199 protein-coding genes, 4 tRNA genes, 1 other RNA gene, 2 pseudogenes, 1 CRISPR repeat array and 1 riboswitch (1 of these 208 cut by a window edge) are annotated in these 230686 nt (G+C 70.8%); of the genes and pseudogenes, 97 read left to right on the top strand and 109 right to left on the bottom strand.

Annotated features, from left to right (window positions below):
- Positions 1 to 97 precede the first annotated feature (97 nt).
- Positions 98 to 1777, bottom strand: coding sequence for an alkaline phosphatase D family protein (locus ABTZ59_RS00275; protein ID WP_351387019.1), 1680 nt, complete (start codon positions 1775 to 1777; stop codon positions 98 to 100).
- A 151-nt stretch (positions 1778 to 1928) separates the two neighbouring features.
- Between ABTZ59_RS00275 and ABTZ59_RS00280 the strand changes: the two genes are divergently transcribed.
- Together ABTZ59_RS00280 and ABTZ59_RS00285 are read left to right on the top strand one after the other, a co-directional pair.
- Positions 1929 to 2699, top strand: a complete 771-nt coding sequence (locus ABTZ59_RS00280) for an SDR family oxidoreductase (RefSeq protein WP_351387023.1) — start codon at positions 1929 to 1931, stop codon at positions 2697 to 2699.
- A 119-nt stretch (positions 2700 to 2818) separates the two neighbouring features.
- Positions 2819 to 3754: a PhzF family phenazine biosynthesis isomerase gene (locus ABTZ59_RS00285; RefSeq protein WP_351387028.1), complete on the top strand. Its 936-nt coding sequence runs from the start codon at positions 2819 to 2821 to the stop codon at positions 3752 to 3754.
- A gap of 32 nt (positions 3755 to 3786) precedes the next feature.
- Here the strand turns inward: ABTZ59_RS00285 and ABTZ59_RS00290 are convergent, their stop codons facing one another.
- A complete protein-coding gene (locus ABTZ59_RS00290) occupies positions 3787 to 4788 on the bottom strand; it encodes an aldo/keto reductase (RefSeq protein WP_503001634.1) in 1002 nt (333 codons plus the stop codon).
- Positions 4789 to 4931: 143 nt separating this feature from the next.
- Here ABTZ59_RS00290 and ABTZ59_RS00295 point away from each other — a divergent pair, with 143 nt between their 5' ends.
- Together ABTZ59_RS00295 and ABTZ59_RS00300 are read left to right on the top strand one after the other, a co-directional pair.
- Entirely contained in the window at positions 4932 to 5258 is a 327-nt protein-coding gene (locus ABTZ59_RS00295; RefSeq protein WP_351387033.1) for a hypothetical protein, read from the top strand.
- A 303-nt stretch (positions 5259 to 5561) separates the two neighbouring features.
- Positions 5562 to 7187, top strand: coding sequence for a substrate-binding domain-containing protein (locus ABTZ59_RS00300; RefSeq protein ID WP_351387037.1), 1626 nt, complete (start codon positions 5562 to 5564; stop codon positions 7185 to 7187).
- A gap of 16 nt (positions 7188 to 7203) precedes the next feature.
- On the opposite strand, the gene ABTZ59_RS00305 is transcribed toward ABTZ59_RS00300, so the two are convergent.
- The 3 genes from ABTZ59_RS00305 to ABTZ59_RS00315 form a co-directional block, all read right to left on the bottom strand.
- A complete protein-coding gene (locus tag ABTZ59_RS00305; protein WP_351387040.1) occupies positions 7204 to 8223 on the bottom strand; it encodes an HNH endonuclease in 1020 nt (339 codons plus the stop codon).
- Positions 8220 to 8831 carry a class I SAM-dependent methyltransferase gene (locus ABTZ59_RS00310; RefSeq protein ID WP_351387043.1) on the bottom strand — a complete coding sequence of 204 codons (612 nt, stop codon included), beginning with the start codon at positions 8829 to 8831 and terminating at the stop codon, positions 8220 to 8222. Before ABTZ59_RS00310 ends, ABTZ59_RS00305 begins: the two co-directional genes overlap by 4 nt.
- 154 nt (positions 8832 to 8985) lie before the next feature.
- Complete coding sequence (locus ABTZ59_RS00315) at positions 8986 to 9441, bottom strand: Lrp/AsnC family transcriptional regulator (protein WP_351387048.1); 456 nt, start codon at positions 9439 to 9441, stop codon at positions 8986 to 8988.
- Between the two features lie 152 nt (positions 9442 to 9593).
- Between ABTZ59_RS00315 and ABTZ59_RS00320 the strand changes: the two genes are divergently transcribed.
- Together ABTZ59_RS00320 and ABTZ59_RS00325 are read left to right on the top strand one after the other, a co-directional pair.
- A complete protein-coding gene (locus tag ABTZ59_RS00320; protein WP_351387053.1) occupies positions 9594 to 10763 on the top strand; it encodes a trans-sulfuration enzyme family protein in 1170 nt (389 codons plus the stop codon).
- Positions 10764 to 10875: 112 nt separating this feature from the next.
- Entirely contained in the window at positions 10876 to 12174 is a 1299-nt protein-coding gene (locus ABTZ59_RS00325) for an amidohydrolase family protein (RefSeq protein WP_351387061.1), read from the top strand.
- A gap of 182 nt (positions 12175 to 12356) precedes the next feature.
- Here ABTZ59_RS00325 and rnpB read toward each other — a convergent pair.
- Positions 12357 to 12763: RNase P RNA component class A (gene rnpB, locus ABTZ59_RS00330), an RNA gene on the bottom strand.
- A gap of 123 nt (positions 12764 to 12886) precedes the next feature.
- Here rnpB and ABTZ59_RS00335 point away from each other — a divergent pair.
- Together ABTZ59_RS00335 and ABTZ59_RS00340 are read left to right on the top strand one after the other, a co-directional pair.
- Positions 12887 to 13642, top strand: a complete 756-nt coding sequence (locus ABTZ59_RS00335; protein ID WP_351387067.1) for a MerR family transcriptional regulator — start codon at positions 12887 to 12889, stop codon at positions 13640 to 13642.
- Positions 13639 to 14364 (top strand): hypothetical protein, encoded by a 726-nt coding sequence (locus ABTZ59_RS00340; RefSeq protein WP_351387071.1) that lies wholly within the window; start codon positions 13639 to 13641, stop codon positions 14362 to 14364. Before ABTZ59_RS00335 ends, ABTZ59_RS00340 begins: the two co-directional genes overlap by 4 nt.
- Here ABTZ59_RS00340 and ABTZ59_RS00345 read toward each other — a convergent pair.
- On the bottom strand, positions 14291 to 15841 hold the full coding sequence (locus ABTZ59_RS00345; protein WP_351387073.1) for an RNB domain-containing ribonuclease: 1551 nt from the start codon (positions 15839 to 15841) through the stop codon (positions 14291 to 14293). The two genes, ABTZ59_RS00340 and ABTZ59_RS00345, sit on opposite strands and share 74 nt — an antisense overlap.
- A 167-nt stretch (positions 15842 to 16008) precedes the next feature.
- On the opposite strand from ABTZ59_RS00345, the gene yaaA reads away from it, so the two are divergent.
- Positions 16009 to 16815, top strand: a complete 807-nt coding sequence (gene yaaA / locus ABTZ59_RS00350) for a peroxide stress protein YaaA (protein ID WP_351387077.1) — start codon at positions 16009 to 16011, stop codon at positions 16813 to 16815.
- Positions 16816 to 16937: 122 nt separating this feature from the next.
- Positions 16938 to 17582: a bifunctional 4-hydroxy-2-oxoglutarate aldolase/2-dehydro-3-deoxy-phosphogluconate aldolase gene (eda, locus tag ABTZ59_RS00355; RefSeq protein ID WP_351387081.1), complete on the top strand. Its 645-nt coding sequence runs from the start codon at positions 16938 to 16940 to the stop codon at positions 17580 to 17582.
- Between the two features lie 102 nt (positions 17583 to 17684).
- Here eda and ABTZ59_RS00360 read toward each other — a convergent pair whose 3' ends face one another.
- From ABTZ59_RS00360 to ABTZ59_RS00375, 4 genes are all read right to left on the bottom strand, one after another.
- Entirely contained in the window at positions 17685 to 18953 is a 1269-nt protein-coding gene (locus ABTZ59_RS00360) for a bifunctional RNase H/acid phosphatase (protein WP_351387086.1), read from the bottom strand.
- Positions 18953 to 19696 (bottom strand): zinc ribbon domain-containing protein, encoded by a 744-nt coding sequence (locus ABTZ59_RS00365; RefSeq protein WP_351388709.1) that lies wholly within the window; start codon positions 19694 to 19696, stop codon positions 18953 to 18955. Before ABTZ59_RS00365 ends, ABTZ59_RS00360 begins: the two co-directional genes overlap by 1 nt.
- Positions 19693 to 20580, bottom strand: a complete 888-nt coding sequence (locus tag ABTZ59_RS00370) for a Nif3-like dinuclear metal center hexameric protein (RefSeq protein ID WP_351387094.1) — start codon at positions 20578 to 20580, stop codon at positions 19693 to 19695. The genes ABTZ59_RS00365 and ABTZ59_RS00370 overlap by 4 nt, the downstream gene beginning before the upstream one ends.
- A 138-nt stretch (positions 20581 to 20718) precedes the next feature.
- A complete protein-coding gene (locus ABTZ59_RS00375; RefSeq protein ID WP_351387099.1) occupies positions 20719 to 21756 on the bottom strand; it encodes an ABC transporter substrate-binding protein in 1038 nt (345 codons plus the stop codon).
- 242 nt (positions 21757 to 21998) lie between these two features.
- Here ABTZ59_RS00375 and ABTZ59_RS00380 point away from each other — a divergent pair, with 242 nt between their 5' ends.
- From ABTZ59_RS00380 to ABTZ59_RS00405, 6 genes are all read left to right on the top strand, one after another.
- Positions 21999 to 23378: a hypothetical protein gene (locus ABTZ59_RS00380; RefSeq protein WP_351387103.1), complete on the top strand. Its 1380-nt coding sequence runs from the start codon at positions 21999 to 22001 to the stop codon at positions 23376 to 23378.
- Between the two features lie 147 nt (positions 23379 to 23525).
- On the top strand, positions 23526 to 23711 hold the full coding sequence (locus ABTZ59_RS00385) for a hypothetical protein (RefSeq protein ID WP_351387106.1): 186 nt from the start codon (positions 23526 to 23528) through the stop codon (positions 23709 to 23711).
- A gap of 358 nt (positions 23712 to 24069) precedes the next feature.
- Positions 24070 to 25848: an MFS transporter gene (locus tag ABTZ59_RS00390; RefSeq protein WP_503001644.1), complete on the top strand. Its 1779-nt coding sequence runs from the start codon at positions 24070 to 24072 to the stop codon at positions 25846 to 25848.
- An 84-nt stretch (positions 25849 to 25932) separates the two neighbouring features.
- Positions 25933 to 26577 (top strand): class I SAM-dependent methyltransferase, encoded by a 645-nt coding sequence (locus ABTZ59_RS00395; protein WP_351387116.1) that lies wholly within the window; start codon positions 25933 to 25935, stop codon positions 26575 to 26577.
- Positions 26578 to 26656: 79 nt separating this feature from the next.
- Entirely contained in the window at positions 26657 to 27595 is a 939-nt protein-coding gene (locus tag ABTZ59_RS00400; RefSeq protein WP_351387119.1) for an N-acetylmuramoyl-L-alanine amidase, read from the top strand.
- A gap of 265 nt (positions 27596 to 27860) precedes the next feature.
- A complete protein-coding gene (locus ABTZ59_RS00405) occupies positions 27861 to 28652 on the top strand; it encodes a DUF5336 domain-containing protein (protein ID WP_351387122.1) in 792 nt (263 codons plus the stop codon).
- Positions 28653 to 28806: 154 nt separating this feature from the next.
- On the opposite strand, the gene ABTZ59_RS00410 is transcribed toward ABTZ59_RS00405, so the two are convergent.
- From ABTZ59_RS00410 to ABTZ59_RS00425, 4 genes are all read right to left on the bottom strand, one after another.
- Positions 28807 to 29598: a maleylpyruvate isomerase family mycothiol-dependent enzyme gene (locus ABTZ59_RS00410; RefSeq protein ID WP_351387125.1), complete on the bottom strand. Its 792-nt coding sequence runs from the start codon at positions 29596 to 29598 to the stop codon at positions 28807 to 28809.
- A gap of 138 nt (positions 29599 to 29736) precedes the next feature.
- Positions 29737 to 30834 carry a prenyltransferase gene (locus ABTZ59_RS00415; RefSeq protein ID WP_351387130.1) on the bottom strand — a complete coding sequence of 366 codons (1098 nt, stop codon included), beginning with the start codon at positions 30832 to 30834 and terminating at the stop codon, positions 29737 to 29739.
- Between the two features lie 2 nt (positions 30835 to 30836).
- Complete coding sequence (locus ABTZ59_RS00420; protein ID WP_351387133.1) at positions 30837 to 31580, bottom strand: class I SAM-dependent methyltransferase; 744 nt, start codon at positions 31578 to 31580, stop codon at positions 30837 to 30839.
- A complete protein-coding gene (locus ABTZ59_RS00425; RefSeq protein WP_351388713.1) occupies positions 31574 to 32905 on the bottom strand; it encodes a glycosyltransferase family 4 protein in 1332 nt (443 codons plus the stop codon). Before ABTZ59_RS00425 ends, ABTZ59_RS00420 begins: the two co-directional genes overlap by 7 nt.
- A gap of 269 nt (positions 32906 to 33174) precedes the next feature.
- Here ABTZ59_RS00425 and ABTZ59_RS00430 point away from each other — a divergent pair, with 269 nt between their 5' ends.
- Both ABTZ59_RS00430 and ABTZ59_RS00435 read left to right on the top strand, forming a co-directional pair.
- Positions 33175 to 33846 carry a TetR family transcriptional regulator gene (locus tag ABTZ59_RS00430; protein WP_351387138.1) on the top strand — a complete coding sequence of 224 codons (672 nt, stop codon included), beginning with the start codon at positions 33175 to 33177 and terminating at the stop codon, positions 33844 to 33846.
- 144 nt (positions 33847 to 33990) lie between these two features.
- Entirely contained in the window at positions 33991 to 35241 is a 1251-nt protein-coding gene (locus tag ABTZ59_RS00435) for a S8 family peptidase (RefSeq protein WP_351387143.1), read from the top strand.
- An 89-nt stretch (positions 35242 to 35330) separates the two neighbouring features.
- On the opposite strand, the gene ABTZ59_RS00440 is transcribed toward ABTZ59_RS00435, so the two are convergent.
- Positions 35331 to 37757 carry a DUF8508 domain-containing protein gene (locus ABTZ59_RS00440; RefSeq protein ID WP_351387150.1) on the bottom strand — a complete coding sequence of 809 codons (2427 nt, stop codon included), beginning with the start codon at positions 37755 to 37757 and terminating at the stop codon, positions 35331 to 35333.
- Positions 37758 to 38100: 343 nt separating this feature from the next.
- Positions 38101 to 38168, top strand: a riboswitch (cobalamin riboswitch).
- 307 nt (positions 38169 to 38475) lie between these two features.
- On the opposite strand from ABTZ59_RS00440, the gene ABTZ59_RS00445 reads away from it, so the two are divergent.
- From ABTZ59_RS00445 to ABTZ59_RS00465, 5 genes are read left to right on the top strand one after another with little or no spacing between them, the layout of a single operon-like run.
- A complete protein-coding gene (locus ABTZ59_RS00445) occupies positions 38476 to 39795 on the top strand; it encodes an SCO2321 family membrane protein (protein WP_351387153.1) in 1320 nt (439 codons plus the stop codon).
- The gene (locus ABTZ59_RS00450; RefSeq protein WP_503001817.1) at positions 39795 to 40577 is read left to right on the top strand and encodes an SCO2322 family protein; all 783 of its coding nucleotides are present in this window, start codon (positions 39795 to 39797) and stop codon (positions 40575 to 40577) included. The genes ABTZ59_RS00445 and ABTZ59_RS00450 overlap by 1 nt, the downstream gene beginning before the upstream one ends.
- The gene (locus tag ABTZ59_RS00455) at positions 40574 to 41755 is read left to right on the top strand and encodes an energy-coupling factor transporter transmembrane component T (RefSeq protein ID WP_351387159.1); all 1182 of its coding nucleotides are present in this window, start codon (positions 40574 to 40576) and stop codon (positions 41753 to 41755) included. The genes ABTZ59_RS00450 and ABTZ59_RS00455 overlap by 4 nt, the downstream gene beginning before the upstream one ends.
- Entirely contained in the window at positions 41752 to 43488 is a 1737-nt protein-coding gene (locus ABTZ59_RS00460) for an ABC transporter ATP-binding protein (RefSeq protein WP_351387163.1), read from the top strand. The genes ABTZ59_RS00455 and ABTZ59_RS00460 overlap by 4 nt, the downstream gene beginning before the upstream one ends.
- Positions 43485 to 44348 carry an ECF transporter S component gene (locus ABTZ59_RS00465; RefSeq protein WP_351387167.1) on the top strand — a complete coding sequence of 288 codons (864 nt, stop codon included), beginning with the start codon at positions 43485 to 43487 and terminating at the stop codon, positions 44346 to 44348. The genes ABTZ59_RS00460 and ABTZ59_RS00465 overlap by 4 nt, the downstream gene beginning before the upstream one ends.
- 48 nt (positions 44349 to 44396) lie before the next feature.
- Here ABTZ59_RS00465 and ABTZ59_RS00470 read toward each other — a convergent pair whose 3' ends face one another.
- The gene (locus tag ABTZ59_RS00470; RefSeq protein ID WP_503001652.1) at positions 44397 to 46469 is read right to left on the bottom strand and encodes a bifunctional glycosyltransferase 87/phosphatase PAP2 family protein; all 2073 of its coding nucleotides are present in this window, start codon (positions 46467 to 46469) and stop codon (positions 44397 to 44399) included.
- Between the two features lie 233 nt (positions 46470 to 46702).
- Here ABTZ59_RS00470 and ABTZ59_RS00475 point away from each other — a divergent pair, with 233 nt between their 5' ends.
- Positions 46703 to 47371: an O-methyltransferase gene (locus ABTZ59_RS00475; RefSeq protein WP_351387172.1), complete on the top strand. Its 669-nt coding sequence runs from the start codon at positions 46703 to 46705 to the stop codon at positions 47369 to 47371.
- Positions 47372 to 47504: 133 nt separating this feature from the next.
- On the opposite strand, the gene ABTZ59_RS00480 is transcribed toward ABTZ59_RS00475, so the two are convergent.
- Complete coding sequence (locus ABTZ59_RS00480; RefSeq protein WP_351387180.1) at positions 47505 to 49553, bottom strand: MDR family MFS transporter; 2049 nt, start codon at positions 49551 to 49553, stop codon at positions 47505 to 47507.
- A gap of 358 nt (positions 49554 to 49911) precedes the next feature.
- Here ABTZ59_RS00480 and ABTZ59_RS00485 point away from each other — a divergent pair, with 358 nt between their 5' ends.
- Both ABTZ59_RS00485 and ABTZ59_RS00490 read left to right on the top strand, forming a co-directional pair.
- Entirely contained in the window at positions 49912 to 50760 is an 849-nt protein-coding gene (locus ABTZ59_RS00485; protein WP_351387184.1) for a peptidoglycan-binding domain-containing protein, read from the top strand.
- A 179-nt stretch (positions 50761 to 50939) separates the two neighbouring features.
- On the top strand, positions 50940 to 51614 hold the full coding sequence (locus ABTZ59_RS00490) for an HAD family hydrolase (protein WP_351387187.1): 675 nt from the start codon (positions 50940 to 50942) through the stop codon (positions 51612 to 51614).
- Between the two features lie 126 nt (positions 51615 to 51740).
- Here ABTZ59_RS00490 and ABTZ59_RS00495 read toward each other — a convergent pair whose 3' ends face one another.
- Positions 51741 to 52547, bottom strand: coding sequence for an ABC transporter permease (locus ABTZ59_RS00495; protein WP_351387193.1), 807 nt, complete (start codon positions 52545 to 52547; stop codon positions 51741 to 51743).
- Positions 52548 to 52895: 348 nt separating this feature from the next.
- On the opposite strand from ABTZ59_RS00495, the gene ABTZ59_RS00500 reads away from it, so the two are divergent.
- From ABTZ59_RS00500 to ABTZ59_RS00520, 5 genes are all read left to right on the top strand, one after another.
- A complete protein-coding gene (locus ABTZ59_RS00500; RefSeq protein WP_351387197.1) occupies positions 52896 to 53549 on the top strand; it encodes an HNH endonuclease family protein in 654 nt (217 codons plus the stop codon).
- Positions 53550 to 53635: 86 nt separating this feature from the next.
- The gene (locus ABTZ59_RS00505) at positions 53636 to 55417 is read left to right on the top strand and encodes an alkaline phosphatase D family protein (RefSeq protein ID WP_351387202.1); all 1782 of its coding nucleotides are present in this window, start codon (positions 53636 to 53638) and stop codon (positions 55415 to 55417) included.
- A gap of 168 nt (positions 55418 to 55585) precedes the next feature.
- On the top strand, positions 55586 to 57607 hold the full coding sequence (locus tag ABTZ59_RS00510) for an FAD/NAD(P)-binding protein (protein WP_351387205.1): 2022 nt from the start codon (positions 55586 to 55588) through the stop codon (positions 57605 to 57607).
- A gap of 67 nt (positions 57608 to 57674) precedes the next feature.
- On the top strand, positions 57675 to 58130 hold the full coding sequence (locus ABTZ59_RS00515) for a DoxX family protein (protein ID WP_351387208.1): 456 nt from the start codon (positions 57675 to 57677) through the stop codon (positions 58128 to 58130).
- 172 nt (positions 58131 to 58302) lie between these two features.
- On the top strand, positions 58303 to 58947 hold the full coding sequence (locus tag ABTZ59_RS00520; protein WP_351387212.1) for a DedA family protein: 645 nt from the start codon (positions 58303 to 58305) through the stop codon (positions 58945 to 58947).
- Positions 58948 to 59163: 216 nt separating this feature from the next.
- On the opposite strand, the gene ABTZ59_RS00525 is transcribed toward ABTZ59_RS00520, so the two are convergent.
- The 5 genes from ABTZ59_RS00525 to ABTZ59_RS00545 all read right to left on the bottom strand — a co-directional run bounded on the left by ABTZ59_RS00525 (position 59164) and on the right by ABTZ59_RS00545 (position 60975).
- Positions 59164 to 59403, bottom strand: coding sequence for a DUF2277 domain-containing protein (locus ABTZ59_RS00525; RefSeq protein ID WP_351387216.1), 240 nt, complete (start codon positions 59401 to 59403; stop codon positions 59164 to 59166).
- 139 nt (positions 59404 to 59542) lie between these two features.
- Positions 59543 to 59815, bottom strand: a complete 273-nt coding sequence (locus tag ABTZ59_RS00530; protein WP_351387219.1) for a DUF4873 domain-containing protein — start codon at positions 59813 to 59815, stop codon at positions 59543 to 59545.
- Positions 59816 to 59883: 68 nt separating this feature from the next.
- Positions 59884 to 60276, bottom strand: coding sequence for a VOC family protein (locus ABTZ59_RS00535; RefSeq protein ID WP_351387224.1), 393 nt, complete (start codon positions 60274 to 60276; stop codon positions 59884 to 59886).
- A 27-nt stretch (positions 60277 to 60303) separates the two neighbouring features.
- Positions 60304 to 60813, bottom strand: a complete 510-nt coding sequence (locus ABTZ59_RS00540; protein WP_351387230.1) for a GNAT family N-acetyltransferase — start codon at positions 60811 to 60813, stop codon at positions 60304 to 60306.
- A gap of 87 nt (positions 60814 to 60900) precedes the next feature.
- Positions 60901 to 60975: transfer RNA gene (locus tag ABTZ59_RS00545), tRNA-Val, on the bottom strand.
- A 250-nt stretch (positions 60976 to 61225) separates the two neighbouring features.
- On the opposite strand from ABTZ59_RS00545, the gene ABTZ59_RS00550 reads away from it, so the two are divergent.
- The 4 genes from ABTZ59_RS00550 (at position 61226) to ABTZ59_RS00565 (ending at position 64339) form a co-directional block, all read left to right on the top strand.
- Positions 61226 to 62023 carry a DUF4097 family beta strand repeat-containing protein gene (locus tag ABTZ59_RS00550; RefSeq protein ID WP_351387235.1) on the top strand — a complete coding sequence of 266 codons (798 nt, stop codon included), beginning with the start codon at positions 61226 to 61228 and terminating at the stop codon, positions 62021 to 62023.
- Between the two features lie 72 nt (positions 62024 to 62095).
- Positions 62096 to 63472 (top strand): hypothetical protein, encoded by a 1377-nt coding sequence (locus tag ABTZ59_RS00555; RefSeq protein WP_351387238.1) that lies wholly within the window; start codon positions 62096 to 62098, stop codon positions 63470 to 63472.
- Positions 63473 to 63538: 66 nt separating this feature from the next.
- Positions 63539 to 64099, top strand: a complete 561-nt coding sequence (locus tag ABTZ59_RS00560) for a DUF4383 domain-containing protein (protein ID WP_351387242.1) — start codon at positions 63539 to 63541, stop codon at positions 64097 to 64099.
- A gap of 21 nt (positions 64100 to 64120) precedes the next feature.
- Complete coding sequence (locus tag ABTZ59_RS00565) at positions 64121 to 64339, top strand: FmdB family zinc ribbon protein (protein WP_351387246.1); 219 nt, start codon at positions 64121 to 64123, stop codon at positions 64337 to 64339.
- A gap of 34 nt (positions 64340 to 64373) precedes the next feature.
- Here the strand turns inward: ABTZ59_RS00565 and ABTZ59_RS00570 are convergent, their stop codons facing one another.
- Complete coding sequence (locus ABTZ59_RS00570) at positions 64374 to 65018, bottom strand: response regulator (RefSeq protein ID WP_351387251.1); 645 nt, start codon at positions 65016 to 65018, stop codon at positions 64374 to 64376.
- Positions 65009 to 66148 carry a sensor histidine kinase gene (locus ABTZ59_RS00575; RefSeq protein WP_351387257.1) on the bottom strand — a complete coding sequence of 380 codons (1140 nt, stop codon included), beginning with the start codon at positions 66146 to 66148 and terminating at the stop codon, positions 65009 to 65011. The genes ABTZ59_RS00570 and ABTZ59_RS00575 overlap by 10 nt, the downstream gene beginning before the upstream one ends.
- 110 nt (positions 66149 to 66258) lie before the next feature.
- Here ABTZ59_RS00575 and ABTZ59_RS00580 point away from each other — a divergent pair, with 110 nt between their 5' ends.
- Positions 66259 to 66885: a DedA family protein gene (locus ABTZ59_RS00580; RefSeq protein ID WP_351387260.1), complete on the top strand. Its 627-nt coding sequence runs from the start codon at positions 66259 to 66261 to the stop codon at positions 66883 to 66885.
- Here the strand turns inward: ABTZ59_RS00580 and ABTZ59_RS00585 are convergent.
- The 3 genes from ABTZ59_RS00585 to ABTZ59_RS00595 form a co-directional block, all read right to left on the bottom strand.
- Positions 66854 to 67705, bottom strand: a complete 852-nt coding sequence (locus ABTZ59_RS00585; RefSeq protein WP_351387265.1) for an HAD family hydrolase — start codon at positions 67703 to 67705, stop codon at positions 66854 to 66856. The genes ABTZ59_RS00580 and ABTZ59_RS00585 overlap by 32 nt on opposite strands.
- Complete coding sequence (locus ABTZ59_RS00590; RefSeq protein WP_351388721.1) at positions 67702 to 70197, bottom strand: phosphoribosyltransferase; 2496 nt, start codon at positions 70195 to 70197, stop codon at positions 67702 to 67704. The genes ABTZ59_RS00585 and ABTZ59_RS00590 overlap by 4 nt, the downstream gene beginning before the upstream one ends.
- Before the next feature lie 65 nt (positions 70198 to 70262).
- Positions 70263 to 71426, bottom strand: a complete 1164-nt coding sequence (locus ABTZ59_RS00595; RefSeq protein WP_351387269.1) for an HpcH/HpaI aldolase/citrate lyase family protein — start codon at positions 71424 to 71426, stop codon at positions 70263 to 70265.
- A 188-nt stretch (positions 71427 to 71614) separates the two neighbouring features.
- Between ABTZ59_RS00595 and ABTZ59_RS00600 the strand changes: the two genes are divergently transcribed.
- Complete coding sequence (locus ABTZ59_RS00600) at positions 71615 to 72448, top strand: TerD family protein (protein WP_351388724.1); 834 nt, start codon at positions 71615 to 71617, stop codon at positions 72446 to 72448.
- A gap of 141 nt (positions 72449 to 72589) precedes the next feature.
- Here ABTZ59_RS00600 and ABTZ59_RS00605 read toward each other — a convergent pair whose 3' ends face one another.
- From ABTZ59_RS00605 to ABTZ59_RS00630, 6 genes are all read right to left on the bottom strand, one after another.
- Positions 72590 to 73330 (bottom strand): TerD family protein, encoded by a 741-nt coding sequence (locus tag ABTZ59_RS00605; protein ID WP_351387272.1) that lies wholly within the window; start codon positions 73328 to 73330, stop codon positions 72590 to 72592.
- Positions 73331 to 73490: 160 nt separating this feature from the next.
- Positions 73491 to 74630 carry a DUF475 domain-containing protein gene (locus ABTZ59_RS00610; protein WP_351387277.1) on the bottom strand — a complete coding sequence of 380 codons (1140 nt, stop codon included), beginning with the start codon at positions 74628 to 74630 and terminating at the stop codon, positions 73491 to 73493.
- 51 nt (positions 74631 to 74681) lie between these two features.
- Positions 74682 to 75257: a TerD family protein gene (locus ABTZ59_RS00615; protein ID WP_351387281.1), complete on the bottom strand. Its 576-nt coding sequence runs from the start codon at positions 75255 to 75257 to the stop codon at positions 74682 to 74684.
- A gap of 302 nt (positions 75258 to 75559) precedes the next feature.
- Positions 75560 to 76135 (bottom strand): TerD family protein, encoded by a 576-nt coding sequence (locus tag ABTZ59_RS00620; RefSeq protein ID WP_030352590.1) that lies wholly within the window; start codon positions 76133 to 76135, stop codon positions 75560 to 75562.
- Between the two features lie 255 nt (positions 76136 to 76390).
- Positions 76391 to 76870, bottom strand: a complete 480-nt coding sequence (locus ABTZ59_RS00625; protein ID WP_351387286.1) for a peroxiredoxin — start codon at positions 76868 to 76870, stop codon at positions 76391 to 76393.
- Positions 76871 to 77016: 146 nt separating this feature from the next.
- On the bottom strand, positions 77017 to 77454 hold the full coding sequence (locus tag ABTZ59_RS00630; protein WP_351387290.1) for a DUF3052 domain-containing protein: 438 nt from the start codon (positions 77452 to 77454) through the stop codon (positions 77017 to 77019).
- 526 nt (positions 77455 to 77980) lie between these two features.
- On the opposite strand from ABTZ59_RS00630, the gene aceE reads away from it, so the two are divergent.
- Positions 77981 to 80713: a pyruvate dehydrogenase (acetyl-transferring), homodimeric type gene (gene aceE / locus ABTZ59_RS00635; protein WP_351387295.1), complete on the top strand. Its 2733-nt coding sequence runs from the start codon at positions 77981 to 77983 to the stop codon at positions 80711 to 80713.
- A 155-nt stretch (positions 80714 to 80868) separates the two neighbouring features.
- Here aceE and ABTZ59_RS00640 read toward each other — a convergent pair whose 3' ends face one another.
- Together ABTZ59_RS00640 and ABTZ59_RS00645 are read right to left on the bottom strand one after the other, a co-directional pair.
- On the bottom strand, positions 80869 to 81243 hold the full coding sequence (locus tag ABTZ59_RS00640) for a peptidase inhibitor family I36 protein (RefSeq protein ID WP_351387307.1): 375 nt from the start codon (positions 81241 to 81243) through the stop codon (positions 80869 to 80871).
- 175 nt (positions 81244 to 81418) lie between these two features.
- Entirely contained in the window at positions 81419 to 83026 is a 1608-nt protein-coding gene (locus ABTZ59_RS00645) for an MFS transporter (RefSeq protein WP_351387312.1), read from the bottom strand.
- 126 nt (positions 83027 to 83152) lie between these two features.
- Between ABTZ59_RS00645 and ABTZ59_RS00650 the strand changes: the two genes are divergently transcribed.
- From ABTZ59_RS00650 to ABTZ59_RS00680, 7 genes are all read left to right on the top strand, one after another.
- Positions 83153 to 83836 (top strand): TetR/AcrR family transcriptional regulator, encoded by a 684-nt coding sequence (locus tag ABTZ59_RS00650; RefSeq protein WP_351387315.1) that lies wholly within the window; start codon positions 83153 to 83155, stop codon positions 83834 to 83836.
- 135 nt (positions 83837 to 83971) lie between these two features.
- A complete protein-coding gene (locus ABTZ59_RS00655) occupies positions 83972 to 85177 on the top strand; it encodes an alpha/beta hydrolase (protein WP_351387319.1) in 1206 nt (401 codons plus the stop codon).
- A 107-nt stretch (positions 85178 to 85284) separates the two neighbouring features.
- Positions 85285 to 86199: a DUF4429 domain-containing protein gene (locus ABTZ59_RS00660; protein ID WP_351387322.1), complete on the top strand. Its 915-nt coding sequence runs from the start codon at positions 85285 to 85287 to the stop codon at positions 86197 to 86199.
- 104 nt (positions 86200 to 86303) lie between these two features.
- Complete coding sequence (locus ABTZ59_RS00665) at positions 86304 to 87833, top strand: sensor histidine kinase (protein WP_351387327.1); 1530 nt, start codon at positions 86304 to 86306, stop codon at positions 87831 to 87833.
- On the top strand, positions 87830 to 88516 hold the full coding sequence (locus ABTZ59_RS00670) for a response regulator (protein ID WP_351387332.1): 687 nt from the start codon (positions 87830 to 87832) through the stop codon (positions 88514 to 88516). Before ABTZ59_RS00665 ends, ABTZ59_RS00670 begins: the two co-directional genes overlap by 4 nt.
- Positions 88517 to 88706: 190 nt before the next feature.
- Positions 88707 to 89810, top strand: coding sequence for an alpha/beta hydrolase (locus ABTZ59_RS00675; protein WP_351387336.1), 1104 nt, complete (start codon positions 88707 to 88709; stop codon positions 89808 to 89810).
- Positions 89807 to 91018, top strand: coding sequence for an acyltransferase family protein (locus ABTZ59_RS00680; protein WP_351387343.1), 1212 nt, complete (start codon positions 89807 to 89809; stop codon positions 91016 to 91018). The genes ABTZ59_RS00675 and ABTZ59_RS00680 overlap by 4 nt, the downstream gene beginning before the upstream one ends.
- A 60-nt stretch (positions 91019 to 91078) precedes the next feature.
- On the opposite strand, the gene ABTZ59_RS00685 is transcribed toward ABTZ59_RS00680, so the two are convergent.
- A complete protein-coding gene (locus ABTZ59_RS00685) occupies positions 91079 to 91543 on the bottom strand; it encodes a MerR family transcriptional regulator (RefSeq protein WP_351387347.1) in 465 nt (154 codons plus the stop codon).
- A 131-nt stretch (positions 91544 to 91674) separates the two neighbouring features.
- Between ABTZ59_RS00685 and ABTZ59_RS00690 the strand changes: the two genes are divergently transcribed.
- Positions 91675 to 92496, top strand: a complete 822-nt coding sequence (locus ABTZ59_RS00690; protein ID WP_351387350.1) for a serine hydrolase domain-containing protein — start codon at positions 91675 to 91677, stop codon at positions 92494 to 92496.
- A gap of 54 nt (positions 92497 to 92550) precedes the next feature.
- Here ABTZ59_RS00690 and ABTZ59_RS00695 read toward each other — a convergent pair whose 3' ends face one another.
- Positions 92551 to 93216: a pirin family protein gene (locus ABTZ59_RS00695; RefSeq protein WP_351387358.1), complete on the bottom strand. Its 666-nt coding sequence runs from the start codon at positions 93214 to 93216 to the stop codon at positions 92551 to 92553.
- A 93-nt stretch (positions 93217 to 93309) separates the two neighbouring features.
- Here ABTZ59_RS00695 and ABTZ59_RS00700 point away from each other — a divergent pair, with 93 nt between their 5' ends.
- From ABTZ59_RS00700 to fabF, 5 genes are all read left to right on the top strand, one after another.
- Positions 93310 to 94491 (top strand): PucR family transcriptional regulator, encoded by a 1182-nt coding sequence (locus tag ABTZ59_RS00700; protein ID WP_351387361.1) that lies wholly within the window; start codon positions 93310 to 93312, stop codon positions 94489 to 94491.
- An 89-nt stretch (positions 94492 to 94580) separates the two neighbouring features.
- Entirely contained in the window at positions 94581 to 95522 is a 942-nt protein-coding gene (locus tag ABTZ59_RS00705) for an ACP S-malonyltransferase (protein WP_351387364.1), read from the top strand.
- A 12-nt stretch (positions 95523 to 95534) separates the two neighbouring features.
- A complete protein-coding gene (locus ABTZ59_RS00710; protein WP_351387367.1) occupies positions 95535 to 96536 on the top strand; it encodes a ketoacyl-ACP synthase III in 1002 nt (333 codons plus the stop codon).
- Between the two features lie 66 nt (positions 96537 to 96602).
- A complete protein-coding gene (locus tag ABTZ59_RS00715) occupies positions 96603 to 96854 on the top strand; it encodes an acyl carrier protein (RefSeq protein ID WP_351387370.1) in 252 nt (83 codons plus the stop codon).
- A 98-nt stretch (positions 96855 to 96952) separates the two neighbouring features.
- On the top strand, positions 96953 to 98215 hold the full coding sequence (gene fabF, locus ABTZ59_RS00720; RefSeq protein WP_351387373.1) for a beta-ketoacyl-ACP synthase II: 1263 nt from the start codon (positions 96953 to 96955) through the stop codon (positions 98213 to 98215).
- Positions 98216 to 98329: 114 nt separating this feature from the next.
- On the opposite strand, the gene ABTZ59_RS00725 is transcribed toward fabF, so the two are convergent.
- From ABTZ59_RS00725 to ABTZ59_RS00735, 3 genes and pseudogenes are all read right to left on the bottom strand, one after another.
- The gene (locus ABTZ59_RS00725) at positions 98330 to 99358 is read right to left on the bottom strand and encodes a DUF8189 domain-containing protein (protein WP_351387378.1); all 1029 of its coding nucleotides are present in this window, start codon (positions 99356 to 99358) and stop codon (positions 98330 to 98332) included.
- Positions 99359 to 99490: 132 nt separating this feature from the next.
- Positions 99491 to 100369, bottom strand: a pseudogene (locus ABTZ59_RS00730) (NAD(P)-dependent oxidoreductase); the annotation flags it as partial.
- 28 nt (positions 100370 to 100397) lie between these two features.
- Complete coding sequence (locus tag ABTZ59_RS00735) at positions 100398 to 100892, bottom strand: DUF3145 domain-containing protein (protein ID WP_249949220.1); 495 nt, start codon at positions 100890 to 100892, stop codon at positions 100398 to 100400.
- A 406-nt stretch (positions 100893 to 101298) separates the two neighbouring features.
- Here ABTZ59_RS00735 and ABTZ59_RS00740 point away from each other — a divergent pair, with 406 nt between their 5' ends.
- Both ABTZ59_RS00740 and ABTZ59_RS00745 read left to right on the top strand, forming a co-directional pair.
- On the top strand, positions 101299 to 102162 hold the full coding sequence (locus tag ABTZ59_RS00740) for an SGNH/GDSL hydrolase family protein (RefSeq protein WP_351387386.1): 864 nt from the start codon (positions 101299 to 101301) through the stop codon (positions 102160 to 102162).
- Between the two features lie 46 nt (positions 102163 to 102208).
- Positions 102209 to 103180 carry an aldose epimerase family protein gene (locus ABTZ59_RS00745; protein ID WP_351388726.1) on the top strand — a complete coding sequence of 324 codons (972 nt, stop codon included), beginning with the start codon at positions 102209 to 102211 and terminating at the stop codon, positions 103178 to 103180.
- A gap of 96 nt (positions 103181 to 103276) precedes the next feature.
- Here ABTZ59_RS00745 and ABTZ59_RS00750 read toward each other — a convergent pair whose 3' ends face one another.
- Positions 103277 to 105778 carry a beta-glucosidase family protein gene (locus tag ABTZ59_RS00750; RefSeq protein WP_351387393.1) on the bottom strand — a complete coding sequence of 834 codons (2502 nt, stop codon included), beginning with the start codon at positions 105776 to 105778 and terminating at the stop codon, positions 103277 to 103279.
- Positions 105779 to 105980: 202 nt separating this feature from the next.
- Between ABTZ59_RS00750 and ABTZ59_RS00755 the strand changes: the two genes are divergently transcribed.
- Positions 105981 to 107297: a pyroglutamyl-peptidase I gene (locus ABTZ59_RS00755; RefSeq protein ID WP_351388729.1), complete on the top strand. Its 1317-nt coding sequence runs from the start codon at positions 105981 to 105983 to the stop codon at positions 107295 to 107297.
- Between the two features lie 161 nt (positions 107298 to 107458).
- Here ABTZ59_RS00755 and ABTZ59_RS00760 read toward each other — a convergent pair whose 3' ends face one another.
- Positions 107459 to 108283: an EI24 domain-containing protein gene (locus tag ABTZ59_RS00760; RefSeq protein ID WP_351387398.1), complete on the bottom strand. Its 825-nt coding sequence runs from the start codon at positions 108281 to 108283 to the stop codon at positions 107459 to 107461.
- A gap of 166 nt (positions 108284 to 108449) precedes the next feature.
- On the opposite strand from ABTZ59_RS00760, the gene ABTZ59_RS00765 reads away from it, so the two are divergent.
- Positions 108450 to 111038, top strand: a complete 2589-nt coding sequence (locus ABTZ59_RS00765; RefSeq protein WP_351387404.1) for a M14 family metallopeptidase — start codon at positions 108450 to 108452, stop codon at positions 111036 to 111038.
- Between the two features lie 104 nt (positions 111039 to 111142).
- Here ABTZ59_RS00765 and ABTZ59_RS00770 read toward each other — a convergent pair whose 3' ends face one another.
- The 3 genes from ABTZ59_RS00770 to ABTZ59_RS00780 form a co-directional block, all read right to left on the bottom strand.
- Positions 111143 to 112087: an RICIN domain-containing protein gene (locus ABTZ59_RS00770; RefSeq protein ID WP_503001821.1), complete on the bottom strand. Its 945-nt coding sequence runs from the start codon at positions 112085 to 112087 to the stop codon at positions 111143 to 111145.
- 298 nt (positions 112088 to 112385) lie between these two features.
- Positions 112386 to 112814 (bottom strand): organic hydroperoxide resistance protein, encoded by a 429-nt coding sequence (locus tag ABTZ59_RS00775; protein WP_351387412.1) that lies wholly within the window; start codon positions 112812 to 112814, stop codon positions 112386 to 112388.
- Between the two features lie 76 nt (positions 112815 to 112890).
- The gene (locus ABTZ59_RS00780) at positions 112891 to 113919 is read right to left on the bottom strand and encodes an NADP-dependent oxidoreductase (RefSeq protein WP_351387416.1); all 1029 of its coding nucleotides are present in this window, start codon (positions 113917 to 113919) and stop codon (positions 112891 to 112893) included.
- Positions 113920 to 114058: 139 nt separating this feature from the next.
- Between ABTZ59_RS00780 and ABTZ59_RS00785 the strand changes: the two genes are divergently transcribed.
- Positions 114059 to 114493: a MarR family winged helix-turn-helix transcriptional regulator gene (locus tag ABTZ59_RS00785; protein ID WP_351387420.1), complete on the top strand. Its 435-nt coding sequence runs from the start codon at positions 114059 to 114061 to the stop codon at positions 114491 to 114493.
- Positions 114494 to 114559: 66 nt separating this feature from the next.
- Here the strand turns inward: ABTZ59_RS00785 and ABTZ59_RS37325 are convergent, their stop codons facing one another.
- Entirely contained in the window at positions 114560 to 115663 is a 1104-nt protein-coding gene (locus ABTZ59_RS37325; RefSeq protein WP_503001680.1) for an SCO2400 family protein, read from the bottom strand.
- Here ABTZ59_RS37325 and ABTZ59_RS00795 point away from each other — a divergent pair.
- The 3 genes from ABTZ59_RS00795 (at position 115565) to ABTZ59_RS00805 (ending at position 119012) form a co-directional block, all read left to right on the top strand.
- Positions 115565 to 116125: a hypothetical protein gene (locus tag ABTZ59_RS00795; RefSeq protein ID WP_351387428.1), complete on the top strand. Its 561-nt coding sequence runs from the start codon at positions 115565 to 115567 to the stop codon at positions 116123 to 116125. The two genes, ABTZ59_RS37325 and ABTZ59_RS00795, sit on opposite strands and share 99 nt — an antisense overlap.
- Before the next feature lie 189 nt (positions 116126 to 116314).
- Positions 116315 to 117358 carry a rod shape-determining protein gene (locus tag ABTZ59_RS00800; RefSeq protein WP_351387431.1) on the top strand — a complete coding sequence of 348 codons (1044 nt, stop codon included), beginning with the start codon at positions 116315 to 116317 and terminating at the stop codon, positions 117356 to 117358.
- A gap of 37 nt (positions 117359 to 117395) precedes the next feature.
- A complete protein-coding gene (locus ABTZ59_RS00805; RefSeq protein ID WP_351387437.1) occupies positions 117396 to 119012 on the top strand; it encodes a GAF domain-containing sensor histidine kinase in 1617 nt (538 codons plus the stop codon).
- A gap of 55 nt (positions 119013 to 119067) precedes the next feature.
- Here ABTZ59_RS00805 and ABTZ59_RS00810 read toward each other — a convergent pair whose 3' ends face one another.
- A complete protein-coding gene (locus ABTZ59_RS00810; protein ID WP_351387442.1) occupies positions 119068 to 119892 on the bottom strand; it encodes an ATP-grasp domain-containing protein in 825 nt (274 codons plus the stop codon).
- Between the two features lie 180 nt (positions 119893 to 120072).
- Between ABTZ59_RS00810 and ABTZ59_RS00815 the strand changes: the two genes are divergently transcribed.
- Positions 120073 to 121287: a macro domain-containing protein gene (locus tag ABTZ59_RS00815; RefSeq protein ID WP_351387452.1), complete on the top strand. Its 1215-nt coding sequence runs from the start codon at positions 120073 to 120075 to the stop codon at positions 121285 to 121287.
- Between the two features lie 671 nt (positions 121288 to 121958).
- Here ABTZ59_RS00815 and ABTZ59_RS00820 read toward each other — a convergent pair.
- The 9 genes from ABTZ59_RS00820 to cas3 all read right to left on the bottom strand — a co-directional run bounded on the left by ABTZ59_RS00820 (position 121959) and on the right by cas3 (position 133587).
- Positions 121959 to 122894 (bottom strand): nitroreductase/quinone reductase family protein, encoded by a 936-nt coding sequence (locus ABTZ59_RS00820; protein ID WP_351387461.1) that lies wholly within the window; start codon positions 122892 to 122894, stop codon positions 121959 to 121961.
- Positions 122895 to 123872: 978 nt separating this feature from the next.
- A CRISPR array of direct repeats spans positions 123873 to 124269; the repeat unit is 30 nt; unit sequence AGGGACCATCCCCGCGGGCGCGGGGAGCAG.
- 93 nt (positions 124270 to 124362) lie between these two features.
- The gene (gene cas2e / locus ABTZ59_RS00825; protein WP_351387467.1) at positions 124363 to 124713 is read right to left on the bottom strand and encodes a type I-E CRISPR-associated endoribonuclease Cas2e; all 351 of its coding nucleotides are present in this window, start codon (positions 124711 to 124713) and stop codon (positions 124363 to 124365) included.
- The gene (cas1e, locus tag ABTZ59_RS00830) at positions 124710 to 125678 is read right to left on the bottom strand and encodes a type I-E CRISPR-associated endonuclease Cas1e (protein WP_351387474.1); all 969 of its coding nucleotides are present in this window, start codon (positions 125676 to 125678) and stop codon (positions 124710 to 124712) included. The genes cas2e and cas1e overlap by 4 nt, the downstream gene beginning before the upstream one ends.
- Before the next feature lie 4 nt (positions 125679 to 125682).
- Positions 125683 to 126468, bottom strand: coding sequence for a type I-E CRISPR-associated protein Cas6/Cse3/CasE (cas6e, locus tag ABTZ59_RS00835; protein ID WP_351387478.1), 786 nt, complete (start codon positions 126466 to 126468; stop codon positions 125683 to 125685).
- The gene (gene cas5e / locus ABTZ59_RS00840) at positions 126468 to 127211 is read right to left on the bottom strand and encodes a type I-E CRISPR-associated protein Cas5/CasD (protein WP_030352540.1); all 744 of its coding nucleotides are present in this window, start codon (positions 127209 to 127211) and stop codon (positions 126468 to 126470) included. Before cas5e ends, cas6e begins: the two co-directional genes overlap by 1 nt.
- Positions 127208 to 128401 carry a type I-E CRISPR-associated protein Cas7/Cse4/CasC gene (gene cas7e / locus ABTZ59_RS00845; RefSeq protein ID WP_351387485.1) on the bottom strand — a complete coding sequence of 398 codons (1194 nt, stop codon included), beginning with the start codon at positions 128399 to 128401 and terminating at the stop codon, positions 127208 to 127210. Before cas7e ends, cas5e begins: the two co-directional genes overlap by 4 nt.
- Complete coding sequence (gene casB / locus ABTZ59_RS00850; protein ID WP_351387492.1) at positions 128398 to 129084, bottom strand: type I-E CRISPR-associated protein Cse2/CasB; 687 nt, start codon at positions 129082 to 129084, stop codon at positions 128398 to 128400. Before casB ends, cas7e begins: the two co-directional genes overlap by 4 nt.
- On the bottom strand, positions 129081 to 130745 hold the full coding sequence (gene casA / locus ABTZ59_RS00855) for a type I-E CRISPR-associated protein Cse1/CasA (RefSeq protein ID WP_351387497.1): 1665 nt from the start codon (positions 130743 to 130745) through the stop codon (positions 129081 to 129083). Before casA ends, casB begins: the two co-directional genes overlap by 4 nt.
- The gene (gene cas3, locus ABTZ59_RS00860; RefSeq protein ID WP_503001686.1) at positions 130738 to 133587 is read right to left on the bottom strand and encodes a CRISPR-associated helicase Cas3'; all 2850 of its coding nucleotides are present in this window, start codon (positions 133585 to 133587) and stop codon (positions 130738 to 130740) included. The genes casA and cas3 overlap by 8 nt, the downstream gene beginning before the upstream one ends.
- A gap of 557 nt (positions 133588 to 134144) precedes the next feature.
- On the opposite strand from cas3, the gene ABTZ59_RS00865 reads away from it, so the two are divergent.
- Positions 134145 to 134339, top strand: coding sequence for a hypothetical protein (locus ABTZ59_RS00865; RefSeq protein ID WP_351387501.1), 195 nt, complete (start codon positions 134145 to 134147; stop codon positions 134337 to 134339).
- Between the two features lie 520 nt (positions 134340 to 134859).
- On the opposite strand, the gene ABTZ59_RS00870 is transcribed toward ABTZ59_RS00865, so the two are convergent.
- Complete coding sequence (locus ABTZ59_RS00870; protein ID WP_351387507.1) at positions 134860 to 135729, bottom strand: Lsr2 family DNA-binding protein; 870 nt, start codon at positions 135727 to 135729, stop codon at positions 134860 to 134862.
- 33 nt (positions 135730 to 135762) lie between these two features.
- On the opposite strand from ABTZ59_RS00870, the gene ABTZ59_RS00875 reads away from it, so the two are divergent.
- Positions 135763 to 136071: a hypothetical protein gene (locus ABTZ59_RS00875; RefSeq protein WP_351387510.1), complete on the top strand. Its 309-nt coding sequence runs from the start codon at positions 135763 to 135765 to the stop codon at positions 136069 to 136071.
- 90 nt (positions 136072 to 136161) lie between these two features.
- Here ABTZ59_RS00875 and ABTZ59_RS00880 read toward each other — a convergent pair.
- The 3 genes from ABTZ59_RS00880 to ABTZ59_RS00890 all read right to left on the bottom strand — a co-directional run bounded on the left by ABTZ59_RS00880 (position 136162) and on the right by ABTZ59_RS00890 (position 136633).
- Positions 136162 to 136235, bottom strand: a tRNA-Ile gene (locus tag ABTZ59_RS00880).
- Between the two features lie 247 nt (positions 136236 to 136482).
- Positions 136483 to 136555: transfer RNA gene (locus ABTZ59_RS00885), tRNA-Asn, on the bottom strand.
- Between the two features lie 5 nt (positions 136556 to 136560).
- Positions 136561 to 136633 (bottom strand) — tRNA-Asn (locus tag ABTZ59_RS00890).
- Positions 136634 to 136853: 220 nt separating this feature from the next.
- Here ABTZ59_RS00890 and ABTZ59_RS00895 point away from each other — a divergent pair.
- The 4 genes from ABTZ59_RS00895 to ABTZ59_RS00910 all read left to right on the top strand — a co-directional run bounded on the left by ABTZ59_RS00895 (position 136854) and on the right by ABTZ59_RS00910 (position 142553).
- Entirely contained in the window at positions 136854 to 137153 is a 300-nt protein-coding gene (locus ABTZ59_RS00895) for a YtxH domain-containing protein (protein ID WP_351387513.1), read from the top strand.
- 69 nt (positions 137154 to 137222) lie between these two features.
- Complete coding sequence (locus ABTZ59_RS00900; RefSeq protein ID WP_351387518.1) at positions 137223 to 138668, top strand: FGGY family carbohydrate kinase; 1446 nt, start codon at positions 137223 to 137225, stop codon at positions 138666 to 138668.
- Between the two features lie 226 nt (positions 138669 to 138894).
- Positions 138895 to 140628: an ABC transporter ATP-binding protein gene (locus ABTZ59_RS00905; RefSeq protein ID WP_351387523.1), complete on the top strand. Its 1734-nt coding sequence runs from the start codon at positions 138895 to 138897 to the stop codon at positions 140626 to 140628.
- Entirely contained in the window at positions 140628 to 142553 is a 1926-nt protein-coding gene (locus tag ABTZ59_RS00910) for an ABC transporter ATP-binding protein (protein ID WP_351387527.1), read from the top strand. The genes ABTZ59_RS00905 and ABTZ59_RS00910 overlap by 1 nt, the downstream gene beginning before the upstream one ends.
- Positions 142554 to 142736: 183 nt before the next feature.
- Here the strand turns inward: ABTZ59_RS00910 and ABTZ59_RS00915 are convergent, their stop codons facing one another.
- From ABTZ59_RS00915 to ABTZ59_RS00930, 4 genes are all read right to left on the bottom strand, one after another.
- Entirely contained in the window at positions 142737 to 144134 is a 1398-nt protein-coding gene (locus ABTZ59_RS00915) for an RNA polymerase sigma factor (RefSeq protein ID WP_503001689.1), read from the bottom strand.
- 102 nt (positions 144135 to 144236) lie between these two features.
- Positions 144237 to 146144, bottom strand: a complete 1908-nt coding sequence (gene dnaG, locus ABTZ59_RS00920) for a DNA primase (protein WP_351387531.1) — start codon at positions 146142 to 146144, stop codon at positions 144237 to 144239.
- An 80-nt stretch (positions 146145 to 146224) separates the two neighbouring features.
- Complete coding sequence (locus ABTZ59_RS00925) at positions 146225 to 147502, bottom strand: NAD(P)/FAD-dependent oxidoreductase (RefSeq protein WP_351387536.1); 1278 nt, start codon at positions 147500 to 147502, stop codon at positions 146225 to 146227.
- Positions 147503 to 147812: 310 nt separating this feature from the next.
- Entirely contained in the window at positions 147813 to 149177 is a 1365-nt protein-coding gene (locus tag ABTZ59_RS00930; protein ID WP_351387541.1) for a deoxyguanosinetriphosphate triphosphohydrolase, read from the bottom strand.
- 237 nt (positions 149178 to 149414) lie between these two features.
- Between ABTZ59_RS00930 and ABTZ59_RS00935 the strand changes: the two genes are divergently transcribed.
- Positions 149415 to 150896 carry a peptidoglycan D,D-transpeptidase FtsI family protein gene (locus ABTZ59_RS00935; RefSeq protein WP_351387546.1) on the top strand — a complete coding sequence of 494 codons (1482 nt, stop codon included), beginning with the start codon at positions 149415 to 149417 and terminating at the stop codon, positions 150894 to 150896.
- A gap of 113 nt (positions 150897 to 151009) precedes the next feature.
- Here the strand turns inward: ABTZ59_RS00935 and ABTZ59_RS00940 are convergent.
- Positions 151010 to 151996 (bottom strand): annotated as a pseudogene (locus ABTZ59_RS00940) (sirohydrochlorin chelatase); the annotation flags it as partial.
- Between the two features lie 150 nt (positions 151997 to 152146).
- Between ABTZ59_RS00940 and ABTZ59_RS00945 the strand changes: the two are divergent.
- From ABTZ59_RS00945 to ABTZ59_RS00970, 6 genes are all read left to right on the top strand, one after another.
- On the top strand, positions 152147 to 153064 hold the full coding sequence (locus ABTZ59_RS00945; protein ID WP_351387551.1) for a DUF4132 domain-containing protein: 918 nt from the start codon (positions 152147 to 152149) through the stop codon (positions 153062 to 153064).
- Positions 153061 to 158019 (top strand): hypothetical protein, encoded by a 4959-nt coding sequence (locus tag ABTZ59_RS00950; protein WP_351387554.1) that lies wholly within the window; start codon positions 153061 to 153063, stop codon positions 158017 to 158019. The genes ABTZ59_RS00945 and ABTZ59_RS00950 overlap by 4 nt, the downstream gene beginning before the upstream one ends.
- Positions 158016 to 159188 (top strand): ATP-binding protein, encoded by a 1173-nt coding sequence (locus ABTZ59_RS00955; RefSeq protein WP_351387559.1) that lies wholly within the window; start codon positions 158016 to 158018, stop codon positions 159186 to 159188. The genes ABTZ59_RS00950 and ABTZ59_RS00955 overlap by 4 nt, the downstream gene beginning before the upstream one ends.
- Positions 159175 to 163209 carry a DUF5682 family protein gene (locus ABTZ59_RS00960; protein WP_351387562.1) on the top strand — a complete coding sequence of 1345 codons (4035 nt, stop codon included), beginning with the start codon at positions 159175 to 159177 and terminating at the stop codon, positions 163207 to 163209. The genes ABTZ59_RS00955 and ABTZ59_RS00960 overlap by 14 nt, the downstream gene beginning before the upstream one ends.
- Positions 163206 to 165119, top strand: a complete 1914-nt coding sequence (locus ABTZ59_RS00965) for a hypothetical protein (RefSeq protein WP_351387566.1) — start codon at positions 163206 to 163208, stop codon at positions 165117 to 165119. Before ABTZ59_RS00960 ends, ABTZ59_RS00965 begins: the two co-directional genes overlap by 4 nt.
- A gap of 72 nt (positions 165120 to 165191) precedes the next feature.
- Positions 165192 to 165974 carry a SanA/YdcF family protein gene (locus tag ABTZ59_RS00970; protein WP_503001692.1) on the top strand — a complete coding sequence of 261 codons (783 nt, stop codon included), beginning with the start codon at positions 165192 to 165194 and terminating at the stop codon, positions 165972 to 165974.
- Positions 165975 to 166100: 126 nt separating this feature from the next.
- Here the strand turns inward: ABTZ59_RS00970 and ABTZ59_RS00975 are convergent, their stop codons facing one another.
- The 4 genes from ABTZ59_RS00975 to ABTZ59_RS00990 all read right to left on the bottom strand — a co-directional run bounded on the left by ABTZ59_RS00975 (position 166101) and on the right by ABTZ59_RS00990 (position 167903).
- Positions 166101 to 166622 (bottom strand): gamma-glutamylcyclotransferase family protein, encoded by a 522-nt coding sequence (locus tag ABTZ59_RS00975; RefSeq protein WP_351387574.1) that lies wholly within the window; start codon positions 166620 to 166622, stop codon positions 166101 to 166103.
- Complete coding sequence (cutA, locus tag ABTZ59_RS00980; protein ID WP_351387577.1) at positions 166619 to 166948, bottom strand: divalent-cation tolerance protein CutA; 330 nt, start codon at positions 166946 to 166948, stop codon at positions 166619 to 166621. Before cutA ends, ABTZ59_RS00975 begins: the two co-directional genes overlap by 4 nt.
- 48 nt (positions 166949 to 166996) lie before the next feature.
- Positions 166997 to 167140 (bottom strand): hypothetical protein, encoded by a 144-nt coding sequence (locus tag ABTZ59_RS00985; RefSeq protein ID WP_503001694.1) that lies wholly within the window; start codon positions 167138 to 167140, stop codon positions 166997 to 166999.
- A 127-nt stretch (positions 167141 to 167267) separates the two neighbouring features.
- A complete protein-coding gene (locus ABTZ59_RS00990) occupies positions 167268 to 167903 on the bottom strand; it encodes an NADPH-dependent FMN reductase (RefSeq protein ID WP_351387582.1) in 636 nt (211 codons plus the stop codon).
- 53 nt (positions 167904 to 167956) lie between these two features.
- Here ABTZ59_RS00990 and soxR point away from each other — a divergent pair, with 53 nt between their 5' ends.
- From soxR to ABTZ59_RS01010, 4 genes are all read left to right on the top strand, one after another.
- Positions 167957 to 168412, top strand: a complete 456-nt coding sequence (gene soxR / locus ABTZ59_RS00995) for a redox-sensitive transcriptional activator SoxR (protein ID WP_351387588.1) — start codon at positions 167957 to 167959, stop codon at positions 168410 to 168412.
- Positions 168413 to 168467: 55 nt separating this feature from the next.
- Positions 168468 to 169262: an aminotransferase class IV family protein gene (locus ABTZ59_RS01000; protein WP_351387592.1), complete on the top strand. Its 795-nt coding sequence runs from the start codon at positions 168468 to 168470 to the stop codon at positions 169260 to 169262.
- Between the two features lie 242 nt (positions 169263 to 169504).
- Positions 169505 to 170245 (top strand): GVDTG sorting domain-containing protein, encoded by a 741-nt coding sequence (locus ABTZ59_RS01005; protein ID WP_351387595.1) that lies wholly within the window; start codon positions 169505 to 169507, stop codon positions 170243 to 170245.
- A gap of 259 nt (positions 170246 to 170504) precedes the next feature.
- Positions 170505 to 171149, top strand: a complete 645-nt coding sequence (locus ABTZ59_RS01010; RefSeq protein WP_351387598.1) for a class F sortase — start codon at positions 170505 to 170507, stop codon at positions 171147 to 171149.
- 111 nt (positions 171150 to 171260) lie between these two features.
- Here the strand turns inward: ABTZ59_RS01010 and ABTZ59_RS01015 are convergent, their stop codons facing one another.
- Positions 171261 to 172040 carry a sulfite exporter TauE/SafE family protein gene (locus tag ABTZ59_RS01015; RefSeq protein ID WP_351387603.1) on the bottom strand — a complete coding sequence of 260 codons (780 nt, stop codon included), beginning with the start codon at positions 172038 to 172040 and terminating at the stop codon, positions 171261 to 171263.
- 335 nt (positions 172041 to 172375) lie between these two features.
- Here ABTZ59_RS01015 and nirB point away from each other — a divergent pair, with 335 nt between their 5' ends.
- The 7 genes from nirB (at position 172376) to ABTZ59_RS01050 (ending at position 178763) form a co-directional block, all read left to right on the top strand.
- On the top strand, positions 172376 to 174913 hold the full coding sequence (nirB, locus tag ABTZ59_RS01020) for a nitrite reductase large subunit NirB (RefSeq protein WP_351387607.1): 2538 nt from the start codon (positions 172376 to 172378) through the stop codon (positions 174911 to 174913).
- Positions 174910 to 175284, top strand: coding sequence for a nitrite reductase small subunit NirD (gene nirD / locus ABTZ59_RS01025; protein WP_351387610.1), 375 nt, complete (start codon positions 174910 to 174912; stop codon positions 175282 to 175284). The genes nirB and nirD overlap by 4 nt, the downstream gene beginning before the upstream one ends.
- Positions 175285 to 175435: 151 nt before the next feature.
- The gene (locus ABTZ59_RS01030; RefSeq protein ID WP_351387612.1) at positions 175436 to 175822 is read left to right on the top strand and encodes a sortase-dependent protein; all 387 of its coding nucleotides are present in this window, start codon (positions 175436 to 175438) and stop codon (positions 175820 to 175822) included.
- Positions 175819 to 176439, top strand: coding sequence for a class F sortase (locus ABTZ59_RS01035; protein ID WP_351387618.1), 621 nt, complete (start codon positions 175819 to 175821; stop codon positions 176437 to 176439). The genes ABTZ59_RS01030 and ABTZ59_RS01035 overlap by 4 nt, the downstream gene beginning before the upstream one ends.
- Before the next feature lie 86 nt (positions 176440 to 176525).
- A complete protein-coding gene (locus tag ABTZ59_RS01040; RefSeq protein WP_351387622.1) occupies positions 176526 to 177017 on the top strand; it encodes an RNA polymerase sigma factor in 492 nt (163 codons plus the stop codon).
- Complete coding sequence (locus ABTZ59_RS01045) at positions 177001 to 177486, top strand: hypothetical protein (protein ID WP_351387624.1); 486 nt, start codon at positions 177001 to 177003, stop codon at positions 177484 to 177486. The genes ABTZ59_RS01040 and ABTZ59_RS01045 overlap by 17 nt, the downstream gene beginning before the upstream one ends.
- A gap of 119 nt (positions 177487 to 177605) precedes the next feature.
- Positions 177606 to 178763 (top strand): alkaline phosphatase PhoX, encoded by a 1158-nt coding sequence (locus ABTZ59_RS01050; RefSeq protein ID WP_351387627.1) that lies wholly within the window; start codon positions 177606 to 177608, stop codon positions 178761 to 178763.
- On the opposite strand, the gene ABTZ59_RS01055 is transcribed toward ABTZ59_RS01050, so the two are convergent.
- The 7 genes from ABTZ59_RS01055 to ABTZ59_RS01085 form a co-directional block, all read right to left on the bottom strand.
- Positions 178733 to 179791 (bottom strand): ArsR/SmtB family transcription factor, encoded by a 1059-nt coding sequence (locus ABTZ59_RS01055; RefSeq protein ID WP_503001823.1) that lies wholly within the window; start codon positions 179789 to 179791, stop codon positions 178733 to 178735. The two genes, ABTZ59_RS01050 and ABTZ59_RS01055, sit on opposite strands and share 31 nt — an antisense overlap.
- A gap of 701 nt (positions 179792 to 180492) precedes the next feature.
- Entirely contained in the window at positions 180493 to 183231 is a 2739-nt protein-coding gene (gene ppdK, locus ABTZ59_RS01060) for a pyruvate, phosphate dikinase (RefSeq protein ID WP_351387635.1), read from the bottom strand.
- Positions 183232 to 183587: 356 nt separating this feature from the next.
- A complete protein-coding gene (locus ABTZ59_RS01065) occupies positions 183588 to 184277 on the bottom strand; it encodes an HAD family hydrolase (RefSeq protein WP_503001701.1) in 690 nt (229 codons plus the stop codon).
- Positions 184274 to 185386, bottom strand: a complete 1113-nt coding sequence (locus tag ABTZ59_RS01070; protein ID WP_351387642.1) for an ABC transporter ATP-binding protein — start codon at positions 185384 to 185386, stop codon at positions 184274 to 184276. Before ABTZ59_RS01070 ends, ABTZ59_RS01065 begins: the two co-directional genes overlap by 4 nt.
- Before the next feature lie 7 nt (positions 185387 to 185393).
- Positions 185394 to 186368 carry an ABC transporter permease gene (locus tag ABTZ59_RS01075; RefSeq protein WP_351387647.1) on the bottom strand — a complete coding sequence of 325 codons (975 nt, stop codon included), beginning with the start codon at positions 186366 to 186368 and terminating at the stop codon, positions 185394 to 185396.
- A complete protein-coding gene (locus ABTZ59_RS01080; protein WP_351387650.1) occupies positions 186356 to 187252 on the bottom strand; it encodes an ABC transporter permease in 897 nt (298 codons plus the stop codon). The genes ABTZ59_RS01075 and ABTZ59_RS01080 overlap by 13 nt, the downstream gene beginning before the upstream one ends.
- On the bottom strand, positions 187252 to 188415 hold the full coding sequence (locus tag ABTZ59_RS01085; protein ID WP_351387655.1) for an ABC transporter substrate-binding protein: 1164 nt from the start codon (positions 188413 to 188415) through the stop codon (positions 187252 to 187254). Before ABTZ59_RS01085 ends, ABTZ59_RS01080 begins: the two co-directional genes overlap by 1 nt.
- A 313-nt stretch (positions 188416 to 188728) precedes the next feature.
- On the opposite strand from ABTZ59_RS01085, the gene ABTZ59_RS01090 reads away from it, so the two are divergent.
- Positions 188729 to 189511, top strand: a complete 783-nt coding sequence (locus ABTZ59_RS01090) for a GntR family transcriptional regulator (RefSeq protein ID WP_382819959.1) — start codon at positions 188729 to 188731, stop codon at positions 189509 to 189511.
- A gap of 113 nt (positions 189512 to 189624) precedes the next feature.
- Here the strand turns inward: ABTZ59_RS01090 and dusB are convergent, their stop codons facing one another.
- Positions 189625 to 190788 carry a tRNA dihydrouridine synthase DusB gene (dusB, locus tag ABTZ59_RS01095; RefSeq protein ID WP_351387659.1) on the bottom strand — a complete coding sequence of 388 codons (1164 nt, stop codon included), beginning with the start codon at positions 190786 to 190788 and terminating at the stop codon, positions 189625 to 189627.
- Positions 190789 to 190840: 52 nt separating this feature from the next.
- On the opposite strand from dusB, the gene ABTZ59_RS01100 reads away from it, so the two are divergent.
- Complete coding sequence (locus ABTZ59_RS01100) at positions 190841 to 192340, top strand: MFS transporter (RefSeq protein WP_351387664.1); 1500 nt, start codon at positions 190841 to 190843, stop codon at positions 192338 to 192340.
- Here ABTZ59_RS01100 and ABTZ59_RS01105 read toward each other — a convergent pair.
- Together ABTZ59_RS01105 and ABTZ59_RS01110 are read right to left on the bottom strand one after the other, a co-directional pair.
- Positions 192307 to 193194, bottom strand: coding sequence for a helix-turn-helix transcriptional regulator (locus ABTZ59_RS01105; protein WP_351387668.1), 888 nt, complete (start codon positions 193192 to 193194; stop codon positions 192307 to 192309). The genes ABTZ59_RS01100 and ABTZ59_RS01105 overlap by 34 nt on opposite strands.
- Before the next feature lie 169 nt (positions 193195 to 193363).
- A complete protein-coding gene (locus ABTZ59_RS01110) occupies positions 193364 to 193558 on the bottom strand; it encodes a DUF1918 domain-containing protein (RefSeq protein ID WP_351387673.1) in 195 nt (64 codons plus the stop codon).
- A gap of 151 nt (positions 193559 to 193709) precedes the next feature.
- Here ABTZ59_RS01110 and ABTZ59_RS01115 point away from each other — a divergent pair, with 151 nt between their 5' ends.
- Positions 193710 to 195203, top strand: a complete 1494-nt coding sequence (locus ABTZ59_RS01115) for an MFS transporter (protein ID WP_351387680.1) — start codon at positions 193710 to 193712, stop codon at positions 195201 to 195203.
- 67 nt (positions 195204 to 195270) lie between these two features.
- Here the strand turns inward: ABTZ59_RS01115 and ABTZ59_RS01120 are convergent, their stop codons facing one another.
- The gene (locus ABTZ59_RS01120; protein ID WP_351387684.1) at positions 195271 to 195498 is read right to left on the bottom strand and encodes a DUF6243 family protein; all 228 of its coding nucleotides are present in this window, start codon (positions 195496 to 195498) and stop codon (positions 195271 to 195273) included.
- A gap of 248 nt (positions 195499 to 195746) precedes the next feature.
- Between ABTZ59_RS01120 and ABTZ59_RS01125 the strand changes: the two genes are divergently transcribed.
- Together ABTZ59_RS01125 and ABTZ59_RS01130 are read left to right on the top strand one after the other, a co-directional pair.
- Positions 195747 to 196766 (top strand): aldo/keto reductase, encoded by a 1020-nt coding sequence (locus ABTZ59_RS01125; RefSeq protein ID WP_351387690.1) that lies wholly within the window; start codon positions 195747 to 195749, stop codon positions 196764 to 196766.
- A 140-nt stretch (positions 196767 to 196906) separates the two neighbouring features.
- Positions 196907 to 197494 carry a TetR/AcrR family transcriptional regulator gene (locus ABTZ59_RS01130; protein WP_351387695.1) on the top strand — a complete coding sequence of 196 codons (588 nt, stop codon included), beginning with the start codon at positions 196907 to 196909 and terminating at the stop codon, positions 197492 to 197494.
- A gap of 19 nt (positions 197495 to 197513) precedes the next feature.
- On the opposite strand, the gene ABTZ59_RS01135 is transcribed toward ABTZ59_RS01130, so the two are convergent.
- Together ABTZ59_RS01135 and ABTZ59_RS01140 are read right to left on the bottom strand one after the other, a co-directional pair.
- Positions 197514 to 197720, bottom strand: a complete 207-nt coding sequence (locus ABTZ59_RS01135) for a hypothetical protein (RefSeq protein ID WP_129771042.1) — start codon at positions 197718 to 197720, stop codon at positions 197514 to 197516.
- A 133-nt stretch (positions 197721 to 197853) separates the two neighbouring features.
- The gene (locus ABTZ59_RS01140) at positions 197854 to 199236 is read right to left on the bottom strand and encodes a glycine--tRNA ligase (protein WP_351387701.1); all 1383 of its coding nucleotides are present in this window, start codon (positions 199234 to 199236) and stop codon (positions 197854 to 197856) included.
- Positions 199237 to 199380: 144 nt separating this feature from the next.
- On the opposite strand from ABTZ59_RS01140, the gene ABTZ59_RS01145 reads away from it, so the two are divergent.
- The 4 genes from ABTZ59_RS01145 to ABTZ59_RS01160 all read left to right on the top strand — a co-directional run bounded on the left by ABTZ59_RS01145 (position 199381) and on the right by ABTZ59_RS01160 (position 202835).
- The gene (locus ABTZ59_RS01145; protein WP_351387707.1) at positions 199381 to 200388 is read left to right on the top strand and encodes a metal ABC transporter substrate-binding protein; all 1008 of its coding nucleotides are present in this window, start codon (positions 199381 to 199383) and stop codon (positions 200386 to 200388) included.
- 126 nt (positions 200389 to 200514) lie between these two features.
- Complete coding sequence (locus ABTZ59_RS01150) at positions 200515 to 201381, top strand: metal ABC transporter ATP-binding protein (RefSeq protein WP_503001825.1); 867 nt, start codon at positions 200515 to 200517, stop codon at positions 201379 to 201381.
- A 2-nt stretch (positions 201382 to 201383) separates the two neighbouring features.
- Positions 201384 to 202310, top strand: coding sequence for a metal ABC transporter permease (locus tag ABTZ59_RS01155; RefSeq protein WP_351387716.1), 927 nt, complete (start codon positions 201384 to 201386; stop codon positions 202308 to 202310).
- A gap of 84 nt (positions 202311 to 202394) precedes the next feature.
- Positions 202395 to 202835, top strand: a complete 441-nt coding sequence (locus ABTZ59_RS01160) for a Fur family transcriptional regulator (RefSeq protein ID WP_249949289.1) — start codon at positions 202395 to 202397, stop codon at positions 202833 to 202835.
- Between the two features lie 71 nt (positions 202836 to 202906).
- Here ABTZ59_RS01160 and ABTZ59_RS01165 read toward each other — a convergent pair whose 3' ends face one another.
- From ABTZ59_RS01165 to leuA, 4 genes are all read right to left on the bottom strand, one after another.
- Positions 202907 to 203740 (bottom strand): isoprenyl transferase, encoded by an 834-nt coding sequence (locus ABTZ59_RS01165; RefSeq protein ID WP_351387725.1) that lies wholly within the window; start codon positions 203738 to 203740, stop codon positions 202907 to 202909.
- A gap of 22 nt (positions 203741 to 203762) precedes the next feature.
- Positions 203763 to 204512 carry a DNA repair protein RecO gene (gene recO, locus ABTZ59_RS01170; protein ID WP_351387728.1) on the bottom strand — a complete coding sequence of 250 codons (750 nt, stop codon included), beginning with the start codon at positions 204510 to 204512 and terminating at the stop codon, positions 203763 to 203765.
- A 129-nt stretch (positions 204513 to 204641) separates the two neighbouring features.
- Positions 204642 to 205337 (bottom strand): TerB family tellurite resistance protein, encoded by a 696-nt coding sequence (locus tag ABTZ59_RS01175; protein ID WP_351387733.1) that lies wholly within the window; start codon positions 205335 to 205337, stop codon positions 204642 to 204644.
- Between the two features lie 252 nt (positions 205338 to 205589).
- Positions 205590 to 207350, bottom strand: coding sequence for a 2-isopropylmalate synthase (gene leuA / locus ABTZ59_RS01180; RefSeq protein ID WP_351387738.1), 1761 nt, complete (start codon positions 207348 to 207350; stop codon positions 205590 to 205592).
- A gap of 293 nt (positions 207351 to 207643) precedes the next feature.
- On the opposite strand from leuA, the gene ABTZ59_RS01185 reads away from it, so the two are divergent.
- Together ABTZ59_RS01185 and ABTZ59_RS01190 are read left to right on the top strand one after the other, a co-directional pair.
- On the top strand, positions 207644 to 208696 hold the full coding sequence (locus ABTZ59_RS01185) for a M4 family metallopeptidase (protein WP_351387742.1): 1053 nt from the start codon (positions 207644 to 207646) through the stop codon (positions 208694 to 208696).
- Between the two features lie 62 nt (positions 208697 to 208758).
- Positions 208759 to 209025, top strand: a complete 267-nt coding sequence (locus tag ABTZ59_RS01190; RefSeq protein ID WP_351387745.1) for a protealysin inhibitor emfourin — start codon at positions 208759 to 208761, stop codon at positions 209023 to 209025.
- A 38-nt stretch (positions 209026 to 209063) separates the two neighbouring features.
- Here the strand turns inward: ABTZ59_RS01190 and ABTZ59_RS01195 are convergent, their stop codons facing one another.
- The 18 genes from ABTZ59_RS01195 to hrcA all read right to left on the bottom strand — a co-directional run bounded on the left by ABTZ59_RS01195 (position 209064) and on the right by hrcA (position 227611).
- On the bottom strand, positions 209064 to 210170 hold the full coding sequence (locus tag ABTZ59_RS01195; RefSeq protein ID WP_351387750.1) for an XdhC family protein: 1107 nt from the start codon (positions 210168 to 210170) through the stop codon (positions 209064 to 209066).
- Between the two features lie 150 nt (positions 210171 to 210320).
- Complete coding sequence (locus ABTZ59_RS01200) at positions 210321 to 212444, bottom strand: xanthine dehydrogenase family protein molybdopterin-binding subunit (protein ID WP_351387754.1); 2124 nt, start codon at positions 212442 to 212444, stop codon at positions 210321 to 210323.
- Positions 212445 to 212479: 35 nt separating this feature from the next.
- Positions 212480 to 213457 (bottom strand): FAD binding domain-containing protein, encoded by a 978-nt coding sequence (locus ABTZ59_RS01205; protein ID WP_351387757.1) that lies wholly within the window; start codon positions 213455 to 213457, stop codon positions 212480 to 212482.
- A gap of 1 nt (position 213458) precedes the next feature.
- A complete protein-coding gene (locus tag ABTZ59_RS01210; protein WP_351387760.1) occupies positions 213459 to 213995 on the bottom strand; it encodes a (2Fe-2S)-binding protein in 537 nt (178 codons plus the stop codon).
- Positions 213996 to 214117: 122 nt separating this feature from the next.
- Positions 214118 to 214603 carry a MarR family winged helix-turn-helix transcriptional regulator gene (locus ABTZ59_RS01215; protein WP_351387764.1) on the bottom strand — a complete coding sequence of 162 codons (486 nt, stop codon included), beginning with the start codon at positions 214601 to 214603 and terminating at the stop codon, positions 214118 to 214120.
- A 168-nt stretch (positions 214604 to 214771) separates the two neighbouring features.
- On the bottom strand, positions 214772 to 215743 hold the full coding sequence (gene era / locus ABTZ59_RS01220; RefSeq protein ID WP_249949295.1) for a GTPase Era: 972 nt from the start codon (positions 215741 to 215743) through the stop codon (positions 214772 to 214774).
- A 96-nt stretch (positions 215744 to 215839) separates the two neighbouring features.
- Positions 215840 to 216205 carry a cytidine deaminase-like protein gene (locus ABTZ59_RS01225; RefSeq protein WP_351387767.1) on the bottom strand — a complete coding sequence of 122 codons (366 nt, stop codon included), beginning with the start codon at positions 216203 to 216205 and terminating at the stop codon, positions 215840 to 215842.
- 218 nt (positions 216206 to 216423) lie between these two features.
- Entirely contained in the window at positions 216424 to 216783 is a 360-nt protein-coding gene (locus ABTZ59_RS01230; protein ID WP_351387770.1) for an MmcQ/YjbR family DNA-binding protein, read from the bottom strand.
- Entirely contained in the window at positions 216780 to 218069 is a 1290-nt protein-coding gene (locus ABTZ59_RS01235) for a hemolysin family protein (RefSeq protein ID WP_351387775.1), read from the bottom strand. Before ABTZ59_RS01235 ends, ABTZ59_RS01230 begins: the two co-directional genes overlap by 4 nt.
- Complete coding sequence (ybeY, locus tag ABTZ59_RS01240) at positions 218066 to 218563, bottom strand: rRNA maturation RNase YbeY (protein ID WP_249949301.1); 498 nt, start codon at positions 218561 to 218563, stop codon at positions 218066 to 218068. The genes ABTZ59_RS01235 and ybeY overlap by 4 nt, the downstream gene beginning before the upstream one ends.
- A gap of 14 nt (positions 218564 to 218577) precedes the next feature.
- Positions 218578 to 220677 carry a PhoH family protein gene (locus ABTZ59_RS01245; RefSeq protein ID WP_351387789.1) on the bottom strand — a complete coding sequence of 700 codons (2100 nt, stop codon included), beginning with the start codon at positions 220675 to 220677 and terminating at the stop codon, positions 218578 to 218580.
- A 188-nt stretch (positions 220678 to 220865) separates the two neighbouring features.
- On the bottom strand, positions 220866 to 222065 hold the full coding sequence (locus ABTZ59_RS01250; protein WP_351387792.1) for a carbohydrate kinase family protein: 1200 nt from the start codon (positions 222063 to 222065) through the stop codon (positions 220866 to 220868).
- A gap of 11 nt (positions 222066 to 222076) precedes the next feature.
- Positions 222077 to 222985: a ribonuclease Z gene (locus ABTZ59_RS01255; RefSeq protein WP_351387795.1), complete on the bottom strand. Its 909-nt coding sequence runs from the start codon at positions 222983 to 222985 to the stop codon at positions 222077 to 222079.
- A 5-nt stretch (positions 222986 to 222990) separates the two neighbouring features.
- Positions 222991 to 223350, bottom strand: coding sequence for a histidine triad nucleotide-binding protein (locus tag ABTZ59_RS01260; protein WP_249949305.1), 360 nt, complete (start codon positions 223348 to 223350; stop codon positions 222991 to 222993).
- A 99-nt stretch (positions 223351 to 223449) separates the two neighbouring features.
- Positions 223450 to 224220 (bottom strand): 16S rRNA (uracil(1498)-N(3))-methyltransferase, encoded by a 771-nt coding sequence (locus ABTZ59_RS01265; RefSeq protein WP_351387799.1) that lies wholly within the window; start codon positions 224218 to 224220, stop codon positions 223450 to 223452.
- Complete coding sequence (locus ABTZ59_RS01270; RefSeq protein WP_351387801.1) at positions 224217 to 225296, bottom strand: nitronate monooxygenase; 1080 nt, start codon at positions 225294 to 225296, stop codon at positions 224217 to 224219. Before ABTZ59_RS01270 ends, ABTZ59_RS01265 begins: the two co-directional genes overlap by 4 nt.
- Before the next feature lie 161 nt (positions 225297 to 225457).
- Positions 225458 to 226594, bottom strand: a complete 1137-nt coding sequence (gene dnaJ / locus ABTZ59_RS01275) for a molecular chaperone DnaJ (protein ID WP_249949308.1) — start codon at positions 226592 to 226594, stop codon at positions 225458 to 225460.
- Positions 226595 to 227611 (bottom strand): heat-inducible transcriptional repressor HrcA, encoded by a 1017-nt coding sequence (gene hrcA / locus ABTZ59_RS01280; RefSeq protein ID WP_249949309.1) that lies wholly within the window; start codon positions 227609 to 227611, stop codon positions 226595 to 226597. It abuts the gene before it with no gap.
- Positions 227612 to 227783: 172 nt separating this feature from the next.
- Between hrcA and ABTZ59_RS01285 the strand changes: the two genes are divergently transcribed.
- Positions 227784 to 228506: an MBL fold metallo-hydrolase gene (locus tag ABTZ59_RS01285; RefSeq protein ID WP_351387806.1), complete on the top strand. Its 723-nt coding sequence runs from the start codon at positions 227784 to 227786 to the stop codon at positions 228504 to 228506.
- A gap of 34 nt (positions 228507 to 228540) precedes the next feature.
- Positions 228541 to 229365: a DUF3097 domain-containing protein gene (locus ABTZ59_RS01290; protein WP_351387809.1), complete on the top strand. Its 825-nt coding sequence runs from the start codon at positions 228541 to 228543 to the stop codon at positions 229363 to 229365.
- Here the strand turns inward: ABTZ59_RS01290 and ABTZ59_RS01295 are convergent.
- Both ABTZ59_RS01295 and hemW read right to left on the bottom strand, forming a co-directional pair.
- Complete coding sequence (locus tag ABTZ59_RS01295) at positions 229343 to 229930, bottom strand: Uma2 family endonuclease (protein ID WP_351387812.1); 588 nt, start codon at positions 229928 to 229930, stop codon at positions 229343 to 229345. The genes ABTZ59_RS01290 and ABTZ59_RS01295 overlap by 23 nt on opposite strands.
- Before the next feature lie 101 nt (positions 229931 to 230031).
- A protein-coding gene (gene hemW / locus ABTZ59_RS01300; protein ID WP_351387818.1) for a radical SAM family heme chaperone HemW crosses the window boundary here: on the bottom strand, positions 230032 to 230686 show its 3' portion. Its footprint extends 578 nt past the window's final position; 655 of the gene's 1233 nt are visible here — the last part of the coding sequence; its start codon lies off the right edge, out of view; it ends in the stop codon at positions 230032 to 230034.

The raw sequence follows: 230686 nt of genomic DNA on the forward strand, positions 1-230686 counted from the left end.
GACAACGAGACAGATGATGCGGACGCTCGACGCGGTACGGGACCCGCGTCGGCGTCCGCTTTCCCGCCGACGACGACGGAGTGGGCCGAGCGCCGCGTCAGACCGGCTTCAGTCCCGGGTCGCCCACCTCGGTCACGAAGGACGCCGCCGTCGTGACCGGGGCGCCGGGCGTCGTGATGACCTTGACCGTCTTGAAGTCCGCCCGCGCCTGCCGCTCACCGAGCGCCACGGTCACATAGCCGCGCCGCCCGTTGTAGAACTTCATGTGCGGGTTGGCCTCCATGAACGTGGCCCAGTTGGAGGGCCGGTCCGTACCGTCCCTGCCGCTGGAGATGGAGGTCGCCACGATCTCGGTGCCGAGCGTGCGCGACCCGGGATTGTCCCAGTCCTTCTTCAGGTCGTACGCGTAGCCGGTGTGCACGTCGCCGGTCAGCACCATGAAGTTCTTGATCCCCGCTGCCTCGACCCCGTTCAGCAGTCGCTGCCGGGAGGCCGGGTAGCCGTCCCACGAGTCCATCGACAGCTTGTAATCGGCCGTCGGCAGATTGCGGCGCCGGGCGAAGGTCACCTGCTGGGGTACGACGTTCCAGGTCGCCGTTGACTTCTTCCAGCCGTCCAGCAGCCACCGCTCCTGGTTCGGTCCCGTCATCGTGCGCCCCGGGTCCTCGGACTCCGGGCCGGGCAGCTGCCAGCCGTCGCCGTACGCCTGGTCGTCGCGGTACTGGCGGGTGTCGAGGATGTCGAACTGCGCGAGCCGGCCGAAGCGCAGCCTGCGGTAGAGCCGCATGTCGGGGCCGTCGGGCCGCTGCGGGGCGCGCAGCGGCTGGTTTTCCCAGTACGCGCGGTAGGCGGAGGCCCGGCGCAGCAGGAACTCCTCCGGCGGCACGTCGTTCTCGGGGACGTCGCCCGCGTAGTTGTTCTCGGTCTCGTGGTCGTCCCAGGTGACGACGAAGGGGTGCGCGGCGTGCGCGGCCCGCAGATCCGGGTCGGATTTGTAGAGGCCGTAGCGCATCCGGTAGTCGTCCAGCGTGACCGTCTCGCGGTTGAAGTGCGCGGGCAGCTCGCGGTCCTGGTAGTTACGGGCGCCGCCGACGGAGGTGACGGCGTACTCGTAGAGGTAGTCGCCGAGGTGGAAGACCACATCGAGGTCTTCGGCCGCGAGGTGCCTGTACGCGGTGAAGTAGCCGTCGTGGTACGCCTGGCAGGAGACGGCGGCGAAGGACAGCGCGCTCGTCCTGGCGTTCGCGGCGGGCGCGGTACGGGTGCGGCCGACCTGGCTGATCCAACCGCCGGTGCGGAAGCGGAAGTAGTACACCCGGCCGGACTCCAGCCCGGGGACCTCGACATGCACGCTGTGGTTGAACTCGGGGTGCGCGTCGGTCTCCCCGCGCTTGGCGATCCGGCGGAAGGCCGCGTCGTGGGCCAGTTCCCAGCGTACGGAGACCCGGTTGGCGGGCAGGCCGCCGTCGGGCTCGTACGGGCGGGGCGCGAGGCGGGTCCAGAGCAGCACGCTGTCGGGGCTCGGGTCCCCGGACGCGACGCCGAGGGTGAACGGGTCCTCGGTGATCTTCCTGGCGTCCAGCTCGGCGGCGCTCGCGACCCCCGCGCTCGGCAGATTGACGGCGAAGGCGAGCGCGGCGGCGGCAGCGGTGCCGGTGAGGAGACGGCGGCGGCCGAGGTGCGCGGCGGCGGCTCTGAGTTCAGGGGAGTGGGTGCCGGCCGGTACGGAGCCGCCGACCGCGCGGCCGGCCGGTGCGTGGCGAAGTACAGGTGTCATGTGCCCCTCCCCTGACGACGGCTGTCACTCGCAGTGCAGTCGAGGGCGAAGACGCCCCGTTGTCGTACGCACAACTTGCGCATGGCGACTGGATGAGGACCGCGTGCTGCGCCAAGTTCTACCCCACGTAACGCACGTACCCTGCCTGACCATGAACGCCATGCGCAACATCAACACCAAGGGGCGAATCGCCGTGGTGACGGGTGCCGGCTCCGGCATCGGACGCGCGGTCGCGAAAGCGCTGAGCGACGCGGGCTGGTCGGTGGTACTGGCGGGCCGTCACCCCGAGAAGCTGACGGAGACGGCCGACGCCATGGACGGCGACGCGCTGCCCGTACGGACCGATGTGTCGAAACCCGAGGACGTGGACGCGCTGTTCGCGGCCGTGGGCGAGCGATACGGCCGTCTCGACCTGCTGTTCAACAACGCAGGCACGTTCGGCCCCGGCGGTGTGCCCCTGGAGGATCTGCCGTACTCGGCCTGGCGGAAGGTGGTGGACACGAATCTGACCGGTACGTTCCTGTGCGCGCAGGCGGCCTTCCGGCTGATGAAGGCGCAGGACCCGCGGGGCGGCCGGATCATCAACAACGGCTCGGTCTCGGCCCACACGCCCCGCCCGGACTCGGTCGCCTACACCGCCACCAAGCACGGTATGACCGGGCTCACCAAGTCGCTGTCGCTGGACGGCCGTCCGTACCGGATCGCCTGCGGGCAGATCGACATCGGCAACGCGGCCACGGACATGACCGAGCGGATGCGGCAGGGGGTGATGCAGGCGAACGGTGAACTGGCGGTGGAGCCGGTGATGGATGTGGCGGATGTGGCCAGGACGGTGCTGCACATGGCGGAGCTGCCGCTGGAGGCGAATGTGCAGTTCGCGACGGTGCTGGCGACGGGGATGCCGTTCGTGGGCCGGGGCTGAGGGGGTGCGAGGGGGCGCGAGCGCGGGTACGGGCGCCGCATCGGTGCCGCATGGGTGCCGCATCGGTGCCGCATCGGTGCGCGGGAATGCGGCGAACCGCCGTCGCTGTTGGCCGGAACATGAGCCCACACTCCGCTTCCGCCTCCGCATCCGAGCCCGCATCCGAGCCCGCTTCCGCTTCCGACGGAACTCCCGGTGAGGTCCTTCGGTACACCGCGTTCTCGACCGACCCGGCGGGCGGCAACCCGGCCGGTGTCGTCCTGGACGCGACCGGGCTCGATGACGGCGCGATGCTCGCGATCGCGGCGGAGCTGGGCTACAGCGAGACCGCGTTTCTGACCGCGCCGCCAAGGGGCCTCGGCGAGCCGGGCCGGGCGTTCACCGTCCGGTACTTCAGCCCGAAGGCCGAGGTCCCCTTCTGCGGACACGCCACGGTCGCCACCGCCGTCGCGCTCGCCGAGCGGACAGGGCCCGGCGATCTCGTCTTCGCGACCCGCGCCGGGACCGTCCCGGTGACGGTCACCGAGCGGGACGGCGCGCTACGGGCCACGCTCACCAGTGTCGAGCCCTACGTCACGGAGGTGGGCAGCCAGGACGTACGGGAGGCGCTGGCCGCGCTCCGCTGGCCGGCGACCGATCTCGACCCGGCGCTGCCGTCCCGTATCGCCTTCGCCGGAGCCCGCCACCTTGTGCTGGCCGCCGCGACGCGGGCGCGGCTGGCGGATCTCTCCTACGACTTCGAACGCCTCGAAAGGCTCATGACACGGCTGGATCTGACGACGGTTCAGCTCGTCTGGCGGGAGTCCGCGACCGTCTTCCATGTCCGCGACCCGTTCCCGGTGGGCGGTGTCGTCGAGGATCCGGCGACGGGGGCCGCGGCGGCGGCGTTCGGCGCGTACGCGCGTGAACTCGGCCTCGTACCGGGCGAGTCGGTGCTCACCCTGCACCAGGGTGCGGACATGGGCCGCCCGGGAGTGCTGACGGTGGAGCTGCGGCCGGACGACCCGCGCGTCCGGGTGGGCGGCGCGGGCGCCCGGATCCCCGACCGGGTCTAGGTCCTGTCCGGTCGGACAGGACCTAGAGGAATTCACGCGGCCAGCAGGTCGCGGATCTCCTTCATCTGGCCATCGCGCAGCGGACCGAACGCGAGGGCTCCGGCGTTCTCCTCGGCCTGGGCGACCGAGCGGAAGCCGGGGATCGGCACCGTGTGCGGGCCGCGCGCCCACAACCAGGCCAGCGCGCCCTGGGCGAGGGTACGGCCGTCGCTGGTGAGGACGTCCCGTACGGACTCGACGCGCGCCGCCCACTCGGGGGCCGGCACCCCGCCCTCCTCGAACCACCGCAGCCAGGCCGGAGGTACGGCACGGATGTCCCGCGCGCCGGCGGACACACCCCGGCCGCCGCGCCCGGACCTCCCGGCCAGCAGCCCCATCGCGAGCGGGCTGCGGTTGACACTCGCGAGGTCGCGCTCCGCGCACAGCGCGAGCATTTCCGGCGCGTCCTGGAGCACATTGCACGCGTGCTGCACGGCCGCGCAGTGCGCCCCCTCGGCGAAAACCGCGGCGCGCTCCGGGTCGTCGGTGCTCCAGGCGTATGCGCGGATCAGCCCCTCACGTACGAACTCCTCGCAGACGTCCCTGAGTTCGGCGGCCCGGTCGAGCGGCGCGCCGGAGAGATGCAGCTGGTAGAGGTCGATGTGGTCGGTGTCGAGCCGGCGCAGCGACGCGGTGAGCGCGCGCCGCGCGTACGCGGGCGTGTCATCGGCGCCCACCATGGTCCTGGTCGTCTCGTCGCACACGTTCCCCCACTTGGTGGCGATGACGACCTCGTCCCGCCGCCCCCGCACCGCGCGCCCGAGCACCCGCTCGCTGTGGCCCGTGCCGTACGCGTCGGCCGTGTCGAAGAAGGTCACCCCCAGCTCGATGGCCCGCCGGATCGCGGCGACGGACTCCTCGTCGTCGACCGCGCCCCAGCCGAGCGGATCGCCCGCGGTGTTCTGCCACTCACCGCCGATCGCCCAGCACCCGAAGCCGAGCGCGCCGACGGTGATCCCGCTGTGTCCCAGGGTCCTGCTCTCCATGGATGCCATGGAGAGAACGCTAGGACTTGAAGCGCACACGAAGACAAGCGCACCCGCACGCGGGGCGGCGCGGAGCCCTCCGGCAGTGACAACCCGGCAGTGACAACAATGAGTGAGACCGTCGGTTTCGGCGGACCGAGAGTGAGGCAGTCGTGCAGTTCACCGTGAGAGTGCGGGGGCGGATGAGCGGTGACGTCGTCGCCCAGCGGACCGCGGACGCGTTAGGAATCTTCAACTCGACCCCGCAGTTCCTCAGCAACGAGCGATGGGAGATCGAGATCGTCCTCCCCGACGAGGTGGAGGACGACGTGGAGTCGGGTCCCGAAGGCGAGATCGCCTCGTCCTGGGAGCTGCTGTGTGACAGCGTCGGGGACGACGACTCGGGCGCGCAGGCGGCGACGGCGGACTTGGAGCGGGTCCGGCGGTCCCTGCTCGACGCCGGCGCGTCCGAGGTCCTGATCGAGACTCCCGCGCCGTAGGCTCACGCCCACCGTGGACGGCCCGCCGGACATACCGGCGGGCCGTTCGCGACTGTCCGTTCGTTGGTCGCGCCCCGACTCCAGTCAGGGACCGTCGAGACGCGCCGTGACGCGGGTGCCCGTTCCGGTCACCGTGCGGCCGCCCGGACGCAAGGCATACGTCAGGCGAACAGTGCGTATCCCAGATATCTCGGCCACCCGAATTCTCGCTCGTGGACCCCGGTCGGCATGGCGAACCGCCGCCTCACTCGTCACTCTTGGTCTCCCTATACCAACTACGCAATGGATCCAGGGAGTTCGGCGGTGGAGCTGCCCAGTTTCGAGACGACGGTCGCCATCGTCAGCATCGTGATCCCCACGGCGGCGTTCGTCTGGGAGTTCGCCGTCGTCGGACGCAAGCGGCTCGGCTACCGCGTACAGATGGACGCGCTGGCCGCGGATGTGACCCACTCGCCGTACGCGGAGGTCCTGCAGAACATGCAGGAGAACGGCACCCGGCTGACCGACCCGTCGTTCGTGCTGCTGCGCATCGAGAACGCGGGCTGGGCCGAGATCCTCGCGGACGACTACATGACGCCCGCCAACGACCCGAGTGGCATACGGGTCACGTTCCGCGGCCGCCGGGTGGTGGGGCTCGTGGTGACCTATCTGAGCCAGCCCGAACTACAGGACTTCTTCACCGAGCCGTCCGAGGGGCAGGCCGGTTTCGCGATCGACGACGAAACCGACGCCGGGGTCATCAGGCTGCCGAAGGCGATGCTCAACTCCCGCGCCCACTACAAGGTGCTCGCGGTCCTGGAACGCAGGTCCGGCGACCAGCGCGAGACGTTCCCCGCCCCGGAGTTCCGTGGCGACGTCAGCGGGCGGCGCATCACCTGGATCGACCGGGTGGCCGGCTACTTCCGGTTCAAGATGGCCAGGACCGAGAGCCATACGTTCGCTTCCCCCGCCGCGCGCCTGGGCATCGCCCTGCTGGCCCTCGGTGTCCTCGCGCAGAGCCTGCTGGTGTTTCTGCGCGCGGCACCGCCCCCGCTGGACTGCGCCGACGGAACCCTGCGTCTGCACGGCTCCACCGCGCTCGCCCCGGCGATACGGGCCGTCGCCGAGGATTATCTGGACCGGTGCGAGGGCGCGGGCGTGGCGATCCCCCTTGAGGACGACACGTTCGACGGCAGCACCAACGGCGTCAACGCCCTGGAGAAGGCCGGCCAGGACGCCAAGGTCCCGGTCGGCGACGGGCTCGGCGACCACATCGCCTTCACCGACGGCCTCGTCTCCGACGGCCACCCCCGGCTGATCCCGCAGCCCGTGGCGATCTCCGTGTTCACCCTCGTGGTGACCAAGGACGCGGGCGTCGAGACCCTGAACGTCGAACAGATTCAGCGCATCTACTCCGGAGAGTTCACGTCCTGGTCCCAGGTGGGAGGCAACAAGATCCCCATACACCTCATCAGCCGGGACTCCAACTCGGGCACCCGCAGCGCCCTTGTCGAGCGTGTTCTGGAAGGCCGGCAGCATCGGCAGTTCACCGTGACCGACTGCGCGGCCCTGAAGGACGACGAGTACGGCCGCTGCGAGGTCGACAGCACCAGCACGCTGCTGGACAGGATCGCCCACACGACCGGTGGCCTCGGCTACAGCGAGGCGAGCAGGGTGGACGACCACGAGACCGGCGGCGACCTCGTCAAACTGAAGATCAACGGCAAGAAGCCGACGGCGGAGAACGTCGAGAACGACAGCTATCCGTACTGGCAGACCGAGTTCGCCTACACATACGGTGAGGCACCCCCGGGCTCGGTCGCCGCGGCCTTCCTGACCTTCCTCACCCAGCAGAGCGGCAGGGACATCCTGCGCAACCACGGCCACGGCCTCTGCTCGGAACTACAGGACTCGGGACAATGCAAGCCGGTGTCCACTCCCACGTCCTAGGCCTGTCTGACAAAGCCTAGATCGCGAGATCGCCGACCGCCCGAAGAAACTCGGGCCAGGAGGTACGGCGACGACCGCCGAGTGCCTGCTGAAGGCTGAGCTGGAGGGTCTTCTTCAGCGGATGCGGTGAGTCCGCGATCGCTTCGTTGCGCAAGGCGAGCCGGCACACCTCAACGGCACGCGGGGTGCGGTCGCTCTTCACACCGTTACAGGTGGCATGGGCGGGAGCCAGGTTCCACAGCGCGTCGAGATCGGGACCCGCCCAGCCCCCCACGCTGCGCTGGCGCTCCATCAACGAGAACGGGAAGACATGGTCGACCGCCACCGCCTCGCCCGGCACGACGACACCGTCACAGATGAGACAGCGGCCATGCTGGAAGCCGATGAGCGCGTCCGCGACACCGGCGACGGAACGGCGGCGCTTCTTGTCGGTGAGCCTGAGCGAGTCCCAGTCGACCGCGACGCCTTCCTCGATGAGGCTGCGCCCCACACCCGCGGCGAACGAGCTTTCGACGATGCTCCAGCGCGCTTCGAGTTCGGCGCGCAGTCCCGCGCCCTGCTCGGACCGCGCGACAGTGAGTGTGTCGTGGGTGAGGCGCACGACACGCTCCCTGGGGCCACCCGTCAACTCGAAGAAGAGGTGGGGCACCTGAGAACCCCCGCGCAGATTGTGGAACTTCCGCATGACCATGGCCGGCATCGATCTCACCGCGGCCGCCAACAACCGGTCCGTCGGCTGCCCGGCGGCCAGCGTCTGCGCGCGCTCTTTCCTGGCGATCGCCAGGAAGTCCGAGTCTCCCAGAGCGACGCCCTCAGGAGCCTGGGGAGCGTCCTCGATACGCCGCGCCAACTCCCACGCGTACGGGGTCGCGAACTCGGCGAGTGGGATCTCCCTCTGCCCGCGACCGGCCACGTCAAGCAACGCGGCACCGAGTGCGAACTTATACGTCCGGGAGTTCGAGCCCATCAGTACGGCCAGCCGCCAGGATGCCCGCGCCGAGGCGTCCCGCTGGTAGAAGAAACCACTAGTGGTCATGCCCGCCCGCTCCGCAGCGCCAGAGAACTCCACCCGACCGACTCACGGCCGAGCCGGTCCGTTTCCTCCTCGACGACCCGGAGCACCGTGAGCCCCGCGTCCAATCCGTGACCGGCGACCTCCTCCGGAGGGATGTCGAACATGCGCCGGTCCGTGGGGGGTTCGCCCCGTCGCAACGTGATCACCAGAATGCCGCCCGGGGCCAACAGCCCGGCCAGGCGACGCATCGCGACCGGCCGCTCGTCCGGCAGGAGATGCATCCACACCGCGGACAGGAGAACGAGGTCGTACGGCCCCTCGACACCGCGCAGTTCGGGAAGCGCGCTCTCCCGCCAGGTCACCATGGTGTCGGGATGCAGCCGCGCGGCCACCTGACGCAGCTCGGCCACCGGCTCCACCGCGTCGACCGAGAACCCGCGCTCGGCCAGCGCCGCCGCGTCACGCCCCGTACCCGCACCGACATCCAGCGCACGCGCGGGCGCGGCGGGCAACAGATCCAGCAGTGCCGCATGCACCGCCTCGAACGTGACGCTCTCGTAGCGCTGCCCGAGCCGCTCCGCCGACTCGGAGTAGTAGCCCTGGACCGCTACGTGTGAACTTCGCTCCATGCCGCAACCGTACGACGTGGGACTGACAGTGGTACTGGATCCCCCGTGCCGACGGGCCCTGCGACTCGTCCGACCGGACTCGGGGAGACGATGCGTTGCCGGGCGGCGCGGGCAACGCCGTGGGTGGCCACCCAGCACCATGTTCTGACCTGCGTCATGCGTGGGGGGTCATGTGTGGGGGGGACAGCGTCTTCATGGTGACGTAGCTGGTGACGGTGGCTACGCCGGGCAGGCCGGCCAGCTGGTTGGCGTGGAGGTTCTCGTACGCGGGCAGGTCGGCCACCTCGATCTGGAGCAGGTAGTCGAAGTTGCCGGTGATGTGGTGGCAGGCGACCACCTCGGCAAGCCGCGTGACCTCGCGCTCGAACGCGACGACGTCGCGGCGGGTGTGCCGCATCAGTCGGACGCCGGCGAACACCCGCAGCCCTCGCCCGACCGCGGCGGGGTCGATCACCGCGCGGTAGCCGCGGATGACCCCGGCGTCCTCAAGCTGACGCACCCGCCGCAGGCAGGGGGACGGAGACAGTCCGACCTGGGCGGCGAGCTCGGCGTTGCTGATACGGCCGTTCTTTTCGAGCACGGCCAGGATCGACCGGTCCACTTCATCCATAGGGGCAGGATATTGCTCCTGAAGCTCCGCTAGCACAATTCAATGCCTGTAGCGGGCGCAATCTACTGCCAAAGTTGCCGGGATTTGGTCATACGGGGCTGCTGGCGAGCCAGGCTTGATGACGTACCTCGACGGCCCACGGAAGGACAGCCATGCCGGGCAACAGCACCATCACCGTCCACGCCGATCGCGACGTCCACCCCAGCCGCGCCGTGGCGCCGCCCATCTACCAGACGGCGACATTCTCGGCCGAGGACGCGGAGACGTTCGCGCGCACAGCTGTCGACCCGCGCGGCAAGGACTTCTACACCCGCTTCGGCAACCCGAACCACGCACAGGCCGCCGCCGTCATCGCCGACCTGGAGGGCACCGAGGCCGCGCTGGTCACCGCCTCCGGGATGGCCGCGATCACCACCGCCGTACTGACCCTGGTGTCCGCCGGTGACCACGTCATCGGGCAGAAGTCCACCTACGGCGGCACGGCCTCGGTGCTGCGGAACCTGCTGCCGCGGCTGGGGGTGTCGACCACCCTCGTGGACCAGACCGATCCCGAGGCGTTCGCCAAGGCGCTGACGCCCAAGACCCGTCTGATCCTGGTGGAGACCCCGAGCAATCCGCTGTTGCGGATCACCGACCTGCGGGCCGTCGCGGACCTGGCCCGTGCGCGGGGAGCGCTGACCTTGGCGGACAACACCTTCGCCACGCCCCTGAACCAGCGTCCCGCGGACTTCGGCGTCGATCTGGTCATGCACAGCGCGACCAAGTACCTCAACGGCCACTCCGACGTCTCCGCCGGCGCGCTCGCCGGGCCCGCGGAGATCCTGGACCGCGTCTGGGACACCAGCCTGCTCACCGGCGCCACGCTCGGCCCGATCGACGCCTGGCTGCTGCTGCGCGGTATACGCACCCTGCCGCTGCGGATGCCGCGCCACAACGAGAACGGCCTCGCGCTCGCGCGGGCGCTGAGCGGGCATCCGGCCGTGGCGAGGGTGCACTACCCGGGCCTTGTGTCCCACCCGCAACACACGCTGGCCCTCGACCAGATGAGCGGTTTCGGCGGGGTGCTCGGCGTCGAGTTCGCCGACGGTTTCGAGAGGGCCGACGCCTTCCTCGGCCGACTGCGCTACCCCCGACGGTCGGCGAGCCTCGGCGGCGTGGAGTCGCTCGCCGTGCACCCGGCGTCGATGTGGCGCGGCATGCTCAGCGAGGAGCAGATCGCCGAAGCCGTTCCGCCGGGCCTGGTCCGCCTGGCCGCGGGCACGGAAGACACGTCCGACCTGGTCGCGGATGTGCTCGCGGCGGCCGACGCGGCGAGTACCTGAGCGGCCGATTCAACTGCCGGCCCTGCCCTCGACGACACCGGGTGACGCTCAGGGGCCGCCGGCTTCCGCCAACTGGAACATGTACCGGAACATTTATCTGAAGGAGCTCGCCATGAGGACTCTGCTCACCGGGGGCACCGTGGTCAGCATGGACCCGGCGGTCGGCGATCTCGACCGTGGTGACGTGCTGGTCGAGGACGGCGTGATCGTCGAGGTGGCCGAGCGCATTGACGCTCCGGACGCCGAGGTGATCGACGCGAGCGACCGGATCGTCATGCCCGGCTTCGTCGACAACCACCGCCACACCTGGCAGACCGCGTTCCGCGGCATCGGCGCGGACTGGACGTTCGGCGAATGGGCAGCGGCCATGCACGGCAAGGTCAAACCCCACTACACGCCCGAGGACGTCTATGTGGCGACGCTGGTCGGCCGTCTGGAGGCGCTGCACTCCGGCATCACCACGATGCTGGACTGGTACCACGTCGCCCAGGGCCCCGAGCACGAGGACGCCGCCGTCGCCGCGCTCCAAGACGCCCCGGCGCGCTCCGTCTTCTGCCTCGGCGCCGGATGGGCCGCTCCCCACTCCGTCGACGACGACATCCGCCGCGTCCGCTCCGAACTGCCCGGCGACGGGCTGGTCACCATGGCCTGGGGGCTGCGCGGCGCCGACGACACCGGCATGGACACCCTGGGCCGGGAACTGGAGCTGGCCTCCGAACTCGGCCTGCGCACCAGCCTGCACACCGGGTCCGACGGCACTCAGCGCCCGATCGCCGACATGCACAAGCACGGTCTGCTGCGCGACACCACCACCTTCGTCCACGGCAACGGGCTGAGCGATGAGGAACTGCGCATGCTCGCCGACGCGGGCAGCTCGATCTCCATCAGCCCGGACGTCGAGTTGAAGATGGGCTTCGGTGCTCCCATGACCGGCCGGGCACTGGCGGCAGGGCTGCGCCCGACGCTGTCCATCGACGTTGTCCCCTCGGTGGCCGGAGACATGTTCTCGGCGATGCGTGCCGCCTTCGCCGCGCAGCGCGGCCTGGACGGCGGCCTGCGCTCGCGCGACCTGCTCGCGTTCGCCACCGTCGACGCCGCCGCCTCCTGTGGGCTCGAAGCCCGTACGGGCAGCGTCACGCCCGGCAAGGACGCCGACATCATCCTGCTGCGCACCGACGACCTGACCGTGTTCCCGGTGACCGACCCCGTCGGCACCGTGGTCTCCGCCGGCCACGCAGGTCTGGTCGACACCGTCCTCGTCGCCGGCCGCGTCGTCAAGCGCGACGGCGCGCTGGTGGACGTGGACGTGGAGACGCTGAGGGCCCGCCTGCTCGAATCCCGCCACCGCGTCGCGAGGGCGGCCGGGGTCCCGCTCGATGGCACCTGGCGCCCGCGGCCCGCGGCCAAGTAGCCGCACCGAGCACGGCCAGGCGGCCCGCACGACCGCGTGTTCCGGGTGTGGCCGGCACACGGGCCGGCTCGCGTGCGCGGGCCGGCCCGCGCCGATCCTCGACCGAGTCGTCCCCAGCACCGTCAAGGCCGTGACGGAAAGGACCTCCGACCTGTGTTTCTACTGGTCAGAGGCCCAAAAGGCAGACGAGTCGGGCTGTACGCCGGATTTTGTCACCGGGCGGCCTCGCGGCCGTCCGGGAGACGGCCATCCATCTAGGACCGGCGTTGCCGCCGGTCTCGTGCGGTCTACCCGCGGACTCGGGCGGGCAGCCCTCGATCGTCCGCGCAGGAGCACCGGGGTGCTCCCTCTTGACCTTGCTCCGGGTGGGGTTTACCTAGCTGCCCAGGTCACCCTGGGCACTGGTGGTCTCTTACACCACCGTTTCACCCTTACCGGGGCCCGTACGGATACGGCCCCCGGCGGTTTGTTTTCTGTGGCACTGTCCCGCGGGTCACCCCGGGTGGCCGTTAGCCACCACCCTGCCCTGTGGAGTCCGGACGTTCCTCGGCAAGATCGAAGATCTTGACGCGGCCGTCCGCCCGGCTCGTCTGCCGTGTCGGCCATGGTACCCGGCGTGAGCGGGGCGGAACGCATCGGCGCCGGTGGGGGCCGGGAGCGGGACGGCGGGTGGGGTTGACCTTGTCGCTACGTCAGGGTTTCTACTGGGTCCATGCGGATCGCTGAGATCGCCGCTCTCGTCGGGGTCACCACGCGGGCGGTACGCCACTACCACCACCTTGGCCTGCTGCCCGAACCCGCCAGGCGGGCCAATGGCTACCGTGACTACTCGGTACGGGACGCCGTCCTGCTGGCCCGGATCAGGCGGCTGACCGAGCTGGGGCTCGCCCTGGACGAGGTGCGGGACGTGATCGCCGACGACGCCGGGCGGGAACTCACCGAGGTGCTGGGGGAGTTGGACGCCGATCTGGCGCGGCAGGAGGCCGAGATCCGGGCCCGCCGCGGCAGGCTCGCCGAGCTGATGGCGAACCCACCGTCCACCGAAGGGCCGGTCTCCCCCGCGCTGGCGCGACTGCTGAGCACCGCCCCGGCGGTCGACTCGCCCATGGGCGCCAAGGACCGGGAATTGCTGATCCTGTTCGACACCGCCGCGGGCCACGAGGAGTTCTACGAGGCGCTGCGACCGCTCGCGGAGAGCCCGGATCTCCTCGGTCTCTACCGGCGGCTGGACGAACTCGCCGACGCGGCGCCCGGCGATCCCCGGATCGCGCCCCTCGCCGACGCCCTCGTCGCCTCCGTCCCGGACGAGGTGCTGGCTCTGATCTCCAAGGCACAGGGGCTGCCGCCGGCCGCCGGGTTCGGGGAAGCCCTGCTGGACGAGCTCACCCCCGCCCAGGGGGAGGTCGCCCGTCTGGTCATGGCGGCGCTGGCCCGGAAAGTGGCGCAAGGACAAGGGGGATCACCGTGAAATGGGTCGTACCCGGCCGCCGGGACGCGGTCGTCTCGGCGGTCCGTACCGCCGTACCCGAGCCCGTACGACGGCTGCTGGCGCACGAGATGCGGGGCCTGAGCAGCCTCGGGCGCTGGGTCGCCCGCCGTACGCACGGGGTACGGGAGGGCGATCACGCCGCGCCGTACACCGGCCCGCAGACGGCGATGGTGTACGGGCTGCTCTTCGTCGCCGTCGTCGAGACGGTGGCGCTGGCGGTGCTGATCCCCTGGCCGGTGGTGCATCTGATCATGCTGGTGGTGGACGTCTATACGCTGCTGGCGGTGCTCGCGCTGCACGCGGGCTGTGTGACACGGCCCCATGTGGCGGGCGCGGACGGATCGTTGAGGATCCGCTACGGCTCGCTCTTCGGCTTCTCCGTCGAGGCGGCACAGATCGCCTCCGTACATGTCGACCGGCGCTACCCGCCGAGCGGCGGGCTGATCACCTTCGACCCGGCGAACGGCGGGGTCCTCGATCTCGCGGTGGGCGGCCAGACGACCGTACGGGTGGAGCTGACCGAGCCCGTCCTGTTCGTACGGCCCCTCGGTCGGCGCGAGCGGGCCCGGGTGGTGCGTTTTCACGCGGACGGGCCCGCCGAGTTGGTCAAGGCGCTCACCCAGGCACTCACGCGGGCTCGAACAGCACCTTCGCCGACCCCGGAAAGGACCCCGGATAGCGTCCCGGATCCGACCGGGTGAGCCGTGCCCGCAGCCGCTCCCCCAGCGGGAGCGGCACCCCGCCGCTCTCGATCGGGGCGATCACGGCGGGGTCCTCCAGATGGATCACGCCGACGGACGGATCACGCTTCCTGACATCGATCACGTATCCGTGGAAGATCTCCCCGACCCTGTCCCCGAGCAGTGCCGCCGCCACGAGGCCGACGCACTCGCGCTCCACGGCACTGGCCCGTTCCGCCCCCTCGGCCATCTCCTTCGGCAGCCCGTCCAGGGCTTCGAGCACCCACCGCGGCGGGTCCTGGCCCGCCACCGCGCTCAGACAGATCTCGCCCGCGTACCGGTCGACGAGCCGCCGCAGCGGGGCCGTGCAGTGGGTGTACGGGGCGGCGACCGCCGCGTGGACGGCGGGCCGCGGGGTACGGCCGCCGGTGAACGCGGCGTAGCCCCCGCCGCGCAGCAGGTCCGTGCACTCCTGGAGGAAGGCGGCGTGGCGCGCGTCGCGGGGGTCGAGGGAACGGACGATGTCGGCGTACGCGACATGGTGCGGCCAGTCGATGCCCAGTGCCTTGGCCGAGCGGCGGAGCCGGCCGACCGCGCCGTCCGGGGCGCCGGGCGGCGCACGGAGGATGCCGGTGCCGGCCGTCAGCATCAGCTGAGCCGCGGCCATGCCGGTGAGCAGGGAGATCTGGGCGCTCCAGCCCTCGACGGGGAGCGGGGCGTGGTAAGCGACCTCGTACGAGGGTTTTGACCCGCGGGACCGCGCGTCCTCGGACCGGCCGCCGTCGGACCTGCCGCCGCCGGGATCCGGTCGGTGCTCCACGATCTCCAGTTCGGGGACGGGGAGGGAGATGCCGCCGCGTTCCCGTTCCAGCCGTTCGCGCAGCAGCCCGATCTCCTTCAACAGGGCGAGGGACTCCGGGGCCGTCCCCTCGTCGATCTCCCGCTGCGCGCCCGCGTGGTCGAGCCGTGCCCTGCTCCGTACGAGCGTTCTGCGGACCTCGGCCGAGACGGTCCGGCCCTCCGCGTCCAGATCGAGCTGCCAGAGCAGGGCGGGCCTGGTCCGGTCGGGCCGCAGACTGGCCGCGACCTCGGAGAGCACCGGCGGGAACAGCGGCACACCGCCGTCGGGGAAGTAGAGAGTCTGTACGCGACGATGGGCCTCGGCGTCGAGCGCGCCGCCCGGGGTGACGAACGCGGCGACATCGGCGATCGCGTAATGGACCCGGAAGCCGCCGCCCGCGCGCCGGGCCAGCCACATCGCCCGGTCGAGGTCGGCGGCGACGGGCGCGGCGATGGTGAACAGCTCGACAGCGGTGTCGTCGCGCTCCGGCGCCCAGCCGTCGTCCGGCGGCCGCGGGGTCCGTACGATCCGGTCCGTCTCGGCGCGGACGGCGGGCGGGAAGGTCCCGGGCACATCGAGCACCGTACGCAGCACGCCCAGAGCTGCCCGCAGCGGACCCTCGGCCGCGGCGGTCGTGTGCAGATGACGGCGGGGCATGAATCGAGCGTATGGCGGACGGAAGCGGGGGGCGCGTTGAGCGCGGGGGGGCATGTTGAGCGCGGGGTGGCATGTTGAGCGCGGGGCACGGGGCGCGTTGAGCAGGCCCTAGGCTGGCGCGGGGACCACGTCCCCTGTGTCCCGTAGGTCTTCCGAGGAGAACCACCGTGCTCGTGCTGTTGCCGCCGTCGGAAGGAAAGGCCGCTTCCGGGCGTGGCGCTCCGCTGAGGCCGGAGTCCCTCTCCCTGCCGGGGCTGACCGCGGCCAGGGCCGCCGTGCTGGACGAACTCGTCGAGCTGTGCGCCGCCGACGAGGAGAAGGCGCGTCAGGTGCTCGGTCTCAGCGAGGGGCTGCGTGGCGAGATCGCGAAGAACGTGGAGCTGCGTACGGCGGGTACGCGCCCGGCCGGGGAGATCTACACCGGTGTGCTGTACGACGCGCTGGATCTGGCCACGCTCGACACCGCCGCGCGGCGGCGGGCCGCGAAGACCCTGCTGGTCTTCTCCGGGCTGTGGGGCGCGGTGCGGATGGGCGACCGCATCCCCTCGTACCGCTGCTCGATGGGGGTCAGGCTGCCGGGGCTCGGCGCGCTGGGCGCGTACTGGCGCGGGCCGATGGAGTCCGTCCTGCCGGAGGTGGCGGGCGGCGGAACCGTGCTCGATCTGCGTTCGTCGGCGTATTCCGCCGCGTGGCGCCCGAAGGGTGAGCTGGCGGGGCGTACGGCGACGGTACGGGTGCTGCACGCGCGGATCGATCCCGCGACCGGGGCGGAGGAGCGATCCGTGGTCAGCCATTTCAACAAGGCCACGAAGGGGCGGCTGGTGCGCGATCTGCTGATCGCGGGCGCCCGGCCGAAGGGACCCGCCGAACTGGTCCGGACGCTGCGGGAGTTGGGGTACGTGGTGGAGGCGACCGCACCGGAGAGGGCGGGGCGTACGTGGGCGTTGGATGTGGTGGTCACGGAGATCCACTGAGCCCCGCGCCGCTGCCGCACCCCGCCACCCCCGCTGCCGCGCCCCGCCACCCGCGACGCATTGCATTGCACCCTGCGCAACGGTCATTGCGCAGAATGGCGTGCGCGCGGCAGGATGTCGCCATGACCTCCGCGCCCGTGGCTTCCGTGCTCGACCTCGCCCCCGTCATCCCCGTCGTCGTCCTCGACGATGCCGCCGACGCCGTACCCCTCGCCCGCGCCCTCGTCGCGGGCGGGCTGCCCGCGATCGAGGTGACGCTGCGGACGCCAGCCGCGATGGCGGCGATCCGCGCGATCGCGGCCGAGGTGCCGGACGCGGTGGTCGGCGCGGGCACGGTCATCACAGCCGCCGCCGTGGCGGACTCGGTGCGGGCGGGCGCGCGCTTCCTCGTCAGCCCGGGGTGGACGGACACACTGCTGACCGCGATGCGGGATTCGGGCGTACCGTTCCTGCCCGGGGTGTCGACCGCCTCGGAGGTCGTGGCGCTGCTGGAGCGCGGGGTGACGGAGATGAAGTTCTTCCCGGCGGAGGCCGCGGGCGGCACGGCCTATCTCAAGTCCCTGGCCGGTCCGCTGCCGGGGGCCAGGTTCTGTCCCACGGGCGGCATCACGGCGGAGAAGGCACCGTCGTATCTCGCCCTGCCGAACGTCGGCTGCGTCGGCGGTACATGGATGCTCCCGGCGGACGCGCTGGCGGCCAAGGACTGGGGCCGGGTCGAGTCGCTGGCCCGCGAGGCGTCGACCCCGCGCGAGCCGGGCCGCTCCTGAGTCCCCGCGCCGCCGGACCGCAGGACCACCTCGCGCCGCCGGACCACCTCGCGCCGCCGGACCGCCGACGCCGCGCGACCACCGGCCCGCGGCGCGCGCACGTCAGCGCAGATGCGAGGTGTCGTTGAGGAGCCGCACCGACGCGTTGCCATCCGCGTAGTACGCCACCGCCGACAGCGAGGCCGCCGACAGCTCCATCCGGAACAGGGACTCCGGCGGTGCGCCGAGAGCCAGCCGTACCAGGATCTTCACCGGGGTGACATGCGTGACCACCAGTACCGTTCTGCCCCGGTAGCGCTCCAGCAGTTGGTCGCGTACGGTCGCGACGCGCCCGCCCACGGCCGTGAAGCTCTCGCCACCGCCGGTGGGCGCGACATCGGGTGAGGCGAGCCAGGCGCTGAGATCGTCGGCGTACCGCTCCCGCACCTCCGCGAACGTCAGCCCCTCCCAGGCGCCGAAGTCCGTCTCGCGCAGGCCCTCTTCGACGGTGACGTCCAGGCCGAGCCGGGACGCCACGGCCGCCGCCGTCTCACGGCAGCGCCTGAGCGGTGAGGAGACGATCTCCTGGATGGTGCCGCGCGCGGCCAGCGACGCGGCGACGGCCTCGGCCTGTCGGTGGCCGGCCGCCGACAACTCCGGGTCGCTGCCGCCACTGCCGGAGAAGCGCTTCTCCGGGGTGAGCGCGGTCTCGCCGTGCCGGAGCAGTACGAAGGTGACGGGGGCGCCGAGGTCGGCCGAGGCTCCCCAGCCCACGGAGCCGGAAGAGCCCACGGAGCCGGAAGGCCGGGACGCCGAGGACGCCGCCTCCGCCCGCTCCGCCTGTGCCGTCCCCTCCGCCTGTGCCGCACGTTCCGTCTGTGCCGCACGCGCCACGGCCTCGCTCGCTTCGGCCTCCGTCATCGCCGCGCGCGCCGCGCTCGCGTCGAGCGCCGCCGTGGACGCCGACGGATCCCACTGCCCACCGTTCTTACCCGCGTCCATCGCCTCGTTGGCCAGCCGGTCCGCGTGCTTGTTCCGCTCGCGCGGGATCCACTCGAAGGTGACCTGTCCTGCGGGGAAGATCCGCGCCGCCTCGGCGGCCAGCGGCTTCATGTCCGGGTGCTTGATCTGCCAGCGCCCCGACATCTGCTCGACGACCAGCTTGGAGTCCATCCGGACCCTGATCTCGGCGGCCGGGTCCAGCGCCCTGGCGGCGGTCAGGCCCGCGATCAGCCCCTTGTACTCGGCGACGTTGTTGGTGGCGACACCGATGTACTCGGCCGCCTCGGCGAGCGGTTCGCCGGTCCGGCCGTCGAGGACGACCGCGCCGTACCCGGCGGGCCCCGGGTTGCCCCGGGAGCCGCCGTCCGCCTCGACGATGAACTGCCGCATCACAGACCCGAGTCGGCGGTACGCACCAGAATGCGGCGGCAGTTCTCGCACCGGAGCACGGCGTCGGCGGGGGCCGCCTTGACCTCGTTGACCTCGGTGATGTTCAGCTCCAGCCGGCAGCCCTCGCAGCGGCGCCGGAACAGCCGCGCCGCGCCCACCCCGCCCTGCTGGACGCGCAGCTTCTCGTACAGCTTGAGCAGGTCGGCCGGTACGGAGGCGGCGACGACCTCGCGCTCCTTGGTGACGGTCGCGGCCTCACGGTCGAACTCCGCGACGGCGGCGTCACGGCGCGCCGCGGCGTCGTCGCTCTTGGCCTGGACGGAGGAGACACGTTCCGTCAGCTCGGCGACCCGCTCCTGCGCGGACTCACGACGCTCCATGACTTCGAGGACGACATCCTCCAGATCGCCCTGCCGCTTGGCGAGCGAGACGATCTCGCGCTGAAGGTTCTCCAGGTCCTTGGGCGAGGTGACCGCGCCGGAGTCCAGCCGCTGCTGGTCGCGCACGGCGCGCTGGCGCACCTGGTCGACGTCCTGCTCCGCCTTGGTCTGCTCGCGGGCGGTGTCGCTCTCCTCGGTCGTCGAGGCGACGAGCAGGTCGCGCAGCTGGGCGAGGTCCTTGGCGAGCGACTCGATCTCGGCGTGCTCGGGCAGCGCGGTGCGCTTGTGGCTGAGCTGCGACAGTCGTACGTCGAGGGCCTGGACGTCGAGGAGTCGGATCTGGTCGGCGGGCGCGGCGTTCAGTTGGGGGCTCCTGAGAAGTCGGAGGAGTGATGGGCTGACCAGGGGTCGGTGACCGTCTTCGAGACATGGACCCGCAGGTCCCAGCCGTGGCGGTCGGAAATCTCGTCGAGCTGGGCGGCGGCCTGCTCGCACCAGGGCCATTCGGTGGCCCAGTGCGCGGCGTCGATCAGCCCGAGGGCGCTGTGCTGGGTGGCCTCGGAGGCCGGGTGGTGGCGCAGGTCGGCGGTGAGGAACGCGTCCACACCCGCCGCCCTGACCTGGTCGAAGAGGCCGTCGCCCGAGCCGCCGCTGACGGCGACCGTACGGACCGGCGCGTCCGGGTCGCCCGCGATCCGGACGCCCTGGGCGGTGCCGGGCAGCCGGTGCGCGACGCGTGCGGCGAGGTCGCGGAGGGTCGCGGGGTGGTCCAGCTCGCAGATCCTGCCGAGGCCGCGCCGTCCGGCGGGGTCCGTGGGATCGGGTACGAGGGGCCGTACGACCCGCAGGTCCAGCGCGCCGGCGAGGGCGTCGGAGACACCGGGGTCGGCGGTGTCGGCGTTGGTGTGCGCGACATGCAGCGCGATGTCGTGCTTGATGAGCGTGTGCACGACGCGCCCCTTGAACGTGCTGGCCGCGACCGTCGTCGTACCGCGCAGATAGAGCGGGTGGTGGGTGACGATCAGCTCGGCGCCGAGCCGGACCGCCTCGTCGGCGATCTCCTGGACGGGGTCGACCGCGAACAGGACCCGGGTGACCGTGGCGCCCGGATCACCGCAGACGGTGCCGACGGCGTCCCACTGCTCCGCCCGCTCGGGCGGCCAGAGGGCGTCGAGCGCGGCGAGGACGTCCGCCAGACGGGGCGCGCGGGGCGCGTCGGCGGGGACGGCTGAGGGGACAGGGGGCACGGTGCAAAGGCTACCTGTCCTCGCTGTCGCGCCCACCATGCCTGTGGACAACGCCGGGCGGGACCGGGCGGGGGCCGGGCGGGACCGGGCGGGGACGTTCCCGCCCGGTGCGCGCACCGGTCACCCCGTCTGCGCCCGCTACTTGACGAGGTAGCCGCGCAGGTCGTCGAGGACCAGGTCCGCCGCCGTCACGCCGAGGCCCAGGTACCAGGTCTCGTCCTTGACGTCCTTCGCCTGCCCCGCCTTGACCGCCTTCAGGTTCTTCCACAGCGGGTTGGAGCGCGCGGTGTCCCGCTGGGTCTTCTTCGGGTCGCCGTACACCCCCGTGAAGATCCAGTCCGCGTCCGCGTCGTCGATCTTCTCCGGGCTGATCTCCACGGCCAGATCGTTGATCTGCTGGTTCTTCGGCCGCGGCACGCCGATGTCGTCGAGGATCGTGCCGATGAACGACGCCTTCGCGTACAGCCGCAGCCGGTCCGGCATGTAGCGCACCATCGAGACGGTCGGCTTGTCGGGGCCGATATCCGTGCCCAGGGCGGCCGCCTTCTTGTCGTACGCGGCGAGTTCGGCCTTCGCCTCCGCGGTACGGTCCAGCGCCTGGGCGTTGAGGAGGTAGTTCTCCTTCCAGGTGAAGCCGGGGCGGATGGCGAAGACCGTCGGGGCGATCGCCGTGAGCGCCTGGTACTTGTCGGCCGCGCGCAGCTGGCTGCCGAGGATGAGGTCGGGCTTGAGCCCGGCGATCGCCTCCAGGTTGAGGTTGTTGATCGTGCCGACGCTCTTGGGGGTGCCCGCGCCCTTCCGCAGATAGCTGGGGATGCCCTCGTCGCCCTCGGTCGGCGCGTACCCGACGGGCTTCATACCGAGGGAGACGACGTTGTCGAACTCGCCGACGTCCAGCACGACGACCCGCTCGGGGCGCTTCTTCAGCTCCGTCGTCCCCATGGCGTGGGTGATCGTGCGCGGGAACTGGCCCGGCTCGGCGTCGGTCCCGTAGGCGGCGGTCTTCTTGGCCGCGTCGGCGAAGTCCTTGCCGCCCGTGGCGACGGCGGCCTTCTTGTCGCCCCCGTCCGACGCGGCGGAGCCGGTGTCGGAGGGGTCGCCGCTGCCGCAGGCCGCGAGGGAGAGCGCGGCGGCGAGAGCGACGGCGGCGGCTGTGCCACGGCGTCTTATGGACATCTTGATGCTCCTGGGAGGCGGTGCTCGTTGAGGTACGGGCGGGATCGGGCAGGTCTGGTGAGGCGTTGGCACGACGTTGGTAAGGCGTGCCTTACTTTAAGCGGCGCCGTCTCGGCCAGCACACCCGCCCCCGCGCTTTCAGGGGAATCGCGCGATGGCCACCCTTATGTGTGAAGTGCCGGGTCTCGTGTTGTTCGGCTGGAAGTACGAAAACTAGCTTCGTCGCCGGAGGTGACAGACCGATGACGGCCTGTGCTATCGAGACGGCTACGGGGAACGAGAGCGGAACGGACGGAGCGGACGGGGCGGACGGAACGGGGCCGAACGGCCCGGGCGGACCAGGCGGCCCAGGCCGCCCGGACCGTCCGAACGGAGGGGGCGGTCCGGGCGGCCCGCGCCGGGCGGTACGGCACCCGGGGTTCGCGATCACGGCGGACGGCGCCTACGCGGCTCGGCTGACGCTCGGCGCGCCCGGCCAGGGCGGACCGGCCGCTCGGGGCGACGCGTGGTTCCCGGAGCGGTGGACGCTCGACGGACCCGAGCCCTACGCCGTGCCTCTCCCCCTCGACCAGCCCGAGGAGCCCGACACCGACGTGCTGCCGCTGGCCGACGGCAGGGTTCTCATCCGTCGGCTGGTCGCGGACCGGCACGACTTCTCGCTGCTCTACCCCACCGGCCCCGGCACCGGCCAGCTGCCCGTGGGCGCGGTGAGCCGTACGGACGAGCTCACCGAGCTGACGCTGCTGCCGCCGTCGCCGGACGGCGGCCGCGCGTACGCCCTGTCGGCCGGCCCGCGCACCACCACGGTCTGGCTGGTGACGGGTGGCGCGTTCGGCCCCGAGCCGGTCGCCGAGGTGCCCGGCCGCTGCTCGGGCGGTGTCTGGCTGGACCGTACGGGCCGGATACTGGCCCTCGACCGGGAGGCCGACGGCGTGGTGAAGGCCGTCGCCGTCGATCTGGGGCGGGGCGGCGAGGTGACACCGCTGCTCCAGATCACCGAGGAGAGCAACGACCGGCTGCTGCTGGCGGACGCCGACAGCGGACTGCTGCTGATCCGCTCGGACGCGCCGGGACACGACCGGCTGGGGTGGGGCGTCCTGGGAAGTCCCCGGCCGGTGCGGTTCCCCGAGTGCCTGCGGTTGCCGGACTGCGCGGTGACACCGTTCGCCGTACAGCCGGGGCAGATGCTGATGCCGGAGAGCTGCGCGGTGGCGCTGCGCATCGACGGCGCGGCGGGCAGCTGGCTCGGGGTATGGCGACCGGCGGGCCGGCGGCTGCATCAACGCCGGGCTCCCGAGGGGTGGCTGGCCGGATCCGGCGTGTGGACCAGGGACGCCGTGCTGCGACTGCCGTACGCCACGAGGGCGGTGCCTTGCGGAGTGGCGCTCCTCGACGCCCCCGCCGATGTGCCGCTCCACGTCCCTGGCGGCTCTCGGGCCCCGGACCGGGACCCGGCCGCGAGCCCGTCCCCCGGCCCTGAAGCCGAACCCGAACCGATCACAGAACCGGCACAAGCGGAATCGCCGGACGAGGAACCGTCCAACGGCCCCCGTACTCCTGTGATGTGCAGGCCGGTGCCGCTCCAGCAGGCTCCCCTCACCGGCCGTGTGGCACCTGGATAGACTTCCGGCCGGGGGCTTCGCGGCCGTACCGACCGATGTGTCGGTGACCGTGATGCGGACGCGTGACCGTCACGCCGCGTGGCGGTACGGGGCGGCCGGAGCCTTCGCGCCACCACAAGATGCGATCACGACGGGGTGACTTCCCACATGTCTGAAGCCCGAACCGACACGACCCAGGATCGCCCGCGGGGAGCGGCGGCCACCGACCGGGACGACAACGGCGGTATCGGAACGCACGGAAAGCACCGGGGAGGTGCGGCATCGACGGAGGACTCGGTGTCCCCCGCCCACGGCCGTCACCGCCGCCCGGAGGAGAGCGGCTACGCCGCCTGACGAATCGGACGCCTCGTAGGGTCCGAACACGTCCGCACACATGAGGAGAGGCCGCCACGGCACGTCCGTGGCGGCCTCTCGACGTCCGTGGCGGCCTCTCGCCATGAGACGGCGAAGCGGCGAGGCCGTTATGTGCTCGAAGAGCGTACGAGCGCGATGGGCCTCGGCGGAGCCGGGGGGCGTACGCCTCATTCCTGACGGAGCGTCAGAGGAGTGGCGAAGAGTACCGGCGTCCTCTTCCGATGCCGTTCGCGTCGCGTTCGCCGGAATATCGCGGCCGACTGAAAGGTTGCACACTGCATCCACCTGCCCTCGCGCACCCTCAGCTGCCCTTACTTCCTGCCCGGAGGACGCACGTATGCCACAGACGACGACCGATCAGCACGCCGGGGAGCTCCCGGATCCGTCGACGCGCGAGGCCGGCGGGATCGTTCCCGTCCTCGCCTTCGCGGGCATCACCGTCGCGGTGATGCAGACCCTGCTCGTTCCCGTCATCAAGGACCTGCCCGTCCTGCTCCGCACGTCGCCCTCCGACGCCACGTGGGTGATGACCGCGACCCTGCTCGCCGGCGCCGTCTCCACCCCGATCATGGGGCGGCTCGGTGATCTCTTCGGCAAGCGGCGGATGCTGCTCGCCAGCCTCGCCGTCATGGTGGTCGGCTCGCTGATCTGCGGATTCACCGACGACCTGGTCATCATGATCGTCGGCAGAGCGCTCCAGGGCTTCGCGATGGGCGCGATACCCCTCGGCATCGGCATCATGCGCGACGAGCTGCCGCGCGAGAGGCTCGGCTCGGCGATGGCGCTGATGAGCTCGTCCATCGGGGTCGGCGGCGGGCTCGCGCTGCCCGCCGCGGCCCTGGTCGCCCAGAACGCCGACTGGCACGCGCTGTTCTTCGGCGCGGCCGGGCTCGGCGTGGTGTCGATACTGCTGACCGTCCGGTACGTACCGGAGTCCTCGGTACGGGCCCATGGCACCTTCGACTGGCTCGGCGCGATCGGGCTGTCCGCCGGACTCGTCGCGCTCCTGCTGCCGATCACCAAGGGCAGCGACTGGGGCTGGGGTTCACCGACCACGCTCGGGCTGTTCGGCCTGGCGGTGGCCATCCTGCTGCTGTGGGGGGTGATGGAGTTGCGCTCCGCCGCCCCGCTGGTCGATCTGCGCACCACCGCCCGGCGTGAGGTACTGCTCACCAACCTCGCCTCGATCATGGTCGGTGTCGCCTTCTACGCGATCTCGCTCGTCCTCCCCCAGCTGCTCCAGTTGCCCGCCGCGACCGGTTATGGCCTGGGTCAGTCGATGGTGGTGGCGGGTCTGTGTGTGGCGCCGCTCGGTCTGACGATGATGTTCACCGCGCCCGTCTACGCCCGGATCTCCGCCCGGCGCGGCCCCAAGGTCTCCCTGATGCTCGGCCTGCTGATCATCGGGATCGGGTACGGCGCGGGCCTCGGCCTGATGAACGCGGCCTGGCAGACCATCGTCATCTCGGTCGTCGTGGGGGCCGGTATCGGACTCGCGTACTCCTCGCTCCCCGCCCTGATCATCGGCGCCGTCGATCCGTCGGAGACCGGCGCGGCCAACGGTCTGAACACCCTGATGCGCTCCATCGGTACCTCGGTGTCGAGCGCGGTGATCGGCATGGTGCTGGCGCACACCTCGATCCGGACGGGCGGTGTGGCGGTCCCCAGCATGGACGGATTCCGTATCTCGTTCCTCATCGCCACGGGCGCGGTGATCGGCGGCCTGGTGCTGGCCGCGTTCCTGCCGTCGCAGCGCTCCGCGCCGGGGCGGAAGTCGCCGGCGGGCGAGGCCGAGGAGAGCCCGCGGCCGACGCTGGTCGCCGGGTCCGGCGGGTTCCGCGGGCGGGTCGTGGACCCGGACGGTACGCCGATCGCGCGGGCGAACGTCACGCTGATCGACCCCCGGGGCCGACAGGCGGGCCGCACCACCGCCGACGAGGACGGCCACTACGCGCTGCTGCCGCCGTCCGGCGGGGCGTACGTACTGGCCGGGACGGCCACGGGCCACACGCCGACCGCGCTCCCCGTGGAGTACCCCGGCGGCGGCGTGCCGGTCGATGTGGATCTGGTCCTCGCGCAGGGCGCGCGGGAGCGCCGTACCACCGTCGCCTCCTGACCCGCCCTCACCCCCGGCGGCCGCCGGGCCGGGGGTGTACGGCAGCATGGGCGGCCCCGCCCCGTACCAGCACGAGGAGAGCCGATGCCCCCGGCACCCGCGCCGAAGATCCTCGCCGCCTTCGAGGCCGCCAAGGGGTTCATGCCCGTCCATGAGGGGCTCGCCCTGTACGCGGCGGCCACCGAGGCGGGCGCGCTCGGGCTCCCGCTCCTGGAGATCGGGACGTACTGCGGGCGCTCCACCCTCCTGCTGGCCGCCGCCGCCCGCGCGGCCGGTACGGTCGCCGTCACCGTGGACCACCATCGCGGCAGCGAGGAGCAGCAGGCCGGCTGGGAGTACCACGACCCGTCCCTGGTCGATCCGGGCAGCGGGCTGATGGACACGCTCCCGGCCTTCCGCCGCACGCTCCTGGCGGCGGGTCTGGAGGACTCGGTGATCGCGGTCGTGGGCCGTTCACCACGGGTCGCGGAGATCTGGGGCCGCCCGCTCGGCCTCGTCTTCATCGACGGCGGCCATACCGACGAGCACGCCAACGGTGACTACGAGGGCTGGGTCCCGCATCTCGCCGAGGGCGGGCTGCTCGTCATCCACGACGTGTTCCCCGACCCGGCGGCCGGCGGCCAGGCCCCGTACCGCGTCTACCTCCGCGCCCTGGCCTCCGGCGCCTTCACCGAGGTGTCGGTGACCGACTCGCTGCGCGTCCTGCGCCGTACGGCGGCGGGCGGCTGACCGCCACGCCCGGCGCGTGTCGGCGAAGTCCCGTGTCTCGCGCCGCGCCCCGATCGCCCGACGGTCTACCATCGCGACGGTGTCGTACGACGAGAGTCAGCAGCCCGCCCGCGGCCGTTCCGGCCGAAGCAAACTCACCGTCGCGGTCGCCGCACTGGTGTCGACCGCCGCGGCCGGATGGCTCGTCTGGCAGGGGATGAGCGGCCCGGAGGGTCCGACGCCGGCGTCCGCCGCCGGTGTCGCCGCCTCCGCCGCCGCGGCCACCACGCCCCCCGCCGCCACCGCCCGGCCCCGCACCGGTGACGCACCGGACGACGATGTTCCCGGTGGCACCGTTCCGGCCGGACCGCTCGCCGGCAAGGTGGTGGTCATCGATCCCGGTCACAATCCACGCAATCGCGACCACACAACCGAGATCAACAAGCCGGTGGACATCGGAGCGACCAGCAAGGAATGTGACACCACCGGTACCTCCACCGAGGCCGGTTACCCCGAGGCCGAGTTCACCCTCGATGTCTCCCACCGCCTGCGCGATCTGCTCAGGGAAGAGGGTGCGACGGTCACGTTCACCCACGACGACGAACGCCCCTTCGGCCCGTGCGTCGATGAACGCGCCCGTATCGGGAACGAGGCGAAGGCCGACGCCGCGATCTCCGTCCACGCGGACGGGTCGGCTCCCGGCAATCGCGGATTCCATGTCATCCTCCCCGCCCTGGTCAAGGGCGGCGGCGCGGACACCACGGCCATCGTCGGCCCCTCGCGCGATCTCGGCGAACACATCGTGGGCGATTTCGTCCGGGAGACCGGCAGCGCCCCCGCCAACTATCTGGGCGAGGGCACCGGTCTCGACGTACGCGGGGACCTCGGCGGGCTGAATCTGTCGACCGTGCCCAAGGTCTTCATCGAATGCGGCAATATGCGCGATTCGTCGGATGCCGAACTGCTCACCGACGCGGAATGGCGGCAGAAGGCGGCGCAGGGGCTGGCGGACGGGATCCGCGGATTCCTGGAAAAGTGAGAAGAGCGTGAGAAGTGAGAACAGGAGGGGTGAGCGGGAGGGGCGAAGAGGTGGGATGAACGGGAGACGGGAGGGGTGAACTCCGCCCACGGACCCGCGTAACGGGCGTGTACCGGCCCCCGATACCCGGCAGACGGCCGGAACGGGGAGACGATACATTCATCCGTACCATAGGGAGCCGCCCCCGAGCTTCGCACCGTGTACCGCCACACCGGCGGCCGCGACGACCGCCCCGACTCAGCCGACAGACGAAGGACTTTCTCACGTGAACATCCGCTCCCTCACTAGAGGCGACGGCGTGGTGATCGGAGCAGCGGTGTTGCTCTTCATCGCCTCGTTCCTCAATTTCTACGAGTCCAGCTTCAGCACTGGCGTGAAGGCCTGGGACTTGCTGGGCGTCGTGATGAGCTTCCATCTGGCCGGAGTCATCGCCGCGGCACTGATCGTCACCGCCCGCGCGCTGCCCCAGCCGCGGAAGGTCGTGGGACTCGACCTCGGTCAGTTCGGTGTCGCCCTGTCGGTCTTCGCGGCCTGGACGGGCCTCTGGTACGTGCTCGGTGACGGCAGCGCGGGCGGCGGTCTGATCCTCGGCTTCATCGCCGCACTGGTCATGGCGGGCGCCGCGGTCGCCACGCCGATGGTCCCGGCCCTGAAGGCGGCCCTCCTCGGCGCCCCGAGGCCGCAGTCCCCGCAGCCGTACGGCGGACAGCCGGGCATCCCCGGCCAGGGGTACGGCTACCCGGCCGGCCAGCAGCCGTACGGTACGCAGGGCCAGCCGGGGCCGTACGGCGCCCCGGCGGGCCAGCCCGCCGCCGCGGCCCAGTCGAACGCGTCGCAGGGCGGCGCCGCTCCCGCCGGTGACTTCTCGCCCTTCTGGTTCGCCGTACCGGTGGCCCGCCCGCTGTTCGGGGAGGACGGCTCGCCGTCCCCCATCGCCGAGCTGGCCCCCGGCACCTGGTACCTCGCGGTCGAGCAGCGCGGTCCCGCTCTGGTGGCCCAGACGCAGGACGGCCGCCGCGGAGTCCTCCAGGACACGTCCGGCATACAGCGCGGCTGATCAGACGTCACAGCGCCACGGCGACGGCCCCCCACCGGAAGGCGGGGGGCCGTCGCCGTTTCGCCGGGCCACAGGTCGGCCGGGCTCGGGCCACAGGTCTGCCGGGCTCGGGCCATCGGTCAGCGGCCATCGGTCAGCGGTCAGCGGTCAGCGGTCAGCCGAACGAGGTGCGCTCCAGCCAGAAGTCCAGCAGCTTCGCGTCGCCGAGCACCTCCACCCGGTCACTGTCGGCGGGCAGCCGCCGATAGAGGACCAGCAGTACATCGGTCAGCGGTCCGCGCACCGCGACCGTCGCCTTCTCGTGCCCGCGCCGCCAGCCGAAGCCCTCTTCCCCGAACTCGACCAGCCACTCGGCGTCCACTCCCCCGTCGGTGTCCGTGGCATGGAAGTGCAGGGTGCGTCCGGATCCGCGCAGCTCGGCGGCCTCGGGATCCCCGGAGGCCGCGGCGAACCCCACCATCTGGAGCAGTTCGTCGACCGTGTCCGCCGCGATGTCCGGGGCCACCTCGAACGGGACCCCGGCGGCCAGCGCCGCGTCCGCCCGGTGGATCACGGTCTCGTGGGCCATCCGGCGCGCCCAGAAATCCGTGGTCCGCTCCCATGCCCAGGTCCAGACACCGGCGCCAGGCCCGGCCTCCCGCAGGGCGCCGGCCAGCCGCGCCGCCCCGTCCGCGAGCCACGCGTCGAGCGCCGCGGGATCATCGCCTGCGGGGCCCTCGACCTCCGGGACCTCGTCCTCGGGAATGTCCTGCTCCGCCCGGGTCCGTACGATCGCCTCGACCCAGCGGTGCGCGCCGCCCACATGGCGCGCGAGCTGTCCGAGCGTCCACTCCGGACAGCTCGGCACCGGCGCGGAGAGATCGGCGCCGGCGATCGCCGCCCTCAGCAGGTCGGTCTGTGCGGTGATCTCGTGGCCGTACCGGTCGTAGCCGAGAAGGGTCGTCATACGGCGCACCCTAAGCACCCGGCTCACGGGCGGCCAACGGGTTTCCGCCATGCCGGACCGGTGACACCGTTGGCATGGCCACACGACATCGCGGTGGAGGCGGCTCCGTGGCGACGGTCATCGTCGTCGTCGCGGACATCATGGGCAGCAGTCCGGCTCCAGGCCGAGCGGCAGCCGTTCCCCGCCGAACACGGCGGTGGTCGCCTCGTCCCCGCCCAGGGCGGCCACCGCCAGCAGCAGCGACCCCGCGGTCCAGGTGGTGAGCTCCTCCGGCCAGTAGGCCCGATGGCCCTCGAACACATACCCGGTCCAGTACATCCCGTCCTCGGCGCGCAGATGCTGGATGGACTGAAGGACCTCCAGTGCCCGGTCCGACTCCCCCATCACCCAGAGCGCCAGGGCGAGTTCACAGCTCTCACCGCCGGTCACCCAGGGGTTGGGCAGCACACAGCGCACGCCGAGGCCCGGTACGACGAAGCGGTCCCAGTGCGCGGCTATCCGCGCCGTGGCCCGCGCTCCCGTCACCGCGCCGCCGAGCACGGGGTAGTACCAGTCCATCGAGTAGTCGCTCTTGTCGAGGAACCGCTCGGGGTGGTCGCGTATCGCGTGCCGCAGCGCGCCGGTCGCCAACTCCCAGTCGGGCTGTGGCTCTTCGCGCTCCTCGGCGATCGCGAGCGCGCACCGCAGCGCCTGGTGCACGGACGAACACCCGGTCAGCAGGGCGTCGTTGACGGGCGTGCCGTCCGCCTCGCGCTTCCAGCCGATCTGGCCGCCGGGCTGCTGGAGCGCGAGGACGAACTCGATCGCCGCGTGGACGACGGGCCACATCCGGTCGAGGAACGCGTCATCGCCTGTGGCCAGGTAGTGGTGCCAGATACCGACCGCCACATAGGCGCAGAAGTTGGTCTCGCGGCCCCGGTCGCCCGGCCGCATGGCAGCCGTGTCGGCGTACGACGTGCTGTCGGCGTACGCGGCGTACCAGGACCCGTCCTCGTTCTGGTTCCTGGCCAGCCACTCGTACGCCCGGGCCGCGGCCTCGGGTTCGTCCGCCGCGTCCAGCGCCATGGCCGCCTCGGTGTGGTCCCAGGGGTCGAGATGGTGTCCGCGGAACCACGGGATCGCACCGTCCGGACGCTGCGCCGCCAGGATGCCCGCGACCGTCTCGGCGGCCTGCTCGGCGGTGAGGACCCCGGGCAGGACGAGATGTTCCGTGGCGTCGGGACCACGGCCGGCCAAGGTCACTTGGCGGCTGCCGCGGACGCGGCCGACAGCCGGGGCTTCGTCGCGTAGGCCACGAAACTCTTCCCCACGACGGGGTTGAGCAGCTGTTCGGTCAGCCGGGTCGCGAGGGGCTTCTTCATGATGTCCCAGACCAGCAGCTTGTGGTACGCGCGGACGGGCAGCGCCTTGTCGTTGTCGACGCCGAAGGCGCACTTGAGCCACCAGTACGGCGCGTGCAGCGCGTGCGCGTGGTGCGTGCCGTACGGCTTGAGCCCTGCCTCCCGCATCCTGCCGAGCAGTTCACCGGCTTTGTAGATACGGATATGGCCGCCCTCGACCTCGTGGTAGGCGTCCGAGAGCGCCCAGCACACCTTCTCCGGACCGTACCGGGGCACGGTCACCGCGATCCGTCCGCCGGGACGCAGTACCCGCACCATCTCCGCCAGGACGCCCTTGTCGTCCGGGATGTGCTCCATGACCTCGGAGACGATGACGACGTCGAACGACGCGTCGGGGAACGGCAGATTGAGCGCGTCGCCCTCCATCGCGGTGGCGGTGGCACCCCGCGGGGCCTCCCCCGCCTCCTTCATCGCGGCGAACCACTTGGCGACCTCGCGGATCTCCTCGCCGTTCCGGTCGAGGGCGACGACCTGGGCGCCGCGCCGGTAGCACTCGAAGGCGTGCCGGCCCGCGCCGCACCCCAGATCGAGCACACGGTCCCCCGCGGCGAGCGGGAAGCGGGTGAAGTCCACGGTCAGCACAGGGTCGTCCTGCTTTCGCGGTGGGAGGGGCGAGCGTTCGAGGGGCGGGCGGCCCGGGGTCCGGCTTTCGGGGAGCGGGCGATCGCCGCACGGTACAGCTCGGCCGTGCCCTGCGCGGCCCTGGCCCAGGTGAAGCGCTCCAGCACCCGCTCACGGCCCGCCGCGCCCAGCCTGGCGCGCAGTTCCGGGTCGTCGAGCAGCCGGCCGAGGGCGAGGGCCAACGCGCCCGCGTCGCCGGGTGGTACGGCCAGACAGGTCGTCCCGTCCACCCCCGCGACCTCGGGGATCGCGCCGCCGGTGGTGGCGACGAGCGGGGTTCCGGTGGCCATCGCCTCGGCGGCGGGCAGCGAGAACCCCTCGTACAGGGACGGCACGCACGCGATCCGCGCGCCGCGCACCAGATCGACCAGCTCGGCGTCGGAGACGCCCTTGACGAACTCGACGGCGCCTTCGAGCCCGTACCGTTCGATGGCTCCCGCGACGGGGCCGTCCTCGGCCCGTCTGCCGACCACGACCAGGTGGGCGTCGGGGTGTTCGGTGCGGAGCTTGGCGAGGGCCTCGACGAGATGGACGAGGCCCTTGAGGGGAACGTCCGCGCTGGAGGTGGTGACGATCCGCCCCGGGATCTCGGGCACGGCCGGATCCGGCGAGAACAGCTCCGTGTCCGCGCCGATGTGCACGACCTCGATACGGTCGGCCCGTACCCCGAGATGGTCGGTGATCTCCTGCTTGGAGGAGCCTGAGACGGTGAGCACCGAGGGCAGCCGTCGCGCGACGCGCTTCTGCATCCGGGTGAAGCCGTACCAGCGGCGTACGGAGGCACGTCGCCGCCAGTTCTCGGCCGCGTCCAGCTCCAGCCGCCGGTCGACGGTGATGGGGTGGTGGATGGTGGTGACCAGAGGGGCGCCGAGGTCGCCGAGGAGTCCGTATCCGAGTGTCTGATTGTCATGGACGACATCGAACTGCCCGGCGCGGGCCGCCAGATGGCGCCGGGCCCGGAGTGAGAACGTCAGTGGTTCCGGGAAGCCGCCGGTCCACATCGTGGCGACTTCGAGGCCGTCGATCCAGTCGCGGAACTCGTCGCGCCGGGGCGTACGGAACGGATCGGGCTGCCGGTAGAGATCCAGACTGGGCAGCTCGGCCAGTGGTATGCCCTCGTCGAGTACGGGGTAGGGCTGGGCGCCGATGACCTCGACGCGGTGCCCGAGACGGGCGAGTTCACGGGACAGGTGCCGGACGTAGACGCCCTGGCCGCCGCAGAACGGGTTTCCCTTGTAGCTGAGAAGGGCGATCCGCAGGGGCCCCGTTCCGGTGTCCGCCGCCATGGCCTCAGCGGTCACTCTCGGCCCCCTTCTCACTGCGCTCTCCGCGTTTTCGCCGGAGCGTAACCGCTGTCCGCAATCTAGAACAAGTTTCAGAGTTGTTCGTCCACGCCTTCGAATCTACCGGCAAGTAGCGTCGCGGCACCCGCCGGAGCAGGTGATTCATGCCACGGCGGGTGTCTGCCATGCTGTGCGGTCCGAAGACGGCGCGTCGCTCGGAGACACGCGGAGACATGCGGAGACGTTCGGATGCGTTCAATGGAGTGCGACAGATGGCAGCGGAAGTCAACCCGGCGGCACCCCCGCTGACGCGCCGCCAGGAGGCCCGGCGCCGCCGGATCCTGGACGCCACGACCCTGCTGGCCTGCCGGGGCGGTTTCGACGCCGTACAGATGCGTGAGGTCGCCGAGGAGGCCGGGGTCGCCCTCGGGACGCTCTACCGGTACTTCCCCTCGAAGGTCCATCTGCTGGTCGCCACGATGCGGGATCAGCTGGAGCATCTGCACAGCACACTGCGCGAACGGCCACCGGCGAGCGACAGTCCGGCCGAGCGGGTGGCCGAGACGCTGCTGCGTGCCTTCCGGGCGCTCCAGCGGGATCCGCAGCTCGCCGACGCGATGGTACGGGCGCTGACCTTCGCGGACCGTGGAGTGCGCGACGAGGTGGACGGGGTCATCGGGCGTACGACGGCGATCATCCTCGACGCCATCGGCCCGTCCATCGGTCCGCAGGGCCCGACGCCCGAGCAGCTCTCCGCCGTACGCGTCGTGGAGCACACCTGGCACGCGGCCCTGATCACCTGGCTCTCGGACCGGGCCACGATCGCGCAGGTGACGTCGGACATCGAGACGGTCTGCCGACTGATCGACCTGACGGTCCGAGGCTCCGCGGGGGCCGACCTGCCGGGGCCCGGGCGACCGACCGCGCGAGGACCCAAGGACTGACGGCCCGGCGGTACCGGCCGGATGTTCTTGCTCCATCCGGTGGTCATCGCTCAAGCGGCGTGTGTGTTGTGGACGAAGGACGGGTGTTCGCACCTCGCGGGTCCACCCCGACCGCGATCGACCCCCGTCATCCAAGGAGCATGTATGCGTCTCAGCGCGCGCTGGGCATCCGCCGCCGTTCTGCTGCTCGCCCCCCTGATCAGCGGCACCAGCGGCACCGACGCCATGGCCGAGCCCCGGGAGAACCTCGTCCCGGTCGAGCGTTCCTCCAACGCGGTTCCCGGGCAGTACATCGTCACCCTCAAGCCCGCGTACTCGGCGACCGCCGTCCTTCGGCAGTTCGGTATCACCCCGCTGTTCAGCTACGACAAGGTGCTGAACGGGTTCACCGCCGACTTCTCCGCGACCCAGCTCTCCCAGGTGCGCGCGCTCCGGGCCGTCCAGGCCATCGAGGAGAACAGTCGGGTCACCATCAGCCCGACGTCGACCCGGCCCGGACAGTGGCGGGCCGAGCAGCCGGGTTCGGAACAGACGGACTCGGGACAGGTCGGCGCGGCGCGTGAGCGGGTACCCGCGCAGAGCTGGGGACTGGACCGGATCGACCAGCGCCGGCTGCCGCTCGACGGCCAGTTCACGGTGAACGGCACCGGCAAGGGCGTCACGGCGTACATCGTCGACTCCGGAATCGAGACCGCCCACAGCGAGTTCGGCGGCCGGGCCACCGTCGGCTTCGACTCCGTCGGTGACGGGCGCATGGGCCAGGACTGCAACGGCCACGGCACCCATGTGGCGGGCACCACCGGCGGTGCCACCTTCGGCGTCGCCCGCGCCGTGTCCCTCGTCAGTGTCCGTACGCTCGGCTGCAAGGGCAACGGCACCTGGGCCGGGGTCATCGCCGGCTTCGACTGGGTGGCCAAGAACGCCAGGCAGCCCGCGGTACTCAACGCCTCGCTGGGCGGCCCCTCGTCCAGCGCGGTCGACACGGCGGTCAACGCCATCACGGCCCAGGGGGTGCTGCCGGTCGTCGCGGCGGGCAATGACGCGGTGGACGCCTGCGGCATCTCCCCCGCTCGCGCCTCGGGCGCGTACACCGTCGGCGCGACCAACAGTGAGGACCAGGAGGCCCGGTTCAGCAACCACGGCAGGTGTCTGGAGACATACGCCCCCGGCGTCGCCATCGTCTCCGCCAGGCTCGGCGGCGGTTCCGTCGCGCTGAACGGAACCTCCATGGCCAGCCCCCATGTCGCCGGGGTCGCGGCCCTCTACAAGGAGAAGAACCCGTCCGCCGCCCCGGGTGAGGTGGCCGACTGGCTCACCGGGCAATCCACGAAGGACATCGTGTTCCCCATCGGCGGGGGCTCCCCGAACCGTCTCCTCTACACCGACGGTCTGTGAGAGCGGTGGCCTGAAAGCGATCGGAAAGCGACCGTGGCGTGTACGCGAGATGCGTACACGCCACGGTCCTGTTCAGCCGGGGAAACGGCTCACTTGATGCGGACGACCTGCGGGTCGTGGTCGCTCGTCTGGTCGCTGAACTCGGAGTTGATGTGGATGACCTCGTAGCCGGGCTTCTTGATGCCCGGGCTGACCAGGATGTGGTCGAGCGTCTGCGAGTTGCCGTCGTAGACGTAGCTGTAACGCTCGTTCTTCGGCAGCGTGTTGATCAGGTCGGTGAGGATACCGCCCTTGGTGAGGGTGGCGAGCGGCTTGGAGAACTGGTAGTCGTTCATGTCACCGAGGACGACGACCTTCGCCTTGATGTCCTTGAGAAGCAGGCTGCCGACGAACTTGTTGACCTCCTGCGCCTGGGACACGCGCTGCGTCTCGGAGCCGAGCACCGGCGGCTGGAAGACGCCGTGCATCGGCTGGTCGCCGCCCTTGGAGTTGAAGTGGTTGCCGATCACGAAGACCTGCTGGCCCTGGAAGGTGAACTCGCCGACGAGCGGCTTGCGGCTGCTCTTCCAGGCGTCCGAGGTCGGGTTGATCCGGCCCGGGGAAGCCGAGAGGGCGATCCCCTTCTTGCCGTTGTTGACGACCTTGACCGCGGTGGTGGCGTCGCCGCCCGGACGGTCCACGAAGCTGACGCGCTTCGGGTTGAAGAGGAAGACGTTACGGATGTTGCCACCCGGCTCGCCGCCGTCCTGGTCGTTCGACGGGTCGATGGCGCGCCAGTCGTACGTCGGGCCGCCCGCGTTCTTGATGGCGTCGATGAACTTGGCCAGCGTCTGGTCCGCCGCGACCGTACCGTCGTCCGTGGCGCCGTTGTTGTCCTGGATCTCCTCCAGGCTCACGATGTCCGGGGAGGCCAGGTGCTTGACGATGCCCTGGGCGAGCTTGTCGTACTTGCTCTGCGGCTCCTGCGGGTCGAGGTTCTCGACGTTGTACGTGGCGACGGAGAGCTCGTTGGACTTGGCCTTCTGCGCCACGTCCGGCGTGAGACCGCCCGACTTGACCGTGCCCAGGGTGGTCGACTGGATGTTGTACCCGCCGTAGTTGGCGTAGTCCAGCGGACCGGCGGTGGTGCCGGTGAGGGTGTCGCCGACGTTGGCCTTGAGCTTGTCGCCGGTCAGCGAACCGATCAGGAGACGCCCGGAGTTCTGGTCGTCGTAGCCGGTGTACACCGTGCCGCCGTTGGGCGTCACGTTCTGCTTGGGCTTGGTGGTGATCCAGGTCTCGTTGTACGAGTTGGAGGCACCCACCACGCGGGTGTCCTTGACCTGCACCAGCATGCCCTCGCGGGACTCCAGCCAGTCCAGCGCGAACTTGTCGGGCTTCAGCGCCAGGGGCTCGATGTTGAGTCCCTTGACCTTCGGGGCGTAGGCGTCGGCCAGCGTGCCGGCGTCGATCACCTCGGCCGCGGGCAGCTTGTTACCGGAGGACAGCACGACGCCGGTCGGGCCGGTCAGCTCGGTGACGGACTGCGAACCGCTGCTCTGGCCGCCCGGGTAGTACTCGGTGATCTTGCCGGAGACCAGGACCGAGTCGCCGACCTTGACCTGCGGGGTGGCCGAACCGGTGTAGACGAAGAGGCCCTCGCTGGTGGCGGGGTTCTTGTCCGGGTTCGGGTCCTGGATCCAGTACCCCTTCGAACCGGTGATCCGGACGGCGGTCACCACACCGGGCACGTTGGTGACGGTCTTGCCGTTCTGCGGGGAGATCCGGGTGGTGCCCTGGATGTCGTGGATGCGCAGATCGCCCGGGGTGGTGTTGGTGGGCGAGGGGGTGGGCGACGGCTCGCCGCCACCGTCGCCCGCGCCCGCGCTGTTGCGGGGGGAGGGCGTCGCGCCGGTGAAGTCGGCGGAGTTGTTGTCCGTGTCGACGAGCGCCGCGTTACGGGCCACCGAGTGGGTGTTGTCGGTGCCGGTGGCGGGGGTGTTCTCCCGGACGGTCGCGGTGCCGAAGCCGACCAGGTCCTTGATGCTGGTGTCGGCCGCGCAGTCGGCGGCGGTCAGACAGGTCAGCGGGGTGGTGGAGTGGACGAGCGCGACGGTGCCGCTGGTCGCCGACATGGCGATGGTGCCGGTCGCGTCGGCGGTGGGCAGCGGGGTGTCGCCACCGGCGCCCTTGGCCTCCTCGACGAGGTAGTTGCCGCCCGCGGGGATGGCACCCTTGATCTCGGTGACCTGCCACTTGGTGCTGGCGGTGGGCGAGCCGCTCAGGTACTGGACGGACCAGCCGGTGAGGTCGAAGGGACCGTCGCCCGAGTTGCCCAGCTCGATGAAGTCGTTGGTGAGGGTGGCACCGGAGTTCCCGCCGCCGCCGAACACCTCGGAGATGACGGCGTCCGGGGACGGCGTCGCCTGAGCGGTGAACGGAAGCACGATGAGCGATCCGGCCAGACCGACGGGGAGCGCCACGGCGATCGCCTTGGCACGACGGCCACGCAGGGCCGGGGGTATGGATGGGGACACGGTGGACTCTTCCTTGCGAATGTGACGTGTGGGATACGTGTGAGTCGTACGAGAAGCGCACGAAGTGTGAGAACCCTCGAAGTCGGCTCAAGATACGCGCGTAGACAGAATGACAACAAGGGCCCGCGTGCGGTAAGTAGCAAGTGTTTCCCTACTGTTCGCCGGATTTAACCTGGTTGTCGGAGAGCGGGGTTGCGCGCGGGGCACCGGCCCGCGCACAACTGCCGTGCGCGGGACGGCTCGGCGGGGCCGTCCCGCGAGGGCGACTCCCCGGGGCAGCCGCTCGGAGCGGGTCGCGTGAGGGCCGGTAGAGTGGGCGAGTCGTCATCATGCCCGTAGGGAGGGAAGCCGGTGCGAAACCGGCGCTGACCCGCAGCCGTGAGCCGCCTGCCCGGCGGCGAGCCGGAATGCTCCCTACGCGGTCGTGACCGGCTCGTGCCATCGGAAGCCGCCGGTGGCCGGCATCGTCGAGGAATACGTTGCCGGGAGGGGCCGCCAGGCCGTTTCTGAGAAGTGGCGCCGCCCGTCCGGCAGGACGGGCCCCGCGACGTCCGGCGCGTGCGATCGCAAGGCGGAGGGTCGCCCTCGTACGGGACCGTACGAGGGCGCTCCGACACCGCGGCGAGTACGCGTGCCGGGCGTCACGGGGAGGCGGGACTTCTCGGACACGGTCCGGTGTGCCCGCGCCCGGCCCCCGCAGGAGAGGCCCCCGCCCGCCATGACCACCGTCCGCCGCTGCGCAGCGGCGCTCGCCGCATCCGCCGTGCTCTGTGTGGCGCTCGCTCCGGCCGCCGTCGCGGGGGGCGATGTGCCGGCCGCCCCCGGCTCGTCACCGTCCGCCGACCCCACCCCCGCGCCCGCGCCGTCCCCGGCCGAGCCCGCGCCGGTCAAGGTCCCGCCGGGCCTGTACGGCGAGAAGGACCCGACGTACGACGGGGTCTGGCGGCAGTCGCTCGCGATGCTGGGCCAGTTCGCGGCGGGCGTCAGGCCCGCGAACCAGGCGGTGTCCTGGCTGAAGGGGCAGCAGTGCGCCAACGGCGCGTTCCCCGCGTACCGTCCGGATCCCGCCACGGCCTGCGACACGAAGACGGCGGTCGACTCCAACGCCACCGCGGCGGCCATCCAGGCGCTCTCCACGCTCGGCAAGCAGCGGCCTGCCATAGACAAGGCGATCGTCTGGCTGCGGTCCGTACAGAACAAGGACGGCGGCTGGAGCTACGCCCCCGGCACCCCGAGCGACGCCAACTCCACCTCGCTGGTGATCGGCGCGCTGACCGCCGCCGGGGTACGGCCCACCTCGGTGCTGTCCCCCGGGGGCAAGAACGCCTACGACGCGCTGGTGGGCCTCTCGATCCCGTGCGCCGCCGCGTCGGGCGCGGACGCCGGTGCCTTCGCCTACCAGCCGGACCCGGCCGGGAAGCTGTCCGCCAACGACGACGCCACCGCGGCGGCCGTCCTCGCCGGGGTCGGCAAGCGGCTGGTGAGCGGTCCCGTGAAGGCGGGCCCCGCGCCGGAGTGTGTCCCGGCGGCGGATCTCTCGCCGGAGCGCGCGGCCCGCAACGGCGCGGCCTATCTGGCCTCCGCGCTCGCGGCCACCGGCCATCTCGACCTGCCGCCGATGCCCGGCGCCGACGACAGCGCGCCGCTGCCCGACATCGGGAACACGGCGGAAGCGGTACTCGCCCTGACGGCCACCGGCTACGGGGACCAGGCCAACCGGGCGCTGGAGTGGCTGAAGCAGAACAGCGGGGCGTGGGCGCAGGAGAACGGCCCGGCCGCCTACGCGCAGCTGATCCTGGCCGCCCACGCCACGGACACGGATCCGCGCAACTTCGGCGGTATCGACCTCGTGGAGCGGCTGAACGCGACCGGGCCCGCGCCGAAGGCCGTCGCCGTACCGGCCTCACCGGCCGCCGCGGCGAGCACGAGCGCCGACGACGGCGGGCGCGCCATACTGTGGCTCTTCGTGATGGGGCTGGTCGTGGCCGGCTACATCGCCTTCCGGATCAGCATCCGTGGAAAGACCCCCCGGCCGTGATCCGCGCTCGTTCCCGTACTCCTTCCCTTACTCCTTCCCTTACTCCTTCCCCTCTTCCTCTCCTCCGCGCCCTCGCCTGCCTCGTGCTCGCGGTCGGCGCCGTCGTCGCCGGGGCGGGGACATCCCAGGCGGCCGGTTACCGCTACTGGTCGTTCTGGGAGAGCGACGGCGCGAAGTGGACGTACGCCACCCAGGGTCCGGCCACGGCGCGGCCCGCCAACGGTACGGTCAACGGGTTCCGCTTCGCGGTGAGCGCGGACAGCGGGGACGCGGACCGGCCGCGCGGGACACCGGACTTCACGGCGGTGTGCGGCGCCACCCCCGCGCGGGACGGGCTCAAGCGGATCGCCGTCGTCATCGACTCCGGTACGGACGCCGACGCCCCGGAAGGCGAGAAGCCGCCCGCACCGAGGGCGCGGTGCGCCCGGGTGGCCGAGGACGCGACCAGCGCGGAGGCACTGGCGGCGGTCGCGAAGCCGCTGCGCTACAACAGCGAGGCCCTGCTCTGCGCCATCTCCGGTTATCCGGCGTCGGGTTGTGGCGAGCAAGTGTCGGGCGGCGGGGCGACACCCGAACCTGCCGGAACGCCCGCGCGGACCTCCACACCGGCGGCGGGCGGTGCGCGCGAGGGCGCGGCCGATGGGGAAGACGCGGCCGATGGGGAGAGCACGGCCGGCGGGGAACGTGAGGGCGGTCCGTCGGCCGGTCTCCTCGCGGGGGCCGCCGCCGTGGTCGTCCTCGCCGGGGCCGGTCTGTGGCAGGCCCGCCGTCGGCGCGGATGAGCCGCACCGTCGATCGCGCCGCCACCCTCCGCGCGCCCGAGGCGAACCGCTCCAACGCCCTGCACGCCGGGGCCTGGTGGCTGTGGGCGCTCGGGCTGGCCGTCGCCGCGTCCCGTACGACCAACCCGCTGCTGCTCGGGCTGCTGGTCGGGGTCGCCGGCTATGTGGTGGCGGCCCGCCGTACCGACGCGCCCTGGGCCCGCTCCTACGGCGCGTTCATCAAGCTGGGGCTGGCCGTGATCGTCATCAGACTGCTGTTCTCGGTCTTCCTCGGCTCACCGGTCCCCGGCGAACGCGTCCTGGTCACCCTGCCCGAAGTACCACTGCCCGACTGGGCGGCGGGGATACGGATCGGTGGCCGGGTGACGGCCGAACAACTGGTCTTCGCGCTGTACGACGGAGCGAAGCTGGCCACGCTGCTGATCTGTGTGGGCGCGGCCAACGCGCTCGCCAGCCCGGCCAGGCTCCTCAAGTCGCTGCCGGGCGCGCTGTACGAGGCCGGGGTCGCCGTCGTCGTCGCCATGACCTTCGCGCCGAACATGGTCGCCGATGTCGGACGGCTGCGTACCGCCCGGCGGCTGCGCGGCCGGCCCACCGGTGGGATCCGGGCGGTGCTCCAGATCGGACTGCCGGTCCTGGAGGGCGCGTTGGAGCGCTCGGTGGCGGTCGCGGCCTCGATGGACGCCCGTGGCTACGGCCGTACGGCCGAGGTCCCGCGCGCCGTACGGCACACCACCACGGCGCTCACGCTCGGCGGGCTGCTGGGCGTCTGCGCCGGTTCGTACGCGCTGCTCGCCGCCGAGGGCGCGGGCTATGGACTGCCGCTGCTGGCCGCCGGGGTGGCCGCCGCGCTGGCCGGGCTGCGGCTCGGCGGCCGGCGCTCGGTCCGTACCCGCTACCGCCCCGACCGCTGGGGCGTCCGCGCCTGGCTGGTGGCCGGGTCGGGCGCGGCCGTCGCGGCGCTGATGATCCGGGCGGGCGCCGTCGATCCGGCGGCGCTGCACCCCGGCGTCGTACCGCTGGTGGCGCCGGTACTGCCGCTCTGGGCCGCGGCGGGGGCGCTGCTCGGACTGCTGCCCGCGTTCGTCGCGCCCGTACCCGCGCTCTCCCCGGCGGCCCTTCCCGCACAGAGAACGAAGACACAGCGAACGAAGACACAGAGAAAGACGGCGTCGTGATCCGGTTCGAGCAGGTCTCGGTGACGTACGGCGACGCCCCGGCGCCCGCGATCGGCGGGGTCGATCTCACCGTGCCCGAGGGCGAACTCGTGCTGCTCGTCGGCCCTTCCGGGGTCGGCAAGTCGACGTTGCTGGGGACGGTGTCCGGTCTCGTGCCGCACTTCACCGGCGGCGTGCTGCGCGGCCGGGTGACCGTCGGCGGCCGGGACACCCGCACCCACAAGCCACGCGAACTGGCCGATCTCGTCGGCACGGTGGGCCAGGACCCGCTGGCGCACTTCGTCACCGACACCGTCGAGGACGAGTTGGCGTACGGCATGGAGTCGCTGGGCCTGGCGCCCGATGTGATGCGGCGCCGCGTCGAAGAGACGCTCGATCTGCTGGGCCTGGCCGAGCTGCGCGACCGGCCGATCAGCACGCTCTCGGGCGGGCAGCGGCAGCGGGTCGCGATCGGTTCCGTGCTGACCCCGCACCCCAGGGTGCTGGTGCTCGACGAACCGACCTCGGCGCTCGACCCGGCGGCGGCCGAGGAGGTGCTGGCCGTGCTGCAACGGCTGGTGCACGACCTCGGTACGACGGTCCTGCTCGCCGAACACCGGCTGGAACGGGTGGTGCAGTACGCGGACCAGGTCATCCTGCTGCCGGGACCCGGACTGCCGCCGGTGGTCGGGGACCCGGAGTGGATCATGGCGGTGTCGCCGGTGTACCCGCCGGTGGTGGCGCTGGGCCGGCTGACCGGCTGGCAGCCGCTGCCCCTGTCCGTACGCGACGCGCGGCGCCGGGCGGCGGGGCTGCGCGAGCGGCTGGCCGACCTGCGGCCGGAGCCGGTGGCAGGTACGGGTACGGTCGCTCCCCCGGCGGCGACGGGCGCCCGTACCCCGCTCGGCAGACTCCTGCGCCGCCGCGCGACAACGACGGACGACGCCGTACCCGACCGCACCGGGCCACTCGCCGTGGTCACCGGCCTCGGGGTGCGGCGCGGCCGGACCGAAGCGCTGCGCGCCGTCTCGCTGACCGTCACGCCGGGCGAGACCGTCGCGCTGATGGGCCGTAACGGCGCGGGCAAGTCCACGCTGCTCTCCGCCCTGGTCGGGATGGTCGCGCCGGCCGCCGGCTCCGTTCTCGTCGGCGACCGGACCCCGCACCGTACGCCGCCGGGCGAGCTGATCCGGCACGTCGGTCTCGTACCGCAGGAACCGCGCGATCTGCTGTACGCCGACACGGTCGCGGCCGAGTGCGCGGCGGCGGACAGCGACGCGGGCGCGGCGGACGGGAGTTGCCGTGCGCTGGTCCATGAGCTGCTGCCGGAAGTGGCGGACGCGACGCATCCGCGCGATCTGTCCGAGGGGCAGCGGCTGGCGCTGGCCCTGGCCGTCATCCTGACCGGACGGCCACCGCTGCTGCTCCTCGACGAGCCGACCCGCGGTCTGGACTACGCGGCGAAGGCCCGTCTCGTGGGGGTGCTGCGCGCGCTGGCGGCCGACGGGCACGCGATCGTCCTGGCGACCCACGATGTGGAGCTCGCCGCGGAGCTGGCGCACCGGGTGGTGATCCTGGCCGACGGCGAGATCATGGCGGACGGCCCGACGCCCCGGGTGGTGGTCTCGTCACCGGCCTTCGCGCCACAGGTGGCGAAGGTCATGGCGCCCCAGGAGTGGCTGACGGTGGCTCAGGTCCGTACGGCGCTGACGGCCACAGCGGCTACCGCACACGAACCGGAGGGGACGGAATGACGCCGCCGGTCCCCCGGGCGCACGCGGTGCGGCTCGGCCCGCGCGCGATCTGCGCCCTCGCCCTCATCGGTGCGATCGGGGTGGTCGCCTTCGGCTGGCCGCTGCTCGCCGACTCCGCGTCAGGACTCGCGCATTCCCAGGACGCGCCCTGGCTCTTCGCCGCGCTGCTCCCGCTCCTCGTGGGCGTCGTCGTCGCGACGATCGCCGATTCCGGGCTGGACGCGAAGGCGGTGGCGATGCTGGGCGTGCTGGCCGCCGTCGGAGCGGCGCTGCGGCCACTGGGGGCCGGTACGGCGGGACTTGAGCCGATGTTCTTCCTGATGGTGCTGAGCGGCCGGGTCCTGGGTCCGGGGTTCGGTTTCGTACTCGGCTCGGTGACGATGTTCGCGTCCGCGCTGCTGACGGGCGGGGTCGGGCCGTGGATGCCGTTCCAGATGCTGGCGATGGGCTGGTTCACGATGGGCGCGGGGCTGCTGCCCGGCGCCGACCGGCTGCGCGGCCGCGGCGAGCTGCTGATGCTGGCGCTGTACGGGGCGTTCGCGGCGTTCGCGTACGGCACGGTCATGAACCTTCAGGGGTGGACGTACATCGGCGGGCTCTCTTCCGGGATCTCCTTCCATCCGGGCGATCCGGTGCACGACAATCTGGCGCGTTTCCTGGCGTACTGCGCGGCGACGTCGTTCGGCTGGGACCTGGGCCGGGCGGCGCTGACGGTCGCCTTGACCCTGACGATCGGCGCGACGGTGCTCAAGGCGCTGCGCAGGGCGACGCGCCGGGCGGCGTTCGACGCGCAGGCGCGGTTCGAGGAGCCGAAGGCCGGGGCCCGGGGCGCCGGGGCCCGTGACCTGTCCGGCGAGTGAGTCCCGCACGGGAGTCCGGTGCTCAGCCCGCCCGCGGGAGTCCGGTGCTCAGCCCGCCGGTGTCCGCTCCACGCCCTCGCCCGAACCGCGGGTACCGGCGAGCCCCTTCCCCGCCGGGAACGGATCGGCCGTCACGAGCGCCGCCGCCCGTGGCTCCAGCCGCCGCGGCCCCGCCAGCAGATACGTCAGCCCGAAGCCGGCCCCCACCACCGCGGCGCCGCCCACCGCGTCGAGCACCCAGTGGTTGGCGGTGGCGACGATCGCGCACACCGTGAAGAGCGGGTGGAGCGCCCCGAGCAGTTTCATCCACGCCTTGGGTGCCAGGACGACGATCACCACACCGCACCACAGCGACCAGCCGAAGTGCAGCGACGGCATCGCCGCGTACTGGTTGGTGAGCGAGGTCAGCGCCCCATAGTCCGGGTTGGTGAGATCCTGCGGGCCGTGCGCGGTGTCGATGAAGCCGAGGCCCGGCATCAGCCGCGGCGGCGCCAGCGGGTAGAGCCAGAAGCCGAGCAGCGCGAGCACCGTCGCGAAGCCCAGCGAGGAACGGGCCCAGCGGTAGTCCGCGGGGCGGCGTACGTACAGGACGGCGAGGATCGCCAGCGGCACCACGAAGTGGAACGACGAGTAGTAGAAGTTGAAGAAGCTCTCGGCCCACTTCGCGTTCACGACCGCTTGGTTGAACCAGAGCTCGATATCGATCCCGAGCGCCCGCTCGATCGAATGGATCTGCCGGCCGTGCTCCTCGGCGGTCTCACGACCGCCCGTCGCGGCGAGCCGGATCTGGGTGTAGACGGAGAAACCGACCCGGATCGCGAGCACTTCGAGCAGCAGGTTCGGCCGGCTGAACAGCCGCCGCCAGAACGGCATCAGAGGTATCCGGGCCCAGCGCGCCGGCACGGGGCGCGCGTACTCGTTCGGGACGGGCCTCTCGAACGACGGCGCGGTGCGCGACAGGAACGGCACCGCACAGGCCGCCGCCAGCGCCGCGACGAGCGGGGCGTTCTCCCGCAGGGGCACGAGCACGCCCACGTTCGGCAGGAGCATCTTCCCCGGCAGCGTCATCACCAGCACCACCACCGCCGGCCACACCAGCCGGTCCCTGGCCTGTACGCCGACCCGGCCGACCAGGGCCAGCAGCACCCACAGCAGCTGGTGCTGCCAGGCCGTCGGCGAGACGGCGATCGCGACACAGCCGGTCAGCGCGACAGCGAGCAGCGGTTGCCCGTCTCGCGCGTAACGGACCGCGCGCCGCAGCCCCAGGAGGACGACCACCGCGGCCAGCGCGATGAACAGCACCACTTCCAGGGGCCCGGCCAGGCCGAGCCTGAGCAGCGCGCCGTGCAGGGACTGGTTGGTGAGACCGTCCGGGCGCTCACCGAGGCCCGCGCCCGCCACATGGTGCAGCCAGTACGCCCACGAGTCGCCGGGCATCGCGAGCCAGGCCACCGCCGTACTCGCGGCGAAGACCCCGCTCGTCGTCACGGCGGCCCGCTTGCGGCCGGTCAGCCAGAGCAGCGGTACGAAGAGCAGCACGGCGGGCTGGAGCGCCGCGCCGATGCCTGTCAGCACCCCGGAGCCGCGTTCGCCCCGGACGACAAGACAGCCCAGCAGCACCAACAGGACGGGAATGATGCTGGTCTGGCCGAGCGAGAAGCTGTTGCGCACGGGCAGCGACAGCATCAGCAGACTGATCGCGACCGGCGCGGCGAGCAGTCCGGTACGGCGCGACATCCGGCCGGGAAGAGCACGGGCCGCGACAAGACCGAGGGCGACGACCAGCAGGAGCGTCCCGAAGGTCCACGCTATCCCGAGGCTGTGCTCGGCCGAGCGCGCCAGCGGTTTGAGTACGAGGCCGGCGAACGGTGTCCCGGTGAACCTCCCGGTGTCGTACAGCGAACCCGTCACACGCAGCACGCCGTTCTCACCGATCCAGGTCTCCAGATCGGTCAGCCGTTCACCGGGCGGATGCCGGAGCACCGCCGCCGCCTGTCTCACCGCCAGCACGGCGGCGACCAGCCAGAGAACCACGCGGACCGTACCGAAACCGGTCCCCGCCGTACCCGCTGCCGCACCTGCCGCCGCACCGCCGTGCACGCTGTGCTCCGCATTCACCACGCCGCGCCGACCCTCCGTCCGATATCGCCGCCCCTGAGGCACAGAGCCTCGCACTGCCCCGTCGGGAAGACTCAGGCAACCCCCTCTTCGCCTGACTGTCATCCATGTTTTGCCCTGAGGCCCAAGATTTCCGGACGTGCCCGGACAGCGAGCGGGCCCCGAGACGGGCCGACGGCGCACAATGAGTCCGCGTCCGGTAACGCCGTCACCTCCCGCACCGACGAAAGGCCCCCATGTCACAGGAGCAGTGGAACGCCGTCGACCGCTACTTCACCGATCAGCTCGCCCCCGCCGACGAAGCGCTGTCGGCCGCCCTCGCCGCGAGCGACGCCGCCGGCCTGCCCGCCATCGGCGTCGCCCCCAACCAGGGCAAGTTGCTCCAGCTGCTCGCACGTATCCAGGGCGCGCGCACGGTCCTGGAGATCGGCACGCTCGGCGGCTACAGCACCATCTGGCTGGCCCGCGCGCTGCCGGAGGACGGGAGGCTGATCTCGCTGGAGTACGACCCCCGCCACGCCGAGGTGGCCCGAGCCAACCTGGCGCACGCGGGGCTCGACAAGATCGCCGAGGTCAGGACCGGTCCCGCGCTGGAGACGCTGCCCGTTCTCGCGGCCGAGGACGCGGGCCCCTTCGATCTCGTCTTCATCGACGCGGACAAGCGGAACAATCCGCACTATGTGGAGTGGGCGTTGAAGCTCACGCGCCCCGGCAGCGTCATCATCATCGACAACGTCGCGCGGAACGGGGCGGTCACCGACGCGGACAGCACCGACGTCTCCGTACAGGGCACGCGGCGCGCGATCGAGCTGATGGCCGAGCACCCTCGGCTGTCCGCGACCGCGGTGCAGACGGTGGGCTCCAAGGGGTACGACGGCTTCGCGCTCGCCCACGTACTCGCCTGACCCCGCAGGGGAGTTGGGGCGCTGGACCGCCGGGACACCGGGGCGCCGGGGTGCTGGGGCACTGGGGCACTGGACGGCCGGGCCGCCGGTCTTCGAGCACGACCGGAGGCGGCGCGCCGTCCCCCGCCGGCGGTCAGGCGGCATGGTCCCTGGGCGGCCCCGGGACACGCGGCCGTTCGCTGTCGGAGCCGCACAGCTCGCCGGTCAGCTCGCGCACCAGCCGCACCAGATCCCTCGGCCGGTCGGGCCCCCACCAGTCCCCCAGCAACTCCGCCAGGGATTCCTCCCGCGCCTTTGCCAGCGCCTCGGCCGTTTCCGCGCCCCGGTCACTGAGCCTCAGCCCCAGCCCCTCGCGATGCGCCAGCCCGCGCACCTCCAGCTGCCGGGACGCGTCGGTGATGGTCCTGAGCGGTACGGGCGTGACGTCCGCGAGCAGGGCGGGTTCGACCGAGCCAAGGCGTCTGATGCGCAGCAGCAGCCAACTGGCCGCCGGGAGCAGGTCGTACCCCGCCTTCGCGTTGATCGTCTCGTAGACCCGCCGACGGCCCTCGCGCGTGCCGAGGAGCGACAGGGCGCGGGCGCACTCGTCGTGCGACGAGCGCTCGACCGGGTTGGACGCCAGGGTCTCGGTGATCTCCGGGGCGGTCACCGAGCCGCGCAGCTTGTCCTCCTTGAGGAACCACGAGACGAGGAAGGCGAGGAGCACGACCGGCGCGGCGTACAGGAAGACATCGGTGATGGAGGTCGAGAACGCGTTCAGGACGGGGGGCCGCAGCGCGGACGGCAGCAGGGCGATGGCATGGGGGTCGGCCGAGATGTCGGCGGGCGCCACGCCCGGCGGCAGCGCCTGGCCGGCCAGCACGGCGCTGATCTTGCGATGCAGCAGATTGCTGAAGATCGTGCCGAAGACGGCGACGCCGAAGGAGGCGCCGATGGAGCGGAAGAAGGTGGCGCCCGAGGTGGCGACGCCCAGATCCTGGTAGCTGACGGAGTTCTGGACGGCCAGCACGAGGATCTGCATGACCAGTCCGAGCCCGGCGCCGAAGACGAACAGATAGCCGCTCATCACCCAGCTACCGGTGAATTCGGTGAGTTGGTGGAGCAGCAGCAGTCCGAGGGCGGTGATGCCGGTGCCGACGACGGGGAAGACCTTCCAGCGGCCGGTGCGGCTGACGACCTGCCCGGAGAGGGTGGAGGTGATCAGCAGCCCGAGCACCATGGGCAGCAGATGCACTCCGGACAGGGTGGGGCTCACGCCCTGCACCACCTGGAGGAATGTCGGCAGATAGGTCATCGCGCCGAACATCGCGAAGCCGACGATGAAGCTGATGAGCGCGACCAGCGTGAAGGTCCTGAGCCGGAAGAGCCGCAGCGGCAGCACGGGTTCGGCCGCGCGCCGCTCGACGCGTACGAAGACGGCGAGGAGCAGCAGTCCGAGGGCCGCGAGTCCAATGATCTCGGGCGAGTTCCAGGACCAGGTCGTGCCGCCGAGCGAGGCGACGAGCACCAGACAGATGGCGACGGACGCGATCAGGAAGGTGCCGAGATAGTCGATGGTGTGCTTGGTCCGGTGTACCGGGATGTGCAGGACGGCGGCGATGACGAGCAGCGCGACAACGCCGATGGGCAGATTGATGTAGAAGACCCAGCGCCAGCTGAGGGACTCCGTGAAGAAGCCGCCGAGCAGCGGGCCGAGGACGCTGCTCGCGCCGAAGACGGCCCCGAACAGGCCCTGGTATCTGCCGCGTTCGCGCGGCGGGACGATATCGCCGACGATCGCCATCGACAGCACGATCAGCCCGCCGCCGCCCAGTCCCTGGAGCGCGCGGAAGCCGATGAGCTGAGGCATGTTCTGGGCGATGCCGCAGAGCGCGGACCCGATGAGGAAGATGACGATCGCGATCTGGAAGAGCTTCTTGCGTCCGAACTGGTCGCCGAGTTTTCCCCAGAGGGGCGTGGCGGCGGTCGAGGCCAGCAGATAGGCGGTGACGACCCAGGACAGATGCTCCAGGCCCCCGAGGTCACTGACGATGGTCGGCAGCGCGGTGGAGACGATGGTCTGGTCGAGCGAGGCCAGCAGCAGTCCGAGCAGCAGGGCGCCGATGGCCACGCGGACCCCGCGCCGGTTCTGGTCCTCGCCGGGGACCCGGCTCGGGGCAGGGGCGGTCACGTCCTGGGCCATGGGGATATCTCCTTCTGGGACATGGGGCATCTCCTCTGGTTCGCCGGATCTCCATCCTGTCCGCTTCGCACCGTTCTGTCCCGTTGTGATGCGCGAGACCTCCGCCCCTCACGCGCGCCCCCCTCCCCTCGCACCTCCCTCACACCCCCTCGCGATCCCTTCGCACTCCCCTCACGCACCCCTCGCGCATCGAGGCCCCGCCGGGACGCACGGGCGTCGCACTCCGTTCGGATACGGGCTGCATAATCAGCGGCAGTTCAAGGGGAGGGGACCCACGTTGACCGGACAGCTCTGTCCCGAATGCGGTACGCCGCGCACCGCGGAAGACAGACCCGGCTGCGGCTGCGCGGAACTCGGTGTGCGATCCGAGAAGGCCCCGGCGGAGGGGGCGGCGAGGAACGCGACAGAGCGGGCCGCCGAGATCGCGGCGGCCGAGGACTTCGATCCGCTGCGGATACGGCCGTATGTGACGCTCGACGCGGGGGCCGAGGCGCCGCGGTCGTTCCGTACGGCGGGTCCGCTGCCGCCGCTCGCGAAGCCCGCGCCGCTCGCACCGACGGGCGGCGACGCCGGATCGCCGACCGCCGCCGAAGACGGCGAGCACCGTCCGGCGACGCCGCCCGTCCGGCGCAAGCCGTACCGAGCGGTGGCGATCGGCGCGGCGGCGGTGGCGGTGATCGGCACGGTGGCGTTCGCCGGGAAGGTCCTCTCGCAGGACGCCGGAGAGGTTCGGGCACGGCCCGACGAGGCGCACACCTGGCTGCCGTCGATGAGCCCGCGGGACACCTCCACGCCTGCGATCACGCCCACCCCGACCCCATCGGCGACGCCGTCGGCCGCCGTGCCCCCACCGCCGCCCGACCCGACCCCGCCCCCGAGTGCGTCACCGTCGGCCGAGCCGACGTCACCGTCGCCCTCCGCCCCGAAGACCATGAACGAGCCGGCACAGGAGAGCGACAGCGCACCGGCGGACGACTCACTGGGACCGGGCGACTCCGGGCCGGAGGTCATGGAGCTCCAACGGCGGCTCGCGGAGATCCGGCTCTTCCGGGGCAGCCCCGACGGCCGGTACGACGATCGCGTTGCGGGTGCCGTCGCGATGTATCAGTCGTACAAACGGATTGACGAAGATCCCTTGGGTGTCTACGGACCGCGCACCCGCCGGGCCCTTGAGGCCGACACGCGGGGTGCGGGTCGCCGCCACTGACCCGCTTTGTATAATGACGAAACAAAGTGGTTCCGCCCGTTCACCCTGACCGACGGGCGGAGCCACTTGGCTCGCTCGCCCCACTTGTTCCGCTCACCTCGCTCGTTCCACTCACCTCGCTCGTTCCGCTCGCCTCGCTTACCCCGTCTGCCCTCGCTTCCGCGCTCTGGAGTCCGCCGATGACGGCCACCGCTTCCACCACGACGTCCGTCCTGACCGCCCGCGCCCTCCTGCTCGACATGGACGGCACTCTCGTCAACTCCGACGCCTCCGTGGAGCGCTGCTGGCGCCACTGGGCGGGCGAACACGGCCTCGACCCCGAGGAAGTCCTCAAGGTGGTCCACGGCCGCCAGGGGTACGCCACGATGGCCGTCCTGCTCCCGGACCGCCCCATGGAGCAGAACTACGCCGACAACCGCGTCATGCTCGCCCAGGAGACCGCCGACACGGAGGGCGTCGTCCCGATCCCCGGCGCCCCGGCCTTCATGTCCGCCATCGCCGAACTCCCACACGCCCTGGTCACCTCGGCGAACGTCGCGCTCTCGGACGCCCGGATGACGGCGGCGGCCCTCCCCATGCCCAGGACCCGCGTCACGGCCGAGGACGTCACCGCCAGCAAGCCCCACCCGGAGGGCTTCCTCCTGGGCGCGGCGACCCTGGGCTTCGCGCCGGATGACTGTGTGGTCTTCGAGGACTCCGAGGCCGGCATCGAGGCGGCACGGGCGGCGGGCATGCGCGTGGTGGGCGTGGGCCCGCGCGCGAGCGCGATGTCCCCGGACGCGCATGTCGACGACCTCACCCAACTGCGGGTGGAAGCACTGCCGACGGGCGAGATCGCGCTGCGCTTCGGCTGATCCCCCCCAAAGGGCCCGCCGGCCGTCCTGCCATCACGTCATCCGGCCGTCTGTTCAATCGGCCGTCCGGTCATCCGGCCGTCTGGCCATCCAGCAGTCGGGCCGTCCGGTCGTCTGGTCGTCTGGTCATCCAGCGGTCCGGCCGTCCGGCCGTCCGGTGCTGTCGGACCGGCCGCGGGGCGCGGCGCGCGGCACTCGCTCCTCCCGGTGCAGCCGCCCCCGCGCCACCAGTTCGAGCACCACGCTCACCGCCACCGCCTGTACCGCCATCAGCGCCACCAGGACGAACAGCTGGACCGCCCCCGCCAGTACCGGTGACGCGCCGCCCAGCAGCATGCCCACGAACGCGCCCGGCAGCGTCACGAGCCCCACCGTCCGCGTCTGATCGAGCCCCGGCAGCAGCGCGTCCGACGCGGCCGGCCGCGCCACCTCCATCCGCGCGTCACGGTCCAGCAGCCCGAGGGCGAGCCCCGCCTCGACCTCCCCGCGTCGCGCGTGCAGTTCGTCGAGCGCCCGTCGACCGCCCAGCACCGTCGCGGTGAGCGCGCCGCCGATGAGGATGCCGGTGATGGGGATGACCGCGATGCCCTTGGTCGGCACGACCCCCGTGAGCAGCAGCGCGGCCATGACGGGCGCCACCCCCGCGCCGATCGGTACGGCCGCCCACCACCAGGTGCTGTTGCCGGTGACCCGTCGGCCGGCGGTCCGTACGGCGACGGCGTACATGAGGGCGACAAAGGCGAGCAGCGGCGGTACGGCGCCGACCACCCACCCGATCACCAGCGAGACCACGCCGAGTTGGATCGCGGCCCTGACCCCCGCGACGGCGATCTCGCGGGCCCGGCCCAGATGAGCGAGCGCGGCCACCGCCACGGCCACGATCAGCAGCACGCCGAGTACGACCCCGAACGTGATATCGACCCGCAGCAGCACAGACCCACCCTATGCCGCTCGTACGCGACACACGCCCCGCGTGCCGGTCCGCGCTCCGGCGCAGCGCCCGCGTCGAACTCATCAACCTCGTCCGGATAGAACACATTTGCCTGTCCCTCAGAAAGGTCCGCTTCTCCCCGCCCCCTTGATGTGACGTGCCCATGTCGTCACTCTGTTACCTGAAGCCCACCTTCCGGAAACCCACCGCGACCACGATGGCGGCCGGGCCGACGGCCCCGCACGGTCCCGTCCAGACGACCCAGGTACCGCACGGCCCAGCCCCCCACGGCTCCATTCGCACCACTCCGCACGGTCCCGTCAGGTTCCCCCCACTCCAAGGGAGTTCACATGTCCGGTGTCTACGCGCGTCGAATGTCCCGTGCCGGCGTCCTCGCCGCCACGGCCGCCCTCGCGACCGCCACCACCCTGCTGACCGCGCCCACGGCGCAGGCCGCCATGCCCACCCCCGTCAGCGCCGCCACGGCACGCAGCTACCTCAGCCAGCTGACCGTTCAGGCGGAAGGTTCCTCCAGCGGTTACAGCCGCGACCTGTTCCCGCACTGGATCACCCAGTCCGGCTCCTGTGACACCCGTGAGGTCGTCCTCAAGCGCGACGGTTCGAACGTCCAGCAGAACTCCAGCTGCGCCGCCACCAGCGGTACCTGGTACTCCGAGTACGACGGCGCCACCTGGAGCGCCGCGTCCGACGTGGACATCGACCACATGGTGCCGCTCTCCGAGGCCTGGAAGTCGGGCGCGAACAGCTGGACCACGGCGCAGCGGCAGGCGTTCGCCAACGACCTGACCCGCCCGCAGCTCATCGCCGTCACGGACAATGTGAACCAGTCCAAGGGCGACAAGGACCCGGCGAACTGGATGCCGCCGCGCACCGCGTACAAGTGCACCTACGTCCGCGCCTGGGTGCAGGTGAAGTACTACTACAAGCTGAAGGTCGACTCCGCCGAGAAGAGCGCGCTCCAGAGCGCCCTGAACGGCTGCTGAGCAACCACTTCCCCCCTCCCGGGGTCCCTCCCGTCGACTCCGTACGGTCGTTCCGTACCGTACGGGGGCGACGGAGGAGGCTTTTCATGACCCGGCTGCGCCTGGGACCACTGCTGAGGTACGTCGACGGGGACGGCGGCGGCACCGCGACCGTCTGGGTCGAGGCCGACCGCCCGTCCACGGCGGAGGTCCGCTGCGGTGACGGCGCGTACGGCACGTCGCGTACGTTCCATATCGCGGGCCACCACTACGCGTTGATCCTGGTGACCGGTCTGACCCCCGGCACCGACACCCCGTACGAAGTGCTGCTCGACGACCGCCGCGTCTGGCCGCCCGAGGACTCCCGGTTCCCGCCGAGCACGATCCGTACACCGGCCGTGCCCGCCACCGAACTGCGGGTGTCCTTCGGCTCCTGCCGCTGGGCGTCACCGCCGCACGACGAGCCCGACCCGATCGGCCCCGACGCGCTCGACGCCCTGGCCACACGGATCGCGGGCGATCCCGCCGCCGCGCGCCCGGACGTTCTGCTGCTCCTGGGCGACCAGGTGTACGCGGACGAGACGTCGAAGGCGACCCGGCGGAGACTGGCCCGGCGCCGCGATCTGAGCGAGCCGCCGGGCGCGGAGGTCGCGGACTACGAGGAGTACACCCACCTCTACGACGAGTCCTGGAGCGACCCCGCCGTACGGTGGCTGCTCTCCACCGTCCCCAGTTGCATGATCTTCGACGATCACGATCTGATCGACGATTGGAACACCAGCGCCGCCTGGCTGGCCGACATGCGGGACAAGCCCTGGTGGCAGGAGCGGGTGCTCGGCGGCCTGATGTCGTACTGGGTCTACCAGCATCTGGGCAATCTCACCCCTGTCGAGCTGGCGGCCGACAAGCTGTACGCGGCGGTGCGCGCCGAACCCGACGGCACGGAGCTGCTGCGGCGCTTCGCCTCCGAGGCCGACCGCGATCCGGCGTGCGCGCGCTGGAGTTACCGGCGCGACTTCGGGCGTACGCGACTCCTGATGGTCGACTCCCGCGCCGCACGGGTGCTGGCGGAGCGGGACCGGGCGATGCTGGACGAGGCCGAGGCACGCTGGGTACGCGAGCAGGTGCTGGACGGCCGGGGCACGGAGAGCCGGGGCGCGGACGGCGCGGGCAGCGCACAGAGCGACACCGCATACGGCGTCGGTGGGCCCGCCGACGGCACGGACGCGCGCGGACCGTACGCGCGCGGACCGTACGACCATCTTCTGATCGGCACCTCACTGCCCTGGCTGCTGCCGCCCTTCATCCATGACGTGGAGTCCTGGGACTCCGCCCTCTGCGGCGGCGAACGCGGCCCCCGCTGGGCCCGGTTCGGCGAACGGCTGCGCAGGGCGGCCGATCTGGAGCACTGGGCCGCATTCCCTCGCTCCTTCGAGGAGCTGACGGCGCTGATCGCGGAGGCGGGCAGCGGACCCGACGCCCCCGCGACGGTGTGCGTACTGTCCGGTGATGTGCATCACGCGTATGTGGCCGAGCCCTCCTGGACGGCGGGCGGCGGCCCAGACGCGCGGGTCGCGCAGCTGACCTGCTCGCCCGTGCACAACTCCATCCCCGGCTATATGAAGCTGGGCTTCCGCTTCGGCTGGAGCGGGCCTGCCCGGCGGCTCGGGCATGCGCTGGTCCGGCATGGACGGGTCGTCCGGTCGTCCGTCAACTGGCGCAAAACGGGCGGCCCCTGGTTCGGTAACCAGCTGATGACCCTTACGCTGCACGGCCGTTCCGCCGATCTTCGGCTGGAACAGGCCCACGCCCGCAGGCGCGCCCCGGAGTCCGGACGGACGCCCGGCTCGGAGTTGGTGACCGTTCAGGAACGGTCTCTGACACCCTGAGCGCGCCCCTGACGGCCCTTCCGGCTTCGGCCCTCGCGACTGACAACGTTGCCGTGATCCTTGCCACACGGCGTGATCCTTCACCCAAGGGTTCGAACTCGCCATGTACGGGCGGCATGATGAGCGGACTATTCGCTTCCAGCACCACCCGCCCCGGGAGTCACAGCTTTGTGCGATGTACGGCAGCCCCTGCCCCGCTCTCTCGCAGTCGTCGGCGCCGGCCCCCGTGGCACCTCGGTCCTCGAAAGACTCTGCGCGTCCGTGCCCGAACTCGCCCCGGACGTTCCCCTCACCGTGCATCTCATCGACCCCGCGCCCCCGGGCGCGGGGCTGGTCTGGCGCACGGACCAGCCCGCCGAGTTGCTGATGAACACCGTCGCCTCACAGGTGACCGTCTTCACCGACGACAGCGTCGAGTGCGAGGGGCCGATACGCCCGGGGCCGAGCCTGTACGAGTGGGCAGCGACCCGGCCGGACGAGCGGCTCGGACCCGACGACTATCCGAGCCGTGCCGCCTATGGCCGATATCTGGAATGGGCCTTCCACAGAACGGTAGAGAACGCACCGGAGAGCGTGACGGTCGTCGTTCACCGGGCCCGTGCGATCCGGCTCGATGACGACACCGACCGGACCGCTACGGACGCGTCAGCCCCACGCACCTCTGCCGGTTCACCCCAAACTCCCGGTAGCTCCCCCGCGCATCGCCCCACCCAGACGCTCTTCCTCGACGATGGCACGACGATTTCCGGCCTCAGCGCCGTCGTGCTCGCGCAGGGCCATCTACCGGTGGTTTCCGGCCAGACCCAGGCGGCCCTCGCGGAGTACGCGGCCCGCCACCGGCTCCGCTATCTGCGGCCCGCCAACCCCGCGGATGTCGATCTCTCGGCGGTCGCCCCCGGCGAACCGGTCCTGCTGCGCGGACTCGGGCTCAACTTCTTCGACCACATGGCGCTGCTGACGGCGGGCAGGGGCGGTCTGTTCACCCGGGACACGGACGGCGTTCTCGTATACCACCCCTCGGGGCGCGAACCGCAGCTGTACGCGGGGTCGCGGCGCGGCGTCCCGTACCAGGCACGCGGGGACAACGCGAAGGGGCCCTCCGGCCGGCACCGCCCGCTGCTGCTGACCCCGGATGTGATCGCGGTGTTCCGCAAACGCGCGGACGAGGGCGACCCGCCGGATTTCCTCAAGGAGATCTGGCCGCTGGTCGCCAAGGAGGTGGAGGCGGTCTTCTACGAGGCGACTCTCCGCGCGACGGCCCGTGAGGACGGCCCCGGCTGGACGGAGGGCTCGTGGGAACGCGTTCTCGAACGGTTCCTCGCCGCGCCCCACGGCAGCCCACAGGAGGCCGCCGTCCTCGACGAGGCCGGAATCGCGCCCGCCGACCGCTGGTCCTGGGACCGGATCTCGCGCCCCTACGACGGGGTGTCCTTCCGCGATCCGGCCGATCACCGCGCCTGGCTCCTCGCCCATCTGCGCGAGGACGCGGCCCAGGCGGCGCTCGGAAATGTCACGGGCCCGGTCAAGGCGGCCCTGGACGTGCTGCGTGATCTCCGCAATGAAGTACGGCAGATCGTCGACCACGCCGGCCTCCCCGGCACCTCGCGGCGCGATCATCTCGACCGCTGGTACACACCTTTGAACGCTTTTCTCTCCATCGGGCCACCGCGCCGCCGAATCGAGGAGATGGCGGCCCTGATCGAGGCGGGAGTGCTCGATGTGATCGGCCCACGGACGACCGTACGGACGGCGGACGGCAGGTTCAGTGCCGAGTCCCCCGACGTTCCTGGGTCGCTGATCCACGCCACGACGCTCGTGGAAGCCCGGCTTCCGGAGCCGGATCTCCGGCGCAGCTGCGATCCGCTGCTCTCGCGGCTGCTGAAGACCGGTCAGTGCCGGCCGCACCGGGTCGGTGGTTACGAAACCGGTGGGCTGGATGTAACGCGCCGTCCATATCGCCTGATAGACCGTCGAGGGGAAGCCCATCCACGGAGGTTCGCGCTCGGGGTGCCCACGGAAGGAGTCCACTGGGTGACGGCGGCGGGAGCGCGCCCCGGCGTCGACTCGGTGATGCTCTCGGACTCCGACGCGGTGGCACGTGCCACCCTGCGGACACCGGACATATCGCGCCCCGAATACACGACGCGAATTGACCCTCAGCTGAATGTTGAACTTGCAAGCATTGATTAGGCGTACTTAACCTGAGGCAGGAACTTCTCATCGGTCCAGACCAATGATCGAAGGAGTACAACCCCCCATGTACACACGCCTCAATCGTGCCCAGCCCTACGCACTCGGCCTGTTTCGTGTGGTCGTCGGGCTCCTCTTCGCCTGCCACGGCGCCGCTTCGCTCTTCGGGTACTTCGCCAAGGACACCGTCTCCACCGGCGTCTGGCCGGGCTGGTACGCCGCCGTCATCCAGCTCGTGGCCGGGGCCCTCGTACTGCTCGGCCTCGGCACCCGGGTGGCCGCGCTGGTCGCCTCCGGCTCCATGGCCTACGCGTACTTCAACGTGCACCAGGGCGATGGCCTCTTCCCCATAGAGAACAACGGCGAACCCGCGGCCATGTTCTGCTGGGCGTTCCTGCTGATCGTCTTCACCGGGCCGGGGGCGTTCGCCCTGGACCAGCTGTTCGGGGCGCGCGGCTCGCGTGGCTCCGGGGGCGTGTCCGGGGAAGAGAGGCGGGATCGGCGCACGGCCGTGGCCGCCTGACCTCTGCCGGAAACCCCGGTGCCCGGACCCTCCGCGGTCCGGGCACCGATATGCCGGACCCCGGCCGATCTTCCGCTTCCGCACACGCGTACGCTGGCTGGCCGCAGCCGCCACCGCCGCTCCCCCGCGACATCGAGGCGCTGTCAATGGGACCGGGCGGGAAGTGACGTAGGTGCTGGAGAGTCTGGAGTCCTTGACGGGCAGCCCATGGATCTATGCCGTGGTGGCCCTCTCCGTACTGTTCGACGTATTCCTGCCGGTGCTGCCGAGCGGCGTTCTGGTGATCACGGCCGCCACCGCGGCAGCGACCGGTACGACCACGGCCGCGGGCGCGACCGACAAGGTGGTGCGGGTGCCCGAGGAAGTGCCCTCGCTGCTCCTCCTGATGCTCTGCGCGTTCAGCGCCTCCGTACTCGGCGATCTGGTCGCCTTCCGGCTCGCCCGGCGCGGCGGTGACCGTCTCGGCCGGGCCATCGCCCGCTCCCGCCGCCTGACCACCGCGCAGGAACGTCTCGGCGGGGCGCTGCGCCGGGGCGGCGGAATCCTGGTCGTCATCGCCCGGTTCGCGCCTGCCGGACGCTCGGTGGTCTCCCTGGGCGCGGGCGCGGGCCATCGCAAGGCGAGAGAGTTCCTGCCCTGGTCGGCGCTGGCGGCCGTCGCGTGGACGGGCTACAGCGCGGGCCTCGGCTACTTCGGCGGCCAGTGGCTCGGTACGACCTGGACCAGCGCGGGCGTCTCCGTACTGGCGCTTTTCGCGGCGGGCGCGCTCGCCGCATATGTCCTACGCCGCCCGGTCCCGGCACCGGCGGCCGACTAGGTCCCAGGCGTCCTGACTCCAGTCCGGACCTGGGACTGACCCGGGACTGGCCTAGGTCCTGTCCGGTCGATCTTCGCGGATAAGCCCGCGGCGTCTGGTGCCGTGCATCGCAAGGCGAAGGATCGCCCATGTACTGGACGTACTTGGGCGACTCCGACAACGCGGCGAGGTGCGGTGCCAGGCGTCGCGGGCCCGCGAAGATCGACCGGACAGGACCTAGGACGTCTGGGGCGCGATACGGGCCGCTGCGCCTCGTACCTCGATGCCCCCGAGAAGCTTCGCGGTCGACTCCGCGATCTCGGCGACGGCCTGTTCGAAGACCTCCCGATTGTGCGCGGCGGGCGCACGGAAGCCGGAGACCTTGCGTACGTACTGGAGGGCGGCGGCCCGGATGTCCTCCTCGGTGGCCTCCTCGGGGAGTACGGGTGGGCGGAGAGTCTTGATGCTGCGGCACATGTTTCCAGTGTGACCGATGCCGTGCGCGCCCGTCAGGCCCCCCGCCGGCCCCCGAACCAGCGGGGCCGACCTGCGACATTCGCCCCACCGCGGCACCGGATTCGCGCCGACGCGGCACCGGATTCGCCCTGACGCGGCACTAGAACGGAATCGTGCCGCTCCCCGAAACCCGCAGCCGTCCATTCCCGATGGCCGTATACGTGGCCACGACGGCGCCTTCCTGGCCGTCGGGAAACCGGATGCGTACGTCCCCACCGGCCAGCGCCGCACGCAGGGCCTCCCCCGCGTCCACGGTCTGTACGCTGCCGCCCCACTGGCGCACCTCACCCGACAGGCTCGCGCACAGAGTGGCCTCGACCGCGATCTCGGATTCACCGGCGACAAGAGTCGCGGGCCCCTGGTAGGTGCTCATGGCCCCAGTGTGTGCCCATCGACACCGGTCCCTCACCACGTCGGCGCGCGGCAGCGCCCGGGAGTCCGTCAGCCGGGGTAGTTGCTGAGCTCGACGAGATTGCCGTCGGGATCGCGCACATACACGCTGACGAACGCCCCCAGCGCACCCGTGCGCTCCACCGGACCCACCTCGACCGGCACCCCCCGCGCCGCCAGCTCGGCGATCACCCGTTCGAGTGGATCCGCGACCACGAAACACAGATCCGCGCTGCCCGGGGTCGGCCGCTCGGCCTTGGGCTCGAACTCATGGCCCGCTCGATGCAGATTGATCTTGCTCTGCCCGAAGGCCAGCCCGCGCCGCCCGCCACCGAATGTCACCGGCTCCATACCGAGAACCTGGGTGTAGAAGTCGACGGTCGCCTCGATATCGGCGACGGTGAGGACGAGATGGTCGAGACGCTCGACGCGCAGGCCTGCCATCCGCCCACCCTAGTGCTGTGGCCCCGCTCAGCTGACCACGGGACTACGGCGCTCGATCAGCTGGACGTCCCGCCAGACACCATGAAGACGGCCGACGCGCTCGCGGGTGCCGATGATCCGGAACCCCGCTCGCTGGTGCAGCACCAGACTCCCCGCGTTCTCGGGAAAGATGCCGGCCTGGATGGTCCAGATCCCGGCCGCCTCGGTCGAGGCGATCAGCGCGTCGAGCAGCGAGCGCGCGACCCCCTGGCCGCGGGCCTCGGGACGGACATAGATGGAATGCTCGACCACCCCGGCGTAGGCGGACCGCCCGGACACCGCGGCAACGGCGACCCAGCCCAGCACCCGTTCGCCATCCGGCGCCAGCGCGACAAAGCGGTGCTCCGCCAGCTTCCCCGCGTCGAACGCGTCCCAGGAAGGGGCGGCCGTCTCGAAGGTCGCGTTGCCCTCGTCGATGCCCGCCTGGTAGATCGCCAGCACCTGCGCGGCATGCGCGGCGATCAGCGGCCGGACAAGTACCCCGGCTCTCGTGGTCACGCGAGGGACCGCCTCGGCGACTGGCACATGGCGACCGGGCCCTTCGTCCGTGTTCGTCCGGACCGACCGTGGCCGGTGAGGTGTCACTGGTGGGCGCGGACGGTTTCGAACCGCCGACATCTGCTTTGTAAGAGCAGCGCTCTACCCCTGAGCTACGCACCCGTGGATGAGGCAACAGCGTACATGGCCCACCGGGCACGGCCGCAAACCGTATGCCGGGCTCGGTAGCGGAGCGCCCGGTGTACGGGGGGTATCCCCACCACGGAGACGGAGGGCCGCCGGATCGGTTTCGGTGGTTTCCGTTCGTACGGTGGTGGGACACCACGACACAGCACTGCCAGTGACCCGCCGAGAGAAACATCGGCCCGAACGCTCCGGCAGCACAACAGAACTTCTCTGGGGGACGATCACCATGGCCGCACCCGCACCCGCACCCGCACCCGCACACCGCCACCGCTCTCGTACGCTTCTCGCCGTCGGCGGAGCCGTGCTCATCGCACTCGCCGTCAGCGGGTGTGGCAGCGCGGACGCCTCCGACGCCCCCGTCGAGACCAAGTCGTTTCCCTTCAAAGGGGAGACGCTGACGGTCGACACCGTGAACGCGGCGGTCGAACTCGTCCCCGCCGATGTGAAGGACGTCGAGGTGACCCGGCAGGTCGATGGCTGGGTCTTCATGGGAAGCGGGCCCGACGCCAGCTGGAAGATGACGGACAACACGCTCAGCCTCAAGGTGAAGTGCCGGGCGGTGGCGAGCAACTGCGAGTCGCTGCACAAGGTGAAGGTGCCACGCGGGGTGGCGGTGACCCTCAAGGGCGACAACGGGCGGGTCACCGCCAGCGGGTTCACCACCGCGCTGAAGCTGACGTCGGACAACGGCGCCCTGACGGTACGGGCCTCCAGCGGGCCGATTGATCTGGAGACCGACAATGGAAAGATCACGACGGAGGAGGTCTCCGCCAAAACCGTCGCCGCGAAGTCGAGCAATGGAGCCATCCGCCTCGGGCTCACCGCCGTGCCCGACCGCGTGGACACCGCCACGGACAACGGCCGGATCGCCATCGATCTGCCCAGCTCGGACACCTCCTACGCGGTGACCACATCGACCGACAACGGCTCGGTCGATGTCGGCGTACGGACCGACAAGAGCAGTGCCCATGTCCTGAAGGCCCGCACCAGCAACGGGAAGATCACCATCCAAAGCGCGAACTAACCGACCCGTGTGTTCGTCTCTACCTGGTGGGACAATGAACCAGGCAGGGTGAACTCGGCACGGGAGAGGGATGTGACGGCGACACACACGCAGCCGCACGCAAGAGCGAAAGCGAAAGCGAGTGCCGTCCGTGATGTCCTCACGCTGATGCTGCTGCCGGTGCCCCTGGTGGTGGCGGCGCTGCCGCTCACCTTCGCCGGCGGGGGTACGCGGCGGTGGTTCGGCGGCCGGGGCGAGAGTCAGCGCGCGGACGCGCAGGCGGCGAAGGATGCCGCGGCGGCCGCCTTCTACGAGCTGGACACGGCCCAGCGCGATCTGCGGATCTCGATAGAGACGATCACGGCGGTGGACAGCTCGCCGGGAGCCCGCAGGGCCGTGGAGGGGTTCGCGGCGCTGGGGCAGCGGATCGACGAGGTGAGCCACAGCTATATCGAGGCCGTCGACGCGCACGATCTCGACCGCGACGATCTGGAACCGTCCGCCGCGTCCAAGGCTCGCAACGAGCTGACGAAGGCCAAGGACGAGCTGATCCGGGTCAAGGGCGATCTCGACCGGTTCGAGCAGGGGCTCGGGCCGCTGCTCGACAAGGCCGAGACACAGTTGGCGCGGCTCGCCCCCGCCGTGGAGCGGGCGCGCCAGACGCTGCTCGCCGCGAGCAACGCCCTCGACGCGGTGCGCGCCTTGGGGCTGCGGGCGGACGATCTCGCCGCCCGGCTCGCCGCGCTGGCGCCCGATCTGACGAAGCTCAACCAGGGCGCGGGACAGCACGGCGTGGCGGAGACACTCCAGCGCGCCGACCGAGTCCTGCGGGATGCCGAGACCGTACGGGCCGAGGCGGCGCGGCTGCCGGAGCGGGCCCAGGAGATCGACCGCCGACTGGTGTCTCTCCGTACTCGTGCGCAGGCCCTGACGACGCGGGCGGGGACCGTGGAGCCGGTGCTCAGCGAGCTGCGCCGCCGCTTCACCGCGGCGTGCTGGCAGGACCTTCAGCAGGTCCCCGATCACGCGGCGACCAGCGTCCACCAGGCCGAGGAGAAGCTCAAGGAAGCCGGCAAGGCTCGCGAGGAGCAGCGGTGGGCCGACGCGACCTCGCTGCTCAGCACCGCGCGGGCGCTGCTGAACGGTACGGACGAGGCGGTCTCCGCCGCCGGTGACCGGCTGCGGCGGCTGAACGCCGTGTCCAAGGACCCACAGCAGGAGATCGATCGCACGCGGTTCGCGATCCGGGATGCCCAGCGGCTGGCCATGACCGGACGGAATACCCCCGAGCCCCGTCACGCGCGTCCGCTGGACCAGTCCGTGGCCAGGCTGGACCGCGCGGTGGCCGCGCTGGAGGGCCGCCATCCCGATTACTGGCACTTCCTGACCGAGACCGAGGCGGTTCGGCACACCGTGGCCCAGGTGGTCTCGGAGATCCGCGAGGAGCGGGGCGCCGGGCACGGCGGCTGAGTTGTCCACCGGTCGCGGTGGGCGGATGCTGGAGTGAAGCACCGCCACCGCCAAAGGAGGCCGCCCATGGCCACGCGAGTGCTCCATCCGCCGGCCCGGCGGCATGTCATGCTCGACGAACAGCTCCCCGTCGATCACCGGCTCAACCAGGTCTATCGGGTCGGGGCCGGGCTGATGGGGCTCATCCTGATCGTCTTCGGCATCCTCGGGCTGATCGACAAGATCGGATTCTTCGACACCGGCGGCGCCACGGTCGCGGGCCTGAACACCAATGGCACGCTGAGCGTGCTGTCCATCTGTGTCGGGCTGATCCTCATGATCGGCATGGTGATCGGCGGAAATACCGCGTCGACCCTGAATATGGTCCTCGGTGTCCTCTTCATCATCAGCGGATTCGTCAATCTCGCTCTGCTGGAGACCAGTTACAACTTCCTCGCCTTCCATCTCCAGAATGTGCTCTTCAGCTTTGTGGTCGGTCTGCTGCTCATGTTCTTCGGGATGTACGGGAGAGTGAGCGGGGGGCTGCCGCACGACAATCCGTACTGGCGGGCCCGCCATCCGGAACAGGCGGAGCGTGAACAGCGCCTCAGGGCCAGGGGCCGTCCGGGCCAGGTGGGCGTGGGCTAGAACACCGCCTAATCTGAACACATGCCTCGTTACGAGTACCGCTGCCGCCCCTGTGGTGACACCTTCGAGCTCAGTCGGCCGATGTCGGAATCGGCGGCCCCCGCCGCGTGCCCCGAGGGGCACGACGACACCGTGAAACTGCTGTCCACCGTGGCGGTCGGCGGAACCGCGAAGGCCGGCGCCCCTGCCCCGGCGGCCGGTGGCGGCGGAGGCTGCTGCGGTGGTGGCTGCTGCGGCTGATCCGCCGAGCCCCCGCCGCCGGCCGAGCCCCGGCTCAGGTGCCGAGATAGCGGAGTACGGCCAGGACCCGGCGGCTGTACCCGCTGCTCCCGCTGAGGTCCAGCTTCTCGAAGATCGCGTTGATGTGTTTCTCGACCGCGCTCTGCGAAATGTGCAGCCGTTGGGCGATGGCCGCGTTCGTGTGGCCCTGAGCCATCTCGGCCAGCACCTGGTGTTCCCGCTCGGTGAGTCCGGACAGCGGATGACTGTGGTTGGACCGGGCCAGCAGCTGCCGTACGACCTCCGGATCGAAGGCCGCCCGGCCCGCCGCGACCCGCTCCAGGGCGTCAAGGAACTCATCCACTTGAACAACACTGTCTTTGAGTAGATAGCCGACTCCTTCCGACTCTCCGGTCATCAGTTCTGTGGCATAGCGCTTCTCGACATATTGGGATAGGACGAGCACTCCCACCGTCGGCCAGCGCTCGCGGATCTCCAGCGCCGCCCGTAGCCCCTCGTCGCTGTGCGTGGGCGGCATCCGGACGTCGGCGACGACCACGTCCGGCTGGTCCTTCGCGACCGCCGCGAGCAACGCGTCACCGTCGGCGACCGAGGCGATCACTTCATGACCCTCCTCCGCGAGAAGCCGTGCCAGCCCCTCCCTGAGCAGCGTCGAGTCCTCGGCAAGAATTACTCGCATGGAATCTCCGCGGTGATGGTGGTGGGGCCGCCGAGCGGGCTCTTGATCTGGAGCAGTCCGTCGAGAGCGGCCACCCGGCGGGCGAGGCCGAACAGTCCGCTGCCCTCGGGATCGGCGCCGCCCCGCCCGTAGTCCCTGACCCGTATGCGCAGTGTGCGCGCTTCTTCGACCACTTCGACTTCGATATGAGGGGCTTCGGAGTGCTTGACCGCGTTGGTGACGCTCTCCGAGACAACGAAGTAGGCGACATTCGACGCGGCTTTGCCGGGCTCATGCTTGAGGGCGCATTTCAACCGGACGGGCAGGGGCGACCGTTCCGCGACGGTCTCCAGCGCCGCCCGCAGTCCCGCCTCGTCGAGCACGGTCGGATAGACACGCCAGGCCACTTCACGCAGTTCGGTCAGCGCCTCGCGGCTCTGCTCATGTGCCTGGCGCAGCAGATCGTCGGCGCGCTCGGGGTCGCCGCTGCGCCGGGCGCGGCCCAGCAGCATGCCCAGTGCCACCAGCCGCTGCTGCACTCCGTCATGCAGATCCCGCTCGATACGCCGCCGTTCGTCGTGGACGGCGTCCACAACCCCCGCACGGCTGGTGGCCAATTGCTCTATCCGCCGCTCCAACTCCTCCTGGTGGCTGGGGCCGAGGAAGTGCCGGGCCAGCTTCCCTTCGAGCGCGGCGACACCGAAGATCCCTTGTATCGCCAGAAAGAGCAGAAAGAGTCCGCCGAGCATGCCCAGCGCGACGGTGCCCGGGTAGCGTATGTCGACTATCACCCAGCCGTAGAAGAAGAACGTCGCGTACCCCGCACCGATCATCACCGACAGCAGTACGACCGCGCCGAGCGATCCGAGCGCCCAGCGCATCGCGAGATAGCGCAGCGCGCCGAGCGGTTCGTAGGTGCCGGCGACCCGCTCGCCCAGCAGCGTGCGGAGCCGGTGGCGCTCCATCTCCACCAGTTTCCCCGCGCACACCGCGAGCGGGCGCATGACGGCCTGCCGGCCGCGCGGCCAGGCGAGCACGAGCAGCAACGCGACGCCCGCGAGCAGCGTGAAGAGCAGCTCGATGGCGGCCGTACCGCTACCGATCAGAAGTCCTGTCGCGAGTCTCAGCCCGCGTCGCACCACCGCTTTCATGATCAGTCACGCTAGCGGGGCCGAGCGACGGCGCGCATTGCGGAAAACCGCAATGTTCTGTGCGGTCCGCTTCAATGTGTGTCCGGCCGCGGTTGCCTAGCGTTGAATGCATGATCGAAAGCAGCGCGGACTCATGGGTCAACAGTCTGATGGACAATCTCGGAGCGCCCGGCGCGGGTATCGCGATCGCGTTGGAGAATCTGTTCCCGCCCCTGCCCAGCGAGGTGATTCTGCCGCTGGCCGGTTTCGCGGCCAGCACGGGCCGGATGAGTCTCGTCGCGGCCCTGCTGTGGACCACGGCGGGGTCGGTGGTCGGCGCACTCGCCCTGTACTGGGCGGGGGCGTTGCTGGGCCGGGACCGGACGGTCGCCATCGCGGCCCGGCTGCCACTCGTGAAGGTGAGCGACATAGAGCGGACGGAGGCATGGTTCGCCCGGCACGGGACGAAGGCGGTGTTCTTCGGCCGGATGATCCCTGTCTTCCGGAGTCTGATATCCGTGCCGGCCGGGATCGAGCGGATGCCACTTCCGCTCTTTCTGATATTGACCACGCTCGGCAGTGCTCTGTGGAACTGCGTCTTCGTCCTGGCCGGATTCGCGCTGGGGGAGAACTGGGAGGAGGTGACGGGTTATGTCTCCACCTATTCGAAGGTGGTGCTGGTGGCGACGGTGGTCGCGATTCTGGGCTTCGTGGGGGCGCGGCTGGTCAGGCCGGGTCCGGGGCAGCGGCGAGGGTGAGGCGACGGAGGATCTCCTCTCCCGCCGCGACACCCGTCTGCGGGAGTACGTCGACATGGGGGGCGCTCCAGCCGCTGTCCGCGAGTTCGCCGTGGCCGGGACGCCAGGCGCGGTCCGCGGCCAGCAGCAGATCGGCGTCGAGCAGCGAGTCCCCCGCGGCGAGGGTGAGTTCGGCGCCGGTCCTGCGGGCCACCTCACGCATCGCGGCGCTCTTGGTGAGTGGTCGCGGTACGGCATAGATCTTGCGGCCCTGGAGGGAGACGGTCCAGCCCCGGCCGTCGGCCCATTTGGCGAGTTCCTTGACCCAGCCCTCGGGCAGCAGGGCGCGATCGACCACGAGATAGGCGAAGAGGTCTTCGGCGATCCGCTCCTTGAGGAGCCACGCGGGGTCCGCGGCGGCGAGCAGATAGGCGCGGACCTCGGCGAGGGGAGCGCACTCATCGGCCAGCCGGTCGGCCACCTGGGCCCGCCAGACCGGGTCGGAGACCCCGTCCACCAGGAGATGGCCACCGTTGGCGCAGATCGCGAACCGAGGTGCGGGGCCCGGCAGATGGATGCGGCCGTACTGCTCGCGGGTGCGGGTTGTCGTCGGTACGAAGACGGTGGCGCGGGCGAGATCGCCGAGCAGTCCGGCGGCCGTCTCGGTCAGATACGACAGCGGCCGGCTCTCGTACACCTCGACGCAGAGCAGCCGGGGGGCCTCGGCGTCCGGCATCGGGAGCTGGAGCGCGGCGGCCGAATAGATCAGGGTGCGGTCCAGATCGCTGGCGACCAGGACCGGGGCCTTCGCGGAGGTGTCCGGGGTGTGGGAGAGGTTCACGACGCGACGACCGCCTTGCCGTCCGCACCGGTGGCGCCGCGGGTGAATCGCGGGTGGATCAGTCCGACGCAGGTGTATGGAAGGTCGTCGACCTCCTCGACGGGCACGCCCCGTTGCTCGGCCAGCAGTCGGACGTGATCGAGGTCGGCGCCCGCGTCGCGCTGGGCGAGGATCTTCCAGGGGACGCGGCGCAGCAGGACGCGGGTGGTCTCGCCGACACCGGGCTTGACCAGGTTCACATCGTGGATGCCGTACTCCTCACTGATCCGCTCGACGGCGGCCCAGCCCTCCCAGGTGGGCGCGCGGTCCGCCGAGAGCAGTTTCTTGACCTCGGCGTCCACGGCGTGGACGACTTCGTCGAAGCGGGCGGCGACAGTGTCCAGGAAGTGGCCGGAGACATCGGCGTCGGCGAGGTCGCGATAGTGCTTCGCGCCGTGGAAGTCGTTGGGGCCGACCAGATCGGATCGCAGGACGGTACGGGAAATCAGGCCGGAGACAGTCGAGTTGAGACAGGCGGAGGGTATGAGGAAGTCCTCTCGGGTGCCATAGGTCCGCACACAGCCACCCGGATCGGCGAGGACCGCGATCTCGGGGTTGAAACCACCGAACGCGTCGAGGGCCTGGGCGAGTTCGCGAGTGATCGCGCCCTTGCCGGTCCAGCCGTCGACGAAGACGACATCGGCGGGGTCATGGTGGGCGGCGAGCCAGCGCAGGGCGTTGGCGTCGATACCCCGGCCGCGCACGATCGAGACCGCGTAGTGCGGCAGGTCGAGGCCGTGCCGATGCTGGGCCCAGCGGCGCATCAGTACGCCGACCGGGGTGCCGGCGCGGGCCAGCGAGACGAGGACGGGGCGGAGGGACCGCTCGGCGAGCACCGTTTCGGTGACGGTGCCGACAGCCCGCGCGATCCGGGCCGCCGAGGTCTCCAGGGCGGCTTTGAAGAGCTCCTGATACTGGGCGCTCGGCTGGTACTCGACAGGAAGGGATTCGGCGTAGTGCGCACCGCCGCTCTGTATCGCCTCCTCGCGCTCCTCTGTCGGGGCCTCCAGCTCCACGTCGGACAGGTCCTGGAGGAGCCAGCCCACATCGTCGGGCGCGTAGGAGGAGAAGGAGGGGCCACGGAGAGGCTCGGGCAGCATGGAGGATTCCTGCCGTTCGGGGTCGTGCGAGGAGCGCGGGGGGTGCGGAGGGTGCGGGAGGTGCGCGGAAGAAGGGAGATACGAGGGGATCACGGCGAGGACCACCCGGGGTATGTGTGCGGCGAGCTGGGCCAGCAGACCGCCGGGCGCGTGCAGCTCGGGAGAGTCGGCCAGGGAGTCGACGACCAGCACGACGGCGTCGAAACCGGCGTCCGCGACGTTGTAGGCATACCGGTCTCCGATGCCGTCCCCGTCGGGGAAGGCACCGGTGTCATGGGCCGGGAAGACGAGGCGGCTACGGATCGCGTATCCGGGGTCGTTCACGGCCAGCACCGGTGACCGCGTGGTGGTGGAGTACCTCACCTCGGCGTCACAGGAGCGTTCCAGCGCTTCGGCGAGCCGCAGAGGGGCGTACATCAGCTCCTCGAAGCCGAGGACGAGGACGCGCCGGGCGTCGCCCAGCCTGACGGCCGCCTCGGCCGCCATGGCGGGCAGCGCGGCCTCCAGGGCGGCCCGGTGGGCGGGGGTGAAGCCATGGCGGCCCCCGTCGGGGACTCCGGCGGGCCACTCCAGGGCCATGCGGGTCACGCCGGTCGCGTGGGCGCCCGGCGCCCCGGGGGCCCGGGCGGGGTCCATGGGGCGTGGCGCGGAGGCCTCGGCCTCGTGCTCCGCCACCAGCGCCCGGCCCTTCTCCAGGACGCCGTCCGGGAGCCGGACGGTGCCGGAGGCCAGGGTGACCAGGTCGACGCGGGCCCCTATCTCCCGGGCGAACTCCGCCAGCCGGCCCTGGTCGGCCGCCGAGCGCATATCGACCAGGGCGACGATGACGTACCAGTCACGGGGGTAGCGCTCATGGAGGGTGCGGACGGTGTTGAGGATGGTGTTACCGGTGGAGAACTCATCGTCGACGAGGACCAGCGGGCCGCCGGAGGCGAGCAGTTCCTGGTCTTCGGGGAGCAGCAGATGGGAGGTGGCGTGCGAGTGCGACTCCTCGAAGCCACCCGCTCTGGCGACACCCGGGACCGGGCGCCGGGTGGAGTGGAGATACGGAGCGTGGCGCACCCCGTCGGCGACCGAGTGGCCGAGTCCCGTCGCGGTCTCCGCGTAGCCGAGCACCACGGCGCGGTCCACGTCCGCGCCGAGCAGTTCACGTACGCGCTCGCCCAGCTGTACACCCGTTCCGTATACGACCCGAGGGTGCTGCGGGATGTGTTTGCCCAGCACATTCGAGACAAGGAGGTGGGCCCGCTTGGGGTTGCGGCGCAGCGCCAGGCCCAGCAGATCCCGCAGGTCCTCGTCGCCGGCGAGTTCGACGCCGAGCCGCTCGGCGACCCATGTGCCCGACCACACCATAGTGACGATCTCTTCCTTCGACGACGGTCCGGCCTGCCCGGTCCGAGTGGTCTGTTCCCGGGTGCTCACGTGGCGAGACCGGCCGTGAGCAGCTCCACGAAGCCGACGTCCTCCCGGGCGACGCCGAAGACCTCGGCCCGCAGAAGGGTGCGCTCGGCCCAGGCGCGGTGCGGCTTCACCTCATTCATCTTGTTCGTATACGCGGAGCGCAGCACCCCGCCCCCGTCGCGCTCCGGCCGCAGGATGTCCTGGGCGTCACTGAACTCCTCATGGCTGACCACGGACAGTGCGTGGACCGGCGGGACATGGGAGGGGTGGATACAGGTCTTGCCAAGCAGCCCATTGGCCCGGTCCAGCTCGATCTCGCGCAGCAGCCCGTCGAGGTCGTGCTCGATCAGGGCGGTACGCAGTTCCTCGGCCCGGCCCTCAAGGAACGGGCTGCGCCGCAGCTGGGGCTTGAACATGCGCTCCTGGAGCCGGAAGTACTCCCAGACCGGGCCGGTGATCGTGAAGCCCGAGCCATCGGCACGTCCGAGTACGTTCACCACGTCCGCGATGACCCCGGCCACGATGCGTACGTCGTACGCCGTCATATCGGGCGACCGGCGCAGGCCGTACGCGGCGCAGAAGTCGGTCACGCCCAGTCGCAGCGCGAGTACGCGGTCGCGGTACTTGTCGACGGCGGTCGCGATCCCGGTGAGCGTCCTGGTCCTGGTCTCCAGATGCAGCAGTTCGGGCGATTCGAGCACGGGCATCGCGTACAGCGTCCGGCCGCAGTCGCTCTCGGCTTCCGCGAGCGCTTCCAGGAAGGCCGTCCCGCGCTCCTCGGTGAACTTGGGGAGTACGAATCCGGACAGCAGCCGGATCGACTCGCCCAGGCGCCTGGCCAGGTCGGGTATCTGCCCCGGCTCACGGACGCGGATGAAGAGCAGCGGCGTCGCGATCCGGCGCTCGGCGAGTTCGGCGAACTGCCGGACCAGATTGACCTCGGCGTCCACGACCTCGGCGTCATGGATGGAATCCTCCAGGCAGAGCACCATGGAGACGACTCCGCGCCCGGCCTGCTTCAGCACGTCGTCGGCGAGCCGCGGCCGGGTGGCCGGACTGTAGAGCGTGGCCCCGAGAGCGGCCGAGAGCAGCCGGGCGGGCGAGTCGGCGGTGAACTCGCAGGGCTCCTGATGGAACAGAGCCTGTCGAGCAGCGGTCGGGATATGCCCGAAATGACGCATGTGAATCCCCCGTACTGCCAAGATGGCCCGTCGGTCAGGTGGCCGGTAATAGTACGTATGGGTGGGTGTCAAGAGTTCCCTCGATACATGAAATCCTGGTTACTCGTCCGCTTCTCGTCCATGGCCCGGACGGAGCGGATCTGGGCCCGCATTGTCCCCGCGGGCGGCGGGAAGGCAGGATGGCAGCTATGACGCACGCGATGCTCAAGGGCTCGAACGTCCCCCTCGATGCCATGGCCGTACGAGCCGTGCTGCGCTGGTCCCCGGGCACCGGGGTCCCGGATGTGGACGCCTCCGCCCTGCTCCTCGGACACGACGGCCGGGTCCGCTCCGACGAGGACTTCGTCTTCTACAACCAGCCGCGCCATCCCTCGGGGCTGGTGCGGCGGCTGCCCAAGAAACAAGTCGGGGACGAACTGACCGACACCGTCGAGGCCAATCTCACGGCGCTCGATGCCTCGGTCGATCAGGTGGTGCTCGCGGCCTCCTCCGACGGTGCGAGCTTCCAGCATGTGACAGATCTGCGGATCCTGCTCTACGACGCGGCAGCGGCGGATGGCGAGCCGCTGGCCGCCTTCGATGTCCGGCCGGAGACCGGCGAGGAGACCGCGATCATCTGCGGCGAGCTCTACCGGCGCGGCGGCGGCTGGAAATTCCGCGCGGTGGGCCAGGGATATCCGACCGGTCTGGACGGTCTGGCCACCGCGTTCGGCATTCTGGTGGACGAGACGGAAGGGGCCGTCGACGACCGGACGCCCGATGGCTCGGAAGGCGCCACCGTGGCCGCGGAGACGCCGCTGCCGCCTCCCCCGCCCCTGCCTCCCGCCCAGCCGGCCGCGCAGCCCGCGTACGGATACCCGCAGCCGCCCCTGCCGTCGGCCCAGCCGCAGTACGGCTATCCCCAGCCGGTGTCGTCCCCGCGGCCCGCGTACGGCTATCCCCAGCCGGCCGCGGCCGCCGCGCCCGCCCCCGATCCGAACTTCCGGCTGCCCCCCATGGGACCGCAGTTCATCCGCCCGTAGAAGCCGGTACGGACCCCGGGGCGGGAACAGACCCCGGTACAGACCCCGGGGCGGGCACAGACCCCGGTACGGACCCCGAGGCTGGAACGGCCCCCGGGACGGGAACGGATACCCGGGCGGGGACGGCTTCCGGGGCACGTCTCAGGTCTTCGTCTTGTAGCCACGCCCCCACTGGAGCCCCCAGCCGTACAGCCGGTCCAGCTCCGCCTGGAAGCCGTAGACGAACTTCACCTCTCGGCGTACGACGAGGTCTCCCTTGACGTTCTCCACCGAGAACACGGCGCAGGAACGGGCCTGCGGCGCGTGCTCGTCGAGTTCGATCTCTATGCGCGGGCCATTGCTGGGGTACAGCGTCACATGCGCGCGCGTACGGTCGAAGGCGGGCGTCTGGTCGTAGATGTAGACGAAGAACAGCAGCCGCTTGATCGACTCGCGGTGGTCGAGATTGACGTAGACGGTCTCACCCGAGGCGGCGCCGAACCGGTCGTCGCCGCTGAGTTTGACGTACGGAGGATCGTTCAGATCCCCCAGGAAGTTGCCCAGCGGCTGGACCACGCCCTTGCTGCCGTCGGTCAGTTCGTACAGGCAGCCCAGGTCGAGGTCCACATTGACCATGCCCTGTGTATGTGCCTGCACCACCTCGGGCTTGAAGAGCTTGAGGGGGTTCGACAGCAGTCGCCCGCTCTGCCTGGAGCGTCCCTCGATGTCGGAGGTACGCATCTGCCAGGAGAGGTTCACCCGCAGATTGCCGGTGGCCGCGCCCTGTTTGGTGAGCGAGACCGTGGGCCTCCGCTTCGTCAGCTCGATGGAGTTGGACGCGGCATTGCCCGAATCGAATTGCGTTGCCCTTTGTCCCTGCCACAGGTTGTCCCAGAAGGCCATGCCCACCCCACCCCTGTCGTCAACTCGCCAACTGCACATGGAAGAACGGGGCGGCCGGCAGGCTCGCGCCTCTCGGCCGCCCCGTTCAGAGCGTTCCCTGATTACCCTCCGCGTCACCCTCCGGAGGACCGGCTCACCAAAGGCTCACCGAAGCGTCGGCTCAGACCTGGACCGGGGCCTTGTCGCCGTCGGGATCCTTGTCGCCGTCATCGGTCGCGAGCGCCTTGTTGCGGCGTACCGAGGACCAGAAAGAGGCGGCGATGAGGACCACGCCGATCAGACCGGTGATGATCTCGCTGATCGAGTGCTCGATGGTGATCAGCAGGATCGCGGCGAGCGCGCCGATCGCGTAGTGCGCGCCGTGCTCCAGGTAGACGTAGTCGTCCAACGTGCCCTCGCGGACCAGGTAGACCGTGAGCGAACGTACGTACATCGCGCCGATACCGAGGCCCAGCGCCATCCAGAAGATCTGGTTCGTGACGGCGAAGGCGCCGATGACTCCGTCGAAGGAGAAGGACGCGTCCAGGACCTCCAGGTAGAGGAAGAGGAAGAACGCGGCCTTGCCCGCGAGACCGATCGCGGAGACCTGCTTGCCCTCGGCCTTGGCCTTCTCCTCCGCTTCCTGCTCCTGCTCCTCCTGCTCCTCCAGCCGGTTCTCGAAGAAGCCCGAGAGCCCGCCGACGATGAGGTACGTGACCAGACCGGCGACCCCGGCGAGCAGCACCGTGGCCGACTTGTCCTGGTAGCCGGAGCTGGTGTGGGCATTGGTGGCGAAGGTCAGCGCGGTGACGAGCAGCACGATCAGCGCGACGCAGACCGACAGCATGTCGACCTTGCCGAGCTTGGCCAGCGGACGCTCCAGCCAGCTCAGCCACTTGATGTCCCGCTCCTCGAAGATGAAGTCGAGGAAGATCATCAGCAGGAACATACCGCCGAAGGCGGCGATACCCGGGTGGGCATCGGTGACCAGGGCCTCGTACCGGTCGGGGTTGTCCAGAGCGATCTGGACAGCCTCGATGGGCCCGACCTTGGCGCTGATGGCGACGATCACGACGGGGAAGACCAGTCGCATACCGAACACCGCGATGAGGATGCCGACGGTGAGGAAGATCTTCTGCCAGAAGGCATTCATCTTCTTCAGGACCCCGGCGTTGACAACCGCGTTGTCGAACGACAGCGAGATCTCAAGGATGGACAGGATCAGTACGATCCCGAACGCCTCCCACCCCCACTGCCAGGCCGCGAAGGCCAGGCCGAGCGCCGTGATGGCGAACGACCAGCCGAAGGTTTTCAGGATCACTGGCTACCCCATCTGGTGATTAACGGGCTTTCCCCCGCGCAGCGCACTGCTTTACGAAACGTTGACCCCGAAGTCTAGAGCGATGCCTCGAAGCCCCGACGCGTACCCCTGCCCCACGGCCCTGAACTTCCACTCGGCGCCATAGCGGTAGAGCTCGCCGAAGATCATCGCGGTTTCGGTGGAGGCGTCCTCGCTGAGGTCGTAGCGGGCGAGCTCCTGACCGTCGGCCTGGTTGACCACCCGGATGAAGGCGTTGCTGACCTGCCCGAACGTCTGACCGCGATTGTCGGCGTCATGGATCGAGACCGGAAAGACGATCTTGTCGCAGTGGGCAGGCACCTTGGAGAGGTCGACCAGCACGGATTCGTCGTCGCCGTCGCCCTCACCCGTCAGATTGTCACCGGTGTGCTCGACGGATCCGTCCGGACTGGTCAGATTGTTGTAGAAAATGAACCATTCATCGCCGAGCACCCGGCCCGACTGGCAGAGAAGCGCGCTGGCGTCGAGGTCGAAGTCGGCCCCGGTGGTGGAGCGCGCGTCCCAGCCGAGCCCTACCAATACCTGGGTGAGGTTGGGTGCGGCCTTGGAGAGGGAGACATTGCCTCCCTTGGCGAGTGTGACGCCCATGATGGTGAGTCCTCCCCGAGATGATGTGCTGCCGTCCTGCGGGCGGGACGCGCCTGACGTCCTGCCCGTTCAAACCCTGTTCATGCGGCTCGTTCCCGTACCGATGCGGACCGGCCCCCGCGCCGATCCGCGCATCGATCCGCATACCGATCCGTGTCCGTATCCGGCGTCCGTATCCGGCGTCCGTATGCGGTGTCCGTATCCGGTTACGGGTGCGAGACGCGTACGGCGCCGCACTGGAGCGTGCGGCGCCGTGCTCGAAGATACCCAGGCTCCGTCCGGTGGGGACAGGGCCCGGCGGTTCAGACGTTGACGCCGAAGTCCTGCGCGATACCGCGCAGACCCGAGGCGTACCCCTGACCGATGGCGCGGAACTTCCACTCCGCGCCATTGCGGTACAGCTCGCCGAAGACCATCGCGGTCTCCGTCGAGGCGTCCTCGCTCAGGTCGTACCGGGCGAGTTCATTGTTGTCGGCCTGGTTGACCACGCGGATGAACGCGTTGCGCACCTGGCCGAAGGACTGCTGGCGGCTCTCCGCCTCATAGATCGAGACGGGGAATACGATCTTCTCCACATCGGCGGGGACCGCGGCCAGATTGACCTTGATCGCCTCGTCGTCGCCCTCGCCCTCACCGGTGAGGTTGTCACCGGTGTGCTCGACGGAGCCGTCGGGGCTCTTGAGGTTGTTGAAGAAGATGAAGTTCCCGTCGACGGCGACCTTGCCCTCGGCGTTCGTCAGCAGGGCGCTGGCGTCGAGGTCGAAGTCACTGCCGGTGGTCGTACGGACGTCCCAGCCCAGACCCACGGTGACCGCGGTCAGGTTGGGCGCGGCCTTGGTCAGCGAGACGTTTCCGCCCTTGCTGAGGCTGACTCCCACGAGTCCTCCCTTTGATTTCTAGGGGCCGGCGGCCCGGCTCGGCGGCTGCTGCTGCCGCGTCGCGCGTCCCCTGAGGCGTTGGCATCGGATCAACGACTGGATCCTAGTGACCGGTTCCCCGTTGCTGTGCGATTTCGGGGGACCGGTCCGGATTTCAAGGACCGGCCCGGCACGGCCGGTCGGAGCCGATCGGGCCGGTCGGAGCCGATCGAGCCCGTCGGAGCCGATCCGGCCGGTCGGAGCCGGCCCGACCGGTCAGAGCGCGGCGAGCGCCTTGACGTACTCGTCGAGGTCCCTGGCGTCCGGCAGGCCATTGACGACCGTCCAGCGCACGATGCCGTCCTTGTCGATGATGAAGGTCCCGCGCACCGCGCACCCCTTCTCCTCGTCGAGGACACCGTACGCGCGCGAGACCGCGCCGTGCGGCCAGAAGTCCGACAGCAGCGGGTACTCCAGGCCCTCCTGCTCGCCGAAGACGCGCAGGGTGTGGATGGAGTCGTTCGAGACGGCGAGCAGTTGGGTGTCCTCGTTGACGAACGAGGGAAGCTCGTCGCGCAGGGCGCACAGCTCACCGGTGCACACACCGGTGAAGGCGAAGGGATAGAAGAGCAGCACCACGTTCTTCCCGCCCTCCGCACCGCCCTCGGACCGGCGGAAGTCGGACAGTCGCACGGTCCGTCCGTGGTTGTCCTTGAGTTCGAAGTCCGGGGCGGGGGCGCCGACCTCGATCGCCATGGGTGCACGTCCTTTCAAGGGCTGCGGCTGCGGCTGTGACTGTCTCCCGACCACCCTACGCACAGGGCCCCCGCCGATCGGAGTCGGCGGGGGCCCTCAAGGCCGCTTGCTGTCGGCTGCTGCGTCTTGCGCGCTCGGCGCCCGGGTCAGCGCTTGGCCCTCGCCGCCTTGGGGGTGACGAGACGGCCGCCGGTCCAGTCCTTGCCGGCGCTCACGCTCTTGGTCTGGGACAGGCCCGAGGTCTGGGCCGCCTCGCTGATGTCGCTCGGTTCGACGTAGCCGTCACGGCCGGTCTTGGGCGTCAGCAGCCAGACCACTCCGCCGTCTTCGATCAAACCGATGGCGTCCACCAGCGCGTCCGTAAGGTCGCCGTCCTCGTCACGGAACCACAGGACGACGGCGTCGGCCACGTCGTCGTAGTCCTCGTCGACAAGGTCCTGGCCGATGACGGCCTCGATGGACTCGCGGAGCTCCTGGTCGACGTCGTCGTCGTAGCCGAGCTCCTGGACCACCTGTCCGGGTTCGAACCCAAGCCGTGCGGCGAGGTTGGTTCGTTCCTCCGCGTGGTCCGCGGTCGCGCTCACGGATTGCCTCCTGATCATGTTTCGGATAAATGCTTCGGCCGCGCGTACGCGGGGCATTGGCCATTGTCCACACGGGCGGGGCGGATCGCGCAAGTACCCGGCCGCCGAGACCGCCGAAACGGTGACGTTCCGGGCTCCTTCGTCGCATCTCCTGTCACTTCGACCTCGCACCCTGTGACACAGGCCGTACGTTTTCTCATCCTCTGCCATGTTATGCCGCTTCGGTAGGTCAATCAGGTCCGAACGACCGAACGAAACACATGGACGGTGTGGGCGTAAGGTTGCGATTTGACCGGTGCGGAAGTCGCACTCGGGCGGGGTATTTCCCGTGGAGTACGGGTTACCCCTCGGTAGAGATGACGTTTCAGCCGCCGCGGTACACGATGGAGGCGGCGTACGTGCCCGTGCCCCGGGGCTCCGGTGAGACACCCCGGATTCCGGGCCCGCGTAGCAGCAGTAACCCGACGGCGTGCACCGCAACGATCGCGTGCAGGGCACGATACGACCCAAACAGCGAAGGAAAAGCGTGGCTTCCGGATCCGATCGCAACCCGATCATCATTGGCGGCCTTCCCAGCCAGGTCCCGGACTTCGATCCCGAAGAGACACAGGAGTGGCTCGACTCGCTCGACGCCGCTGTCGACGAGCGAGGCCGTGAGCGCGCCCGTTATCTGATGCTCCGGCTGATCGAGCGCGCACGCGAGAAGCGTGTGGCTGTGCCGGAGATGCGCAGCTCGGACTACGTCAACACCATCGCCACCAAGGACGAGCCGTTCTTCCCCGGCAACGAGGAGATCGAGCGCAAGATCCTCAACGCGACCCGCTGGAACGCGGCGGTGATGGTGTCACGCGCGCAGCGCCCGGGGATCGGAGTCGGCGGCCATATCGCCACCTTCGCCTCCTCCGCCTCCCTCTACGACGTGGGTTTCAACCACTTCTTCCGGGGCAAGGACGGTGGCGACGGCGGCGACCAGATCTTCTTCCAGGGCCATGCCTCCCCCGGTATCTACGCCCGCGCCTTCCTGCTCGACCGGCTCAATGAGACGCAGCTCGACGCGTTCCGCCAGGAGAAGTCGAAGGCCCACTACGGGCTGTCCAGCTATCCGCACCCGCGGCTGATGCCGGACTTCTGGGAGTTCCCGACCGTCTCGATGGGCCTCGGCCCGCTCGGCGCGATCTACCAGGCCCGGATGAACCGCTATATGGAGGCGCGCGGCATCGCCGACACCTCCGCCTCGCATGTCTGGGCGTATCTCGGCGACGGCGAGATGGACGAGCCCGAGTCACTGGGCCAGCTGTCCATCGCCGCCCGTGAGGGCCTGGACAATCTGACCTTCGTCGTGAACTGCAACTTGCAGCGTCTCGACGGCCCGGTGCGCGGCAACGGCAAGATCATCCAGGAGCTGGAGTCACAGTTCCGGGGGGCCGGCTGGAATGTCATCAAGCTGGTCTGGGACCGCTCCTGGGACCCGCTGCTCGCCCAGGACAGGGACGGCGTCCTGGTCAACCGGCTGAACACCACGCCGGACGGGCAGTTCCAGACGTACGCCACCGAGACCGGCGCGTATATCCGCGAACACTTCTTCGGCGACGACCAACGGCTGCGTGCCATGGTCGAGAACATGACCGACGACCAGATCCTGCATCTGGGGCGCGGCGGTCACGACCACAGGAAGGTCTACGCGGCGTACGCGGCGGCCAAGGCCCACAAGGGCCAGCCGACCGTGATCCTGGCGCAGACCGTCAAGGGCTGGACGCTGGGGCCGAATTTCGAGGGCCGCAACGCGACCCACCAGATGAAGAAGCTGACGGTCTCCGACCTGAAGGGCTTCCGCGACCGGCTGCATCTGCCGATCACGGACAGGGAGCTGGAGGACGGCGCGCCGCCGTACTACCACCCCGGCCGGGACTCGGAAGAGATCCAGTACATGCACGACCGCCGTCAGTCACTGGGCGGGTACGTACCGACCCGGGTCGTGCGGGCGAAGCCGCTGAATCTGCCCGGGGACAAGACCTACGCCTCGGTGAAGAAGGGCTCGGGCACGCAGGCGATCGCCACCACCATGGCGTTCGTCCGGCTGCTCAAGGACCTGATGCGGGACAAGGAGATCGGCAGGCGTTTCGTGCTGATCGCCCCGGACGAGTACCGCACGTTCGGCATGGACTCGTTCTTCCCGAGCGCGAAGATCTACAACCCGCTGGGTCAGCAGTACGAGTCCGTGGACCGTGAGCTGCTGCTCGCGTACAAGGAGTCACCGACCGGCCAGATGCTGCACGACGGCATCTCCGAGGCGGGCTGTACGGCCTCCCTCATCGCGGCGGGCTCGGCGTACGCCACCCATGGCGAGCCGCTGATCCCGGTCTATGTCTTCTACTCGATGTTCGGTTTCCAGCGCACCGGCGACCAGTTCTGGCAGATGGCCGACCAGCTCGCGCGCGGGTTCGTACTGGGCGCGACCGCCGGACGTACGACTCTGACCGGTGAGGGGCTTCAACACGCGGACGGCCACTCGCATCTGCTGGCCTCGACCAACCCGGGCTGTGTCGCGTACGACCCGGCCTACGGCTTCGAGATCGCGCATATCGTCCAGGACGGTCTGCGCCGGATGTACGGCCCGGACAGCGAGGACATCTTCTACTACCTCACCGTCTACAACGAGCCGATCCAGCACCCCGCCGAGCCCGCCGATGTGGACGTGGAGGGCATCCTCAAGGGGATCCACCGCTACCGGCGCGGCGAATACGGCTCGATCCCGGCGCAGATCATGGCCTCGGGCGTGGCCGTGCCCTGGGCGCTGGAGGCCCAGCGGATCCTCGCCGAGGAGTGGAACGTACGGGCCGATGTCTGGTCGGCGACGTCCTGGAACGAGCTGCGCCGTGAGGCCGTCGAGGTGGAGCGGCACAATCTGCTGCACCCCGAGGAGGACCAGCGCGTTCCCTATGTGACCCGGAAGCTGTCCGGTGCCGAGGGACCGTTCGTGGCGGTCTCCGACTGGATGCGATCGGTACCGGACCAGATCGCGCGCTGGGTGCCCGGCACCTATCAGTCGCTGGGCGCGGACGGCTTCGGCTTCGCCGACACGCGCGGCGCGGCCCGTCGCTTCTTCCACATCGACGCGCAGTCGATCGTGCTCAGCGTGCTCACCGAGCTCGCCAAGGAGGGCAAGGTCGACCGTTCGGTGCTGAAGCAGGCGGTGGACCGCTACCAGCTGCTGGACGCCTCGGCGGCCGACCCGGGCGCGGCCGGCGGCGACGCCTGACGACGCGCCGCGAGTGAACGGGAGGAGGGCGGCGGGACCCACGGGTTCCGCCGCCCTCCGGCTTGTCCGGCTTCTCCGGCTTCTCAAGGTCCAGCTTCACGCGTCCCGGTCAGCGTTCTTCGCGCGTCCCGGACAGCGTTCTTCGCGCGGTCCTGTCAGCGTTCCCAGATCTTGAACGCCCGTACCCGGTACGGCGACTGCGGCACCCAACTGCCCTTGCCCGGATACGTCTCGAACTCCCCCGTCTCCGCGCACTCGGCGGACTGATAGGTGGTCACGTTCCGCCCCGTGCGGTTGGCCAGAGACTGCGCGCTGGTGCCCGCCGGGAGTGGCACACAGCTGTCGATATCGGTGGCCGACAGCTCGTGCGTCTGCCGCGCGCCCCGGAAGTCCTCCTTCTGCCAGAGGCACAACTCGCCGGTGGCGCACTCCCCGAGGCGGGGCGGCGCCGCTTGCGCGACGGTCGCCGGCAGCAGGGCGGCGACGGCCAGCGCCCCGACGGACAGGGCTGTGAGAGTGGTGTTGCGCATATGAATCGGTCCCCGTGTGTGGTGCGAAATCGGTCAACCGCACTCTGACCCGCGTCACTTGGCCACGGGAAGAGGACACAGCGGACTCCACCCGGATAGGCGACAGCCCCGCCGGAACCTTCCGGCGGGGCTGTCGCGGGCGACGAGTTGACGTCGGGTCAGCCAGGGGCTGACGTCAGATGTGCACCCCTCCGCCCGCGGCGTCCGCGTTGCTGCCGCGCTTCGTCAGCAGGGCGACGAAGACCGCCACGACCGCGACACCGGCCGCGACGAGACAGGCCAGACCCATGCCGGACATGAAGGTGTCATGCGCGATGCCCGTGATCTTCTCGGCGATCGCGGCGGGGGTGTCCGGCGCCACCGGCGCCACCCCGACCTGGACGGCCTCGGCCGCCTGGTCGGCCTGCTCGGGGCTGAGCGGCGGCAGACCGGCCCCGGTCCAGTTGCCCGGCAGGTCGTTGGAGACCTTGGAGGCCATGACGGCGCCGAGTACGGCCGTACCGAGGCTGCCGCCGATCTGCATCGCGGACTGCTGGATTCCGCCGGCCACACCGGACAGCTCCATCGGGGCGTTGCCCACGATGACCTCGGTCGCGCCGACCATGACCGGAGCCAGGCCGAGACCGAGCAGCGCGAACCAGATCGACATGGTGAAGCTGCCCGTACCGGTCTCCAGCGTGGACATGCCGAACATGGCGGCAGCGGTCAGCGCCATGCCGCCGGCCAGCGGGATCCGCGGCCCCACCTTGGTGATCAGGACGCCGGCGAGGGGCGAGCCGACGATCATCATGCCGGTGAGCGGCAGCAGATGGAGGCCGCTGTCGACCGGGCTCATGCCGTGCACGTTCTGGAGATAGAAGGTGACGAAGAAGAGGCCGCCCAGGAAGGCGATGGCCATCAGCGCCATCAGCACCACACCGGCGGAGAGCGGTACGGAGCGGAAGAGCGCCAGCGGTACGAGCGGTTCCTTGACCTTCGTCTCCCAGACGGCGAAGAGGACGAAGGAGAGCACGGCCACGCCGATGAAGAGCCAGGTCTTGCCGTCGCCCCAGCCCCAGACCGGCGCCTTGATGATGGCCCAGACCAGACAGAACATGGCGCCCGAGAGCAGCACGATGCCGAGGAGGTCGAAGGACCTCGGGGCCTTCACGGCCCGGTGGTCCCGCAGGATCAGCCCGCCGACGATCAGCGCGACCACGCCGACCGGCACATTGATGAAGAAGACCGACTGCCAGCTGACGTGCTCGACCAGCACACCGCCCAGGATCGGGCCGCCCGCGGTGGAGGCCCCGATGACCATGCCCCAGATACCGATGGCCATGTTGAGCTTCTCGGCGGGGAAGGTGGCGCGCAGCAGACCGAGCGCGGCCGGCATCAGCAGGGCGCCGAAGAGCCCTTGGAGCACCCGGAAGAAGATCACGAGGGAGATGCTGTCGGACAGTCCGATGGCGCCCGAGGCGGCCGCGAAGCCGACGACGCCTATGAGGAAGGTCTGTCGGTGGCCGAACCGGTCACCGAGCTTGCCCGCGGTGATCAGCGCCACGGCGAGCGCGAGGAAGTAGCCGTTGGTGATCCACTGCACATCGGCGAAAGTGGCGCCGAGGTCCTTTTGAATGGCAGGGTTCGCGATCGCGACAATGGTGCCGTCGAGGGCCACCATCATGACGCCGATCGCCACGGAGAACAGCGTGAGCCAGGGGTGGCCGCGCAGCCCCTTGGAGGGCGCCGGCTCCGGGGATTCCGGCGACAGCGGCACCTTGTCGACAGTGGTCTGACTAGTCATACCGCGAACGTTAGTGTCAGTCACTGACAGTTGACAAACCATTTCTTAAGCAAGTAACTGTCACGTGGCTCACAGCTAGACTGAATTACACAAAGTACTCAAAAGCGGTGGAATGAGGGCCTTGCGTTGACCCACGGGCAGAACACGACCATCGGGTTGCGCGCCCGCAAGAAGCGCCGAACCCGCGACGCCCTGCTGCGTGTGGCCCTCGAACTGTTCACCACCCAGGGGTACGAACAGACCACCATCGATGAGATCACGGACGCCGTAGAGGTGTCCCAGCGCACCTTCTTCCGCTATTTCGCCAGCAAGGAGGAGGCCGCGTTCGCCGTCGTGGACATGGTCGAGGGCAAGTTCGTCGACTCGCTGCGCGCCCGGCCCGCGGGGGAAACCCCGTTCGAGGCGATGCGCAACGCCGTCGAGACGGCCTGGGACTCCGTCAGCGAAGCGCTGGCACATGACGCCGTGGTCCCGGTCGAGCTCTATATGCGGACGTATCTGCTGATCGAGTCGACCCCGGCCCTGCTCGCCGTCCATCTGCGGCGCACCGCGGAGCTGGAGGAGGGGCTCGCCCAACTCATCGCGGACCGCGAGGGCCTGGACGTGAACACCGATCCGCGACCGCGGGTCGCCGTCGCCTCGTTCACCGGCGTCATGCGGGTGACCGGCAAGATCTGGGGGCGCGGTCGGGACGCGAGTGTGGAGGCGCTCCAGGAAATCACCAGGGTCTATCTCGACCAACTGGGCCCCGCGCTGGCGGGGAACTGGCGGACGCCGGAGTGCGACACGGAACGCGGACCCGCCCGATGACAGCTCCGCGACGCGCCGGAGCGTAGACACCTCCCGTGCGTTCAGTGCGGTTAACCTCGGTCCAATCCTCCTTGGCGCGTGATCTGACTCACCCTCGTCTTGAGGGTCCCCGCGCTCGTCCTAGGCTGAGCGGTAGTGACTTCCTTCGACTCCTCACCCACCCTCAACGCATGGCGCGCTCTCCTCGCTCTCGCCGTGGTGTTCGTGATGCTGACATCCACCGGCTGGACGGCCGTGGCGAACCGGCGCGGTCCCGGCGAACCCCTGAAGCTCGCCCTCAGCGCATGGGAGAGGGGCCGGATAGGCGTCCGTCATCTGCCGAGCCCCGACGCGTCGCCGAAGCGCCTCGCCGCCTTCTTCGCCTCCCTCACCCGCGGCCAGCAGGAACAGCTGGCCGTCACGTACCCGCTGGTGGTGGGCAATCTCAATGGCGCCCCGGTCACGCTTCGCTATCGCGCCAACAAGGTGGCCCTGGCGCAGGCGCGGGCGGTGGAGGAGCGCCGTATGCGCGACACCAGACTGTCGGACGACGGCCGCCAACAGGCGGGCCGCCGGATGAACCGGTACGAGTCGATGCTCAGCGGCGACCGGCAGATCCTCGCGTTCGACCCATCGGGCAAGGGGCGCGCGGCCGAGGTCCTCGGCGACCTCGACCGCGCCGAGCGCGTCTCCGTCATCGTGCCCGGAGTCGACACCAATGTGCTGACGTTCGAGCGGACCAGCCGTTGGTACAGCGCTCCGGCGGGCATGGCCGAGTCGCTGTACTCCGCCGAGCGGGCCGCCGACGGCGACACCCGTACCGCCGTCATCGCCTGGGCCGACTACACCGCTCCCGCCGGTCTCGGTGTGGACGCGGCGATCGGCAAGCTCGCGGAGGACGGTGCCGTACGGCTCGCCGCGCTGACCACCGCGCTGCCCGGGACGTCACGGGTCTCGCTGTTCTGCCACAGCTACGGCTCCGTCGTGTGCGGTGTCGCCGCGCACGCGCTGCCGGACAGGGTCACGGACGTGGCGGTCGCGGGCAGCCCCGGCATGCGGGTCGAGAACGCCGCGCAGCTGCGCACGGACGCGTATGTGTGGGCCATGCGGGACGGTGACGACTGGATCCAGGACGTGCCGTACATGGCCGTCGGCGGCCTCGGCCACGGCGCCGATCCGGTGGCACGGGGCTTCGGGGCGCGGGTGATCTCGGCGCGCGGCGCGGTCGGTCACGCCGGCTACTTCCAGCCGGGTACGGAGAGCCTGGACAACTTCGCGGACATCGGGGTGGGTTCCTACCCCGCGGTGAGCTGTGCCGACGGCGCCGACACCTGCCGCGGCGGTATCCCCGACGCCGACTGAGAATGGGGGCCGGCGGCGCCGCGGGAGCGGGCCGCCGAACTGACGCGCGTAGAATTCCCCCGCTGTGGCAGGCGACGCACGGGCGCCCGCCGCCTACGATGAAGCACATGGGTGATGTGCTTCAGGGGATCCATGCCACCTGGGAGTTCGAAAGCGACTCCGTGCTCATCCGCTTCGAACGGGGGATCCGGACGCCGAAGCTCTTTCAGGCGCTGGGCGAACGCCGTATCCCCCACGAGGCGTTGTCATCGGTGACGCTCACTCCCGGCAGACGCGGGACGGTGGTGCTGCACGCCGTGCCAAGAGCCGGCGCCGACCCTCTTACGGAAGCGGCGGCCGGGCAGCTCAGGGCGAGCGGCGATCCGTACCGGCTGGTGCTGCCGGCCGAGCGCGAGACCCTCGCGGAGTACTACGCCGACGAGTTGCGCGCCGCGCTCGCCCGGGTCCGGGGGACCGGGACCGGGGCCGGGGGCATACGGGACGAGCAGGAGCCCGCCGAGCGCTATCTGGTGACCGCGCCGGAGCCGCCGCTCCAGTTCAAGGCGTACGACGCCAAAGCGTCCTTCGACGGCGACCGGGTGTCCTTCCGCTGGTTCTGGACGGGTGCCTCCTCCGCCAAATGGAAGGCGGGCGACCAGAGTCTCCCGGTCGGCGAGCTCCAGGGCGTCGAGTGGCGCTCTCCCGAACTCTTCGACGGCTATCTGCGGCTGCTCCGGCGTGCGGGCCCGGGCTCGGCGCACGGGCAGCCCGCCCTCGCCGACCACGATCCTGCGGCCGTCGTCTTCGGTCTTGGCTACGGACCGGTGCATGAGTCGCTGCCGTTCGCGGCGGCGGTTCTGGAGGCGGTCCAGGGCGCCGCGACGGGCCGCGCCGCCGTCCCGGTCCACGCCGTGGTCCCCGCCCGCCGCGATCCGGCCGAGGTGGCGGAGCGGATCAGGCACCTCGGCGAGCTGCACAGCGCGGGCCTGGTGACGGACGACGAGTTCAGCGCGAAGAAGGCGGAGCTGCTGGCGGAGCTGTGACCTACCCCACTTCCAGGGTCCTGACGTCATACCGCGGTATGACGTCAGGACCGATTCCCCGGTATGACGCCGGATCGTGCGGTGCTGCCTAGGCTGAACAGGTCATGAGTACCCCACCGTCGCCGCCTCCGCGGCCGTCCGCCCCGCCCCGGCCCTCATCGCCTCCCCGGCCGTCGTCGCCGTCCTCGCCACCGCGCACCGCGCCGTGGCGTGACGCGGCGCGCGCGCTCTTCGGCGCGCTGCGCACACCGGCGCTTTCCACCGAACCGCTGTTCGCGTGGGCGCCCAAGCGATGGCAGCGGTTCGCGCCGTATGTGGTGCTCTTCGGCTTCGCCGTGTCCCTGCTGCCGACCACCACCACGGTCCTCGTACAGGACTACCGACTGGGCGGCGGCTGGTCGGGGGCGCTGGCCACCGCGCAGGCCGCTCCCCTGCTGCTCGCCGTGAGCCGGCCGCTCCAGGCCTGGTGGATCATCTTCACCGCCGATGTCGTGGGCGCGATCCTGCTTCAGGGCGCGGACGGTGTCGCGGGCCGGGCCTGGCCGTGGACCCCCATGGTGATCGTCGGCTATCTGGTGCTGATGATCTGTCTGGGGCTGCGCGAATCGCGCCGTACCCTGCTCGCGGTGTGGCTGGCGACCGGTGCGGCCGGGTTCTTCTTCGAGCTGGTCTCGCAGGACCGCAGCGACGGCACCCATCTGCTGCTGTTCGTCCTGAGCGGTGCCTTCCTCGTCGTGACGGCGGCGCTGCGCGAACGGCGCGACGCCCAGCGCAGACTGGTGGAGCAGGAGACCATCAGCGAGGCCGAGCGCGCCCGGCGCACGCTGCTGGAGGAGCGCGCCCGCATCGCGCGGGAGCTGCACGATGTGGTGGCGCACCATATGTCGGTGATCACGGTCCAGGCGGACTCGGCGCCGTACCGGATCGACGGTCTGCCGGACTCCGCGCGCGAGGAGTTCTCCACCATCGCGGCGAGCGCGCGCGAGTCCCTGACGGAGATGCGGCGGCTGCTCACGGTGCTCCGCAGCGACGGTACGGAGAGCGAGCGCACCCCGCAGCCGGGACTCGACCGGGTGCAGCAGCTGGTGGAGGCGACGGTACGGGCGGGGGTGCCCGCCGAGGTGTCGCTCCCCGCCGAGCTGGGGCCCGTGCCGCCTGCCGTGGATCTCTCCGCGTACCGGATCGTGCAGGAGGCGCTGGCCAATGTGGTGCGGCACGCGTCCGGCGCGCCGACCCGGGTCTCGGTGGTCTCCGACGGCGACTGGCTGACCGTCCTGATCGTCAACGGCCCGGGCACCGAGCGCACTTCACCGCTGGAGAGCAGCGGTACGGGCCACGGCCTGATCGGTATGCGTGAGCGCGTACGGCTGACCGGCGGGACCCTCGACACCGGACCGCTGCCGGACGGTGGCTTCCGGGTCGCCGCGCGGCTCCCGCTGACGGACGCGGACGCCCCATCTGCCTCATCGGTCGCCTCGACCCCGTCCGCTGCGTCGACCCCGTCCGGTCCCTCGGCCCCGTCCGGTCCGTCCGGCTCTGGCTCTGGCTCTGGCTCTGGCTCTGGCTCAACAGACTCCAACGATTCCACCGACGTCACCGGCCCGGCCGGTCCGGCCCGTAAGGACGCTCCTTGACCATCCGCGTGATCATCGTCGACGACCAGGCCATGGTGCGCGCGGGGTTCGCCGCTCTGCTGTCGGCGCAAGCAGATATCGATGTGGTGGGTGAGGCGCCCGACGGCCGCCAAGGCATCGAGGTGAGCCGCTCCGTCCATCCGGACGTGGTCCTGATGGACGTCCGGATGCCGGAGATGGACGGACTCGCCGCCGCCCGCGAGCTGTTGAACCCGCCGGTGGCCGTGGTGCATCTGCCGAAGGTGCTGATGCTGACCACCTTCGACGTCGACGACTATGTCTACGAGGCGCTGCGCGCCGGGGCGTCGGGCTTCCTGCTCAAGGACGCGCCCCCGGCCGATCTCATCGCGGCCGTACGGATCGTCGCGTCCGGTGAGGCGCTTCTCGCGCCGTCCGTGACCCGGCGGCTGATCGCGGACTTCGCCCAGCAGCGCCCCGCCCGTGGCCGCAAGGACCACTCGCTGCGGCTGCGCGGCCTCACGCCCCGGGAGACCGAGGTGCTCGAACTGATCGCCCGGGGGCTGTCCAACCAGGAGATCGCCGATCGTCTCGTGGTCGCCGAGCAGACGGTGAAGACCCATATCGGCCGTGTTCTGTCCAAGCTCTCACTGCGCGACCGCGCGCAAGCGGTGATCTTCGCGTACGAGTCCGGCCTGGTCGCCCCGGGCGACGCGTCCGCCTGAGCCGACCGGACGCCCTCCCCCAGGCCCCTCGTCCAGCGCTGCCGCGCACCGGCACGGACCGGTACCCCCACTACCCCCACTACCCCGGTATGACTCGGCAGTTGGCTCCCCGGTGTGACGTCCGGCCCGGCACCCTCTTCCTACCTTCCTCCTCGCCATCACATGGACGAGCGGGAAGAAGGAGACGGGAATGCGCCGCTTCGGGAGGGCCCTGGTCGCCGCCGCACTGGCGACGACCATGGTCGGGGGAACAGCGGGCTGGGCCTCCGGCACCAGTCAACGGGCGGTCACGGGACCGCCGGTGGGAAGCGCCGCCTGGCGCGCCGACGACTCGCTCGGCCGGGCACTGCCCGACCCGGCGAGCGCCACGCCCGGCGAGGTGGCCCGGTTCTTCGCCACACTGACACCCAGTCAGATCGAGCGGCTGGTCCGCCGCCATCCACTGGTCGTCGGCAATCTCGACGGCGCGCCGATCGGACTGCGGTACGAGGCCAACTCCCGTGCGGTACGGGCCGAGCACAACCCCCGGTACACGCGCCTCGCCGAGCCCGGCCGGCAGATCCTCGCCTTCGACCCGCGCGGCCGGGGCCAGGTCGTCGAGGTGTACGGGGATCTGGCGAGCGCACGCCATGTGTCCGTCGTCGTACCGGGCGCGGACATCGACGCGGCGACCTTCGACCGCGTGAAGGATCCGTACGGCACGCCCGCCGGCATGGCCGGGGCGCTGCGGGCCGCGACGGACGGCCGTACCGCCGTGATCGCCTGGGTCGGTTACACCACCCCTGCCGGGATCGGTCTCGATGTGGCCACCGGTGATCTCGCCGAGGCGGGGGCCGGACGGCTCGCCCGGTTCACGCGGGGGCTCACGGCTGCCGGGGTCGGCGAACCGGCGCTGTTCTGCCACAGCTACGGAGCCGTGGTGTGCGGACTCGCCGCCTCCGAGGTCAACGCCACCGACATCGTGGTGCTCGGCGCCCCTGGAATGCGGGCGGGACACCGGGCGGACCTCCATACCGACGCCCGGGTCTGGGCCGCCAAGGATCCCTCCGACTGGATCTCCAAGATCCCCCATGTCGAGATCGCGGGCCTGGGTCATGGCCAGGACCCGACCGCCCCGTCCTTCGGCGCCCGCCGGGTGCCCGCCGAACTGGCCGAGGGCCACGCCGGCTACTTCGTCCCCGGTACGGACTCGCTGCGCGCCTTCGCCGCCATCGCGCAGGGCCGGATCACCGAGCGGGACATCACGCGGGAGGACACCGCGCAGGAGGACATCACCCAGGGAGAGGGCCGATGACGACGCTCACGACCACGATCGAGAAGATCGAGGCACGGACCCCCGCCCACCGCGACCGCGCGATCGACGGGCTGCGCGCCCTCGCGCTGCTCGCCGTACCCACCGGGCACTGGCTGCTCGGCGGTTTCACCCTGGACTCCGACGGGGCGCTGCACAACGCCAGCCCGCTCGCCGCCTTCGGCGGCTTCGCGCCGGTGAGCTGGGTGCTCCAGATGCTGGGCATCTTCTTCCTGGTCGGCGGATACGCCTCCGTACTCTCGTACCGCAGACGGAAGTCGACCACCGCCGCCTGGCTCCGGCAGCGCGTGGTGCGGCTCGGCAGGCCCGTCCTCGGGGTGACGGCCGTCTGGGCGGCGGCGATGCCGCCGCTGTACCTGCTCGGCGTGCCCGAAACCACGCTGCGCACGGCATCGACGCTGGTGATCCAGCCCCTGTGGTTCGTCGGGGTCTATACGGTGGTCACCGCGCTGACCCCGTACTGTGTGCGCGCCGCACGGGGACTGGGCGGCTGGGCCGCCGCTCCCCTGCTGGCGTCGGTCGCCGTCGTGGACTTCCTGCGCTATGGCCCCTACGCGGACACCATGCCGTCCTGGCTCAGCATGGTGAACATCCTGCCCGGCTGGCTCTTCGCCTATCAGCTCGGCGTCTCCTGGGGCGAGGGCCGGATCGGCCGGCGCGGGGCGCGTGTCCTGCTCATCGGCGGCACGCTGCTCTTCGCCGCGCTGCTGATCGTCTTCCACTACCCGGCGTCGATGGTCGGCGTGCCCGGCGAGACCCGTACCAACTCGCATCCGCCGTCCCTGCTGGTGCTCGCCCTCGCCGCCGCGCAGAGCGGTGCGGCGATCCTGCTGCGCGACCGGATCGGGCGGCTGCTGAGCAGGCCTGCGCTGTGGGCGCCGGTCGTCGTGATCAATCTGTGCGCGATGACGATCCTGTGCTGGCACCAGACGGCGATGCTCGCCACTGCCGTGCCCGCGTCCTTCCTCGGGCCGGTGGCCGGTCTGACCACCTCACCCGACTCCCTGGGCTGGATCGTGGTGCGGCTGACCTGGATGCCGCTCTTCGCGACGCTGCTCGTCCTCATCGGGTGGTACGCACGCCGCTTCGACGCTCCGTGGAAGACCGGGACGCGCGCGTCGAAGGCCCGCCGCGCGGCGGCGGGGCTGCTGGCGGCGGGCTTCGCGGTCTTCGCCCTGGGGCTGGCGTGAGCGCCACGCCCGGGGCGGGGGGCGCCACCCCCGGGCGGGGGCCGAGCCACGTCGCGGGGTTCAGACCCTGTCCGGCGCCTTGCGGGCGCCCGCGTAGAAGCTGATCTTGTGGTCGAGTACCGCGACCGTGTCCTGTAGCTCGGCGATCCGCTGATGGACATCTGTGCGTGTCCGCTCCAGCAGCTGCTGCCGCTCCTCGAACGTGTCCTCACCCATCCTGATCAGCTCCGCGTACCGGACCATGTCCGCCACGGGCATGCCGGTGAGCCGCAGCTTCCCCACGAAGGCGAGCCAGTCCAGGTCCTGGTTGCTGAAGCGGCGCTGGCCGGTGTGCGACCGGTCCACATGCGGCATGAGGCCGATCCGCTCGTACCAGCGCAGGGTGTGCGCCGAGAGTCCGGTGAAGGCGGCGACCTCGCTGATCGTGTAGCGCGCCGAGCCGTCGGGCCGCGGATAGGGGCGCGGCCCGGCCGAGCAGTCGTCCACGCGGGCCGTCCGTACGGGGGTGCTCTCCGTCAGCGTCATGTCCTCAACGCTAGATCCTTGGAGTGCGCTCTAAGCAAGCGGAAATGTCGGCGAGTTTCCCACCGCCGCGGATACGCCCCCCGTACCCCCACCCCTTCGACGCGACTGACGCTCTCGCTAACCTCGTAGTCATGCGGAGCCTGGGGATGATCGAGAACTGGCCGGTGCCGAACGCGGCGGCGGCCGTCGTCCGTGCGGACGGCAGCGTCGTCGGGTCGTACGGTCCCACGACGCGGCGCTTTCCGCTCGCCTCCGTGACCAAGCCGCTGGCCGCGTACGCGGCGCTGGTGGCGTACGAGGAGGGGGCGGTCGAGCTGGACGAGCCGGCCGGTCCTGAGGGGTCCACCGTCCGTCATCTGCTCGCGCACACCAGCGGTCTGGCCTTCGACGAGCACCGCGTGGCCAACGCGCCCGGCACTCGTCGGCTGTACTCCAACGCGGGCTTCGAGGTGCTCGGCGACCATATCGCCAAGGCCACCGGGATCGCGTTCCCCGACTATCTGCGCGAGGCCGTGTTCGAGCCGCTCGGCATGGCCGAGACCTCGCTGCCCGAGGGCGGGTCACCGGCCAGGGACGGGATCTCGACCGTCGACGATCTGACGCGGTTCGCCGCCGAACTCCAGGCACCCCGGCTGCTGGACGCGCGCACCGTTCTGGAGGCGATGACGGTCGTCCATCCCGGGCTGTCCGGCGTACTGCCCGGCTACGGCTTCCAGAAGAACAACGACTGGGGTCTCGGCCTGGAGATCCGGGACGCCAAGTCCCCGCACTGGACGGGCGCCTCGTCCTCGCCGCGCACCTTCGGGCATTTCGGGCAATCCGGTACGTTCCTGTGGGTCGACCCGGACGCGGGGGCGGCCTGTGTGGCGCTGGCCGACCGGGACTTCGGGCCGTGGGCGGTCGCGGCCTGGCCGCCGTTCACCGACGCGGTCCTCGCGGAGCTGTCGGCCTGAGGTCTCGGTCCGGACTCCCGCTCCGGACTCCCGGTCCAGCCCCCGCCCGGGCTCTCAGCTCGACATCTCCCAGAGCAGTACTTCCGCCGCCGGGCCCGCCGTCAGTTCGAGCCCTTCCGCGCCGGTGATCCGCGCCGAGTCGCCGGGCCCCAGCGTGGGTCCCGCCGCCCCGTCGATCCGTACCCCGCCACGCACCACATGGACATACACGTACGGCGCGTCGGGCACGGCGGAGCGCTCGCCCTCCCGCAGCCGCCGTACGTGCAGCATGGCCCCGGCCCCCGGCAGGGCGTACGGCGTGGAGTCGGCGATGCCCCGCACCACGTCGTAGGCGGGCTCACCGCCCGGCTCCAGCGGCGCGAGCCACATCTGTACGAAGACCAGTGGCCGGTCGCCGTCATTGCGCTCCACATGCCGCACCCCGCCGGCCGAACTCAGCCGCTGGACGTCCCCCGGCCCCACGACGGTGGCATGGCCGGCCGAGTCGCGGTGTGTCAGCTCACCCTCGACGACCCAGGTGACGATCTCCGTATGACTGTGCGGGTGCTCGTCGAACCCGGCGCCGGGCGCGAGGCGCTCCTCGTTGCAGGCGAGGACGGCGCCGAAGCGCAGATTGTCCGGATCATAGAAGCGCCCGAAGGAGAAGGCGTGCAGGGACTCGATACCCGCCGAGGGGTCGCCGCCGACATGACGCTGCGCTGCGTACCGTACGAGAATCACAGCCTCACGGTAGGCGCTGCGGCGGGTACGGCACGAGACGGCCGCCGACCCCGCCCCCGCAGGCGGTGGCCCCGATAAGGCACTCTTGACCTCGTGGCTGAACCCTCGAACGAACCCCATCCGCACCCCGCGACGCTGCGGCGACTGGAGCAGTCCTCAGGACGGCTCGCCGCGAACGCCATCGCCCGCATGGACGAGACGCTGCCGTGGTACCGCGCGATGCCGCCGGAGAACCGTTCCTGGATCGGGCTGGTCGCCCAGGCCGGTATCGCCGCGTTCACCGAGTGGTTCCGTCACCCCGAGACCCCACAGGCCATCTCCACCGATGTCTTCGGCACGGCCCCGCGCGAGCTGACGCGGGCGATCACCCTGCGCCAGACCGTCGAGATGGTCCGGACCACGATCGAGGTCATGGAGAGCGCGATCGAGGAGGTCGCGGCCCCGGGCGGCGAGTCCGCGCTGCGCGAGGCGCTGCTGGTCTACGCGCGGGAGATCGCCTTCGCGACGGCGCAGGTATATGCGCAGGCCGCGGAGGCACGCGGCGCGTGGGACGCGCGGCTGGAGTCGCTCGTGGTGAACGCCGTGCTCTCCGGGGAGGCCGACGAGGGCGCCGTCTCCCGGGCGGCGGCCCTCGGCTGGAACTCCCCCGAGCATGTCTGTGTCCTGCTCGGCACCGCTCCGGACGGCGACAGCGAACTGACCGTGGAGGCGATCCGCCGGGCGGCCCGGCACGCGAAGCTTCAGGTCCTCACCGGGGTGCTCGGCGACCGGCTCGTGGTGATCGCGGGCGGCAGCGACAACCCGCTCCAGGTCGCCAAGGCGCTCATCGGCCCCTACGCGGCGGGCCCTGTGGTGGCGGGTCCTGTGGTGCCCGATCTGCTGGCCGCCACGAAGTCCGCGCAGGCCGCGGCGGCCGGCCTCAAGGCGTGTTTCGCCTGGCAGGACGCACCGCGCCCGGTGCTCGCGGACGATCTGCTGCCGGAGCGCGCGATCGCCTCCGACCCGGCCGCGCGTGAGCAACTGGTGGAGGAGATCTACAGACCGCTTGAGGAAGCGGGGTCCGCGCTGCTGGAGACTCTGAGTGTCTATCTGGAACAGGCGAGCAGTCTTGAGGGCGCGGCGCGGATGCTGTTCGTGCACCCCAACACCGTGCGCTACCGGCTGCGACGTGTGACTGACGTCACCGGATGGTCACCCTCCGACGTGAGGTCCGCGTTCACGCTGCGGATTGCCCTGATCCTCGGGCGCTTGGCCGACGGGGATCCCGGGACCTAAACTTTTGTCGTACTCCAACAATTACCCCAGCGGTTCTTCGTTCCCCTCCCCACGGGCGGTGAAGACCCTTCGCAAGAGAGAGTGTGAGGGTGCTCGTACTCGTCGCTCCCGGCCAAGGCGCTCAGACGCCCGGCTTCCTGACTCCCTGGCTCGAACTGCCCGGCGCCGAAGACCGGCTGCGGGCCTGGTCGGCCGCCATCGATCTGGACCTGGTCCACTACGGCACGGACGCCGACGCGGACGAGATCAGGGACACCGCCGTGGCCCAGCCGCTGCTGGTCGCCGCCGCCCTGCTCTCCGCCCGCCAGCTCTTCCCCACCACCGAGGACGTGGCGCGCGATGTCGGTGTCACGGCCGGCCACAGCGTCGGTGAACTGGCCGCCACGGCGCTGGCCGGTGTGGTCCCCGACGAGGTCGCCCTGACGCTCGTACGCGCCCGGGGCCAGGCGATGGCCGAGGCCGCCGCCATCACGGAGACAGGGATGTCGGCGCTGCTCGGCGGCGAACCGGACACCACCCTCGCGCATCTGGAGAAGCTCGGTCTGACCCCCGCCAATGTGAACGGCGCGGGACAGATCGTCGCGGCCGGTACACGTGAGCAACTGGCCGCGCTGGAGGCCGACAAGCCCGAGGGCGTACGGCGCGTGGTGGCGCTCAAGGTCGCCGGCGCGTTCCACACGCACCACATGGCACCCGCGGTCGAGAAGCTCGACACGGCCGCGCGTTCCGTCTCCGTCGCCGACCCGGTCGTACCGTACGTCTCGAACCGCGACGGACTGACCGTCGCGACCGGCTCCGGAATCGTGACCCGCCTGGTCGGCCAGGTCGCCAACCCGGTCCGCTGGGACCTGTGCATGGAGACCTTCAAGGAGCGGGGCGTGACCGCGCTGATCGAGCTGTGCCCGGGCGGCACCCTGACGGGGATCGCCAAGCGCGCCCTGCCCGGTGTGCGGACCCTGGCGCTGAAGAAACCAGATGACCTCGACGCGGCCCGGGCGCTGATCGCCGAGCACTCCTCCACTGCTGAATAGGAGTCAGAGAGCATGTCGAAGATCAAGCCCAGCAAGGGCGCCCCGCACGCACGCATCATGGGCGTGGGCGGCTACCGCCCGACCCGGGTCGTGCCCAACGAGGTGATCCTCGAAACGATCGACTCGTCCGACGAGTGGATCCGCTCCCGCTCCGGCATCGCGACCCGCCACTGGGCCTCCCCGGAGGAGACGGTGGCCGCGATGTCCATCGAGGCGTCCGGCAAGGCCATCGCGGACGCCGGGATCACGCCGGAGCAGATCGACGGTGTGATCGTCGCCACCGTCTCGCACTTCAAGCAGACCCCGGCCGTCGCGACCGAGATCGCGGACAGGATCGGCGCGGGCAAGCCCGCCGCGTTCGACGTCTCCGCGGGCTGCGCCGGCTTCGGTTACGGCCTGACCCTCGCCAAGGGCATGGTCGTCGAGGGCTCGGCAGAGCACGTACTTGTCATCGGTGTGGAGCGGCTCTCGGACCTGACCGATCTGGAGGACCGCGCGACGGCCTTCCTGTTCGGCGACGGCGCGGGCGCCGTGGTCGTCGGACCCGCCAAGGAGCCGATGATCGGCCCCACCATCTGGGGCTCCGAGGGCGACAAGTCCGACACCATCAAGCAGACCGTGCCGTGGGACGTCTACCGCGACGGAACGGTGGAGAAGTTTCCGGCCATCACCCAGGAGGGCCAGGCGGTCTTCCGCTGGGCCGTCTTCGAGATGGCGAAGGTCGCCCAGCAGGCGCTGGACGCCGCCGGAATCAGCCCCGCGGACCTGGACGTCTTCATTCCGCACCAGGCCAACATGCGGATCATCGACTCGATGGTGAAGACTCTGAAGCTGCCGGAAAGCGTGACGGTCGCCCGTGACGTGGAAACCACCGGCAACACCTCGGCCGCCTCGATCCCGCTCGCGATGGAGCGGCTTCTGGCGACCGGACAGGCGAAGAGTGGCGACACCGCGCTCGTCATCGGCTTCGGGGCGGGTCTTGTCTACGCCGCGACGGTCGTTACCCTCCCCTAGGCACACCGGATCTTTCCGGACCGTGTTCCTGTATATCCCTCTGCTCAACATCGAAGGAGCGCCAACATGGCCGCCACCCAGGAAGAGATCGTCAACGGTCTCGCCGAGATCGTTAATGAGATCGCCGGTATCCCGGTCGAGGACGTCCAGCTGGACAAGTCCTTCACCGACGATCTGGATGTCGACTCGCTGTCCATGGTCGAGGTCGTCGTCGCCGCCGAAGAGCGCTTCGACGTGAAGATCCCGGACGACGACGTCAAGAACCTCAAGACGGTCGGCGACGCCGCCGACTACATCGCGAAGCACCAGGCCGCCTGACCGCCTGACCACTCGCGCTGACCCATCGCGCGGCATCCGCCACCCGGTGGTGGCGCCGTAAAAATTCAGCACCCTCTACACGTGGAGAAAGAATTCCAGTGAACTCGACCAATCGCACCGTGGTCGTCACCGGTATCGGCGCAACCACACCACTGGGTGGCGACAGCGCGACAACCTGGGAAGGTCTGCTCGCGGGCCGCTCCGGGGTACGTCCGCTCGAAGGCGAGATCTTCGCCAACCTGCCGGTCCGTATCGCCGCGGTCGCCGCGGTCGACCCGGGCGATGTTCTGCCCCGTCCGCTCGCCCGCAAACTCGACCGCTCGGCGCAGTTCGCGCTGATCGCGGCCAGGGAAGCCTGGGCGGACGCGGGTTACACCGCCAGGGCCGGCGAGGACCCCTCGGTCGACGCCGACCGGCTCGGTACCGTGATCGCCTCCGGCATCGGCGGCGTGACCACCCTGCTCGACCAGTACGACGTGCTCAAGGAGCGGGGCGAACGCCGTGTCTCCCCGCACACCGTGCCGATGCTGATGCCCAACAGCCCCTCCGCCAACGTCAGTCTGGAGGTGGGCGCCCGCGCGGGTGTGCACACCCCGGTCTCCGCCTGCGCGTCGGGCGCCGAGGCCGTCGGCTACGCGGTGGAGATGATCCGTACCGGCCGCGCCGACGTGGTCGTCGCCGGTGGTACGGAAGCGGCCGTACACCCGCTGCCCATCGCGGCGTTCGCCAACATGATGGCGATGTCCAAGAACAACGACGAGCCCACCAAGGCCTCCCGCCCGTACGACAAGGGCCGCGACGGCTTCGTCCTCGGTGAGGGCGCGGGCGTCATCGTCCTGGAGTCGGCCGAGCACGCGGCCAACCGCGGCGCGCGGGTCTACTGCGAGGTGCTGGGCCAGGGCCTGTCCTCGGACGCCCACCACATCGCCCAGCCCGAGCCCACCGGCCGCGGTATCGCCAGGGCCATGGAGAACCTGCTCGACCAGACGGATCTCAAGCCGGCCGAGGTCATGCACCTCAACGCGCACGCCACGTCGACGCCGCAGGGCGATGTCGCCGAGATCAAGGCGCTGCGCCGGGTGCTCGGCGACGATCTGGACCATGTCGCGGTCTCCGCGACGAAGTCGATGACGGGCCATCTGCTGGGTGGCGCGGGCGGTATCGAGACCGTGGCGACCGTCCTCGCGCTCTACCACCGCAAGGCCCCGCCGACGATCAATGTCGATGATCTGGACGAGGAGGTCGTCGCGGACATCGTCGTCGACGGCCCCCGTGATCTGCCCAGCGGCACGATCGCGGCGATCAACAACTCGTTCGGTTTCGGCGGCCACAACGTGGTCCTGGCGCTGCGTACGGTCTGACCGCGCGCGGTTCCCGGCGAACCTTCGCGAAGACGCCCGGCCCGGGGTTCCGGGCCGGGCGTCTCCGTTTTCCGCGCGGCGCCTGACGGGCACCGGGGCTTGTCCGGACAGACCCTAAGTCCCCTGCTGCGACACGTACCGGAGCGCGCCGTCGGTGCCGCGGACGAAGACGGAGATCCGGCCGTCGGCCTGGCGCGCCGGGACCGGGGCGCCCGTGAACGCGCCGTTCAGGGAGGTGAAGTCGGTGAACTGGTCGCTGTTGACGGTCTTCTGCTCGGCGGTCCACAGCGCGCGGTCGGGGCCGGCCGCGAAGATCCGAAGACGTCCGTCGAGCGGCGAGCGGAACGGATACGGAGCGCCCACCGGGCCGCCCTTGAGCGACCCCTCCGGGTTCCACGCGGCGTAGTCCCCCTGCCGGCCCAGGAAGCAGCCCGCTCCGTCCCGGCCCCGCCAGAAGACCCGGATACGGCCATCCGCGTCGAGCGCGGCCTTCGGGTCGTGAACGGCGGGGGTCCTGGCGAGCCGTTCGAAGGGGATCCAGTCCCCGGGAGTGTCGGGGATCCGCTGCTCCGAGATCCACACCTCGTCGTCGCCGCCGCGGACGAACACCGCCACCCGGCCGTCGGCCGCCAGAACCGGGCACGGGACACCCTTGGCGGCTCCGCCGATCGTGGCGGCGGGGGACCAGACGGCGTACGCCACCGAGGTGTGGCTGACCGACCGGACCGTGTGGTCCGGGCCCCGGTAGAACACCGAGATCCGGCCGTCGGCGTTGAGGACCGCGGCCGGATCGCCCATGGCTGCGTCGGCCACCTGGACCGGAGCGCTGTCGAACTCACCGGCCGCACGACTCATCCGGGCGGCGAACAGTTCGTCGCCCGTCGTGCGCCAGAAGACCCGGATCAGCCGGTCACGGCCCAGGATCGCGGCGGGTACCCCGTTGATCCGGGTGCGGTCCCCTGGCAACTCCGTCCATGGGGACCAGCTCAGATCTCTGTTCTGCCGGATGAACACGAGAGCGTGACTCCGGCCCTCGGCGAGGGCGATCAGCCGGCCATCCGCGCGGGTGACCACGGCCGGATCGTTGACGAGGGTGCCTCCCAGCGACTGGAGGGCACCCCAGACCGTTCCGGGTGTGGTCACGCCGCTTCTCCCCCTGACACGAAGTCGCCTATACGAAGGGTCGCAGCCGGGCATGACGACACGCCCGGACCGGCCGGACGATCACCCCATCGTGGGAAGGGGGTTGGGCGGGAGGGGGGACCCGGCGGGGTCTCAGTCGTCGAAGCTGGCGAAGTACATCGCCGCCATGTCCTCGTCGCCGTGCCCCTGGGCCGCCGCCCGGCGGAACCGCTCGGCGGACGCCGCCGCCCCGTCCAGCCGTACGCCCACCGACGCCCCGGCGTCCACGATCAGCCGGGCGTCCTTGCCCGCCGTGACGACCGAGAAGCTCGGGGTGTAGTCGCCCTCCGTGATGACGGCGGCCTTGGCGTGGACATAGCCGCAGTCCATCGCGCCGCCGGAGATGGCCTCCAGGAAGTACCGCGGATCCACGCCCAGCCCCTTCGCCAGGGCCAGCGCCTCGCCCGTGCCGTTGGTGAGAGCGAGTACCCAGCTGTTGCAGACGAGCTTCAGCCGGCTGGCGGCGCCGGTGGAGCCGTCCTCGGCCAGCCAGACGGTACGGCTGCCGACCGCGTCGAGTACGGGCGCGAGCGGGGCGCGCGCCGCCTCGGGGCCCGCGGCCAGGATCAGGAGGTCGCCGCTCTCGGCGGGCGCCTTCGTGCCGAGCACGGGCGCGTCGACGAAGACGAGCCCGTGATGACGGGCCAGATCGGCGAGTGAGGAGACCGCCTCGACGCCGACGGTCGTCGTCTGGAGCCAGATGGCGCCGGGCCGCAGCCCCGGGCCGGCGGCCGTCATCGCCTCCACGACGGCGGGGCCGTCGTACACCATCGTGACGACGACATCCGCGTCGGCGACGGCCTCGGCGGGGGTGGCGAAGGCCCGCGCCCCGTCGGCGACCAGCGCCTCGGCCTTGGCGGGGGTGCGGTTCCAGACCCGGACGTCATGTCCGGCGCGGCAGAGATTACGAGCCATCGCGGCGCCCATGATGCCGGTGCCGAGGACAGCTACTGAAAGGTGATCAGCCATGGGGCCACGGTAGACGGGACGGCCCGTTAGCTCACACGACCTGGTGCAACCAGCGGACCGGGGCGCCCTCGCCCGCGTAGCGGAACGGTTCGAGCTCGTCGTCCCACGGCTTGCCGAGCAGCTTGGCGATCTCCGCCTCCAGCCGCGTCTCACCCTGCTGGGAGCGCGCGAGCGCGGCGCGCAGCCGGTCCTCGGGGATCAGGATGTCGCCGTGCATACCGGTGACGGCGTGGAAGATCCCCAGATCGGGCGTGGCGCTGTAGCGCTCGCCCTCGGCGGTGGCGCAGGGTTCCGCCGTGACCTCGAAGCGGAGCATCTGCCAGCCGCGCAGCGCGGAGGCGATCTTGGAGGCGGTGCCCGCCCGGCCCTTCCAGCAGACCTCGGCTCTCCAGGTGCCCGGCGAGGCCGGCTGCCGGATCCAGTCGAGCTGGACCCGCAGACCGAGCACTCCGGCCACCGCCCATTCGATGTGCGGGCACATCGCGCGTGGTGCGGAGTGAACGTACAGAACTCCACGTGTCGTCACCGGGACCTCCAGTGTGGGACGAGGTTCGCCTTTCCCAGCGGCCTCAGTAAACAGCATCGGGAGTGAAACTCCACAAAAGGGACAGCATGTGACGTGATGTAATTTACCGGAGCCAAGAGAACGGACGCCTCTGGTTCGACGTGGAAAAACTACCGTGCGGCGGGGTGCCCGCGGTGACGTACGGTCGGTCCCGGGGCCGATATGCGCGAAGCTTTCACTCGGCAGGACGCCCCCGGATGCCTGAAGACGCCAGACTTCTCAAAAGGATGCCAAGAGGACGCCAAGGGGAAGGACCCTGATGCGGAAGAGCCTTCGGAGCCGGAGCGGGAGCGGCGGTCGGAGCGGGGATCGCCGCCCGGCCCGGAAGGGGCACGGAGGGCGCCGGTCACGCGCCGGGACGGCCGCCGTGACCGCCGCGGCGCTGACCGTGACCGGCGTGCTGGCCGGCTGCACCGCCCTCGGCGGATCCCCGTCCGACACGGAGGTCGAGCGCACCGCCCCGTCCTCGCGCCCGCCCCTGTGGAACCGCGCCCCGGCCTCGGTGGCCGCGGTCGGCGACTCCATCACCCGCGGGTTCGACGCGTGTGTGGTGCTCGCGGACTGCCCGGAGGTGTCCTGGTCGACGGGTACGGACAGCAAGGTGCGCAGCCTCGCCCTGCGGCTGCTCGGCGCTCCGGCGGCGAAGGAGCGCAGTTGGAACCACGCCGCGACCGGCGCCAAGATGTCCGACCTGCCGGGCCAGCTGGCGCAGGCCGCGCAGAACAAGCCCGAGCTGGTCACGATCATGGTGGGCGCCAATGACGCCTGCCAGGACACGGCGAAGCAGATGACACCGGTCGCCGACTTCCGTAAGTCGTTCGAGGCGTCGATGCGTCAGTTGCGCGCGGGGGCGCCCAAGGCGCAGGTGTATGTGTCGAGCGTGCCGGATCTGAAGCGGCTCTGGTCGACGGGCCGGGGCAATCCGCTGGGCCGGCAGATCTGGAAGCTGGGCATCTGCGCCACGATGCTCGGGGACTCGCAGGACATGAGCAAGCGGGCACAGGACCGGCGGAACATGGTGTACGAGCGGGTCGTGGCGTACAACGACGTGCTGAAGGACGTGTGCGCGAAGGATCCGCGCTGCCGGTACGACGGCGGTGCGGTCTTCGACTTCCGGTTCACCGGCGATCAGTTGAGCCACTGGGACTGGTTCCATCCCAGCAAGGACGGACAGAGCATGCTGGCGGAGATCGCGTACCGCAATGTCACGGCCGTGAAGCCGCCCGCGTAGGGCCTCTCCGGTACTCCCCCGCGTAGGGTTTTCCCTCGTGACTGTCATGAATACGGAGCGCTTCGGTGCGACCGGTGAGGGTACGCCCGTCGACCGCTGGACCCTCGAACGGGCCGGTACCCGGCTACGCCTGCTGACGTACGGCGGCATCGTGCAGTCGGTCGAGATTCCCGACCGGAACGGCACCGTCGCCAATGTGGCGCTCGGCTTCCCGGATCTCTCGGGCTATCTGGGCGCGGGCGGGGCCTACTTCGGGGCGCTGGTGGGCCGGTACGCGAACCGCATCGGGGGCGCGGTCTTCACACTCGACGGCCGGACCCACCGGCTCGTGCCCAACGACGGTCCGAACAGTCTGCACGGCGGCGAGCGGGGCTTCGACCGGCGTGTGTGGGACGCGGAGCCGGCCGGGGACCACGGGGTACGGCTGTCGCGGATCAGCCCCGACGGCGAGGAGGGCTTTCCCGGCCGGCTGGACATCTCGGCGACGTACGCGCTGGACGCGGACGGTGCGCTGCGGATCGACTACCGCGCGGTGACGGACGCCCCGACGCATGTGAATCCGACGAATCACACCTACTGGAACCTGGGCGGCGCGGGCAGTGGCATCGCGACCGGTCATGAACTGCGTATCGCGGCGGGGCACATCACGCCGGTGGACAGCGCCGCCGTACCGACCGGGGAGCCGGCACCGGTCGACGGCACCCGCTTCGACTTCCGCGAGCCGCGCCCGGTGGGCTCCGGCTACGACCACAACTTCGTCCTGGACGGGGCGGGTCCGGCGGCCGAGTTGTACGACCCGGTGTCGGGCCGGGTGCTGACCGTGACCACCACGGAGCCCGGGATGCAGCTCTACACCGGCGACCACTTCGACGGTGAGCCGTACGGTCCGGGGGACGGGATCGCCCTGGAGACACAGCACTTCCCGGACTCCCCGAACCGGCCCTCGTTCCCGAGCACGGTGCTGCGGCCGGGCGAGGTGTTCGTCTCGACCACGACGTTCGGCTTCGGTGTCCGGTAGAAGAGGTACAGGTACAGGTACGGGTACGGGTGGGGCCCCGGGGCGGGCGGTGTCAGGTGCGCCCCGGGGCCGTCGTCGTCCCGTACGCCTCACCCGCTACGCCCGCGCGTCCACCACGGAGTTCAGCCGGCGGTCGGCGACGGACCTGCCCGCCTGGACCTCGTACGTACCGGGGACGAACGACCAGGATCGGGAGTCCTCGTCCCAGATCTCGAACGCCCTGCGCCTCAAGGGGATCCGCGCCTCGACCGTCTCGCCAGGTCCCGCCTCGACCGACGCGAAGCCGGCCAGCCAGCGGGCCGGTCGCTCCACGGTGTCGTCCACCGGGGCCAGATAGATCTGGACGACCTCACGGCCCGCGCGGACACCGGTGTTGCGCAGCCGTACCCGCGCGTCGTCGATGGTGGCCGTGATCGTCTCGTACTCCCAGTCGGTGTAGCCGAGGCCGTGGCCGAACGGGTACGCGGGGGCGACGCCCGCACGTTCCCAGGCCCGGTAGCCGATGAACACGCCCTCGCTGTAGTGGAGTTCGCCGTCGGCCGGGGTGGTCACCGAGACCGGTACATCCGCCAGCGCGACCGGCCAGGTGGTGGGCAGCCGGCCGCCCGGCTCCGCCGCGCCGAGCAGTACGTCTGCGAGCGCGCCGCCGCCCTCCTGGCCGGGGAACCAACTGAGCAGTACCGCCGCCACGTCCTCGCGCCACGGCATCTCCACCGGGGAGCCGGTGTTGACGACCACGACCGTGTTCGGATTGACGGCGGCGACCGCGCGTACGAGATCGTCCTGGCGGCCGGGGAGCTTGAGGTTCTCGCGGTCGAAGCCCTCGGACTCGACGCGTTCGGTGGTGGCGACCACCACGACGGCGGTGCCCGCGGTACGGGCCTCCTCGACGGCCCGGGCGATCAGTTCGTCGGGGTCGTGCCGCGGGCCGAGATGGAGCAGCGAGAACGCGACGGCCTTGATCGGGGCGTCCGGGATCCGGTGGACGGTGTGCAGGAGAGAGACCGTGACGCGCTCCCCCTCGGTCAGTTCCGCGTGGGCGCGCTCCACCGGCCGACCGAAGAACGCCTCGAACGGATCGGTGGCGGCGCCCAGTCGCTCCGTGCCGTCGAAGAGGACCGTGCCGTCGACGGTGAGGACGAAGCCGCCGAGACCGCGGGTGCCGAAGGCGTGCTCGCCGCTCTCGCGCGGAACGAAGGTGCCGGTCAGTTCGACGGTGTGCAGTTCCTCGTGGGTGACACCGTCGGGCAGATCGCTGCCGGCCCACTGCACCCGGCCGCCCGGGACGGTGGCGGTCCCGAGGATCCGTCCGTCCGCCGCGCGGCACAGGGCGGTCAGCTCGAAGCCGGTGCCCGCGTCGGCGAGTTCCTCGTTGGGGTCGGCGCCGAGGGAGTAGCTGAGGGAGCCGCCGGGAAGGGCGGCGGCGAGGCCGTCGAGCGGGGAGACCACATGGCCGGGGAAGACCACCGCGGAGCCGCCGCCGAGCACCCGGGCGTCGCGGGCCGGGGCGCCGCTCAGCGCGACCGTGCCCGTCCTGGCCGGATCGATCGGAAGGACCGGAGCCGGCCGGTCGCCGCCGTTCTCGTCCTCGGCGCCTGTCCGTGGTTCGTTGCGTACGAGGACGAAGGAGCGGCGCGCGATCTCCCGGGCCAGGGCTTCGCCGTCGATCGGCGCGGGCGGATCGGAGACGGCCGCGGGGGCGCCGTCGAGGACGCCGACCCGGGCGGCGAGCAGCAGCACTCTGCGGACGGCGTCGTCGACGGCGGACTGCGGCACCTCACCGGCGCGGACCGCGGCGACGAGCGCGTCGCCGTAGACCGTGCGCGGTCCCGGCATCGCGACATCGAGCCCGCCGAGCAGGGCGCCGGCCGTGGACCGGGCCGCCAGCCAGTCGGAGACGACAGCGCCGTCGAATCCCCACTCGCCGCGCAGGACTTCGTGCTGAAGATAGCGGTGCTCGGTCATCGTCGAGCCGTTGACCTGGTTGTACGCGGCCATGATGCCCCAGGGACGGGCGTGGGCGACGATGGCCTCGAAGGGGGCGAGATACAGCTCGCGCAGCGGGCGCGGGGCGACGATGTTGTCGACGGTGAAGCGGTCGGTCTCGGCGTCGTTCGCGACGAAGTGCTTGACCGTCGTACCGACCCCGCCGTCCTGGACGCCCCGCACATACGCGGTGCCGATCTCGCCGGTGAGATACGGGTCCTCGCTGTACGCCTCGAAGTGGCGGCCCCCGAGCGGGGAACGGTGCAGATTCACGGTCGGCGCGAGCAGTACGTGCACGCCCTTGCGACGGGCCTCCTGGGCGAGCAGCCGGCCGGCCCGGCGGGTCAGTTCCGGATCCCAGGAGGCGGCCAGCGCGGTCGGCGACGGCAGCGCGATGGACGGGTCGTTCGCCGTCCAGCGCACCCCGCGGACCCCGATCGGACCGTCGGACATGACCAGGGAGGCCAGCCCGATCTCCGGGAGCGCGGGCAGGGACCACATGTCCTGACCGGCCAGCAGCCCCGCCTTGGCGGTCAGATCCAGCGTGCCGAGCGCCGCCTCCACGACCGCCTCGCGTATCTGACCGGCCCGGGTGTCGGATGCGTCTGCCACTTCCGTACCTCCTCGTGGATGTCTCTCCGTATCTCCTTCTCTCCGCCGGATGGTCGCACAGCGATCCTGGCCGCGCGGGGTGGTCCCGGCACGTAACCCCGCGTCGTGCGGGCCCCCGGCCCGGAGGACATCGCCCCATGGTCATCCGCCCTGCCCGGAGGTGATACTTCCGCCACCCGACGGAAGGACTCCCGTGAGACTCATGAGGCCCCTGGGCCACATACGTGTACGCCCCGAGCTGTTCGGGCTCGCGCTCCTCACCACCACCGCGCTCACCCTCGCCGTGCCGCCCTCGCTCGCCGGCGCCGCCGCCGCTCAGCCTGCCCCCGTCCGGTCCGCCACCAACGCCGCGTTCACCGTCGAGGAACAGCGACTGGACCGAGCCGTACCCCAGGAGATCCTGCGGCGCGGCGGTTTCGGCACCGTGGCACCGGACTTCGTACAGTCACTGCGCGGCGCGGACTCGTACGCCGAGGCCGAGCGGACCGTCGAACGAACTGGCGCGCGGCTCTGGCAGCGGGCGGTGGACCGGGCGCAGGGGCGTGGTCCCGCACGCGGCGATCTGAGCCGGGACGACGACCGGCCGCTGTACTGGGCACGGCTCGCGCTCACCCGTGAACTGCGGCAGTGGCAGCCGGAGTTCGACCTGTCCGAGAGCAGGCGGGCAGCGCTGCTCGGGAAGCTGGAGCGCTCCTCGCGCGGCCAGGACTCCATGGACTTCCCGGCACGCGGAGACATCAGGGAAGCCAAGGAGACCAAGGGCCTCAAGCGGATCGTGCTGACGGGCTTCGACCCGTTCACCCTGGACCGCGACATCCGGATCAGCAATCCGTCCGGGGCGACGGCGCTGGCGCTGGACGGCACGGTGATCAGGACCGCCGACGGGCCCGCCCGTATCGAGGCCGCCGTCTTCCCCGTCCGGTGGGCGGACTTCGCCGACGGCACCGTCGAACAGGCCCTGCGCGGGCCGTTGTCACGGGCCGATCTCTTCACGACGGTGAGCCAGGGCCGGGTCGGCCGGATCGATGTCGAGCGCTTCAACGGCGCCTGGCGCGGCGGGTTCGGGGACAACGAGAATGTCTCGGAGACCGGGCTCGTGCCGGTGACCGATCCGGCCTCGCAGCCGCAGTGGACGACGACCAGCCTGCCGTACCGCTCGATCGTGGCGGCGGACACCGGCCGCTTCCCGGTGTACGACAACACGTCGGTGACCGAGATCCCGGCGGGCGGGACCGCGCCGGTGGTACGGCCGGGCGGACCGACGCCCGGTTCGGCGGCCCGTGCCGGGGGCGGCGGGGACTATCTGTCCAATGAGATCGCCTACCGCGCCACGCTGCTCCGCGACCGGCTGGGGCTGGACGTCCCGGGCGGCCATGTGCACACGCCGGTGCTCCAGTTCGGGGCGGGGAACACCGACCCGGCGACGGGGTCCGTGACGGACCCGGAGTTCGTACAGAACCGGCTGGACATCATCGCGCAACTGCGGACGATCATCACGGTGGCCGCGGAAGCCTCCTGACCCGTCCGAGTCGCGTCGAACGCGGAACGCGCGGCGCCGTCCGATCCAGTACGGGAAACGAATCCGGATCGGGATGCGAATCCCGAGCAGGACGAATCCCGAGCGGAGTACGAATCCGGATCGGACGGCGCCGCCGGAAGGCCTGTGGGTACGGTCCGCCGCTACTTGTCCATGGCGAGCGGTACGCCCGGCCGACGCGTGCCCTGTCCGCCGGACGCGGCGTCGTCGTCCGCGGACGCGTCCTCCCGCGGCGGGGCCGTCAGCTCGCGCACCATCAGGGTCGCACCGGCCACCGCGCCCGGCATCAGGAAGACCGCCACGAGCGGGACGAGAAAGGCGAGTGTGAGCGGGACACCGAAGCCGAGGGTGAGCATCCGGCGGCCCCGGAGCAGCCGCAGGCGCTCCTTCAGCTCGACGCCGCGACGCTGGAGCGCCACCGCCGTCAGCTCCTCCGCCAGGAAGAAGCCGGAGACACAGAAGCCGAGCACGGGAATGACGGTCTGCCCGACGACGGGAAGGAAACCGAGCGCGAAGAGCAGCACGCCGTACAGCGCCACCCGTACCAGGATCCGCAGACTGTCCCGGGCGGAGATCCACAGCTCGCGCCAGAGCGACAGCCCCGACTCCGGGACCTCGCCGCCCTCCGCGCGGTCGACCTCCTCCGAGAGTGATTCGTAGAAGGGCTGGCCGACCAGCAGCGTCACGGCGGTGAAGGTGATCACCGCGAGGAACAGCCCGAGCGCGAAGACCAGCACGGTCAGGGAGCCCCGGAAGAGACCGAGCCAGGGCGAGGACCAGTCGTCCGCGAAGGGGGTGGCCCAGGCGGTCAGATTGTCGGCGCCGTAGCCGAGGCCGACAAGCGCGCCCACATAGAGGACCAGAGTGACCAAGCCGGGCAGCAGTCCGAATCCGAACCACCGGCCGTGGCCCGCGACCCAGCGCTGGCCCTTCATCAAGTAGCCGAAGCCGGCGCCGAGATCATGCATGGGGCCAGCTTACCGGCCGTGTATGGACCCCCCTTGATGTTCGCGTGAGTAACCGGTAGACCCTGCGTACCGATCAACGTCGATCGCCACCGATCATTTCTGATCGGCTCCGCATTGATCGCCTCTGACTTTGCCGTCACTTCCGAGGACCCGGAGGAACAGACGTATGGGGATACCCAGACCCGTCCTGCTCACCACCGCCGTCAGCGCTCTCGCCGGCACCCTGCTGCTCGCCCCGCTCCCGGCGACCGCCGCCCCGGGCCAGGACACCCGGCGCCCGCACCCTGTCAGGGAGAGCGGCGGCCCCGACACCACCGCCGTGCCCCAGAAGACCACCGGCACCCCCGGTACGTCCGCGCCTCCCGCGCCGCGCAAGGACGGCGGCTACCCCCGGCGCACGGTCCTCGACGCGCCGCCGGAGAACCCGGCCGACAAGTCGATCAAGCTGGGTCTGGCCCCCTACCACTCACTCGCTCCCCGGCTCAACGCGCTCCAGAAGCTGAGCGATCGCGTCAGCGTCGAGGTGGCGGGCCGGTCGGCGGCCGGTCATGAGCTGTATCTCGTCACCGTCACCGCGCCCGAGAACTCCCGGGAGTCCCGCGAGCAGGATCGGATGCGCGAGCTGATCGAGGACTCCCCGGCGGTCGCGGCCAAGGACCCCCGTATCACGTCGTCGTACAAGACCCCGGTCTTCATCAACAACAACATCCACGGCAACGAGTGGGAGGGCACCGACGCCGCCCTGAAGCTCATCGAGGAACTGGCGAAGGCGAAGGACGGCAGAACGGCCGGGCTGCTCGCCAAGAACCGGATCTATCTCAATGTGACCGCCAACCCCGACGGCCGGATCGCCGGCACTCGCGCCAACGGCAACGGCTTCGATCTCAACCGCGACTTCATCACCGCCTCGCAGCCCGAAACACAGGCCGTCCGGCGGATCGCCGTCGACAAGCAGCCCGCCGTCATGCTCGATCTGCACGGCTATGTCAACGGCACGCTGATCGAGCCGACGACGCCGCCGCACGGCGAGAACTACGAGTACGACCTCTTCCTCAAGAACAGCTACGCCAACGCCCTCGGCATGGAGAAGGCGGTGAACGATCTCGGCTACACCCCGAACAAGGACGGCGTCGAGCCGCCCGTCATCCCCTTCCGCGACCAGCAGGAGGGCTGGGACGACTGGCCGCCGATCTTCACCCCGCAGTACATGGCGTTCCAGGGCGCGGTGGCCTCGCACACCGTCGAGTTCCCGATGCGCGTCAACAACAACGACTACAACAACCTGCCGGTGGAGGAGCTGCGCCGGCGCTCCGCGATCAACACCGACATCGCGGGCGCGGTGATGCGCGCGACCCTCGACTACACGCTCGACCACCGGGCGTCGGTGATCGCCGACCAGATCGAGACGTTCCGGCGGGGAACGGCGGGCGAGGCGCAGCGGCCGGTGTCCGAGGAGACCGTGCCGGGCGTGCCGGGCATCGGACCCGAGGATGTGTACACCACGTCCTTCCCCCGGGCCTATGTGATCCCGGCCGGTGCCGGACAGGGGGGATCGCCCACCCAAGGCAGCGAAAGCTCGGCGACCGCGGCGGCCCGGCTGGTGGACCATCTGATCGCCAATGACGTACGGGTGGAGCGTGCCCGTACCGGCTTCCGGCTGGCGGGACGTTCGTATCCGGCGGGCTCGTACATCGTCGACATGCACCAGGCCAAGCGCGGTCTGGCCAATGTGATCCTCGACGCGGGCCGGGACATCAGCGCGGACGTCTCCACGATGTACGACATCTCGGGGTGGAGCCTCGGGCTGCTGTGGGGCGCGAGCGTCGACACGGTCCAGAAGGCAGACGGCGGGCTGCACACCATCCCGACGCGCCCGGTCCAGGCCGCGTCCCCGACCGGGGCGGTGACGGGTCACGGCGATCTCCGGCTGCGCCTGGCCGACCCCAAGGAGCTGGCCGCGCTCAACTCCCTGCTCGCGCAAGGGGTGAGGATACGGCGGGCGGCGGACGGTTCGGCGATCGTGCCGGCCTCGGCACGTCGTGAGGCGGCCGTCCTCGCGGACCGTTACGGCGTCGCCTTCACCGCCACCAAGGAGAGGGGCTCCGGGGCGGTGGCCCGTACGCGCGTCGCGGCGGCGGTGACGTCCGGCGAGCAGTTCGCCCTGCGGGAGATGGGCTTCGAGGTGCTGCCGGTGTCGACCGCGACACTGAACGCGGGCTTCGACTGGTCGAAGGCGGATGTCCTGTATGTCTCCTCCGGTCTCCAGTACGGCGCGCTCAACCCGGCGGCGCGCTCGGCCCTGGACGGCTTCCTCGCCGGCGGCGGGGGCGTGGTCACGCTCGGTGCGACCGGGGCGGCCTTCAACACCGCTACAGGTCTGCTCGCCGTCAAGCCGGTCGCGGGCAACGGCGACGCGAACGGCGTGGTGCGGGTGACCAACGCGGGCGGCCCGATCACGGGTGGCGCTCCGGCGCACACCTTCGTCTACTCGCCGCTGTGGTTCACCGACCTCGGTCGTGGAGTGCGGGTCGAGCAGTCGTACGGCACAGGCGGCCCGCTGGTGTCCGGCCACTGGCGCGCGAAGGAGGACGGTACGGGCGGCCCCTCGGACGCGGCCGGCCGGGCCTCCGTCGTCAGTGGTACGTCCGCGAAGGGCGGGTCCGTGGTGCTGTTCGGTACGGAGCCGCTGTTCCGCGACCACCCGAAGGGGCTGTTCTCGCAGGTCGGCCGAGCCCTGCTGGGGGCAGCCGGCTGACTCCTCACGGCGCCTACGTGATGCTGACGTGATGACGCTGACGTGACGCCGGGGCCGTTCGGGGGCCGTTCCCGCAGGTGGCGGGGGCGGCCTCCGCGCCGTTGTCAGACCGGACGCAACCGCCACTGCTGGCAGGTGCTGCCCAGCCAGGGCCACTGCCGTACATCGGCCCCGTCCGCCGTCGAGCAGCCGGCGACGTCCGCGACCTTGCCGCTGCGGGCGCCGACGAGCCGCACCCAGCCGCCCTGGTCGGTGACGACGAGCCGGAAGGCCTGGCAGATGGTGTCGCGCCAGGACCACTGGCGCAGATCGGCGCCGTCCGCGACGGAACAGGCCGCCGTGTCCAGCACTTTCCCACTGGCGGCGTTGACCAGCCGGCTGGTGTCATCGCCGAGATCCTCGACGCGCCAGCGTTGACGGGCGCCGCCGTGACAGGCCCACTGGAGGACATTCGCGCCATCCGCTCTCGAACCGGCTTCCACTTCCAGGCACTTGCCGCTGCTCCGGTTCACGAGTGTGTACGCCGTGGGAGTGGCCGCGCGCTCACGTGAGGCCCCGGCGAGCACGGCGCCCGGCGGAGCGGGAGCAGTGGTGTCCGGCAGCCGGTCGTCATTGAGCTGGTCCCCGTAGCTGTAGGGGCCCATGGGGTCGGCGCCGGCGCTCTTCAGTACGTGCGAGCGCTGGGTCCTGTGGTAGTCCTCGACGGCCCGGCCGGCCACATAGGACAGATACCAGTGGCCGTCGCGGAAGTGGAGCCGGGGCGCCTCCATGTTGCAGCAGCGCGAGGAGGTGGAGTCCGTCCAGACCCGCACGCTCGGCGCGCTCGACAGCCCGGTCTGGGTGGCCGACTTGCGCATGGTCAGCTCCGCCGAACTGACTGTCGTGACCAGGTAGTAGTCGCCGTCGTAGTACTGGATCCAGGGACCCGCGCCGGTCCGGGACATGGCGGCCCCGGCGGGCGGGGGCGCGAACGCGGTGAAGGCGGCGAGGACGGCGAGCGACAGGGCCAGGAGGAGCGTGGTTCTGCGAGGGGTGCGGCTCACGCGGATTCTCCTTACGGCATCAAGGGGGGTGGAGCGCGCGGGAGTAGGAGACGTTCGGTATGCCGAACTACAGTCACGACCTCGAACGGGAAGCTAGAGTCGAAGCGCTTCCGCGTCAACGGTCGGAAACGGACACGGGACAAGCGGAGTTGACGTGGGCGGACATGACTGAGGGCCGCACCCCGGTCAGGGGTACGGCCCTCAGCCGACAGACAATGCGTCGGGCACCGCGTCAGACGGTCCGTCAGACAGTCCGTAAGGCGGTAGGCCAGACAGTCCGTCAGGCGGTCCGTCAGGCGGTCCGTCAGGCGACGGAGAGCTCCACCTTGATGTTGCCGCGCGTGGCGTTGGAGTACGGACACACCTGGTGCGCCTTCTCCAGCAGATCCTTGGCGGTCGCCTCGTCCACATTCGGGATGGAGGCCACCAACTCGACCTCAAGACCGAAACCGCCGGCCTCAAGCTTGCCGAAACCGACCTTGGCCGTCACCGTCGAGCCGGAGATGTCGGCCTTCTGCTGACGGGCGACCACACCGAGCGCGCCCTGGAAGCAGGCGCTGTACCCGGCGGCGAACAGCTGCTCCGGGTTGGTGCCGGCGCCGCTGCCACCCATCGACTTGGGCGGGTTGACGATGACATCGAGCTGACCGTCATCACTGGAGACACGGCCGTCACGGCCGTTCTCCGCGGTGGCGACGGCGGTGTAGAGGACATCGAGCTTCTGGATGGTCATGCGGTGCGTTCCTCCTGTTGTACGCCGCGACTCGCGCCCACGGACCGCGGCGGCCTGGGACGAGCCTAGCCCCTGTCTAGTGGCTCTCGCTGTTGAGCGTGACGATCATCTTTCCGGTGTTCTCGCCGCGGAGTACGCCGAGGAAGGCGTCGAAGCCGTTCTCCATACCCTCGACCGAGGTCTCGTGGTACTTCAGCTCACCCGAGGCGAGCCAGCCGGCGACATCCTCGACGAACCGCGGCCGCAGACCGTAGTGGTCGGAGACGAGCATGCCCTGGAGGCGCAGCCGCTTCCCGATGACCAGGGCCAGATTGCGCGGGCCCGGCGTCGGGTCGGTGGCGTTGTACTGCGCGATCGCACCGCACAGCGTGACGCGGCCATGGAGGTTGAGCGTGGAGAGCGCCGCTTCGAGATGGTCGCCGCCGACGTTGTCGAAGTAGACGTCGATGCCGTCGGGCGCAGCCGCCTTGAGCTGGTCCCTGACGGGGCCCTTCTTGTAGTTGAAGGCCGCGTCGAAGCCGTACTCCTCGGTGAGGAGCTTGACCTTCTCGTCGGAGCCCGCCGAACCGATCACCCGTGAGGCGCCCTTGATCCTGGCCAGCTGGCCGACCTGGCTGCCGACGGCGCCCGCGGCGCCGGAGACGAAGACGGCGTCGCCCTCCTTGAAGGAGGCGGTCTCGAACAGGCCCGCGTAGGCGGTGAGTCCGGTCGCGCCCAGCACACCGAGGTACGCGGAGAGCGGGGCGAGCGAGGCGTCGACCTTGGTGCCGTGCTCGGCCGGGAACGTGGCGTACTCCCGCCAGCCGAGTCCGTGCACGACATGGTCACCGACCGCGAACCCCTCGGCGCGCGAGGCGATGACCTCGCCGACAGCGACGCCGTCCATCGGCTTGTCCAACTGGTACGGGGGTACGTACGACTTCACGTCGTTCATCCGGCCCCGCATATACGGGTCGACCGAGAAGTGGAGGTTGCGGACCAGGATCCGGCCCTCACCCGGCTCGCTCACGGGGACGTCGCGCAGGGCGACATCGCCCGGCTCGGGCCAGCCGTGGGGGCGTGCGACGAGAAACCAGGCGCGGCCGGACTCGGGAAGTGCGGTCATGGTGCGGAGCCTCCTCAGACAGTTCTGCGACGGTGAGCCATGGGTACCAGGTCAGGGAACCGAGAAAAAGCTTCACCACATGAAACAACAATGCTCTTGAATATTTCATGTTGTCAAGTAACGGAGTACCCTGATGCCCATGGCCACTCCGCGAAGAGACCCGCTCACCCTTGAGGTCGTCGACCTCATCGGCACCGTCGTGGCGCGCTACTACGCGGAATACGAGCAGGCCGCGGCCCGTCACTCGCTGACCGGCGCGCAGGCACGCGTGCTGGGACTGCTGTCCCTGGAGCCGCTGCCCATGCGCGGGATCGCGCGGAAGCTGAAGTGCGAGCCGTCCAATGTCACCGGCATCGTGGACCGGCTCGAAGCGCGCGGCCTGGTGGAGCGCCGACCCGACCCGGCCGACCGCCGGGTGAAACTCGCCGCGCCTACGGAGGAGGGAAGGGAGACCGCGACCCGGCTGCGCGACTCGCTGGACTTCGCGCGTGAACCGCTCGCCGCGCTCTCCGCCGAGGAGCGCGGGACGCTGCGCGATCTGCTCAAGCGGATGCTGGGCGGGAGCGTGCTCTGAGACGCGCGCCCCGAAGAACCGCCGAACGCATCGGACGCATCGGACACGTCAGACGCGTCAGACCCGTCAGACGCAGATGAAAATCCACCAGGTGCAGGTCTCGGACGGCGTGGGAGAGGGCGCGGGCGGCGGCGGTGGCGGCGGGGCCGCCGAGGTCGGGCCGCCCGACGTGGGTTCGTCCGTCGGCTCGGCGGGCCTGGACGTACCGGGTTCCGGGTCGTCGGTCTCCGGCGGTTCCGGCCCGTCCGTGACCTCCTCCCCGTCCTCCTCACGCGTGGCGGAGGCCGACGGCGATTCTTCGGTACGCTCCGACGCGCTCGGGCCGCCGCTGCCGCCCGGACTCGCCTCGCCACCGGCACTGATTCCGGACGCCGGCACCCGCGTCGCGGATCCGCTGGGATCGTCGGGTGCGGCGGGGCGCTCCGTGTCCTGCGGGCCGCCCTCGAACTCGACGGGCGTCTCCTCCTTGACGGAGGTGGCGTTGTTGTCGTGGGCCGATTCCCTGGCCAGTTCGGCCAGGCTCAGCACGCCCGCCGCGAGGATCACCGCGAGCGCGGCGATCAGCAGCCTGCGGCCCCGCCTGCTGCGTGCGCGACGCGGTCCGCCCCGGCGCGGGGCCCTGCCCGCCGCGCCCTTGCTTCGCCCCGCTCTGCGGTAAGAGCCCTTGCGCCGCGAGGAGTCGCGGCGCGGCACGGTGTCGTCCGGGCGGTCGTGGCTGACGAGCCCGTAGTCACTCACGGCCCCGGCGTCGTACTCTCCGTGACCTTCGTCGTCCCTGTCGTCCCTGCCCGGGTGGCGGCTGTGGTGCGACCCGGGGTGGACAGGCTGGTGCTGCCGCAGCTCCTCGGCGGGGGTCCCGCATCCTGCGCAGATCAGTGCGCCGTTGAGGTGCCGACGACACTGTGGGCAGTAGTCCATGGCGCCCCGCAGATTATGCGGCGGGCGGTAGGGCGGACATGGCGAGGTTGTGAGGATCGTGTGTGAAGTGGCGTGCGCATGGCATGTCTGCCCATGTCTGCGTGTGTCTGCCCGGTTGGGGACCGCCCCGCGGAGACGGGGGAGTATGGCGTTATGACCTCCACCGGGCCGTTCGGGCCGCTCGACTTCCAGCTCGTCCTGCTGCGCCGGATGGCCGACCATCAGCCGGAGCTGGTCGACGAGGCCCGCCATGAGCTCGGCGTGTCCCTGGCCGGCATGCGGGAGGCCAACCGCCGCTGGCAGGCGATGGTGCGCTCGCCCCGGGCGCGCGGCTCGCTGTCCCGCTACCGCTCCGTACTCGGCGAGCCGGAGCGTACCTCCCGGCGCGTGATCGGCGATCTGGAGTGCGACGCGCTGCTGTGGCCCGTTCCGCTCTGGCCCGAGCTGCGCTTCGAGGTGATGGTGGCGCCCGGCGGAGCCGTATGGAACGAGTGGCTGGTCCGCGCCCCGGGGTCGGCGGGCCCCGAGCTGCGTACGGCCGACGATCTGCGTCCGTGGTGCTGCACGGTGGACGAGGTCGCGCGGGCCTTCCCGCCCGCCAGGCCGATGGAGGGCACCGCCCCGACCAGGATGCGGCTCGCCTTCACCCCGCCCGACGGCCGGGCCCGCGTCGCGGAATTCACCTGGGGCCTGCTGCAACGCTGGTCCGACTGACCGTCCGTACGATCCGCCGGTTCCCGTCCGTACGATCCGCCGGTTCCCCGTCATTCTTCCTGGCAGGCCGTCAAATCCGAACGCCCGTCTGGCGTACCCCAGCGCGCGGCGCGTGCCCCGGCGCCGCACTATGCGAACAGGGCCGGCGGCCGCCGGTGAACCACCTCAGCGCTCTCGGGAGAACCTGCCGTGACCGTCAGTCTTGAGCAGTTGCGACGTTGCCATATCGCCGTCGACCTGGGGGCCGCCCGGACCCGGGTCTTTGTAAAGGGGGCCGGGCTCGTCGTCGATGAGCCGAGCGCGGCCGCCGTGAACACCCGTACCGGCGCGCTCATCGCCGTCGGCGCCCTCGCCGAGCAGATGACCGGCCGTACCCCCGACTACATCCGCGTCGTCCGTCCCGTCACCGGCGGCACCGTCGTGGACATCGAGATGGCGCAGCGCATGCTGCGGCATTTGCTGGGTGACAAGCTCCGCCGTCAGTTGCGCCGCAAGCCCTGGCTGCGCGCCGCCGCCTCCACTCCGCACGACAGCGATCCGCTCGCCCAGCGCGCCGCCGTCGAGACCCTGGTCGGGCTCGGCGCGCGCCGGGTCGAGCTGGTGGACACGCTGATCGCCGCCGCCGTCGGCTGCGGACTGCCCGTGGAGCAGCCCACCGCCACCATGATCATGGTGTGCGGCGCGGCGACCACGCAGGTCGCGGTGTTGTCGCTCGGCTCGATCGTCACGGCCGTACGGATCCCGGTCGGCGGCAACGCCATCGACCACGCGGTGATCCAGCACCTGCGCCACCAGCATGAACTGATGCTGCCCAGCCAGTCCGTACGCCCGTTGCAGCTGGCCCTCAGCAACAACGGGCTCACCGAGGGCGGTCCCAGCAAGACCGAGATCCACGGCCGGGACGTGGCCACCGGGGTCGCCCGTTCGGTGATGGTGGACACCGCCGCCGTACGGGAGGCCATCTACACCCCGCTGACCGCCGTCCTCGACGGCATCAGCAAGGTGCTGCGCGACTGCCCGCCCGATCTGGTGGCCGACCTCGGCGACCGGGGGATCATGATGGTCGGCGGGAGCGCGCTGCTGCCGGGGCTGGACCAGATGCTGCGGGATACGACGGGCATGCCGGTCGCCATCGCGGAGCGCCCCGACATCTGCGCCGTGCTCGGACTCGGGGCGATGCTGGAGGGCAAGATCGAGCCGATGGTCCTGAACCCGCTGGCCGACACCCACTGAGAGCACGACCTGACCGGTACGACGGTTCGACGGGGCGATGAGCGACGAGGTCGACGGCGAGGGCCGCGGTGACCGTGCGAGCCGGGGAGAGGACGGTACGGGCGACGACGACGCGACGACGCCCCGGCCGCCCCCGCCGCTCGAAGCGGTGCTCGGTATCGGCACCGACCTCGAACTGCGCGCCACGCTCCAGCACATCGTCGACACCGCCGCCGAGCTGGTCGGCGCGCGGTACGGCGCGCTCGGTGTCCTCGACCCCGAGCGCGGCGGACTCACCGAGCTGTTCACGGCGGGGATGAGCGATGCCGACCGGCAGCGGATCGGACGGCTCCCCGATGGACACACCGGCCTGCTCGGACTCCTCATCGAGGACCCGAGGCCGCTGCGGCTGGACGATCTGACGGCCGACCCCCGGTCCGCCGGAGTACCGCCCGGCCACCCCCGGATGCGTTCCTTCCTGGGCGTACCGCTCCAGCTGGAGACCACGGTCCTCGGCAATCTCTATCTGACCCAGAAGCGGACCGGCTCCTTCACCGAGCAGGACGAGAGCCTGCTGCGCGTCCTCGCCTCCCAGGCGGCGCTCGCGATCGGCAACGCCCGGCTGTACGGGACGGCCCGGCAGCGCGAACGCTGGATCGAGGGGGCGGCGGCCGTCACCACCGCGCTGCTGACCGGCGAGAACGCCACCGACGCGCTGATCACGGTCGCCGAGTCGGCCCGGGTGCTCGCCGACGCGTACGCGGGCGTCGTGCTCCAGCCGACCGACGACGGCGGGATGGAGATCGTCGCCGCGTCCACGATCGGCGATCCGGCGGGCATCGTCGGCACGATCATCGAGCCCGGCTCCCCCGTACTCGTTCAACTCTTCGGCGGCGAGCCGGTGTTCATCGAGGACTCGTCGACCGATCCCCGGATGACCACGCATGTGCGGACGCGCTTCGGGCCGAGCATGATGCTGCCGCTCCAGGCAGGCGGCAAGCTGATCGGCACCCTCGCGCTGCCGCGCCGGCGCGGTGGCCGCCCGTACCGCGCGGTGGACCGGCTGCTCGCCACCCAGTTCGCCTCGCAGGCCGCGCTCGCGCTGGTGCTCGCGGACGCGCAGCACGACCGGGAGCAGCTGGCCGTCTTCGAGGACCGGGACCGGATCGCCCGCGATCTGCACGATCTGGTCGTCCAGCGGCTCTTCGCCACCGAAATGATGCTGGAGTCGACCCGTCGGCGCGCGACCTCGACGGATCTGGACGAGCTGCTCGGCCGGGCCGTGGACGAACTGGACTCCACGATCCAGGAGGTCAGGACCACGATCTTCGCGCTCCAGCAGCCGCCGGCCGAGGGCCCGACGAGTGTGCGCGGCATGGTGCTGCGCGAGACCGGCGGCGCGGCGGCCGTGCTGGGATTCCGGCCGTCCGTGCGCTTCACGGGACCGGTGGACACGCTCGTGGGCGAGCCGGCGGGCCGGAGCCTGCTGGCCGAACTGCGCGGCGCGCTCGCCGCCGCGCACCGGCGCGAGGGGGTGACGGCGATCGCGGTGGAGGTCGACGCGATGGCACCGCTGGCGGACGGACGCACCGGGGTACGGCTGGTCGTGACGGACGACGGTCCCCGCGAGGACGGCGGCCGGGGGACGACGATGACGTGGGAGGCGCCCCGCTGACGTGGCACCCCGCCGACGTCCCCTCCTCCGGCCTGCCGCCCGGAGCGGCGGCGGCTCAGCGCAGCAGATCCCGCAGCGAGGCCGTCAGCCGCGTGGCGAACGCCTCACGGGTCGCGTCCGGCACCGACTCCAGGGACAGATACGGATTGAGGTCCTCCAACTCGACGAGCAGCAGTTCCCCGTCGGGTGCGCGACAGGCGTCCACGCGCTGGATCCCGTGCTCCAGCGCGTTCCACTCGATGAAGCGCCGCGCGAACGCCAGATCCGCGGGCCCGGCGTCGTACGGCGTGAGTTCCCAGCGCCGCTCGGGGTCGGGCGCGTACAGGGCGTACTGGAAGTCGCGGTCGATGAAGTAGAACGAGACCTCGTAGCGGAACGGTATCCGCGGCTGCACCAGGACCCCGCCGAAGGAGACGTCCGCGAGCCCGTCCGCGCCGACGAACTCCATGCCGATCGAGTCCGCGCCCGCCTTCGGCTTGACGACATACGTCCCGGCACGCGGCAGCCGGGCAAGATCCTCGGCGCGGTCCACGGTCGGAATGACCGGGTACCCGGCCCTGCTCAGCTCCACCAGATACTGCTTGCCCGCCATGTCGGCCCGTCCGGTCAGCGGGTTGTAGACCCGGACCCCGGACGCCCGCGCCAGGTCGCGGAAGGCGTCGTACTCCTCCTGGTAGTGCAGTACGGGCCCGCTGTTGCGGACCAGGACCGTGTCGAAGGACCCCATCAGGCGCCCGGCGTCGAGCGGATGGGTCAGCGCCACGGCGAAGTCCCGCCGCAGCCGGGACGACAGCTGTATGTCCTCGTCGCAGTATCTGCGTCCCTTGGCCTCGTAGGCGAGGTCGCTGGCATAGAGGACGCGAGGCGTGGTGGCGGGCACGGTGCTCCCTGGCTGGCCGGATCGGGGTCGGATGCTGAGCGGTGGCGGCCGGGGCAGCCGTACACCTGTGCGGTGCCCGCGAGCGGCATCATACGAGCGCCCCGTCCGCGCCGTGCCCGGTGCGCCCCAGGCCGGTGCGCCGCTTGTGGGTGCGGGCCGCCCAGTGCCATCGTTGCGGCCATGCCGCTCACTCCCGTGCCGGACCATGACTCAATCCTTGAGGAGATAAAGACAGTTCGGCGCGGCGGGATCGTACGGCTGCGCAGGCTTGAGGTGCCCTCACTGGCCCGGATCGCCTACGCGCTCGCCCCCGCGGACGACCGGCGGGCCGAGGTCCCCGCCCGGTCGCAGTCGCAGTCGGTCGAGTGGCTGCTGCGGCTGGCTGTGTCCCGCCTCGGTGGCGGCACCCTCCAGGAGGCCGCCGAATACACCCTGGGTCTGACACCGGGCACCCGGGACTGGCCGGGCGCCGACCGCAGACGGCGCGCGGCCGAGCTGTACGGGGTGAGCATCGAGCGCTTCCGCAAGGAGCAGGAGGCGGTGGTGCTCGACCAGGTCGCCGAGCAGGTGGGCAGTCTGGCGCGGGAGGCCCTCGCCGAGCGTGACGGGCCGGCCGGTGAGGCGCCCCACGACGATCCGGCCGAAGTCTCCGATGTCTCCGATGTCTCCGATGTCTCCGATCCGGCCGATCGGGCCGATCCCGCCGTGAGCGCCCGGACCCACCGGCTCCTCTCCGTCCGGGTGCGGGGCAGGACCGTGCCGGTCACCCTCCATGTCCACCCGGTGGATCTGCTGCGTGACGTCGATGTGGTGGTCTCCCCAGTCAACACGTATCTGGCACTGCCCGAGACGTACAAGTCCTCCGTGGCGGCCTCCCTGCGCCGGGCAGGCGCGCTGCGCGGGCTGACGGGCGAACTGCTCGCCGACCCGATCCACGAGGAACTGCGCGACTGGGCCGACGCCCGGGGCACCTCGGGCCGCCCCGTACTGCCCGGCACGGTGGCCGTCACCGGCTCCGGCGCCCTCGCCGGCCAGGGCGTACGCCGCGTCTACCACGCGGCCGTCGCCGTACCCCGGGCCGGGACCAACGACTACGACGTACTGCCCGCCGATGTCACCCGCGCGGTGGCCCGCGCCCTGGCGCTGCTCGCGGAGGAACACGAGCGGTTCGATCCCCCGCTGCGGTCCGTGTGCTTCCCGCTGCTCGGTTCCGGCCGGGGCGGGCTGCCGTACGAGCAGAGCGTGCGCGCGGTGTGGGCGGCGGTCGACGCGGAGCTGGCGCGCGGCGCGGACTGGGACATCCATCTGATCGCACGAGGGCTGGCCCCCGCCGGTCTCGTGGTCCGGATGCTGGCGGAATACACGGGCGAAGGCACGGAAGAGTCGACGGCGTGAACGGCGGGGCGTGAGGGGCGGGGGCGTGAGCGGGGGCGTGAGTGACGGGAAGAGAAGCCACCACCGGACCCCGCAATCCGCCCCGTTCACGCCCTGTTGGTGACCGGCTCATCTGATGAACTGGCAGCAAGGCCGCTCAGAGACGCGTCGGCGTGCGGCGGACGGATGGCACGGGGGTGCGATGGGAGTCCGCCGCCGGCCCGCCGGGGGAACACCGCGGGCCCTCTGAGCGGCCCGCACCCGCTCCCCCGGAGAGGTCCACGGCCTGCGGCCCACGCCGCCGTACGGGTCCGCCCCGCCGGCGTCGTACGCACCCGACGCCGCGATCACGCCCTCGCCGACGGCGGTGCTGTCGCTGATCACCGGCAACTGCCGGACGACAGGCCCGCCATGAGACGGGACACCGGCGAACGGGCCGGGCCGCGGCCGGCGACATGGCCGAGCGTATGGAGCTCCGTCGGTCCTGCACTCGGATGTGCTGGTCAGCAAGGCACACCCTCGCGGACCGCCCGCCCCGCCACGCCCCGGAAAGTGGCGGCTCGTCAGGGCCACGTCGACGAGGCCGGGGCAGATCGCCTTGATCTGTCCCCGACCACCCGGTCGGCAACCCGGTCGGCCACGCAGTCGACCTCGCGGTTGCCCTTGCGGGGGAACGCGATTCCGACTGCCCGTCAGCTCGCCGCGCCCCCGGCCGGTTCGGACACCGGCGGCCCCGGCGGCAACCGGATCTCACTCAGGGCGGGGAGCAGCGTCTCCTCCTCGTGGTCGAGATGCGCCACCAGCTCCTGCGACAACCGGGCCAGCTCCGCGCGGAAGCGTTCGGGGTCGGCGGTGGTGACGTCGGCGAGCAGAGCGAGCAGGGCGTCCTTGACACGCGCGATCGCACGATGCTCCTCGCCGAGCCGGTCGAGGGCGTCACGCAGCTGCGGCTGACGGTCCGCCAGCGAGGGGAAGATATACGCGTCCTCGCCGGTGTGGTGGAACGTCAGAAACTGGCAGAAGGCCAGACAGTGCGCTCTGAGCTGGAGACCGATGCCCGGCGCCGGTGGTTCACCGGAGCCCTCGTGGGCCGCTCGCGCGGCGAAGTGGGCGTCGGTCTCGGCCCGTATGTGGCGCAGCTGCGCGCGCAGCCAGCCATGGACCTGCACCAGCTTGTCGGCGAGATTGCTGATCTCGCCGGGCACCTCCGCCGCCTCGGCCCCCGAAGGCTCAAGCACCACGACGGGCAGGGTCCTGCTGGTGCCGGTCTGATAGTCGGCGTATCCGGGCGCCACGCTCACGACCCGCTCGAACAGCCGGTCGCGCCGCGCCCCCTCGGCGGGGGCGGCGATCAGTTCGAGCGTCTCGGTGCCGATCTCCACCCCTACCTGGGGATGGGCGAGCAGATTGTGATACCAGGCGGGATGACGCGGCGCGCCTCCCGCGGATCCGACGATCAGCAGCCGCTCGCCGTCGCGGACGAAGCCGAGCGGAACGGTGTGCTCCGCCCCCGACTTGGCGCCGGTGGTGGTGAGCAGGAGGAGCTCGGCGCCCTCGAAGGGGCCGCCGACCTTGCCTCCGTTGGCCCGGAACTCGTCGATGATCGCCTGGTTGAAGGATGCGGGCATACGGTGTCGTCTCTCCAGAGAAGTGTGGGTCCCGCGGTGAACGCGGTGATGGTGGATGGCCGTGATGTGCGCGCGAAACGGCGCATGGCGCGCGGTGGCCGCGAGCGGACCCTCGTCCGGAGAAGAACAGCGATGTCGTACGGCGGTGCCGGGCACCGCGAGGGACAAGGGACGACGCGCGGCGGCGCTGCGTCGGATGCGTCAGGCGCGAAGTGCAGAGTATGAACTCATGGCGTCGTCCCTCGGTGAAGGTGCCTCCATGGCGACCGGCCCGCCCACTTCTCTTCGGCCAGTACCACGCGACACGCGGACCATTACAGTCACCGCGCCCCGGGTCTGTCAACGCGCCTGCCGCGCAGGCCGCGACACGCCCGGGATTCTGACGCTGTGTCGGCCATTGGTGTGGTGCGCCGCTCGTTCGCGCGCGTCCACCGTGTGAGGACTCGATCTTGATCTAATCTCACAACAGGGGCCTCCACGGCGACCGTGGCGACCCCTGCTGTTATGTCCTCGCAGGCCAGAGCACTGATGGCCTCCGCCTCCCTCCGCCAGCTTCCTGATCCTTACGGGTCCTTCCGTCCACTGCATGTCCGCTGCGGGGCCGCTCGTGCCCGTCCTCGAACACGGCAGGCTCGGCGCGTTCAGCCGTCTGCGCAGGTCAAGGTCTGCGAGTGGGAGAGGAGTTGAACTCCGGCGCAGCGGAGTGCCTTACCGGCGTAGCGGGCTCTCGCCCCCTGTACCCGGGGGTGGAGCGGAACGGCTTCTTGCAGGTCAACCGCCATCTCTGAGCGTAGCGCGAGTCGCCCCGTTCACGCTGCCTCCGTGCCGCCGAGGTCAGGGAGCGGCAGTACGTCGGCAACCGCTACCACGGGGGCGGTCTTCTTGGGCGGCTGGACGGCGAGGTCGTATCCACCGCTAGGACCATCCCCGCGGGCGCGGGGGAGCAGTACGTTCAGCCCGCCTACACCGTGCCGGAGCAGGGAGCATCCCCGCGGGCGCGGGGAGCAGGCCACGTACGCCGACGCGGACGGCGGCGGCGCGGGACCATACCCGCGGGCGCGGGGAGCAGTCGTCGCCCTGGTGCCTGCCAAGGTCGTATCCGGGACCATCCCTGCGGGCGCGGGGAGCAGTCCTTTGGCACCGTGGCGCCTTCGCCTTCGGCGGGACCATCCCCGCGGGCGCGGGGAGCAGGACGCCGAGTTCTTCACCCGCGACCTTGCCGAGGGACCATCCCCGCGGGCGCGGTGAGCAGCTGGACACGATCGACCCGGAAGCGCGAAAGCAGGGACCATCCCCGCGGGCGCGGGGAGCAGCGAGGAGGCGCTGGAGGGCGCGGGCTTCGTCGAGGGACCATCCCCGCGGGCGCGGGGAGCAGACTCCGTGACCTGGGATTTTAGCGCAGAGGAAACCGGTTCTGAAGCACTTTCATCGAATTCGACATTTCCCTCAAAAGTGACGTCGGATCGGGTCAGCCTCTTCCGAATCGGCGGCGTTTGGCTGCTTTGCTCCAGCCGGATTGCGGTTCGGCGGTTACCGGGCGGGGGTTGGTGTCCGGGCGTCGGATCAAGGTGATGCCTTCATGGTCGGCGGGATGCCAGGCGTGATCGTGGGTACGGAAGGTGAAGCCCTGTTCGTTGTTGGTGGTATGGGCAAGTAAGGCGCGGCCTTGGCCCGCGTACTGCTCGACCTCCCCCCAGAGGATGTCGCGGATTCTTGCTGAGGGGTTGCCGATGAAAACACCGGCGGAGATTTCCAGGAGCCAGCGGGTGAGGAACCCCCGTAGGCCGGCGGGACAGTTGGTGAGGACGATCACGGTCACCAGATGACCGCCTCGTCGGCGTCTCCGTAGTTGCGTCCTGCGGCTACTTCGTGGCCGCCGTCGCTCTGAAGCGTGACGCGGTCTTCTTCGCCTGCGTCATGCGTGTCCCCCGTGCCCGCGCCGTTCGGCAGCAAGAGGTGCTTGATGTCGTTGACGCAGCGGTTCAGCAGTCCGGTTTTGTTGATGTGGTCGCGCAGGCCTCGGCGGGTGCGGGGGCCGACGTCTTGTTCTGATTCGGCTGCGATATCGAAGGCGAGAGGGATGCCGATCTCGGTTTTGTAGAGGTCGGCGATGTCCAGGACGAAGGAGAGCTCGTGGCCGGAGTGGACGAAGCCAAGGCCGGGGCTGCATCCGAGAGAGGCGACCACAGCGTGGGCGATGCCGTACATGCATTGGGCGGCGGCGGTGATGCCCTGGTTGACGGCGTCGCCGCTGGAGAAGTCTCCCGGGGTGTATTTCCTGCCGCGCCAGGGGACGCTGGTCCGAGCGGCCTGGGCGCGGTAGCAGTCTTTGACACGGTCGCCTTCTCGGCCGAGGAGTTGATGACGGGTGAGTCCGTCCGGGTCTTCGTCGGGGAAGCGCAGCCGGTACATGGCACGGGCGACGGCGAGTCGGCTGCGCATGTTGGCCCATCGAGCGGCCTGGGCCTCGACGAGCGCGGCCGAGCGGCTCAGCGCCCGGCCGCCGGCGTAGTAGCGCACGCCATGTTCCCCCACCCAGGCGACGCAGGCGCCGGTTTCGCCGAGGAGGCTCATTGCCTGGTGGGTGATGCGGGTACCGGGGCCCAGGAGGAGGGTGCCGATGGTGGCGGATGGGATGTGGGTGGTGCCGTCGGCGTCCTCGGCGGTGATCGCGTTGGAGTCCCGGTGGATGGTGCAGCGTTCGAGGTAGATGAAGGAGACGCGTTCACCGGTGCGGGTCAGGTGGCGAGGGGTGAGCGCGGGGCGCTTGCCGACTGTCGTCACCGGCTCACCTCTGCGGCTTCGGGGAGCTCAGGACCGGGGCAAGAGTCATCAGTCCGCAGCCGTACGCCTTGGCACGGCCCAGCCCCTGGGCGAGCGTGCGGCGCAGTGCGTCGGCGTCGGTGACTTCGAGGCGTCCGTCGAAGGTGACCGTCACGACTTTCACCCGGTGAGCTGGTGACCTGTCTTCGCGGGATTTGGCGAAGGACAGGGCTCGCTCGTCGCGGACGGTCAGTTCGTACCGGTCTCCGTGGTGTTCATACTTCTTGTCGGTGGTGCCGCCGGTCAGCAGCCGCTTGTCCTGCGGCTTCTCGACGACGCGGAATCCGGCGCGTTGCTGACGGACGGGATCGAGGAGCCAGCCCTTCTGGTGGACGGGCGTGAGGTGTGCCGTGCGTTTGGTCGGTTCGCCGTCCTTGCGCCGGATGTGGTGGACGGGGTTGGCGGTGAGCCGGAACTCCCAGAGGCCGCCGGTGGTGAGGCGGTCGAGGAAGGGGGCGTACGGGCGGCTCTGCCAGCCAGGAGTCTCCGGACTGGCGGCTGCGGCAGGCCAGCCGGCCTGTTCGACGAGGTGGGTCAGGTCCGGTGTGCCGGGGCTCACGATGTAGAGGAAGACCTCGGCCTTGGCGTTGTGGTCGAGACGCCACAGCACCCGGGGGCCGCCGGTGTTCGTGCCGGTCGGGAGCAGGGCGGGAAACGACGCCATGACGGCCGCGTGCAGCGACTGGGGTGAGGAGAGCAGGCGACGGGCTCCGGGGCGCGCGGTGTTCACGCGGAAGCGGGTCAGATACATCAGGGGTTTTCTTCCTCCAGGGCGTCGAACGGTTCGTGTCGTCGTACCGGGCGGGCTGTGGCCGGCACACGGGCCGCCACGGCGCGGGGGTTCGATACGTCCACGCTGGTGCTGACCACGGAGCGCAGCGCGTGCCGCCGGTGCTCGGCGGCGAAGCTGAGGGGCTGGTCACGCTGCTCGTCCCCGTGCTGCTCGTCGGGGGCGGCTTCCCTCAGGACGACCAAGGGCACGGTGGGATCGGTGCGGCGGAGCTTCTGGTACCAGGGGGCGGCCTGCCAGGGCTCGTCGCGCAGCGTCTGCTGAAGGCAGGCGTCACGGATGCCGAGCTCCAGCGGGAGAGCCGGCGGGCAGGAGCGGCGGCCGAGGAAGAGCGGGTGGGCCGGGGTGCGCAGGGCTTCGTGCAGTTCGTTCAGGAGAGTGAGGTCTCCTTCTACGGCGGCGACGAAGACGGCGTCGGCGAGGTAGAAGCGTTCGGACAGTGGCATGGATTTGCCGGTGTCGGCATGGTGGGCGGTCTGGAAGTCCCTTAGGCGCGTGCCTGGCTGGTCGATACGGACGCCGAAGCGCAGGGCGGCCAGCCGGGCCAGGCCGGTGTCGTCACCGCGGTCGAGGCCCAGGGCGGCGGCGAGCATGCCGATGACGCCGCTCTTGGTGGGGGCAGACTCGGTGGTGCGGCGGACGAAGCGGGCCGATGCCCCCCAGGCCTGCAGGGGGCCGGCCAGCCGGAGCAGCAGCACGCTCATGCGGGCTTGTCCAGGCGCTCCGCGACGGCCTGGCCGACCGACTGGACCAGGTCGCTCAGGCGCTGCGTCTCGGTGCCGAGGCCGGAGAGCTTCTCGGTGTTCGGTCCAACCCGCAGTACCCAGGAGAGGGTGGACTCCTCGTCGCCGTAGGCACGCTCCATGTCCGGGATGTACTCGGCAAGTCGGGCCACGGCCTCGCGCAGGTGACCGCTCTCACCGGTGACGGGGTCCTCGAACGCGGCGACGAAGCTGATGGGCCGCGTGGTGCGCAGTTTCACCACCACGGCGTCGGGGAGGGTGTGATGCCCGAACGTGTTGATCTTGCCGGTCGGCAGGGATTCGAGAAAGCTCCGTACGAATGCCTCGACCGCGCGCCGCACCGGCGCCGTGCGCGGTTCTTCCTCGCGCAGTCCCTCTCCCAGATTCTTGGCGAGCTGGTGGACGCCGAGTGCCGCGTAGCGGTAGAGGGTGGCTGAGTTGAAGTCGACGGTGCCGATCATTCCGGCTCCCGACTCCGCGTCGGTGTTCTCGTCGTCCACGGCGGTGTAGTAGTCGGACTCGTTGTCGACGCGGTGCACGCTGATGGCATGGGCGACCTGAACAGCAGCGTCGACGTTGAAGTCGGCGGAGTCGGCGACCATGCGGCCGAACAGCGCGATGTCGACGGAGTGCCGGGTGTCGGCGACCTCCCGGGCGCGCGCCTTGTTGTCCTTGTCCTTCAGGTAGACCTTGATGTCGTCGGCGCCCTCGATGGCCAGCGCGGCGAGACCGTCGAGCTGCCTGGCGCTGAGGAACATCAGGTACTTGGACTCCGGTGCCGGCTCGTCCGCGCCGTCCTTGGCGGCGTCGGCTTTCCGCTTGGGCACCTCGATCTTGGAGCCGGTGGCTCCGTGGATCACTTCGGCCGCGAGCCGGAGGGCTTCGGCCCCGTTCAATGCGGGGTCCATGGCAGTGATGCGGGCGGCGAGGACTTCGGCGACCTTCTTTGTCCGTACGCCCAGCTCGCTCGGGTCGAGGAGGTTCTCGTCGCTGAAGTAGGTACGGGTGGCTCGCTTCCATGCCTGGCTGGACACGCGGGCGCGGGGCACACCTCCGTACACGGCGGACTTCGGGGCTCCCGTGTCGTCTCGGTTGAGATTGCTGGGCGGCACGGTCTGAAGCGCGTGCACGTCGAGGAAGATGCGGTTCACGAGGCGTCCTTGTCCGTGAGGTCGGTGGTGTCGTGGTCGGATGAGGCCGGGGCAACGGCGCCGTTGTCCTGGGGCGCGCGGTAGGAGTGGAACGACCGTCCCCAGGCACGGCGTACGGCGTCGCGGCCGGCGGGCTCCTGCCAGCGGTAGAGCTGCTCGGCCAGGAGGGCGTAGTCGAGGGGGATGTCGGCGCCCCGCAGCAGCACGACGATGTCCCGCAGACGCTGGGCCAGAGCAGGCAGGTCGGGTGCGTTGCCGGCACGCACCAAACGCTTGCGAACGGGCTCCGTAATCTCGCCGGACGGCATCAGCCGGCGCACGGCGGCGCCGAGTCCCCCAGGTGCGTACCGGCGATCGGGCCGGTGCATGGCCGTGCCGCGTGACTGCTGGTGCAGCGCCCACAGCGTCAGCACCACGTGCACGGCGTCCTCGGCGCGGGTCAGTTCGTCCTCGCTCAGCGGCCGCCCGCCGTCCTTCGGCTGGTCGTGGAGAGCTCCGGTGTCAATCAGCCCCCACAGGTCCGGCACCTGGGAGAACTCCTTGCCCGCTCCGCGGCGCAGCCGGGCCAGCGCCGCCACCGCGTAGGACTGGTCGACCAGGTAGTCCCGTTGCAGCGGGTGGATGATCTCGCCGGTGAGCTGTCCGACGCGCTGGGTGCTGGTGGGCACGGTGACGGTGGTCATGCAGGCACCTTCGGAGAGGAGTCGGAGGGGAACGGATCGCTGAGGGCCTTGCCGAGGCGGAAGCGGAACCTTGTGTCAGCGAGGGCCGAGTTGAGCCACTCGGATCCCTTCTTCGTCGCCACAACCCGGCCCTCCCACGCGGAGTCGCCCGCCTCGCTCATGAGCCGGTCACCGAGCCGCCGCACATGCCGGTACGCATCCTGCTGCCAGTGGGTGCGGTGCGCTCCGGGGTCCTCGGCCGCGGTCAGGTCCCGCAGCCAGGTGCGGTAGGGGCCGTCCAGGGTGGCGAAGCCCAGGTCACGGGCGGCCGAGCGACGCCCTTCGGTCTCGCTGCCCGCCGCGCGGGCGAGATCCGTGGCGAGATCACCGAGGGCGGTGACCGCGCTCTCCGCATCGGACACCGCATCGATGGCCTGCCGGGCATACGCGCGGTCATGCTGGTGCAGCAGGACCACGCCCATGGCAAGGCGATCGTCGACCACGTCGTCGATCACGGACTGCTGGGTGCCGTAGACCGCGCCGATGACGCGCGCCCGGATGAGGAAACCGCGCGGCAGCTCGCCTTCCGTCACCAGCCTGGCAATCCATTCGAGGATGCCCGGCCGCAGTGCCTTGGCGGCTTCGGCGCCCTGTCCCGCCTCGGCCCGTCCTACGACGAGGGCTTCAAGTCCGCGCCAGGCCGAGCGCGCCGGATCATGCTCACGCGGCAGGTAGACGAGCGGCTCGCCGCGTTTCTTCTCCTGGGCGCGGCTCCTGCGCCACGCGGTCATCGGCTCGTCGGTGTGCATGTTGTGCGGAGCCAGCGGATCGCCGTAGCCGAGAACGACGCCGTGCACACCGTCCGCGTCGAAGTGCAGACGCAGCCGGCGGCTCTGCCAGGTGTACAGGTCACGCACGCCCGACGGCCGCTGCCGGCCCGCCGGGCCGGGTCCGCACGGCTCATGCCGCCAGGCCGGACGGTCGTCGTCGCAGAACCGCGCACCGCTGGTGTCGGCGGCGACCAGGTTGAGCAGCAGAGTCTGGCGCAGCGTCTCGCCCTCGGTGAAGACACCGCCAAGAGTGCCGGCCCAGCCGACCCCGAGCGGATACACCCTGCCGCCCTTGACCCGCTCGTCGCCGTCGATCCCGGTTTTGATGCCGGAGGTGTCGTAGGCATGCGCGTGCACGACCCAGCGGGCCGCCTCGGCGAAGCCGAGGCTGCCGACGGCCGGCATCCGGGAGCTGAAGAACGGCTCACCGTTGGGCACGTCGGCCACGATCCGGTTGAGGGAAAAGACCTCGTCGCGCGCGGTACGTAACGACGCCACCTGGAAGAACGGCGTGTGCGGGTGCAGCAGGTCGAACCGTTCACGGTGCTCGTCAAGATAGCCCGCCAGCGGCCCGAAGCAGTCCTGGTCGGCCCACAGCCGCGCCCAGTGCTCGGTGTCGCTCGGGCCCTCCAGCGCGTCGTGAGCCAACGCGAGAAGCAGACGGGTGAGGGCGAACTCCTGTGTGGGCAGGTCTCCCACGACACGGCGCACCTCGCCTGCCCGCGCGAAGACGTCACGAAGCGACAGCTCGCCCTGGGTTCCGTCCCTCCACAGCACGGGGATCCACGGGCGGGACGTCAGGTCGAACGACAACGTGCCGCCCCCCGTGGATCGTTCGCCGGAGTCAGTCACCAGTCACCTCAAGGCCGTCGGTCTCGCTGTAGCGGAGTGAGAAGCCTGCCAGCCGGGTCTGACAGTCGGCGTCGAGCGCCAGAATGAGCTGGCCGGCCAGCCAATGGCTGTCCTTCACCTGCCAAGCCGGTAGGTAGAGTTCCTCAAGTTCGGCGATAGCACGGTCCATGACCTCCGCGTGCGAGAACTGGATGGGCAGCCTCAGCCCGCAGCCGGCCGCGGCCCGCGCCGCAGCCGGCGCCGGAGGCCGGTCCTGGGGCAGCTCCAGCCCGCCCCGGCCCCCGCCGAGCCAGGGCACAGTGGCCAGCGACTTGTCGGCGCGCCGCTGCACGACGACCACCTCCAGGCTCTCCTTGCTGTCGCGGACCTGTGCCCGTCCGGCCCGGGTGTCGTCCGCGTCGCCCGCGCCCGCCGCGATCCAGCCGATAAGCGGCCGACCGGGCCGGCCCACCGCGTCGAGACGGAACACCTCCGCCCGTCCGGCCTGGTCCGCGCGATGCCTCTCGTGACGCTCCCGTGCCGCGGCCATCGCCCCGGACCATTCCTCGGGGCCAACCGGCGCGTCCGCGTATGCGCCCTGGACCAAGATGCTGATGTCGTCGGGCAGCCGCACGGGACGCTTCGGTCCGTCCAGGTGCGGCAGCAGGACAGCGGCGGAACTCAGCAGCGCGTATGCCCCATACACAGCGACCGATCCCCTGACCGGCGCAGGCACCTCCCCGCTCCAGTCAACGCCAGTGACCAGGCAGCGTGCCGTACGCAGCCGCGCGGGGCGCTCCGCCTGGCCCGCGCCCCGCCAGTGGCGGTGCAGGCGCCCCATCCGCTGAAGCATCAGGTCGACCGGGCACAGGTCAGTGACAAGCAGGTCGAAGTCGACATCAAGGGACTGCTCAGCAACCTGGCTGGCGACCACGATGTGCGGCCCGACCGGGCGCCGGCCATCCGCCTTTTCCGGCGGCCCGAACCGTTCGAGCAGGTCCGCGTCCTTCGCCGCGCGGTCCACGTCGATGAAACACGAGTGGGCGACAGTCACGGCCTCGTGACCGAAGCGTTCACGCAGCACGCGGGCCGTCTCCAGGACCCGCCGGACGGTATTACGAACGACCAGGGCGCAGCCACCGCCATCGAGTTCGACCGCAAGGCGGTCCGCCAGGACCATCTGGCCGTCGTCGAGCCGTTCCAGACGGACCTCCCCGCCCCGGGACGACGCCCCGGGACCTTCCACAACCGGGGCCTGACCGGGCGTCACGGTGGTCAGCAGCGGATACGTGACGGACTGGTCCACCGAGTCGAAGCCGGCGGCGTCGCCGCCCGCACCGGCGTAAGCCTGCGCGAGCTGCCGGCGCCGGGCCGCGGGAAGCGTCGCGGACAGCACCACCACCGGCACCCGGTAGGCACCCAGCCACGACAGGACCCGGTCCAGGTAGACGCTCATGTAGGTGTCGTAAGCGTGCGCCTCGTCGATCACGACGACCTTGCCCGCGACCGCGAGGTGACGCAGCGCCAGGTGACGGCTCTTCAGCCCGGCGAACAGCAGCTGGTCCACGGTGCCGGCCACGAACGACGACAACATCGCCTTCTTCCGCCCGCGCAGCCAGGCATGGGCGATCAGCTCGGCCGGAGCAGACCGCCTCTCGTCCGACGGCCGCCACCGCTCCGCCTCGGCGTCCACGTCGACAGCGGCGATCTTCTGCCGGCCGGCGCGCAGCAAATCAGCGAACTCGTCGTTGAGAGCCGCCTTGGAGTGCGCGAGCAGAACCGAGCGCCTGGCGCCCTCCTGAGCCGGTAACCGGTCCAGCCAGTCCAGCAGACGCGGAAACATCGCGTTGCCGGTGGCCATGGTGGGCAGCGCGAAGAACACCCCGCCCGCACCCGAGCGGGCAGCGAAGATCTCGGCGACAGCGAGCGCGGCCTCCGTCTTCCCCTCCCCCATCGGCGCCTCGATGATCATGAGACCGGGTACCGGCATCGCACGCGCCAGCCGGACCGCGGCCTCCTGCACCGGCCTGACCTTCGCCCCCGGCGGCAGATGGAAACGCAAGGCGAACAGTTCCTGCGCGTCCCCGACCGGCTCCTCGGCCCGCCACGGCGACGGCAGCCGCAGCCCACGCCAGGCCGCCGCCACCCGCTCCTCACCACCGCGGGTCTCCTGCGGAAAATACGGGAACAGATCCGGGTTACTGGCGATCCAGTCGGCGACGATCACCACGGCCGTGAGCAGTACCTGCACCGGCTGTGGCAACACGGCCGTCCGCCACGCGCCGAGCCGCGCCCCCACCCGGTACTCCTCGGCGCACGCGTCGAGCAACTCCTCCTGCACCCGCCGCCACAGTTTCCCGCTCGGCCCCGGCGTACGCAGCAGATACGGCCGGTCGTACACATCGTTCAGCTGACCATGCTCCGGCGGCACCCCGTGGTGGCCACCCGGAACGACAGCGAACTGCCCGGACTGCCTTGCCGTCCAGCCGTGTCGCTCCTCCAACCACTCCCCCAACAGCACCTGCCCGGCCAGACCGTGCGGAGCAATCCTGCGGTCCTCCCCGAACTGGCGCCGGGTCTTCATCTCCAGACCCTCCGCCCGCATACGGTCGGCGAGCTGGTCGACCTGACAGGCGAAAGCCGGCGTCGCCTTCCCGATGTCGTGCACAGCAGCCAGCCACACGCACAGCAGCCGGGCATCCCGCGCCCCGCCGGGCAACGCCTTGGCGATCAGAGCCCGCACGTTCTCGGGCAGCCAGTTGTCCCACAGCAGCCCGGCCACCGCCGCACTGTCCGCCATATGCCGCCACAGCGGTAGCCACCCCTCGGTGTCCCGATCGTGCTTGGCCCACACAGACCGCACGGGTCCCACGAGCCGGCCCCCAAGCCCCTCACGAGGCTCCTCCATCTCAACCGTCATGGCAGATGAATACAGGCAAACCACCCACCAAGACGGCCATATACGAAAAAACTCCGTACACAACACCGCCCCGGATAAAATCCCCGCGGTGGTTCAGGGCAACCCCTACCATCTGGCGTTGCCCTAACCCGACGGGCCGCCGCACACAAGCACAGAGACCCACACAATGCCCCTATACACCTTTTGCCGGAATTGATGAAACTGCCCGGAAACCGCGCCCGCCGTGAGTAACGCAGCAGGTCATGGAGTCTGCTCCCCGCACCCGCGGGGATGGTCCCGACCGGGCCGGACGCCCGTATCGGCCGGAACACTGCTCCCCGCACCCGCGAGGATGGTCCCGAAATGCACGCCGCCCTCGAGTCTCTACCAACTAAAAAGTTCAGATCACGGGCTCCGTCTCGTTAGAGACGACCGCCGATGACTGATCGTCGTGTCACCTCAGATCTCCGGGCCCGATGTCAGGGACAGGGTCCCAAGCTCCCAAAGCGGTGGCCGCAACGATGAATTCACCCGGCTCCCCGGACCAGAATCAGACGCTTCTGTGGCTACTCCTGGCTGCAGTACTCGGCCTGATCTTCACCGGGCTTACGTACGTGACCTATCTGCACCCCTCACTGGCGGTACCTCTGACCGTGGCCACCAGCGGGACGGTGGCCGTACTGACTGCCCTCGGCTTCGCACTGTCCTGCGGGTAGGGCGAGCTCGACGCAGGCCAGCCGTGACAGGGCAGGGCACGGAGAGAGGTGACCGACGGGTGCGACGCAACCGAGCCGACGGCGCGCAACTCCGTCTGCATGGCATTGACACCCGGGAGACCCAGGACCGCCCACCCTGCGGTCTCGAACTTCACCAGCCGCCACCGTTCGCCAAGAATGCGGCAGAAGAGCTGGGACCGCTTTGACTACGCCCGTCGACCGGCGGCTGATACACCACCCCCAGGTGCTCGCCACCGGGCCACGGACGGCAGCAGGAACAGTTGAGTCTCCGTCGCACCTGCAGGGAGGAGCGCACGCCTCTCCGCCAACGCACGCCGTTCACCATGCATCGACGGCTACCGAGGCCAAGGCAAGACGGACTCCAAGAATGATTTGACAGCTTTTGAGCATCTCTGCCGACAACAGCGTTGTCTTCTCGGCTCTTCCGGGGGAAGCGGATCCAGCCCTCGGGGCCCTCGCTCCGTCAGAACCCGGAATCGGAAACAGGTGGGGAGCATGCTCAGCTGCTGGTGGCCTGCTCCCATGCTTCGCGGATCTCGGCGGTGATACGGCCGCGGTCTGCCACTTCGTACCCGTTGGCGCGTGCCCATTCCCGGATGGTGTTGCTGTCGACGGGTGGTCTGGTCGGGGCCTGTGCGGGTGTCCAGAGGGTGGGTTGCGAGGGGGCGAAACGTGTCGCCTGCTCAAGGAGGCCCTTGGGGAACTGAGGGACGGCCGTCTCTCCGCTCAAGACTGAGGTGAGGAACTCGGTGAGCGTGCCGTCGAAGGTGAACCAGCGTGGCCCACGCGCTTCGTTCACGGCGATACGCCAGGTGTCAGGGGCACCTTGCGGGTCGGTGATCCAGAAGAGGTATTCGCCGTTGTCGGTGCCGCCGATGGCGAACAGGTGCTGCGGGTCGTACGGGACGGGGTGTGTGCCGCGGTCGTAGTCCGTTTGGAGCTGCACGCGGATCCTGGCGGGCATGGGGCCGGTGAGGTCGACCCATTCGGTGGCGCCATGGGGCTGGTAGATGTGGATGTAGCCGGAGAAGGCCCCGGGACCGTAGGTGGCCGCGAGCTGCTTGTAGTCCTCGGGGAGTCGCATGCCGAGGCCGGCCTCGACCCCGTTCCAGTCGATGGCGGGGGGTGGGTTCTGAGGGGGTGGGCAGAGCTGGGTGAGTGCGGCGATGGCGGTCACGGGGGCTCCTCGGAGGCGGCGCTGTTGCTGTGCGGCGTGGTCGGGGTTTTCGAACTGCTCGTCAAGATGGAAGCCGCCGCTTCCGTGGGCCGCCATCTGAATCCACTTCGGGAAGGAATCCTTCTTGTTATAGGTGACGGTCTCTCCGTCCACCGCGACGGCGTTGCAGATCGACTGCTCCAGGTCCCTCATATGTGGGCTGTTTGTAGGGTTTTGCATGCGGCCGTGAAGTGGATACGGGATCACTGCACCACCAACGACCTGGAACTGGCACGGGTGGAGAACTTCAACGACCGCTACCCGGAGGAGCAGCGGTCGGACTTCTCGCTCACGCGCTTCACGGTCGGCCGCTCAGACTCCCCGGACGTGGACGGCTGGGCGCTGCCCACAGGCCTGCCGCCCGCGGCCTCCCAGGCCGCCCGCCGGGCTCCCGGGACGCCGAGTTCTGAACACCCGTCGGAAGACTGCGTCAGGGCGCTCCTGTCCACTGAATCGTCCCCGCGTCCACTGCGTGTCCACTGGATCTTGGTCTGAACGAATGAACGGGGGTCGCCACTCTGGAGTGGCGACCCCCGTTCACCCGTTTCCCCAGTGTAGAAACGGTTCTCCTGGGAGATGCATGCGTGGGGCGGGTGGGACTCGAACCCACGGCCGACGGATTATGAGTCCGCTGCTCTAACCGGCTGAGCTACCGCCCCTAACGGCGTGTCGCGCACATTTGTGCGCGCCCGTCTGCCGCAGCATAGCCGCTCATACGATCTCCTGCCTCGGATGGTCGGCATCCTCTGACCATGAGGACTTCGCCATGCGCCGTCCGGTTCCACGAACCGCGGAGTAGATCCGTAAGAGGTACCCAAAAGGGGCGGGACGCCCGGTCGGCGGAGTACCGGGGAGTGAGAACGGGCACACGAAAAAGGACCCCGAAGGGCCCTCCTCGCACTGCCGCTCCCCCGGCTGGACTCGAACCAGCAACCCTCCGGTTAACAGCCGAATGCTCTGCCAATTGAGCTACAGGGGATCGCGCTCCCCCGACTGGACTCGAACCAGTAACCTGCCGGTTAACAGCCGGCTGCTCTGCCAATTGAGCTACAGGGGATTGCTGCGTCTGCACCGAACGTACCTACCCCGGTCCTCCCGGGCGGCGCGCGTTCGCTGCGACACATACATTAGCGCAAGCAGGGGGGTGCTTTGCCAATCGGTATCGACCCGGGGCACGCCGGGTGATCCCGGGCCCCGGCGGGGTAGGCGCAGAGCACAGACCCATGGTCCGACGCTGACGCTGGGGACTCCGACGCCGAGAGGGAAGGGTGGCAGCCATGCGGTACCGCCTCACATTCATCGCGGGACTGGCTTGCGGATATGTCCTGGGGACCCGCGCCGGCCGGGAGCGTTACGAGGAGCTCAAGAAATCGGCCCGCCAGGTGTCGCAGAACCCGGCGGTGCGCAACGCGGCCGAGTCCGCCGCGCAGACCGGCCGCGAGCTCGCGGGCAAGGCGTACCACTCGGTGAACGGCATGGTCGGCGACAAGCTCCCCGACTCCGTCGCCCAGCGTGTCCGCTCCTTGCGCGAGCGCAGTCAGAACGGCCAGGACGACTGGGGTACGAGCAATACCTGACCCGGATCAGGACACCCGGGGCGTCCCGGCAGCGCTACTGGCGTGGCGCGTGCGGCAGAATCGGGTGTCATGGGAATAGTCGCCGGGTTGGACAGTTCGTCCGGGTTCACACGTGTCGTCGTCTGCGACGCGGACACAGGTGCCGTGCTGCGGCAGGGGTACGCGGCCCATCCGGTCGAGCCCAAAGCCACCGAGGTCGATCCGCAGGCCTGGCTGCTCTCCCTCGGCGAGGCCGCGTCGGGCGGGCTGCTGGAGGGCGTGCAGGCCATCGGGGTGGCGGCGCAGCAGCACGGCCTGGTGGCGCTGGACCAGCAGGGGAACCCCGTACGGCCCGCGCTGGTCGGCAATGACAAGCGCGCGCAGGTCGCCGCCGCCGATCTGGTCGACGCGCTGGGCGGGCGGCACGCCTGGGCCGAGGCCGTCGGGTCCGTACCGCAGTCGGGTCAGCTCGTGGCCAAGCTGCGCTGGCTGGCGCGAACCGAGCCCGAGGCGGCGCGGCGCACCGCGCTGGTGCTCCAGCCGCACGACTGGCTGGTCTGGCAGCTGCTGGGGCGTCCGGCGCGCAGGACGACCGACCGGGGCGGGGCCTCCGGGACCGGGTACTGGTCCGCGCGTACCGGGGCGTACCGGCCGGATCTGGTGGAGCTGGCGCTCGGCCACCAGGCCGCGCTGCCCGAGGTCCTCGGCCCCGCGGACACCGCAGGGACCACCCCCGAGGGGCTGCTGATCTCGGCGGGGACCGGCGAGACGATGGCCGCCGCGTTCGGGCTCGGTGTCGCGGTCGGGGACGCCGTGGTGTCGCTGGGGGCGTCCGGATCGGTGATGGCGGTCCACCACGAGGCGGCGGCCGACCCGTCCGGAATGATCACTTCCTTCGCGGACGCCACCGGAATGCATCTGCCCGTCGTGCACACGCTGAACGCCGTCAGGGCGCTGCGCGGTACGGCGGAGCTGTTGGGCACGGCGGAGCTGGCCGAGCTGTCCGAGCTGGCGCTCAGCTCCACGCCGGGCTCCTCGGGGCTGGTGTTCCTGCCGTATCTGGAGGGCGAGCGGACCCCGCGGCTGCCGCACACGGCGGGCACGCTGACCGGGCTGCGGCGCGAGTCGATGAAGCCGGAGCATCTGGCGCGGGCCGCGTTCGAGGGGATGCTCTGCTCGCTCGCCGACGCCATGGACGTGCTGCGCGGGCGGGGGGTGGAGGTGCGGCGGGTGTTCCTGCTGGGCGCCGCCGCCGAGCTGCCCGCCGTACAGGCCCTGGCTCCGGCGATCTTCGGGGCGCAGGTGGTCGTACCGCAGCCCGCCGACTACACCGCGATCGGCGCGGCGCGACAGGCCGCCTGGGCGCTCGGTGTCTCGCAGGGGTCGCTCTCCCCGCACAACCCGCCGGCCTGGCAGGGCGCGGCGGCCCAGGTGTTCGAGCCGGGTGAGGACGCGGCCGTGGGCACGGCGGTGCGGCAGCAGTACACGGCGACGCGGGAGCAGATCCACCCCGGGGCCTTCGGGCACGGCGGCTGAGCGGACCGGGCCGACGGTGCGGGCCGGCTCAGCGGGGCGGCCCGCGGGGCGGGCCGATGGACGTGGGGCGCGCCCGGGAGTGCTTCGGGGCGGCCGGAGCACGTTCGCGTTCTTGACCCGTCCTTGGACATTAACCCATGGGGCGAGACGGGGGCGGTACCGCAAGATGGGGGCTGATCCCCGTTCTCGCGACCCTTCATTCCGAGCCGACCCCGAAAGACTGCGCGTGCTGCTACGACTTCTGCGAGCCCATCTCGCCCCGTACAAGAGACCGATAGCCCTGCTGGTGGCGCTCCAGCTGATGCAGACGTGCGCCACCCTCTATCTGCCCACTCTCAACGCCGACATCATCGACAACGGTGTCGTGAAGGGGGACTCGGGCTACATCCTGCGGTTCGGCGGCATCATGATCGCCGTCAGTGTCGTCCAGGTGATCTGCAATATCGGCGCCGTGTACTACGGCGCGCGGACCGCCTCCGCCCTCGGCCGGGATGTGCGGGCCGCCATCTTCGAGCGGGTGCAGAGCTTCTCCGCCCGTGAGGTGGGTCACTTCGGTGCCCCCTCGCTGATCACTCGCACCACCAATGACGTCCAGCAGGTCCAGATGCTGGTCCTGATGTCGTTCACGCTGATGGTGTCCGCGCCCATCATGTGTGTCGGCGGCATCGTCCTGGCGCTCGGCCAGGACATCCCGCTGTCGTCGGTGCTGCTGGCCGTCGTACCGCTGCTCGGGATATCCGTGAGCCTCATCGTCAGGAAGATGCGGCCGCTGTTCCGGACCATGCAGACCCGGCTGGACACCGTGAACCGGGTGCTGCGCGAGCAGATCACCGGCAACCGCGTGATCAGGGCCTTCGTACGGGACGACTACGAGAAGGAGCGCTTCCGGGGCGCCAACACCGAGCTGACCGATGTCTCGCTGTCGACGGGCCGGCTGATGGCGCTGATGTTCCCGACCGTGATGACGGTCGTGAACCTGTCGTCGATCGCCGTCGTCTGGTTCGGCGCGCACCGGATCGACAGCGGCGGGATGGAGATCGGCGCGCTGACCGCCTTCCTCGCGTATCTGATGCAGATCGTGATGGCGGTGATGATGGCCACCTTCATGTTCATGATGGTGCCGCGCGCCGAGGTGTGCGCCGAGCGCATTGAGGAGGTGCTCGGCACCAGTTCGAGCGTCGTACCGCCGGAGAACCCGGTGCGGGAGCTGCGCCGGCACGGGCATCTGGAGGTGCGGGACGCGGAGTTCCGCTTCCCCGGGGCCGAGGAGCCCGTCCTGCGCGAGGTGTCGCTGACGGCGCGCCCCGGTGAGACGACCGCGGTGATCGGGTCGACGGGCAGCGGCAAGTCGACGCTCCTCGGGCTCATTCCGCGACTGTTCGACGCGACCGGCGGGAAGGTGCTCGTCGACGGCCAGGATGTGCGGGAACTGGATCCGGTGCTGCTGGCGAAGACCGTGGGTCTCGTACCGCAGAAGCCGTATCTGTTCTCCGGGACGGTGGCGACGAATCTGCGGTACGGCAATCCGGACGCGACCGATGTAGAGCTGTGGCACGCGCTGGAGGTCGCCCAGGCGAAGGAGTTCGTCGCGGCCCTGGAGGGCGGGCTGAACGCGCCCATCGCGCAAGGCGGTACGAATGTCTCCGGCGGGCAGCGGCAGCGGCTCGCGATCGCGCGGACGCTGGTGCGGCGGCCGGAGATCTATCTGTTCGACGACTCGTTCTCGGCGCTGGACTACGCCACGGACGCGGCGCTGCGCGGCGCGCTGGCGCGGGAGACCGCCGAGGCGACCGTCGTGATCGTCGCCCAGCGGGTCTCCACCATCCGTGACGCCGACCGGATAGTCGTGCTCGACGAGGGCCGGATCGTGGGGACGGGCCGCCATCACGAACTGATGGCGGAGAACGAGACATACCGGGAGATCGTGCTCTCCCAGCTGACCGAGGCGGAGGCTGCCTGATGAGCGGTCCAGGCGGACGCATGATGACGGCGGGCCCGGCGCAGCGGTCCATGGACTTCAAGGGGTCGGGCAAGCGGCTGGTGAGGCTGCTGCTCGTGGAGCGGACCACCCTCTGGTGGATGCTCGTGGCCGGTGTGCTGAGCGTCGCGCTCTCGGTCGTCGGACCGAAGATCCTCGGCAAGGCGACGGACCTCATCTTCGCGGGGGTCATCGGCCGAGGCACCCCCGGCGGTGTCACCAAGGCGCAGGCCATCGAGGAGTTGCGGGCCAGGGGCGACAACGGAATGGCCGATCTGCTCTCGGGTGTGGACTTCACCCCGGGCCAGGGCATCGACTTCGGCGCCGTGGGCGAGGTCCTGCTGATCGTGCTGGTGGTCTATGTCGCCGCCGGGCTGCTGATGCTGGTGTCGACCCGGCTCTCCATCCGGGTCATCAACCACACGGTGTACCGGATGCGGGAGGAGATCCAGGCGAAGCTGTCGCGGCTGCCGCTGTCGTACTTCGACCAGCAGCCGCGCGGTGAGGTGCTGAGCCGGGCGACGAACGACATCGACAACATCTCGCAGACCATGCAGCAGACGATGGGGCAGTTGATCAACTCGCTGCTGACCATCATCGGTGTGCTGGTGATGATGTTCTGGATCTCGCCGCTGCTGGCGGTGGTCGCGCTGGTGACGGTTCCGCTGTCGGTGGTGGTGGCGGCGCGGATCGGCAAGCGCTCGCAGCCGCAGTTCGTCCAGCAGTGGAAGGTCACTGGCACGCTGAACGCGCATATCGAGGAGATGTACACCGGGCACGCCCTGGTGAAGGTCTTCGGGCGGCAGAACGAGTCGGCCGAGGCGTTCCGCGAGCAGAACGAACAGCTCTACGAGGCGGGTTTCAAGGCGCAGTTCAACAGCGGGATCATGCAGCCGCTGATGCTCTTCGTCTCCAATCTGAGCTATGTGCTGGTCGCGGTGGTCGGCGGACTGCGGGTCGCCTCCGGCTCGCTGTCGATCGGTGATGTGCAGGCGTTCATCCAGTACTCGCGGCAGTTCTCCATGCCGCTGACGCAGGTCGCGTCGATGGCCAATCTGGTGCAGTCGGGTGTCGCCTCCGCCGAGCGGATCTTCGAACTGCTCGACGCGGAGGAGCAGGAGGCCGACGCACCCGCGGTGGAGCGGCTGCGCGAACCCCAGGGCCGGGTCACGCTGGAGCATGTGTCGTTCCGGTACGAGCCCGACAAGCCGCTGATCGATGATCTGTCGCTCTCGGTGGACCCGGGGCAGACGGTCGCGATCGTCGGGCCGACGGGCGCGGGAAAGACCACCCTGGTCAATCTGCTGATGCGGTTCTACGAGGTCACGGGCGGCCGGATCACGCTGGACGGCACGGACGTGTCGCGGATGTCCCGCGCGGAGCTGCGGTCCGGGATAGGCATGGTCCTTCAGGACACCTGGCTGTTCGGCGGCACGATCGCGGAGAACATCGCGTACGGCGCGGCGCGCGAGGTCAGCCGTGAGGAGATCGAGGAGGCGGCGCGGGCGGCCCACGCCGACCGGTTCGTCCGTACGCTCCCCGACGGCTATGACACCGTGATCGACGACGAGGGGTCGGGGGTCAGCGCGGGCGAGAAGCAGCTGATCACCATCGCCCGGGCGTTCCTGTCCGATCCGGTGATCCTGGTGCTGGACGAGGCGACCAGTTCGGTGGACACCCGGACCGAGGTGCTGATCCAGAAGGCGATGGCGCGGCTGGCCCACGGCCGTACGAGCTTTGTGATCGCGCACCGGCTCTCCACGATCCGGGACGCGGACGTGATCCTGGTGATGGAGAACGGCGCGATCGTCGAACAGGGCACGCACGACGAACTGCTGGCGGCGGAGGGCGCGTACGCACGGCTGTACGCGGCCCAGTTCGCCCAGGCGGTCGCCGAAGTGGACTGACCGGCGCGGCTGGTGAGTGTCCGTCATGGGCGCCGCGTCCGTGTCCGCCTTCGGGTGGGTACGGGCGCGGCGCCCGTTTCGGGGATCGGAGATCGGCGATCCGAGCCCGGGCTTCGGCCTTGGGCCTTGGGCCTTGGGCCATGGGGCTTCGGGCTTGGGGCTTCGGGCTTGGGGGCCGCGGTATCAGTCCAGGTAGCCGCGTAGCTGGTCGGCATAGGCGTGGTCGCGGAGTCTGCCGAGCGTCTTGGACTCGATCTGGCGTATGCGCTCACGGGTCACGCCGAAGATCCCGCCGATCTCCTCCAGGGTGCGGGGCCGGCCGTCGGCCAGTCCGTACCGCAGCTGGATGACCTTGCGTTCACGCTCGCCGAGGGTGGAGAGCACGGCGTCCAGATGCTGGCGCAGCAGCAGGAAGGCCGCCGATTCGACGGGGGACGCGGCGTCGCCGTCCTCGATCAGATCGCCGAGCGCGACATCTTCCTCCTCGCCCACGGGGGCGTGCAGGGAGACCGGCTCCAGGGAGAGCCGCAGCACCTCCCTGACCCGGTCGGGGGCCAGCTCCAGCTGGGCGCCCACCTCTTCGGGGGTCGGCTCGTAACCGCGCTCCTGGAGCAGTCTGCGCTGCACGCGTACGACGCGGTTGATCAGCTCGACCACATGGACCGGGACGCGGATGGTGCGGGCCTGGTCGGCGAGCGCCCGGGACATCGCCTGGCGGATCCACCAGGTCGCGTAGGTCGAGAACTTGTAGCCGCGGGCGTAGTCGAACTTCTCGACTGCCCTGATCAGGCCGAGGTTTCCCTCCTGGACCAGATCGAGCATGGTCAGTCCGCGGCCGACATAGCGTTTGGCCACCGAGACGACCAGCCGCAGATTCGCCTCGATGAGACGGCGTTTGGCCATCCGGCCCAGCACGACCAGCCGGTCGAGGTCGAGGGCCAGTTGGGAGTCCAGATCGGGGGTGGAGCTCAGCTTCTCCTCGGCGAAGAGGCCGGCTTCGACCCGGCGGGCCAGGTCCACTTCGTCGAAGGCGGTGAGCAGCGGTATTCGCCCGATCTCGCGCAGATACTGGCGGAAGAGATCGGAGGAGGGTCCGCCGGTGTCGGCACGGCTGCCCGGCCGGCCCGTGGGCTCGGGCACGAGGGGCACCTCCACGGGATGCTCGGTGAGCGGCTCCTCGACGCTCTCGGGAGACGGGGCCTCCGGCTCCCGTACGACCGTCTCGGGGTGGTGCGCGGCGCGGCTCTGCGGAGAAACGGCGGGCGCGTGGCCGGTGGGGGACGCGGCGGGGGGCGCGTCGGAAGGAGCGTGCGCGGGCGCGGGCGGGGGTGCGGGGGTGGAGGGTGGCGCTGAGGGGGGCGCTGAGGGGGGCGCGACTAACGTCTCGGTGAGGGTCTGGGTCTGGGTCTGCACGGGGGGCGACCTCCAGGTGATCGCTGCCGGTTCGGGGCGGGGGGCGTACGGCAGCGGGACGAGGACGGCCGGGCCGCCTTCCGTCCCGTACACGATGAGCGGATCCGCGGGGGTGAGGCGCCCACCGTCGGTAGGCCGGCCGCGCTCCGGTGAACTCAGGCACCGCACCCCAGTGTGGGGTACGACATATCGCTGCCACGAGGGGCGTGCGGTGACTTTTTGCGCCCTGTACGTAACCGTGCCGTTACCGGGCGGAGGCCCGGAGGGGCCCTACAAGGCGGCGGCGCCGTCGTTGCGCAGGGACTGGCCGTACTGCTGAAGCACCCACAGTTCCTTCTGAACGGCGGCGTAATGGTCCGGATCGGACCGCGTGCCCAGCCGGGTGAGCGTGCCGGTCACCTCGCGGACACGGCGGTCGACGGCGCGCAGTCTGACCTGGACGAGCTGCTGGCCCGCGTAGACCTCGTCGATCGTCTTGCCGTGGAAGACCTCGACCGCGAGCTCGGTGACCATGGCGCGCACCACGTCGTTCGGCGCGGCGTCACGGACCCTCGCCAGATACTCGGGGGCGGACTCCAGGCCCTGTTCGGCGCCGCCCGCGTCTTCTATGGCCCGGCGTACGGCGGCGTACGGCGGGGCCGTGAACTCGTCCTCGCCGTAGGCGTCGAAGGCCGGGGAGACCAGCTCGGGCCGCTGGAGGGCAAGCTTCAGCAACTCGCGCTCGGTGCGATGGGCGGGGCTGCGGAGGTTGAGCGCGGGGCCCGCGGGACCCTGCGGGGGGGTGGCGTACGACTGCGAGCGCTCCGAGCGGCGCTCCGGGGCGGGCGCCGGTCCCCGGCCGCCGCGGTCACGCGCCCAGCGCGCCATCTGCGCGACCCGCTTGACCACGAACTGGGTGTCGAGGATGCCGAGGATGCCGGCGAGCTGGACCGCGACCTCGTGCTGCGAGGAGCCGTTCTTGATTCGGGCGACGATCGGGGCCGCCTCGTCGAGCGCCGCCGCCCGGCCCGCCGGGGTCTCCAGGTCGTACCGCCCGACGATCTGGCGGATCGCGAACTCGAAGAGCGGCGTACGCGGCTGGACCAGGTCCTGGACGGCCTCGTCGCCCTTGACGAGCCGCAGGTCGCACGGGTCCATCCCGTCGGGGGCGATGGCGATATAGGTCTCGGCGGCGAACTTCTGGTCGTCCTCGAAGGCGCGCAGCGCGGCCTTCTGTCCCGCCGCGTCCCCGTCGAAGGTGAAGATCACCCGGGCGCTGCCGTTGTCCATCAGCAGCCGTCGGAGGATCTTGATGTGGTCGCCGCCGAAAGCCGTGCCGCAGGTGGCGATGGCGGTCGTGACCCCGGCCAGATGACAGGCCATCACATCGGTGTATCCCTCGACGACCACGGCGCGGCTGGCCTTGGCGATGTCCTTCTTCGCCAGATCGACGCCGTACAGCACCTGGGACTTCTTGTAGATCGACGTCTCGGGGGTGTTGAGGTACTTCGGGCCGTTGTCGTCCTCGCGCAGCTTGCGCGCGCCGAAGCCGACCACCTCGCCGGAGATGTCGCGGATGGGCCACATCAGCCGGCCGCGGAAGCGGTCGATGGGACCGCGGCGGCCGTCCTGGGAGAGGCCGGAGAGCAGCAGTTCCTTGTCGGTGAAGCCCTTGCCGCGCAGAAAGCGGGTGAGATGGTCCCAGCCGACGGGGCTGTAACCGACGCCGAAATGCTCGGCGGCGGCCTGGTCGAAACCTCGCTCGGCGAGAAACGTCCGGCCGGTCTCGGCCTCGGGGCCGGAGAGCTGCTCGACATAGAACTCGGCGGCGATCTTGTGCGCCTCGACCAGGCGGGTGCGCTCGCCGCGCTGGCTCGCCGGGTTGTATCCGCCTTCTTCGTACCGGAGGGTGATGCCCCCCTTGGCGGCGAGCCGCTCGACCGTCTCGGAGAAGGAGAGATGGTCGATCTTCATCACGAAGGCGATGGTGTCCCCGCCCTCCTGGCAGCCGAAGCAGTGGAAGAGACCCTTGCTCGGACTGACCTGGAAGGAGGGGGACTTCTCGTCGTGGAACGGGCAGAGACCCTTGAGGTTGCCACCGCCCGCGCTGCGCAGCTGGAGGTAGTCGGACACGACGGCGTCGATCGGGACCGCGTCCCGAACCGCCTTCACGTCGTCATCGTTGATCCTGCCGGCCACGCGTGAATTCTACGGGGACGTACCGACATCCCTGGACCGTCCGGTACGCGGCCGGGGCCGCCGGAGCCGTCCGTCCCAGGTCAGGCGGGCAGCGAGCCGAGCGGGACAGCCGGGTCGGCGAGGGCGTCCGGATCCAGCCGGGCACCGGAACGGATCAGGCGCTGGATGTCCTCGGTGACGTCCCACACGTTGACGTTCATTCCGGCGAGCACCCTGCGGTCCTTCAGCCAGAACGCGCAGAACTCCCTCTTTCCCGCGTCGCCCCGCACGACCACCTGGTCGTACGAGCCGGGCGGGGCCCAGCCGGAGTATTCCAGGCCGAGGTCGTACTGATCGGAGAAGAAGTAGGGGATCCGGTCGTAGACGACGTCCTTGCCGAGCATGGCGCGGGCGGCGGCCGGGCCGCCGTTGAGGGCGTTGGCCCAGTGCTCGACACGCACCCGGTCGGTGCAGGGCGGGGCGCCCCACCCCGGCAGGGGTAGGGAGGCCACGTCACCTGCCGCGTAGATATCGGGGTCGGAGGTGCGCAGCGCCGCGTCCACGACGATCCCGCCGCCCTCCGCGCGATCGGCGAGGGCGAGACCGGCGGCCTCGGCGAGGGCCGTGCGCGGGGCCGCGCCGATCGCGGCGAGTACATCGTGGGCGGGGTAGTCCTCGCCGTCGTCCGTACGGGCCGAGAGGACCATGCCGTCCTGTCCGGTGATCTCCGTGAGCCGGACACCGAAGTGGAACCGTACGCCGTGCTCACGGTGCAGATCAGTGAAGAGCTGGCCCAGCTCCGGGCCGATGACCCGCAGGAGCGGGGTCTCCTCGGTCTCGATGACAGTGACCTCGGCGCCATAGCCGCGGGCCGCCGCCGCCACCTCCAGGCCGATCCAGCCCGCGCCCGCGATCACCAGATGGCCGTTGTCGCGGCCGAGGGAGGTGAGCACCTGGCGCAGCCGGTCGGAGTGCGCGAGACGGCGAAGGTGGTGGACACCGGCCAGGTCCGTGCCGGGGATGTCGAGGCGGCGCGGTTCCGCGCCGGTGGCCAACAGCAGCTTGTCGTACCGTACGGAGGCGCCGTCGCCGAGATGTACGCACCGGGTGTCCCGGTCGATGGAGGTGACGGTCTGGCCGAGATGCAGCTCCACCTGGGCCTGGGCGTACCAGGCGGGCTCGTGCACGAAGACGCTGTCCCGCTCCTCGGAGCCGGTCAGATATCCCTTCGACAGCGGCGGGCGTTCATAGGGATGGTCGCGCTCGTCACCGATGAGGATCACCCGGCCGGTGAACCCTTCCGCACGCAGGGTTTCCGCCGCCTTGGCCCCGGCGAGTCCACCGCCGACGATGACAAATGTCCGATGTGCGTCGACCACTTGATGCCTCCTCTTCGCGCTGCCGCCATCTGCGAGCGTCCCGCACGGAGCGTGATGGCGAAAGAGGGAGCGCTCCACGGGCATGTCTCACTGCTGTGATCCGGCTACTCTCCTGCAACCGGTGATCAGGAGCCGTGAGGCATGAGGGGCGCATGTCACCCGTTCATCGCACCACCGTCATCGGAGCACCACCCATTGGACCATCCGCGGGGACGCGCGGGCGGGCATGCGTGCGCGGTGGCCGCTCAGTGGTGTCATCGCGATGACGAGCGGGGTCAGGTTGATGAGCGGGGTGAGGTTGATGAGCGGGTCAGCGCGGTGCTGAGCCGCGGCCGGTGAGCGCCGCGTGGAGGGAGCCGGCCGCCGCGTCGGTGAGTGACGCGATCTGGTCGACGATCACGCGTTTGCGCGCCCGGTCGTCGCGGGCGGTGTCGAACAGCGCGCGGAACTGCGGGTCGAGCCCCTCGGGGGCGCGGGCCGTGAGCGCGCCCGCCAGCTCGGCCAGGACGATCCGCTGGTCGGCGCGGAGGACCTCCTGTTCGGCCCGCTGCATGACATAGCGGTCGGCGACGGCCTTGAGGACCGCGCACTCGTACCGGGCCTCGCGCGGGACGACCAGCTCGGCGGCGTACCTGGTGAGCGGGCCCGTACCGTACGCCCAGCGGGTGGCGCCCTCGGCGGCTTCGCAGAAGCGGCCGATGAGCTGGCTGGTGGCGTCCTTCAGCCGGGCCTGCGCGACGGCGGATCCGTCGTACGCATGCGGCCACCACTCCTGCGCCATCAGCCGGTCGAGCGCGGCGGCCAGTTCCTGCGGGTCCGTGCCCGCGGGTACGTAACGGCCGATGGCCACCGCCCAGATCGTGCTCCGCTCGGACGCGGAGGTGAGCGCGGCGGGGTCGACATGGCCCGCGTGCAGCCCGTCCTCGAAGTCATGGACGCAGTAGGCCACATCGTCGGACCAGTCCATGACCTGCGCCTCGAAGCAGGTACGGCCCGCCGGCGCGTCCTTGCGCACCCAGCTGAAGACCGGCAGATCGTCCTCGTAGACACCGAATTTCGCCGAGCCCGGCTCGGTGGGATGCGCGCCGCGCGGCCAGGGGTATTTGGTGGCGGCGTCCAGTGCGGCCCGGGTGAGGTTGAGGCCGACGCTGACCAGGCCGCCGGTCCCGGCGTCGTCGGCCGCCGAGGCGGAGGCCACCGCCTCGGAGCGGACGAAACGTTTCGGCTCGATACGGGTGAGCAGCCTCAGCGACTGGGCGTTGCCCTCGAAGCCGCCGCAGTCGGCGGCGAAGTCGTTGAGCGCCTGCTCGCCGTTGTGGCCGAAGGGCGGGTGGCCCATGTCGTGGGAGAGACACGCGGCCTCGACGAGATCCGGGTCACAGCCGAGCGCCGCACCGAGCTCACGGCCGACCTGGGCGCACTCCAGGGAGTGGGTCAGCCGGGTACGAGGGCTGGCGTCCCACTCCTGGCTGCGCGATCCGGGCGTCACCACCTGGGTCTTGCCCGCGAGCCTGCGCAGCGCGGAGGAGTGCAGGACGCGGGCGCGGTCGCGCTGGAAAGCGGTGCGGCCCGGACGTTTGTCGGGCTCGGGTGCCCAGCGTTCGGTGGCCGCGTCGTCGTACCGGCGTGCCGGTTCCGGAGAGTGCGGTGTGGTGGTGTCGGTGGTGCCTGCCATGCCCCGAAGGTAACCGGCGCGGGTGACCTGCGCGGGCCCCGGGGCACGGGGTCCGGGCATGGGGTTTGGGAACGGGGTCCGGGCATGGGCTCCCCGGGCGCGGGCCCCGGGCGCGGGTCGTACCGGCTCGACGGAACCGCCGGCCGATAGGTCGCATCTTTATCAGGAAGATCGAATGTGTGACCACGTGCGAGTGCGTGGAGGTGACCGCGCGGGTGCGTGGGAGAGGAGAGCTCGATGAACAAGCCGCTGAGGCGTATCGCCATCTTCTGCGGGGTGCTCGTACTCGGCCTGCTGCTGAGGGCCAACTGGCTTCAGTTCGTCCAGAGCGACAGCCTCGCCAACCACGAGAACAACCGCCGGGTGAAGATCGCCCAGTTCTCGCAGCCGCGCGGGGACATCATCGTGGGAGGCCGGCCGGTCACCGGCTCGCGGGAGGTCACGGACGCGGAGTTCGCCTACCGGCGCACCTTCTCCGAGGGCCCGGTGTACGCCCCGGTCACCGGCTACGCCTCGCAGGCCCAGGGCATGTCCCTGCTGGAGAAGACATACGACAAGGTGCTGAGCGGACAGGACGACCGGTTCGCCTTCGGGCGCGCCCTGGATGTCCTCACCGGCGAGAAGCCTCGCGGCGGTGATGTGATCACCACCATCGATCCGAAGGCACAGAAGGCCGCCTACAAGGGGCTCACCGATCTTGACGCCAGGGGCGCGGTCGTCGCCCTCGATCCACGGACCGGCAAGGTTCTCTCGCTCGTGTCCACGCCCTCCTACGATCCTTCCGTCTTCGCGGGGCTGTCCTTCAAGGAGGGCGACAAATTCAAGGCGCTCGACGCCGACAAGAGCAAGCCGCTGGCCAACCGGGCACTTCGGGAGACCTATCCGCCCGGCTCCACGTTCAAGATCCTCACGGCCGCCGCGGCCCTGGAGCACGGAGTGGTCACGGACATCGACGCCCCGTCCGACGCCGTCTCTCCCTATCCCCTGCCGCTCTCCAGCAACAAGATCGGCAGTGAGGCGGGCGACGAGGTGTGCGACCGGGCCTCGCTGAAGACCGCCATGCAGTACTCCTGCAACAACGTCTTCCTCGACGCGGCGTCCAAGGTCGGCGCGGAGAAGATGCGCGAGACGGCGGAGAAGTTCGGGTTCAACGCCGATGTCTACTCGGACGACTTCGGGGACATGCTGGCCACCAAGAGCCTCTACCCCGAGAAGCTGGACCGGCCGGGGACCGCGCTGACGGGCATGGGCCAGGGCAGTCTCACCAGCACCCCGATGCAGATGGCCATGGTGACCGCCGCCCTCGCCAACGGCGGGAAGCTGATGCAGCCCTACATCGTCGAGGAGCTGCGCGGTCCCGATCTCTCCAGCCTGGACAAGCGCGAACCCGCGATCAAGAGCCAGGCCGTCTCCGAGGAGACCGCGGAACAGGTGCGGGAGATGATGGAATTCACCGCCGCCGAGGGCAGCGCGAAAAGGGCGCTGATCGACGGCGTCACGGTCGGCGGGAAGACCGGCACCGCACAGCGCGGGATCGATGTCAGCCAGGAGGTGCCGTACGGCTGGTTCGTCTCCTACGGCCAGAAAGGCGACGCCTCCGTCGCCGTCGCGGTCTTCATCGACCCCACGGACATGGACATCTCCCGTTCGGACATCTCCGGAGGCAAGCTCGGCGCTCCGATCGCGAAGAGCGTCATGAAGGCCGTGCTCGACAGCTGAACGCCGCCCTCCGCGGGTGTCTCATCGGGGGTCTCGGCAGGGCTCGCCCCGGGGCTCTCCAGGCGCGGCGCCCTCAGAGGTGACGTCAAAGGTGGCGTCACAGGTGACATCACAGGTGACGTCAGAGGCTCCGTCAGAGGCGCCGCGAGGGCTTCGTCGTAGCGGTGGAGCAGCAGCCGGGCCATCGCGGGGTGCGCGCCGAGCGGCGCGCTGACGAGCCGGGGCGCGGTGACCAGCCCGGATCCGGCGGCGGCGCTGCGGGTGGCGAAGTATCCGGGCGCGGTGAAGTACGAAGCGATCGCGATGCGGTGGCGGCCGATGGCGGCGAGGGCGCGCAGGGCCTCGGGGACAGTGGGTGAGGCGGCGGACGCGTAGGCGGGGACGACCGGTACGCCGCCGAGACGCTCGCTCAGCATCAGGGCCGTACGGCGGGTGTCCGCCGCCGACTCGGGGTCCCGCGATCCGGCGGCGGCCAGGACGATCCCGGCGTCGTGCCCGGCCGGGTCGGTGCCCGGGTCCCGGTCCCAGCCGGCCTCGACGAGGCGGGCGTACAGCGCCTCGACCAGCAGCGGATGCGGCCCGAGCGGGGCGGCGATACGGGTGCGCAGCCGGGGCGCGACGGCGGCGGCGAACGCGGGCAGGTCGCGCTTGATGTGTACACCACGGCTCAGCAGAAGGGGTACGAGGACGGCCCGGCCGGCGCCCAGGGCGGCGAGAGCGGCGAGAGTATCGGGCAGCCGTGGTTCGTTGAGCTCGATGTGGCCGAGCCGTACGTCGAGCCCGGGGCGCAGTTCGCGGACCCGGTCGAGCAGCGCGGTGATGGTGCGCAGGGCGCGCGGGTCGCGGCTGCCATGGGCGACGACGACGAGGGTCGGTGCCGTGCGGGGCGGGGCAGGGGTGTCGCCGCTCGTGTTTCTCACGGGCCCGTTCCGTCCTCTCACGGTTCCGTTCCGTGTGACGTGGCTGAGCTGGTGACCGAGTCGCTCGGTGATCCGGGTGAAGAGCTGCCCCGCGGTGTCGAAGGGGAACGGCTCCTCGTCCCGTGACTCCCGTGCGGCGGGTTGTGGGGGTGACATGCGGTGGTGTGCCGACTCCGTCATGAACCGAGCGTGCCGGGTCCGCATTGCCGGGCGGTTGCGCGCTGGTGACGGCGGTTTTCCACCACCTCACCGACGGCTCGGGGGCGTTGTCAGACCCCTCACTTACTGTGATGGCAGTTCGGAACCAGAAGGTCGGGGAGGGGTCCTGCCATGGGCTGGATCGAGACAACGGGCGGGTATGCCATCGCGCTTGACGGCACGCGCGTGCTGTGCCGGAATGCCGCGGGGCGCACGCTGAAGCAAGTACCGCCGAAGCTCAAGGACGACGCGGAGGTCGTGCGGCTGCGGCAGCTGGCCGAGTGGCTGGAGCGGCACGAGCGGGAGTGCCGGGAGCAGGTGGACACCTGGCTGGTGCGTTCGCTGCCGGTGCCGGTGGCTCTGCTGGCGCGGGTGTGGCCGGACCCGGCCTGGCAGTCGGCGCTGCGCGATCTCGTGGTGGCCCCGGTGGCGGCGGACGACTCGGCGGAGACGGGGCGTGCCGGTTTTCTGCGGAACGCCGATCCGGCGCGGGGTCTGGGGATCGTCGATCTGGACGGGGATTCGGTGTGGCTGGACGCCGCCGAGGTGGAGACGGTGCTGATTCCGCATCCGGTACTGCTCGAAGACCTGGCGGAGTTGCGGGAGTTCGCGGCCGAGCTGGGGGTCGAGCAGGGTGCGGAGCAGTTGTTCCGTGAGGTGTGGCGACGGCCGGAGGGGGCCGGAGACGTCACCGGGGGTGCCTCCGGGGGCGGTGGTACGGCGCAGGACTGGCGGGCGTACGCCGACGGGAAGTTCGCGCAGCTGCGGCACGCCACGGCCCGCGCGGTCTCGCTCGGTTATCGGGTGCGTGGCGGCCATGCGGTGTGCCCGCTGGTGGAGAACGGCCGACAGCTGGAGGCGGCGTACTGGCTGGGGGACGACTACCCCGAGTCGGAGACACTGACCGGCTCGCTGGAGTGGCGTGACAAGGCGGGGCGGCGGCTGCCGCTCGTCGAAGTGGGGCCGGTCGCCTGGTCGGAGGGCGAGCGGATGGCCGCGCTGGTGTACGCGGGCCGTGTGGTCGAGAGCGACGAGGAGAAGGCGCTGTGAGCGAGACGCGACCGCTGGGCGGGGCACAGGTGGACGGGGATCGGCCGGAGAAGGAGCTGCGGGAGGCGGGGGCTGTGCTGCCGCTCGGCGGTGCCGGGGGCGATGTGCTGACGGCGCGTTCGTACGGGCATCCCGCGCTGGACGAGCGTGCGGTGGTGAGGCTCGTTTCCGGGGCGATCGGGGCCGCCGAGGATCTCGCTCTGGAGTATCTGGGGTTCGGCGCGGCCGAGGTCACCGAGGTCGGCCGGGTGAGGCGGGAGTCGCTGGGTTTCCCGGCCTGGGCGCTGGTGAACGACCCGGCCAACGGCCATCACGCGCTGGCCGTCGTCAAGGAGATGGAGCGGCTCACCCGGCTCGTGGGCACCAAGCCGGGGCTGGCCAAGGAGGGGTTCGACGAGATCGGCGAGCGGCTCGACCGCTCCGTCCCGCATTTCCTTCCCACCTACTACGAACAGGTGGCCCGGCTCTTCCTGGCCGTCGAGGCCCGGCAGCAGGCCTCGGTGTTCTTCGGCAAGGCGCGGGCGGCCGAGCGGCGGCACGCGCTGGCGGTCGACGAGGAGCGGCTGCGTGAGGTCTTCCTGGAGTTCGCCGGAGCGGGCGCGCTGACCGGCAAGGCGCTGCGTGAGCACGCCAAGGCACTGACGGTCCGGCTGTCGGCGGCCGATGCGTACGGACAGTTCAGGGCGGTGTCGCTGGAGCGGTGCGCGGCCGGGCTCGCCCCGTACGCGGGCATGCTGGAGGATCTGCGCCGCCTCGCGAAGGGCGCGGGGCTGGACGCGGACGCGGAGGAGCGGTCGCTGCTCGCCGAGATCATCCACACCGGCCCGATGAACCGCGCGGCGGGAAGCTTCTGGAAGGCAGCGCTGCCCTCCCTGGCCGCCATCGCGGCCGAGGACCGCTCCGTACGGGAGCGGCTGCTGACACTGCTGCCCGCCACGGGCGGTGACAGGCCCGAGGAGTTCGACGCGTCCTGGCTGACGCTGCTCGACCGGTGCGGGGCGGTCGAGCTGCTGGTGGACGGGACGGTCCCGGCCGCCGAGTGGCTGTCGTCCTGGGCCCGGCACCGGCAGCGCGGCTGGCGGACCACCGTCCGTCTCGAAGCCGAACTGACCCTGGTGGAAGGGCTGGTGGCGCGGCTGGTGGCGGACGGCACGCCGGTACGGCTGCTCGGCGGTTACGGCCGGCGTGTCACGGCGGATCTGGATCTGCTGGACGCCTGTCTGGCGTGGGGCGTGCCGGTCGCCGGGCCCTCGGAGGGTGCCTCGCGTCTCGATCTGGCCGACTGGTTGACGGACGAGCGCGAGGGGCGCAGGGATCTGGTGGCGCTGACCACTGATCCCCGGTTCACGGGCCTGCTGCGCGCGGGCGTGGAGCAGGTCGCCGACAGCGGTGACTCCCCGGACCGGCTCGACCGGATCGCGAACCATCCCGCTCTGCGCACCGCGCTGGTGGGCTGGCTGTCCGACCGCGCCGACGATCTGTCGCGGCCCTTCGGACTGCCCCGGCTGGACAGCCTGTTGGGGCGGCTCAGCCGCTTCTCCTCGCCGTCCGTGCTGGCCACGGCGCCGGAGGCGGTGCGGCGTATCACGGCGGTCTCACCCGCTCCCGCCCTGGCGAGCACCTTGCGGGCGGGCATTCTCGACGAGCTGGGCTGGCCCGCTCTGGAGGAGGCGCTGCCGGGGCTCGGCCCGGTCGACGTGAAGGCCTCGGGACTGCGTTACGGCTACCGCGCCGACAGGTGGTACCAGACGCGGGACTCCTGGCCCGCCCTGCTGGTCCGGGTCGACAGGCAGGTCGCGGCGGTCGGACCGACGGGCGTGCTCGACCAGCGGCCGCTGACTCCCCCGACGACCTCGTCCTACTCCTGGGACACGACGACCATCCGTTACGTCGGGGGCCAGTGGCTGATCGCCCATGGGTACGGGGACGAACGGCGGGCCGTGTGGTCGGGCCGCCCCGCCGAGGTGTTCAAGCCCAAGGGCGAGCTCAACGACCACTGGACGGACGCCCAGACGCCGTCGTTCGAGCTGCCCGATGGAGGGCGTTGCTACGGCGGGCGGCCGGTGTACGCGGGCGACACCTCGTTCGCGGCCGAGCGCCGCCCGGTCGCCTCGGACGGGATCTCCGTATGGGTGCTGCACGAGAACCAATGGTGGGAGTACGACCCCGAATCCGCCCGCAGGGGCCGGGTGTCGGTGCCCGGGTTCTTCGACTCGGCGCTGGCCGGGGGCGGCGGGCGCCTGCTGGAGCGGGCCTGCCGGCTGCTGCCCGTACAGCCGGGACTGGAGTCCTCGCCGTTCGGCACGAAGGACGGGCTGCTCGGCTGGTGGGTGACGTACGACCCCAAGGAGAGGACACTCACCGCCTGTTCGGTGGACGGCAGCCGGGGCCCGGCCGTACCTGTCCCGGTCGGCGCGCGCGTCGAGCATCTCACCGACGGCATTCCCCTGCCGCCGCTGCGGCTGCCCGGCGGGGCCTCGCTGTATCCGCGCGAGAGCCGTGGTTTCAGCCCGACGGTCTCCCTGTACGACGCCGAGGGCATCCAGCTCGCGCACTTCGAGGACGGCGGCCGGGGTGGCGCGTACGCGGCGGGCACGCCGCTCGTGGCGCCGTTGGCGTACTGGCACGCGCTGCGGACGCGTGACGAGCGGGGTTCCGCGGCGCTCCGCGCGGTGACGGACGCGGACGCGCGGGCGCTGCTGGCCTCGGTCGCGGAGGGGACGAAGGCGGAGGCCGCGGTGCGTCTGCTGCTGCCCGACATCACCCACCCCGGGCTGGTGGCGGGCGTGGCCGGGCTGGTGGACGAGGCCGCGCGGCACAGCGGGCGTATCGCCACGCTCGCCGAGCGAGCGGCGCGGGGTCCGGGCTCCGAGGACGTGAAGGAGAAGGTCCGGTACGCCCGCGACGCTGTTCTGAGCAAGGCGTTCGATGGCTTCGCCGTGCGGACGTACCGGTACTACTACCGTCATGTGCCCAAGGAGAGCACGACCGTCCTCGAACAGATCCAGTTGCTGCCGAAGGCGCTTTCACCAGCCGCGGTGCCGGGGCGCACGCCGATCGAGCAGGCGGATGAGGGGTGGGTGACGCTGGCCGGATCCGGTATGACGGCGCTCGCGCTGCGCGCCGCCTCACCCGCCATCTCCGACGAACACCGGGCCGCGCTGCTGGAGTTCCTTGACGCGGCGCTGGCCGTCGAGGCGGACGGTGACGCGCTGCTGATCGACCCGCGCGGACGGCTGCGCGCGCTGGAGCTGCGGATCCCCGGCAGCGACGGGAGCAAGCTCGCCGGGGAGGTACGGCACGCGGGGGCGCGGCGGCTGGTGATCCTCGGCCGGCTGCGGTCCGACGACAAGGACGCGTACTGGCACTGCGTGGAGTACGACCCGGCAGGGGCCTTCGGTGGCTGGGACGGGTGCGTGCTCATCGAGTCCGAGGTGCTGGGCGCGGCGGACGATCCGGTACGGGCGCCGGTGGTGGGCCGGGTCATGGAGCTGGTACGGCAGCGCGGCCCGCTGCCGTACCGCCCCGAGCAGGCCCTGGAGTTCGCGGAGCGGGTCGGGATCGCCGCGACCGCGGGTGCCCTGCTCCAGCTCGGCTCCCCGGGGATAGGCCGCTATCGGGGCCAAGGGGTGCTCACCGCCGCGTATCTGGAGCCGCTGGGTGCGAAGAACGCCGAGGTGGAATGGGGGATCGCCACCCTCGACGCGCTGAGCGTCGGTGAGCGCAGGACCTTCAGCGGGCTGCTGCTGCCGACCGATCCGGAGCGGGTCGCGGAGCTGTGGACCACCGGTTTCGCACTGGAACCGCTGGTGGAGGCGTGGATCGCGGCGCGCGGCAGGCGACGGCCCGTACCCCCCGCGCTGATCAGGCAGTTGGTTGCCGAGATGCGCGGCGGCGCCACGGCGCAGGACGTGCTCAACCCCGAGTGGCGGGAGGAGCTGACCGGTCGCACCGAACAGCGGCTGGTCGACGGGGAGCTGGAGCCGGCCGAGCCGCGGCGGTTGCTGACCGGGTCGACCCTCTGCTCCATGGTCGAGGCGCTGCGCTGGCTCGCGTATCGGCTGCCGTACGGCGATCCGCTGCGCGAGGTCCTGCCGATCACCGCGCGCATGCTGCGGAAGCGGCTGGCCGACCCCGGTCTGCTGCTGCGTCTGGGGGTCGACCGCAACGCCGCCCATGAAGCCGTGTCCAGGCGGCTGCGCGAAGCCCGTGGGCTGGCCCCGGAGCGCGGCGCGGGTGACAAGGAGATATTCGAGCTCTCATCGGCGCTGGTGCTCACTCCCTCGCGGTACGGGAGCGACTGGGACGCGGTGTGGGTGCGGCCCTCCGCCGTACTGCCCCCGGAGGGAACGGACGGTACGGGGCGGAGCGTGGGCGGCCCCGACCATCCGGAGCTGACGCTGCTGGTGGCGACGGCGGGCGAGCCACCGCAGCTGAAGGCGCTACGGACGCTGCTCAGCGCGGAGTTCATGGAGCTCGTCACGGCGGACGGCCCGCCGGGTTGCCCGCAGGACCCGCGGCTCGGTGCGCCGGAACTGGTGGAAGAGGCGGGTGAGCGGTTCGGACTCTCCCAGGACGCCGCCGTGCTCTATCTGATGCTGCTCGCGCTGCCTGACCCGACCGACCGTCACCAGGCCGAGTGGACGGGGTGGAAGCCGGCCCGGCTGAAGAGGGCGAGGGCCGAACTGGCCGCCACGGACCTGGTGGTGGAGGCCAAGCGCGCGCGGGCGGGCCGCTCGCTGTTCCTGCCGGGCGGCTGGCTGGAGCAGCAGACGCCGCGGCTGCCCATGGAGAGCTGGAAGACGGCGCTGCTGCCACCGGGCCCCCCGCTCTATCTGGTGCCCGACCGGCCGGTACCGGAGCTGTACAGGGCGGCGTGGCGGCGGATCGTTGACGGCGATACGCCGGGGTTCGAGGAGTTCCAGGGCCGCGGCGGCCGGGGAGGCAGGCGATGACGGTGACGGAGAAGGCGGCGAAGACCATGGCGGCGGAGCGGGAGCCGGGGCGGCAGCTGGAGCTGCCGGAGGACCGGTACGCGGCGGAGCTGGCGTTCCTCGCGACATACGACGACGGCCCGCGCCCGCCGAGATGGCGGCTGACGCCGCGTGCGGTGGTGCTGTTCGTCTGCGGTTCCGACGGTGAGGCGCTGCGGTCGGCCGACGGCGGACAGCTGGTCGTGACACGGAAGTTCGTGGGCGACCGGGCGTTGGTGGAGCGGTGTGTGGTGACGCTTGCGGGCGAGCGCGGACTGCTGCTCGTCGGTGAGCCGGGCACCGCCAAGTCGATGCTCTCCGAGCTGCTGTCCGCCGCGGTGTGCGGCAGCAGCACGCTCACGGTGCAGGGCACCGCGGGCACCACCGAGGACCAGCTCCGCTACGGCTGGAACTACGCGCTGCTGCTGGCCAAGGGGCCGAGCCGGGCGGCCCTGGTGCCCTCGCCCGTGCTCACGGCCATGACACGTGGTGCGGTGGCCCGGGTCGAGGAGGTCACACGCTGTCTGCCCGAGGTACAGGACGCGCTGGTCTCGATCCTGTCGGAGCGCCGGATGTCGGTGCCCGAACTGGCGGGCGGGGAGGGCGGGGACAGCACGGTGCACGCCGTACCGGGCTTCACGCTGATCGCCACCGCCAACCTCCGCGACAAGGGCGTCTCCGAGATGTCCGCGGCTTTGAAACGCCGGTTCAACTTCGAGACAGTCGGGCCGATCGGCGATCTCGACGCGGAGACCCGGCTGGTGCGCGATCAGGCGACGGCGGCGCTCGTGCGGGGCGGGGCGGCGTTCTCCGTGGACGACACGGTGCTCGAAGCGCTGGTCACCGCGTTCCGGGATCTGCGGACGGGGCGGAGCGCGGAAGGCTGGGAGATCGAGCGCCCCTCGACGGTCATGTCGACGGCCGAGGCGGTGCATGTGGCCACGTCGATGGGGCTCGGCGCGGCGTATCTCGGCGACGGCCGGGATGTTCTGCGTACGCTGCCGGGCCATCTGCTCGGGACGGTACGCAAGGACGATCCGGCGGACCACGCACGGCTGTTGGGGTACTGGGACGGCCCGGTACGCCGCCGGGCGGAGGCCGGAGCTCCGCTGTGGCGGACGCTGTGGGGGCTGCGCGATGAGCTGGGATGAGCCGGAGCCCGGCTGGGATGAGCAGGTGCCCGGGGCGGGGGCGGCCGGGACGGGGACGGTCCTGGCTGGGGTGGCCGGAGCTGGGGCGGTCCTGGCTGGGGCGGGTGACGCGTCGGGGGGTGACGCGTCGGGGGCCCCCGGCGAGGGGCCTTCCGAGGCGGTGGCCCGGCTCGCCGGGTGCCGGGAGCCGTATCTGATCGGGGTACGGCACCACTCCCCCGCGCTGGCCGCGGCCGTACCGGCGATGCTCGACCTGGCGGCGCCGGAGGTGCTGTTCGTCGAGCTGCCCGAGGAGTTCGCGCCCTGGCTGCCGTATCTCGCCGATCCGGCGACGGTCCCCCCGGTCGCCCTGGCGGGCGGCCGGGCCGGGGCGGCGGGCGGTGGGCTGGTGTTCCTGCCGTTCGCGGAGTTCTCGCCGGAGCTGGCGGCGATCCGCTGGGCGCGGGAGGCGGGGGTGGAGGTCGTTCCGTTCGATCTGCCGCTGACCGCCCGCGCGGCCGGCCCGGGCGCGGATGCCGAGCCGGACGGGGCAGGTGAGTCGAGCGGTGCGAACAGTTCGGACGGTTCCGGTGAGTCCGGTGAGTCCGGTGGACCGGCCTGGGCCGGCGGGGCGTTGGCCGCCGCGCTGCGGGCGCGGGCCGGGGGGCGGCCCGGGGACGATCTGTGGGACCGGCTGGTCGAGGCGGAGGCGCCCGGTTCCGGCCCCGAGGCGCTACGGCGCGCCGCGCTGCTGGTCGGCTGGGCCCTGCGGGCGGATGCGAGCAGGGTCGATCCGTGCGATCTGCGGCGCGAGGCGAATATGCGGCGCCGGCTGGCCGAGCGCGGGAGCCGCCGGGCGGCGGCCGTGATCGGCGCCTTCCACGCGCCCGCGCTGCTGCCGGGCGCCACGGGACCCGGCCGCGGGGACGTGCCGGTGGGGTCGGGGGACGTGCGGGCCACCGAGGCCGTCGTCACCTCGCTCGTGCCGTACTCGTACGCGCTGCTGGACGAGCGGTCCGGCTATCCGGCCGGGATCCGCGACCCGGAGTGGCAGCGCGGGGTGCATCTCGCGGCGGGCGATCCCGCGCTGCTGGACGATCTGCTGACGTCGACGGCGGTACGGATCTGCGCGGCCGTTCGGGACGCCGGGCATCCGAGCGGGCCGGCCGACGCCCGCGAGGTGGTCCGGGTCGCGCGCGACCTGGCGGCGCTCCGCGGGCTGCCCGCCGCCGGGCGCGGTGAGCTGGCCGAGGCGGCACAGACCGTGCTCACACAAGGGCGGTTGTTCGGGCGGGGCCGGGTGGTGGCCGCCGCCATGGAGCGGGTGCTGGTGGGGACGCGGCAGGGCGCACTCGCGCCGGGCACGCCGCGTTCCGGCCTGGGACCGGCCGTGGAGGCGCTGCTCGACAGCCTGTCGCTGCCCACACCGGCCGCGCCCGGCCGCCGGGAGCTGCGTCTCGACGCGCACCGCGGCGATCTGGACCGGCGCCGTGAGCTGTGTCTGCGCCGGCTCGCGGTCTGCCGTGTCCCGTACGGGGAGGAGGGCGAGGTGGCGGGCGTGGGCGACGCCGCGCCGCTGACCACGCGCTGGGTCGTGGCCTGGTCTCCGTCGACCGCCGCGATGCTGGATGTGGCGGGAGTTCACGGAGTGACGCTCGAACAGGCGGCGGCCGGGATGCTGCGCCGACGGCGTGCGGCGGAGCGTGAGCGCGGCGGGCCGACCGCGGCCGAGGTGCTGTCCGGGCTGGAGGACGCGGTGCGTTGCGGACTGCCCGCGCTCGCCGCGGAGCGGCTCTCCGAGGCCGCCGGGCTACTGCCCGCTTCCGGCACTCTCCCCGAACTGCTCACCGGTCTTGCCCTGTTGGACCGGATCGGGGCGGGGCATCTGCCGGGGCTGCCTTCCGGCTGGGAGCGGGACGCGCTCGGCGCGGCGTACGAGGAACTGGCCGCGGCCGGGGTCCGGGCGCTGGACGGGCTCGCCGGTTCCGCCGAGCCCGCCGACGCGCGCGCCCTGGTCTCGCTGGCCGACAGGGCGGCCGGGGAGCCCGGGCGAGTAGCAACTCCGGCTCCGGCAACGGCTCCGGCTCCGGCATCGGCTCCGACCCCGACTCCGACTCCGACTCCAGCATCGGCTCCGGTTCCGGCAACGCGGCGAGCCGCCGTGCCGGCGGCTGAGGGCGCGCGACGAACCTCCGGGCAGGACCTGGGGGGTGGGTTCCGGCTCGACGCCTCGCTGAAGCGCCTCGACGCCGAGGCGACCCCGCTGATCCGGGGCGCGGCAGGGGCGGCCCGGGTGCTGCTGGGACACCGGGAGGCGGCGGAGTTCGGCACGCGTCTGGCCTCCCGCGTGGACAGCGCGACGACCCCCGAACTCCGCGCCGACCTGGCGGGATTCCTGCGCGGGACGCTGCTCGCGGCGGGCCCGCTGCTGGAGACCGGACGGGCGCTCGATCCGCTGCTCGAACGGATCGAGGCCCTGCCCGACCGCGGCTTCCTGGACCGGCTTCCCGCACTGCGCGCGGGTTTCGACACGCTCGCCCCGGCGGCCCGTTCCCGGCTGCTCGCCGTGGTGGAGGACCGCACGGGCCTCGCCGCGGGCGCCCTCCCCGGGGCGCTGTCGGATCCGGCGGCATCGGCGCTCCTGGCGGCGGCCGATCTGGCGGGCCGAGAGGCCCTGGCGGCACGGGGCCTGGATACGGACGCTCCGTCGGGCGTGTGTGGCGGGGTGGGTGAGGCGCAGCCGCCTCCCGGTGCCCCCGACGCCCCCGGTGACCCCGGTGGCTCTGGTGACCCCAGTGACCACAGTGGCTCCGGTGGCTCCGGTGGCTCCGGTGGCTCCAGTGGCTCCGCCGACTCCGCCGACTCCGGTGAGCTGGGCCATGGCTCCCCCGGTGGGGGCGATGACCCGGCCGGAGCCATCGCGCTCACCCCCGGCGAGCGATGGCGCCTGCTCCTCGGGCGGGGGCGGGAGCTCACCGGTGGGGCCGCCCGGATCGCCGACGCGCTCGATGAGTTGTACGGGTATGGACGGGGCGAGGGCGCGCGCGGTGAGGAGCGTGACGCGGGTGGCTCCCGGGGCGGTTACGGGGCTTCGTATCCCGATGTCCGTTCCTGGTCCGAGGAGTTGTCCGCGCTGTTCGGGCCCGGCGTACGGGAAGAAGTGCTCGCCGCCGCTGCCGATACGGGACGGCTCGACGCCGCCCTGGAGCTGGATCCGGCCTCGGCCCGGCCGTCGGTGGAGCTGCTGCGCACCGTCCTCTCGTACGCCGGTGGGCTCCCCGAGCACCAGCTCGCGCGGCTGCGGCCCCTGGTGGCCCGGCTGGTGGCCGAGTTGACCGAGGCGCTGGCCAACCGGCTGCGCCCCGCCCTGACCGGGCTCTCCCATCCGCGCCCGACCCGCCGTCCCGGCGGGCCGCTGGATCTCGCCCGGACCCTGCGCGCGAATCTGGCGACAGCCCGCCGCGATCCGGACACCGGCGCGGTGACGGTCCTGCCGGAACAGCCCGTCTTCCGCACGCGTGCGCGTAAGGCGGCCGACTGGCGGCTGGTGCTGGTCGTAGATGTCTCGGGTTCGATGGAGGCCTCGACGGTCTGGGCCGCGCTCACCGCCTCCGTACTGGCCGGAGTCCCCGCGGTGAGTACGCACTTCGTCGCGTTCTCCACCGAGGTGCTCGACCTCACCGACCAGGTCGACGACCCACTGAGCCTGCTCCTCGAAGTGCGGGTCGGTGGCGGTACGAACATCGCGCGCGGGCTGCGCCACGCCCGCGAGCTGGTGACGGTACCGTCCCGCACGCTGGTGGTACTGATCAGCGACTTCGAGGAGGGCGGTCCGGTCTCCCCGCTCCTCACGGAGGTACGGGCGTTGGTCGACGCGGGCTGTCATGTGCTCGGCTGCGCCTCGTTGGACGACGAGGGCAGGCCCCGGTATTCGGCCGGTGTGGCAGGCCAGTTGGTGGGGGCGGGCATGCCGGTAGCGGCGCTCAGCCCCCTGGAGCTGGCCCGGTGGGTCGGCGAACGCGTAGGAGGTGCGCACCGATGACGGATTCCGCGGCGGTACTGCCGCCGGTGACCGCCGAAGTGGCGGCCGGGGCGCTCGATCTGCTGCCCGCGCGGCTGCGCAAACGCGTGGACGGGGCGGTGGCGAAGGCCGCCGGCTGGCCGGTGGAGGCGGCGCGGGACGGTGTCCTGGTACGGGTCGCCGAGGACACGGCCGTGACATTGAGAGTGACGGCCGGGATCGTGGCCGACCCGGACGACGCGGTGTGCAGTTGTCTCCTGGCCCCGGCCTGTCTGCATCGCGCGGCGGTCCTGTCCGTCGCCCCTCTCGCGGTGCCTGAGGAGAAGGACGAGGAGGGCACTGCCGGGACTGCCGGGACTGACAGGACTGGCGGCGCTGACGGGGCTGACAGGGCCAACGGGACTGACAGAGCCGATGGGGCTGACAAGCCCAAGGGGACTGATGAGCCTGATGGGTCTCATGGGGCTTTCGGTTCGGAGGGGAAAGGGGAGTCCGAGAGGGGACAGGGCGAAGCCGGGGCACCGGCGTCCGCGCTCGCCGACGAGCCCGGGCCCACCCCCGTGCTCACCCCGGCCCAGTCCATGGCTCTCGACGCGCTCCGGGACGCCGTGACCGCCGTCCTGGTCTCGGGTGTATCCGGCTCCGGCGCGGTCCACCGCGCCGAATTGCTCCATGCCGCCCACTCCGCGCGGCTGGCCGGGCTGCCCCGGCCCGCCGGCACGGCGGTGCGGATCGCGCGGCTGCTGGGCGAGGCCCGTTCCGACGACCCGGCGTTCCGGCTGTCCGGGCTGTCGGGCGAGCTGGCGGAGCTGCTGGATCTGGTGCGCCGCCCCGTCGCCGCGCTCTCCCCGGCGCGCCGCGCCTACCGGCCTGAAGGGCCGCTCCGGTTGTACGGACTGTTCACCGAGCCGGTGGTGACCGCGTCCGGATACGCGGGCGCCACGGTCTACGCGCTCGCGCCCGACGGGGCGCTCCGCACGCTCTCGGACGTCGCCCCCGGTGGACCGGACCGTGCCCTCCAGGCCTCGGGGACGCCGGTGCCCGGCGGTTGCGCGCTCGGGCTGCGGGAGTTGGGCGACGGCGGCGGGGTGATCCTCACCGCGCCCACCGTCTCGCCGGACGGACGGATCGGGGGCGGCGGGGCGGTACGTTCCGTACGGGCCGCCGGCGCGGGCTGGCGGGAAGCGCCGCTCGCCGCCCTCTGGCAGCGGCCGCCCGCCGAACAACTGGCTTCGGCGCTCGGCTGGTTGTCCGAGCCCGTCGACGCCCGTGCGGCGGGGGGCGATCTGCTCTTTCTCGACGGTGTCGTCACCGGCGCGGGCTTCGCCGTGGCCGCGGGGCCCACGCTACGGCTCGCGGCGGCCGACGAGCGGTCGGAACTCCCCTACGCCGAGAACCTTTCACTGCTCGCGAGCCGGCCCGGACTCGCGCTGCGGTTGATCGCCCGGGTCGTGCCCGACCGGCCCGACCGGGTGCATGTGCTCGCCGCGTCCTGGACCGGCCACGACGGTGAGCCGGTCCGCGCGGATCTGGGGCTGCGCCTGCTCAACCGCTCGCACATCCCGGCCGTACCGCGGGGACACACGGAGCCGATGGACGCGGGGGCGCCGCCCACGCTCCCCGTCGAGCTGGACCTGCTGCGCAGGACCGTGGACCGCGCGGTCGCGGGCGGCCGCGCGGTGTCGGCCCTGTCGGCGGACGACGAACTGCCCCGCCGACTGCGGGCGGTGGGCCTCACCACCGGCGCGCGGCGGGTCGAGGCGCTGACGGACGCGGCGGCCGACCGGCGCCATGACGTCCTGGGCCGGCTGCTGCCCGCCGATCCCGGGGGCTTCGCCCTGGCCTGGCTGGCGGCGGCGGTCTACGCGTCGGCGGCGACCGAATCGCTGCTGCTGGCGGCCTGGACACCACCGGACATATCCGCGAACTGATCGGCGCCGTCGATCGTCATACAGAGCGGAGAGCGGGATCAACGGGAAATCCAGGACCACCCAGGGGGGACCATGCCACTGCCGAGGCTGTCACGCCTGCGCGCGTCACGCCTGCGGGTGTCGCGACCGCGCGTGCTAGGGCCGAAACGTCAGCCGCAACAGCCGGACGAGGCCCGGCGCCCGCGTTTTCGGCTCACTCGACGCCGTCGGAGACACCTTGTACAGGCCGTCATGCTGGGGTGCGCGCTCGCGCTGGCGCCCGCGACTTGGATGCACGCGGTCGCGGACAGCCGGATCCGTACGGTCGCCGAGGTCCCGGCCCGGGACGTCGCCGTGGTCTTCGGCGCCGGGCTGTGGTCCGGCCGGCCGACGCCGTATCTCGCGCACCGCCTCGACGCGGCGGCGGAGCTGTACGGCGCGGGGAAGGTGAAGGTCGTACTGGTGACCGGCGACAACAGCCGGGAGGAGTACGACGAGCCGAGCGCGATGCGGACCTATCTGGTCGAGCGCGGAGTGCCGGACGACCGGATCGTCAGCGACTACGCGGGGTTCGACACCTGGGACTCCTGTGTACGGGCGAAGAAGATATTCGGGGTCGACCGGGCGGTGCTGGTGACACAGGGGTTCCATGTCCGGCGCGCGGTGGCGCTCTGCGGGGCGGCGGGCGTCGAGTCGTACGGGGTCGGGGTCACGGAGCCGCATGACGCGACCTGGTACTACGGCGGGATACGGGAGGTGTTCGCCTCCGGGAAGGCGGCGGCGGAGGCGGTGCTCCAGCCGAATCCCATGTTCCTCGGGCCGGCCGAGACGGGGGTGGCCGAGGCGCTGGCGGCGGGCGGCGGAGGCACCCGCTGACACCACTCACCCCACCCGTTCACCCCCACTCGCTGGCGCGAGCCGCCAACACCCCAGCCGCTGACGCTCGCTGACATCCGCTCACCCTCCCTGGCACCCGCCGCGATGCCCACCGTCCGTGTCCGGTCAGCGCCCGCGCAGGTGGGCGAGCCAGTCGCCGCCCGCGATCAGCCGCCCGCGTGCCCGTAGCCCGTGGGCGACGCGCGGCGCGGCGAAGTACACCCATGCGCTGACCGGGGTGCCGTCGGACCGCAGGACGTCGCGGACCACGCGTACATACAGGTTGCGCGGATCGTCGGGGGCCTCGTACCCCTCCAACTCGTCCAGGTCGGTGACCAGTTCGTAGTATTTTCCCGGCTTCGCCGTGACCAGCTCGCCGACGACGATGCCGGAGGCGACCGCGTCAGGGACCGTCGTACCAGGGACAGTCGTACCAGAGGCAGTCGTGCCGGGGGCGGTCGTGTCAGGGGCGGTGATGTCAGGGACCTCGACCGCGTACGGGTAGCCGGGGCCGTCGTACAGCAGCGCTCCCGCCAGCCTGGCCGGTTCCTCTTCGGCCACGCGTCCGCGCAGGCAGAGGTCGTGATTCCGCTCGCCCGGCCGCAGCGTGCCGTAGACGAAGAACGGAAGCTCGCCCTCGGCCCTCATGGTGCGACGGTCTCCTCGGCGATCCACGTCAGATACTCCGCGCTCCCCCGCACCACCGGCGTGGCGATGATCTCCGGCGTCTCGTAGTCGTGGGCCTCCTTCAGATGCGCCTCCAGCGCGTCATAACGGGCAGCGGTGGTCTTGAAGAGGATCTGCCACTCCTCGCTGGTCTCGATCGCGCTCCGCCAGCGGTACACGGAGGTGACCGGCGCGGAGATCTGCGCACAGGCGGCGAGCCGGGCCTCGATCACGCCCCAGGCCAGGTCCTTCGCCTTGTCGGCGCTGTCGGTCGTGGTCAGCACGGTCAGGCAGTCGGCGAGTGGCACGAGCGGACTCCTTCGGGTTCCGGATGTTCGGTGGCGGGCCGGGGGACCTTACACCGCGAGGTCCGCGAACCGCGAGGCGTACAGCCGCGCGTACGCGCCCGCCGCCGACAGCTCGTCGCCGCCGACAGCTCGTCGCCATCGACAGCTCGTCGCCGTCGGCAGCTCGTCGTGCGTGCCCTGTTCGACGGTCACGCCGTTCTCCCTCACCAGGATCAGGTCCGGGTCCCCGGATCGCGGAGAGCCGGTGCGCGATCAGCAGGCTCGGATCAGCAAGCTCGCGTGTCGTGGCCGTCGGGGCGCGTACGGATGGGGCGGTTCGTCAACCGGCGTACGGGCGGTGGGACTTGGCCTCGCGCAGTGCCAGCCCCCACCAGGCGAGCCGGTCGAGCATCGTCCGCGCCGCGGCGTCGCAGGCGGCGGGGTCCCGGTGCCGGCCCTCGGCGTCGAAGTGCGCATGCGCGTTGTGGAAGGAGACCGAGTCCCGGACGGTGACGGCGTGCATCTCGGCGAAGACCTGGCGCAGTTGCTCGACGGCGCGCAGCCCGCCCGACATCCCGCCGTACGAGACGAAGCCGACGGGCTTGGCCTGCCATTCCACGAAGTGCCAGTCGATCAGCGCCTTGATGGCGGCGGGGAAGGAGTGGTTGTACTCGGGGGTGAGGACGACGAAGGCGTCGGCGTCGGCCAGCGCCGGGGTGACCTTGTCGAGTTCGGCCCGTACGGCGGGTCCTGGGCGCGGGGAGAGGGGGGCCGACAGGTCCGTGTCGGCGAGATCGATGAAGGTGGTGGTGAAGTCCTCGCGCTCGGCGGCGCGGGCGAGGAACCAGTTGGAGACGACGGGGCCGAAGCGGCCCTCGCGGTTGCTGCCCAGGATGACGGCGAGCCGCAGCTTGCCCTCGTTCCCGGCGTGTCCGGGCACAGCGGTGATCGCGGATTCCCGCGTGGTGAGGTCCATGGGGAAGAGCCTGATACTTCAACCTTGGTTCAGGTCAAGCTACGCTGGCCCGCATGACGCATCTCGCCTGGGACGCCAAGGAAGCCACCGTCGGTGAACTGGCCGAACGCAGCGGGGTCGCCCCCTCCGCGCTGCGCTTCTACGAACGCGAAGGGCTGATCAGCAGCCGCCGTACGACCGGGAACCAGCGCCGCTACAGCCGGGACACGCTCCGCCGGGTCGCCTTCATCCGTACCTCGCAACGCCTCGGCATACCGCTCGCCACGATCCGGGACGTCCTGACGCTGCTGCCGGAGGACCGTACGCCCACCAAGGAGGACTGGGCCCGGATCTCCGAGTGCTGGCGCGACGACCTCGACCGGCGCATCCGTACGCTGCGACGGCTGCGGGACAACCTCACGGACTGCATCGGCTGCGGCTGTCTGTCGCTGGACCGTTGCGTGCTCTCCAACCCCTGCGACGAACTGGCCTCGCACGGGCCCGGGCCGCGCCGGCTCATAGAGGACTGACAGTGATGATTACCGCGGCTCCGCCCGACGGTCTGCCAGGCATACGGTGAGGTCCATGACAACTACCTCCAGCGCACCACAGCTCCTGATAGAGGTCGACGGCCGCCCCGCCACCGAGGCCGACCTGCGGCTCCGCGCGCTCGACACATACGGGCACTTCACCGCCATGCAGATCAGGGACGGCCGGGTACGCGGGCTGGACCTCCATCTCGCCCGGCTGGACGCCTCCACCCGGGAGCTGTTCGGCACGGACCTGGACGGCGAGCGGGTACGCGCCCTGCTCCGGCACGCGCTCGGTGACGTACGGGACGCCTCGGGGCGGGTGTATGTGCACCGGCCCGAGGGGGCGGGGGAGGTCAGTCTGATGGTGACAGTACGGCCGCCCGCGGTCCCGGACGAGCGGGCGCAGAGCCTGATGTCCGTCCCGTATCTGCGCCCGGTCGCGCACGTCAAGCATCTGGGCGGCTTCGCCCAGACGCACTACGGGCGGGTGGCCAGGAAGGCGGGCTTCGACGACGCGCTGCTGACCGGCGAGCGCGGGGTGGTGGCCGAGGCGGCGATCGCCAATATCGCCTTCTGGGACGGAGATTCGGTGGTCTGGCCGGACGCGCCGGTTCTGACGGGCATCACCATGGCGCTGCTGGAGCGCCGTCTCCCGGCCGCCGGTCTCCCCTCGGTACGCCGTGAGGTCACCCTGGCGGACCTGCCCCGGTACCGGGCGGCCCTGGTCACCAACTCGCGCGGGATCGCCCCGGTGAGCCGGATCGACGACACGGCCTTCCCCGGAGACGCGGCGCTGGTGCGGCGGGTGATCGAGCTGTACGACGCGGTGGAGTGGGACCGTATCTGAGGGACGGGACGGCTTCCGGCACGCGGCACACCGCCCGTGGTCACCCGTTCGGCGCGGCATGGACCGCCGCGCCGACGGACCGCGGCCGCTCCGCCGTGACCTGCGACGACACCGGCACACGAGCCCGGCGGGCACCTTCCGACCGACGAATCTGATCGCCCATCAGCAGGCGTGCGCGCTCCCGGGCGCCTTATCTCGGAGGTGACGCGTACCGCTCGTTGCCGGCCTCGGAGGATGCCACCATGCCCACCATTGTCCGACTGCACACCGGAACCGCTCTGGCAGCCGCCGCGATAGCCCTGACCGTCGCGGGCACTACGGCGGCCGTCGCCGGGGACCGTGACGGTGGCTGGGACAGCGGCCGGGACACCGGCCGGGAGGGCAGCTGGAACGAAGGGCCCGCCGGCACCGCAGGGCCCATCGGCGGCGAAGGACCCACCGGCGACACAGGGTCCGCCGGCAACACAGGGTCCGCCGGCAACGCAGGGTCCGCCGGAGACACAGGGCCGGTCGGCAACGAAGGACCCGCCGGCAACTGGGACACCGGGCGGGACCGTCCGAAGCCGGCCCGGCTGGAGCTGTCCCCCAGGCATGTGCGCCCAGGCACCACCGTGGTCGCCAGGACCACGGCCTGCGGACGCGAGGGCAGCGGCCGGGGCTTCGCCGAGTCCGTCGGCGCCGGGCAGTTCAGGCTGGAACGCCGCGCCACCCCCAGGGAGGCGGTGGCCGGAGAGTTCCGGGTGGCGCGCCACGCCAGGACGGGAACGCACAGCATCCGCGTGCGCTGTGACAACGGCAGAGAGGCCCGCGGCGAGCTCTTCGTGGAGCACGGCGGGCCGACCGGCCATGTGAGAACGGGGGTCGGCGGCAGCGTCGCCCCCGACACCACCCAGATCGCGGCGGGCGTGGCCATGCTGGCCGCAGCCGCCGTCGGCGGGACCTGGCTCCTGCGTCGCCGGGCGAGCGGCACGCGGGCAAGCTGACGGGCCGGCCTCCACCGTCCCGGTCCCGCCCCGCGTCCCCGTCCCCGTCACGCTCATCGCTGACGGGGGCGGGGAACCTCTCCGGCTCCCCGCCCACACACAGCACCGGAACCCCTCCCCACACAGGATCAGCAGCCATCCGCACGACCGACGGGAAAACAGGAGAACAGGACTGATGACCGCCAGGGCCAGGCGCAGAGGCAGAGGCATGTACGGGGCCGGGTGCGGCGCCATATGCGGAGGAGGCGGCGGCAGGGGCATGTGTGCCTGCGGAGCCGGTGGCCGGGCCAGGGGCGGCGGTTCGGGCTGGCTGATAGCCATTCCCGTCCTGGTCGGGATCTGGCTCGTCCAGAACGGCTCCGAGCCCGAGACCCCGCCCATGCCGACCGCCGCGGAGGCCTTCGCCGCGGGTCCCGGCAGCCACAGCGACATCACCCATGCTCCGATGCGGTCGTCGGCCCCGGTGCGGCTGAGCATCCCCGAGATCAAGGTGGACGCGCAGGTCCTCGGGCTGGGGCTGGGGCGCGACGGCAGTCTCGACGTACCGCCCTCCGGCATCCGCAACATCACGGGCTGGTACAAGGACGGCGCCACCCCGGGGGCCATGGGCACCGCGATCCTGGCCGGTCATGTCGACAACGCGCAAGGACCCGCCGTCTTCTACGAGTTGGGCACGCTCAAGAAGGGCCATCAGATCGAGGTGACCCGGGCGGACGGCAGTACCGCCGTCTTCACGGTCGACGCGCTTGAGGTCTACGACAACGCCGAGTTCCCCGACCGCAAGGTGTACGGGGCCACGGACCGGGCGGAGCTACGGGTGATCACCTGCGGCGGCGGCTTCGCCAAGAAGGGCGGCTACCAGGGCAATGTGGTGGTGTACTCCCATCTCACCGGCACCAGATAGCACCAGGACAGTGGCCCTCCCACCCACACGCCACGCCCGGCCCCGGCCACGCCACCACCCGCGCCACGCCCGGCCCCGGCCCCGGCCACGCCAGCGCCACCACCCGCGCGCTCACGCGTTCCACTGGTCGAACGCGAGCTTCGCGACCAGCGAGAACACCACGACCAGCAGCACCCCGCGCACGAACTCGCTCCCCTTCCGCAGGGCCATCCGCGCACCGATCATCCCGCCCGCGAGATTGAACACCGCCATCAGCGCGGCCAGTCGCCACAGCACGGTGCCCTGGTAGGCGAACATCGCGAGCGCGCCACCGTTGGTGCAGACGTTCACGATCTTCGCGTTGGCGGAGGCCGTCACCAGATCGAGGTGGAGTACGGCGGTGAGCGCGAGTACGAGAAACGTTCCTGTACCGGGTCCGAACAGCCCGTCGTAGAACCCGATCCCGCCGCCGACCAGCACGATCGCGGTGACCGTACGCGCCCGGGTGACCGGGCCGTCCGCCGGCGTCCCGCCGAAGGACGGCCGCAGCAGGACGAAGGCCGCAACGCCGAGCAGCACCACCATGATCACCGGCCTGAGCACCTCGCTGCTGATCCCGGCCGCGAAGAAGGCACCGCCCATCGAGCCCGCCAGGGCCGCGAGCCCGATCCGTACGGCCGTCCTCACGTCGACCGGCGCCTTGCGCAGATAGGTCGCCGCCGCGCCTGTGGTGCCGACGATGGCGACCGCCTTGTTGGTGCCGAGGATGTGCGCGGCGGGTACGTGCGGCAGCCCGAGGAGCATCGCGGGCAGGAGCAGCAGCCCGCCCCCGCCCACCACGGCATCGATCCAGCCGGCCGCCGCGGCGGCGAGGCAGAGCACAACGAGCATGGTCAGCGAGACGTCCGGCATGATCACGACCCTATGGACGGGGCCGCGCACCGTCCATGGATCCTGGGAGAGTGTGAGGCAGCCGATCCTCCGGCCGCGCCGCACGCGCACCCGCACCACCACGCCCGCACCACCGCACGCGCACCCGCACCCGCACCCGCACCCGCACCCGCACCCACCCCGCACCGCGCCCGCTCCCCCCGACAGGCCCGCGCGCCCGCCCTCACACCCCGCGCGCCGCCGCGCTGAGCGCAGCGTTCCGTCGGTGAAATCGCGGCGATCCGGCCGGGTAACAGCCGCCGCGCAGGCTCCTGGGCATGACCCAGCGATGCCGGCCCCCGGCGGAGGTTCCCGACATGTCCACCCCCACGATCGTGGTCGTCGGCCACGGCATGGTCGGCCAGCGGTTCCTGGAGGCTCTCGCCGAGCGGGGCGTGACCGCACGGGCGCGGGTGGTGGTACTCGCCGAGGAGCCCAGGCCCGCCTATGACCGGGTGCGGCTGACCTCGTACTTCTCGGGCCGTACCCCCGATGAACTCACGCTCCTGGAACCGGACTTCCTGGCGCGCCACGGCGTCGAGCTGCGTCTCGGCGACCCCGTCGAGGCCATCGACCGCGCGGCCCGCACGGTCACCTCGCGGGCCGGGCACACCGTCGGTTACGACACGCTGGTCCTGGCCACCGGCTCGTACCCCTTCGTACCGCCGGTGCCCGGCAGGGACGCGACCGGCTGCTTCGTCTACCGCACCGTCGAGGACCTGCTCGCGATCGAGGCATACGCGAAGACGGCCGGCACCGGCGCGGTCGTCGGCGGCGGGCTGCTGGGGCTGGAGGCGGCGGGCGCGCTGAAGGGGCTCGGGCTCGACACGCACATCGTGGAGTTCGCGCCCCGTCTGATGCCTGTTCAGATCGACGAGGGCGGTGGCGCGGCCCTGCTGCGGACGATCGAGTCCATGGGGCTGACGGTCCACACGGGCGTCGGCACGCACGAGGTGACGACGGACGCCGAGGGGGCCGTCAACGGGATGGCGCTGTCGGACGGTTCGGTCCTCGCCACCGACCTCGTCGTCTTCTCCGCGGGGATCAGGCCCCAGGACGGCCCGGCCCGGGACGCCGGGCTCGCGGTCGGCGAGCGCGGCGGGATCGTGGTCGACGAGTGGTGCCGTACCTCCGACCCCGCCGTCTTCGCGATCGGTGAGTGCGCGCGGACGGCCGACGGCCGGGTGTACGGGCTGGTGGCGCCCGGATACGAGATGGCCACCACGGTCGCCGCGGTCCTCGCCGGGGAGCGGGGGCCGGGCTTCACGGGCGCCGATCAGTCGGCCAAGCTCAAACTGCTGGGGGTGGACGTCGCGTCGTTCGGTGACGCGCACGGCGCCACACCGGGTTGCCTGGACGTCGTCTACGCGAACTCCCCTGCCGGGGTCTACAAGAAGCTGGTGGTGGATCCGGACGGCACCCTGCTCGGCGGTGTGCTCGTGGGCGACGCCGACGCCTACGGCACGTTGCGGCCCCTGACCGGCTCGGTACCGCCCGTCCCCGCCGAGCGGCTGGTGCTGCCCGCGGACGCGGGGGCGCCGGCCGCGCTCGGCCCCGACGCGCTCCCGGACGACGCCGTGATCTGTAGCTGCCACAACGTCTCCAAGGGGGCGATCGCCGCGTGCGCCACGCTGCCCGAGGTGCGCGCACGCACCAAGGCGGGCACGGGCTGCGGCAGTTGCGTCAAGGTGATCGGCCACCTTCTCCCCACCGCTCGGGGCGACCAGGGGCTGTGCGGCTGTTTCCCGTACACCCGTGCCGAGTTGTACGAGATCGTCCGCACCCTGCGCGTCACCTCGTATGCCACGCTGCTCGACTCGCACGGCCGGGAGCCGGCGCGCGGCGGTGACGGCTGTGAGATCTGCAAGCCCGCCGTGGCCTCCGTCATCGCCTCGCTCGCGCCCGCGCTGGGCGTCAGCGGCTATGTCCTGGACGGCGAACAGGCGGCCCTCCAGGACACCAACGACCATTTCCTCGCGAACATCCAGCGCAATGGCTCGTACTCGATCGTGCCGCGCGTCCCCGGTGGTGAGATCACCCCGGAGAAACTGATCGTGATCGGCGAGGTGGCCCGGGACTTCGGTCTCTACACCAAGATCACGGGCGGCCAGCGGATCGATCTGTTCGGCGCCCGGGTGGACCAGCTCCCGCTGATCTGGACACGGCTCGTGGACGCGGGCTTCGAGTCGGGGCACGCGTATGGAAAGTCGCTGCGTACGGTCAAGTCCTGTGTGGGGCGGACCTGGTGCCGCTACGGCGTCCAGGACTCGGTCAGGATGGCCATCGATCTGGAGCTGCGCTACCGGGGCCTGCGCGCGCCGCACAAGCTGAAGTCCGCGGTGTCGGGGTGCGCGCGGGAGTGCGCGGAGGCGCGCGGCAAGGACTTCGGGGTGATCGCCACGGCGAACGGCTGGAACCTGTACGTGGGCGGCAACGGCGGCGCCGATCCGCGCCACGCGGACCTGCTCGCGCGGGATCTGTCGGACGCGGAACTGGTACGGCTGATCGACCGGTTCCTGATGTTCTACATCCGTACCGCCGAGCGGCTGGAGCGGACCGCCGCCTGGCTGGAGCGCATCGAGGGCGGGCTCGACCATGTGCGGGACGTGGTGGTCCATGACTCGCTCGGACTCTGCGCGGAGCTCGAACGGCTGATGGCGGCGCATGTGGCCGGCTATCGCGACGAGTGGGCGGAGACGATCAATGACCCGGAGCGGCTGAGCCGCTTCGTCTCGTTCGTCAACGCGCCGGACGCCCCTGATCCGTCCGTGAGGTTCGTACCGGAACGCGATCAGGTCAAGCCGGACCTGACCTTCCTCACCCTGACGACCCGGGAAGAGGCGAACGCCGGATGAATCGCCCGACAAGCGCGCCCGCGCCCTGCCCCGCGACGCTCGAACTGCTCCTGGACGACGGATGGTTCGCGGTCTGCGACGTGTCCGCGCTCATCCCCGGGCGCGGAGTGGCCGCGCTGCTCCCGGACGGACGTCAGGCGGCGGTCTTCCTGGACCGGGCGGGCCGCCCGTACGCGATCGGCAACCGCGATCCGTTCTCCGGCGCGCAGGTCCTGTCGCGCGGGCTGACCGGTACGCACGAGGGACGGCCCTTTGTCGCCTCGCCGCTGCTCAAGCAGCGCTTCGACCTGATCACGGGCCGCTGCCTGGACGACGACGAGGCCGCGGTCCGCGCGTACTCGACGCGCGTACGGCCCCCCGCGCCCGCCTGAGCCCCCTCCCGTCGATCACGAACAGCGCCAGGGCACTCCGACGTCCTTTGCCTTCTCTTTACAACCCGTTGCGCCGCTGCCTCGTCTCTCCGCTCGATCCGTCACTCAGTCCGCCGAGCCCCTCGGGCGGACCGACGAAAGAGAGCGAGTTATGCGCCGCATCATCCTGAGCGCCACGGCACTTGCGTGCACCGCCGTGCTGGCGAGCACCGTGCCCGCGTTCGCCGACGAGACGCCCTCTCCCCAGGCGTCCCGCCCGGCCACCACGGCCCCGGCCCCGGTCGGAGAGCCGGCCGAGGCTCCGACAACGTACGCCAAGCCGGCCGAGGCTCCGGCAAAGGACGCCGGACCGGCCGAGGTCCCGGCCCGGGACCAGGTGTCCGTCGTACCGAGCGGAGCGCCCGACACCGGTGTGGCGCTCGTGTCGACGCGGTCCGGATCCGACGCCGGGCTGATCGGCGGGGGCGCCGCCGCGGCGCTCGTCGCGGGCGGCGCGGCGGTCTTCGTCCTGCGCCGCCGGAGGACGACCGGGGCATGACCTCGCCCTCCAGGCGCGCGTTCATCGGCGTGGCGACGGCCTCGCTGCTGGTGAACTGCGGTGGCCCCGAGGCGGGCAGGGGCACCACGGCCCGCCCCGGCAGCGCGCCACCGCCGTCACATTCCTCCGGGTCCCCCGCGACGGCCGCGCACGCCCTCGGGCGTTCGGTCCCGGTCGCGTTGCGGATCCCGGCCATCGGGGTCGACACCCCGGTCATGGAGCTGGGACTGGCGCCGGACGGCAGTGTGCAGGTGCCACCGATCACGGCGCACGACCGGGCGGGCTGGTACCGGCACTCGCCCACGCCGGGTCAGACCGGCCCGTCGGTGATCCTCGGCCATGTCACGGTCGGCTCCTATGGGGACGGGGTCTTCCGTCACCTCGCGCGGCTGCGCCGGGGCGACCGGATCGTGGCGCGTCTGAGGAACGGCACGGAGGCGCCGTTCGCGGTCGGCGCCGTACGGACGGTCGCCAAGGCGGACTTCCCGACGGAGGACGTCTACGGGGACGTGAGCGGTCCGGAGCTGCGGCTCATCACATGCGGCGGCCCCCGTGCCGGTGACGAGTACCTCGACAACGTGATCGTCTTCGCGGCACTGAGCTCGGAAAGACCCTGACCCGCCACCCGGATCCCGGTCCGTTGGAACCGTATGCCAACGGACCGGGATCCTTCCCCACGCATACGTCACGACCCTGGAGAACGTTGAAACGGTCCCGTGAGAAGGCAGCGTCCGAACTGTTCGGCGCCCTCTACCCGCGCCTCGCGGGCTGGTGCCGACGTCTCGTCGACGACGACGGGACGGCCCACGAGATCGCCTCCGAGGCGTTCACCAGGCTCTGGGCCCGCTGGACATCCGTGGAGGAGCCCCGCGGCTTCCTCTATGTCACCGCGGCCAACCTCGTCCGGGACCACTGGCGCAAACTGGAGCGCGAGCGGAAAGCCATGCACCGCGCCGCCACCGAGGCCGCCGTACGCCCGCACCCCGAACACGAGGACCCGTCGGTACGGCTTCTCGTGCGGTCACTGCCGGAACGACTGCGTGTCGCGGTCCTGCTGCACTACTACGCCGACATGCCGATCCGGGAGGTGTCCGAACTGACCGGGCGCAAGGAAGGAACCGTCAAGGCCGACCTCCACGCGGCCCGCGAACTGCTCCGCGCCCACCTGAGGAGAAGCCTTGACCACACGCTTTGACGACGGCCCGGAGTTCGAGCCCGATGACCCCCTCGCGGTGATCCTGCGGTCCTCCTCCGACACCCTCGGCCCGCCCGTCGGCCGATACGAGGCGATCCGCCGCGCCGCGGCCCGCCGCCGGCTGCTGCGCACCGCGTCCAGGGTCGGCGTGGCATGCGTGGTCGCCGCCCTCATCGTCGTTCCGCTCCGCCTGGCCGCACCGGGGTCGCCCGCGTCCCCGACGGCCCCCCTCGCCCCACCGCCCGTGCGCGGCTCCTCGGCCCCGCCCCCACAGGCCCCGACGAAGGCGCCCGACCTCGTCACTCCCAGCCCCGAGCCCCCGGCCACGCGATCCGTCGAGCCGCCGTCGGAGCGGAACGCCCCCGACGCCACCCCCTCAAGCGGCCCCCCGGCCGGGAACCCGCTGCCCGAACACCCCGGGGCATCCCGCGTGTCCACCCTCCCGGCCCCGGGCGACCGGCGGGGATGACGACTCCTCACCGCTCGTTCAGACGGCGGCCATGGACATCCCCTAGGCTTCTGCGACGCGCGACCCCGTGGCGTCGGCCGGCACCGCGGGGCGGTCACGACACCACCATGGAGCGACCAGTGGAACGTCGCAGTTTCCTGCGCGGAGCGGTCATCGGCACGTCGGCCGCGGCTTTCGGCGGCACCCTGTGGCGCGGCGCCGCCTACGCCGCACCCGCCCAGCCGGGCGCGGGCCCCTACGGAGCACTCGGGGCAGCGGACGCCAACAACATCCGGCTCCCCGCCGGATTCACCAGCCGGGTCATCGCCCGGTCGGGCCAGCAGGTCCCCGGCACGTCGTACAGCTGGCACAACGCCCCGGACGGCGGCGCCTGCTACGCCGACGGCACCGGCTGGATCTATGTCTCCAACTCGGAGATCGACCCGTCGGGCGGCGCGAGCGCGGTCCGCTTCTCCTCGACGGGCGCGATCACCGCCGCGTACCGGATCCTCTCCGGCACCCGGCAGAACTGCGCGGGCGGCAAGACGCCGTGGAACACCTGGCTCTCCTGCGAGGAGGTGGACCGCGGCTATGTCTACGAGACCGACCCGTGGGGCGTGAAGGCGCCGGTGCGGCGTGACGCGATCGGCCGCTTCAAGCACGAGGCCGCCGCCGCGGACCCCGTCCGCCGGACGATCTATCTCACCGAGGACACCACCGACGGCTGCTTCTACCGCTTCACGCCCACCACATGGGGCGATCTGTCGGCGGGCCGCCTCGAAGTCCTGACCGGCGGTACGGGCACGAGCGGCCCGGTGGGCTGGGCGGCGGTCCCCGACCCGAGCGGCGCCTCGACGGCCACCCGTCACCAGGTCTCCGGCGCGAAGCACTTCAACGGCGGCGAGGGCTGCTACTACGCCGACGACACCTGCTGGTTCACCACCAAGGGCGACAACCGCGTCTGGCAGTACAACGTGGCCGCGGGGACCATCGAGCTGGCCTATGACGACTCGCTCGTCTCCGGTACGGCGCCGCTGACCGGTGTCGACAATGTCACCGGCTCCTCCTCCGGCGATCTCTTCGTCGCCGAGGACGGCGGGAACATGGAGATCTGTGTGATCACCCCTGACGATGTCGTCGCGCCGTTCCTGCGGATCGGCGGCCAGTCCGGCTCCGAGATCACCGGACCGGCCTTCTCCCCCGACGGCAAGCGGCTCTACTTCTCCAGCCAGCGCGGTACCAGCGGGAGTTCGTCGGGCGGTATCACCTACGAGGTCACCGGGCCGTTCCGGGCGTAGAGCCCTTCCGCCTGGCCGCGGCCCCGCAGCAGGGCGGCGCCCAGCGGGGTGAGGGTGTGCAGCACGGCGTTGCCGTGCCGCAGGGTGACGACGAGCCCCGCCTCGCGCAGGACGCAGGCGTGCTGGCTCGCAGAGGCGAGGGACACGCCGGTTCTGCGAGCCAGCTCGCTCGTGGTCGAGCCGTGCTCGATGGCGCGAAGAACGGCCGAACGCGTATGCCCGACGAGCCGGCCGAGCGTGGGTCCGCCACGCTCCGTGACGGCGGGCGCGTCGGAATGCGTGACGGGATAGACCAGGACGGGCGGCAGCGCGGGGTCGCGGTGGACGACCGGCGTGGAGCGGCAGAAGAACGACGGCTGGAGCAGCAGTCCCCGCCCGTCCAGCCGCAGTTCGCGGTCGAACGGGTAGTCGGCCTCCAGCACCGGGGAGCGCCAGCGCAGCATCGGCGGCAGCGTGGAGAGCAGTTCGTCCGCGCCGCCGTCGAGCAGCGCCCGGCCGCGCAGCGCCCGGTCCGCCTCGACCCTGGCCCGGATATGGGGCCAGTACGGCTCGACGGCGGCCCGGTGGTAGGTACGCAGCGCGTCGACGAGCCGGCCGGGGCAGTCGGAGCAGCCGTCGGCGAGCGAGGCCAGCAGGCCGCCCGGGTCCCGGCCGTGCCCGTGGCCCGGATCCCTGTCCCGGTCCTTGTCCCTGTCCCGGTTCTTGTCCCGGTTCTTGTCCCTGTCCCTGTCCCGGTTCTTGTCCTCGTCCCCGGCCGGGTCCGAACCCCGGGCCCGGTCCCTGGCCCGGCCCCTGTCCTTGGCCCTGCCCCGGTCCTTCTCCTGGCCCCGCCCGGTCCCGCGGGACCGCTCCAGGACGAGCAGGGCGAGTTCGGCGCGGATTCTCTCGCGTGGCGTGGCGCGCAGCGCCTCAAGGCCCGCCTCCAGGCCCGCGTCAAAGCCGAGCCGTCCCTGAGCCGGCGTCAGGAAATCCGGGAAATAGCCGCGCTGTGGAACGAGCGCGGAGAGCAGACTTGTTTCACCGTTCAACCGGGTTCGCGTTTCCCTGCGCCATTCCCCGTAGGCGAGCGGGCCACGTCGGTCTCTTATTCGATGAAAGCTGAGAATCGTTTCCCACAGCGGGTCGGGCCCGGCGGCCATCCGTACCCCGCCGAGGTCCTTCCCGGTGAAATGAATACGCAGCATCAAATCTCCACTTGTTGCAGCCACAATCTCCCCAGCAGCCCCCAGCACTGAGTATGCAGGCCATCACGGGCTGTTACCACGGTGTTTCGGCCACAGTTGAAACGCTTCGCGGTGGCGCGCGCGAAGCGAAAAGCTGTACCTCGTCGGGCATGAAACCTGGACGACCGAATAGGCGTGGCGAAGGCCGTGGGGGGCTTTGCCCGCTCGGCGGCGGTCGGTCGAGGTTGCGGCTCCATGTCCGGCCCGCGTAAAAGGGGCGCGGCCGGTGGGTGGGGATCCACCGGCCGCGCCCTACCTGTTACCAGCCGTTACCCATAGGGCAATTCAACACGGCATCCACCACCCGCACATGACGAAGGGACGGACGCCTCCGCACAAGGCGCCCGCCCCTTCTCTGCTCCCGAGCCGCCCCGCCGGTCCGGCGAGGGTCAGGGATCAACCGGCAATGCGGCTCGGGTGTTCAGTGGGAATCCACCACTTTCTCCCGGGAGTCACCAGAAGTCATCGGGCCCCCCTAAGGGCTGTCCCATAGCCGCCGTCGGGATTCACCGGGAATCACTGCCGGCCGACGACGCCGCCGCACGGCCCGCCTCCAGCCGCGCCACCGGGATCCGGAACGGCGAGCAGGAGACATAGTCCAGACCCACCTCGTGGAAGAAGTGCACGGACTCCGGGTCGCCGCCGTGCTCACCGCAGACGCCGAGCTTGAGCCCCGGCCGGGTGGCCCGGCCCGCCTCGGACGCGCTCCGCACGAGCGCGCCGACGCCGTCCCGGTCGATCGTCTCGAACGGGGAGACCCCGAAGATGCCCTTCTCCAGATACGCGGTGAAGAAGCTCGCCTCCACATCGTCGCGGGAAAAGCCCCAGACGGTCTGGGTGAGGTCGTTCGTACCGAACGAGAAGAACTCCGCCGCCTCCGCGATCTGTCCGGCCGTCAGCGCAGCGCGCGGCAGCTCGATCATCGTGCCGAGCGCCAGCGTGAGTTCGACCCCGGTGGCCCGCTCGACCTCGGCGATGACCTGCTCGGCCTCGTCCCTGACGATCTCCAGCTCCTGGACGGTGCCGACGAGCGGGATCATGATCTCCGGGCGGGGGTCGCCCTTGGCGTTCTTGCGCTCGGCCGCCGCCTCCGCGATGGCGCGTACCTGCATGGCGAACAGCCCGGGGATGACCAGGCCCAGCCGTACCCCGCGCAGACCGAGCATCGGGTTCTGCTCATGGAGCTTGTGCACGGCCTGGAGGAGACGCAGATCGTTCTCGTTGTGGTCCTTGCGGGCCTCGGCGAGGGCGACCCGTACCGACAGTTCGGTGATGTCGGGCAGGAACTCGTGCAGCGGCGGGTCGAGCAGCCGGACCGTCACCGGCAGGCCGTCCATCGCCTCGAACAGCTCGATGAAGTCCTTCTTCTGGAGCGGCAGCAGCGCCCCCAGCGCCTCTTCCCGCTCGGCGTCCGTGTCGGCGAGGATCAGCTTCTCGACCATCCCGCGCCGTTCGCCCAGGAACATGTGCTCCGTACGGCACAATCCGATGCCCTGCGCGCCGAAGCGGCGGGCGCGCAGCGCGTCCTCGGCGTTGTCGGCGTTGGCGCGCACGCGCAGCCTGCGCCGGCGGTCGGCGTACGCCATGATCCGGTGAACGGCCTCCACCAACTCGTCGGCGTCGTCGGCGCCCGCGTGCATCCGGCCCTCGAAGTACTCGACGACGGGGGACGGTACGACCGGGACCTCGCCGAGGTAGACCTTGCCGGTGGAGCCGTCGATGGAGACGACGTCGCCCTCCTCGATGACGGTCCCGTCGGCCGTCAGCCGGCGCCGCTTGGTGTCGACCTCCAGTTCCTCGGCGCCGCAGACACAGGTCTTGCCCATTCCCCGGGCGACGACGGCGGCGTGCGAGGTCTTGCCGCCCCGCGAGGTCAGGATGCCCTCGGCGGCGATCATCCCGTCCAGGTCGTCGGGGTTGGTCTCACGGCGGATGAGGATGACCTTCTCGCCGGACCGGGACCACTTGATGGCGGTGTACGAGTCGAAGACCGCCTTGCCGACGGCCGCGCCCGGGGACGCGGCGATCCCGCGCCCGAGCAGTTTCCGCTTCGTGTTCTCGTCGAACCGCGGGAACATCAGCTGGGCCAGCTGGGCGCCGTTGACGCGCTGGAGCGCCTCGGCCTCGTCGATCAGTCCCTGGTCGACGAGTTGGGTGGCGATCCGGAAGGCGGCGCCCGCGGTGCGCTTGCCGACGCGTGTCTGGAGCATCCACAACTGGCCGCGCTCGATGGTGAATTCGATGTCGCACAGATCCCGGTAGTGCGTCTCCAGGGTCTCCATGATGCCCATGAGCCGGTCGTACGACTTCTTGTCGATGTGCTCCAGTTCGGCGAGCGCCACGGTGTTGCGGATGCCCGCGACGACGTCCTCGCCCTGCGCGTTCTGGAGGTAGTCGCCGTACACCCCCTGGTGGCCGCTGGCGGGGTCGCGGGTGAAGGCGACGCCGGTGCCCGAGTCGGGGCCGAGGTTGCCGAAGACCATGGAACAGATCGTGACGGCGGTCCCCAGGTCGCCGGGGATGCGCTCCTGACGGCGGTAGAGCTTGGCCCGGTCGGTGTTCCAGGACTCGAAGACCGCGCGGACCGCCAGATCCATCTGCTCGCGCGGGTCCTGCGGGAAGTCGCGGCCCGCCTCCCGGGAGACGATCTTCTTGAAACCCTCGACGAGCTTCTTGAGGTCGGCGGTCTCCAGATCCACGTCCGTGGCGGCGTTCTTGACGCGCTTCGCCTCTTCCAGCGCTTCTTCGAAGAGGTCCCCGTCGACGCCGAGCACGGTCTTGCCGAACATCTGGATCAGCCGGCGGTACGAGTCCCAGGCGAAGCGCTCGTCGCCCGCCTGCGCGGCGAGTCCGGCGACGGAGGCGTCGGAGAGCCCGACGTTCAGGACGGTGTCCATCATGCCGGGCATGGAGAACTTGGCGCCGGAGCGTACGGAGACGAGCAGCGGATCGTCGGCCTGGCCGAGCCTCTTCGCCATCTTCTGTTCGAGGGCGTCGAGATGCGCGCTCACCTCCTCGCGCAGAGCGGCGGGTTCGGCACCACTGTCGAGATAGATGTTGCACGCCTCGGTGGTGATGGTGAAGCCCGGCGGGACAGGCAGCCCGAGGTTGGTCATCTCGGCGAGATTGGCACCCTTGCCGCCGAGGAGATGCTTCAGATCCTTGTTGCCCTCGGTGAAGTCATAGACGAACTTCTCGCCCTGGAGCGTGGGGGTGGCTACCTGGGGATCGCTGTTTTCCGACACGGGTCCGACTCCTCAAGGACGCGGTGGCTGCCCTGACGGCGAGGAACATACCCAGATCGAAGGCGCCTGGGTACGGCCACTTGCCTGTCATACGGCCTTAACCACCCGTCCGCCAGCAGATCGAAAGTGACCTTGGCGTGATCGGTCTCACCCGCCTCCTTCACGCCTCGAAGCGGCCATGACCCGGACATGACCGGATGCGCTCATATGAGTGATGACATCGCCGTCTGAGTTCAAGTGATGAACACAGAAAGGGTGGCACTGCGTGCCATCCTTTCCCTTCTGGATTCGCTCAAGATCCGCTCATCTGAGCCTTACGCACATCAAACGTGGCGAGAATCACGCCCTCGAATGGCCTATCCGAAGTCCCCGGACGGCTCGTCGCACCCGAGTCCGCAGCCGCGCAGCACCGCCAGGTCGACCTCCTCCAGGCTCCGGGCGAAGTACCGCCCCGCCGCCGGTTCGACCGGCAGCAACGAGGGCACCACCAGCACCGCGCAGCCGGCCGCCTGGGCCGAGGCGCTGCCGTCCGGCGAGTCCTCCACGGCGACACACACGGCGGGCCCGACGCCCAGCCGCTCGGCCGCCGCCCGGTAGGGATCGGGGTGCGGCTTGGTCCGTACGGTGTCGTCGGCGGAGAGCGTGAAGGCGAACGGCACATCGGCCAGCGCCCCCGCGACCACCGAGTCCACCACGGCCCGCGGCGACGCGCTCACCAGCGCGAAGGGCACCTCGGCCCGCTCCAGTTCGGCCAGCAGGCGCCGGGCGCCCGGCCGCAGCGGCGCTCCCGCCTCCACGCGCCGGAAGAAGGAGCCGGTCAGCTCCGCGGCGACCGTTTCGGCGCATCCGCCGCCTGTGACCCGCACCAGATGAGCGGCGGTGTCGGCGACCGCGCGGCCGACCACCTCGGGGGCGTCCGCGCCGGTGAGCCGGTGGCCGAGGCTCCCGGCGATCTCGTCCGCCGTCTCCCACCACAGCACCTCGGTGTCCACGAGGGTGCCGTCCATGTCGAAGAGCACGGCCGCCGGCGTCGTGGCCGTACTCACGCGCCGCTGCCCGGGGCCGGCACCACGAGGACGGGGCGCCGCGCGGGCTCGACCCTCGCGCGTACCCCCGGGACCAGTTCGCCCGCGTCGCGGGACGGCACATCGGACTTCACGGAACCGCCGCCGGGCAGATCGAGCAGTACGCGCGTGACCGAGCCGAAGAAGGACGCGGACACGACCGTCGCCGTACCGGCCGGATCGGCGGTGGCGGTGATGTTCTCGGGCCGGATCAGCACCTCCACCTCCCGGCCGGTCGCCGGGAGTTCACCGTCCACGGGCAGGGTGACGCCCGCGACCTCGACCTGCCGGCCGTCCGTGAGCCGGCCGGTCAGCCGGTTCATCGTGCCGACGAACTCGGCGACGAACGCCGTGGCGGGCCGCTCGTACAGCTCCGCGGGCGGCGCGCACTGCTCCAGCCGGCCCGCGTTGAGCACCGCCACCCGGTCGGCCATGGAAAGCGCCTCCTCCTGGTCGTGGGTGACGAAGATGGTGGTGATGCCCAGCGACAGCTGGAGCCGCCGGATCTCCTCGCGCAGCGTCAGCCTGACCTTGGCATCGAGTGCCGACAGTGGCTCGTCCAGCAGCAGGACACGCGGGCGCAGCGCCAGCGCGCGGGCCAGCGCGACCCGCTGCTGCTGGCCGCCGGACATCTGGTGCGGATAGCGGTCGCCCTGCTCGGGAAGGCCGACCAGATCGAGGAGTTCGGCCGCGCGGGCGCGCCGCTCGGCGGCGGACACCTTGCGCACCCGCAGTCCGAACGCCACGTTGTCCCGGGCGTTGAGATGCGGGAAGAGGCTGTACGACTGGAAGACCATGCCCGCGTCACGCCGGTTGGCCGGTACGCGGGTGATGTCCTCGCCGTCCACCAGCACCTCGCCCGAGTCCGGCTGCTCGAAGCCGGCCAGGACCCGCAGCGCCGTGGTCTTGCCACAGCCCGAGGGGCCGAGCAGCGCGAGGAGTTCACCGGGCCGCGCCGTCAGATCGAGCCCGTCGAGGGCGACGGTCGGGCCGAACGCCCGGCGCAGGCCGCGGAATTCGACCAGGGCGCCGGTCGCGCCCGCGGTCTCCTCCTCCGGCCGGTCTTCGATTGCTGTCGAGGTGAGTGACATGGGAGGTCTACTCCTTGCCGGAGGCGGGAGAGGTGGCGGAGCCGGAAGAGCCGGAAGAGCCGGAAAGTGCGGAAGGGGCGGGCGGCGCGGGCGTGGCCGAGGCGGCGCGGGTCCCCGCGCGCGACAGGAGCAGCAGCAGCGCCCAGGTGATCAGCAGGCTGAGCAGCGAGACGGCCACCGACATCCGCGCCTGCGCGCCGGAGACGGAGACGATCCACACCGCGAACGGCTGGAAGCCGAGCAGCGAGGCGATCGTGTACTCGCCCAGCACCAACGCCAGCGTGAGGAAGGAGGCACCGGCGAGCGAGGAGCGGAGATTGGGCAGGATGACCCGCAGGATCACATACGGCCTGCTCGCCCCGCAGTTGCGCGCGGCCTCCACCAGGGTCGGTACGTCCACGGCACGCAGTCCTGCGTCCAGTGAGCGGTAGACGAACGGCAGCGCGAGCACGGTGTAGGCGAGTACCAGCACGACCGGGAACGACTCGTTCTGCACGGCCAGGAAGGTCTGGTAGAGCGGGGTGCGGGACAGATGGTCAGGTCCCCAGCGCAGCACGGTCGTGACGCCGGTGACCAGCGCGATCGGCGGCACCACCAGCGGCAGCATGCAGACGATCTCCACGAGCGGGCGCAGCCGGGGCGCGCCGAGCCGCACCGCGATCAGCGCCGGCACGGCCAGCAGCAGCGCGAGCGCGATGGTGGCGGCGGCCAGCCCGAGGGAGAGCAGCAGGCTTCGGGTGAAGCCCTCGGCGGAGAGGATCCCGGTGTACGCGGCGAAGGAGACGCCCTGTCCCGGCGTGTGGACCGTGAAGACGAAGGAGGACAGCAGCGGTACGAGGAAGTAGAGCCCGGCGAACGCCAGCACCGCGCCGCGCCAGACGCGGGGGCGTCGGCGCGCCCGTACTCGTACGGCCTTGCCGTCCCGCGCCCGGTGCGGGGTCCCTCCGGGGGCGGGGGCGGCGGTCGGTGTCAGTGCAGCCATCGGGTACTCCGTCGCTGGAGGGGCAGATGGACCGCCATGACCAGACCGGCGATCACGATCATGTCGAGGCTCAGCGCGAGCGCCACGTTCTCCTGTCCGACCAGGACATTGCCGGAGAGCGCGTCCGCGATCTTCAGCGTCACCAGCGGGACAGAACCGCCCACCAGCGCGGCGGCGGTGGCGTGCGCGGCGAAGGCGCTGCCGAAGAGCAGCACGAACCCGCCGAGCAGCGAGGGCGCGAGGACCGGCAGTCCGACATGGCGCCAGAACTGCCCGGTGGTGGCACCGGCGTTCTGCGCGGCCTCGCGCCACTGCGGGCGCAGACCGTCCAGTGCCGGGACGATGACCAGCACCATCAACGGCACCAGGAAGTAGAGGTAGATGACGACGAGCCCGGTGAACGAGTACAGGTTCCAGCCGGCGCTGTCGAGATGGCCGAGCCGGGTGACCACCCCGGAGATGCCGAGGGTGGCGACGAACGCGAACGCCAGTGGGATACCCCCGAAGTTGGCGAGCACCCCGGACGCGGTGAGGACGGCGTTGCGCAGCGCGCCGCCGCGCGAGGTCACGATCGCCTGGGCGATCAGGGTGCCGAGCAGGGTGGCGATCACGGCGGTCAGCGCGGCGAGTTCGACGCTGCCGGCCAGCGAGGTCAGATACGGGCCCTGGAGCGAACGCTGAAGATGTTCACCGGTCAGGGCGCTGGCGCCGGTGGCCGGGTCGTCGCGGGTGACGGCCCCGTACACCAGCGCGCCCACCGGCAGTCCGAAGCACAGCGCGGCGAAGACGAGCAGCGGGAGGGCGCCGAGCCAGGCGCGCGGCGCCCGCCGCCGACGGCGTGTTCCGTCGGCGGCGCCCGGTGCGGACGAGGAGGGGGTGGGCATCAGGAGACGGCCTTGTCCCAGTTCTCGGCGAGGGTGGCGTTGGCCTTGTCCAGTTCGGCGGACTCGGGGAAGCTCGGGGTGCCCTCGACCTTGGGGAGCTTGGCGACGTAGGTCTTGTCGGCGGTGCCTTCGGTGGTCATCGAGGGCAGCAGCACGGGACGCGCGTACCCCTTCAGCCACAGGTTCTGGCCCTCGGCGCCGTACAGGAACTCCATCCACAGCCGGGCGGCGGCCGGGTGGGGCGCGTCCTTGTTGATGGCCTGCGAGTAGTACTGCGCGTACACGCCGTCGGCCGGGATGGCGACCTTCCAGTCGACGCCCTTGCCGCGGAACTGGTCGGCGTAACCGGCGTTGAGGTAGTCCCAGTCGATGCTGATGGGCGTCTCGCCCTTCTCGACCGTGGCCGGGGTGGACTCGACGGGGATGAAGTTGCCGTTCTTCTTCAGCTTGCCGAAGAAGTCGATACCGGGCTGAATGTCGCCGAAGGAGCCCTTGTTGGCGAGCGACGCCGCGTACACCCCGCCGAAGGCCGAACCGGACTTGGTGGGGTTGCCGTTGAGCGCCACCTTGCCCTTGTACTCGGGCTTGAGGAGATCGGCGAAGGTCTGGGGGCAGTTCTTGATCCGGGCCGCGTCGCAGCCGATCGAGACATAGCCGCCGTAGTCGTTGAACCAGCGGCCGTCCTTCTCCTTCTGGGTGTCCGGGATCTTGTCCCACGCCTCGACCTTGTACGGCGCGAAGAGGTTCTCGGCGGCGCCGCTGCGGGCGAAGGCGATCCCGAGGTCCAGGACGTCGGGCGCGCGCTTCTGGCCCTTGCGGGACTTGACCGCGGCGATCTCGTCGGAGCTGGAGGCGTCCGGGTTCTCGCTGCTGACCTTGATCTTGTACGTGGCCTCGAACGCCTTGATGACCTCGCCGTAGTTGGCCCAGTCCGGCGGCAGGGCGATCACATTGAGCGTGCCCTCCTTCTCGGCGGCCTTGACGAGGGCGTCCATCCCGCCGAAGTCGGCGGCGGAGGCGGCGGTCGCGGCCTTGGCGCCCGCGGCGGAGTCCGCGGCGTCGTCGGGCGCCGCGCCACAGGCGGTGAGCGCGGTGAGCGCGGCGGTGCTGAGCGCCACGGCGGCGGCGAGCCGGCCGTTGGCACGGACACGGAGTCTGGTCACGCGGTGTCTCCCGGAGCGAGAAGTGAGGGTGTCGGGGGTGCCCGACGAGTGGCGGGGTGTCGAGAGGGGGGTGTCGAGAGGAGGGTCACTTGTTCAGACAAGCTGGGATCAGTTCGCCCGGTCCAGATGACCCGGAAGTGAACGAACCATGACCACGACGGCACAGCCCGAGGAAGACCAAATCCGCACAACTGGCTGGTGATACCAGTGAAGGGGAACTCGAACACCCGCCGAAACGTACGGTTAGAGTGAAGGTCAGGTGCGCGACGGTTGGCCGTACCTGTGCACAGTTGATTGATCCGAGGGGGCAGGCGTGGGTTCAGGCGTGAGCGGGTCGCGCTATCTGGAGATCGCCGAGGCGCTGCGGCAGTCGATCCTGAGCGGCGAACACCCCGTGGGCGCCCTGCTGCCCTCGGAGAGCGATCTGGCGGCCCACTGGTCGGTCTCGCGCGGCACGGTACGGCAGGCGGTCGGGCTGCTCGCCTCGGAGGGGCTGATCGGCTCCCGGCAGGGCGCGCGCCGGGTCGTACTGCGCCAGGAGCGCCGCCACAGCTTCCAGCAGCTCAACAGCTTCGCGCAGTGGGCACAGGCCATGGGCTGCGAGGTCTCCAGCCTGATCCTCAGCCGTACGACCCGGCCCGCCACCGCCGAGGAGGCGTCCCGGCTGGGCGTCGCGCCGGGCAGCGAAGTGCTGTATGTCGTACGCGTACGACGACTGGACGGGGAGCCGGTGATGGTCGAGCGCACGGCCTATACGGACTGGGTCGCGCCGGTCGTCCGCGCGCTGCCCGACGATGTCGTCTCGATCATGAACAGCATCGCGGAGAACGCCGGCATCGTCGCCCATTACGGCGAGCACCTCATCGACGCCGTCGCGGCGGGCAGCGAGGACGCCCGGCTGCTCCGGGTCCGCCGGGCCAGTCCGCTGCTGCGGCAGCGCCATCTGACGAACACCGCGGCGGGCAGGCCCATCGAGTGGACCGACGACCGCTATCGCGCGGGCAGCGTGGCGTTCAGCGTCAGCAACTCGGCGGCGGCCGCGCCGCTGGAGCGGCAGGCGGGTCCCGAGGTGGCCAGAAGCCCGTCCGGCGACTGACGGTCCGGGAGCGCCACTCGGTCCTGTCCCAGGACGACTGACGGTCCGGGAGCGCCCTCGTTCCTGTCCCAGGGCGGCCGACCGTCCGGGAGCGCCCCGGCGGTGGGCTCGGCTCAGCCGCCCGACGTGTCCAGTTCCGCGTCCGCGCCGATGCCCGCGCAGTCGTACGGGTCCTTCAGCCAGCCGTCCGGCAGGACGACCCGGTTGTTCCCCGACGTACGCCCGCGCGGCCCGTCCGCGCCGTCCGGCCACGGCTGGTCCAGATCGAGTCCGGCCATCAGCTCGTCCAGCTCGGCGAGCGACGAGGTGATCGCCAGCCGCTTGCGCAGCTGCGAGCCGACCGAGAAGCCCTTCAGATACCAGGCCACATGCTTACGGAAGTCGATCACCCCGCGAGCCTCGTCCCCGATCCACTCCCCCAGCAGTTCGGCGTGGCGCCGCATCACTCCGGTGACCTCACGCAGTGTGGGCCGCGCCGTCTCACCCCGCCCCTCGAAGGCGGCGACCAGGTCCCCGAAGAGCCATGGCCGGCCCAGGCAGCCGCGCCCCACGACCACACCGTCGCAGCCGGTCTCGCGCACCATCCGCAGCGCGTCGTCCGCCGACCAGATGTCGCCGTTGCCGAGCACGGGGATCTCCGGGACATGCTCCTTGAGCCGCGCGATGGCGTCCCAGTCCGCGGTGCCTCCGTAGTGCTGGGCGGCGGTCCTGCCGTGCAGCGCGATCGCGGTGACGCCGGCCTCGACCGCGATCCGCCCCGCGTCGAGATAGGTGAGATGGCCGTCGTCGATGCCCTTGCGCATCTTCATCGTGACCGGCAGATCCCCGGCGTTGGAGACGGCCTCGCGCAGGATCGCCCGCAGCAGGGGCCGCTTGTACGGGAGGGCCGAGCCGCCGCCCTTGCGGGTGACCTTGGGGACCGGGCAGCCGAAGTTGAGGTCGATGTGGTCGGCCAGATCCTCGTCCACGATCATGCGGACGGCCTTGCCGACGGTGACCGGGTCCACTCCGTACAGCTGGATCGAGCGCGGAGTCTCGGTCGCGTCGAAGTGAATGAGCTGCATGGTCTTCTCGTTCCGCTCCACCAGCGCCCGGGTGGTGATCATCTCGCTGACGAACAGCCCCGCGCCTCCGCTGAATTCACGGCAGAGCGTCCGGAACGGGGCGTTGGTGATCCCGGCCATGGGGGCGAGCACCACCGGCGGCCGGACGGTATGGGGGCCGATGGCCAGCGGAGCGGCCGGAGGTGCGGAGAGCGTGGAGAGCGGAGCGGTCATCCGCCCATTGTCGCGCACGACACGAGTCATTAGTTAGTCGTACTATCAATGAATGCCCGAGCTGAGCCATCGACGGCGGATGCTGGTGCTGGCGATCTGCTGTATGAGTCTGCTGATCGTCAGCCTCGACAACACCATCCTCAACGTCGCCCTGCCCACCATGCAGAAGGAGTTGCATGCCACGGTCGCCGGGCTCCAGTGGACGATCGACGCCTACACCCTCGTCCTCGCCTCGCTGCTGATGCTCGCGGGCTCCACCGCCGACCGGATCGGCCGGCGCCGGGTCTTCAAGACCGGGCTGGTGCTGTTCACACTCGGCTCGCTGCTCTGCTCCCTCGCCCCCACCCTCGAAACGCTGGTCGCCTTCCGCATGATCCAGGCGGTCGGCGGCTCGATGCTCAATCCGGTGGCGATGTCGATCATCACCAACACCTTCACCGACCCCCGTGAGCGCGCCCGCGCCATCGGCGCCTGGGGCGCCGTCGTCGGTATCTCGATGGCGGCGGGCCCGCTGATCGGCGGACTGCTGGTGGACTCGGTCGGCTGGCGGTCGATCTTCTGGATCAATATCCCCATCGGGATCGCCGCGTACCTCCTGACCTGGCGCTATGTCCCCGAGTCGCGCGCCCCGAAGCCGCGCCGCCCCGACCCCGTGGGACAGCTGCTGGTCATCGGCGTACTCGGCGCGCTCACCTACGCGATCATCGAGGCTCCGACGGCGGGCCTGACCTCACCGCTGATCCTGTCCTTCACCGGCGTCGCGGTCCTCTCGCTCATCGGGCTGCTGCTGTACGAGCCGAGGCGCGCGGAACCACTGATCGATCTGCGCTTCTTCCGCAGCGCGCCGTTCAGCGGCGCGACGGTCATCGCGATCTGCGCCTTCGCCGCGCTCGGCGGCTTCCTCTTCCTCAACACGCTCTATCTGCAGAACGTACGGGGCCTGTCCGCGCTCCACGCCGGGCTCTACATCCTGCCGATGGCCGCCCTGACCTTCATCTGCGCCCCGCTCTCGGGCCGGCTCGTCGGCAGCCGGGGCCCGCGTCTCTCTCTGCTGATCGCGGGGGTGGCGATGACGGCGAGCGGTGTGCTGTTCGCCGCGTTCGACGCGGAGGGGACGACCGCGCTGATGTTCACCGGTTATGTGCTGTTCGGCCTCGGCTTCGGCATGGTGAACGCGCCGATCACCAACACCGCCGTCTCCGGTATGCCCCGCTCCCAGGCGGGCGTCGCCGCCGCCGTCGCCTCCACCAGCCGCCAGATCGGCCAGACGCTGGGCGTGGCGGTGATCGGCGCGGTGCTGGCCGCCGGCACGGTGGGGGCGGTGGGCTCCGCCTCGTACGCGTCGGGGTTCGTGGCGGCGAGCCACCCGGCCTGGTGGATCATCACGGCCTGCGGGGTGTGCGTCCTGCTGGTGGGAGCGCTGACCAGCGGCGCCTGGGCGCGCGCGACGGCGTACCGTACGGCGCGGCGTCTGGACCCTGCCGCCGTGGGCGGTGAGGGCGCCCCGCGCGAGGCCGCTCAGAAGTGGCCGGGGCCCGGCGGGGACGTCTGAGCGGATGCCTGGAGCTTCTCCAGCCGGAGCCCGGTCTCCTCGTCCACCGGGACATAGCTGACCAGCCGGGGCCCCGCGGACGGCCCGAGCCAGAGGTTGGTGTGCTCCAGATTGAGCTGCCCGACCTCGGCGTTGTTGAACCGCTTCGTCCGGTCCCCGACCGGGGTGACCACTTCGTGCCGCTCCCAGATCTCACAGAACTCGGGCGAGGCCGCGCGCAACCGTCCCAGCAGCGTTTTCCAGGGAGGCTCCGCGAGATGCTCCGCCATGGAGGCACGGAACTTGGCCGCCATGATCCGGGTCGTCTCCTCGCGATTGCCGAGGGAGGCGCGGAAGTCCTCGTTGGTGAAGGCGAGCCAGAGACAGTTGCGGTCCTGCGGAGGCACCGAGTCCAGGTCGCACATCATCACGCCGTACGTGCGGTTGTACGCGAGGAGGTCGTACCGGCTGTTCTGCACACACGCCGGGAACGGCTCCAGCCGCTCCAGCATCCGCCGGATCGCGGGCGTGACGGTGGGGCACGGCGTGCCGGGCGCGGGATCCGGCGCCCCGGCCAGCGCGAAGAGATGCGCGCGTTCGCTGGAGTCGAGGAGGAGGGCGCGGGCGAGCGCGTCGAGGACCTGCGCGGAGACCTGGATGGCCCGCGCCTGCTCAAGCCAGGTGTACCAGGTGACACCGACAGCGGAGAGCTGGGCGACCTCCTCGCGGCGCAGCCCGGGGGTACGCCGTCGGCTCCCCCGGTCGAGCCCGACCTGCTCGGGCATGATCCGCTCACGGCGACTGCGCAGGAACCCCGCCAGCTCATGCCGCCGGATGTCGCTCTCCTGCCCTGCCTGTGCGGTGGTGGTACTCATGAAACCAGGGTGCGGCATGCCTCAGCCCGTTGCCAGGTGGTGCCGGTACCAGGATAAGAACGCCCGGCCACCGGGCTGAGAGCGCCGCGCACCTCAAGCCCGGTGACAGCGGGCCCAGTTGGCACCGTACGACCGCCGCCACCAGGCATCTCGTGGTGTTGCCCGGGTGTCAGTCGCGCTTCGAGTGCGGCTCCACCGCGGTGTCGGGGCCCGGCGAGACGATCGATTCGTGACCGTTCTCGGCGCGCACCTTGAACGGCGGCGAGCCGTTCGGCCCCAGCACCTCCACGACTTCCACGATCCGGTCGTGCTTGCCGACCACCCGGCCGTGCATCACGAGGCGGTCGCCCTTGCTTGCTTTCATCATCACTCCTATGTCACTCGACGTAACCGAGAGTGTACGAAGCGGCCGGTGCGGTCGCCCTCGGTGAAGGAGGGTGTCGCGCCTCAGCCCATTGCCGGGTAGTGCGAGTACCAGGACAAAGAGACTCTGGTACCAGGGTGGGCGATGGGCGATGGTCGATGGAGTGAGCAGAGCATTCGCGTCCCTCCAGAAGACATCCGCCACCAAGGCACCGTCCGCCGCCGAGGCATCCTCCGGTGGACCGCCCGTCATCCATGACCACGGGTCCGTGCTCGGCACTCTGGGCCTGTTCACCGTGCTCCTCGGTGCGGCGCTCCCCCTCATCGACTTCTTCATCGTCAATGTAGCTCTGCCGACCATCGATCACGATCTGGCCGCGGGCCCCGCCCTGCTGGAGCTGGTGGTGGCCGGGTACGGACTCTCGTACGCCGTCCTGCTCGTTCTCGGCGGACGGCTCGGGGACATGCTCGGCCGGCGACGGCTCTTCCTCGTCGGCATGGCGGCCTTCGGCATCACCTCGCTCGCCTGCGGCCTCGCACCGAACGCCTGGACGCTGGTCGGCGCCCGGGTGGCGCAGGGCGCCGCGGCGGCGCTGATGCTGCCGCAGGTACTGGCGACGATCCACTCGGCGACGAACGGGCCGCGCCGCGCGAAGGCGCTGAGCCTGTACGGCGCGACGGCCGGGCTCGCGATGGTGGCGGGCCAGATCCTGGGCGGGGTGCTGGTCGCGGCGGATGTCGCGGGCAGCGGCTGGCGGGCGATCTTCCTGGTGAATGTGCCGGTGGCGCTGGTGGGCCTGCTCTTCGCGGTCCGTTCGGTGCCGGAGACCCGCTCGCAGCGACCGGCGCCCGTCGACACACCCGGGACGGTCCTGCTGGCCGCCGCCCTGGTGACGCTCCTGGCGCCCCTCACGGAAGGCAGGGCCGCCGGGTGGCCCGTCTGGACCTGGGTCTCGCTCGCGGCCTTCCCGGTCGTCTCGTACGCGTTCGTACGGGTGGAGCGGCGGGCCGACCGGCAGGGCCGGACCCCACTCGTGCCGCCGAGCCTGCTCGCGCTGGTCACGCTCCGGCGGGGGCTGGCGCTGATCGTGCCGTTCGGCATCGGCTTCGGCGGCTTCATGTTCGTGATCGCCGTCGCCCTCCAGCAGGGTCTGCGGATGGGCGCGATCGACGCCGGACTGACGCTGGTGCCCATGGCGGTGGCGTTCTTCGGGGCGTCACTGGCCGGACCGCGGCTGATCCGGCGCTACGGCAGCCTGGTGGTCACGGCGGGCGCGGTGTTCCAGATGGCCGGGGTGGCGCTGCTGGCGCTCGCCGTATGGGGCGGCTGGCCCACGATCGGCGGGCTGGATCTCCTGCCGGGCATCGCGCTGGCCGGTCTCGGCCAGGGCTTCCAGCTGCCGGTCATCATCCGCATCGTGCTCTCCGACATACCGGCCGAGCGGTCCGGGGTGGGCAGCGGTGTGATGGTCACGGCCCAGCAGTCCGCGCTGGCGCTGGGGGTGGCGACGCTGGGCTCGCTCTTCCTGACCCTGACCGCCACGACGGGGATGCGGGACGCCCTGGTGGTCACTCTGCTCGCACAGCTGGGGCTGATCGTGCTGACGGCGCTGCTGAGCCTGCGGCTGCCACGGAAGATCGGCTGAGCACGCTCATGATCGTGGGCCCGGATCACCTCGGTGATCCGGGCCCACGGTCTATGACTTGAGTACGTCAGTCCTGCGCGGCGGCGCCGTTGGTGCCTTCGGCCGCGTCGTCGTTCCGCGCGGTGCCTTCCTGGCCGGCGGCGCGCTCACGCATCTTGCGCAGCAGCTCCTGCTTGTGGTCGGCGGAGGCCCTGCGATTGGCGTCGCGCGCGGGGGCGCTGGCCTGCGGGTCGGTACGGGACAGCTTCTTGCGCTGTCCGCCGACGCCGAGAAGGTTGTTACGGCTTTTTGCCATGGGGTTCTCCCGAAGCGATGAGAAGTGATCTGCGGATTCGTCGGTGGGGGGCGGAGCATCGCCGCCGCGCTCTCACTCGTAGATCTGGAAGAACATGCCCGTGACGCTACCACCGGGCAGGGCAGGGACGTAACGCATTTTTGGCGGACACCAGACACCTGAACGAATGAGTGATGACAGATATTGAAATCTGTCATCGCCCATGCCATGGTTGTTGTGTCACTCAGGATCCGCAGGGAGGAACCCTCATGAACGCCATCCCCACGCGCCCCCTCGGCCGCTCAGGCCCCCGCGTCTCCGCCCTCGGACTCGGCTGCATGGGCATGTCCGGCGTGTACGGGCAGGAAGAGGTGGACCGCGCCGAGTCCCTCGCCACCATCCACGCCGCTCTGGACGCGGGCGTCACCCTGCTCGACACGGGCGACTTCTACGGCATGGGCCACAACGAGCTGCTGATCGGCGAGGCCCTGCGCACCGCCCCGGCCGGCGCCCGCGAGCGGGCCCTCACCAGCGTCAAGTTCGGCGCCCTGCGCGATCCGGACAACGGATGGAGCGGTTACGACGGCCGGCCGGCCGCCGTGAAGAACTTCGCCGCGTACTCCCTCCAGCGCCTCGGCACCGACCACATCGACATCTACCGGATCGCCAGGGTCGACCCGGACGTCCCGATCGAGGAGACGGTCGGCGCCATCGCCGAGCTGATCAGGGCCGGGCATGTGCGCCATGTCGGGCTCTCCGAGGTCGGCGCCGACACCATCCGCCGGGCGGCCGCCGTCGCCCCGGTCACCGACCTCCAGATCGAGTACTCACTGATCTCGCGCGGCATCGAGGACGAGATCCTGCCCGTCGTCCGCGAGCTCGGCATCGGCGTCACGGCGTACGGAGTGCTCTCGCGCGGACTGATCAGCGGGCACTTCACCCGCGACCGGCGGCTGTCCCCCACCGACTTCCGCGCCATGAGCCCCCGGTTCCAGGGCGACAACCTCCAGCACAATCTCGGGCTCGTCGAGTCACTGCGGAAGATCGCCGAGCAGAAGGGGGTCTCGGTCGCCCAGATCGCCATCGCCTGGGTGCTCTCGCGGGGCGAGGACATCGTGCCGCTCGTCGGCGCCCGCCGCCGTGACCGGCTGACCGAGGCCCTTGGCTCGCTGGACATCACGCTGGACGCCGATGATCTGGCCGCCATCGAGCGCGCCGTACCGTCCGATGCCGCCGCCGGGGACCGCTATCCGGCCGGTCAGATGGCGCACCTCGACAGCGAGCGTTGACGAGCACTGACGAGCGCGGAAGCGCTGACCGGCCGCGGAGGAGAGGCCGCCCGCCGGAGACCGCCCCTTCGTCCCTCGGATCTGACAGGTAGTGTCATCTGTCGCATCCGCCGTACGAGCCATGAAAGGTCGGGCGCCCCATGGCCACCGAGCCCCTGACCGCAGATCGCATCCTCGAAGCCACCGAGGAGGTGCTGCGTCGTTACGGCCCGGCGAAGGCGACGGTGGTCGATGTGGCACGGGTGCTCGGCGTCAGCCATGGCAGTGTCTACCGCCACTTCCGCACGAAGGCGGCGCTGCGGGAGGCGGTCACCGCGCGCTGGCTGAGCCGTACGGAGAGCGTGCTGGCCCGGATCATGGAGGGGGAGGCCGAGCCGGGCCCGGAGAAGCTGCGCGGCTGGCTGCTGGCGCTGTTCGACACCAAGCGGCACAAGGCCGGGGACGACCCGGAGCTGTTCGCCACCTTCTCGGTGCTCATCGACGAGAGCAGCGATGTGGTCGACGCGCATCTGACGGAGCTGGCCCAGCAGCTCACCCGGATCGTCGAAGAGGGCGTGCGCGAGGGCGAGTTCGTGGCGGCGGACCCGGCGAGCACGGCCGGGGCGGTCTTCGCCGCCACGGCCCGTTTCCATGACCCGGCGTACGCGCCGGAATGGCGAAAGCCCACCATCGACGCCGAGTTCAGCGCCGTTTGCGATCTGTTGCTGCGCGGGCTGCGGGCGGACTGAAGGCCCCGCTCACGTCCCGTCAGTCCGCGGCCGGGTCCACCGTCGCCTGGTGGGCCTCGGTGAGATGTTCCTCCGCCTTGAGCCAGGGCAGGAACTGCGCCCCTTTGCGCCATCCGCAGGTGTCGCAGATCAACGACCGCTGCACACCCGCCTTCTGAACGCGTACGACATGCTCGCGCCCATGCTGATCCCATCTCCTGACCGTGCTGGTGGTCGTGGCCGGCATGATCCGTGCCTCCCTGGTAGGTCAGCGCCCAGTCTGCATCGAAGCCCCCGGTTCCGCGGGGGAACCGGGGGCTTCGAGTTACGAACGTGACCCGCCGTTCAGTGCGGGGTGTCCGCGGCGTGGTCAGCGATGGTCAGCAGCCGAGGAGCCGGGCGCCGAGGTAGCTCTGGATCTGGTCGAGCGAGACACGCTCCTGCTGCATCGTGTCGCGCTCGCGCACGGTCACCGCGTTGTCGTCCAGGGTGTCGAAGTCGACGGTCACACAGAACGGTGTGCCGATCTCGTCCTGGCGGCGGTAGCGGCGGCCGATGGCGCCCGCGTCGTCGAACTCGATGTTCCAGTTGCGCCGCAGATCCGTCGCGAGCCCCTTGGCCTTCGGCGAGAGCTGCGGGTTACGGGAGAGCGGCAGCACGGCCACCTTGACCGGCGCGAGGCGGGGGTCGAGCCGCATCACGGTGCGCTTCTCCAGCACGCCCTTGGCGTTGGGCGCCTCGTCCTCGTTGTACGCGTCGAGGAGGAAGGCGAGCATCGAGCGGCCGACACCGGCGGCGGGCTCGATGACATACGGGGTCCAGCGCTCACCGGCCTCCTGGTCGAAGAACGACAGGTCATGACCGGACGCCTTGGCGTGCGCGGAAAGGTCGTAGTCGGTGCGGTTGGCGACACCCTCCAGCTCGCCCCACTCGCTGCCGCCGAACTGGAAGCGGTACTCGATGTCGGCGGTGCGCTTGGAGTAGTGCGAGAGCTTCTCGGCCGGGTGCTCGTACCACCGCATGTTCTCCGCACGGAGACCCAGGTCGGTGTACCAGTTCCAGCGCTGCTCCATCCAGTATTCCTGCCACTGCTCGTCCTCGCCCGGCTTGACGAAGAACTCCATCTCCATCTGCTCGAACTCGCGCGTGCGGAAGATGAAGTTGCCCGGAGTGATCTCGTTCCGGAAGGACTTGCCCATCTGCGCGATGCCGAACGGCGGCTTCTTGCGCGAAGTCTGCTGCACCAGGGCGAAGTTGGTGAAAATGCCCTGCGCGGTCTCGGGCCGCAGATAGGCGACGGAGCCGGAGTCCTGCGTCGGGCCGAGGTGGGTGGAGAGCAGACCGGAGAACTGCTTGGGGTCGGTGAACGTCCCCTTGTTGCCGCAGTTGGGGCAGTTGATGTCGGCGAGGCCGTTCTCGGGGGCCTTGCCGTGCTTCGCCTCGTACGCCTCCTCCAGATGGTCGGCGCGGAACCGCTTGTGGCAGGAGGTGCACTCGGTGAGCGGGTCGCTGAAGGTCGCGACGTGGCCGGACGCCTCCCAGACCTCCGTGGCGAGGATCACCGAGGAGTCGATACCGACAACGTCCTCGCGCGAGGTGACCATGTAGCGCCACCACTGGCGCTTGAGGTTTTCCTTCAGCTCGACTCCGAGCGGCCCGTAGTCCCAGGCGGCGCGCTGACCACCGTAGATCTCACTGGACGGGTAGACGAAGCCACGGCGCTTGCTCAGGTTGACGATGCTGTCGATCTTGTCGGCGGCCACGGTGCTCTCTTCATTACGACGACGACGAACGGCGAATGCTTCAGATTAGCGGCGGCCGCACCCCTTGGATCAAATCGGTGCGGGGTAAGAGAGATCTCCGACCCTTGTTGACAATCGTTTCCACTTTTGTTGAAAATGACAGTCATGAACGCAAGACGTCTGATACCGACCGCCACTCTCGCCGGCACCGTCACCCTCGGCCTGGTGGCGCTGTCCGCCTGCTCCACCTCCGACGCCGCCACCGACACGAAGAGCGGCGGCAAACTCGCGGTGACCGCGTCGTTCTACCCCATGCAGTTCCTGGCCGAGCGAATAGGCGGCGACCACGTCTCCGTCACCACGCTCACCAAGCCCGGCGTGGAGCCGCACGACCTGGAGCTCACCCCCCGGGGGGCCGCTCAACTCGGCGAAGCCGATGTCATCCTCTATCTCAAGGGCATCCAGCCCGCCGTGGACGAGGCCATCACGCAGTCCGGTGTGCGCAACACCGTCGACGCGACCTCCCTCACCACGCTGGAGCAGCACGGCACCGAGGTCGGCCACTCCCACGAGGAGGGCCACGCCGACGAGCACGCGGACGAGCACGCGACCGAGGAGGGCCACTCCGCCGGCGAGCAGGACGCCCTGGCCGGCAAGGACCCGCACATCTGGCTGGACCCGGTGAAGTACGCCGAGGTCGCCAAGGGTGTCGGCGCCTCCCTGGAGAAGGCGGACCCGGACAACTCCGCCGCGTACCGGAAGAACACCGACGCGCTGGTGAAGGAGCTCGGCGGCCTGGACACCGCGTTCAAGCAGGGCCTCGCCGACACCACCACCAAGACCTTCATCACCACCCACTCCGCCTTCGGCTACCTCGCCGAGCGCTACGGTCTGACGCAGGAGGGCATCGCGGGCCTCGACCCCGAGTCGGAGCCCAGCCCCGCCCGGATGAAGGAACTGAAGACCATCGCGGAGCACGACAAGGTCGGCACCGTATTCTTCGAGACGCTCGCCAGCGACAAGACCGCCAAGACCGTCGCAGCGGACTCCGGACTGAAGACCGACGTCCTGGACCCGCTGGAGGGAATTACGGACAAGTCCAAGGGCGATGACTACATCGAGGTCATGAACGCCAACCTCACCGCGCTGCGGACGGCACTCGGCGCGAAGTGAGGCCATGGAAGTGAGGTCGTCGAAGTGAAGGCGTCGAAGTGAGGTCGTCGAAGTGACCCGTGATGTGAAGCCCGCGACATGACACAGCCGACAGCACGGCCGACAGCGGTATCGGAGGCACCCGACATGGCGACGGTGAAGAGCGGCCGGAGCGCCGAGACGGCGCGGCAGGCACGGGAGCGGGGTTCCGCACCGGTCATCACCGTCCGGGGCGCGCGGGCCACACTCGGTGCGCGCCCCGTGCTGCGCGGCATCGATCTCACCGTGCACAGCGGAGAGGTCGTCGCCCTGCTCGGCGCCAACGGGTCCGGCAAGTCCACCGCCGTACGCTCGGTGATCGGGCAGGTACCGCTGACGGACGGCGAGATCACGCTCTTCTCGACCCCGCTGCGCCGCTTCCGCGACTGGGCGCGCGTCGGCTACGTACCGCAGCGCACCACCGCCGCGAGCGGAGTGCCCGCGACCGTCCGCGAGGTCGTCGCCTCCGGCCGGCTGTCCCGTACGAGGTTCGGCCTGCCCGGCAAGGCCGACCGGGCCGCCGTCGCGCGGGCCATCGAGCTGGTGGGGCTCACCGACCGCGCCAAGGACTCCGTGGAGGCACTCTCGGGCGGCCAGCACCAGCGTGTGCTGATAGCCAGGGCGCTCGCCGCCGGGCCCGAACTGCTGATCATGGACGAGCCGATGGCGGGCGTCGATCTGGCCAGCCAGGACATTCTCGCGGCGACCCTGCGCGAACAGGTCGCGGCCGGTACGACCGTCCTGCTCGTCCTGCATGAACTCGGCGCGCTGGGGCCGCTGATCGACCGCACGGTGGTGCTGCGCGACGGCTGTGTGGTGCACGACGGCCCCCCGCCGAGGACCGCTGGGCACGCTTCCCCGGACTCTTCGAGCGGGGAAGGCCCCGTGCCGGGCCACGGCCCCGATCCGCTGACCGATCCAGGCTGCCATCCGCACGAGGCCGGCGAGCCGCTTCGCACAGGACTGCTGACCTGACCATGGAAATACTCCAGACCGCCTTTATGCAGCGCGCGCTGATCGCGGCCGTACTGGTCGGCATCACCGCCCCCGCCGTCGGCATCTATCTCGTCCAGCGCCGCCAGGCCCTGATGGGCGACGGCATCGGCCATGTCGCGATGACCGGGGTCGGTCTCGGCTTCCTGCTCTCCACCAGCGCGATCTGGACGGCGACGCTGGTCTCGGTCGCCGGCGCCGTCACGATGGAGCTGATCAGGGCGTACGGCCGCACGCGCGGCGACATCGCGCTGGCGATGCTCTTCTACGGCGGTATGGCGGGCGGTGTCCTGCTGATCAATCTCGCGCCGAACGGCTCCAACGGCAGCCTCAGCACCTACCTCTTCGGCTCCCTGTCGACGGTCTCACCGGCGGACGTGACCGCGATCTCGCTGCTCGCCGCCTTCGTGGTGCTGGTCACCGTGGGGCTGCGGCGGCAGCTCTTCGCGGTCAGCCAGGACGAGGAGTTCGCGCGTGTCACCGGACTGCCGGTGCGGGCGCTGAATCTGCTGATCGCGGTCACGGCCGCGGTGACCGTCACCGTCGCCATGCGGGTGGTGGGGCTACTGCTGGTCAGCGCGCTGATGGTGGTGCCGGTCGCGGCGGCCCAGCAGATCACCCGGTCCTTCGTGGTCACCTTCGTCCTGTCCGTCGTGATCGGTACGGCGGTGACGCTGGCCGGCACGGTCACCTCGTACTACCAGGACGTGCCGCCCGGCGCGACGATCGTGCTGATCGCGATCGGTGTCTTCGTGGTGCTGACCGCTCTCTCGACCCCTCTCGCGAGACGCAGGGCCCGTGCGCTGCGGGCCGCCGAGGCCGCGGACACCCCGGACGTGGCGGCGGACGTGGACGCGCCGGACGTGGCCGTGCCGGCCGCGCGCCGGGCCCCGGGTGATGTCACGGTCTGACCGCGAGCCGGTCACGAACTGGCAGAATGGCCCGTGGGAAGCGGGCAACGCCCGTGGGACACGGGCAGAGGCAAGGAGGCACCTGTGACGACTGCGCCCAGCGGTGGATCAAGCGCGGCCCCCGTGCGCGGCCGATCGACCCGCCAGCGCGCCGCGGTGGCGGCGGCGCTCGACGAGGTGGATGAGTTCCGTAGCGCGCAGGAGCTCCACGACATGCTCAAACACCGCGGTGACTCGGTCGGTCTGACCACGGTCTATCGCACCCTGCAATCCCTCGCCGACGCGGGCGAGGTCGATGTGTTGCGCACGAACGACGGCGAGTCGGTCTACCGGCGCTGCTCGACCGGCGACCATCACCACCATCTCGTGTGCCGGGTCTGCGGAAAGGCCGTCGAGGTCGAGGGCCCGGCGGTGGAGCAGTGGGCCGAGATGATCGCCGCGCAGCACGGCTATGTCGGGGTGGCGCACACGGTGGAGATCTTCGGTACGTGCGCGGAGTGCGCGGCGGCGGTCGCGAAGAACTAGAAACTGATTCAGGTGCGTTGGGGATCGTCGTACGGGCTCGTCATCGGCCCGTACGACGACCGCGGCGCGTATCAGCCCCGCTGCTCCGGCTGTTCAGGCTGTTCCTCGTTGGGCAGCGCCCCGCCGAAGCGCCGGTCCCTGGACGCGTACTCCAGACACGCCCGCCACAGATCGCGGCGGTCGAAGTCCGGCCACAGCACGTCCTGGAAGACCATCTCGGCGTAACTGCTCTGCCAGATCAGATAGTTGGACGTGCGCTGCTCACCACTGGGGCGCAGGAAGAGATCCACGTCCGGCATGTCCGGGTAGTACAGATACTTGGCGAACGTCTTCTCATTGACCTTGGACGGGTCGAGCTTGCCGGACGCGACATCGGCGGCGAGCGCCTGCGCGGCGTCCGCGATCTCCGCGCGGCCACCGTAGTTGACGCAGAAGTAGAGCGTCATGGCGTCGTTGTCCCGCGTCTGCTCCTGGGCGACCTGAAGCTCCTGGACGACCGACTTCCACATCTTGGGCATCCGGCCCACCCAGCGGATCCGGATCCCCAGCTCGTCCATCTCGTCGCGGCGGCGGCGGATGACATCGCGGTTGAAGTTCATGAGGAAACGCACCTCGTCGGGGGTCCGCTTCCAGTTCTCGGTGGAGAAGGCGTACAGCGAGAGGTTCTTGACGCCCATCTCCAGACAGCCCTTGAGCACGTCGAGCACAACGCCCTCGCCGACCTTGTGGCCCTCGGTGCGCGGCAGACCGCGCTCCTTGGCCCAGCGGCCGTTGCCGTCCATGACACAGGCCACGTGCCGCGGCACCAGCTCGCCGGGGATCTTCGGCGGGCGCGCACCGGAGGGATGCGGTTCCGGCGTCTTGTACTCGCGGCGGGAACGCCCCATGATTCCGCGTCGTGCCATGCGCTCTCGTCTCCCGGTTTTCCTAGGTCTTCTCTACGTATCTGAGCGAGCGCAGCCCGCGCTCCAGGTGCCAGTGCAGATAGGCGGACACCAGTCCGCTGCCCTCCCTGACATGCCGTGCCTCGCACGCGTCCGCCGTGTCCCAGTCGCCGGTCAGCAGCGCGCTGAGCAGTCCGACCGCCTCAGCCGAGGGTACGACGCTGCCGGGCACCCGGCAGTCGCCGCAGATGACACCACCCGCCGCGACCGAAAAGAAACGATTCGGCCCATGAAGTCCGCACTTCGCGCAGTCGTCGAAGCTCGGCGCGTAGCCATTGACCGCGAGGGAGCGCAGCAGGAAGGCGTCCAGGATCAGATGGGGCGCGTGCTCCCCGCGTGCGAGCGTACGCAACCCGCCGACCAGGAGCAGATACTGCTGGACGGCCGGCTCGCCCTCGTGGTCGGTGAACCGCTCGGCGGTCTCCAGCATGGCGGTGCCCGCGGTGTAGCGGGCGTAGTCGGTGACGATGCCGCCGCCGTAAGGGGCGATGGTCTCGCTCTGCGTGCACAGCGGCAGCCCGCGTCCGACGAGGTCGCTGCCGCGCGCGAAGAACTGCACATCGACATGGGAGAACGGCTCCAGCCGCGCCCCGAACTTCGATTTGGTCCGCCGTACCCCCCGGGCGACGGCGCGGACGCGGCCGTGGCCGCGGGTCAGAAGCGTGATGATGCGATCGGCCTCACCGAGCTTCTGGGTGCGCAGCACAACGCCGTCGTCCCGGAACAGACTCATGGGGGCCATTGTCCCGCATGCGCGGACGCCTCTCCGCCTCCCGCTCCCTCAGGCCCCTCGCTCCCCGGTCGGCCCGGGTCAGGGGCGCCCGGGTCAGGTCGGGTCGGCCCGGGTCCGCCCGGGGCGGGCTCAGGAAGGCGTGCCGGACGCCGCCAGCAGCAGTCGCTCCGTATCGTCCGAACAGAGCTGGAGCGCGCCGCCGACGATGCTCAGCACCTCGCGCTCCGGCAGGCTGTACGGTCCGTCCGCCACCGCGATCCGCGCGCCCTGCAACACGATCGACTCCCGGCCCGCCGGGGCGAGATGCGGTGCCAGCGGCTCCAGCGCCTCATGCAGTTCGATGGCGAGCGCCGCGCCGCACGGCCCCGGCTCCATGAGGAAGCGGCCGGTGTCCGCGGCGAGCGCGTCCACCAGATCCGTCAGCCGGTCCTCCGTGCAGTCCTCGAACCCGGCCGCCCGGACGATGAGGACCGCGGTCTCCCTGACCGTACGCGAGGAGGTGCCACCGGCCGCGAGGACCGCCAGCGCGACCGTGTGCACAGCGTCGCGCAGCATCGCGGAGAAGCGAACGGTGGTGGGGTGGTCCAGTACGTCCGTCCCGAAGTGGCCGTGACAGGCGGCGCATTCGACGATGGGCCCGGCGCAGCCGCGCGGAAGCAGTGGAACCCCGAGCACGGTGAAACGGCGACGGCCGGTACGACGGCGGTAGTTGCGGTCGCCCCCGCAGTCGGGACAGAAGAACTCCCCGTCGCCGACGGTGCTCCAGGACGTACGAATGCCGCAGAAACGCACTTTTCGCCCACCGGGTCTCTGAGCTGGCAGCACGTCGCGCACCTCCGTAACGCTCCGGCAACGCTTCGTTGCGTTGCGCACCGCTTCGCCTCCGCGCCCTTCCGGGGAACCCGGATGCCGGGAATCCTGGTTGGGGAGCCGCCGCGTTGACGTGATGTTAGCCACATCGCGCGGGCGCCGTCAGTACCGCGGCGTGAGATCGCCACGACATGGCTGAACCCCGACCACCGTGCCGGGTGGTCGGGGTCCATGAACGCTCAGGTCAGGACGGGGTCGTCGGCCGGATCAGCGGGCCGCGCGGTTCACCGCGGAAATGACCGCCTTGAGTGAAGCGCGGGTGGTATTTGCGTCGATTCCGATGCCCCACAGCACCTTTCCGTCGATCGCGCACTCGATGTACGAGGCGGCCTGCGCGCTCGCGCCCTCACTCATGGTGTGCTCCTGGTAGTCCAGCAGCCGGGCGTCCACCCCGACGGACGCCAGAGCCTCGAAGAAGGCCGAAATCGGACCGTTGCCGGTACCGGTCAGCACGGTCTCCGTACCGTCCACGACGGCCTGGACGGTCAGTGTGTCCTTGCCGTCCGTGTCGGTCGTGGTCTGGCCGGAGCGCAGCTGGAGCCGGCCCCACGGATTGTCCGGGTTGGGCAGGTACTCGTCCTGGAAGACCGACCAGATCTGGCCGGGCGTGACCTCGCCGCCCTCGGCGTCGGTCTTGGCCTGGATGATCCGGGAGAACTCGATCTGCATCCGGCGCGGCAGGTCCAGCTTGTGGTCGTTCTTCAGTACGTACGCGATCCCGCCCTTGCCCGACTGCGAGTTGACGCGGATGACCGCCTCGTACGAACGGCCCACGTCCTTCGGGTCGATCGGCAGATACGGCACGGCCCACTCGATCTCGTCGACCGTCTTGCCCTGCGCGGCGGCATCGGCCTCACGCGCGTCGAATCCCTTCTTGATGGCGTCCTGGTGGGAGCCGGAGAAGGAGGTGTAGACCAGATCGCCCACGTAGGGGTGGCGCGGGTGGATCTCCATCTGATTGCAGTACTCGCTGGTACGACGGATCTCGTCGATCTGCGAGAAGTCGATCTGCGGGTCGACGCCCTGAGAGAAGAGGTTCATGCCCAGCGTCACCAGGTCGACATTGCCGGTGCGCTCGCCCTGCCCGAACAGACAGCCCTCGATACGGTCCGCCCCGGCCATGAGCGCCAGCTCGGCGGCGGCGACGGCCGTACCGCGGTCGTTGTGCGGGTGCACGGACAGGCACACGTTCTCGCGGCGGGAGAGATGGCGCGACATCCACTCGAAGCGGTCCGCGTGCGTGGACGGGGTCGAACGCTCCACCGTGGCGGGCAGATTGAGAATGATCTCGCGGCCGGCCTCGGGCTGCCAGACGTCCATGACGCCTTCGCAGACCTCCAGCGCGAAGTCCAGCTCGGTGTCGGTGAAGATCTCCGGGCTGTACTGGTAGCCGAAGACGGTCTCGGGGCCGAGGATCTTCTCCGCGTACTCCATCACCAGCCGGGTGCCGTCCACGGCGATCTGCTTGACCTGCTCCTTCGTGCCTCGGAAGACAACCTTCCGGAAGGTCGGGGCGGTGGCGTTGTAGAGATGGACGGTCGCGCGGTGGGCGCCGCGCAGCGCCTCGACGGTGCGCTCGATCAGTTCCTCGCGGGACTGGGTCAGGACGGAGATCGTCACATCCTCGGGGATCGCGCCCTCTTCGATGATCGACCGTACGAACGCGAAGTCGGTCTCACCGGAGGACGGGAAGCCGACCTCGATCTCCTTGTAGCCCATACGGACCAGCAGATCGAACATCTCGCGCTTGCGGGCCGGTGACATGGGGTCGATCAGGGCCTGGTTGCCGTCGCGCAGATCGGTGGAGAGCCAGCGGGGGGCGACGGTGATCCGGTTCTCCGGCCAGGTGCGGTCGGGGATCTCCACCGCCTCGTAGCGGCCGTACTTGTGGATCGGCATCCCGGACGGCCGCTGGGTGTGGGTCGCGTTGGTGATGGGCGTGGCGCGACCGACGGAAGAATCAGACATTGCGTAGGGCTCCTCGTGTGTCCACTGGGGTGGCCGACGGGCGTGATCACCGCAACGCCAGACTCCGCGGGGAGGGGGTCGGCCTACGACTACAGACCCTCGCCGCGGCAGCTAAGGAGAAGCAGCCCGAAACGCATGATGTGAGGCAGCCTAGCCGAGCTGCGCCGCGGGCGCGGGTCCGTATCAGAATGCGGGATCGGATTCCCAAAGCCCGAATCCGGGGGAATCACTCCATCTCAGCAATTCCTGTCGCGATGAGTGACAGAACGGTGACACGCTGCCACGGTGCGGATATGAACGCCATCGCTCCCGTCTTCTGCACCATCGTGCCGCCCCATGTCCTCGACAAACTCGCCCAGGCCGAGGACCCCCGGCTCTCCGGGCCCGCCCGCCGGGCGCTGGAGGTGGACGCCGCCCACCGCACCCGCCGCCGGGTCACGGGTCCCCGCGTCGTCGCCTCCCCCACGGCCGCCGCCACCGGAACTCCGCACCGCGCTCTCCACGACTGCGAGCACCGCACCACGCTGCCGGGAAGGAAGGTGCGCGGTGAGGGCGACCCACCCGGCGCCGACGCCACCGTGAACCGCGCGTACAGCGGTCTCGGCGCCACGTTCGAGCTGCTGCTCTCGGCGTACGGACGCGACTCGCTCGACGGCGCCGGGCTGCCGCTGGTCGCCAGCGTCCACTACGACGAGGGGTACGGGAACGCGTTCTGGGACGGCGAACAGATGGTCTTCGGCGACGGTGACGGCGAGGTCTTCCTCGACTTCACGCTGCCCGTCGATGTGATCGGCCACGAGCTGGCGCACGGCCTCACCCAGTACACCGCCAACCTGGAGTACCAGGGCGAGGCGGGCGCCCTCAACGAGTCCGTCTCGGACGTCTTCGGCTCGCTGGTCAAGCAGTACACCCTGGACCAGACGGCCGACCGGGCCGACTGGCTGATCGGCGCGGGTCTGCTCGCTCCCGGGGTCAGCGGGGAGGCGCTGCGCTCCATGAAGGCGCCGGGGACGGCGTACGACGACGACGTTCTCGGCAAGGACCCGCAGCCCGCCACGATGGCCGGCTTCGTACGGACGAGCCAGGACAACGGCGGGGTCCACATCAACTCCGGGATCCCGAACCACGCGTTCTATCTGCTGGCCTCGGCGCTCGGCGGAAAGGCGTGGGAGCGGGCGGGGCGGATCTGGTTCGACGTGCTGACCGGCGGCGAGCTGGCCGCCGGCGCGCGGTTCGCGGACTTCGCCCGGCTGACGGTCGCGGCGGCACGGACCCGCTTCGGCGACGGCGCGGAGCTGGACGCGGTGACGAAGGCGTGGTCCCAGGTCGGGATCCCCGCGGTGTGAAGCACCAGGTGTGGCACGAGCGGCGGCTACCGCCGCCGCCGATCACGTACTAGACAGGACCCATGCGTATCCAAGTACGGCGCACAGGCGGCTTCGCGGGCATCGAGCGCCGGGCCGAGATCGAGACCGCGGGTCTGCGCGATGCCGGTGACTGGCGGGAACTGGCCGACCGGGCGATGGCGGACGGCGCGGACACGCCGTCCGCCGGTGTACCGGACGGCTACCACTACGTGATCACCATCGACGACCACGCGGTCCACTGCGCGGACCCGGGCCTGACGGACGCGCAGCGCGCGCTGATCTCACGCGTGCTCAAGGAGGGTGCCTAGGTCCTGTCCGGGTTTCCCCGTGCGACCGGCCGTGGCGCCTATCGGTGGATGGGCCCGGTGAGCTGGGTAAGGGGCACCCCGGATCTCCGGTTCATGTCGGCGATGATCTCCGCGGTGATGGACACCGCGGTCTGCTCCGGTGTTCGCGCGCCGAGATCCAACCCGATCGGCGAGCGCAGTTGCTCCAGCTGGGGTTCGGGGACGCCGGTCTCCCGCAGGAGATCGATACGGCGCTCGTGGGTGCGCCTGGAACCCATCGCGCCCACGTAGCCGACGGGGAGGCTCAAGGCCAGGCGCAGCAGCGGGATGTCGAACTTGGCGTCGTGGGTGAGGACGCATACGGCGGTGCGCTCGTCGACTTCGGTGCCGGCCAGATACCGATGGGGCCAGTCGACGACGACCTGGTCGGCGTGGGGGAAGCGGGCGGGGGTCGCGAAGACGGGGCGGGCGTCGCACACGGTGACCCGGTAGCCGAGGAAACTTCCGGCCTGGCTGAGGGCAGCGGCGAAGTCGACGGCTCCGAAGACCAGCATGCGGGGGCGGGGGGCTTGGGTGTGGACGAGGACGGACACGCGCTCGGGGCAGGTGTCGGCGTCACCGCCGATCTCGACACGGCCACCGCGGCCCGCCCGGAGGAGGGCTCGGGCCTGTGCCGTCACCTCGGGCGCCGCACGCAGTCCGGCGATGGTCCCGTCATCCGCTCCGCCCTCCCCGACCACTCTCAGGGTTGAGCCGAGGAAGCGGTCGGGGCCGTCGACGATATGCGCGATGGCGGTGGGACGGCCCTGAACGACCTCGTCGAGCGCGCAGGCGAGTGGCGTCATGGCAGCGGGGTCCACCCGTTGCACCAGGACGTCGATCTCCCCTCCGCAGGTCAGACCGACGGCGAAGGCATCGTCATCGGAGTAGCCGAAGCGGGCACGGCGGGCAGGCCCGCGTTCGTCGAGCATCTGTTGACACAGCTCGTAGACCGCTCCTTCCACGCAGCCCCCCGAGACGCTTCCGACCGCGTTGCCGTCGGCGTCCACGGCCATCGCCGTGCCGGGCGGGAGGGGTGCGCTGCCGGTCACGTGGACGACGGTGGCGAGAGCGAAGGGGCGGCCTTCGCAGCACCATGTGTGCAGCGTATCCGCGATGTTCAGCATGAACGGTCCTCGGTACGGCAGCGCACTGGCGCTGCGGGGCGCGGTGTGACGGGCCGCCGCCGCGCCGGGGGTACGCGGCGGCGGCCCTGTGGTCCGCCACGCCGACAGCGCGCGGCTTCTGCCGTGATGGGGCGGATCACGGACTCTCCGTCAGTCGCGGTGAAGGAGTCTGTCGAGTGTGATGGGAAGATCCCGCACACGGACGCCCGTGGCGTTGTAGACGGCGTTGCCGATGGCCGCGGGCACGCCCACGACGACGAGTTCACCAAGCCCCTTGACGCCGATCGGAGTGGCGGCGGGATCGTCGCCGGACAGGAACTGCACATCCAGGTCCGGCACATCGGCATGCACCGGCACCAGATAGTCGGCCATGTTCGCGTTGACGATCCGGCCGTCGCGGTGGTCGCGCGCCGTGTCCTCCAACAGGGCCATGCCCATGCCCGCCACCAAGCCGCCGTACACCTGGCTCCTGGACAGCTTCGGGTTGACGACCTGGCCGATGTCGTAGACCGCACGCATCCGCCGGACACGGATCTGACCGAGCCGTACATCCACCGAAACCTCGGCGAAGACCGCACCGAAGGCGAACGAGGAGAACTCGTTCTCAGGAACGGGCGTCCAACTCCGCTGGCTGGTGACGCTGTCCCGGCCATGCCGGCGCAGGACGTCCCCGTAGCGCTCCGAGGAGCGGCCAGGGGCGGACAAGTGTCCGTCGCGGACTGTCACGGTATCCGCGTCAACTCCGTAGAGCGGCGACGCCGGATCGACCACAGCCATCCGCACCACGCCGTCCCGCGCCGTGGAGCAGGCCGTGAACACGGCCGACCCCACACTCGCCAGCGTCTTCGAACCGGAGTGCATGGGCGCCGTCGGCAGCGTCGAGTCACCGAGTTCGAACCGCACCCGGGAGGCCGCCAGTCCCAGCGCGTCCGCCGCGACCTGCACCATGGAGGTGTAGGTACCCGGACCCATATCGGCGGTGGCACTGGTCACCAGGGCGGTGCCATCGGCGTTGATCCGCGCCGCTGCGGACGCCGTCGTCCGGTTGTTGTGATGTGCCGCGGCGGCCACGCCCATCCCGATCAGCACGTCTCCCTCGCGGCGCGTGCGGGGTGTCGACCGGCGGCGCGACCAGCCGAAGGCACGGGCACCGACCTCAAGACACTCCCCGAGGCGTTGATCGGTGAACGGCACGCCGGTGACCTGGTGGTGGTCCACCATGTTGCGCAGCCTCAGCTCGATGGGGTCGATGCCGAGGCGGTCGGCGAGCTCGTCCATGGTGGTTTCCAGCGCGAACGCACCGGTGACGGTGCCCGGCCCGCGCATGAAGGTCGCGGCGGACACGTCGATCGGAACCAACCGGTAGGCGGTACGTACGTTTTCGCACGCGTACAACAACTTCGCCAGCTCGGTGCTGTCGTCGGAGTACGCCTCGTAACGGCAGTTCTCGGAGCTGCCCTCGTGGACGATACCGGTGATCCGGCCATCGCGCCCGGCGGCCATGGCCAGCCGTTGCCTGCTGGCGGGGCGGTAGCCGACACCGCTGTACATCTGCCTTCGGGTGAGTACCAGCTTCACTGGTCGCCCACTGTGGCGTGCGGCGTGCGCGGCGAGGATCTGGTGCGGCCACGTACGGCCGGCGTTGCCGAACGCCCCACCGATGAAAGGGCAGATGACCCGCACGGCGGTGACCGGCACGTTCAGCGCGGCCGCGATGTTCCTGGCGTTCCCCTGGACCCACTGGGTCTTGTCCCAGAGCGTCAGCGTGCTGCCCGTCCAGTGCGCCACCGTCGCGGGCAGTTCCATCGGATTGTGGTACTCACGCGCCATCGTGAACGTGTGGTCCACCACCGTGGACGCCGCTCGAAGGGCGGCATCGGCATCGCCCCTGGAGTAGTCGGGCGCTTCCTCGTCCGGAACGGGGACGGCTCGCGGGTCGTCCATCGACGTGACCGCGGGCAGTGTCGCGGCTCGGACGGTCACCTGCGAGGCACCGTGCTGAGCTTGCTGGAGGGTGTCCGCCAGCACGACGGCCAACGGCTGCCCGAAGAAGTTGATCTCGCCGGACGGAAAGGGAAGGGTGACGCCGCTGAAGTCGGTGACCACGTCCAGCACGCCGGGCTGGGATCGGGCCCGATCGGTGTCGATGCCGGTGATGGTCGCCCGGCTCACCGTGCTGGTCACCAGCACGGCGTGGACCAGTCCTGGCAGGTCGTGGTCGGCGGCGTAGTCGGCCTGCCCGGTGACCTTGAGCCGACCGTCGACCCGGGACATGGATACACCAGTGGCTGTCTCGGAGCGCTTTGTCGTCACGATCCACCACCGACAGCCTGGAGCTGGCGCGCCACTGTACGTTTGACCAGTTCGACCTTGAACTCGTTGCCGGACAAGGGTTTCGCGCCATCCGCGGCGAGGGCCGAGGCCTCGGCCCAAAGGCGGGCGCCAGGTGCCCTGCCCACCAACGCACGCTCCACCGCGCGCAGTCGCCACGGCACCGTGGCGACGCCACCGACCGCGACCCTGGCCTCTCGAATGATGCCGGAGCGGATGTCCAACGCGACGGCCGCCGAGGCCAGGGCGAACTCGTACGACTGCCGATCGCGCACCTTCAGGTATCCCGAGCGGGCGGTGTACGCGCCGACCGGTACGTCGACGCCGGTGATCAGCTCTCCCGGCAGCAGGTCGTGTTCCTGCTCGGGAGTGTCGCCGGGCAACCTGATGAACCGGCTGACCGGAATCCGGCGCTCACCGCGCGGCGACCGCAGCAGCACGGTCGCGTCCAGCGCGACCAACGCGACCGCGAGGTCCGAGGGGTGCGTGGCCACACACTCCGCGCTGGTTCCGAGCACGGCGTGACCGCGGTTCTCGCCGCCGATCGCGGCACAACCGGCACCCGGTTCACGCCGGTTGCACGCGGCGGTCACATCGCGGAAGTAGAGGCAGCGTGGTCGCTGCATGATGTTGCCACCGATGGTCGCCATGTTCCGCAGCTGCGCCGAGGCGCTGAGGGTCAGTGCCTGGCTGACCACCGGGAACCTGGTGACGACTGAGCGATGCGCGGCCAGCTCGGCCATCCGTACCAGCGCCCCGATCCGCAGCACCGACGGTCCGGCGTCGATCTCCCGGTACGGCAGTGCCGTGATGTCCACGACTTCACCGGGCCGTTCGACGGTCTCCCGCATCAGGTCGATCAGAGTCGTGCCGCCCGCGATGTACCGACCGCCCCGGGCACCCGCCGCCAGCGCGTCACTCTCTGTCCCGGCTTTGGTGAATGTGAAGGGATACACCTCAAACCTCCTTCGCGGCCTGCTCGATGGCGGCGACGATGCTCGGGTACGCGCCGCACCGGCAGATGTTGCCGCTCATCCATTCCCGGATCTCGTCACCGGATCCGACGTGCCCCTCCTTGATGCAGCCCACTCCGGACATGATCTGCCCGGACGTGCAGTAGCCGCACTGGAACGCGTCGGTGTCGATGAACGCCTGCTGCAACGGGTGCAGGTTCCCGTTCTCGGCCAGGCCCTCGATGGTCGTCAGGTCGGCTCCGTCGTGCATCGCCGCCAGCGTCAGGCAGGAGTTGACCCGGCGGCCGTCCAGCAGCACCGTGCAGGCGCCACACGCCCCTTGGTCGCAGCCTTTTCTCGTGCCGGTGAGGTGCAGATCCTCGCGCAACAGATCCAGCAGCGACGTGCGATTGTCCACGACGACGGTGTGGTGAGCCCCGTTGACGGTCAGTGAGACGGTGTTCGGCTCCGTGGCCACACTGTCGCCGGTCGTGGTCAGCCCGACGGAGACGGCGAGGCCAGTGGCGGACGTCAACGCCACGAACCGTCTGCGAGTCAGACTCAGTGGCTCAGTGGTTTCGGCATCAACTTTTTCGACAGCGTCACCAGTCATGGGGGCAGGCTGCCACCGAGGGGGTTGACACGTCAATCCTAAAGTTCACTTCACTGATCGGCGGTCTCACTGACCGCGCCGGAGAGCTGACCGCGCACCCGCGCCGCCACCTGGACAATGACGCCCAGCTCGGCGTCGGTGACCTGGGACAGGAGGTAGCGACGCACCGCGCGTGCGTGGAGCACGGTCGCCCTCTCCATGGTCCGCTGAGCGGCCTCTGTGGCGCTCACCACAAGGTGCCCGTCGCTCTCGTGCACGAGATCGACGAGCCCCCGGGTTCTCATTCTCTTGAGGTGGTGCGAGAGCCGGCTCGGCGACCACTCAAGTTTGGCCGCCAGCGCCTTGAGGCCGGCGATCCGGTACTCGGGCGCGACCCGCAGCCGGGTCAGCACCAGGAAGTCGGCCGAGCTCAGGCCGGTCTCCGGAGCGATCGCACCATTCACAAGGGAGCGCAGCATGTCTGCCATGGACAAGGCCGACTGCCACGCGAGTCGTTCACCGTCGGACAGGAGCTCGCCGGACATTTCACTGGTCATCTGGCCGACGCTACCTCTCGGCACGAGATCGCCGCATCCGGCCACGGCTCGATCCGAGTCCGGAGCGCCACCCCGGCGACCCCCCGCACACGGACCACCGGCCCCAGCCGCGCACACGACCACCGGCCCCAGCCGGAACGCACCCCGGCAACGCCATTGAGGCGCCGGTCAGAACCCCAGCTTGCGCAGCTGCTTCGGATCGCGCTGCCAGTCCTTGGCGACCTTGACATGCAGGTCGAGGAAGACGGGCGTACCGAGCAGCGCCTCGATGTGCTTCCGGGACTTCGTCCCGACCTCCTTGAGGCGCTTGCCCTTCGGGCCGATGATGATGCCCTTCTGGCTGGGGCGCTCGATATAGACGTTCGCGTGGATGTCCAGCAGCGGCTTGTCCGCCGGGCGGTCCTCGCGCGGCAGCATCTCCTCGACGACGACCGCGATCGAGTGCGGCAGCTCGTCCCGTACGCCTTCCAGCGCGGCTTCGCGGATCAGCTCGGCGACCATGACCTGCTCGGGCTCGTCGGTGAGGTCGCCCTCCGGGTAGAGCGGCGGGCTCTCCGGGAGGAGCGGGACGAGCAGATCGGCGAGCAGGCCGACCTGCTGGTCGCCGACCGCCGAGACCGGGACGATCTCCGCCCACTCCAGACCGAGTTCCTTGCCGAGCTGATCGATCGCGATCAGCTGCTCGGCCAGCGTCTTGGAGTCGACGAGGTCCGTCTTGGTGACGACGGCGACCTTCGGCGTCTTCTTGATCGCGGCCAGTTCCTTGGCGATGAACCGGTCGCCGGGGCCGAGCTTCTGGTCGGCGGGCAGACAGAAGCCGATCACATCGACCTCGGCCCAGGTCGTCCGCACGACATCGTTGAGCCGCTCACCGAGCAGCGTGCGCGGCTTGTGCAGGCCCGGGGTGTCGACCAGGATCAGCTGCGCCTCGGGCCGATGCACGATGCCGCGCACGGTGTGGCGCGTGGTCTGCGGCCGGTTGGAGGTGATGGCCACCTTCTGGCCGACCAGAGCGTTCGTGAGAGTGGACTTGCCCGCGTTGGGGCGGCCGACGAAGCAGGCGAAGCCGGCCCGGTGGGGGGCTTCGGCTGCCTCGGGAGAAGTCTCGGGCGAAGAGGTACGAGCGCTCATGGCGCCCATTCTCCCCGATCGTTTACCGCGCGCCGACCAGAAAGCCCCACACGTCCTGCGCGCCGCCACTTTCCGCGCGCTGATCGCGCGCCGCGGGCCCGCCGCTCAGCCCGCCGTCACGGTCACCCGGAGCGTGCCGTCAGGGCCCGCCAGAAGGACCGGGGTCGCGGGCCCGCCGAGGTCGCGTACGGCAGCGCGGTCCTCGTCCGACACGGTCTCCCCCGCCGTGACGACGGCCGCCGCCTCCAGCGAGGTCGCGCCACTGGCCACCGCCATGGCGACGGCCGTACGCAGCGCGCTGAGCCTGAGCGAGTCGAGCCGCACGGTGCCGGCGACATACGTACGCCCGGTCTCGTCCCGTACCGCCGCGCCCTCGGGCACGCCGTTACGGGCGCGGGCGCTGCGGGCGAGCGTAATGATCTTGCGGTCCTCGGCGGAGACGCCGGTGCCGGGGTCGGTGCTCTCAGTCATACGCCGAGCATAGGCAGCGCGCCCCCCACCGCCCCCAACGGGCCGGTGCGGGGCGCGCTCTACGCTTCGGGGAATGGGGCGCCTGTCCCGCTGGGCGTCGTGGGCGTGGCCTTCGATGATCCGCGCATCCACTGGGTCCGGGCCGGACAACTGATCATGCGGCTGCGCGAGTTCACCGTCGTCGGGCCCTGAGCCGCCCCCGGGCCGGGACCCGTCGTTCAGGGTCTGTCCAGTCTCAGGCGTTCCTGTTTCGGGAGGCCCGCCACCACCAGGTCGTACGAGTCCTCGATCAGCTCCCGCACCATCCGGGCCGGCAGTGGGCCGACCGTGACCGTGTTCCAGTGGCGCTTGTTGAGGTGCCAGCCCGGGACGATTTCCGGGTGGGTCTCGCGGAGGCGGATCGCTTCCTCCGGGTCGCACTTGAGGGAGACCTTCAGCGGACGGTCCTCCAGGGAGCAGATCGCGAAGATCTTCGTGGCGACCCGGAAGACCGTGATACCCGGGTTGCGCGGGAACGGGACGTCCGAGGACGTTCCGTTCAGTGCCAGGCAGCACGCCGTCAGCTGCGCCGGGGTCACGGGGTCTGGGCTTCCTTCCGCAGCGGTTCGGCGAGGACCGTGACGATCTTGTTGCGGCGGCCGGCCGGGGATTCGGCCGTGAGCCGGAGCCTGCGGCCGTCCGGCAGGTCGACGCTGGCCGTGGCGCCGGCGATCGGGACGCGGCCCAGGGCCTTCGCCAGCAGGCCGCCGACGGTCTCCACGTCCTCGTCGTCGTACTCGTCGAGCCCGAACAGCTCCCCGAGGTCACCGATGTCCAGCCGGGCCGTGACGCGGTACGCGCCGTCGCCCAGCTCCACGACCGGGGGCAGTTCGCGGTCGTACTCGTCGGTGATCTCGCCGACGATCTCCTCCAGGATGTCCTCGATCGTGACGATGCCGGCCGTGCCGCCGTACTCGTCGATGACGACCGCGACATGGCTGCGCTCCTGCTGCATCTCGCGCAGCAGATCGCCCGCGTTCTTCGTGTCGGGCACGAAGGCCGCGGGGCGCATCGCCGTGGAGACCAGATCGGCTTCGGCGTCCCGGTTGATATGGGTCTTCCTGACCAGGTCCTTGAGGTAGACGATGCCGACGATGTCGTCCTCGTTCTCCCCCGTCACCGGGATACGGGAGAAGCCGGAGCGCAGCGCCAGCGTGAGCGCCTGGCGGATCGTCTTGTACCGCTCGATGCAGACCAGGTCCGTACGCGGGACCATCACCTCCCGTACGAGGGTGTCGCCCAGTTCGAAGACGGAGTGCACCATGCGGCGCTCGTCGTCCTCGATGAGGGACTCCGACTCGGCGAGGTCGACCATCGCCCGCAGCTCGGCCTCGCTGGCGAACGGGCCCTTGCGGAAACCCTTGCCGGGGGTGAGCGCGTTGCCCAGGAGGATCAGCAGCTGGGGGATCGGGCCCATGATCCTGGCGAGCGGCAGCAGGACATACGCCGAGGCCGTCGCCGTGTTCAGCGGATGCTGGCGGCCGATCGTACGGGGCGAGACACCCACCGCGACATACGAGACGAGCACCATCACACCGATGGCGACGACCAGCGCCGCCCAGGTCTCCTCGAACTCTTCCAGACAGACGTAGGTGACGAGCACCCCGGCCGCCATCTCGCAGGCGACCCGTACCAGCAGGGCCACATTCAGATAGCGCGTCGGATCGGCGGCGACCTGTGCCAGCCTGGCCGCGCCCCGGCGCCCCGAGCGGACCGCCTCGGCCGCCCGGAAGCTGGAGACCCTGGCGAGGCCCGCCTCGGCGGAGGCCGCGAGCCAGGCCACGACGACCAGGGCGACCGCTCCGACGATCAGTTGCGCGGTCATGAGACGGTCGGCGCGGGCGACGGACCCGTGAGCCCCTGTTCCGACCGCCAGCCGTCGACGATGGCCGCCTGGAGGCCGAACATCTCGGCCCGCTCGTCCGGCACCTCATGGTCGTAGCCGAGAAGATGCAGCACACCGTGGACGGTGAGCAGTTGGAGCTCCTCGTCCATGGTGTGCTGCGTCGGGGCCTCCTCGCCCTGCTTCTTCGCCACCTCGGGGCAGAGCACGATGTCCCCGAGGAGTCCCTGCGGCGGCTCCTCGTCGTCCTTGACCGGCGGACGCAGCTCGTCCATCGGGAAGGACATGACATCCGTGGGGCCCGGCAGATCCATCCACTGGATGTGCAGTTGTTCCATGGCGGCCTCGTCCACCACGATCACCGACAGTTCGGAGAGCGGGTGGATACGCATCCTCGTGAGCGCGTAGCGGGCGACGTCGAGGATCGCCTGCTCGTCGACCTCGGTGCCTGACTCGTTGTTGACGTCGATCGACATGGTGCGCTGTGGCTCTACTTCCCGTTGTCGCTGTCGTACTGTTCGTACGCGTCGACGATACGGCCGACGAGCTTGTGCCGTACGACATCCTGGGATGTGAGCCGGGAGAAGTGAATGTCGTCGACCCCGTCCAGGATGTCCTGGACCTGGCGCAGGCCGCTCTTCGTGCCGCCCGGCAGGTCGACCTGGGTGATGTCACCGGTGATGACGATCTTCGAATCGAAGCCGAGCCGGGTCAGGAACATCTTCATCTGCTCGGTGCTGGTGTTCTGCGCCTCGTCGAGGATGATGAACGCGTCATTGAGCGTGTTGTGCGTCAGCAGATAGTCCTCGGTGACATAGAGCGAGTCGGCTGCCGCAACCTGGATGCACACCGATTCCTCGCGGCCCGCCGGTTCGATGCTGTCGATGTGGCGCATGGGCCGCCCACCGCCACCGGCGGCTCGGTACTTCTCCCTCTTGCGCGCCAGCCGGAAGGGTTCGACATCTCCGGGAAGTCGGATATCGATGGTATGTGCGTCATAGCGGTGGACGACGTCCCGGCCCCCGGCTTTCCCTGGTGTCCGGCCTTCGGCCGACCGGCGGCGGCTGTAGGCGACACCGCCCAGCGACTGGACCAGTGCGATGACATCGTCGCGAAGCAGGATTGATGTCGTCGTGTACTGGATCCGGGAGGTGCGACCGATCTGGGTCACCGGCCCACCATCGGCGTCCAGCAGCCCTTGAAGCAGCGCGAGACGGACCTCTGCCGAGTTGTACAGATAGTCGTCCGGTACGAACTTCGAGTGCGACTTCGTACCGAGCAGGTCCAGGGCGCGGAGAGCTCCCGTGACAGGGTTTTCCAGGGTGACGACGTCACCCTGCACCTTCACTCGGTTGAGAACATAGTCCACCCCGCCCTTCCACCGCGCTCGGACGCCCGGAAGCGCGCCCTCCAGAGCGGAGGCGAGTTCGGGATCGTTCGTGGCGAAGGAGGGCGTGGTGCGGCCCGTCAGGCAGCCGTCTCCCAGCAGCAGGCCGAGAGCATAGGCGTCCATGGGGACCTCGCGCTCCGGGAAGCACACCGGCGCTGTCAACATCGGCAGTTCGTATCGACGGGCTTGTGCGGCCCGCAGATTGCCGACCATCTCCTTGGTCTCAAGGACTCGCCACGGCTTGTCGCGACGTCGGTCGGATGCCGTGCGGACCGTCCACAGATGTTCGTCGCAGCACAGCGTCGAGGAACCGTCCTGCGCGGTGACGCGGTAGATGTCCTTCTCACCCTGCGGGTACACGCCGAGAACGGGGGTCGGCTCTCCGTCCGACCCGATGACCAGATCACCCACCTGGAGATCACCGATGGGCCGCCAGCCGTCCGGGGTCAGCACCTTGGTGAAGACTGGCTGCGCGCGCCCGCGCATATACGCCAGCGGCGCCACCTCGATCGTGCCCGCCGCCATCAGACGCGGGATCGAGTCGGGGTCGAGCATGTCGTGCAGCGCGTCGTAGAGCGGCCGCAGATACGGGTCGATCTTCTCGTAGAGCGTGCCGGGCAGGAAGCCGAGCCGCTCGCCCGCCTCGACGGCGGGCCTGGTCAGGATGATCCGCGTGACCTGCTTCGACTGGAGGGCCTGGACCGCCTTGGCCATGGCGAGATAGGTCTTGCCCGTACCGGCGGGTCCGATGCCGAAGACGATCGTGTGCTTGTCGATCGCGTCGACATACCGCTTCTGGTTGAGGGTCTTGGGGCGGATCGTCCGGCCGCGGCTGGACAGGATGTTCTGGGTGAGCACCTCGGCGGGCGTCTCGGGACCGTCCGCTCCGCCGTTCTCGCTTGCCCTGAGCATGGCGATCGAGCGTTCCACTGCGTCCTCCGTCATCGGCTGACCGGTGCGGAGCACCAGCATCATTTCGTCGAACAGGCGCTGGACCATCGCGACATCCGCCGCGCTGCCGGTCGCGCTGATCTCGTTTCCCCGGACATGGATGTCTGCGGCCGGGAACGCCTTCTCGATCGCACGAAGGAGGGTGTCTCCGGAGCCCAGGACCGTCACCATGGGGTGCTTGGCGGGGACGGTCCACTGGGCACGTGCCTGCCCCGATGCGGGGGTCTTGACTGTGGGTGTCTGAGTCATGGGCCGGCACTGTGGCCTGCGCATACCTCCCGTTGCAGGGTTCTCGCTGCTCGACAACCTCTGGGCTACCAGCGTACGACCCCGCACTGACACAGCCCTAGGGCTTTTCGATGTGCCGTCGGCAAACCCCTGGGGCGGCGCCGGCGACGGGCGGCGGCGGGCGGCGCCACCGGCGGGCGCCGCCCGGCTCAGGCCGAGCGACCGAAGCCGATGGTCGGTACGGCCCTGCGCAGCGGCCACGGCCTGCTCGGCGCGGGCAGCAGCTCCTCCAGGAAGGCGTAGCGCCGCAGCGCCGCCGGGTCCTGGTCCGGGGAGGTGCGTACGTACTGCCACCAGGTCGCGACCTCCGACCAGCCGGGCGCGGAGAGCGAGCCGCCGAACTCCTGGACCGAGAGCGCGGCGGTCAGCCCCGCGAAGGCCAGCCGGTCCGCGAGCGGCCAGTCGGCGAGTGTGCCGGTGACGAATCCGGCCACGAAGACATCGCCCGCGCCCGTCGGATCAAGGGCCTCCACAGCGATCGCCGGGACCTCGGCGGTCTCGCCGGTGGCGCCGTCCACCGCGTACGCGCCGTCCCCGCCGAGTGTGACGACGGCCAGCGGCACGCGCTCGGCGAGCACGCGCGCGGCGGCTCTCGGGCAGTCGGTACGGGTGTAGCGCATGGCCTCCTCGGCGTTGGGCAGGAACGCCTCGCAGTGCTCCAGATCGGCCAGCCCCGCCAGATCCCAGCGGCCGGTCTCGTCCCAGCCGACATCGGCGAAGATGCGCGCTCCGCGGCGGGCGGCGCGGGCGATCCACTCGTCGCGGCGGCCGGGGGTGAGGGCGGCGACGGCGGCGCGGGCGCGCGGCGGGCACTCGGGCACGGCCCCTTCGGGCGGCGGGGCCTCGTGGCCGTGCGAGACCATCGTGCGCTCGTCCTCGTACGCCATGGAGACGGTGACCGGCGAGTGCCAGCCGGGGACCGTCCGTGACCGGGACAGGTCGATGCCCTCGCCCTGCTCCAGCGCGTCCCAGCAGTACTCGCCGTAGTGGTCGTCGCCGAAGGCCGCCGCGAGTGAGGTGTGCAGGCCGAGGCGGGCCAGGGCGGTGGCCATATTGGCGATCCCGCCGGGGCTCGACCCCATGCCACGCGCCCAGGACTCCGTGCCGCGTACGGGCGCGCTGTCCAGCCCGGTGAAGATGATGTCGAGGAAGACCGTGCCCGTCAGATACACATCGCAGTCGGGATCGTCCGGGGCGCGCAGTCCGCGCAGCGGGTCGACATGGGCGGAGTGTTCCTGCGGGTCTCCGTTGGATGTGATCACGGCGGGCTCCCGGTCGCGTGCGGATCCGGACAGTCTGCCCGATCTGCCGGGCACGGGCGTGCCGTCCCGGTGGCGTGGGGTGGGCATCGACGCTCCTGTCAGCGGGAACGCTTGGGCAGCGGTACCCGTACGAGGTCGGCCGCGACCGTCAGTTCGCCCTCGAAGCCCGCCGCGCGGGCCTGCCGCTCGAACTCGTCCGGGTCGTCGTAGCGCTGTGAGAAGTGGGTGAGCACCAGATGCCCCACACCCGCGTCCCGCGCGGCCCGCGCCGCCTGGCCGGCGGTGAGATGGCCGTGGTCGGTGGCCAGCCGCTCGTCCCCGTCGAGGAACGTCGACTCGATGACCAGCAGATCGCACCCTTCGGCCAGCGCGTGCACCCCGTCGCAGAGCCGGGTGTCCATGACGAAGGCGAAGCGCTGTCCCCGGCGCGTCTCGCTGACCTCCTCCAGCATGACGCCGTTGAGCACGCCCTCGCGCTGGAGGCGGCCGACGTCCGGTCCCGCGATGCCGTGCGCGGCCAGCCGGGCCGGATCCATCCGGCGCCCGTCGGGCTCGGTGAGGCGGTAGCCGTACGACTCGACGGGGTGGGAGAGCTTGTGCGCCTCCAGGGTGTATGCGGGGGTGCGCGCGAGCACGCCGTCGCCGGTGACCGGCGCCTCGGTCAGCTCGACGGACTCGCGGTAGGCCGTGGCGTACCGCAGCCGTTCGAAGAAGCGCTGCCCGCTCGCCGGGTAGTGCGCGGTGATCTCGTGCGGTACCTGATCGAGATTGACGCGCTGGATGACCCCGGCCAGCCCGAGCGAGTGATCGCCGTGGAAGTGCGTGACACAGATGCGGTTGATGTCGTGCGCGGCGACCCCGGCGCGCAGCATCTGGCGCTGGGTGCCCTCTCCCGGGTCGAAGAGCAGGCCCTCGCCGTCCCAGCGGAGCAGATAGCCGTTGTGATTGCGATGGCGGGTGGGCACCTGGCTCGCGGTGCCCAGCACGACCAATTCCCGTACGGACAAGACGCCTACCCGGGGGGCCAGTTGAAGCCGCGTCCGCCCAGGACATGGGCGTGCGCGTGGAAGACGGTCTGGCCCGCGCCGGCGCCGGTGTTGAAGACGATCCGGTAGCCGCTGCCGTCGGTCCCGTCGTCGACGGCGACCGCGGCGGCCTCGCGCAGCACATCGGCGGCGATCGTGGGCTCGGCCGCGGCGAGGGTGCCCGCGTCCGGGTAGTGCACCCGCGGGATGACCAGGACATGGGTCGGCGCCTGCGGGTTGATGTCACGGAAGGCGAGGGTGGTCTCGGTCTCGCGGACGACGGTGGCCGGCACATCCCCCGAGACGATCTTGCAGAACAGGCAGTCCGCCTGCGGTTCTCCCGCCATGGTCCGGGCCTCCTCGGCACCATTGGTGATCAGTTGAGTACGCCGCATGCTATCCGGTGGGGTCGGGCGCGGCGGTCCCGGCCGATGGTCCGACGCCCGTCAGGACCAGCGGCCGGTGCGGCCGAGCAGGAGCGCCGTGGCCGCCGTCCCCGCGGTGGAGGTGCGCAGTACGCTGCGGCCGAGCCGGTACGGCCGCGCGCCCGCCGCCGCGAAAGCCGTCAACTCCTGCGGGGACACGCCCCCTTCTGGCCCCACGACCAGCACGATCCGGCCCTCCGCGGGCAGCGGCGCGGTGGCCAGCGGCTCGCAGGGGACACCTCCCGGGCCCGTGGGCCCAGGAGCGGCCTCCTCGTGCAGTACGGCGGCGAAGTCCGCCTCCGCGAGCAGCGCCGCGACCTGCTTGGCCGACCGCGCGTCCATGACCTCGGGGAAGCGGAGCCTGCGGGACTGCTTGCCCGCCTCGCGGGCCGTGGCCCGCCACTTGGCGAGCGCCTTGGCGCCCCGCTCGCCCTTCCACTGTGTGATGCAGCGCGCGGCCTGCCACGGCACGATGGCGTCGACACCGGTCTCGGTCATCGTCTCGACGGCCAGTTCCCCGCGGTCGCCCTTGGGCAGCGCCTGGACGACGGTGATCCGGGGCGTGGGCTCGGGTTCGGTCCGTACCTCGGTGACGGCGACGTCCAGCCGGTCCTTGCCCTCGACGGCCGCGACCGTCCCGTACGCGCCGGTGCCCTCGCCGTCCGTCAGGACGATCTCCTCGCCGACGCGCAGCCGCCGTACGGAGACGGCGTGCCGCCCCTCGGGGCCGTCCAGGGTGACCGTACCGACCCGCAGTCCTTCGCCCCCGACGACGAAGACAGGGGCGGTCACGAGGCGTTGCCCAGACCCGGCATCAACGAGGCGCGGGTCGCTTCGAGTTCACCGTTCAACACCTCGACCAGCCGTCCGGCCGGCAGCGCGCGGGCCATGCGGTGGCCCTGGCCCGCCCAGAGCGCCATGCCCTGCGCGTCGCCCACCTTGGCGGCGGCCTTGCGCAGTCCTGAGGTGAGGTGGTGGATCTCGGGGTAGGCGGGCGGGGCGTACCGGCCGTGCTCGCGCATGAAGCGGTTCACGAGGCCGCGCGCGGGGCGCCCGGAGAACGCCCGGGTCAGCTCGGTTCTGACGAACAGCGGATTGGTCATGGCCTGCTTGTGGAGCGCGTTCGCCCCGGACTCCGGGCACACCAGGAACGCCGTTCCCAGCTGCGCCGCGTCCGCGCCCGCCGCGAGCACCGCCGCGATCTGACCCCCGCGCATCAGTCCGCCCGCGGCGATGATCGGGAGCTCCACGGTCTCCCTGACCTGGGTCACCAGCGAGAGCAGCCCGATCCCGGTGCCGTCGGTGGCCGGGTCGTCGCGGTGCGTGCCCTGGTGACCGCCGGCCTCGATGCCCTGGACGCAGAGGGCGTCGGCGCCGGACCACTGAGCGGTCTGGGCCTCCTCGGGGGTGGTCACCGTGACCACGGTGTACGTGCCGGCCTGGGCGAACGCGTCGAGCGTCGTCCTGGTCGGGCAGCCGAAGGTGAACGACACGACGGGCACCGGGTCGTCGAGCAGTATCGCCAGCTTCGCCTCGTAGCCGTCGTCCCGTCCGGCGTCGGGGTCGCCGAGCGGGGTCTCGTACCAGGTCGCCTCGCCGGCGAGCTGGTTGCGGTAGACCTCCACCGCCGCGCGGTCGGCGTAGCGCGGCTGCGGCATGAACAGGTTGATCCCGAAGGGCCGGCCGGTCAGCCCGCGCAACTGTTTGACCTCCTCGTACATGCCGTCCGCCGTTTTGTACCCGGCGGCGAGGAACCCGAGACCGCCGGCCTCGGAGACGGCCGCGGCCAGTTGCGGGCAGGAGGCGCCGCCCGCCATGGGGGCCTGCACGATCGGATACCGGCAGAGATCGGTCAGTGCGGAGGACATGCAGGCATCGTGTCATGCCTTGTATGACAGCTCCGAATCGGTGCCACCTCCGGCATGTGACAGAGGAAAGCGCGGCGCGGACACCACGCCCCGAGGCGCTCCAGGGGACAACGCCGGTGGCCCGGGGAGCACTCCCCGGGCCACCGGCGAAACCCGTTGTCCTAACGGCCGTTGAAGGCGTCCTTGAGCCGCGAGAACAGCCCCTGCTGCCCCGGCTGGAACTGGCCCGTGGGTCGTTCCTCGCCGCGCATCTTCGCCAGCTCCCGCAGCAGCCGTTCCTGCTCCGGGTCCAGCTTCGACGGGGTCATCACCTCGACATGGACGATCAGATCGCCCCGGCCGCCGCCCCGCAGATGCGTGATACCGCGGCCGTGCAGCGGAATCGACTGGCCCGACTGCGTACCGGGCCGGACGTCGATCTCCTCCAGGCCGTCCAGCGTCTCCAGCGGGCACTTCGTGCCGAGCGCCGCCGCGGTCATCGGGATCGTGACCGTGCAGTGCAGATCGTCACCGCGCCGCTGGAACACCGCGTGCGGCAGCTCGTGGATCTCGACATACAGGTCACCGGCGGGGCCGCCACCGGGGCCGACCTCGCCCTCGCCCGCGAGCTGGATGCGTGTGCCGTTGTCGACCCCGGCCGGGATCTTGACGGTGAGCGTACGGCGCGACCGGATCCGGCCGTCGCCCGCGCACTCGGGGCACGGCGTCGGCACGACCGTACCGAAGCCCTGGCACTGCGGACACGGCCGCGAGGTCATGACCTGGCCCAGGAAGGACCGGGTGACCTGCGAGACCTCACCGCGGCCCCGGCACATGTCACAGGTCTGCGCCGAGGTCCCCGGCGCCGCGCCCTCGCCCGAACAGGTCGTACAGACCACGGCCGTGTCGACCTGGATGTCCTTGGTCGTGCCGAAGGCCGACTCGTTGAGATCGATCTCCAGCCGGATCATCGCGTCCTGGCCGCGCCGCGTCCGCGAGCGCGGCCCGCGCTGCGACGCCGTACCGAAGAACGCGTCCATGATGTCGGAGAAGTTGCCGAAGCCACCGGCTCCGAACCCGCCCGCGCCCCCGCCGCCGCTCTGCGAGAGGGGGTCACCGCCGAGGTCGTAGACCTGCTTCTTCTGCGGGTCCGACAACACCTCGTAGGCGGCGTTGATCTCCTTGAAGCGCTCTTGCGTCTTGGGATCGGGATTGACATCCGGATGCAGCTCGCGCGCGAGTCTGCGGAATGCCTTCTTGATCTCGTCCTGAGATGCGTCGCGGCGTACGCCGAGTACGGCGTAGTAGTCCGTGGCCACTTACGACTCCGCCAGGATCTGTCCGACGTAACGTGCCACTGCGCGTACCGCTCCCATCGTTCCGGGGTAGTCCATGCGGGTCGGTCCGACCACGCCGAGTTTGGCGACTGCCTCGTCGCCAGAACCGTAGCCGACCGCGACGACGGACGTGGAGTTGAGCCCCTCATGGGCGTTCTCGTGCCCGATCCGTACGGTCATGCCGGGGTCCTTGGCCTCGCCGAGCAGCTTGAGAAGCACCACATGCTCCTCCAGCGCCTCAAGCACCGGCCGGATGGTCAACGGGAAATCGTGTCCGAAGCGGGTGATGTTGGCGGTACCGCCGATCATCAGCCGCTCCTCGGTCTCCTCAACCAGGGTTTCGAGCAGGGTCGCGAGCACCGTCGTGACGGTCCCCCGGTCCTCCTGCTCGAAGGAATCCGGCAGGTCCTGCACCAGCTGCGGGACATCCGCGAAGCGGCGCCCGACCACCCGGCTGTTGAGCCGGGCCCTCAGGTCCGCGAGCGAGGTCTCGCCGAACGGCGCGGGACAGTCGATCATGCGCTGCTCGACCCGTCCGGTGTCCGTGATCAGGACGAGCATCAGCCGCGCGGGCGCCAGCGCCAGCAACTCCACGTGCCGCACCGTCGAGCGGGTCAGCGAGGGGTACTGGACGACGGCGACCTGCCGGGTGAGCTGCGCCAGCAGCCGTACCGTACGACCCACGACATCGTCGAGATCCACGGCTCCGTCCAGGAAGTTCTGGATGGCGCGGCGCTCCGGCGAGGACAGGGGTTTGACCCCCGCCAGCTTGTCGACGAAGAGCCGGTATCCCTTGTCCGTCGGGATACGGCCCGCGCTGGTGTGCGGCTGGGCGATGAAGCCCTCGTCCTCCAGCACCGCCATGTCGTTGCGTACGGTCGCCGGGGAGACACCGAGCTTGTGCCGCTCGGTGAGCGCCTTGGAGCCGACGGGCTCTTCCGTCCCGACATAGTCCTGGACGATTGCGCGCAGCACCTCCAGCCTGCGTTCGCTGAGCATCGCACACCTCCAGCTCTCGTCCGTCGTTCCGGCCTTGGCACTCGCTCTGGAGGAGTGCCAGCACTCCCCCAGCCAGTGTACGGCCGTGGGGTACACCGCTAGCAAGAGCAGCCGACCACGCTACCCCGGGCTCGTGCCGGCCGGTGCCGATAGCGTCCCGTAGCGTCCCGGTATGAACGTCGCCTGGGAAGAATCCGGATGGGAGCCGCTGGCTCCGGGAGTGGGGCGGCTGCGGCTGCCGGGGTGGGACGCGACGACGGGACTGGCCGTGGGCGCCGACGCGGCGCTGCTCTACGACACGGGCTCCACGCTCCGCGAGGGCGCCGCGATCCGGGCACACACACGGACCCTGCTCGGCGGCCGTCGCGTGACCCATATCGCGCTGAGCCACCCGCACTTCGACCATGTACTGGGGACGGCCGCGTTCGCGGAGGCGGAGGTGTACGGGGCCGCGGGCATGGCGGAACTGCTCACCGGGGACACCGCGGGCCTGTACGAGGACGCCGTACGCCACGGGGTCGCCGCGGGGGAGGCAGCCGAGGCGGTGGACCTCCTGGTGGCGCCCCGGCACCCGGTGTCCGGGGAGGTGACGCTGAACCTGGGCGGCCTCCGGGTCGTGCTCGCGAACGCGGGGCCCGGTCATACCGCGCACGATCTCGCGATGCTGGTGCCCGGCTCCCCCGCGGTCGTCTTCTGTGGCGATCTGGTGGAGGAGTCCGGCGAGCCGCAGGCGGGCCCCGACGCGGTCCCGGCGCGCTGGCCGGCGGCCCTGGACCGGCTGCTGGCGCTGGGCGGCGAGGACGCGCTGTATGTGCCGGGGCACGGGGCGGTGGTGGACGCGGCGTTCGTACGGGCGCAGCGGGACGCGCTGGCCGCGCGGGCGGGGGCGTCGTAGCCGCCGCGCCGCGCCGCGGCCTATCGTCGTGCGCATGCGCAGCTACAGCCCTGATCTGACGCCCCCGTGGAAGAAGTCCACGCCCGCGCCCGAGGTCCCCGCCGAGCCGGATCTGGTGGTCGAGGAGGTGTCAACGGGCTTCTGCGGCGCGGTGATCCGCTGCGAGAAGACCGCCGAGGGTCCGACGGTCACGCTGGAGGACCGCTTCGGCAAGCACCGGGTCTTCCCGCTGCTGCCCGCCGGATTCCTCCTGGAGGGCCGTCCGGTGACCCTGGTCCGCCCGGCGACGGCGGACCCCTCCCGACCGTCCCGCACCGCCTCCGGCTCGGTCGCCGTCCCCGGGGTCCGCGCGCGCGTGGCGAGGGCGGGCCGCATCTATGTGGAGGGCCGGCACGACGCGGAGCTGGTCGAGAAGGTGTGGGGCGACGATCTGCGCGTCGAGGGCGTGGTCGTGGAATACCTGGGCGGCATCGACGATCTCCCGGCCATCGTCGGCGAGTTCGCGCCGGCCCCGGACGCGCGGCTGGGCGTCCTGGTCGACCATCTGGTACCGGGCTCGAAGGAGTCCCGCATCGCGTCCGCGGTGACGGGCGCGGACGTCCTGGTGGTGGGCCACCCCTACATCGACGTCTGGCAGGCGGTGAAGCCGTCGTCGGTGGGGATCGCGGCATGGCCGACGGTGCCGAGGGGCGAGGACTGGAAGACGGGGGTGTGCCGCGCGCTGGGCTGGCCGGAGAACACCGGGGCGGCGTGGCAGCACGTGCTGTCGCGTGTGCGCTCCTACCGGGACCTGGAACCCGCGCTGCTGGGGAGGGTGGAGGAACTGATCGACTTCGTCACGGTCGGCGGTACCGTCTGACGGGAGGAAGGCTCTCGAAGTCGGAGGTGTCGAGCTCGACTCCAAGCACTGCCAGGGGTACGGGGTCGCCGAACTTGCTGGTCCGCTCCGTGCGATAGTCGGCGCGCTCTCCGCTGCCGGCCGGTTCGGTGAGCAGCACACAGCGCTGCTCCATCGGGTCGATGATCAGATAAGCGGGCACATTGCCCGCTGCGTAGATCGAACGCTTAACGCCGTAGTCCCGATCGCCGCTGGTCTTGGAGACCACCTCAAGCACCAGGGTGACGTCCGGGGCCGGAATCAGCCGCCCCGACCCAAGTCTGGCGGCCCGCTCAAGGACCACCAGATCGGGCTGCGGCTCACTTTCCTCACCAGGGATGGCGATGTCCTGCGTCTGAAGACGGCTCCAGTGCTTGCGCGGGATCTGGTCCTGCACAGATTCCACGATCGCGTTATGGACCCGGTCGGGCCCCGCCATCATCACAATGTCCCCCCTGAGGAGTTCCGCCTTGAACCTCTCCGGAACCTCAAGGCTCTCGAAGAACTTGGCGGTGTCGGTGATCGGTCGCTCATCCACAGCGGTCATCTCCGTGAACCTCCACATTCCGCCGCTTCTGTCAGCGGCAGACTAGGAATCAGCGTAAGCAGACTCGCCCCGAATCCGCTCGGATTCACACCGGCGAGTGATCAATCCACCAGGTCCCTGACCACCGCGTCCGCCAGCAGCCGCCCCCGCAGCGTCAGCACCGCGCGCCCCCCGTCGTACGCCTCCCGCCGCAGCAGCCCGTCGGCCACCGCCCGCCGGGCCGCCGCCAGGCCGTCCGGCCGCAGCAACGACAGCTCGCAGCCGTCGGAGAGCCGCAGCTCCAGCAGGACGCGCTCCACCCGGCGGTCCTCCGCCGTCAGGATCTCCCGTCCCGCGCCCGGCGACCGTCCCGACGCCAGCGCCGCCGCGTACGCGCCCGGGTGCTTCACGTTCCACCAGCGCACGCCCCCCACGTGGCTGTGCGCGCCCGGACCCGCGCCCCACCAGTCCGCGCCGCGCCAGTACAGCTCGTTGTGCAGACAGCGGGCCGCCTCCGAGGTCGCCCAGTTGGACACCTCGTACCAGGAGAAGCCCGCCGCCGTCAGCACCTCGTCCGCGATCAGATACCGGTCCGCGTGCTCGTCGTCGTCCGTCATCGGGACCTCGCCGCGCCTGATGCGCCGGGCCAGCTGGGTGCCCTCCTCCACGATCAGCGCGTACGCGGAGACATGGTCGGGCCCGGCCCCCACCGCCGCCGCGAGCGATTCGCGCCAGTCGTCGTCGCTCTCCCCCGGCGTCCCGTAGATCAGATCGAGG

It is taken from the genome of Streptomyces sp. NPDC094034, from assembly GCF_040303865.1.
Classification (GTDB): Bacteria; Actinomycetota; Actinomycetes; order Streptomycetales; family Streptomycetaceae; genus Streptomyces.

Coding starts and splice junctions, on each gene's coding strand:
- ABTZ59_RS00275 (WP_351387019.1), bottom strand. CDS start 1,777: ATGACACCTGTACTTCGCCACGCACCGGCCGGCCGCGCGGTCGGCGGC.
- ABTZ59_RS00280 (WP_351387023.1), top strand. CDS start 1,929: ATGAACGCCATGCGCAACATCAACACCAAGGGGCGAATCGCCGTGGTG.
- ABTZ59_RS00285 (WP_351387028.1), top strand. CDS start 2,819: ATGAGCCCACACTCCGCTTCCGCCTCCGCATCCGAGCCCGCATCCGAG.
- ABTZ59_RS00290 (WP_503001634.1), bottom strand. CDS start 4,788: ATGGCATCCATGGAGAGCAGGACCCTGGGACACAGCGGGATCACCGTC.
- ABTZ59_RS00305 (WP_351387040.1), bottom strand. CDS start 8,223: ATGACCACTAGTGGTTTCTTCTACCAGCGGGACGCCTCGGCGCGGGCA.
- ABTZ59_RS00310 (WP_351387043.1), bottom strand. CDS start 8,831: ATGGAGCGAAGTTCACACGTAGCGGTCCAGGGCTACTACTCCGAGTCG.
- ABTZ59_RS00315 (WP_351387048.1), bottom strand. CDS start 9,441: ATGGATGAAGTGGACCGGTCGATCCTGGCCGTGCTCGAAAAGAACGGC.
- ABTZ59_RS00320 (WP_351387053.1), top strand. CDS start 9,594: ATGCCGGGCAACAGCACCATCACCGTCCACGCCGATCGCGACGTCCAC.
- ABTZ59_RS00325 (WP_351387061.1), top strand. CDS start 10,876: ATGAGGACTCTGCTCACCGGGGGCACCGTGGTCAGCATGGACCCGGCG.
- ABTZ59_RS00335 (WP_351387067.1), top strand. CDS start 12,887: ATGCGGATCGCTGAGATCGCCGCTCTCGTCGGGGTCACCACGCGGGCG.
- ABTZ59_RS00345 (WP_351387073.1), bottom strand. CDS start 15,841: ATGCCCCGCCGTCATCTGCACACGACCGCCGCGGCCGAGGGTCCGCTG.
- eda (WP_351387081.1), top strand. CDS start 16,938: ATGACCTCCGCGCCCGTGGCTTCCGTGCTCGACCTCGCCCCCGTCATC.
- ABTZ59_RS00360 (WP_351387086.1), bottom strand. CDS start 18,953: ATGCGGCAGTTCATCGTCGAGGCGGACGGCGGCTCCCGGGGCAACCCG.
- ABTZ59_RS00375 (WP_351387099.1), bottom strand. CDS start 21,756: ATGTCCATAAGACGCCGTGGCACAGCCGCCGCCGTCGCTCTCGCCGCC.
- ABTZ59_RS00380 (WP_351387103.1), top strand. CDS start 21,999: ATGACGGCCTGTGCTATCGAGACGGCTACGGGGAACGAGAGCGGAACG.
- ABTZ59_RS00385 (WP_351387106.1), top strand. CDS start 23,526: ATGTCTGAAGCCCGAACCGACACGACCCAGGATCGCCCGCGGGGAGCG.
- ABTZ59_RS00390 (WP_503001644.1), top strand. CDS start 24,070: ATGCCACAGACGACGACCGATCAGCACGCCGGGGAGCTCCCGGATCCG.
- ABTZ59_RS00395 (WP_351387116.1), top strand. CDS start 25,933: ATGCCCCCGGCACCCGCGCCGAAGATCCTCGCCGCCTTCGAGGCCGCC.
- ABTZ59_RS00410 (WP_351387125.1), bottom strand. CDS start 29,598: ATGACGACCCTTCTCGGCTACGACCGGTACGGCCACGAGATCACCGCA.
- ABTZ59_RS00425 (WP_351388713.1), bottom strand. CDS start 32,905: ATGGCGGCGGACACCGGAACGGGGCCCCTGCGGATCGCCCTTCTCAGC.
- ABTZ59_RS00430 (WP_351387138.1), top strand. CDS start 33,175: ATGGCAGCGGAAGTCAACCCGGCGGCACCCCCGCTGACGCGCCGCCAG.
- ABTZ59_RS00435 (WP_351387143.1), top strand. CDS start 33,991: ATGCGTCTCAGCGCGCGCTGGGCATCCGCCGCCGTTCTGCTGCTCGCC.
- ABTZ59_RS00445 (WP_351387153.1), top strand. CDS start 38,476: ATGACCACCGTCCGCCGCTGCGCAGCGGCGCTCGCCGCATCCGCCGTG.
- ABTZ59_RS00455 (WP_351387159.1), top strand. CDS start 40,574: ATGAGCCGCACCGTCGATCGCGCCGCCACCCTCCGCGCGCCCGAGGCG.
- ABTZ59_RS00465 (WP_351387167.1), top strand. CDS start 43,485: ATGACGCCGCCGGTCCCCCGGGCGCACGCGGTGCGGCTCGGCCCGCGC.
- ABTZ59_RS00475 (WP_351387172.1), top strand. CDS start 46,703: ATGTCACAGGAGCAGTGGAACGCCGTCGACCGCTACTTCACCGATCAG.
- ABTZ59_RS00480 (WP_351387180.1), bottom strand. CDS start 49,553: ATGGCCCAGGACGTGACCGCCCCTGCCCCGAGCCGGGTCCCCGGCGAG.
- ABTZ59_RS00490 (WP_351387187.1), top strand. CDS start 50,940: ATGACGGCCACCGCTTCCACCACGACGTCCGTCCTGACCGCCCGCGCC.
- ABTZ59_RS00500 (WP_351387197.1), top strand. CDS start 52,896: ATGTCCGGTGTCTACGCGCGTCGAATGTCCCGTGCCGGCGTCCTCGCC.
- ABTZ59_RS00505 (WP_351387202.1), top strand. CDS start 53,636: ATGACCCGGCTGCGCCTGGGACCACTGCTGAGGTACGTCGACGGGGAC.
- ABTZ59_RS00515 (WP_351387208.1), top strand. CDS start 57,675: ATGTACACACGCCTCAATCGTGCCCAGCCCTACGCACTCGGCCTGTTT.
- ABTZ59_RS00525 (WP_351387216.1), bottom strand. CDS start 59,403: ATGTGCCGCAGCATCAAGACTCTCCGCCCACCCGTACTCCCCGAGGAG.
- ABTZ59_RS00530 (WP_351387219.1), bottom strand. CDS start 59,815: ATGAGCACCTACCAGGGGCCCGCGACTCTTGTCGCCGGTGAATCCGAG.
- ABTZ59_RS00535 (WP_351387224.1), bottom strand. CDS start 60,276: ATGGCAGGCCTGCGCGTCGAGCGTCTCGACCATCTCGTCCTCACCGTC.
- ABTZ59_RS00550 (WP_351387235.1), top strand. CDS start 61,226: ATGGCCGCACCCGCACCCGCACCCGCACCCGCACACCGCCACCGCTCT.
- ABTZ59_RS00560 (WP_351387242.1), top strand. CDS start 63,539: ATGGCCACGCGAGTGCTCCATCCGCCGGCCCGGCGGCATGTCATGCTC.
- ABTZ59_RS00565 (WP_351387246.1), top strand. CDS start 64,121: ATGCCTCGTTACGAGTACCGCTGCCGCCCCTGTGGTGACACCTTCGAG.
- ABTZ59_RS00570 (WP_351387251.1), bottom strand. CDS start 65,018: ATGCGAGTAATTCTTGCCGAGGACTCGACGCTGCTCAGGGAGGGGCTG.
- ABTZ59_RS00575 (WP_351387257.1), bottom strand. CDS start 66,148: ATGAAAGCGGTGGTGCGACGCGGGCTGAGACTCGCGACAGGACTTCTG.
- ABTZ59_RS00580 (WP_351387260.1), top strand. CDS start 66,259: ATGATCGAAAGCAGCGCGGACTCATGGGTCAACAGTCTGATGGACAAT.
- ABTZ59_RS00590 (WP_351388721.1), bottom strand. CDS start 70,197: ATGGTGTGGTCGGGCACATGGGTCGCCGAGCGGCTCGGCGTCGAACTC.
- ABTZ59_RS00595 (WP_351387269.1), bottom strand. CDS start 71,426: ATGCGTCATTTCGGGCATATCCCGACCGCTGCTCGACAGGCTCTGTTC.
- ABTZ59_RS00600 (WP_351388724.1), top strand. CDS start 71,615: ATGACGCACGCGATGCTCAAGGGCTCGAACGTCCCCCTCGATGCCATG.
- ABTZ59_RS00605 (WP_351387272.1), bottom strand. CDS start 73,330: ATGGCCTTCTGGGACAACCTGTGGCAGGGACAAAGGGCAACGCAATTC.
- ABTZ59_RS00615 (WP_351387281.1), bottom strand. CDS start 75,257: ATGGGCGTCACACTCGCCAAGGGAGGCAATGTCTCCCTCTCCAAGGCC.
- ABTZ59_RS00625 (WP_351387286.1), bottom strand. CDS start 76,870: ATGGCGATCGAGGTCGGCGCCCCCGCCCCGGACTTCGAACTCAAGGAC.
- ABTZ59_RS00640 (WP_351387307.1), bottom strand. CDS start 81,243: ATGCGCAACACCACTCTCACAGCCCTGTCCGTCGGGGCGCTGGCCGTC.
- ABTZ59_RS00645 (WP_351387312.1), bottom strand. CDS start 83,026: ATGACTAGTCAGACCACTGTCGACAAGGTGCCGCTGTCGCCGGAATCC.
- ABTZ59_RS00660 (WP_351387322.1), top strand. CDS start 85,285: ATGGGTGATGTGCTTCAGGGGATCCATGCCACCTGGGAGTTCGAAAGC.
- ABTZ59_RS00665 (WP_351387327.1), top strand. CDS start 86,304: ATGAGTACCCCACCGTCGCCGCCTCCGCGGCCGTCCGCCCCGCCCCGG.
- ABTZ59_RS00675 (WP_351387336.1), top strand. CDS start 88,707: ATGCGCCGCTTCGGGAGGGCCCTGGTCGCCGCCGCACTGGCGACGACC.
- ABTZ59_RS00680 (WP_351387343.1), top strand. CDS start 89,807: ATGACGACGCTCACGACCACGATCGAGAAGATCGAGGCACGGACCCCC.
- ABTZ59_RS00685 (WP_351387347.1), bottom strand. CDS start 91,543: ATGACGCTGACGGAGAGCACCCCCGTACGGACGGCCCGCGTGGACGAC.
- ABTZ59_RS00690 (WP_351387350.1), top strand. CDS start 91,675: ATGCGGAGCCTGGGGATGATCGAGAACTGGCCGGTGCCGAACGCGGCG.
- ABTZ59_RS00710 (WP_351387367.1), top strand. CDS start 95,535: ATGTCGAAGATCAAGCCCAGCAAGGGCGCCCCGCACGCACGCATCATG.
- ABTZ59_RS00715 (WP_351387370.1), top strand. CDS start 96,603: ATGGCCGCCACCCAGGAAGAGATCGTCAACGGTCTCGCCGAGATCGTT.
- ABTZ59_RS00745 (WP_351388726.1), top strand. CDS start 102,209: ATGAATACGGAGCGCTTCGGTGCGACCGGTGAGGGTACGCCCGTCGAC.
- ABTZ59_RS00755 (WP_351388729.1), top strand. CDS start 105,981: ATGAGGCCCCTGGGCCACATACGTGTACGCCCCGAGCTGTTCGGGCTC.
- ABTZ59_RS00760 (WP_351387398.1), bottom strand. CDS start 108,283: ATGCATGATCTCGGCGCCGGCTTCGGCTACTTGATGAAGGGCCAGCGC.
- ABTZ59_RS00765 (WP_351387404.1), top strand. CDS start 108,450: ATGGGGATACCCAGACCCGTCCTGCTCACCACCGCCGTCAGCGCTCTC.
- ABTZ59_RS00775 (WP_351387412.1), bottom strand. CDS start 112,814: ATGACCATCCAGAAGCTCGATGTCCTCTACACCGCCGTCGCCACCGCG.
- ABTZ59_RS00780 (WP_351387416.1), bottom strand. CDS start 113,919: ATGACCGCACTTCCCGAGTCCGGCCGCGCCTGGTTTCTCGTCGCACGC.
- ABTZ59_RS00785 (WP_351387420.1), top strand. CDS start 114,059: ATGGCCACTCCGCGAAGAGACCCGCTCACCCTTGAGGTCGTCGACCTC.
- ABTZ59_RS00795 (WP_351387428.1), top strand. CDS start 115,565: ATGACCTCCACCGGGCCGTTCGGGCCGCTCGACTTCCAGCTCGTCCTG.
- ABTZ59_RS37325 (WP_503001680.1), bottom strand. CDS start 115,663: ATGGCGGGCCTCGTCGACCAGCTCCGGCTGATGGTCGGCCATCCGGCG.
- ABTZ59_RS00805 (WP_351387437.1), top strand. CDS start 117,396: ATGAGCGACGAGGTCGACGGCGAGGGCCGCGGTGACCGTGCGAGCCGG.
- ABTZ59_RS00815 (WP_351387452.1), top strand. CDS start 120,073: ATGCCGCTCACTCCCGTGCCGGACCATGACTCAATCCTTGAGGAGATA.
- ABTZ59_RS00820 (WP_351387461.1), bottom strand. CDS start 122,894: ATGCCCGCATCCTTCAACCAGGCGATCATCGACGAGTTCCGGGCCAAC.
- cas6e (WP_351387478.1), bottom strand. CDS start 126,468: ATGTATCTGACCCGCTTCCGCGTGAACACCGCGCGCCCCGGAGCCCGT.
- cas5e (WP_030352540.1), bottom strand. CDS start 127,211: ATGAGCGTGCTGCTGCTCCGGCTGGCCGGCCCCCTGCAGGCCTGGGGG.
- casB (WP_351387492.1), bottom strand. CDS start 129,084: ATGACCACCGTCACCGTGCCCACCAGCACCCAGCGCGTCGGACAGCTC.
- ABTZ59_RS00865 (WP_351387501.1), top strand. CDS start 134,145: ATGAATTCACCCGGCTCCCCGGACCAGAATCAGACGCTTCTGTGGCTA.
- ABTZ59_RS00870 (WP_351387507.1), bottom strand. CDS start 135,729: ATGAGGGACCTGGAGCAGTCGATCTGCAACGCCGTCGCGGTGGACGGA.
- ABTZ59_RS00895 (WP_351387513.1), top strand. CDS start 136,854: ATGCGGTACCGCCTCACATTCATCGCGGGACTGGCTTGCGGATATGTC.
- ABTZ59_RS00900 (WP_351387518.1), top strand. CDS start 137,223: ATGGGAATAGTCGCCGGGTTGGACAGTTCGTCCGGGTTCACACGTGTC.
- ABTZ59_RS00910 (WP_351387527.1), top strand. CDS start 140,628: ATGAGCGGTCCAGGCGGACGCATGATGACGGCGGGCCCGGCGCAGCGG.
- ABTZ59_RS00930 (WP_351387541.1), bottom strand. CDS start 149,177: ATGGCAGGCACCACCGACACCACCACACCGCACTCTCCGGAACCGGCA.
- ABTZ59_RS00935 (WP_351387546.1), top strand. CDS start 149,415: ATGAACAAGCCGCTGAGGCGTATCGCCATCTTCTGCGGGGTGCTCGTA.
- ABTZ59_RS00945 (WP_351387551.1), top strand. CDS start 152,147: ATGGGCTGGATCGAGACAACGGGCGGGTATGCCATCGCGCTTGACGGC.
- ABTZ59_RS00955 (WP_351387559.1), top strand. CDS start 158,016: ATGACGGTGACGGAGAAGGCGGCGAAGACCATGGCGGCGGAGCGGGAG.
- ABTZ59_RS00960 (WP_351387562.1), top strand. CDS start 159,175: ATGAGCTGGGATGAGCCGGAGCCCGGCTGGGATGAGCAGGTGCCCGGG.
- ABTZ59_RS00965 (WP_351387566.1), top strand. CDS start 163,206: ATGACGGATTCCGCGGCGGTACTGCCGCCGGTGACCGCCGAAGTGGCG.
- ABTZ59_RS00970 (WP_503001692.1), top strand. CDS start 165,192: ATGCCACTGCCGAGGCTGTCACGCCTGCGCGCGTCACGCCTGCGGGTG.
- ABTZ59_RS00975 (WP_351387574.1), bottom strand. CDS start 166,622: ATGAGGGCCGAGGGCGAGCTTCCGTTCTTCGTCTACGGCACGCTGCGG.
- ABTZ59_RS00990 (WP_351387582.1), bottom strand. CDS start 167,903: ATGGACCTCACCACGCGGGAATCCGCGATCACCGCTGTGCCCGGACAC.
- soxR (WP_351387588.1), top strand. CDS start 167,957: ATGACGCATCTCGCCTGGGACGCCAAGGAAGCCACCGTCGGTGAACTG.
- ABTZ59_RS01000 (WP_351387592.1), top strand. CDS start 168,468: ATGACAACTACCTCCAGCGCACCACAGCTCCTGATAGAGGTCGACGGC.
- ABTZ59_RS01005 (WP_351387595.1), top strand. CDS start 169,505: ATGCCCACCATTGTCCGACTGCACACCGGAACCGCTCTGGCAGCCGCC.
- ABTZ59_RS01010 (WP_351387598.1), top strand. CDS start 170,505: ATGTGTGCCTGCGGAGCCGGTGGCCGGGCCAGGGGCGGCGGTTCGGGC.
- ABTZ59_RS01015 (WP_351387603.1), bottom strand. CDS start 172,040: ATGCCGGACGTCTCGCTGACCATGCTCGTTGTGCTCTGCCTCGCCGCC.
- nirB (WP_351387607.1), top strand. CDS start 172,376: ATGTCCACCCCCACGATCGTGGTCGTCGGCCACGGCATGGTCGGCCAG.
- nirD (WP_351387610.1), top strand. CDS start 174,910: ATGAATCGCCCGACAAGCGCGCCCGCGCCCTGCCCCGCGACGCTCGAA.
- ABTZ59_RS01030 (WP_351387612.1), top strand. CDS start 175,436: ATGCGCCGCATCATCCTGAGCGCCACGGCACTTGCGTGCACCGCCGTG.
- ABTZ59_RS01035 (WP_351387618.1), top strand. CDS start 175,819: ATGACCTCGCCCTCCAGGCGCGCGTTCATCGGCGTGGCGACGGCCTCG.
- ABTZ59_RS01070 (WP_351387642.1), bottom strand. CDS start 185,386: ATGTCACTCACCTCGACAGCAATCGAAGACCGGCCGGAGGAGGAGACC.
- ABTZ59_RS01075 (WP_351387647.1), bottom strand. CDS start 186,368: ATGGCTGCACTGACACCGACCGCCGCCCCCGCCCCCGGAGGGACCCCG.
- ABTZ59_RS01080 (WP_351387650.1), bottom strand. CDS start 187,252: ATGCCCACCCCCTCCTCGTCCGCACCGGGCGCCGCCGACGGAACACGC.
- dusB (WP_351387659.1), bottom strand. CDS start 190,788: ATGACCGCTCCGCTCTCCACGCTCTCCGCACCTCCGGCCGCTCCGCTG.
- ABTZ59_RS01100 (WP_351387664.1), top strand. CDS start 190,841: ATGCCCGAGCTGAGCCATCGACGGCGGATGCTGGTGCTGGCGATCTGC.
- ABTZ59_RS01105 (WP_351387668.1), bottom strand. CDS start 193,194: ATGAGTACCACCACCGCACAGGCAGGGCAGGAGAGCGACATCCGGCGG.
- ABTZ59_RS01110 (WP_351387673.1), bottom strand. CDS start 193,558: ATGAAAGCAAGCAAGGGCGACCGCCTCGTGATGCACGGCCGGGTGGTC.
- ABTZ59_RS01115 (WP_351387680.1), top strand. CDS start 193,710: ATGGTCGATGGAGTGAGCAGAGCATTCGCGTCCCTCCAGAAGACATCC.
- ABTZ59_RS01120 (WP_351387684.1), bottom strand. CDS start 195,498: ATGGCAAAAAGCCGTAACAACCTTCTCGGCGTCGGCGGACAGCGCAAG.
- ABTZ59_RS01125 (WP_351387690.1), top strand. CDS start 195,747: ATGAACGCCATCCCCACGCGCCCCCTCGGCCGCTCAGGCCCCCGCGTC.
- ABTZ59_RS01130 (WP_351387695.1), top strand. CDS start 196,907: ATGGCCACCGAGCCCCTGACCGCAGATCGCATCCTCGAAGCCACCGAG.
- ABTZ59_RS01135 (WP_129771042.1), bottom strand. CDS start 197,720: ATGCCGGCCACGACCACCAGCACGGTCAGGAGATGGGATCAGCATGGG.
- ABTZ59_RS01145 (WP_351387707.1), top strand. CDS start 199,381: ATGAACGCAAGACGTCTGATACCGACCGCCACTCTCGCCGGCACCGTC.
- ABTZ59_RS01150 (WP_503001825.1), top strand. CDS start 200,515: ATGGCGACGGTGAAGAGCGGCCGGAGCGCCGAGACGGCGCGGCAGGCA.
- ABTZ59_RS01155 (WP_351387716.1), top strand. CDS start 201,384: ATGGAAATACTCCAGACCGCCTTTATGCAGCGCGCGCTGATCGCGGCC.
- ABTZ59_RS01165 (WP_351387725.1), bottom strand. CDS start 203,740: ATGGCACGACGCGGAATCATGGGGCGTTCCCGCCGCGAGTACAAGACG.
- recO (WP_351387728.1), bottom strand. CDS start 204,512: ATGAGTCTGTTCCGGGACGACGGCGTTGTGCTGCGCACCCAGAAGCTC.
- leuA (WP_351387738.1), bottom strand. CDS start 207,350: ATGTCTGATTCTTCCGTCGGTCGCGCCACGCCCATCACCAACGCGACC.
- ABTZ59_RS01185 (WP_351387742.1), top strand. CDS start 207,644: ATGAACGCCATCGCTCCCGTCTTCTGCACCATCGTGCCGCCCCATGTC.
- ABTZ59_RS01190 (WP_351387745.1), top strand. CDS start 208,759: ATGCGTATCCAAGTACGGCGCACAGGCGGCTTCGCGGGCATCGAGCGC.
- ABTZ59_RS01195 (WP_351387750.1), bottom strand. CDS start 210,170: ATGCTGAACATCGCGGATACGCTGCACACATGGTGCTGCGAAGGCCGC.
- ABTZ59_RS01200 (WP_351387754.1), bottom strand. CDS start 212,444: ATGTCCCGGGTCGACGGTCGGCTCAAGGTCACCGGGCAGGCCGACTAC.
- ABTZ59_RS01215 (WP_351387764.1), bottom strand. CDS start 214,603: ATGACCAGTGAAATGTCCGGCGAGCTCCTGTCCGACGGTGAACGACTC.
- era (WP_249949295.1), bottom strand. CDS start 215,743: ATGGGCGCCATGAGCGCTCGTACCTCTTCGCCCGAGACTTCTCCCGAG.
- ABTZ59_RS01225 (WP_351387767.1), bottom strand. CDS start 216,205: ATGACTGAGAGCACCGACCCCGGCACCGGCGTCTCCGCCGAGGACCGC.
- ABTZ59_RS01235 (WP_351387775.1), bottom strand. CDS start 218,069: ATGACCGCGCAACTGATCGTCGGAGCGGTCGCCCTGGTCGTCGTGGCC.
- ybeY (WP_249949301.1), bottom strand. CDS start 218,563: ATGTCGATCGACGTCAACAACGAGTCAGGCACCGAGGTCGACGAGCAG.
- ABTZ59_RS01245 (WP_351387789.1), bottom strand. CDS start 220,677: ATGACTCAGACACCCACAGTCAAGACCCCCGCATCGGGGCAGGCACGT.
- ABTZ59_RS01250 (WP_351387792.1), bottom strand. CDS start 222,065: ATGCCCACCCCACGCCACCGGGACGGCACGCCCGTGCCCGGCAGATCG.
- ABTZ59_RS01260 (WP_249949305.1), bottom strand. CDS start 223,350: ATGGCGGGAGAACCGCAGGCGGACTGCCTGTTCTGCAAGATCGTCTCG.
- ABTZ59_RS01270 (WP_351387801.1), bottom strand. CDS start 225,296: ATGTCCTCCGCACTGACCGATCTCTGCCGGTATCCGATCGTGCAGGCC.
- hrcA (WP_249949309.1), bottom strand. CDS start 227,611: ATGCTCAGCGAACGCAGGCTGGAGGTGCTGCGCGCAATCGTCCAGGAC.
- ABTZ59_RS01285 (WP_351387806.1), top strand. CDS start 227,784: ATGAACGTCGCCTGGGAAGAATCCGGATGGGAGCCGCTGGCTCCGGGA.
- ABTZ59_RS01290 (WP_351387809.1), top strand. CDS start 228,541: ATGCGCAGCTACAGCCCTGATCTGACGCCCCCGTGGAAGAAGTCCACG.
- ABTZ59_RS01295 (WP_351387812.1), bottom strand. CDS start 229,930: ATGACCGCTGTGGATGAGCGACCGATCACCGACACCGCCAAGTTCTTC.